General features: G+C 37.4%; 218 protein-coding genes, 4 tRNA genes and 1 other RNA gene (2 of these 223 cut by a window edge). 127 read left to right on the forward strand and 96 right to left on the reverse strand.

What is annotated here, in order from left to right; all coding sequences use genetic code 11:
• The 5 genes from carA to KRODI_RS09325 all read left to right on the forward strand — a co-directional run.
• Positions 1–184, forward strand: partial view of a glutamine-hydrolyzing carbamoyl-phosphate synthase small subunit gene (carA, locus tag KRODI_RS09305; RefSeq protein ID WP_013751350.1) — the end only. It extends 929 nt beyond the left edge of the window; only the last 184 of its 1,113 coding nucleotides appear in the window; the start codon falls outside the window, past its left edge; it ends in the stop codon at positions 182–184.
• A gap of 149 nt (positions 185–333) precedes the next feature.
• The gene (gene eno / locus KRODI_RS09310) at positions 334–1,623 is read left to right on the forward strand and encodes a phosphopyruvate hydratase (protein ID WP_013751352.1); all 1,290 of its coding nucleotides are present in this window, start codon (positions 334–336) and stop codon (positions 1,621–1,623) included.
• Between the two features lie 727 nt (positions 1,624–2,350).
• A complete protein-coding gene (locus KRODI_RS09315) occupies positions 2,351–3,637 on the forward strand; it encodes a citrate synthase (RefSeq protein WP_013751353.1) in 1,287 nt (428 codons plus the stop codon).
• Positions 3,638–3,739: 102 nt separating this feature from the next.
• Positions 3,740–4,237: a GyrI-like domain-containing protein gene (locus KRODI_RS09320; protein ID WP_158307005.1), complete on the forward strand. Its 498-nt coding sequence runs from the start codon at positions 3,740–3,742 to the stop codon at positions 4,235–4,237.
• 86 nt (positions 4,238–4,323) lie between these two features.
• Positions 4,324–5,238 (forward strand): dimethylarginine dimethylaminohydrolase family protein, encoded by a 915-nt coding sequence (locus KRODI_RS09325; RefSeq protein WP_013751355.1) that lies wholly within the window; start codon positions 4,324–4,326, stop codon positions 5,236–5,238.
• 24 nt (positions 5,239–5,262) lie between these two features.
• On the opposite strand, the gene KRODI_RS09330 is transcribed toward KRODI_RS09325, so the two are convergent.
• The 5 genes from KRODI_RS09330 to KRODI_RS09350 all read right to left on the reverse strand — a co-directional run bounded on the left by KRODI_RS09330 (position 5,263) and on the right by KRODI_RS09350 (position 11,436).
• Positions 5,263–5,760, reverse strand: coding sequence for a MepB family protein (locus KRODI_RS09330; protein WP_013751356.1), 498 nt, complete (start codon positions 5,758–5,760; stop codon positions 5,263–5,265).
• 6 nt (positions 5,761–5,766) lie between these two features.
• Entirely contained in the window at positions 5,767–6,930 is a 1,164-nt protein-coding gene (purT, locus tag KRODI_RS09335) for a formate-dependent phosphoribosylglycinamide formyltransferase (RefSeq protein ID WP_013751357.1), read from the reverse strand.
• A gap of 60 nt (positions 6,931–6,990) precedes the next feature.
• On the reverse strand, positions 6,991–8,775 hold the full coding sequence (locus KRODI_RS09340) for a DUF885 domain-containing protein (RefSeq protein ID WP_013751358.1): 1,785 nt from the start codon (positions 8,773–8,775) through the stop codon (positions 6,991–6,993).
• A gap of 267 nt (positions 8,776–9,042) precedes the next feature.
• Entirely contained in the window at positions 9,043–10,227 is a 1,185-nt protein-coding gene (locus KRODI_RS09345; RefSeq protein WP_013751359.1) for a pyridoxal phosphate-dependent aminotransferase, read from the reverse strand.
• Between the two features lie 111 nt (positions 10,228–10,338).
• Entirely contained in the window at positions 10,339–11,436 is a 1,098-nt protein-coding gene (locus KRODI_RS09350; RefSeq protein ID WP_013751360.1) for a fatty acid desaturase family protein, read from the reverse strand.
• Between the two features lie 199 nt (positions 11,437–11,635).
• Here KRODI_RS09350 and rsmG point away from each other — a divergent pair, with 199 nt between their 5' ends.
• The 5 genes from rsmG to dnaG all read left to right on the forward strand — a co-directional run bounded on the left by rsmG (position 11,636) and on the right by dnaG (position 17,163).
• Entirely contained in the window at positions 11,636–12,265 is a 630-nt protein-coding gene (rsmG, locus tag KRODI_RS09355) for a 16S rRNA (guanine(527)-N(7))-methyltransferase RsmG (protein WP_013751361.1), read from the forward strand.
• Between the two features lie 153 nt (positions 12,266–12,418).
• Positions 12,419–12,988 carry an RNA polymerase sigma factor gene (locus KRODI_RS09360; protein ID WP_013751362.1) on the forward strand — a complete coding sequence of 190 codons (570 nt, stop codon included), beginning with the start codon at positions 12,419–12,421 and terminating at the stop codon, positions 12,986–12,988.
• Entirely contained in the window at positions 12,972–13,772 is an 801-nt protein-coding gene (locus tag KRODI_RS09365; protein WP_013751363.1) for a hypothetical protein, read from the forward strand. Before KRODI_RS09360 ends, KRODI_RS09365 begins: the two co-directional genes overlap by 17 nt.
• 51 nt (positions 13,773–13,823) lie before the next feature.
• Positions 13,824–14,993: a hypothetical protein gene (locus KRODI_RS09370; protein ID WP_013751364.1), complete on the forward strand. Its 1,170-nt coding sequence runs from the start codon at positions 13,824–13,826 to the stop codon at positions 14,991–14,993.
• Between the two features lie 193 nt (positions 14,994–15,186).
• A complete protein-coding gene (gene dnaG / locus KRODI_RS09375) occupies positions 15,187–17,163 on the forward strand; it encodes a DNA primase (RefSeq protein WP_013751365.1) in 1,977 nt (658 codons plus the stop codon).
• Here dnaG and KRODI_RS09380 read toward each other — a convergent pair.
• Together KRODI_RS09380 and nadE are read right to left on the reverse strand one after the other, a co-directional pair.
• Positions 17,160–17,798: a response regulator gene (locus tag KRODI_RS09380; protein WP_013751366.1), complete on the reverse strand. Its 639-nt coding sequence runs from the start codon at positions 17,796–17,798 to the stop codon at positions 17,160–17,162. The two genes, dnaG and KRODI_RS09380, sit on opposite strands and share 4 nt — an antisense overlap.
• Positions 17,799–17,922: 124 nt before the next feature.
• On the reverse strand, positions 17,923–18,732 hold the full coding sequence (gene nadE, locus KRODI_RS09385; protein ID WP_013751367.1) for an NAD(+) synthase: 810 nt from the start codon (positions 18,730–18,732) through the stop codon (positions 17,923–17,925).
• Between the two features lie 112 nt (positions 18,733–18,844).
• Between nadE and gldB the strand changes: the two genes are divergently transcribed.
• Genes gldB through KRODI_RS09400 form a run of 3 tightly spaced genes read left to right on the forward strand, consistent with a single transcriptional unit; the run spans position 18,845 to position 20,513 of the window.
• Complete coding sequence (gldB, locus tag KRODI_RS09390; protein ID WP_041295880.1) at positions 18,845–19,798, forward strand: gliding motility lipoprotein GldB; 954 nt, start codon at positions 18,845–18,847, stop codon at positions 19,796–19,798.
• Positions 19,799–19,801: 3 nt separating this feature from the next.
• Complete coding sequence (gene gldC / locus KRODI_RS09395) at positions 19,802–20,143, forward strand: gliding motility protein GldC (protein ID WP_013751369.1); 342 nt, start codon at positions 19,802–19,804, stop codon at positions 20,141–20,143.
• A 19-nt stretch (positions 20,144–20,162) separates the two neighbouring features.
• Complete coding sequence (locus KRODI_RS09400) at positions 20,163–20,513, forward strand: hypothetical protein (protein WP_013751370.1); 351 nt, start codon at positions 20,163–20,165, stop codon at positions 20,511–20,513.
• Between the two features lie 12 nt (positions 20,514–20,525).
• On the opposite strand, the gene yihA is transcribed toward KRODI_RS09400, so the two are convergent.
• Complete coding sequence (yihA, locus tag KRODI_RS09405; RefSeq protein ID WP_013751371.1) at positions 20,526–21,137, reverse strand: ribosome biogenesis GTP-binding protein YihA/YsxC; 612 nt, start codon at positions 21,135–21,137, stop codon at positions 20,526–20,528.
• Between the two features lie 112 nt (positions 21,138–21,249).
• Positions 21,250–22,014: an alpha/beta fold hydrolase gene (locus tag KRODI_RS09410; RefSeq protein WP_013751372.1), complete on the reverse strand. Its 765-nt coding sequence runs from the start codon at positions 22,012–22,014 to the stop codon at positions 21,250–21,252.
• A 315-nt stretch (positions 22,015–22,329) separates the two neighbouring features.
• On the opposite strand from KRODI_RS09410, the gene mraZ reads away from it, so the two are divergent.
• From mraZ to KRODI_RS09515, 21 genes are all read left to right on the forward strand, one after another.
• Positions 22,330–22,800 (forward strand): division/cell wall cluster transcriptional repressor MraZ, encoded by a 471-nt coding sequence (gene mraZ, locus KRODI_RS09415; protein WP_013751373.1) that lies wholly within the window; start codon positions 22,330–22,332, stop codon positions 22,798–22,800.
• Positions 22,787–23,683 carry a 16S rRNA (cytosine(1402)-N(4))-methyltransferase RsmH gene (rsmH, locus tag KRODI_RS09420; RefSeq protein WP_041295670.1) on the forward strand — a complete coding sequence of 299 codons (897 nt, stop codon included), beginning with the start codon at positions 22,787–22,789 and terminating at the stop codon, positions 23,681–23,683. The genes mraZ and rsmH overlap by 14 nt, the downstream gene beginning before the upstream one ends.
• Before the next feature lie 8 nt (positions 23,684–23,691).
• Positions 23,692–24,012 (forward strand): FtsL-like putative cell division protein, encoded by a 321-nt coding sequence (locus KRODI_RS09425; RefSeq protein WP_013751375.1) that lies wholly within the window; start codon positions 23,692–23,694, stop codon positions 24,010–24,012.
• A 4-nt stretch (positions 24,013–24,016) separates the two neighbouring features.
• The gene (locus KRODI_RS09430) at positions 24,017–26,008 is read left to right on the forward strand and encodes a penicillin-binding protein (protein ID WP_013751376.1); all 1,992 of its coding nucleotides are present in this window, start codon (positions 24,017–24,019) and stop codon (positions 26,006–26,008) included.
• A complete protein-coding gene (locus KRODI_RS09435) occupies positions 26,005–27,468 on the forward strand; it encodes a UDP-N-acetylmuramoyl-L-alanyl-D-glutamate--2,6-diaminopimelate ligase (RefSeq protein WP_013751377.1) in 1,464 nt (487 codons plus the stop codon). Before KRODI_RS09430 ends, KRODI_RS09435 begins: the two co-directional genes overlap by 4 nt.
• Positions 27,468–28,706, forward strand: a complete 1,239-nt coding sequence (gene mraY / locus KRODI_RS09440; RefSeq protein ID WP_013751378.1) for a phospho-N-acetylmuramoyl-pentapeptide-transferase — start codon at positions 27,468–27,470, stop codon at positions 28,704–28,706. Before KRODI_RS09435 ends, mraY begins: the two co-directional genes overlap by 1 nt.
• A gap of 25 nt (positions 28,707–28,731) precedes the next feature.
• Positions 28,732–30,069, forward strand: coding sequence for a UDP-N-acetylmuramoyl-L-alanine--D-glutamate ligase (murD, locus tag KRODI_RS09445; RefSeq protein WP_013751379.1), 1,338 nt, complete (start codon positions 28,732–28,734; stop codon positions 30,067–30,069).
• Positions 30,070–30,171: 102 nt separating this feature from the next.
• On the forward strand, positions 30,172–31,380 hold the full coding sequence (locus KRODI_RS09450; protein ID WP_013751380.1) for an FtsW/RodA/SpoVE family cell cycle protein: 1,209 nt from the start codon (positions 30,172–30,174) through the stop codon (positions 31,378–31,380).
• Positions 31,367–32,455, forward strand: a complete 1,089-nt coding sequence (murG, locus tag KRODI_RS09455) for an undecaprenyldiphospho-muramoylpentapeptide beta-N-acetylglucosaminyltransferase (protein ID WP_013751381.1) — start codon at positions 31,367–31,369, stop codon at positions 32,453–32,455. The genes KRODI_RS09450 and murG overlap by 14 nt, the downstream gene beginning before the upstream one ends.
• Positions 32,456–32,509: 54 nt before the next feature.
• Positions 32,510–33,862, forward strand: coding sequence for a UDP-N-acetylmuramate--L-alanine ligase (gene murC, locus KRODI_RS09460; protein WP_013751382.1), 1,353 nt, complete (start codon positions 32,510–32,512; stop codon positions 33,860–33,862).
• Positions 33,863–33,878: 16 nt separating this feature from the next.
• Positions 33,879–34,568: a cell division protein FtsQ/DivIB gene (locus KRODI_RS09465; protein WP_144784863.1), complete on the forward strand. Its 690-nt coding sequence runs from the start codon at positions 33,879–33,881 to the stop codon at positions 34,566–34,568.
• 71 nt (positions 34,569–34,639) lie between these two features.
• Positions 34,640–35,989, forward strand: a complete 1,350-nt coding sequence (gene ftsA / locus KRODI_RS09470) for a cell division protein FtsA (RefSeq protein WP_013751384.1) — start codon at positions 34,640–34,642, stop codon at positions 35,987–35,989.
• A gap of 93 nt (positions 35,990–36,082) precedes the next feature.
• On the forward strand, positions 36,083–38,098 hold the full coding sequence (gene ftsZ / locus KRODI_RS09475; protein WP_013751385.1) for a cell division protein FtsZ: 2,016 nt from the start codon (positions 36,083–36,085) through the stop codon (positions 38,096–38,098).
• Positions 38,099–38,299: 201 nt separating this feature from the next.
• Complete coding sequence (locus KRODI_RS09480) at positions 38,300–38,749, forward strand: GatB/YqeY domain-containing protein (protein WP_013751386.1); 450 nt, start codon at positions 38,300–38,302, stop codon at positions 38,747–38,749.
• 204 nt (positions 38,750–38,953) lie between these two features.
• On the forward strand, positions 38,954–40,912 hold the full coding sequence (locus KRODI_RS09485) for an OmpA family protein (RefSeq protein ID WP_013751387.1): 1,959 nt from the start codon (positions 38,954–38,956) through the stop codon (positions 40,910–40,912).
• Between the two features lie 38 nt (positions 40,913–40,950).
• Positions 40,951–41,024, forward strand: a tRNA-Arg gene (locus KRODI_RS09490).
• Between the two features lie 923 nt (positions 41,025–41,947).
• The gene (locus KRODI_RS09495; RefSeq protein WP_013751388.1) at positions 41,948–43,474 is read left to right on the forward strand and encodes an ankyrin repeat domain-containing protein; all 1,527 of its coding nucleotides are present in this window, start codon (positions 41,948–41,950) and stop codon (positions 43,472–43,474) included.
• 1 nt (position 43,475) lies between these two features.
• A complete protein-coding gene (locus KRODI_RS09500; protein ID WP_013751389.1) occupies positions 43,476–43,991 on the forward strand; it encodes a DUF2271 domain-containing protein in 516 nt (171 codons plus the stop codon).
• A gap of 6 nt (positions 43,992–43,997) precedes the next feature.
• The gene (locus KRODI_RS09505; protein ID WP_013751390.1) at positions 43,998–46,196 is read left to right on the forward strand and encodes a PepSY domain-containing protein; all 2,199 of its coding nucleotides are present in this window, start codon (positions 43,998–44,000) and stop codon (positions 46,194–46,196) included.
• 196 nt (positions 46,197–46,392) lie between these two features.
• A complete protein-coding gene (locus tag KRODI_RS09510; RefSeq protein ID WP_013751391.1) occupies positions 46,393–46,932 on the forward strand; it encodes an RNA polymerase sigma factor in 540 nt (179 codons plus the stop codon).
• On the forward strand, positions 46,929–47,726 hold the full coding sequence (locus KRODI_RS09515; RefSeq protein WP_013751392.1) for an anti-sigma factor domain-containing protein: 798 nt from the start codon (positions 46,929–46,931) through the stop codon (positions 47,724–47,726). Before KRODI_RS09510 ends, KRODI_RS09515 begins: the two co-directional genes overlap by 4 nt.
• A gap of 477 nt (positions 47,727–48,203) precedes the next feature.
• Here KRODI_RS09515 and KRODI_RS09520 read toward each other — a convergent pair whose 3' ends face one another.
• The 3 genes from KRODI_RS09520 to KRODI_RS09530 form a co-directional block, all read right to left on the reverse strand.
• Positions 48,204–49,493, reverse strand: a complete 1,290-nt coding sequence (locus KRODI_RS09520) for a tetratricopeptide repeat protein (RefSeq protein ID WP_013751393.1) — start codon at positions 49,491–49,493, stop codon at positions 48,204–48,206.
• Between the two features lie 76 nt (positions 49,494–49,569).
• On the reverse strand, positions 49,570–50,193 hold the full coding sequence (locus tag KRODI_RS09525) for a hypothetical protein (RefSeq protein WP_013751394.1): 624 nt from the start codon (positions 50,191–50,193) through the stop codon (positions 49,570–49,572).
• A gap of 19 nt (positions 50,194–50,212) precedes the next feature.
• Positions 50,213–50,917 (reverse strand): DUF4331 family protein, encoded by a 705-nt coding sequence (locus KRODI_RS09530; protein ID WP_013751395.1) that lies wholly within the window; start codon positions 50,915–50,917, stop codon positions 50,213–50,215.
• Positions 50,918–51,090: 173 nt separating this feature from the next.
• Here KRODI_RS09530 and KRODI_RS09535 point away from each other — a divergent pair, with 173 nt between their 5' ends.
• The 3 genes from KRODI_RS09535 to KRODI_RS09545 all read left to right on the forward strand — a co-directional run bounded on the left by KRODI_RS09535 (position 51,091) and on the right by KRODI_RS09545 (position 54,950).
• Positions 51,091–51,624 (forward strand): hypothetical protein, encoded by a 534-nt coding sequence (locus KRODI_RS09535; protein WP_013751396.1) that lies wholly within the window; start codon positions 51,091–51,093, stop codon positions 51,622–51,624.
• A gap of 192 nt (positions 51,625–51,816) precedes the next feature.
• Positions 51,817–52,518, forward strand: a complete 702-nt coding sequence (locus tag KRODI_RS09540) for a Bax inhibitor-1 family protein (protein ID WP_013751397.1) — start codon at positions 51,817–51,819, stop codon at positions 52,516–52,518.
• A gap of 113 nt (positions 52,519–52,631) precedes the next feature.
• Complete coding sequence (locus tag KRODI_RS09545) at positions 52,632–54,950, forward strand: transglycosylase domain-containing protein (protein ID WP_013751398.1); 2,319 nt, start codon at positions 52,632–52,634, stop codon at positions 54,948–54,950.
• Here KRODI_RS09545 and rpe read toward each other — a convergent pair.
• Both rpe and KRODI_RS09555 read right to left on the reverse strand, forming a co-directional pair.
• The gene (gene rpe, locus KRODI_RS09550; RefSeq protein ID WP_013751399.1) at positions 54,947–55,609 is read right to left on the reverse strand and encodes a ribulose-phosphate 3-epimerase; all 663 of its coding nucleotides are present in this window, start codon (positions 55,607–55,609) and stop codon (positions 54,947–54,949) included. The genes KRODI_RS09545 and rpe overlap by 4 nt on opposite strands.
• Positions 55,610–55,895: 286 nt before the next feature.
• Complete coding sequence (locus tag KRODI_RS09555; protein WP_013751400.1) at positions 55,896–56,759, reverse strand: RNA polymerase sigma factor RpoD/SigA; 864 nt, start codon at positions 56,757–56,759, stop codon at positions 55,896–55,898.
• 359 nt (positions 56,760–57,118) lie between these two features.
• Between KRODI_RS09555 and KRODI_RS09560 the strand changes: the two genes are divergently transcribed.
• Positions 57,119–57,400 carry a twin-arginine translocase TatA/TatE family subunit gene (locus KRODI_RS09560; RefSeq protein WP_013751401.1) on the forward strand — a complete coding sequence of 94 codons (282 nt, stop codon included), beginning with the start codon at positions 57,119–57,121 and terminating at the stop codon, positions 57,398–57,400.
• A gap of 62 nt (positions 57,401–57,462) precedes the next feature.
• On the opposite strand, the gene KRODI_RS09565 is transcribed toward KRODI_RS09560, so the two are convergent.
• The 9 genes from KRODI_RS09565 to kynU form a co-directional block, all read right to left on the reverse strand.
• Positions 57,463–58,104, reverse strand: coding sequence for an O-methyltransferase (locus KRODI_RS09565; protein ID WP_013751402.1), 642 nt, complete (start codon positions 58,102–58,104; stop codon positions 57,463–57,465).
• Positions 58,105–58,235: 131 nt separating this feature from the next.
• Entirely contained in the window at positions 58,236–59,324 is a 1,089-nt protein-coding gene (locus KRODI_RS09570; RefSeq protein ID WP_013751403.1) for an amidohydrolase family protein, read from the reverse strand.
• 79 nt (positions 59,325–59,403) lie between these two features.
• Entirely contained in the window at positions 59,404–59,865 is a 462-nt protein-coding gene (locus KRODI_RS09575) for a DUF1648 domain-containing protein (protein WP_013751404.1), read from the reverse strand.
• Positions 59,866–60,645: an SDR family oxidoreductase gene (locus tag KRODI_RS09580; RefSeq protein ID WP_013751405.1), complete on the reverse strand. Its 780-nt coding sequence runs from the start codon at positions 60,643–60,645 to the stop codon at positions 59,866–59,868.
• 57 nt (positions 60,646–60,702) lie between these two features.
• The gene (locus tag KRODI_RS09585; protein WP_013751406.1) at positions 60,703–62,145 is read right to left on the reverse strand and encodes an aldehyde dehydrogenase; all 1,443 of its coding nucleotides are present in this window, start codon (positions 62,143–62,145) and stop codon (positions 60,703–60,705) included.
• A complete protein-coding gene (locus KRODI_RS09590; protein WP_013751407.1) occupies positions 62,146–62,592 on the reverse strand; it encodes a RidA family protein in 447 nt (148 codons plus the stop codon). It lies immediately after the preceding gene.
• A 15-nt stretch (positions 62,593–62,607) separates the two neighbouring features.
• The gene (locus tag KRODI_RS09595; RefSeq protein ID WP_013751408.1) at positions 62,608–64,008 is read right to left on the reverse strand and encodes an FAD-dependent oxidoreductase; all 1,401 of its coding nucleotides are present in this window, start codon (positions 64,006–64,008) and stop codon (positions 62,608–62,610) included.
• 50 nt (positions 64,009–64,058) lie between these two features.
• Positions 64,059–64,676: an FMN-binding negative transcriptional regulator gene (locus KRODI_RS09600; protein ID WP_013751409.1), complete on the reverse strand. Its 618-nt coding sequence runs from the start codon at positions 64,674–64,676 to the stop codon at positions 64,059–64,061.
• On the reverse strand, positions 64,676–65,938 hold the full coding sequence (kynU, locus tag KRODI_RS09605) for a kynureninase (protein ID WP_013751410.1): 1,263 nt from the start codon (positions 65,936–65,938) through the stop codon (positions 64,676–64,678). The genes KRODI_RS09600 and kynU overlap by 1 nt, the downstream gene beginning before the upstream one ends.
• Positions 65,939–66,123: 185 nt before the next feature.
• Between kynU and KRODI_RS09610 the strand changes: the two genes are divergently transcribed.
• From KRODI_RS09610 to KRODI_RS09620, 3 genes are all read left to right on the forward strand, one after another.
• Positions 66,124–66,747 carry an outer membrane beta-barrel protein gene (locus KRODI_RS09610; protein WP_013751411.1) on the forward strand — a complete coding sequence of 208 codons (624 nt, stop codon included), beginning with the start codon at positions 66,124–66,126 and terminating at the stop codon, positions 66,745–66,747.
• Between the two features lie 123 nt (positions 66,748–66,870).
• Positions 66,871–68,028: an MFS transporter gene (locus tag KRODI_RS09615; protein ID WP_013751412.1), complete on the forward strand. Its 1,158-nt coding sequence runs from the start codon at positions 66,871–66,873 to the stop codon at positions 68,026–68,028.
• Positions 68,029–68,118: 90 nt separating this feature from the next.
• Positions 68,119–68,760 carry a 7-carboxy-7-deazaguanine synthase QueE gene (locus KRODI_RS09620; protein WP_013751413.1) on the forward strand — a complete coding sequence of 214 codons (642 nt, stop codon included), beginning with the start codon at positions 68,119–68,121 and terminating at the stop codon, positions 68,758–68,760.
• A gap of 137 nt (positions 68,761–68,897) precedes the next feature.
• On the opposite strand, the gene secDF is transcribed toward KRODI_RS09620, so the two are convergent.
• The 7 genes from secDF to KRODI_RS09655 form a co-directional block, all read right to left on the reverse strand.
• On the reverse strand, positions 68,898–71,879 hold the full coding sequence (gene secDF / locus KRODI_RS09625) for a protein translocase subunit SecDF (protein ID WP_013751414.1): 2,982 nt from the start codon (positions 71,877–71,879) through the stop codon (positions 68,898–68,900).
• A gap of 157 nt (positions 71,880–72,036) precedes the next feature.
• On the reverse strand, positions 72,037–72,636 hold the full coding sequence (locus KRODI_RS09630) for a hypothetical protein (protein ID WP_013751415.1): 600 nt from the start codon (positions 72,634–72,636) through the stop codon (positions 72,037–72,039).
• 280 nt (positions 72,637–72,916) lie between these two features.
• Positions 72,917–73,843, reverse strand: coding sequence for a malate dehydrogenase (gene mdh / locus KRODI_RS09635; protein WP_013751416.1), 927 nt, complete (start codon positions 73,841–73,843; stop codon positions 72,917–72,919).
• An 860-nt stretch (positions 73,844–74,703) separates the two neighbouring features.
• Positions 74,704–76,647, reverse strand: coding sequence for a DNA topoisomerase (ATP-hydrolyzing) subunit B (gyrB, locus tag KRODI_RS09640; RefSeq protein ID WP_013751417.1), 1,944 nt, complete (start codon positions 76,645–76,647; stop codon positions 74,704–74,706).
• Positions 76,648–76,839: 192 nt separating this feature from the next.
• On the reverse strand, positions 76,840–77,976 hold the full coding sequence (locus tag KRODI_RS09645; protein WP_013751418.1) for a DinB family protein: 1,137 nt from the start codon (positions 77,974–77,976) through the stop codon (positions 76,840–76,842).
• A gap of 80 nt (positions 77,977–78,056) precedes the next feature.
• Positions 78,057–79,403 carry a hypothetical protein gene (locus tag KRODI_RS09650; protein ID WP_013751419.1) on the reverse strand — a complete coding sequence of 449 codons (1,347 nt, stop codon included), beginning with the start codon at positions 79,401–79,403 and terminating at the stop codon, positions 78,057–78,059.
• Positions 79,404–79,454: 51 nt separating this feature from the next.
• Positions 79,455–80,807, reverse strand: a complete 1,353-nt coding sequence (locus KRODI_RS09655) for a UDP-N-acetylmuramate--L-alanine ligase (protein WP_013751420.1) — start codon at positions 80,805–80,807, stop codon at positions 79,455–79,457.
• 295 nt (positions 80,808–81,102) lie between these two features.
• Here KRODI_RS09655 and ftsY point away from each other — a divergent pair, with 295 nt between their 5' ends.
• The 5 genes from ftsY to KRODI_RS09680 all read left to right on the forward strand — a co-directional run bounded on the left by ftsY (position 81,103) and on the right by KRODI_RS09680 (position 86,996).
• A complete protein-coding gene (ftsY, locus tag KRODI_RS09660; RefSeq protein ID WP_013751421.1) occupies positions 81,103–82,056 on the forward strand; it encodes a signal recognition particle-docking protein FtsY in 954 nt (317 codons plus the stop codon).
• 13 nt (positions 82,057–82,069) lie between these two features.
• On the forward strand, positions 82,070–82,402 hold the full coding sequence (locus tag KRODI_RS09665) for a hypothetical protein (protein WP_013751422.1): 333 nt from the start codon (positions 82,070–82,072) through the stop codon (positions 82,400–82,402).
• 37 nt (positions 82,403–82,439) lie between these two features.
• Positions 82,440–84,122: an amidase family protein gene (locus tag KRODI_RS09670; protein WP_013751423.1), complete on the forward strand. Its 1,683-nt coding sequence runs from the start codon at positions 82,440–82,442 to the stop codon at positions 84,120–84,122.
• A 160-nt stretch (positions 84,123–84,282) separates the two neighbouring features.
• Positions 84,283–85,635: a 30S ribosomal protein S12 methylthiotransferase RimO gene (gene rimO, locus KRODI_RS09675; RefSeq protein ID WP_041295882.1), complete on the forward strand. Its 1,353-nt coding sequence runs from the start codon at positions 84,283–84,285 to the stop codon at positions 85,633–85,635.
• Between the two features lie 11 nt (positions 85,636–85,646).
• On the forward strand, positions 85,647–86,996 hold the full coding sequence (locus tag KRODI_RS09680; protein ID WP_013751425.1) for a hypothetical protein: 1,350 nt from the start codon (positions 85,647–85,649) through the stop codon (positions 86,994–86,996).
• A gap of 596 nt (positions 86,997–87,592) precedes the next feature.
• Here the strand turns inward: KRODI_RS09680 and KRODI_RS09685 are convergent.
• Entirely contained in the window at positions 87,593–90,082 is a 2,490-nt protein-coding gene (locus KRODI_RS09685) for a M14 family metallopeptidase (RefSeq protein ID WP_013751426.1), read from the reverse strand.
• A gap of 121 nt (positions 90,083–90,203) precedes the next feature.
• On the opposite strand from KRODI_RS09685, the gene bshC reads away from it, so the two are divergent.
• Positions 90,204–91,799, forward strand: coding sequence for a bacillithiol biosynthesis cysteine-adding enzyme BshC (bshC, locus tag KRODI_RS09690; protein ID WP_013751427.1), 1,596 nt, complete (start codon positions 90,204–90,206; stop codon positions 91,797–91,799).
• Positions 91,800–91,821: 22 nt separating this feature from the next.
• Here the strand turns inward: bshC and KRODI_RS09695 are convergent, their stop codons facing one another.
• Genes KRODI_RS09695 through KRODI_RS09705 form a run of 3 tightly spaced genes read right to left on the reverse strand, consistent with a single transcriptional unit; the run spans position 91,822 to position 93,339 of the window.
• Complete coding sequence (locus tag KRODI_RS09695) at positions 91,822–92,382, reverse strand: hypothetical protein (RefSeq protein ID WP_013751428.1); 561 nt, start codon at positions 92,380–92,382, stop codon at positions 91,822–91,824.
• On the reverse strand, positions 92,363–92,881 hold the full coding sequence (locus KRODI_RS09700) for a hypothetical protein (protein ID WP_013751429.1): 519 nt from the start codon (positions 92,879–92,881) through the stop codon (positions 92,363–92,365). Before KRODI_RS09700 ends, KRODI_RS09695 begins: the two co-directional genes overlap by 20 nt.
• Positions 92,882–92,883: 2 nt before the next feature.
• Positions 92,884–93,339, reverse strand: a complete 456-nt coding sequence (locus KRODI_RS09705; RefSeq protein ID WP_041295673.1) for a tRNA (cytidine(34)-2'-O)-methyltransferase — start codon at positions 93,337–93,339, stop codon at positions 92,884–92,886.
• Positions 93,340–93,488: 149 nt separating this feature from the next.
• On the opposite strand from KRODI_RS09705, the gene KRODI_RS09710 reads away from it, so the two are divergent.
• Both KRODI_RS09710 and KRODI_RS09715 read left to right on the forward strand, forming a co-directional pair.
• A complete protein-coding gene (locus tag KRODI_RS09710; protein WP_237699362.1) occupies positions 93,489–94,637 on the forward strand; it encodes a BamA/TamA family outer membrane protein in 1,149 nt (382 codons plus the stop codon).
• A gap of 87 nt (positions 94,638–94,724) precedes the next feature.
• The gene (locus KRODI_RS09715; RefSeq protein ID WP_013751432.1) at positions 94,725–96,050 is read left to right on the forward strand and encodes a M24 family metallopeptidase; all 1,326 of its coding nucleotides are present in this window, start codon (positions 94,725–94,727) and stop codon (positions 96,048–96,050) included.
• A 1-nt stretch (position 96,051) separates the two neighbouring features.
• Here the strand turns inward: KRODI_RS09715 and KRODI_RS09720 are convergent, their stop codons facing one another.
• From KRODI_RS09720 to KRODI_RS09760, 9 genes are all read right to left on the reverse strand, one after another.
• Positions 96,052–97,068 carry a glycosyltransferase family 2 protein gene (locus KRODI_RS09720; RefSeq protein ID WP_013751433.1) on the reverse strand — a complete coding sequence of 339 codons (1,017 nt, stop codon included), beginning with the start codon at positions 97,066–97,068 and terminating at the stop codon, positions 96,052–96,054.
• Positions 97,059–98,051, reverse strand: coding sequence for an NAD-dependent epimerase/dehydratase family protein (locus KRODI_RS09725; protein WP_013751434.1), 993 nt, complete (start codon positions 98,049–98,051; stop codon positions 97,059–97,061). Before KRODI_RS09725 ends, KRODI_RS09720 begins: the two co-directional genes overlap by 10 nt.
• 91 nt (positions 98,052–98,142) lie before the next feature.
• Entirely contained in the window at positions 98,143–98,610 is a 468-nt protein-coding gene (locus tag KRODI_RS09730; RefSeq protein ID WP_013751435.1) for a sterol desaturase family protein, read from the reverse strand.
• A gap of 16 nt (positions 98,611–98,626) precedes the next feature.
• Positions 98,627–99,466, reverse strand: coding sequence for a phytoene/squalene synthase family protein (locus KRODI_RS09735; RefSeq protein WP_013751436.1), 840 nt, complete (start codon positions 99,464–99,466; stop codon positions 98,627–98,629).
• Position 99,467: 1 nt separating this feature from the next.
• A complete protein-coding gene (locus KRODI_RS09740; RefSeq protein ID WP_013751437.1) occupies positions 99,468–100,928 on the reverse strand; it encodes a phytoene desaturase family protein in 1,461 nt (486 codons plus the stop codon).
• Complete coding sequence (locus tag KRODI_RS09745) at positions 100,921–101,850, reverse strand: MerR family transcriptional regulator (protein ID WP_013751438.1); 930 nt, start codon at positions 101,848–101,850, stop codon at positions 100,921–100,923. The genes KRODI_RS09740 and KRODI_RS09745 overlap by 8 nt, the downstream gene beginning before the upstream one ends.
• Before the next feature lie 233 nt (positions 101,851–102,083).
• A tRNA-Leu gene (locus KRODI_RS09750) sits at positions 102,084–102,166 on the reverse strand.
• A 145-nt stretch (positions 102,167–102,311) separates the two neighbouring features.
• Positions 102,312–102,384: transfer RNA gene (locus KRODI_RS09755), tRNA-Lys, on the reverse strand.
• Positions 102,385–102,511: 127 nt separating this feature from the next.
• Positions 102,512–102,584, reverse strand: a tRNA-Lys gene (locus tag KRODI_RS09760).
• A gap of 120 nt (positions 102,585–102,704) precedes the next feature.
• On the opposite strand from KRODI_RS09760, the gene KRODI_RS09765 reads away from it, so the two are divergent.
• Entirely contained in the window at positions 102,705–103,226 is a 522-nt protein-coding gene (locus KRODI_RS09765) for a shikimate kinase (protein ID WP_013751439.1), read from the forward strand.
• On the opposite strand, the gene KRODI_RS09770 is transcribed toward KRODI_RS09765, so the two are convergent.
• Positions 103,218–103,721 carry a phosphoribosyltransferase family protein gene (locus KRODI_RS09770; RefSeq protein WP_013751440.1) on the reverse strand — a complete coding sequence of 168 codons (504 nt, stop codon included), beginning with the start codon at positions 103,719–103,721 and terminating at the stop codon, positions 103,218–103,220. The two genes, KRODI_RS09765 and KRODI_RS09770, sit on opposite strands and share 9 nt — an antisense overlap.
• Positions 103,722–103,762: 41 nt before the next feature.
• Positions 103,763–104,158 carry an RNA-binding S4 domain-containing protein gene (locus KRODI_RS09775; protein ID WP_013751441.1) on the reverse strand — a complete coding sequence of 132 codons (396 nt, stop codon included), beginning with the start codon at positions 104,156–104,158 and terminating at the stop codon, positions 103,763–103,765.
• Positions 104,159–104,247: 89 nt separating this feature from the next.
• Between KRODI_RS09775 and KRODI_RS09780 the strand changes: the two genes are divergently transcribed.
• Positions 104,248–105,270: an FKBP-type peptidyl-prolyl cis-trans isomerase gene (locus KRODI_RS09780; protein WP_041295675.1), complete on the forward strand. Its 1,023-nt coding sequence runs from the start codon at positions 104,248–104,250 to the stop codon at positions 105,268–105,270.
• Positions 105,271–105,543: 273 nt separating this feature from the next.
• Here the strand turns inward: KRODI_RS09780 and KRODI_RS09785 are convergent, their stop codons facing one another.
• The 5 genes from KRODI_RS09785 to pyrE all read right to left on the reverse strand — a co-directional run bounded on the left by KRODI_RS09785 (position 105,544) and on the right by pyrE (position 109,279).
• Positions 105,544–106,173, reverse strand: coding sequence for an outer membrane beta-barrel protein (locus tag KRODI_RS09785; RefSeq protein WP_013751443.1), 630 nt, complete (start codon positions 106,171–106,173; stop codon positions 105,544–105,546).
• 97 nt (positions 106,174–106,270) lie between these two features.
• A complete protein-coding gene (locus tag KRODI_RS09790) occupies positions 106,271–107,224 on the reverse strand; it encodes a transketolase family protein (protein WP_013751444.1) in 954 nt (317 codons plus the stop codon).
• Positions 107,225–107,272: 48 nt separating this feature from the next.
• Positions 107,273–108,118 (reverse strand): transketolase, encoded by an 846-nt coding sequence (locus KRODI_RS09795; protein ID WP_013751445.1) that lies wholly within the window; start codon positions 108,116–108,118, stop codon positions 107,273–107,275.
• A gap of 110 nt (positions 108,119–108,228) precedes the next feature.
• Positions 108,229–108,621 (reverse strand): orotate phosphoribosyltransferase, encoded by a 393-nt coding sequence (locus tag KRODI_RS09800; RefSeq protein WP_013751446.1) that lies wholly within the window; start codon positions 108,619–108,621, stop codon positions 108,229–108,231.
• 16 nt (positions 108,622–108,637) lie between these two features.
• Positions 108,638–109,279 (reverse strand): orotate phosphoribosyltransferase, encoded by a 642-nt coding sequence (pyrE, locus tag KRODI_RS09805; protein WP_013751447.1) that lies wholly within the window; start codon positions 109,277–109,279, stop codon positions 108,638–108,640.
• A gap of 7 nt (positions 109,280–109,286) precedes the next feature.
• Here pyrE and KRODI_RS09810 point away from each other — a divergent pair, with 7 nt between their 5' ends.
• On the forward strand, positions 109,287–109,910 hold the full coding sequence (locus KRODI_RS09810) for an NUDIX hydrolase (RefSeq protein WP_013751448.1): 624 nt from the start codon (positions 109,287–109,289) through the stop codon (positions 109,908–109,910).
• On the opposite strand, the gene KRODI_RS09815 is transcribed toward KRODI_RS09810, so the two are convergent.
• The 3 genes from KRODI_RS09815 to KRODI_RS09825 form a co-directional block, all read right to left on the reverse strand.
• The gene (locus tag KRODI_RS09815; RefSeq protein ID WP_041295676.1) at positions 109,878–111,626 is read right to left on the reverse strand and encodes a M14 family metallopeptidase; all 1,749 of its coding nucleotides are present in this window, start codon (positions 111,624–111,626) and stop codon (positions 109,878–109,880) included. The genes KRODI_RS09810 and KRODI_RS09815 overlap by 33 nt on opposite strands.
• Before the next feature lie 107 nt (positions 111,627–111,733).
• Positions 111,734–112,393: a uracil-DNA glycosylase family protein gene (locus KRODI_RS09820; protein WP_013751450.1), complete on the reverse strand. Its 660-nt coding sequence runs from the start codon at positions 112,391–112,393 to the stop codon at positions 111,734–111,736.
• A complete protein-coding gene (locus KRODI_RS09825) occupies positions 112,393–113,121 on the reverse strand; it encodes a hypothetical protein (RefSeq protein WP_013751451.1) in 729 nt (242 codons plus the stop codon). The genes KRODI_RS09820 and KRODI_RS09825 overlap by 1 nt, the downstream gene beginning before the upstream one ends.
• A gap of 67 nt (positions 113,122–113,188) precedes the next feature.
• Between KRODI_RS09825 and KRODI_RS15450 the strand changes: the two genes are divergently transcribed.
• On the forward strand, positions 113,189–113,347 hold the full coding sequence (locus KRODI_RS15450) for a 30S ribosomal protein THX (RefSeq protein WP_316927778.1): 159 nt from the start codon (positions 113,189–113,191) through the stop codon (positions 113,345–113,347).
• A gap of 89 nt (positions 113,348–113,436) precedes the next feature.
• On the opposite strand, the gene yaaA is transcribed toward KRODI_RS15450, so the two are convergent.
• The 3 genes from yaaA to KRODI_RS09840 all read right to left on the reverse strand — a co-directional run bounded on the left by yaaA (position 113,437) and on the right by KRODI_RS09840 (position 116,198).
• Positions 113,437–114,201, reverse strand: coding sequence for a peroxide stress protein YaaA (gene yaaA / locus KRODI_RS09830; protein WP_013751453.1), 765 nt, complete (start codon positions 114,199–114,201; stop codon positions 113,437–113,439).
• A 356-nt stretch (positions 114,202–114,557) separates the two neighbouring features.
• On the reverse strand, positions 114,558–115,601 hold the full coding sequence (locus tag KRODI_RS09835) for an RluA family pseudouridine synthase (protein ID WP_013751454.1): 1,044 nt from the start codon (positions 115,599–115,601) through the stop codon (positions 114,558–114,560).
• A 3-nt stretch (positions 115,602–115,604) separates the two neighbouring features.
• A complete protein-coding gene (locus KRODI_RS09840; protein WP_013751455.1) occupies positions 115,605–116,198 on the reverse strand; it encodes a PASTA domain-containing protein in 594 nt (197 codons plus the stop codon).
• Positions 116,199–116,327: 129 nt separating this feature from the next.
• Here KRODI_RS09840 and KRODI_RS09845 point away from each other — a divergent pair, with 129 nt between their 5' ends.
• Both KRODI_RS09845 and coaD read left to right on the forward strand, forming a co-directional pair.
• Positions 116,328–117,326 carry a D-alanine--D-alanine ligase gene (locus KRODI_RS09845; RefSeq protein ID WP_013751456.1) on the forward strand — a complete coding sequence of 333 codons (999 nt, stop codon included), beginning with the start codon at positions 116,328–116,330 and terminating at the stop codon, positions 117,324–117,326.
• Positions 117,327–117,376: 50 nt separating this feature from the next.
• Positions 117,377–117,868: a pantetheine-phosphate adenylyltransferase gene (coaD, locus tag KRODI_RS09850; protein WP_049783469.1), complete on the forward strand. Its 492-nt coding sequence runs from the start codon at positions 117,377–117,379 to the stop codon at positions 117,866–117,868.
• A 77-nt stretch (positions 117,869–117,945) separates the two neighbouring features.
• On the opposite strand, the gene KRODI_RS15615 is transcribed toward coaD, so the two are convergent.
• From KRODI_RS15615 to KRODI_RS09905, 12 genes are all read right to left on the reverse strand, one after another.
• Positions 117,946–118,086, reverse strand: a complete 141-nt coding sequence (locus KRODI_RS15615; protein ID WP_158307006.1) for a hypothetical protein — start codon at positions 118,084–118,086, stop codon at positions 117,946–117,948.
• Positions 118,087–118,164: 78 nt separating this feature from the next.
• Positions 118,165–118,926, reverse strand: coding sequence for a tryptophan synthase subunit alpha (gene trpA / locus KRODI_RS09855; protein ID WP_013751459.1), 762 nt, complete (start codon positions 118,924–118,926; stop codon positions 118,165–118,167).
• Positions 118,927–119,003: 77 nt separating this feature from the next.
• The gene (gene trpB / locus KRODI_RS09860; protein ID WP_013751460.1) at positions 119,004–120,206 is read right to left on the reverse strand and encodes a tryptophan synthase subunit beta; all 1,203 of its coding nucleotides are present in this window, start codon (positions 120,204–120,206) and stop codon (positions 119,004–119,006) included.
• A gap of 10 nt (positions 120,207–120,216) precedes the next feature.
• Positions 120,217–120,843, reverse strand: a complete 627-nt coding sequence (locus KRODI_RS09865; protein WP_041295678.1) for a phosphoribosylanthranilate isomerase — start codon at positions 120,841–120,843, stop codon at positions 120,217–120,219.
• A gap of 62 nt (positions 120,844–120,905) precedes the next feature.
• Positions 120,906–121,304 (reverse strand): hypothetical protein, encoded by a 399-nt coding sequence (locus tag KRODI_RS09870; RefSeq protein ID WP_013751462.1) that lies wholly within the window; start codon positions 121,302–121,304, stop codon positions 120,906–120,908.
• Positions 121,301–122,077 (reverse strand): indole-3-glycerol phosphate synthase TrpC, encoded by a 777-nt coding sequence (gene trpC / locus KRODI_RS09875; RefSeq protein ID WP_013751463.1) that lies wholly within the window; start codon positions 122,075–122,077, stop codon positions 121,301–121,303. The genes KRODI_RS09870 and trpC overlap by 4 nt, the downstream gene beginning before the upstream one ends.
• A 1-nt stretch (position 122,078) precedes the next feature.
• A complete protein-coding gene (gene trpD / locus KRODI_RS09880; protein WP_013751464.1) occupies positions 122,079–123,071 on the reverse strand; it encodes an anthranilate phosphoribosyltransferase in 993 nt (330 codons plus the stop codon).
• The gene (locus KRODI_RS09885) at positions 123,068–123,589 is read right to left on the reverse strand and encodes a hypothetical protein (RefSeq protein ID WP_013751465.1); all 522 of its coding nucleotides are present in this window, start codon (positions 123,587–123,589) and stop codon (positions 123,068–123,070) included. The genes trpD and KRODI_RS09885 overlap by 4 nt, the downstream gene beginning before the upstream one ends.
• A gap of 10 nt (positions 123,590–123,599) precedes the next feature.
• Positions 123,600–124,169: an anthranilate synthase component II gene (locus tag KRODI_RS09890; RefSeq protein WP_013751466.1), complete on the reverse strand. Its 570-nt coding sequence runs from the start codon at positions 124,167–124,169 to the stop codon at positions 123,600–123,602.
• Positions 124,170–124,172: 3 nt separating this feature from the next.
• Positions 124,173–125,570 (reverse strand): anthranilate synthase component I family protein, encoded by a 1,398-nt coding sequence (locus KRODI_RS09895; RefSeq protein WP_013751467.1) that lies wholly within the window; start codon positions 125,568–125,570, stop codon positions 124,173–124,175.
• Between the two features lie 248 nt (positions 125,571–125,818).
• Positions 125,819–126,391 carry a YceI family protein gene (locus KRODI_RS09900; protein WP_013751468.1) on the reverse strand — a complete coding sequence of 191 codons (573 nt, stop codon included), beginning with the start codon at positions 126,389–126,391 and terminating at the stop codon, positions 125,819–125,821.
• 5 nt (positions 126,392–126,396) lie between these two features.
• Positions 126,397–126,858: a MarR family winged helix-turn-helix transcriptional regulator gene (locus KRODI_RS09905; protein WP_013751469.1), complete on the reverse strand. Its 462-nt coding sequence runs from the start codon at positions 126,856–126,858 to the stop codon at positions 126,397–126,399.
• Between the two features lie 165 nt (positions 126,859–127,023).
• Here KRODI_RS09905 and KRODI_RS09910 point away from each other — a divergent pair, with 165 nt between their 5' ends.
• From KRODI_RS09910 to KRODI_RS09930, 5 genes are all read left to right on the forward strand, one after another.
• Positions 127,024–127,527, forward strand: coding sequence for a TlpA family protein disulfide reductase (locus tag KRODI_RS09910; protein ID WP_013751470.1), 504 nt, complete (start codon positions 127,024–127,026; stop codon positions 127,525–127,527).
• A 2-nt stretch (positions 127,528–127,529) separates the two neighbouring features.
• On the forward strand, positions 127,530–128,153 hold the full coding sequence (locus KRODI_RS09915) for a thioredoxin family protein (RefSeq protein WP_013751471.1): 624 nt from the start codon (positions 127,530–127,532) through the stop codon (positions 128,151–128,153).
• A gap of 100 nt (positions 128,154–128,253) precedes the next feature.
• Positions 128,254–129,642, forward strand: coding sequence for an MBL fold metallo-hydrolase (locus KRODI_RS09920; RefSeq protein WP_013751472.1), 1,389 nt, complete (start codon positions 128,254–128,256; stop codon positions 129,640–129,642).
• Between the two features lie 72 nt (positions 129,643–129,714).
• On the forward strand, positions 129,715–130,020 hold the full coding sequence (locus KRODI_RS09925) for a rhodanese-like domain-containing protein (protein ID WP_013751473.1): 306 nt from the start codon (positions 129,715–129,717) through the stop codon (positions 130,018–130,020).
• Complete coding sequence (locus KRODI_RS09930) at positions 130,007–130,447, forward strand: rhodanese-like domain-containing protein (protein ID WP_158307007.1); 441 nt, start codon at positions 130,007–130,009, stop codon at positions 130,445–130,447. Before KRODI_RS09925 ends, KRODI_RS09930 begins: the two co-directional genes overlap by 14 nt.
• A gap of 81 nt (positions 130,448–130,528) precedes the next feature.
• Here the strand turns inward: KRODI_RS09930 and KRODI_RS09935 are convergent, their stop codons facing one another.
• Entirely contained in the window at positions 130,529–132,358 is a 1,830-nt protein-coding gene (locus tag KRODI_RS09935; RefSeq protein WP_041295887.1) for a cytochrome-c peroxidase, read from the reverse strand.
• A gap of 73 nt (positions 132,359–132,431) precedes the next feature.
• Positions 132,432–134,003 carry a hypothetical protein gene (locus tag KRODI_RS09940; protein WP_013751476.1) on the reverse strand — a complete coding sequence of 524 codons (1,572 nt, stop codon included), beginning with the start codon at positions 134,001–134,003 and terminating at the stop codon, positions 132,432–132,434.
• A gap of 353 nt (positions 134,004–134,356) precedes the next feature.
• On the opposite strand from KRODI_RS09940, the gene KRODI_RS09945 reads away from it, so the two are divergent.
• Positions 134,357–134,815: a hypothetical protein gene (locus KRODI_RS09945; protein ID WP_013751477.1), complete on the forward strand. Its 459-nt coding sequence runs from the start codon at positions 134,357–134,359 to the stop codon at positions 134,813–134,815.
• A gap of 10 nt (positions 134,816–134,825) precedes the next feature.
• Here the strand turns inward: KRODI_RS09945 and KRODI_RS09950 are convergent, their stop codons facing one another.
• From KRODI_RS09950 to KRODI_RS09980, 7 genes are all read right to left on the reverse strand, one after another.
• The gene (locus KRODI_RS09950; RefSeq protein WP_013751478.1) at positions 134,826–135,341 is read right to left on the reverse strand and encodes a PepSY domain-containing protein; all 516 of its coding nucleotides are present in this window, start codon (positions 135,339–135,341) and stop codon (positions 134,826–134,828) included.
• 119 nt (positions 135,342–135,460) lie between these two features.
• The gene (locus KRODI_RS09955) at positions 135,461–136,234 is read right to left on the reverse strand and encodes a TrkA C-terminal domain-containing protein (protein WP_013751479.1); all 774 of its coding nucleotides are present in this window, start codon (positions 136,232–136,234) and stop codon (positions 135,461–135,463) included.
• Between the two features lie 79 nt (positions 136,235–136,313).
• Positions 136,314–137,015, reverse strand: coding sequence for a ZIP family metal transporter (locus KRODI_RS09960; RefSeq protein ID WP_013751480.1), 702 nt, complete (start codon positions 137,013–137,015; stop codon positions 136,314–136,316).
• Positions 137,016–137,081: 66 nt separating this feature from the next.
• Entirely contained in the window at positions 137,082–138,344 is a 1,263-nt protein-coding gene (locus tag KRODI_RS09965; protein WP_013751481.1) for a cation:proton antiporter, read from the reverse strand.
• A 4-nt stretch (positions 138,345–138,348) separates the two neighbouring features.
• On the reverse strand, positions 138,349–138,861 hold the full coding sequence (locus tag KRODI_RS09970; RefSeq protein ID WP_013751482.1) for a hypothetical protein: 513 nt from the start codon (positions 138,859–138,861) through the stop codon (positions 138,349–138,351).
• A gap of 162 nt (positions 138,862–139,023) precedes the next feature.
• A complete protein-coding gene (locus KRODI_RS09975) occupies positions 139,024–139,905 on the reverse strand; it encodes an aldose 1-epimerase family protein (protein ID WP_013751483.1) in 882 nt (293 codons plus the stop codon).
• A 2-nt stretch (positions 139,906–139,907) separates the two neighbouring features.
• Complete coding sequence (locus KRODI_RS09980; protein WP_144784771.1) at positions 139,908–140,261, reverse strand: hypothetical protein; 354 nt, start codon at positions 140,259–140,261, stop codon at positions 139,908–139,910.
• Between the two features lie 404 nt (positions 140,262–140,665).
• Here KRODI_RS09980 and KRODI_RS09985 point away from each other — a divergent pair, with 404 nt between their 5' ends.
• The 10 genes from KRODI_RS09985 to KRODI_RS10030 all read left to right on the forward strand — a co-directional run bounded on the left by KRODI_RS09985 (position 140,666) and on the right by KRODI_RS10030 (position 152,724).
• Complete coding sequence (locus tag KRODI_RS09985) at positions 140,666–142,300, forward strand: TldD/PmbA family protein (RefSeq protein ID WP_013751485.1); 1,635 nt, start codon at positions 140,666–140,668, stop codon at positions 142,298–142,300.
• A 26-nt stretch (positions 142,301–142,326) separates the two neighbouring features.
• The gene (locus KRODI_RS09990; RefSeq protein ID WP_013751486.1) at positions 142,327–143,643 is read left to right on the forward strand and encodes a TldD/PmbA family protein; all 1,317 of its coding nucleotides are present in this window, start codon (positions 142,327–142,329) and stop codon (positions 143,641–143,643) included.
• Between the two features lie 107 nt (positions 143,644–143,750).
• Entirely contained in the window at positions 143,751–144,128 is a 378-nt protein-coding gene (locus tag KRODI_RS09995) for a DUF3703 domain-containing protein (RefSeq protein WP_013751487.1), read from the forward strand.
• A gap of 20 nt (positions 144,129–144,148) precedes the next feature.
• Positions 144,149–144,769 (forward strand): DUF4159 domain-containing protein, encoded by a 621-nt coding sequence (locus KRODI_RS10000; protein ID WP_013751488.1) that lies wholly within the window; start codon positions 144,149–144,151, stop codon positions 144,767–144,769.
• A gap of 324 nt (positions 144,770–145,093) precedes the next feature.
• Positions 145,094–146,092, forward strand: coding sequence for an AAA family ATPase (locus KRODI_RS10005; protein ID WP_013751489.1), 999 nt, complete (start codon positions 145,094–145,096; stop codon positions 146,090–146,092).
• A 29-nt stretch (positions 146,093–146,121) separates the two neighbouring features.
• A complete protein-coding gene (locus tag KRODI_RS10010) occupies positions 146,122–147,018 on the forward strand; it encodes a DUF58 domain-containing protein (protein WP_013751490.1) in 897 nt (298 codons plus the stop codon).
• A gap of 1 nt (position 147,019) precedes the next feature.
• A complete protein-coding gene (locus KRODI_RS10015) occupies positions 147,020–148,306 on the forward strand; it encodes a BatA domain-containing protein (protein WP_013751491.1) in 1,287 nt (428 codons plus the stop codon).
• On the forward strand, positions 148,306–150,525 hold the full coding sequence (locus tag KRODI_RS10020; RefSeq protein WP_013751492.1) for a hypothetical protein: 2,220 nt from the start codon (positions 148,306–148,308) through the stop codon (positions 150,523–150,525). The genes KRODI_RS10015 and KRODI_RS10020 overlap by 1 nt, the downstream gene beginning before the upstream one ends.
• Positions 150,515–152,266, forward strand: a complete 1,752-nt coding sequence (locus tag KRODI_RS10025; protein WP_041295680.1) for a hypothetical protein — start codon at positions 150,515–150,517, stop codon at positions 152,264–152,266. Before KRODI_RS10020 ends, KRODI_RS10025 begins: the two co-directional genes overlap by 11 nt.
• 53 nt (positions 152,267–152,319) lie before the next feature.
• Entirely contained in the window at positions 152,320–152,724 is a 405-nt protein-coding gene (locus KRODI_RS10030; protein ID WP_013751494.1) for a hypothetical protein, read from the forward strand.
• Positions 152,725–153,283: 559 nt separating this feature from the next.
• On the opposite strand, the gene KRODI_RS10035 is transcribed toward KRODI_RS10030, so the two are convergent.
• The 4 genes from KRODI_RS10035 to KRODI_RS10050 all read right to left on the reverse strand — a co-directional run bounded on the left by KRODI_RS10035 (position 153,284) and on the right by KRODI_RS10050 (position 157,246).
• Positions 153,284–153,562, reverse strand: coding sequence for a hypothetical protein (locus KRODI_RS10035; RefSeq protein ID WP_013751495.1), 279 nt, complete (start codon positions 153,560–153,562; stop codon positions 153,284–153,286).
• Positions 153,563–153,648: 86 nt separating this feature from the next.
• Entirely contained in the window at positions 153,649–154,011 is a 363-nt protein-coding gene (locus KRODI_RS10040; protein WP_013751496.1) for a DUF6567 family protein, read from the reverse strand.
• A gap of 929 nt (positions 154,012–154,940) precedes the next feature.
• Positions 154,941–155,606, reverse strand: a complete 666-nt coding sequence (locus KRODI_RS10045; RefSeq protein ID WP_013751497.1) for a response regulator — start codon at positions 155,604–155,606, stop codon at positions 154,941–154,943.
• Positions 155,606–157,246, reverse strand: coding sequence for a signal transduction histidine kinase (locus KRODI_RS10050; protein ID WP_013751498.1), 1,641 nt, complete (start codon positions 157,244–157,246; stop codon positions 155,606–155,608). The genes KRODI_RS10045 and KRODI_RS10050 overlap by 1 nt, the downstream gene beginning before the upstream one ends.
• Positions 157,247–157,672: 426 nt before the next feature.
• Here KRODI_RS10050 and KRODI_RS10055 point away from each other — a divergent pair, with 426 nt between their 5' ends.
• The 3 genes from KRODI_RS10055 (at position 157,673) to KRODI_RS10065 (ending at position 160,220) form a co-directional block, all read left to right on the forward strand.
• A complete protein-coding gene (locus KRODI_RS10055) occupies positions 157,673–158,974 on the forward strand; it encodes a D-arabinono-1,4-lactone oxidase (RefSeq protein ID WP_013751499.1) in 1,302 nt (433 codons plus the stop codon).
• Positions 158,975–158,977: 3 nt separating this feature from the next.
• Complete coding sequence (locus KRODI_RS10060; RefSeq protein WP_013751500.1) at positions 158,978–159,637, forward strand: HAD family hydrolase; 660 nt, start codon at positions 158,978–158,980, stop codon at positions 159,635–159,637.
• A gap of 364 nt (positions 159,638–160,001) precedes the next feature.
• Positions 160,002–160,220, forward strand: a complete 219-nt coding sequence (locus KRODI_RS10065) for a hypothetical protein (RefSeq protein ID WP_013751502.1) — start codon at positions 160,002–160,004, stop codon at positions 160,218–160,220.
• Positions 160,221–160,389: 169 nt separating this feature from the next.
• Here KRODI_RS10065 and ssrA read toward each other — a convergent pair.
• Positions 160,390–160,788, reverse strand: a transfer-messenger RNA (tmRNA) gene (gene ssrA, locus KRODI_RS15455).
• Between the two features lie 124 nt (positions 160,789–160,912).
• Here ssrA and KRODI_RS10070 point away from each other — a divergent pair.
• Positions 160,913–162,118, forward strand: coding sequence for an NAD(P)-dependent oxidoreductase (locus tag KRODI_RS10070; RefSeq protein ID WP_013751503.1), 1,206 nt, complete (start codon positions 160,913–160,915; stop codon positions 162,116–162,118).
• 84 nt (positions 162,119–162,202) lie between these two features.
• Complete coding sequence (locus tag KRODI_RS10075) at positions 162,203–163,123, forward strand: TIGR01777 family oxidoreductase (protein ID WP_013751504.1); 921 nt, start codon at positions 162,203–162,205, stop codon at positions 163,121–163,123.
• Between the two features lie 59 nt (positions 163,124–163,182).
• Here KRODI_RS10075 and KRODI_RS10080 read toward each other — a convergent pair whose 3' ends face one another.
• Entirely contained in the window at positions 163,183–163,848 is a 666-nt protein-coding gene (locus KRODI_RS10080; RefSeq protein ID WP_013751505.1) for a YceI family protein, read from the reverse strand.
• A gap of 429 nt (positions 163,849–164,277) precedes the next feature.
• On the opposite strand from KRODI_RS10080, the gene KRODI_RS10085 reads away from it, so the two are divergent.
• The 10 genes from KRODI_RS10085 to KRODI_RS10130 all read left to right on the forward strand — a co-directional run bounded on the left by KRODI_RS10085 (position 164,278) and on the right by KRODI_RS10130 (position 174,544).
• Complete coding sequence (locus KRODI_RS10085) at positions 164,278–164,844, forward strand: nucleotide exchange factor GrpE (protein ID WP_013751506.1); 567 nt, start codon at positions 164,278–164,280, stop codon at positions 164,842–164,844.
• A gap of 89 nt (positions 164,845–164,933) precedes the next feature.
• A complete protein-coding gene (gene dnaJ / locus KRODI_RS10090; RefSeq protein WP_013751507.1) occupies positions 164,934–166,061 on the forward strand; it encodes a molecular chaperone DnaJ in 1,128 nt (375 codons plus the stop codon).
• 326 nt (positions 166,062–166,387) lie between these two features.
• Positions 166,388–167,326 (forward strand): ABC transporter ATP-binding protein, encoded by a 939-nt coding sequence (locus KRODI_RS10095; protein WP_013751508.1) that lies wholly within the window; start codon positions 166,388–166,390, stop codon positions 167,324–167,326.
• Entirely contained in the window at positions 167,323–168,627 is a 1,305-nt protein-coding gene (locus KRODI_RS10100; protein WP_013751509.1) for an ABC transporter permease, read from the forward strand. Before KRODI_RS10095 ends, KRODI_RS10100 begins: the two co-directional genes overlap by 4 nt.
• Positions 168,612–169,607: a mechanosensitive ion channel family protein gene (locus KRODI_RS10105; RefSeq protein WP_013751510.1), complete on the forward strand. Its 996-nt coding sequence runs from the start codon at positions 168,612–168,614 to the stop codon at positions 169,605–169,607. Before KRODI_RS10100 ends, KRODI_RS10105 begins: the two co-directional genes overlap by 16 nt.
• Positions 169,600–170,496: a DUF6268 family outer membrane beta-barrel protein gene (locus tag KRODI_RS10110; RefSeq protein WP_013751511.1), complete on the forward strand. Its 897-nt coding sequence runs from the start codon at positions 169,600–169,602 to the stop codon at positions 170,494–170,496. The genes KRODI_RS10105 and KRODI_RS10110 overlap by 8 nt, the downstream gene beginning before the upstream one ends.
• 2 nt (positions 170,497–170,498) lie before the next feature.
• Positions 170,499–171,662 (forward strand): sigma-54-dependent transcriptional regulator, encoded by a 1,164-nt coding sequence (locus KRODI_RS10115; RefSeq protein WP_013751512.1) that lies wholly within the window; start codon positions 170,499–170,501, stop codon positions 171,660–171,662.
• A gap of 7 nt (positions 171,663–171,669) precedes the next feature.
• Positions 171,670–172,548: a PPK2 family polyphosphate kinase gene (locus KRODI_RS10120; protein WP_013751513.1), complete on the forward strand. Its 879-nt coding sequence runs from the start codon at positions 171,670–171,672 to the stop codon at positions 172,546–172,548.
• Positions 172,541–173,965 (forward strand): M20/M25/M40 family metallo-hydrolase, encoded by a 1,425-nt coding sequence (locus tag KRODI_RS10125; RefSeq protein WP_013751514.1) that lies wholly within the window; start codon positions 172,541–172,543, stop codon positions 173,963–173,965. The genes KRODI_RS10120 and KRODI_RS10125 overlap by 8 nt, the downstream gene beginning before the upstream one ends.
• Positions 173,966–173,998: 33 nt before the next feature.
• Positions 173,999–174,544, forward strand: coding sequence for a hypothetical protein (locus tag KRODI_RS10130; RefSeq protein WP_013751515.1), 546 nt, complete (start codon positions 173,999–174,001; stop codon positions 174,542–174,544).
• A gap of 3 nt (positions 174,545–174,547) precedes the next feature.
• On the opposite strand, the gene KRODI_RS10135 is transcribed toward KRODI_RS10130, so the two are convergent.
• Positions 174,548–174,931, reverse strand: coding sequence for a hypothetical protein (locus KRODI_RS10135; RefSeq protein WP_013751516.1), 384 nt, complete (start codon positions 174,929–174,931; stop codon positions 174,548–174,550).
• A 116-nt stretch (positions 174,932–175,047) separates the two neighbouring features.
• Between KRODI_RS10135 and KRODI_RS10140 the strand changes: the two genes are divergently transcribed.
• The 3 genes from KRODI_RS10140 to KRODI_RS10150 are packed head-to-tail and all read left to right on the forward strand — an operon-like array spanning position 175,048 to position 177,205.
• A complete protein-coding gene (locus KRODI_RS10140) occupies positions 175,048–176,394 on the forward strand; it encodes an MATE family efflux transporter (protein ID WP_013751517.1) in 1,347 nt (448 codons plus the stop codon).
• Positions 176,395–176,407: 13 nt separating this feature from the next.
• Positions 176,408–176,641 (forward strand): hypothetical protein, encoded by a 234-nt coding sequence (locus tag KRODI_RS10145; RefSeq protein WP_013751518.1) that lies wholly within the window; start codon positions 176,408–176,410, stop codon positions 176,639–176,641.
• Positions 176,642–176,644: 3 nt separating this feature from the next.
• On the forward strand, positions 176,645–177,205 hold the full coding sequence (locus KRODI_RS10150; protein WP_013751519.1) for a phosphatase PAP2 family protein: 561 nt from the start codon (positions 176,645–176,647) through the stop codon (positions 177,203–177,205).
• On the opposite strand, the gene meaB is transcribed toward KRODI_RS10150, so the two are convergent.
• Together meaB and KRODI_RS10160 are read right to left on the reverse strand one after the other, a co-directional pair.
• Complete coding sequence (gene meaB, locus KRODI_RS10155) at positions 177,202–178,248, reverse strand: methylmalonyl Co-A mutase-associated GTPase MeaB (protein WP_013751520.1); 1,047 nt, start codon at positions 178,246–178,248, stop codon at positions 177,202–177,204. The two genes, KRODI_RS10150 and meaB, sit on opposite strands and share 4 nt — an antisense overlap.
• 71 nt (positions 178,249–178,319) lie before the next feature.
• Positions 178,320–178,853: a DUF2383 domain-containing protein gene (locus KRODI_RS10160; RefSeq protein WP_013751521.1), complete on the reverse strand. Its 534-nt coding sequence runs from the start codon at positions 178,851–178,853 to the stop codon at positions 178,320–178,322.
• 217 nt (positions 178,854–179,070) lie between these two features.
• Here KRODI_RS10160 and KRODI_RS10165 point away from each other — a divergent pair, with 217 nt between their 5' ends.
• The 4 genes from KRODI_RS10165 (at position 179,071) to KRODI_RS10180 (ending at position 182,690) form a co-directional block, all read left to right on the forward strand.
• Entirely contained in the window at positions 179,071–179,616 is a 546-nt protein-coding gene (locus KRODI_RS10165; protein ID WP_013751522.1) for an RNA polymerase sigma factor, read from the forward strand.
• Positions 179,600–180,205: a hypothetical protein gene (locus KRODI_RS10170; RefSeq protein ID WP_013751523.1), complete on the forward strand. Its 606-nt coding sequence runs from the start codon at positions 179,600–179,602 to the stop codon at positions 180,203–180,205. Before KRODI_RS10165 ends, KRODI_RS10170 begins: the two co-directional genes overlap by 17 nt.
• A gap of 1 nt (position 180,206) precedes the next feature.
• Positions 180,207–181,919, forward strand: coding sequence for a hypothetical protein (locus KRODI_RS10175; protein WP_013751524.1), 1,713 nt, complete (start codon positions 180,207–180,209; stop codon positions 181,917–181,919).
• Between the two features lie 90 nt (positions 181,920–182,009).
• Positions 182,010–182,690 carry a peptidoglycan DD-metalloendopeptidase family protein gene (locus tag KRODI_RS10180; protein WP_013751525.1) on the forward strand — a complete coding sequence of 227 codons (681 nt, stop codon included), beginning with the start codon at positions 182,010–182,012 and terminating at the stop codon, positions 182,688–182,690.
• Here the strand turns inward: KRODI_RS10180 and KRODI_RS10185 are convergent.
• The 8 genes from KRODI_RS10185 to KRODI_RS10220 form a co-directional block, all read right to left on the reverse strand.
• Entirely contained in the window at positions 182,665–183,483 is an 819-nt protein-coding gene (locus tag KRODI_RS10185) for a Cof-type HAD-IIB family hydrolase (protein WP_013751526.1), read from the reverse strand. The two genes, KRODI_RS10180 and KRODI_RS10185, sit on opposite strands and share 26 nt — an antisense overlap.
• A gap of 64 nt (positions 183,484–183,547) precedes the next feature.
• Positions 183,548–186,910, reverse strand: coding sequence for a preprotein translocase subunit SecA (secA, locus tag KRODI_RS10190; protein ID WP_013751527.1), 3,363 nt, complete (start codon positions 186,908–186,910; stop codon positions 183,548–183,550).
• 97 nt (positions 186,911–187,007) lie between these two features.
• On the reverse strand, positions 187,008–187,229 hold the full coding sequence (locus tag KRODI_RS10195; RefSeq protein WP_013751528.1) for a DUF2795 domain-containing protein: 222 nt from the start codon (positions 187,227–187,229) through the stop codon (positions 187,008–187,010).
• A gap of 177 nt (positions 187,230–187,406) precedes the next feature.
• Positions 187,407–187,982, reverse strand: coding sequence for a cob(I)yrinic acid a,c-diamide adenosyltransferase (locus KRODI_RS10200; RefSeq protein ID WP_013751529.1), 576 nt, complete (start codon positions 187,980–187,982; stop codon positions 187,407–187,409).
• Positions 187,983–188,176: 194 nt separating this feature from the next.
• Entirely contained in the window at positions 188,177–188,359 is a 183-nt protein-coding gene (locus tag KRODI_RS10205) for a hypothetical protein (RefSeq protein ID WP_013751530.1), read from the reverse strand.
• Positions 188,360–188,476: 117 nt separating this feature from the next.
• Positions 188,477–189,169 (reverse strand): ABC transporter ATP-binding protein, encoded by a 693-nt coding sequence (locus KRODI_RS10210; protein WP_013751531.1) that lies wholly within the window; start codon positions 189,167–189,169, stop codon positions 188,477–188,479.
• 165 nt (positions 189,170–189,334) lie between these two features.
• The gene (locus KRODI_RS10215; protein ID WP_013751532.1) at positions 189,335–190,114 is read right to left on the reverse strand and encodes an O-methyltransferase; all 780 of its coding nucleotides are present in this window, start codon (positions 190,112–190,114) and stop codon (positions 189,335–189,337) included.
• Positions 190,115–190,175: 61 nt separating this feature from the next.
• Entirely contained in the window at positions 190,176–192,095 is a 1,920-nt protein-coding gene (locus tag KRODI_RS10220) for an ABC-F family ATP-binding cassette domain-containing protein (protein WP_013751533.1), read from the reverse strand.
• Between the two features lie 272 nt (positions 192,096–192,367).
• On the opposite strand from KRODI_RS10220, the gene KRODI_RS10225 reads away from it, so the two are divergent.
• The 34 genes from KRODI_RS10225 to KRODI_RS10390 all read left to right on the forward strand — a co-directional run bounded on the left by KRODI_RS10225 (position 192,368) and on the right by KRODI_RS10390 (position 229,331).
• Complete coding sequence (locus tag KRODI_RS10225; protein ID WP_013751534.1) at positions 192,368–193,153, forward strand: polysaccharide biosynthesis/export family protein; 786 nt, start codon at positions 192,368–192,370, stop codon at positions 193,151–193,153.
• Positions 193,154–193,156: 3 nt separating this feature from the next.
• Entirely contained in the window at positions 193,157–195,607 is a 2,451-nt protein-coding gene (locus KRODI_RS10230) for a GumC family protein (protein ID WP_013751535.1), read from the forward strand.
• A gap of 9 nt (positions 195,608–195,616) precedes the next feature.
• Complete coding sequence (locus tag KRODI_RS10235; RefSeq protein ID WP_013751536.1) at positions 195,617–196,489, forward strand: ABC transporter permease; 873 nt, start codon at positions 195,617–195,619, stop codon at positions 196,487–196,489.
• Positions 196,490–196,493: 4 nt separating this feature from the next.
• Positions 196,494–197,459, forward strand: coding sequence for an LPS biosynthesis glycosyltransferase (locus KRODI_RS10240; protein ID WP_013751537.1), 966 nt, complete (start codon positions 196,494–196,496; stop codon positions 197,457–197,459).
• Between the two features lie 3 nt (positions 197,460–197,462).
• Positions 197,463–198,755 (forward strand): polysaccharide ABC transporter ATP-binding protein, encoded by a 1,293-nt coding sequence (locus tag KRODI_RS10245; protein ID WP_013751538.1) that lies wholly within the window; start codon positions 197,463–197,465, stop codon positions 198,753–198,755.
• 4 nt (positions 198,756–198,759) lie between these two features.
• Positions 198,760–199,635 (forward strand): FkbM family methyltransferase, encoded by an 876-nt coding sequence (locus KRODI_RS10250; RefSeq protein ID WP_013751539.1) that lies wholly within the window; start codon positions 198,760–198,762, stop codon positions 199,633–199,635.
• Positions 199,636–200,475, forward strand: coding sequence for a glycosyltransferase family 2 protein (locus KRODI_RS10255; protein ID WP_013751540.1), 840 nt, complete (start codon positions 199,636–199,638; stop codon positions 200,473–200,475).
• Positions 200,476–200,584: 109 nt separating this feature from the next.
• Positions 200,585–201,433, forward strand: a complete 849-nt coding sequence (locus tag KRODI_RS10260) for a glycosyltransferase family 2 protein (protein ID WP_013751541.1) — start codon at positions 200,585–200,587, stop codon at positions 201,431–201,433.
• A 1-nt stretch (position 201,434) separates the two neighbouring features.
• Entirely contained in the window at positions 201,435–202,367 is a 933-nt protein-coding gene (locus tag KRODI_RS10265) for a glycosyltransferase family 2 protein (RefSeq protein ID WP_013751542.1), read from the forward strand.
• 166 nt (positions 202,368–202,533) lie between these two features.
• Positions 202,534–203,391: a glycosyltransferase family 2 protein gene (locus KRODI_RS10270; RefSeq protein WP_041295891.1), complete on the forward strand. Its 858-nt coding sequence runs from the start codon at positions 202,534–202,536 to the stop codon at positions 203,389–203,391.
• On the forward strand, positions 203,384–204,238 hold the full coding sequence (locus KRODI_RS10275) for a glycosyltransferase family 2 protein (protein WP_013751544.1): 855 nt from the start codon (positions 203,384–203,386) through the stop codon (positions 204,236–204,238). The genes KRODI_RS10270 and KRODI_RS10275 overlap by 8 nt, the downstream gene beginning before the upstream one ends.
• 9 nt (positions 204,239–204,247) lie before the next feature.
• Complete coding sequence (locus tag KRODI_RS10280) at positions 204,248–205,027, forward strand: glycosyltransferase (RefSeq protein ID WP_013751545.1); 780 nt, start codon at positions 204,248–204,250, stop codon at positions 205,025–205,027.
• Between the two features lie 177 nt (positions 205,028–205,204).
• Complete coding sequence (locus tag KRODI_RS10285) at positions 205,205–205,939, forward strand: FkbM family methyltransferase (protein WP_013751546.1); 735 nt, start codon at positions 205,205–205,207, stop codon at positions 205,937–205,939.
• Complete coding sequence (locus KRODI_RS10290) at positions 205,939–206,715, forward strand: glycosyltransferase family 32 protein (RefSeq protein ID WP_013751547.1); 777 nt, start codon at positions 205,939–205,941, stop codon at positions 206,713–206,715. The genes KRODI_RS10285 and KRODI_RS10290 overlap by 1 nt, the downstream gene beginning before the upstream one ends.
• 127 nt (positions 206,716–206,842) lie before the next feature.
• Positions 206,843–207,901 carry a glycosyltransferase family 4 protein gene (locus tag KRODI_RS10295; protein WP_158307008.1) on the forward strand — a complete coding sequence of 353 codons (1,059 nt, stop codon included), beginning with the start codon at positions 206,843–206,845 and terminating at the stop codon, positions 207,899–207,901.
• Positions 207,901–209,055 (forward strand): glycosyltransferase family 4 protein, encoded by a 1,155-nt coding sequence (locus KRODI_RS10300; RefSeq protein ID WP_013751549.1) that lies wholly within the window; start codon positions 207,901–207,903, stop codon positions 209,053–209,055. The genes KRODI_RS10295 and KRODI_RS10300 overlap by 1 nt, the downstream gene beginning before the upstream one ends.
• Positions 209,055–209,933, forward strand: a complete 879-nt coding sequence (locus tag KRODI_RS10305) for a glycosyltransferase family 2 protein (RefSeq protein WP_013751550.1) — start codon at positions 209,055–209,057, stop codon at positions 209,931–209,933. Before KRODI_RS10300 ends, KRODI_RS10305 begins: the two co-directional genes overlap by 1 nt.
• A gap of 71 nt (positions 209,934–210,004) precedes the next feature.
• Positions 210,005–210,811, forward strand: coding sequence for a hypothetical protein (locus KRODI_RS10310; RefSeq protein WP_013751551.1), 807 nt, complete (start codon positions 210,005–210,007; stop codon positions 210,809–210,811).
• Between the two features lie 160 nt (positions 210,812–210,971).
• Positions 210,972–211,730, forward strand: coding sequence for a hypothetical protein (locus KRODI_RS15115; RefSeq protein WP_013751552.1), 759 nt, complete (start codon positions 210,972–210,974; stop codon positions 211,728–211,730).
• A gap of 158 nt (positions 211,731–211,888) precedes the next feature.
• Positions 211,889–213,052, forward strand: coding sequence for an acylneuraminate cytidylyltransferase (locus tag KRODI_RS10320; protein ID WP_013751553.1), 1,164 nt, complete (start codon positions 211,889–211,891; stop codon positions 213,050–213,052).
• Positions 213,045–213,920: an N-acetylneuraminate synthase family protein gene (locus KRODI_RS10325; protein ID WP_013751554.1), complete on the forward strand. Its 876-nt coding sequence runs from the start codon at positions 213,045–213,047 to the stop codon at positions 213,918–213,920. Before KRODI_RS10320 ends, KRODI_RS10325 begins: the two co-directional genes overlap by 8 nt.
• 590 nt (positions 213,921–214,510) lie before the next feature.
• Positions 214,511–215,917, forward strand: a complete 1,407-nt coding sequence (locus KRODI_RS10330) for a UDP-glycosyltransferase (RefSeq protein WP_013751555.1) — start codon at positions 214,511–214,513, stop codon at positions 215,915–215,917.
• Positions 215,918–217,351, forward strand: a complete 1,434-nt coding sequence (locus tag KRODI_RS10335) for an MBOAT family O-acyltransferase (RefSeq protein WP_013751556.1) — start codon at positions 215,918–215,920, stop codon at positions 217,349–217,351.
• The gene (locus KRODI_RS10340; RefSeq protein WP_013751557.1) at positions 217,351–218,220 is read left to right on the forward strand and encodes a hypothetical protein; all 870 of its coding nucleotides are present in this window, start codon (positions 217,351–217,353) and stop codon (positions 218,218–218,220) included. Before KRODI_RS10335 ends, KRODI_RS10340 begins: the two co-directional genes overlap by 1 nt.
• 133 nt (positions 218,221–218,353) lie before the next feature.
• Complete coding sequence (locus KRODI_RS10345) at positions 218,354–219,226, forward strand: hypothetical protein (protein WP_013751558.1); 873 nt, start codon at positions 218,354–218,356, stop codon at positions 219,224–219,226.
• Positions 219,226–220,368, forward strand: coding sequence for a glycosyltransferase family 4 protein (locus KRODI_RS10350; protein WP_013751559.1), 1,143 nt, complete (start codon positions 219,226–219,228; stop codon positions 220,366–220,368). Before KRODI_RS10345 ends, KRODI_RS10350 begins: the two co-directional genes overlap by 1 nt.
• Complete coding sequence (locus KRODI_RS10355; protein ID WP_013751560.1) at positions 220,365–221,849, forward strand: glycosyltransferase family 2 protein; 1,485 nt, start codon at positions 220,365–220,367, stop codon at positions 221,847–221,849. The genes KRODI_RS10350 and KRODI_RS10355 overlap by 4 nt, the downstream gene beginning before the upstream one ends.
• Positions 221,836–222,837, forward strand: coding sequence for a glycosyltransferase family 2 protein (locus tag KRODI_RS10360; protein WP_013751561.1), 1,002 nt, complete (start codon positions 221,836–221,838; stop codon positions 222,835–222,837). The genes KRODI_RS10355 and KRODI_RS10360 overlap by 14 nt, the downstream gene beginning before the upstream one ends.
• On the forward strand, positions 222,837–223,385 hold the full coding sequence (locus tag KRODI_RS10365; RefSeq protein WP_013751562.1) for a serine O-acetyltransferase: 549 nt from the start codon (positions 222,837–222,839) through the stop codon (positions 223,383–223,385). Before KRODI_RS10360 ends, KRODI_RS10365 begins: the two co-directional genes overlap by 1 nt.
• Complete coding sequence (locus KRODI_RS10370; RefSeq protein WP_013751563.1) at positions 223,382–224,494, forward strand: glycosyltransferase family 4 protein; 1,113 nt, start codon at positions 223,382–223,384, stop codon at positions 224,492–224,494. Before KRODI_RS10365 ends, KRODI_RS10370 begins: the two co-directional genes overlap by 4 nt.
• Positions 224,491–225,564 (forward strand): glycosyltransferase, encoded by a 1,074-nt coding sequence (locus tag KRODI_RS10375; protein ID WP_013751564.1) that lies wholly within the window; start codon positions 224,491–224,493, stop codon positions 225,562–225,564. The genes KRODI_RS10370 and KRODI_RS10375 overlap by 4 nt, the downstream gene beginning before the upstream one ends.
• 4 nt (positions 225,565–225,568) lie before the next feature.
• On the forward strand, positions 225,569–226,930 hold the full coding sequence (locus tag KRODI_RS10380) for an O-antigen ligase family protein (protein ID WP_237699364.1): 1,362 nt from the start codon (positions 225,569–225,571) through the stop codon (positions 226,928–226,930).
• Positions 226,884–227,900: a glycosyltransferase family 4 protein gene (locus KRODI_RS10385; RefSeq protein WP_013751566.1), complete on the forward strand. Its 1,017-nt coding sequence runs from the start codon at positions 226,884–226,886 to the stop codon at positions 227,898–227,900. Before KRODI_RS10380 ends, KRODI_RS10385 begins: the two co-directional genes overlap by 47 nt.
• Before the next feature lie 36 nt (positions 227,901–227,936).
• Complete coding sequence (locus tag KRODI_RS10390) at positions 227,937–229,331, forward strand: sugar transferase (protein ID WP_013751567.1); 1,395 nt, start codon at positions 227,937–227,939, stop codon at positions 229,329–229,331.
• 2 nt (positions 229,332–229,333) lie between these two features.
• Here KRODI_RS10390 and KRODI_RS10395 read toward each other — a convergent pair whose 3' ends face one another.
• A complete protein-coding gene (locus KRODI_RS10395) occupies positions 229,334–230,533 on the reverse strand; it encodes a DUF4105 domain-containing protein (RefSeq protein ID WP_041295894.1) in 1,200 nt (399 codons plus the stop codon).
• A gap of 98 nt (positions 230,534–230,631) precedes the next feature.
• Positions 230,632–230,686, reverse strand: partial view of a hypothetical protein gene (locus KRODI_RS10400; RefSeq protein ID WP_013751569.1) — the 3' portion only. The gene runs 281 nt beyond the window's last position; only the last 55 of its 336 coding nucleotides appear in the window; the start codon falls outside the window, past its right edge; it ends in the stop codon at positions 230,632–230,634.

A 230,686-nucleotide genomic window follows, 5' to 3' on the forward strand; every position in this document is an offset into this window, starting at 1 on the left:
AGAAGCTAATAACGATGTAGAGATAACGCACGTTCACCTCAATGACAACACTGTTGCAGGAATTAAACTTAAGGATAAGAACTGTTTTTCAGTTCAATATCACCCAGAAGCTAGCCCTGGACCCAACGATGCAACATATTTGTTCGATCAATTCATAGATAATATAAAAAGCGTTACAGCTTAAAAATTTATCCCCATCTTAAAAATTAAGATGGGGATTTTTTATTTTAAAATTTATGCTTTCGCGAAAACGTTATCGCTACAAAAGAACATTGACTTCACAAAATCATCATCAAAATCGTATTTTTACGTAACTAATAAAACAATTATAACATGAGTATAATCATAGAAGTTCACGCAAGACAAATTTTTGATTCACGAGGAAACCCAACCGTCGAAGTTGATGTATTCACTGAGTTAGGTGTAATGGGAAGGGCAGCTGTTCCTTCTGGAGCATCTACAGGTGAGCACGAGGCGGTAGAATTGCGTGATGGTGGTAATGCTTTTATGGGAAAAGGAGTGTCGAAAGCAGTTGAAAATGTAAATACACTAATTGCTCCAGAATTACTTGGTGTATCTGTTTTCGAGCAAAACGCTATTGATCAGCTTATGATAGATCTTGATGGCACTCCAAACAAATCAAAACTTGGAGCAAATGCAATCCTAGGTGTTTCTCTTGCTTGTGCTAAAGCAGCAGCTGCCGAATTAAATATGCCGTTATATAGATATATAGGTGGAGTAAGTGCAAATACACTTCCAGTGCCTATGATGAATATTATTAATGGAGGATCACATAGTGATGCGCCTATAGCATTCCAAGAATTTATGGTAATGCCAGTTAAAGCTAAGAGCTTTAGTCATGCATTACAAATGGGAACTGAGATTTTTCATAACCTTAAAAAGGTATTACATGACCGTAACTTGAGTACAGCAGTAGGTGATGAAGGAGGATTTGCTCCAGCATTAGACGGTACAGAAGATGCACTTGATAGTGTTAAAATAGCTGTAGAGAAGGCTGGTTACTCTTGGGGTGACGAGATTATGATTGCCCTAGATTGTGCCGCGGCAGAATTTTATGTAGATGGTAAATACAACTATGCAAAATTTGAAGGTGAAACAGGAAAAATACGTACCAGTGAAGAGCAAGCAGATTATTTAGCAGAGCTAGCAGATAAATACCCGATTATATCTATAGAAGATGGAATGGATGAAAATGACTGGGAAGGTTGGAAATACCTTACTGATAAGATTGGTGATAAAGTACAACTTGTAGGTGATGATTTATTTGTAACTAATGTAGAGCGCTTATCAAGAGGGATAAATGAAGGAATTGCAAACTCTATCCTAATTAAAGTGAATCAAATAGGTACTCTTACAGAAACTATTGCAGCTGTAAACATGGCACATAATGCAGGCTATACTTCTGTAATGTCTCACCGATCTGGAGAAACTGAAGATAATACGATTGCAGATTTAGCAGTAGCACTTAATTGTGGTCAGATTAAAACAGGTTCTGCCTCACGTTCAGATCGCATGGCAAAGTATAATCAACTTATTCGTATAGAAGAGATGCTCGCTGATACAGCGTACTTTCCTGCAATGAACGCCTTTAAAATAAAGTAACAACTGTTAATGATGTTATGCTGTTAATTAAATGCCTTCTCGCAGAGAAGGCATTTTTTATTTGAAGGACAGTTGGGTATCTGTTTTCACACTTGTTTATAGAAGATATCTTAATTCTAAGATAAATGCCTTCAATGCTTTTTTTTAGTATTTAAAGTTTAAGCTTCAAACAAAAAAAGTAATTAGTTATAAAGTAGGTAAAATCGTACGTAATATGTGTGGTATATGCGGTGAAATGCATTAATTTTACACTTCCAAACAATAATCTTTGGAGAATGTTTAGGTTTTACTTTCGCGAAAGCGAATTTTAAATCTATATAGTTCTTTAAATTTTTACCTGGCTCATTCGTTGCGTCGTTAGTGAATAAACAAGCAAGTATGACTTTAAGTTGGGTAAGAGCGGGCAGTTACGCTTCGATGTTGTACACTCGCTCTTTTTTTAAATGGATTTTGGAGAAATCCAAAATCTAGATTTAAGTTGGGTAAAGGACATGTGCTACGGTACATGTCCTTTTTTATTATTCTACAAACAGCATATCTGCCTTTGTGTAAAGAGCCTGTATATAAGCTTCTTCTATATTTGGAAAATTCTCTCTTATCTTATCTAGTAAGAATTTAATTAATTTTTAACCTTCTATGAAGCCTATATGTTAAAAAATGAGACTTCTTTTTTGTAATTTAGCCTAACTTCAAACAATAGAATAAAAAAAGAAAAATATAACGATAGATGGCAGATAAAGCAACCCTAACGATAGATGGAAAAAGTTACGAGTTCCCAATAATTACAGGAACTGAGAAGGAGCAGGCAATTGATATAAAGACGCTCAGAGGAGCTACTGGAGGAATCACGACGATAGATCCAGGTTATAAAAATACAGGGTCTTGTGAGAGCGCTATTACTTTTCTAGATGGGGAGAAAGGAATTCTTAGATACCGCGGTTATTCAATAGAAGAGCTTGCAGAGAAAGCAGATTTTCTTGAAACAGCTTATTTATTGATTTTTGGAGAGCTTCCTACAAAACAACAACTAGATAAATTTCACGCAGATATCAAATCTGAATCTCACGTAGATGAAGATATGAAGAAAATCTTAGATGGTTTTCCTAAGTCTGCACACCCTATGGGTGTGTTAAGTGCGCTTACCTCTGCACTTATAGCATTTAATCCTTCTACTGTAAATGTAGATTCTGAAGAAGATATGTATGCTGCTATTGTAAAACTTCTAGCGAAGTTTCCAGTACTAGCTGCATGGGCAATGCGCAAGAAAAAGAGCCAACCTCTTGATTATGGAGATAATTCTCTTGGTTATGTAGAGAACTTCCATAAAATGATGTTTGCAAAGCCTAATGAGGAGTATAAGGTGGATAAAGCTGTTATTGAAGCTATTGATAAGTTACTAATCTTACATGCAGATCATGAGCAAAACTGTTCTACATCTACAGTACGTATAGTAGGATCATCACATGCTGGTTTATTTGCTTCTATTTCTGCAGGAATCTCTGCATTATGGGGACCATTACACGGTGGAGCAAACCAAGCTGTAATTGAAATGCTAGAAGCAATCAAAGAAGATGGTGGTGATACTAAAAAATATATGGCTAAAGCTAAGGATAAGGAAGATCCTTTCCGTTTAATGGGCTTTGGGCATAGAGTATATAAAAACTTTGACCCTAGAGCAAAGATTATTAAAGTAGCTGCAGATGATGTTCTTACTCAATTAGGAATAGAAGATCCTGTATTGGATATAGCTAAGGGACTTGAAAAAGAAGCTCTTGAAGATCCATATTTTGTAGACCGTAAATTATATCCAAACGTAGATTTCTATTCAGGTATTATTTATCGTGCACTAGATATTCCAGTAGAGATGTTTACTGTGATGTTTGCAGTAGGTCGTCTTCCAGGTTGGATTGCTCAATGGAGAGAGATGAGATTAGGTAAAGAGCCTATCGGACGTCCACGTCAGGTATATACTGGTGAAAACTTAAGATCTTTTAAAGAGGTTTCAGAGAGATAAAAACTCAGTAATAAAATATATAAGAGCAAACATTTCGTTTGCTCTTTTTTTATGCTTAAAAAGTTAGAATTTGACTATTTAGTAATTTGTAAATTCACTTTCGTGAAAGATACCAACCATCCATTACCAGTTATTGTAGAGCAAGCAGAACTTACACTTGCAGGTTTACAGACTACAATGTCTCTAGCTCATAATACAACAATGCAATTATGGCAAACCTTTGGACCATTAAAAAAGTCAATTCATAACAAGTCTAATGGTGGAAGTTATAGCGTGCAGTGCTATGCAGATAATTTTATGTCTATTCCTTTTACACCAGAAACCAAGTTTGTAAAATGGGCGGCAGTAGCGGTATTTAACGAAGATGATATTCCAAAGGAGTTAGAAGTGTTGAAAATCCCAAAGGGTAAATGGGCTGTTTTTTCATATAAAGGCACCATAAGTGATTTTGGAAAATTTGCTCAGTATGTCTATCAAGAGTGGCTTCCGTCATCTGGGTATCAATTGGATCATAGACCACATTATGAGTTCATGGCTTCGGATTATTTAGGGCCTAATCACCCAGATGCTCAAGAAGAAGTCTGGATTCCAATTGTATAGTTTTAGTCTTATTCAATAACTATATTTTTTATGTTACTTAATCGTAGTTGTTGGGATTTCAAGAGTGGAATTTGTAATTTCACGCTATGCTTAAACTCAATGTAAAAAACGAAACGTCACGTCTTAAAGCCGTGGTTTTAGGAACTGCAGAAAGTAATGGACCTACACCATCACTAGAAGATGCTTATGACCCTAAGTCGGCACTTCATATTAAAGAAGGTACGTATCCTCTAGAAAAAGACATGGTTCCAGAGATGGAAGCAGTAGCAACTATATTCAAGAAGTATGATGTAGAGGTGTATAGACCTAAACTTATAAAAGATATGAATCAGATCTTTACTAGGGATATAGGATTTGTGATTGATGATAAGTTTTTTAAGGCTAATATCCTCCCTGATAGGGAAGAGGAAATAGAAGCTATAGAACATGTTATAAAGCAAGTGGCACCAACGCATGTATTTAGATTGCCAGAAGAAGCACATATTGAAGGAGGAGATGTGATGCTTGCAGATGATCATATTTTTATCGGGACTTATAGAGGTGCAGACTATCCAGATTATATCATTGCACGTACAAATATGCTCGCCGTAGGAATGATACAGGAATTATTCCCAAATAAAAAAGTAATGTCATTTGATCTTAGAAAATCAAACACAGATCCATACAGTAACGCACTTCACTTAGATTGCTGTTTTCAACCAGTAGGTAACGGTAAAGCCATTCTACATAAAAACGGATTCCTTCAAGAAAAAGAGTATAACTGGCTGTTAAATCATTACGGAAAGGAGAATGTATTTGAAATCTCGTCTCAAGAGATGTTTAATATGAATTCTAATATATTCAGTATATCGCCAGAAGTAGTAATTTCTGAACGTAATTTTACGAGATTAAATACGTGGCTGAGAGATCAGAATATTACCGTAGAAGAAGTTGCTTATGCAGAGATTGCAAAGCAAGAAGGATTACTAAGATGTAGTACACTACCGCTTATAAGAATGTAGTTATTTCATTAACGCATTTTATTATTATTCACAGGATTTAAAAAGAGACGTAATAAAATCTATATCTACGTCTTTACTTACTTCATAAAAATAATCTAATTGCCATTTTTTCGTGTTTAGAGCTTGTTTATTATTTGGAGTGTCCCATGCTGGATAAACTCTAAAAGCTCTTTTGCCTTCTTTAGTTTGGGTTGATATTATTCCTTTTTTGATAAGGATTGATCTAGGGAAGACAAATTGACCTAACTCATTTTCTGTCTTTACATTTACTACATAAAAATCAATAATATCACTTTCGTGAAAAGGTGAGATTTCTCCGCTTTCCAAGCGCTTCCAGAATGTTACAAATTGGCCTGTTTTTTTAGGCGTTACTTTTGCATCTCTACATATAATATTTAATCCTGCTAGCGTAAATGTACAGGCACCGTAGGATTTGCTTTCGAGCTCGTCATGATAATCCGAAATATAAAGCGAGCATTTGTCGTAAATGCTCGCTTTAATTTGTTGTAGGTTAGAGGTCATTGGCTGTTAAATTACAGAGACTTTCGAAGCGAGCTCTTTTGCTCTTTCGGTAACGTTTGTAATATTACCATTTAGTTGGTCATAGGTTATCGCAACTCCCATACGTCTGTATGGACGGGAGGTGGGTTTTCCAAAAAGCCTGAAGTCACATTTAGAAGCTGCGGCAATATTTTCTATACCCGTAAAAGATGGATTATCAGAATCCTTAGTTGCAAGAATCACGGCACTTGCACCTATACGTTCTTGAGTAATTTCTTTTATGGGTAGTCCTAAAACCGCTCTTAAGTGTAGTTCAAACTCATTATAGTTCTGAGTGTTTGCCAGAGTTACCATACCCGTATCATGTGGTCTAGGTGAGAGTTCAGAAAAGTAAACACCATCATCTCCTACAAAGAATTCTACGCCCCATAAACCAGCTCCTCCTAAAGCAGCAGTAACTTTAGCTGCCATTTCTTGAGCGGTTTTGAGATGAGCATCCGTCATGGTTGCTGGTTGCCAGCTTTCTTGGTAGTCGCCTCGTTCTTGACGGTGACCTACAGGAGGGCAAAACAGCGTCTCACCATCTCTTTGTGTAACAGTGAGAAGTGTAATCTCGTAATTGAAATTTACAAAAGACTCCACAATCACCTCGGCGACATCTCCTCTTGATCCAGCTTGAGAGTATTCCCAAGCTCGTTGAATATCATCTGGTGTTTTGATGGTAGACTGCCCTTTCCCGCTAGAAGACATCAAGGGCTTTACTACGCAAGGAATTCCTACTTCCTTAACTGCTTTTTGCAATGTTTCTGCAGATGTTGCATAGCGATAATTTGCAGTTTTTAAGCCAAGGTCTTTAGCCGCTAAGTCGCGTATAGATTTGCGATTCATTGTGAAGTTAGCAGCTTTTGCACTTGGGATTACTGTATATCCCTGCTTTTCATATTCATAAAAACGCTCTGTGCGAATTGCCTCTATTTCTGGAACGATAAAATCAGGTTTATGCTTCTCGACTAGTCTATCTAGAGCGTCGCCATCTAGCATATTTATCACCTCGCGACCATCTGCTACTTGCATTGCAGGAGCATTATCATAACTATCTACAGCAATTACAGTTTGACCAAGGCGTTGTGCTGCAATTACAAATTCCTTTCCCAGTTCTCCTGAGCCTAGTAATACTATCTTTTTATTCATAATGTTTTGCTTTCGCACTTTGGCAAGCTCCGTGTAAACTTCACTTGCTTGAAAGTTGTATTATTTACTTTCTTCTATCCAACCATTAATTTTTTCCTCAAGTAGTGCAAGTGGGATACATCCTGTCTCAAGTACTTCTTTATGAAACTCCCTGATATCAAATTTTTCACCTAATTCTTGGGTTGCTTTTGTGCGCAACTCTCTGATTTTAAGTTGACCAATTTTATAAGAAAGCGCTTGTCCCGGATTTGCCATATAGCGCTCAATTTCTGATGTGATACCTGCTTCGCTTTCTGCTTCATTTTCTAGACAATAAGCAATCGCTTTCTCGCGGCTCCATCCTTTAGTGTGGATTCCTGTATCTACCACAAGTCTAACTGCGCGGTGCATCTCAGCTCCCAGTGTTCCAAAATATTGATAAGGATCTGTATAAAGTCCTAGCTCTTTACCAAGCGATTCTGTATACAATGCCCAGCCTTCACCATATGCGCTATACCATAATGTTTTTCTAAACTGTGGTAGTGTCTCGCTTTCTTGTGTTAGAGAAACCTGGAAGTGGTGTCCAGGGACAGCTTCATGTAAAAATAATGACTCGTCTGAGTATACATTATATGTACTAGCATCTGGTATAGGTGTGTAAAAAATACCTGGTCGAGTTCCATCAAGCGATCCAGGATTATACTCTGCACTTGCAGAGTTCTCTCTAAATGCTTCTGTCTGTCTCACTTCAAAAGCCGTCTTAGGTTGTACACTAAAAAGTAAATCTACTTGAGGCTTTATAGTCTCATGCATTGCATTAAAATTTGCAATAATTTCTTCTGGGGTAGTGTACGGCATTAGCTTTTTGTTAGTGCGTACATCATCAAAAAAAGCTTTTAAGTCTCCTTTAAAGCCAACTTGCTCTTTTACTTTTTCCATCTCCGTACGTATGCGAGTAACCTCGCTCAGTCCGAGTTGGTGTATCTCGTCTGCACTCATTGTAGTAGTAGTGTAAAGTTTGATAGCATAGTCATAATAATCGCTACCTGCAGGCAAATCACTATAGCCAGAGCTATCACGACCAGCAGCTAGGTACTCATTTTGTAAAAAGTCACGCATCTTTGCATAGGCAGGGATTACTTTGCCTTCTATCATGGCAATGTAATCTGTGCGTAAAGTGTTTTTATCTTCTTCTGTTATTCCTTCTGGAAAGTTTGCTACGGGCTTGTAAAACAAGTGATTTTCTACAGTTGCTTCCGTCATAGCATCCATTTGTGGGATGATTTTTTTAATAAGCGACTTAGGAAGTACGTAGTCTTCTGTCATTCCTTGACGCATATTTTGCTCTGAACTGTTGAGCCAGATAAGGTATTCGTCTACACGTGTTTGCCAGTTTCGATAATCTTCTACAGTGTTAAATGGTTGAGCACTCGCTCCACTCGCAAGTTGGCCAAACATAAGATGTGGAGACCACATCTGGTCTATAGGAGTAAGGTCTTTTTTAAACTCCATACCTTCTAGATTGATCGCAATATCCCAGAGTAATACCTCTTTACTCATCTTCTCTGTGTCCGTAAGGTCACTGTCGTTAAACTGCTGGATAGAGTCACGGTACGAACTATAATAAGTCTTTACTGCATCCTTATGAGATTGAGATAATGCATCTGGAAATTTGTCATTATATCTATTATCACCAGACATCGTCGCGTTAAGCGGATTAAGTTTTAGTCCATCTTCATAATAGTTGTCTAGCACATTATTAAAAGCTACTGAAGTGTCTGTCGTACTAGCTGTTTCTGTTGTGGCATCGTTTTTACAGGCTATTAGGCTTAAGGCCATTATTCCTGCGAGTAGTGTTTTTTTCATAAGGAAGGTTATAGATGTTGCAGCTATAGTTTTCTGCAGTTTACGTTGTTTTAAGGTGTTTGTTGCGCTTTCGCGAAAGCGGTATTCTCACACTCACTATTACGTTACTAAGATACTTATTCACAAGTAAATTATATGGTCGCTTGGGTGCCTTATTACGCAGAAGAATATTAAGACTTATTGTGGAATTACAGATATTAAAAAACCCGCTAAGAGATTAGCGGGTTTTGTTTTGTTATGCTTTCGCGAAAGCGTAATTAATAAGAACTATGAAACAGCAGCTTTAATCTGCTTCATTGCGTCTTTTATGTTGTCTACACTAGCTGCATAAGATATACGTATACAATCTGGATTTCCAAATGCTTCACCAGTAACCGTCGCAACATTTGCCGCTTCAAGTAAGTAGAGTGAAAAATCTGATGCGTTTTCAATTTTTGTTCCACCTAGTGTTTTTCCGAAGTAGTATGAGATATTCGGGAATACATAAAATGCACCTTCTGGCTCGTTGCATTTAAATCCTTCAATATCATTTAGTAAGTCTAGTATCAAAGTGCGACGACTTTTAAACTCGTCTATCATGTATTGCACTTTGCTTACTGGAGCTTCTAGAGCTGTTATCACAGCACGTTGAGCAATACAATTTGTGCCACTAGTAATCTGTCCTTGCATTTTATTACACGCACGTGCAATATATTCTGGTCCGCCTATGTAACCTACACGCCATCCCGTCATTGCAAAAGCTTTTGACACACCATTTACAGTAACCGTACGATCATACATGTCTGGAAACTGAGCCATACTTGCGTGCTCACCTACATAGTTGATGTGCTCATATATCTCATCGCTCACAACGATGATGTTTGGGTATTTTACAAGAACATCTGCTAGGCCGCGTAATTCTTCTTTACTGTAAATAGATCCTGAAGGATTACAAGGAGAGCTATACCAAAGCATCTTAGTCTTAGGAGTAATAGCCGCCTCAAGCTGCTCAGGAGTCATTTTAAAATTAGTGTCTATAGAAGTTGGTACTTCAACAGGTACGCCTTCTGCTATTTTTACAATATCTGAGTAGCTTACCCAGTAAGGGCATGGTAGTATTACCTCGTCACCTGGGTCAAGACATACTAATGCAATATTAGCTAGTGATTGTTTTGCTCCAGTAGAAACTACAATTTGTGGTAATTTGTAATCGAGCTTGTTGTCTCTTTTAAATTTTGTGATAATAGCCTCTTTTAGCTCTACATAACCGTCTACAGGGGTGTATGAATTATAGTTGTCATTTATAGCCTGTATTGCGGCATCCTTTATAAAGTCTGGAGTATTAAAATCTGGTTCTCCTAGGCTTAAACCTATAATATCTTTTCCTTCTGCTCTTAATTCTCTTGCTTTGGCAGCCATTGCTAGTGTTGCAGAGGTAGCCATTTCTGTTACACGGGTAGATAGTTTATTCATACTAGGAGATTATAAATTATGTTGATATAAGTTTTGTACTGCAAGTTAACAAAAAGTGCCAAATCCTTTAGGGATTTGGCACTTGATATTTTCTGAAAAATTAGGCTTGTTTTATGCAGTAATCGCAGGTTTCATTCCCATGTTTTTTAGGTGATTGAAGTGAGCAACGAGCGCCTTTCTTGTTGTTTCATATTCATGATAAGGAAGGTTAAATTCATTTGCTGTTTCTCTTACAATCTTACTAATCTTTGTATAGTGTACGTGACTAATGTGAGGGAAAATATGGTGTTCTACTTGGTGGTTTAAACCTCCAGAAAACCAGTTCATGATTCTGTTTTTAGTAGAAAAATTAACTGTAGTAAATAATTGGTGTATCGCCCACGTATTTTTCATGGTTCCTGTTTCATCAGGTAATGGCATGTGAGCATCTTCAACCATGTGTGCAAGTTGAAAAATCACACTTAAAATTACTCCAGCTACATAATGCATAATAAAGAATCCTATGAGAATTTTCCACCATGCAAGATCCATCACAATCATCGGGATTACAATCCACATACCTAGATAGATAGCTTTAGTAATAAGTAGTGTGCTCCATTGTCTCGCAGGACTTTGTAGTTTTCCATAAGATAGTTTGCGCTTCATGTAGCGTTTCATTTGGAAGAAATCTGTAGTGAGCGCCCAATTAAAAGTAAGGAGTCCATATAAAAATACAGAGTAATACTGCTGGAATTTATGAGCCCAATGCCACTTACCGTGTTTTGAGAAACGTAATACGCGTCCAGCTTCCATATCTTCATCATGGCCGTGTATGTTAGTATACGTGTGGTGAAGTACATTGTGTTGTACTTGCCAGTTATACACATTACCAGCTAGTATATAAATACTACTACCCATTAATTTGTTGACCCATTTTTTACTAGAAAATGAACCGTGATTTCCATCATGCATTACATTCATACCTATTCCAGCCATTCCTACACCCATTACAACAGTAAGAAGTAATTGTAGCCACGTAGGCATATCAAGGGTCAAGAATAAAAAATAAGGTACTAAGTATATAGCAAACATGATAATCGCCTTGAGGTACAATTTCCAGTTACCTGTGCGTTTAATATCATTTTCTTTAAAATAAGAATTTACACGTTTATTCAGCGTTCTGAAGAATTTTGCTGAGTCCGTGCGCGAAAATTTAATTGTATTTTCCATAATAATGTAATTACCCTTACATAGCGCACTTTAATTCAAGATATTGCACTCTGCATAGCGTTTTTCTCTCGCTTTCGCGAAAAAGTTTTTCTTTTATAATAGCGTTGTAAAAGTAATACTTAATCCCGCTCACAGCTATGAACCTGCGTTAAAATAATAGGGAGTAAAATGGTACTTTTACAGTCCTAATATACTACTAATGGATATCATATTAAAATACTTTCCTGATCTCACCGAAACTCAAATTGAGCAATTCTCAAAATTGAAGGATTTATATCACGACTGGAATCTTAAAATCAATGTTGTGAGCCGTAAGGATATTGATGAAATATACTTACGTCATGTACTACACTCACTGGGCATTGCAAAGATACAGCGATTTAACCCTGGAAGTAAAATTCTTGACGTGGGTACTGGAGGAGGATTTCCAGGAGTACCACTAGCGATACTACACCCAGAGGTGAATTTTCACCTAGTAGATAGCATTGGTAAAAAAATCAAAGTAGTAAACGAGGTTGTAGAGGGTCTTGGTATTACAAATGTAAAGACAACAAACGATCGCGTTGAGACCGTAAAAGATCAATATGACTTTGTAGTTTCTCGCGCAGTAGCCCAAATGGAAACATTTGTGCACTGGGTAAAAGGTCGTATTGCCAAAAAGTCTACTCACGAACTCAAGAATGGAATTCTTTACTTAAAAGGTGGCGATCTTACAGAAGAGCTTCAAAAGTACACGACTACCACCATCTATGAACTTCCTTTATTTTTTGAAGAAGAGTTTTTCGAAACTAAAAAGGTAGTACACTTACCTATGAAGTTTAAGGGGTAAAACTTTTATAGTCATATATTTAATTCCAAAGTTTATAGTAAGAATGCTTATTGTAGACTTTGGAATTTTTTCATTTTAAAACTTTTTTAAATTTACGAGGCAACCTTTTACAAAGAGCCTGCGTCTTTATAGATAGAAACCCATCAATCAAGTATGAAAGTCATACAGTTTAATAACGAGAAACAGCTTATTAAAAAAGCTATAAAAGGCAATAGAGATGCTCAACGAGCACTCTATGAGCAGCACGCGCCTAAGATGCTAAGTGTGTGTCGTTATTATATAAAGGATGTTCACCAGGCAGAGGAGGCTATGTGTAATGGGTTTTTAAAAGTATTTACAAAGCTAGATAGTTTTAAAAATGCAGGAAGCTTTGAGGGATGGATACGCAGGATTATGGTAAGAGAGAGCATTTCTTACTTGCGTGCGTTAAAGAAATTGTATTTCAAAGAAGATGGTGAGATTGAGAGTAACGATGCTATAAATAATATCCAGACAGATCTCGAGGTGGCACACATCCAGAGTTTAATAGATGATCTGCCAGAGGGATACCGTGTAGTCTTTATAATGTACGCTATAGAAGGATACAAACATAAGGAAATAGCGACTACACTAGGAATAAGTGAGAGCACCTCAAAAAGTCAATTATTTAAAGCAAGGAGGCAATTGCAAGCAAAACTTGAAGAAGAATTAATTAATAATGTGACCAATGAAGTTAGAAGATAATTTTAAAGAAAAGTTGGAAGGTCGCCGTATAGCACCTACCGCATCTGCTTGGGATCGTATAGAGGGTAAACTTGAGACGGAGCAGGGTAAAAAGAAAAATGGCATAGTGTTCTGGCTTGCTATTGCGGCTAGCTTTATTGCAGGTGTTTTTCTTACAGCTATCATTTTTGGAGATGATACTGATGGAATAGAAAATCAAATAGTACAAACGCCAGAAACTATTAATAATACCATCGATAAAGAAGATGCAAGTAATATTGATGTAAGGAACACTGAGAACATACAGATGGTAGGGGTTGTAGAAAAAGATGCTGCAGCAGAGGTGGAGAAGGATGAAGTTACGCTTTCGCGAAAGCGTGATGCGAAGCAAAAAACTAATACTGCTGCTACCAAAACATACCGCAATAATTATAAGCCAACAGCCACAGTTGCTTCAACTAAAAACTATGCCGTAGCTAAGGTAGATAAGGAAAATGACGGAATGGTAAGTGATAAGTCATTTAACAAGGCTTATGTGTCTCAAGAAAATAATGGCGTAACAGTTGCTGATGCAAGTGATTTTTCTGTAACTGATGATGAGGTCGATATGCTACTTAAAAATGCACAAACTGAAATAAAGCGACAGAAAATCTATGAAGCACAAACTCCAGTGGTAAATGCAAACGAATTACTGCTAGATGTTGAGGCGGCTATAGATCCAGACTCTTTTAAAGATAGAATGTTCCGTACGCTTAAAAAAGAGTTTAATAGAGCCGTAGAGGCAGTTGCAAATAAAGATAATTAAGAAAATTCATCAATAACGCGCCATCATCGAGCGCACAAAACAAAAACAATTATGAAGTCAATTATTAAAATTGCCCTAGCGGCAACAGTGATCATCTTTGCCCAAAATGTGCATGCGCAAGACACAGAATCGCCTGTGGAGACAGAAAGTAAAAGAGAAAAGAAGCAACGAGAGATAAAGGAAAAACTTGTAGATTTTGAAGACAAGAATAAAGACTTAATTAGTGGATTTAGACAAGAGCAGGTTGAAGTTCTCAAAGAAAGACGAGAGCAAGTAATAGAAGACTGGAAGCAAGTTTTAAAATCTCGAATAGAGTCATTGAATAAATTTAAAAATGAGGATACATATTCCCTTGATGAAATCGAGCAGCGTAAGAAAGAAGCTGCCGAAGAGGTTGCTCTTAATATTGAAAACGAACTAGCAATTATTGATAACCAAATTGAACTAGTAAAACGCACTGGACACATTAATCCATCAAAAGGAAACAATATTGAGATAGGACTGGGTAGTATGGATCAAGATGGAAATAGGGTGATAGGTATCGCTGTAAATAGGAATAAGCCCTCTACCATGAATTATGACAGGCGCACCTATGGAGAAACCGTTTTTGCAATGGGTCTTAATAATGCAATAAGTGATAATGCAGATATAGGTGATGACTTTTCTATAGGTAAATCTACGTTTGTGGAGTTAGGTTATGCTTGGAAAACGAGAGTTTTTAAAAATTCGGGAGCGCTACAGTTTAAGTACGGACTCTCCTTACAGAGCAATTTCTTATCTATTAAAGACAACAGAACTCTAGAAAGTGTTGACGGAGAAAATACTTTTCAAGAATTTCCATTTGATCTTAAAAAGGCAAAAATCAGAGTGACAAACCTTGTGGTGCCGTTGCATTTTGAATTCGGAGGATGGAAAAAAGAACAGAAGGAAGATTATGTGCGTTACAGAACGGGTGGTAAATTTAGAATGGGAATAGGTGGATATGCAGGGGTGCGCTTAGGAACTCAGCAAAAATTAAAATATAAAGAAAATGGCGACCGTGTAAAAACGAAATCACGTCAAGACTACGACGGTGATAACTTAGTTTACGGACTGTCAAGTTACATAAGAGTGACTGGAGACCTGAGCTTGTATGCTAAGTACGATTTGAGTTCGGCGTTTAAAACGGTAGAGCTGGGAGAGGTAAATAACGTTTCTCTTGGATTGCGATTAGACTTATAGGTTAGTTGTTACGCTTTCGCGAAAGCGTGATTAAAAAAATAATAGCTCAGATATTTAAATGTCTGGGCTATTTCTATTTCTAAGTGATTCGATTTTGTACACAGCTTACAGCTATTTCTATTGAAAACTGTTGTATTTTGAAGTACTTTTGCAGGCTGCCATTGGCACTTCTTAATTAACACGCTGTACTGTCTTGATATCCAAAGAAACCATAGATAAAGTTTTTGAAACTGCTCGTGTAGAGGAGGTGATAGGCGATTTTGTAGTTCTTAAAAAGTCGGGGTCAAATTTTAAAGGGCTCTCTCCATTTTCTGACGAGCGTACGCCTAGTTTTATGGTGAGTCCTGTGAAGCAAATTTGGAAAGATTTCTCTACAGGAAAAGGAGGCTCTGCTGTTTCATTCTTAATGGAACATGAGCATTTTAGCTATCCAGAAGCCATAAAGTACCTTGCCAAAAAGTACAACATTGAGATAGAGGAGACAGAGCGTACAGATGAGCAAAAGGAGGCTGCAAATGAGCGTGAGAGTATGTATCTCGTGAGTGAGTATGCTCGTGATTACTTCCATAAAACAATGCTCAACTCTGAACAAGGAAAGGCAATAGGTCTTTCATATTTTAAGGAAAGAGGTTTTACGGCAGCAACTATTGAAAAATTTGAGTTAGGTTATAATCCTGATCAATGGGATGTTTTTACAAGTGAGGCCATACGTCAAGGATACAAACTAGATTACTTAGAAAAAACTGGACTATCCATTGTAAAGGAGGAGAAACAATTTGACCGATTTAAAGGTCGAGTAATGTTTCCTATACACTCTATGAGTGGTCGTGTGCTTGGTTTTGGGGGTAGAATATTAGATAGTAGTAAGAAAGCTGCAAAGTATCTCAACTCGCCAGAGAGTGATATTTACCATAAGAGTAAAGTGCTTTATGGTATCTATTATGCAAAGCAATCTATAGCAAAGGAAGATAACTGTTACCTAGTAGAAGGATATACAGATGTGATACAGATGTTTCAATCTGGTATTGAGAATGTGGTTTCCTCTTCTGGAACGGCACTTACTCCAGAGCAAATACGATTAGTAAATCGTTTGACAAAAAATATTACGGTTCTCTTTGACGGTGATGCCGCAGGACAGCGAGCTGCACTAAGAGGGATTGATTTGATTCTCGAGCAGGGAATGAACGTAAAGGTGTGTTCTTTTCCAGAGGGTGAGGACCCAGATTCTTTTTCGCGAAAGCATAGTAAAGAAGAAATCGTCGCGTTCTTTGATGAAAATGCAAAAGACTTTATACAGTACAAAGCAAATCTTCTTGTAAAAGAGGCAGCTGGTGATCCTATTAAAAAGGCAGATACTGTGCGTGATATGGTGGAGAGTATTTCAAAAATACCTGATGCCATAAAGCAAGAAATATATGTGCAAGAGTGTGCACGTATCATGGAGGTTTCTGAAACAGTTCTTTATAATACGCTTGCTCAAATACTTAAAAAAGATAAAAAGGAAACTGTAAAACAAGATCGAGGTAATCAATCACCACCACCAGAATATATGTCTGTGGTGCCAGATGAGATGCCTAATGCTGTTGAGAAAGTTAATGTGCTTTATGAACTTGAGCGCAAACTTATAGAGTCTTTACTTTTATATGGCCAGGTAGAGGAGGATTTTGAAGATCTTGTTCTCAAAGAAAATGAGGATGGTAGTCTTGAGCTAGAGCCCATCATTCATAAGGCAAGAGTTTTTGAGAAAATATATTTAGATCTTCAAGACGATGAGGTGGAATTTACAAATGACCTCTTTAAGGTGCTCTATGGTAAAATAGTGGCACAAATGCATTTGGATAATAATTTCCAGGTTCAGAACTTTATAAATGAGCTAGCTCCAGAGGAAGCTAGTGAGATATCTAATATTATTCTCAATGATGAGAAGTATGAGCTTCACCGCTGGGATACACGAGAGGTTTATGTGCGTAAGAAAGATACTTCTGTGGGGCAGTTTGTTACCGAAACAGTATTGAGTCTTAGAAAATATCTTATTACAGAAAAGATAAAAGAGTTGATGAATCAAACCAAGGATAGTACTGATAATAAAGAAATCATTAAAGATATTCTCGATTATCAATCTCTCAATACATTGCTAGGTAATAAACTAGGGCGAGTACTATCGGTCTAAACGTGACTGCTCTGTAATAATCTTGCGTGCTTTATAAGCTCTGCAACGTTTTGTGCTTCTAGTTTTTTAAGGAGTCTCATTTTATAAGTACTTACTGTCTTCTCATTAATGTCTAGCTCTGCTGCAATTTCCTTATTGCGCTTTCCATTAGATAATAAGTTTAATACTTCTATCTCTCTACTAGAGAGTTTTTTGTACTTAAATGCTAGTCCTTGTGTTGCGTTACCATCACTTACGAGTCTCTGGCTAAGGGCTTCATTAAGATAGATTCCTCCTCGCTGTACTTGGTTTATGGCATTAAGCACGCGCTGTATAGAAGCGGTCTTTGCTACATAACCAGAAGCTCCATATTTTATAGCACTTAAAGCGTACATCTCTTCTGGATGACAACTTAATACTAGTATCTTGATGTGAGGAAATTCTCTTTTTATAGCCTTTAGTGCAGTAATACTATTGAGGTTGGGGATGTCTATCTCGAGAATGAGGATGTCAATCTCTGTTGTAGTCAGGGTGTTAAGTAGGTCATTACCATCGTTAACATGTCCTATAACTTCATAGTTCCCTTCCGCGAGAAGTATGGAAGTAATTCCTTTACGCGTTATTGGGTGGTGGTCTGCTATTAAAACTTTGTTCATTAGTTATTTTGTTTAACAAGTAATGAAACAAGTGATTGAGGGGTAGTACTTGTTTGTTTGCACTGCAAAGTACGCTCAATTGTTTATAGTTTTAACCTTTTTGATGATTTATTCGTTCAAATACCTACTTTTTTAGGTTAACGGGGATATTGCAGACCGGTATAGGGTTCATTTTGTGCAAATTGGCAGTGTTTAATTTCTTATAAAGATCAAAAACTCGTCGTTGTTCTGTAGTGAAAGCTTCAACAGTTTTGTTATTATCACCACTCTTAAGTAACTCATCTTGATGCATTGCCCATTCAAGTTGGTCATAAGTTGCGCCTATTTGATCTTCATCCGTACGATCATCTCCCCATAAGCCATCGGTTGGAGCTGCGTTCTGTATGCTTTCTGGAACGCCAACTGCTGCTGCAAGTTCAAAAACTTCAGATTTCATAAGGTCTGCAATAGGGCTGAGGTCAACACCGCCATCACCATACTTTGTGTAAAATCCTACGCCGAAGTCTTCTACTTTATTACCTGTACCAGCAACGAGGTATTTATGAAGACCCGCAAAGTAATATAAGGTACTCATGCGAAGTCTAGCTCTTGTGTTTGCTAGGCTTAGGTTGAGCTGCTCGCTGTCTTCTGCAGTTGGGACTGCGCTTTTTAATTGTTCAAAGGTTTCTGTAAGATTCACCTCTAAGCTCGAGACATTTGCAAAACGCTTTTTGAGCTGGTTGATATGCTCCTTAGCACGAGTCACCTGGCGTTCATCTTGATGTATTGGCATTTCTACACAGAGAACACGTAGTCCAGTTTTTGCACAAAGTGTTGAGGTAAGTGCACTATCAATACCGCCACTTATACCTATTACAAAGCCAGTCATTCGGGCGTTTGTTGCATATTCTTTAAGCCAGTTTACAATGTGGTCTACTACTTTATCGGTTTGCATAGGTTGCTCTGTTTTGAAGTGCTTTAAATTGGTACTTTTGTATCCTTAAATGTATAAAATATACACTTTAAGAAAAGGACTCGTTTTTCTTGAATATAAAGATACAAACTCTATGAATAAAATACTTATAATTCTGTCATTGCTGGTATGCCTTACTAGTTGTAAAGAAGACACAAAGACTCCACCAGAAATCAAAGCAATGTCTGTAGATATGAAGGTGAGAAGATTTGATCAACTGTTTGCAGCTGCTTCAAAGGAAGATCTAGCGTCACTAAAAGCAGAGTTTCCGTATTTGTTTTCAAAAAAAATTCCTGATGAGTACTGGGCACAACGTTTTACAGATACTATACAGCTAGAAATTAACGAGGAGATTGCAAAAGTCTTTCCGGATTTTAAGAGTGAAAAAGCTTCCATAGAAGATCTTTTTCGTCATATTAAGTATTACTTCCCAGAAACTACAGTTCCTAAGATTGTAACCTTAACGACAGAGGTAGATTATAGAAATAAAGTGGTACTTGCAGACAGCCTCTTGTTAATAGGATTAGATACGTACTTAGGTGCAGACCATCATTTTTATGTAGGTATTCCAAAATTTCAAAGCAAGAATTTTAGAAAAGAGCAGATGCCAGTTGATATAGCAGCTGCATTTGCAAAAACTAAAGCTAATAGATTACGTCAAAAGGATTTCCTTTCTGAGATCATACATGAAGGTAAAAAACTATACCTCATGCAGCTATTGCTTAGTGAGACACCTGCACATGAAATATTAGGTTATACACCTGAGGAGTTATTGTTTGCACAAGAGAATGAAAAAAATATGTGGGAGTTCTTTGTAAAAAACGAACTGTTATATAGTACAGATAGAAAGCTTTTAAGTCGTTTTATTAATCCAGCGCCTTTCTCAAAATTCTATCTTTCCTTTGACAATGAGACACCTGGTCGAGTGGGGAGATATATAGGTCATGAGATTGTAAAATCATATATGGATAACAACGATGTGTCGCTTAAAGTCTTATTGAATCAAGATGCAACTATTATCTTTGCAAACGCAAAATACAAACCCTAAGGAATGGCTAAGAAAGAAAAATCTGAAATTAAAATAGCAATCGAACTTGATGAGAATCGTGTTCCAGAAAGTATGGCTTGGACTGCACGTGATGGTGGAGTAGCAAACGAGGAAGCAAAAGCAATGCTTCTTTCTTTATGGGATCCTAACCAAAAGGAAACTGTACGTATTGATTTATGGACAAAAGATATGCCTGTAGATGAGATGCAGCAATTTTTTCACCAAGTACTTGTGGGTATGACAGAGTCTTTTCGTCGTGCTACAAATGATGAGAAAATGGCAGATACTATGAAAGATTTTGCAGATTATTTTGCAGAACACCTTGACCTTGAAGATAAAAAGTAAGCTTCACAAACTATTGTTTGTGTACAACGCAAACTCTGGCGCAATAAACGCCCTTTTAGACGCAGCTCATAAAGTGGTGCGTCCACAAACCTATCAATGTGCACTCTGTGAGATTACTCATGGAGTGTTTAAGGAAAAGGAGGAATGGTTACGCTTTCGCGAAAGCGTACATACTCCATTAGAATTTCTTCACAAGGATGAGTTTTTAAAAGCTTATAAATCTAAGTGGTTGCCTAAGTATGAATTTCCTTTGGTGCTAGCAGTTACAGAAGCTGGTCTGGAGGTTGTAATAAGTGCAGATATATTTGCTGGTATTGCATCTTCTCAAGAACTTATTGAGCAAGTCAATAAAATTATAGAATCCTATTAATCGACCTAGTTATTAGTAACCCGGCTTTAGGTTTTCATTGAGGTCTTCTATGTAGCCTAAAATTTCATCTTGACCATCACCATGAGAAGCGCTGCTCACAAAGTATTTAGGAAATTCCCACCATACACCATCAAGCATAATCTTTTTGTAGACTTCTATATTACGTTCTAGTGCTTGAGGACGTAGCTTATCTGCTTTGGTGAAAATGATAGAAAATGGAATCTCTTTTTCTCCGAGATATTCCATAAATTCCATATCTATTTTTTGAGGCTCGTGACGACAATCTACAAGCACAAAGGCAGAGATCATTTGCTCGCGTTGCTCAAAATAATCTGTAATGAATTTTTGGAAGTATTTTTTATCTTTCTTAGATACACGAGCATATCCGTAGCCAGGTAAATCTACGAGGTGCCAGTTTTCGTTAATCAAGAAGTGATTAATAAGCTGCGTCTTACCAGGTCTTCCAGATGTTTTGGCCAGACTCTTACGGTTAGTAAGCATATTAATAAGCGAAGACTTTCCTACATTAGAACGGCCTATAAAGGCGTATTCCGGGATGCGAGTATTAGGGCACTTTGTGACTTCGGAGTTACTTACTACAAAAGAGGCAGACTTGATTTTCATATCGCAAAAATAGTAATGTAATCGTTTAATAAAGAATATGGAGCACATTATATGCTCAAAGTCTCAAGAATGAGTATGAGTTGCTATGTATGCTTGTTGTAGGTGAAGATTCTTAAAATGCTCTCTCCTTAAGCCACTTTAATAAAACGTCGTTGAATTCTGTAGGCTTTTCCATCATAGCTGCATGACCACATTCCTCTATCCAAAACAGATCTGAGTCTGGAAGTAGTTTATTAAAATCTTCTGCAACCTCAGGTGGAGTAACACCATCTTGACGTCCCCAAATAATACAAGTCGGTGTATTCATGTCTGGAAGGTCTTGTGCCATGTTATGACGTATTGCGCTTTTTGCTATAGCAAGCGTCTTAAGTAATTTATTGCGATCGTTTACTGTGTCGTACACCTCGTCTACAATTTCTTTGGTAGCACACTCAGGATTATAAAATACCCCTTGTGCTTTCTTTTTGATGTACTCATAATCACCACGCTTAGGGTAGCTTTCTCCCATCGCACTTTCATAAAGTCCAGAGCTGCCTGTAATTACAAGAGCCTTTACTTTTTCCGGAGACATTTTAGTGTGATACAGTCCCACATGACCACCCATAGAATTACCTAGAAGAATTACTTCTTCATAGCCTTTCATTTCAATGAATTCGTCAAGATACTTAGCAAACGATTTTACCCCAGTTTTGATAAGAGGCATCGTGTATACTGGAAGTTCCGGGATTACCACTTTATACCCATTTTCCGAGAAATGAGAAGTCACTGCATCAAAATTACTCAAGCCTCCCATTAAACCATGTAGAATGATAATTGGTGTCCCTTCGCCTTTTTCTAGATAAGTAAATTTCCCTTCGGTAATTAAGTCGTGTTTCATAAAAGTGGTTAGTAATCGGTATAAGCAAATATAGTTATTTCGGTTTTGATTAGTTGCGCTTTTTTTACAATGGTCTTAATGCATGATACTGAGCATTTTTAAGGTTATAGCAAGTTGTTTTACTATGCTTTCGCGAAAGCAAAAAAAGAAAATTAAGCTCAGAAGAGAAAGAAAATTATAAAATTCTACTCATCAACATATTGTTAACAAGTGGAGGAAGGTGGTACAACTTATCAACAAAGTGGTAGAATGTGGTAAAAAGTGGTAATATTTGCGCTATATTTGAGTTAATACATAAAAACTAATCTATCTCGAGTGATTAACCTCATTGGAACATACGAATGTAAAATAGACGCTAAGGGCCGACTCATGTTGCCTCAAGCGTTTAAAAAGCAGCTGGCTCCTATCCTTCAGGATGGTTTTGTGCTTAAGCGTGCTGTGTTTCAAAAGTGCCTCGAGTTATATCCTATTGCAGAGTGGAACACGCTAAGTGCAAAGGTGAATAAGCTTAATCGTTTTAATAAGAAGAATGATGAGTTTATACGTCGTTTCAATGCAGGTGTTAAGCCAGTAGAAGTTGACGGAACAGGAAGAGTTTTAGTGTCGAAAGATTTAGGAAATTTTGCAAAACTTGAGAAGTCGATTGTGGTAAATGCTGCTTTCAATATTCTCGAGATTTGGGATAAGGATTTATACGAAAAAGCCATTGATGAGGCAGCAGTAGATTTTGCAGATCTTGCTGAGGAAGTGATGGGAGATAGCGATGTACCAGATGGATTATCATAACCCAGTATTATTAAAAGAGACCGTAGATGGTCTCAATATCAAGCCAGATGGCGTCTATGTAGATGTCACCTTTGGTGGTGGTGGTCATTCTCGTGAGATTTTGAGTAGGCTAGGTCCTGAGGGGAAACTTTATGGTTTTGATCAAGATGTAGATGCTCAAGAGAATATTATTGAGGATGAGCGATTCACGCTTATTCCAGAAAACTTTAGATACATCAAGCGATTTATGCGTTTTCATGGTGTGAAAAAAGTAGATGGAATTCTTGGTGATTTTGGGGTGAGTTCGCATCAATTTGACGTAGCAGAGCGTGGTTTTTCTACTCGTTTTGAGAGTGATCTCGATATGAGAATGAATCAAAAAGATACTTTATCTGCTTATAACGTGATCAATGATTATGAGGAGGAGGATTTAAGGCAGGTGTTCTGGCAGTACGGAGAACTTCGTAATGCGCCTAAGCTTGCTAGCACTATCGTGCAAGAGCGCAATAGTCAGTTTATAAAAACAAGTGAGCATCTCAAAAAAGTGTTAGCTCCGTTTTTGCCTAAGCATAGAGAGCATAAAATACTTGCTCAGATTTACCAGGCAATTCGCATTGAAGTAAATCAAGAGATTGAAGTGCTTAAGGAGTTTTTAATGCAAACAGAGCAATTACTTGATACAGGTGGGAGAATAAGCTTGATAAGCTATCACTCGCTTGAAGATCGTTTAGTGAAGAGGTATATAAGAAGTGGGATGTTTGAAGGTGAGCCGGAGAAAGATATGTATGGGAATTTTGAAGTTCCTTTTAAGAAAGTAGGGAAGCTCATTATTCCAGATAGTAAAGAGATAAAATTAAACAACAGAGCGCGCAGTGCAAAGTTGAGAATCGCTGAAAAACTTTAAGGAACACAGTGAGCAAGTTTAATAATATACTCAAGGGTAAATTTCTAGTAGATGAGGATGCCTTTAAAAACTGGAGGATGATCATCTTTATTTCTGTACTAGCATTAATCATGATTGCTAGTTCGCACAGAGCAGATGAGAAGGTCTATGAGATTGCAAGGTTAAAAGAAGAAGTAGCCGAGCTGAGAAGCGAAGCGGTAGACAGCCGAGTAAATCTCTGGAAGTTAAAAACAAATAGTAGTGTGGCAAGAGCGCTAGAAGCAAGAGGAATTAAACCTTCTAATGTGCCGCCAAAAAAGATAAAAGTAACAACAAAAGAAACAGATTAATAACGTGGCAACCACAGAGAAGCACATATTAAACCGCCTTTATTTCGTCGCTGGATGTATGTTCCTCCTAGCGATCATAATCGCATACAAGCTTATCGCGATTCAGGTGTTTCAGGGTGCTAAGTATCGAGAGCTTGCAACTACCAGCACAGAGAAGATGGTTACTATCCCAGCTACTCGTGGTAATCTTTATGCAGAAGATGGGAGTCTTCTTGCTACTTCACAAATCAAATACGATATACGATGGGACGCAGTAGCGCCATCTAAGGAGAATTTCAACGAGAATATAGTTGGTCTTTCTAAGGGCCTTTCTAAAGTTTTAGGGAAGCCTCAATCTTATTATGAGAATAGATTACGTAAAGCACGTAATACCAAAAACCGTTACTTGTTTATTGCTAGAAAACTAGGCTACGCAGAGTATGTGAAGATTAAGTCTTTACCATTATTTAATAAAGGCCAATTTAGAGGTGGGATTATTATCGAGGAGCATACAGAGCGCGAGCATCCACTTGAGAAAATGGCAGAGCGTACCGTAGGGTATGAGCGTCAAGATGATAGTGGTTACTACACACGCGTAGGTCTTGAGGGGGCATATGGATATTACTTGCGTGGGAAAGAAGGACGTCGTCTTAAGCAGAAGATTGCAAAAGGAGAATGGAAGCCTCTTGGTGTAGGTAATGTGATCGAGCCACGAGATGGTTATGATGTAATCTCAACCATAGATGTAAACATTCAAGATGTAGCGCACAATGCTTTATTAGCGAGTTTGCAAAAATATCAAGCAGACCACGGATGCGTGGTCGTTATGGAGACAAAAACTGGAGAGATTAAAGCAATCTCAAATCTAGGTAGAACTCCTGAAGGTAAATACTATGAGCGTCTTAACTATGCAGTGGGCGAGGCGCATGAGCCGGGTTCTACATTTAAGTTGATGTCTATGGTAGCGGCACTTGAGGATAAAGTAATAGACTCAAGTACAGTTTTTGACACAGAAAATGGACGTGTAAAATTTTATGATCGCACTGCGATAGATTCTAAGCGTGGAGGTTATGGTAAGATAACAGCAGCAAAGGCTTTTGAGCTGAGTAGTAATACGGCTTTCGCCAAAATGATAAACGATAACTACGCGTCAGAACCAGAAAAGTTTGTAAAACGACTTTTTAATATGGGGCTTAACGATCAATTAGGACTTGAAATTAAAGGAGAAGGAAAGCCGAACTTTCCTTACCCAGGCGATAAAAACTGGTACGGAACAACCCTTCCATGGATGGCTTTTGGTTACGGAATAGAGTTAACGCCATTGCAAACACTCACATTTTACAATGCGATTGCAAATGATGGAGAGATGGTAAAGCCTCGTTTTATTAAAGAGGTGAAGGAATGGGATCAAACCATTGAGACTTTTGATAAAGAGGTAATCAATTCTCGTATCGCTTCTCAGGCTACTATTAATGTAGTAAAGGAGATGATGAAAAAAACTGTTGAGCGTGGAACGGCTAGAAATATTTATAGCGAAGAGTTTTCAATGGCGGGTAAGACGGGTACTTGCCAGACAGAATATTGGATAGAAGCAGGGAGATATATCTCTTCATTTGCGGGTTATTTTCCAGCAGATGAGCCTAAGTATTCTTGTATTGTAGTGGTAAACAAACCTAAAAAGTCTCTCGGATTTTACGGAAATATTGTTGCTGCACCTGTATTTAAAGAGATTGCCCAAAAGATTTATACAGACACTCCAGTAATTGATGAGGTGAAGTTGCCTACAGGTAATTCAAAGGTTATAGAGGGAGATTATCAGAAGTATTATGCAAATGTGAATAAAGCACATAGTAAGATACCTAATGTGAAGGGTATGCCAGGGATGGATGCAATTGCATTACTAGAAAATCTAGGTTTAAAAGTAAATTTTCGCGGAAGCGGGAAAGTAAAAAGTCAGTCTATAAAAGCTGGTGATAAATTAGAGAAGAATAAAACGATCACGCTACAATTATCTTGATACTACTTAAAGACATATTATATAAAGTAACGCTAGAAACTGTGGTGGGTAACACTGCCGTGGCAATTACTAATATTTATTTTGACTCGCGCAAAGTGTCACTTAATGACGTGTTTGTTGCAGTGCGTGGTACGCAAAGTGATGGTCATGATTACATAGCAAAAGCTGTAAATCAAGGTGCACTAGCGATTATTTGTGAGGAACTTCCAGAGCAAATTGTAAACGGAATAACATACGTTAAGGTTGCAGATACTTCTAGTGCGCTGGCTACAATAGCTTCTAATTTTTATGGAAATCCTTCGGCTAACTTAAAGCTCATTGGTATTACGGGAACAAATGGTAAGACCACTATCGCTAGTTTGTTATACCAACTGTTTCAAAAAGCAGGTTATAAAACAGGATTGCTTTCTACGGTAAAGATTTTAGTAGATAAGACTGAGTATAAAGCGACGCATACTACTCCAGATAGTTTAACAATAAATAAATACCTGGCAGAGATGTCTGAGGCAGGTGTAGAGTATTGTTTTATGGAGGTGAGTTCACATGGGATTCATCAAAAGCGAACAGAAGGCTTGCGTTTTGAGGGAGGAATATTTACAAACCTATCTCACGATCATCTAGATTACCATGACACCTTTGCAGAATATAGGGACGTAAAAAAGAAATTTTTTGACGAGTTACCAAAAACTGCTTTTGCACTTGTAAACACAGATGACAAGAATGGGGCGGTAATGGTGCAAAATACTAAGGCAAAGAAAGTAACCTACGCCTTAAAGTCATATGCAGATTATAAAGCGCAGATTTTAGAGAACCAATTGTCTGGATTATTACTTAAAATTCAAGATCAAGAAGTTTGGGTAAAGCTTATAGGGTCATTTAATGCTTATAATTTACTAGCCATTTTTGCAACTGCAGAGCTTTTGGGGCTTGATCAAATAGAGGCGCTTAAGCTCCTAAGTGAGTTAGAAAGCGTGTCAGGTCGATTTCAGTATTTTATTTCTGAAGGGAATGTGACGGCAATTGTAGATTATGCACACACCCCAGATGCACTTAAAAATGTGCTAGAGACTATAAATGATATCCGCACTAAAAATGAGGAGCTCATTACGGTGGTAGGAGCTGGTGGAGATAGAGATACTACAAAGCGTCCTAAAATGGGGCATATTGCAAGTGCTCTGAGTACAAAGACAATTATCACAAGTGATAATCCGCGCTCAGAAAAGCCAGAAGCAATTATCGAGCAAGTAGAAGCAGGTGTTGAGCCTATTAACTACAAAAAGATTTTATCTATCACAGATAGAAAGCAAGCTATAAAAACAGCTTGCCAACTTGCAAATCCTGGAGATATAATTCTAATCGCGGGTAAAGGTCATGAGACTTACCAAGAGATAATGGGAGAGCGATTTGATTTTGACGATTATAAAATAGTACAAGAAACCCTTAAACAACTTAATAAGTAATGCTGTATCATCTTTTTCAATGGTTAGACGAAGCTTATAACTTGCCTGGAGCAGGGTTGTTTCAGTTCAGTACGTTTCGTGCTGCACTTGCGGTGTTATTATCATTAGGACTTTCTACTATTTATGGAGAGCGCATTATTAAGCTCTTGCAGCGCAAGCAGATGGGGGAGCAAATACGCGATTTAGGTCTAGAAGGTCAAGCAGAAAAAGCAGGAACTCCTACGATGGGAGGCCTTATTATCATAGGTGCTACGCTTATTCCTGTACTACTGTTAGGTGACTTACAAAACATATATATCCTTCTTCTTATCGTTACAACGGTATGGATGGGAATCATAGGCTTCTTAGATGATTATAAGAAGAAAATGCAAAAAAATAAAGACGGACTTGCTGGTAAGTATAAAGTAATAGGTCAAGTAGGATTAGGAATTATAGTAGGTGCAACGATGTTTTTTCATAGTGATATCACTATCCGTGAAGAGATCAAACAAACTGCTGGTACAGAAAAAGTAGAAATTACAACTGTAAGAGGGGATGCAAAATTTGATGAAGCGCATAAGAGTTTAAAAACTACCATACCATTTGTCAAGGATAACGAACTCAATTATGAAACAATCCTTACAAGCATTAACGAAGATTGGAAAGGATATGCGTGGATCATATTTATACCTATTGTAATATTTATAATCACTGCGGTTTCTAATGGTGCAAACCTCACTGATGGTATTGACGGCCTGGCAGCAGGAACAAGTGCGATTATTGTACTCACCCTCGGGATTTTTGCATTTATATCTGGTAACATCATTTTTAGTGATTACCTCAATGTGATGTACATACCTGGTACTGGTGAGATGCTCATATTTATTGCTGCATTTGTAGGAGCGCTTATAGGGTTCTTATGGTACAATGCGTATCCAGCGCAAGTTTTTATGGGTGACACAGGTAGTCTTACCATAGGAGGAATTATTGCTGTGCTTGCTATTGCAACTCGAAAAGAATGGCTTATCCCAATACTATGCGGAATTTTCTTAATGGAGAATCTTTCGGTGGTGTTGCAGGTGGGATATTTTAAATACACAAAAAAGAAATTTGGTGAAGGTAGACGCATCTTTTTGATGTCACCACTACACCACCATTATCAAAAGAAAGGTATCCACGAGAGTAAAATTGTTTCCAGATTTTGGATTGTAGGGATTTTACTGGCTGTACTTTCAATTATAACATTGAAAATTAGATAATCACGCTTTCGCGAAAGCATAAAAAATGAAGAAACGATTAGTCATATTAGGAGCCGGAGAATCTGGCGTAGGAACTGCCATTTTAGGTAAGGCCAAAGGGTATGATGTATTCTTATCTGATTTTGGAAAAATTAAGGATCACTACAAAGAGATACTTGCTACCGAAGATTTTGCTTGGGAAGAAGAAGGGCATACAGAAGCGCTTATTCTCAATGCAGATGTAGTGATGAAAAGTCCTGGGATACCGGACAAAGCGCCTATTGTGCAGAGGTTACTCGAAAAGGGAGTGGCTGTAATCTCTGAGATAGAATTTGCTTCTCAATATACTGACGCCACTATTGTGGGTATTACTGGAAGTAACGGAAAAACCACTACGACGATGCTTACTGGATTTATTCTAGAGCAAGCGGGAATCAATCTAGGTGTTGCTGGGAACATAGGTGACAGCTATGCAAAGATGGTGGCACAGAAAGAGATTGATACGTATGTGCTAGAAATAAGCAGTTTTCAGTTAGATGGAATCGCAGATTTTGCACCACATATCGCGGTGGTATTAAATGTGACGCCAGATCATTTAGACCGATACGATTATAAGTTTGAAAATTACATTGCTTCAAAATTTAGAATAGCAATGAACCAAAAAGAAACAGATTATCTCATCTACGATGCAGATGACCCTGTGAGTGTGGACTGGCTCAAAAAACATCCAGTCAAATCAAAATTATTGCCTTTTTCACTTGATAAAGAATTTGAAAATGGCGCATTTATAAAAGACAATAACCTAACAGTGCAACTCAATAATAACACCTTTACCATGGCTACAAATAACCTCGCTTTAAAAGGGCAACACAATAAGAAAAATGCAATGGCTGCCTCTACTGTAGCAAATCTATTAAATATCCGTAAAGCTACTATTCGTGAGAGTTTAGAAGGTTTTCAGGGTGTTGAGCATAGATTAGAGCAAGTGCTTAAAATCAATAATGTACAATACATAAATGACAGTAAAGCGACTAATGTAAACGCAACTTTTTATGCTTTAGATAGTATGAGTGAGCCTACAGTGTGGATTGTAGGTGGTGTAGATAAAGGTAATAATTACCGTGATTTATATCCACTTGTTAACGAGAAGGTAAAAGCTATTATCTGTTTAGGTGTTGATAATGCAAAATTGATGAGTCATTTTGGAAACATGGTTGATATTATTGTAGAAACACCTTCTATGTCTGAGGCTGTAAAAATAGCTTATAAAGTGTCTGAGCGCGGAGATAACGTATTACTTTCTCCTGCTTGTGCAAGTTTTGACTTGTTTGAAAATTATGAAGATCGCGGCCGCCAGTTTAAGGAGGCTGTACGTAACCTTTAATTCTGATTTGAAAGCTGATTGTACTTCATTCCCCCGTGTAAGGCAATCAGCTTGTCAGAATTTATTAGTTAAAGAAACCGAATAACAAATAATTACTAAGCGTTGAGTACCACATTTAAAAACATATTTGCAGGATTACAAGGTGACAAGACTATATGGGCTATTGTTGCCCTTCTTGCATTGTTTTCCTTTTTACCTGTATATAGCGCGGCAAGTAACCTCGCATATATTAAAGGTGATGGGAATACGGTGAGGTTTCTTATCAAACATGGCATGCATTTAGTGTTAGGGTTTGCAATGTTGTATGGGGTTCATAAAATACCACATCATTACTTTAAAGGGCTTTCCTTTATTGCGCTTCCAGTTGTGATTATACTGCTCATAGTGACACTGGCTCAAGGAACTACCATGGGTGGAGCAAATGCAAGTAGATGGATTAAAATCCCGATTCTGGGAGTTGGTTTTCAGACTTCCACATTTGCAGGTGTTGTGTTGATGGTATACGTGGCTAGGTATCTTGCAAAAATTAAGGATACCGCAGTAACATTTAAGGAAACTATTGTGCCTCTATGGTTGCCAGTGGCTGCTGTTCTTGCATTGATACTTCCGGCTAACTTTTCTACTACTGCGATTATTGCAGCAATGGTAGTAGCTTTAGTATTCTTGGGAGGTTATCCATTAAAATATTTAGGTATTGTTATTGCAACTGGTGTTGTTGCTCTTCTGTTCTTCGTGTTGTTAGCAAAAGCTTTTCCAGGCGTATTTCCTAACCGTGTTGATACTTGGATAAGTCGTGTAGAAAATTTTGCAAATAACGAAGTAGACGCAGATGCAGATTACCAAATAGAAAAAGCAAAAATTGCCATAGCCTCAGGCGGAGTAATTGGTCTAGGTCCAGGTAAAAGTGTTCAGAAAAACTTTTTGCCACAATCATCCTCAGATTTTATATATGCAATAATTGTAGAGGAGTTTGGTCTTGCGGGAGCAGGATTTTTACTGTTTTTATATATGTTGCTATTGTTTAGAATAACCGTAGTTGCTCACAAAGCAGATACAGTCTTTGCAAAACTAGTTGTGGTAGGTGTAGGATTGCCTATTGTCTTTCAGGCTTTAATTAATATGGCAGTTGCCGTAGAGTTATTTCCTGTTACGGGGCAAACATTACCACTAGTGAGTAGTGGAGGTACTTCTATATGGATGACCTGTCTTGCCGTAGGGATTGTACTTAGTGTAAGTGCAAAACGAGCACCAGTTGTGCCAAAAGAAGAAAGTGAGTTAAACCCTTTAGACATACTTAGTGAAGCCATATAGAGTCATATTATCTGGAGGAGGAACAGGAGGTCATATCTATCCTGCTATTGCTATTGCAAAGGAAATCCAGCGCCGTCATCCTGACGCGCAATTTCTATTTGTAGGAGCTAGTGATCGTATGGAGATGGAAAAAGTACCCCAAGCAGGCTTTGAGATAGAAGGGTTGTGGATTGCTGGAATACAGCGCAAGCTCACGGTAGATAATCTTATGTTTCCATTTAAGCTCATTAGTAGCTTGATGAAATCTCGTAAAATCATTAAGAAATTTAAGCCAGATGTTGTGATAGGTACTGGCGGATTTGCAAGTGGGCCATTGCTTAAGATGGCTACCATTGCAGGGATACCAGCAGTGATTCAAGAGCAAAATAGCTATGCAGGTATTACAAATAAACTGTTAGGTAAGTCTGTGAAGAAAGTATGTGTGGCATATGATGATATGCAGCGCTTTTTCCCATCAGTGCATATTGTGAAGACAGGAAATCCTGTTCGTGCAGATTTATTAGATATAGAAAGTAAACGTAGTACCGCTTTCGCGAAATATGATTTGTCTCACAGTTCAAAAGTGGTATTAATTATAGGAGGAAGTCTAGGTGCAAAGGCTATAAATGAATTGATAGAGAAGCAACTCCCATTTTTTAAACGAAAAGGAGTCCAGGTTTTATGGCAAACAGGTAAGCTATATTACGATAAATACAAGCATCATCAGGCAGATGGTGTTCAGGTGATGGCATATATCGATCAGATGGATATGGCTTATGCAGCTGCAGATATTATTATATCTAGAGCTGGAGCAGGGTCTGTATCTGAGTTATGCATTGTAGGAAAGGCGACTATTTTTATTCCCTCTCCAAACGTTGCCGAAGATCACCAGACTAAAAATGCGCAAGCTATCGAGAAGACGGGTGCTGCAATTTTAATAGCAGAAAAAGACCTCGATAAAAAATTTGAGCTTGTTTTTAAGGGACTCCTCAACGATGAAAAAGTTTGCTTTGAGCTAGGAAGAAAGATAAAAACACTTGCATTACCAAATGCCACAGCAGATATTGTGGATGAGGTAGAGCAATTATTGAAATAATAATTTAAAAACATAACAACCGTAGTTTTAAACTATGGTGTGTAGCATAGATAAATGAAACCTTTAAAAGACATACAGAACATTTACTTCATCGGTATCGGTGGGATAGGTATGAGCGCACTAGCTTTGTACTTCCATAGGGAGGGGAAGAATGTGGCGGGTTATGATAAAACGCCTTCAGATGTTACTGCAGCTTTGCAAGACTCTGGTATTAAGGTTCATTTTGAAGATAAAAAAGAGGGGATTAATAGTTCGTTTACTAGTAAGGAAGATACCCTAGTGGTGTTTACTCCTGCCGTTCCTAAAATGATGGGAGAGCTAGTATATTTTCACGAAAGCGGATTTATGCTTAAAAAACGTGCAGAAGTGCTTGGTATGATTGCAAATCAAACCTTCTCGCTTGCTGTTGCGGGAACGCATGGTAAAACGACTACTTCTAGTATTTTGGGTCATCTACTTGCGGCATCCGGAGCCCCGGTAACTGCATTTATAGGTGGTATTACAAATAATTATAATGGTAATTTAATCCAAAAAGGAAGTGACGTTGTTGTGGTGGAGGCAGATGAGTTTGATCGCTCATTCCTACAGCTTAGACCAGATATTCTCTGTGTGACTTCGATGGATGCAGATCATCTTGATATTTATGAAGATGAGGCAGACCTTATCGCTACGTTTCAAGAATTTGGGGCACTAGCTCCAGAGAATAAGCGTTTTGTAAAAAACGGACTTCCACTTGCTGGAAATACGGTTGGTATTGAAGAGGATGCAGATTATACTGCGCAGCGAGTACGCATAGAGAATGGCGCTTATGTCTTTGACTTGCATTACCCAGGCGGTGTTTTAGAGAATTTACAATTTAGCCTGCCAGGAAGACATAATCTTTTTAATGCTGTAGCTGCATTAGGGATGGCGCTATCGTATGGCAGTCCTAAAGAAGAATTGGTAGAAGCACTAGCGAGTTATTCAGGTGTTAATCGCCGATTTACATACCGTATCCAGAAAGAAGATATGGTGATAATAGATGATTATGCGCATCACCCTACAGAAATTGCTGCGGTACATCAAAGTGTAAGAGAGATGTATCCAGAGGAGAGTGTGCTAGCTATTTTTCAGCCACACTTATTTAGTAGAACAAAAGATTTTATGAACGATTTTGCAGTAGCGCTTTCTCATTTTGATGAAGTAGCACTGCTGGATATTTACCCAGCAAGAGAAGAGCCTATTGCTGGTATTACTAGCGAGGTATTGCTTAGTGAAATGACGCTTTCGCGAAAGCAAATCATACAGAAAAATGAGCTTACTGATTTAGTGAAAGATACAAATCACAAAATTGTTGTGATGATGGGGGCTGGAGATATAGGTGTAGAGATTTTAAAAGTAACGAAAGAATTGCGTGGTGAAGGTTAACTGGTTTTACATAAAGATGTCGGTTTTACTGCTGTTGATGGTGTTTTTGTTTGCGTTTGCCATTCAAAGAAATGAGGCGCGCACAGTTGCTGAAGTTAGTGTTTCATTTAAGGATGAAAGTGCTCCTTTTGTGACGCGTGAGACCGTTAATAAATTGTTGATAGTAAGTAACGAAAAGCTTGCAGGAAAGGTAAAAGAAAATATAGCTTTGAGTGAGATGGAAAAGCGCGTGAAGGCGCATCCAATTATCAAGAATGCAGATGTTTACGTAACGATGGGTGGTGATATAGGTGTTGCAATAGAGCAACGTAAGCCTATAGCACGACTTAGCGGTGCTATTTCTTTTTATATAGATGAGAGTGGTGAGGTGATGCCATTGTCACAAAATCACTCCGCGCACGTTCCCCTTGTAACCGGAGCAACCGAGAAAGAAATAAGCGAAGTTTATAAGCTTGTAAATTTTATAAGGAAAGATGAGTTTCTTGCAAAGCACATTATAGGTATATCTCGAAGTAAGAACGCAGAGTATACGTTAAAGGCTAGAAAACTAGGTTATACTATATCACTAGGTAAGGTAGAAGCGTTAGAAAAGAGATTTAGTAATTATAAGGCTTTTTATCAAAAGGCACTTAAAGATAAAAGTTTAGATAAGTATAAAACTATAGAGCTCAAGTATGACGGGCAAGTAGTTTGTGAGAAAAAATAAAACGGTGATTGAGTAAGCTTTCGCTTATTCCGATAGCTATCGGGAGGTAGTAAACTATCAAAATTAAAGGTATGGAAAATCAAAATATCGCAGTAGGGCTGGACATAGGGACCACGAAGATCGTGGCAATGATAGGGCGGTACAATGAGTATAACAAGGTGGAGATTCTCGGTATAGGGAAGTCTAAAAGTCTTGGTGTACACCGCGGTGTGGTAAATAATATCACCCAGACCATACAGTCTGTGCAGCAAGCTGTACAGGAAGCAGAAGATGTATCAGGAATCAAAATTCAAGATGTAGTCGTAGGTATTGCTGGGCAACACATACGTTCATTGCAACATAGTGATTACATAACCCGTAACAACTCTGAGGAGGTAATTGATGCAGCAGATATTGATGCATTATGTAACCAAGTACATAAACTGGTAATGCTTCCAGGTGAGGAAATTATTCATGTATTACCACAAGAGTATAAAGTAGACGGGCAAAGCGAGATTAAAGAGCCTATTGGGATGTATGGTGGTCGCGTAGAAGCAAATTTTCACGTGGTCGTAGGTCAAGTAGCATCCATAAGAAATATAGGTCGTTGTGTGAAAAGTGCAGGGTTAAACCTTGACCGTATCACACTAGAGCCACTAGCATCTGCAAATGCAGTGTTGAGCCAAGAGGAAAAGGAAGCTGGAGTAGCACTTATCGATATAGGTGGTGGTACAACAGACCTTGCTATTTTTAAAGATGGTATTATTAGACATACAGCTGTAATACCTTTTGGAGGTAATATCATTACAGAAGATATAAAAGAAGGATGTTCAATTATTGAGAAGCAAGCAGAGCTTCTTAAAATTAAATTTGGTTCTGCGTGGCCAGGAGAAAATAAAGACAACGAGATTGTTTCTATCCCTGGGTTACGAGGGCGTGAACCTAAAGAGATAACACTAAAGAATTTATCAAAAATCATTCACGCGAGAGTTGTGGAGATTGTTGAGCAAGTGTATCTAGAAATTAAAAATTACGGACACGAGGAGCAGAAGAAAAAGCTCATTGCAGGTATTGTACTAACTGGAGGAGGTAGCCAACTCAAGCACCTAAAACAGCTAGTAGAATATATTACAGGTATGGATACTCGTATAGGATATCCTAATGAGCATCTTGCTGGAGATAGTGATGCAGAGACTACGAGTCCGCTGTATGCTACTGCTGTGGGATTAGTAATGAATAGCCTTGAGCACGGTTTATATAACAGTCAGTTAGAACCAGAAGAGGAAATTATTGCAAAAGAAGAAGAGGTCTTTACAGACACCATTAATGAAATACCAGAAACAGATATCGAGGCAAGGCCTAAAAAACCACAGGCGCCTAAGAGAAGCATATTTGATAGATGGGCAGATAAGTTTAAAGATTTTCTAGACAACGCAGAGTAGTCTATAAGATCAGTAAAGAGTAAATAGAGAATAATAAGACGGCTACGCAAGTAGTAATTGATTGTATAAGAATAAGGGGCAAAAACAAATCATATGAGTACGACACAATTTGATAACATCACATTTGATCTACCTAAAAACCAAAGTCACGTAATTAAAGTGATAGGTGTAGGTGGGGGAGGTAGTAACGCTATTAACCATATGTTCCAGCAGGGAATAAATGGGGTAGATTTTGTAATCTGTAACACAGATGCACAAGCACTAGAAAATAGTACAGTACCTAATAAGATACAACTGGGAGTAGGTCTTACAGAAGGTCTTGGTGCTGGAGCAAATCCAGATGTGGGAGAGCAAGCGGCTATAGAGAGTGAGATGGATATCAAGCAAATGCTTGGTACTAACACAAAGATGATATTTATTACTGCCGGAATGGGCGGTGGTACAGGAACGGGTGCTGCGCCAGTTATTGCCAAAATGGCTCGTGAGCTTGATATCCTAGTCGTAGGGATTGTCACGATACCATTCCAGTTTGAAGGTAAAATGCGTAATGAGCAAGCTCAAAAAGGAGTAGATAGACTTCGTGCCCAGGTAGATTCACTTATTGTTATTAATAATAACAAGCTCCGTGAGGTTTACGGTAATCTTGGTTTTAAAGCAGGATTTAGTAAAGCAGATGAAGTTCTTGCAACCGCTTCACGTGGTATTGCAGAGGTAATTACACATCACTATACACAAAACATCGATTTACGTGATGCAAAAACAGTTTTAAGTAAATCAGGAACAGCTATTATGGGTAGCGCTACTGCTAGTGGTACAAGTCGTGCAAACGAGGCGATATCAAAAGCGCTTGACTCTCCATTGCTTAACGATAATAAAATTACTGGAGCTAAGAATGTATTATTACTCATAGTTTCTGGTGGTGATGAGATTACAATAGACGAGATAGGAGAAATTAACGATCACATTCAAGCAGAGGCAGGTCACAGCGCAAACATCATCATGGGTGTAGGTGAAGATGACTCTCTAGGCGATGCAATTTCAGTAACGATTATCGCTACAGGATTTAATGCAGAGCAGCAGAATGAGATTGTAAACGTAGAGACTAAGAAGATTATACATACACTAGAAGAGGAGCAGAGAGCACAGCAAGATTTGATGCCAGATGCTACTGTAGAGATTCCTCCTTCGGCTCCTGTTGCTCCACAGGCACCGGCACCACCTAAGAAAATAGTGCATACACTTGATCTTGATGAAATAGAGGAAAAGAAGCCTACCGCTTTCGCGAAAGCGCCCGTAAAAGAAATTACAAGGCAACAAGCTGTTCCAGAGCAGGCTCCTAAAGTTGAGCCAGTACAGCCTCCTGCACAGCAATATAGCATGGATATAGTTCCTACTACAGATGTAATTAAGAATATTACAGTTGTGTATGATGAGATACTTCTAGAGAATGAAGCAGATTTTGAAATCATAGATACTACAGTGCGTCATGAAGCGACTAGAGTGGAGCATAAAGAGCCAGAAAATAATGGAATGTTATTTTTTGATATGCCATTAACGACAGAAGCTCCAATGGAGGAAGATGAGAAGCCTATCATGTTTGATCTTGATGACACTACAGCATCTATTGAGGTGAAGGAGCCTATAGAAATTGTACCTGTAACTGAGCATACTAATGACGGAGAGACTAGATATAGTCTTGAGGATTACATGGAGCTTGAAGAGACACTTTCTAATGCATCTAGTGATGATGATGAAAACGACATTGAAGAAGAAACTATTGTTTTTGAAACAAAAACTGTTGCTCCTCAACAAAAACGTGAAGATGAAAATGCAGAGATAGACCCTATGAATAGTCCTATCTCACAGATTCTTATAGACAGAGCTTCTGAGCGTAAGCGCAAGATGAAAGAATTCAATTATAAATTTCGCACAAACCAGTCTCGTATTGAGGAGATAGAAAAGCAACCTGCGTACAAGCGTATGGGGATTGATCTAGAAGAAACACCAGCAAAGGATGGAAGTTTATCTAGAACATCACTTTCTACAGATGATAATGATGAAATTCAATTGAGAAGTAATAACTCATTTTTACATGATAATGTAGATTAAGCAGGTACTGCTTAGAGTTTTTAGCGATCCGGCTATCTTCCCCAAGATAGTCGGGTTTCTTTTTTATATGCTACTTGGGTGTGTATTTAATTTCACCATTTCTTGTATCTTCGTGACTTTAATAAGATATTTATAATCAATAAAATTATCTCTTAAACTCCATAACTTAATTAGGAGTGTTGAGTAAAAATATATACTACTATGAGCCTATCTACACAAGTGATGACTGCAATGAAAGAAGCTATGAAAGCTAAAGATCAAAATGCATTAACATCCCTACGTGCCATAAAATCTGCAATTTTACTTGCGCAGACAGAGACGGGTTCAAAAGAGGAGATTACCGAAGAGCAAGAGCTTAAGTTGTTACAGAAACTTGTAAAGCAGCGTAAGGATAGTGCAGCTATTTTTGCAGAGCAAGGACGTAATGATCTTGCAGATCCAGAAATAGCACAGGCAGAAGTAATCTCTCAATTCTTACCAGAACAAATGAGTGAGGCAGATGTAACTAAAGTAGTAGATGAGGTAATTGCTGCAACTGGTGCCCAAGGAATGAAAGATATGGGTAAAGTGATGGGACAAGTTAATGCTAGACTTACTGGAAAAGCAGATGGTAAAACCATTAGTACAATTGTGAAGGCTCGTCTTTCATAATAGTCTTGTAGTCAGTTAATTTACTTTAAAATTCTCAAATAAGAGCCTTTAATGCGTGAAAGCAGTCTTTTCATCGAATTGACAACATAGTTGTGTCATTTAATTAAAAGGTTTACTAATATTGTGTTCCCCAGCGAGACTCAAGCAGTCTTTAAATAAACCCCCTAAATAGTTTTTAACGTTTAACTTTTATACCAAGAGGTTATGAAGGGATTTATGAGGTGCGCCTTTGTTTTAGTGATTATTTTTAGTGCAGCTACTAGTGCTAATGCTCAGCAAGGAAAGCTTGCTAGAGCAAGTAAAAAGTTTAATCAGTTAGCTTATATAGATGCGATTGAAATCTATAAAGACCTCGTAGCAGAAGGTTTTAAATCTTATCAAGTTTTTAATAAAATAGCGGAAGCCTACTATTACAATGGTAAGTACTCCCAAGCTCAAGAATGGTATGGAAAACTTACAGAAAGCTATGCAGACTCTGTAAGTGATGAGCACTATTTTAGATATGCGCAAACACTACGCGCTATTAAAGAATATGATAAGTCTGATGAGATGATGCAAATCTTTGCAGATCGAAGCGGAAATGACTTTAGGGCCAAATTATTCAAAGAAAATCCAGATTATACAAAGGTAGAAGGCTACAGAGAAAGCTATTATACGGTTAATATGATACGAGAGATGAACTCTCGATATTCAGATTTTGGCCCGTCATATTATAATGGTCAGGTGATTTTTGCTTCGGCTAGAGATACGGGTTCCATTACAAGACGTATACATAAGTGGAACAATCAGCCATTTCTAGATTTATACAAGTCTACTATGAAGGAAGATGGAAGCATGTCTCCGCCTTCACGTTTTCACCGCAAGGTAAATACCATCTTTCATGAGAGTACTCCTACGTTTACTAAGGATGGCAAGACAATGTATTTTACAAGAAATAATTTTACAGATGGAGATTTTGTAAAATCGTCAGATGGGATTAATAAATTGAAGATCTATAAATCTAGGCTATTAGATAAGGAAAAGGGAAGCTGGTCTGAAGCGGTTGAAGTTTCATTTAATGAAGAGGAATATGCTACTGCGCATCCAGCGTTAAGTGCTGATGGAAAAACTTTATACTTCTCATCAGATAGACCTGGAAGTGTAGGGTTATCAGATATTTGGAAAGTGGCTATTAGCGGTGATGGAAGTTTTGGGGAGCCTGTAAATCTAGGGAAGCCTATAAATACAGAAGGAAGAGATGCCTTTCCATTTATGAGTAGTACAGGAAATCTTTATTACGCCTCAGATGGATATCCAGGACTGGGAGGACTTGATATTTTTGTGACTAACCCATCATCAGAAGAGATTACGGTTGCAAGTTTGGGTGAGCCTATTAATAGCTCTGCAGATGATTTTGCCTACATAGTGAATGACACTTTAAAAACTGGTTTCTTCTCTTCAAGTCGTAATCAGGGAATGGGAAGTGATGACATTTATAGATTCAAGCAAAAGGAAAAACCAGAACCACGATGTGATGTGGATGTCTTAGGATTTATTACAGATGCGGTGACAAAGCAACCTATAACGGATGCAAAAGTACAGCTCATGAATGCTGATAATGAAGTGGTAAAAGAGGTAGACGTAAATGCACGCGGACTATATAGATTTAGTCTCGTATGCTCAGAAAATTATGTGATACGTGCGACGTCAAAATTATATTATGCAAAAGAGGTGATTGTGATCACACCGGCTGAGCCAGAAACATTACAAAAGGATATAGAGCTTGAGTTGAGACTTACAGAAGTAGGAGTAGGTGACGATCTTGCAAAACTTCTTAATCTTAATCCTATTTATTTTGATTATAATAAATCTGACATAAGACCCGATGCTGCACTAGAGCTTACAAAAGTAATCTCTGCAATGAAGCAAGTGCCAGATATGGTGATAAGCGTAAGGTCGCATACAGATAGTAGAGGTAAGGATGATTATAATCTCTCCCTTTCAGATAGAAGAGCAAAGTCTACAGTGGCATATATTATCTCTAGAGGTATCGATGCCAATAGAATTTCTGGTCAAGGTTATGGCGAGACACAGCTCGTAAATAGCTGCAATAATAATGCAGACTGTACAGAGGAGCAACATCAATTAAATCGTCGTTCAGAATTTATTGTGATTACTCAGTAAAGATTTACATTTGCGCTTTCGCGAAAGCAAAAAAAGTAGGCTCAGTAGTTCAACTGGATAGAATATCAGATTTCGGCTCTGACGGTTGGAGGTTCGAATCCTCTCTGGGTCACGAATAAATAGAATAGGAGAAAATAATTTGAGCTTGCTCAGAAATTATTTTTCTCCTTTTCTATTTTCAAAGCGGAGCTTTGCGGATCACCGAAGCGTAGCGGAGGTAATCCTTTAGTGAAAGTTTCAATTACAGTTATGTCTTCCTTCAAAAAGTTTGAGATCTGTCTCTTTGAAGTCACTAATGAGTACAAAATTCCCATAGCAAATCAAGTGTATTTGAATTTATGATTGGGACTTTTTTTATTTTCAAAGCGGAGCTTTGTGGGATCACCGAAGCGCAGGTAATCCTCTAGTGAAAGTCTCAATTACAGATATATCTTCCTTCAAAAAGTTTGAACTCTGACCTTTTGAAGTCACTAATGAGTGCAAAATTCGCATAGCAAATTAAAAGAACTTGAATTAGTAATTGAGCTTGTTCATTTTTAAGGCGGAGCTTTGAGGATCACCGCAGCGTAGGTAATCCTTTAGTGAAAGTTTCCATTACCGTTATATCGTCCTTCAAAAAGTCTGAACTCTGACCTTTTGGAAGTCGCTAATGAGTGCAAAATTCCCATAGCAAATCAGGTCTAATCGAATTTGAATTGGGGCTTTTTTTATTGTAGAGTTTTGTAATAGTTATCTTGATAAACTCGTTTTCTTTATAAAAATATACTTAAACCATAATTTTCCCAGAGTTAATAATTGTCTTTTAGATTTATATGTTAGTAATAATTTATTTCTAAACCCTAGGTAGACTTTTAATAAGTTTCAGAAGGTCTAAATTCTTATATCCTCTCTTATAATAACATTAATTTTAAAGTGTAATTTTTTATTTTCATAAAACACTACTTAGCAATAATTTAGCCTCTGTTATCTGTCAATAGTAATTTAAAAAAAGATATTTTACTAAGCTATTGTTATTTAGAATAAATAAAAATAGCTATGTTTGTATTTGAATTTAAACAAGGTAATCACGAGATGAAACTACATTTTACAATCTTATTTATAGTTCTTGGTGCACTAACAACCACAGCACAAGAAAACATTTTTTTAAATCCAACTTTTTGGAAGGGTAAGCCTAGTCTAGATATAGTAAAACAAAAGATAGCTGATGGAAATGATGCTACAGAGCTTAATGAAAGAGCATTTGATGCGGTAGTGTATGCTTTACTGCAAAAAGCTGATAACGATGTGGTAAAATATCTTTTATCTCTTAAGGGAAACCCAGTTGATAAGAAAACTCATGACAGCCGTATTTATTTACATTGGGCTGCTTTTACTGGTCAAGTAGGACTGGTGAACCATTTGTTAGAAAAAGGTTCGTCGGTAACACAGCTAGATAGCCATGGTTATACACCACTCACATTTGCGGCAAATGCTGGTCAAATCAATAAGGAATTATATGAGGCTTTTGAAAACTATGGAGTAGATCTACTTAATGAAAAAAATGAAAATGGAGCAAACTTACTATTGCTTGTAGCGCCATCTTTATCTAATGAGACAGAGCTAAATTCATTTTTAAAAATGGGGTTTGACTTAAATGATAAAGATGAATCATATAATGGCATTTTTAACTATGCTGCAAAAAAAGGGAATTTAGATTTATTGAAATTACTAGTAAACAAAGGAGTAGATTATAAAACCTTGAATTCAAATGGAGGTAATGCCATATTATATGCCGCAATGGGTACACGTGGTGGAACTATTGACTTAGCTGTTTTTAAGTATTTAGAAGGACTAGATATTACAGTAAATGCCGTGGGTGATTACGGACGTAATCCATTGCATTATATTGTTAATAGAACTAATGATATAGCACTTCTTAAATTCTTTATTGATAAAGGTGTAGCTGTCGATTTGCAAGATAATAGCGGCAATTCTCCTTTTATGAATGCAGCAAATAGTAATGATTTGAGCGTTATTGACTTTTTGTCTCAGCACGTAAATAGTATGAATACAAAGGATGAAAACGGAAATACTGCGCTTACAAAGGCTGTAAATAAAAATTCACCAGAGGTGGTTGAATTTCTTTTAAGGAAAAACGCCGATGTAGAAGTCGTAGATGCTGAAGGCAATACACTTGAATATTATTTACTCAATACCTTTAAGGCTCATAATAATATCGATTTTGAAGCAAAGCTAAGATTATTGAAAGATGAAGGCTTAGTTATGGGGCAAACACAACATGGAGGCAATACACCATTGCATATAGCAGCTCAAGAAAATAACCTAGAACTTTTAAAACGTTGGGAAGAGTTTAATATAGATATTAATGCAAAAAACAACAGTGGTTATTCTGTTTTACAAATTGCTGCTATGAAAGCACATTCTAGTGATATTTTGCAATATTTAATATCCAAAGGGGCAGACAAGACTGTAAAAACTGATTTTGATGAGACAGTTTTAGACCTCGCAACGGAAAACGAAATACTAAAAAAACAAAATACTAAATTAAACTTCCTCAAATAATATGAAACGATTATTTACAACACTTCCTCTACTGTTTATTTTGGCTTTTATACTAGTCACATTTACATCTGCAAGCACGGTGAGTGCGATTGCAGAAGAAAATGAAACGACCGCTGTAAAATGTATGATACAGATGACTAATTATAGTGGTGAAGGCGCTTACATAGTGATTTCTCTAATTAACCCAAAAGGTGAATATGAACAAACACTGCACGTTCAAGGAAAAGACACAGAGTGGTACAGTGAGATCAAAGAATGGTGGCAGTTTTATGGAAAACAAGATGATGGTATTGATGCCCTAGTTGGTGCTACAATTAGTGGTGGTGAGCGCGCGATAAATATTATAAAAATTCCTAAAAACAACATCGATGCAGGTTATAGTATTCGTTTTGAAACCGCTGTTGAAGATCAAGATTATCACACTAGTGATGTGCAATTTGAACTTACATCTACAAGTATAAAAAGTAAGGTAGAAGGAACCGGATTTATTCGTTATGTGCGTATGATGCCACAATAAATTTTAATGATAAGTTCTATTTGGCGATATAGCCACTTTTTACTGACAGCAGTTTCGGCATTATTTTTATTGCTGGCTTCAATAACTGGTGCTATTTTAGCCCTTGAACCCGCTACTTTAATCACGCAGCCTTATGCAGTAGTTGATCTCGATAATACCAGCCTTTCAAGTACTATAAAAGCCTTAGAAAATAAATATCAAGAGGTATTAGAGATAGAAAAAACAGCAGAAAACTTTGTAACTGCCAGTGTAGTTACACGCGATAATGAAAATAGACAGATTTATGTCCATCCAAAAACTGGAGTAGCGCTAGGAAATGTAGAGAAACAATCAGTCTACTTTAATTATGTAACCAATCTACACCGTTCTTTATTTTTAAAAACCATAGGACGTGTGTTTGTAGGAGTAGTTTCATTCTTGCTCTGTTTGATTGCGTTTACTGGTTTTTTCTTATTAGCACAACGTCAGGGTGGTTTTAAAAATTGGTTTAATAGAGTCCAAGAAACGAATATAGGACAACGCTATCACGTGATATTGGGACGTTGGTTTTTACTCCCTATAATTATTATAGGAACTACTGGAGTGTATCTTTCGGTAGAGAAATTTTCTTTGACTCCAGAAACTCAAATTTCTCATAATTGGAATGCAACTCCTACAACAGGATTGCAAGAGTTTTCTACTTCAGAAATCCCCTTATTTAAGAATCTAAAATTAAGTGAGGTTAGAAAAGTTATCTTTCCTTTTTCAGAGGATGTAGCCGATTATTATGAGTTAGAACTCAGAGATAGAGAGTTGCTAGTCCATCAATATACTGGTGAGGTGGTAAGTGAGGTGCAATATCCATTTGCCTATTTTGTCTCGAAGTGGAGTATGTTACTGCATACAGGACAGGGAAATATATTTTGGTCAGTGATTTTGTTCATTGCAAGTTTAAGCATACTGTTTTTCATGTATTCAGGCTTAAGAATGAGTATAAAACGAATTCAGAAGACTAAGCCAATCTTCTCAACATTCCATAAAGATGAAGCCCAATATATCTTGCTTGTAGGGTCTGAAACTGGAAGTACATACGCTTTCGCGAAAGCGTATTATAAAGCACTAATTGCAGTAGGTGTTAAGGTACACCTTGCTACATTAAACGATTACAATACTTATAAAAAAGCCACACATCTTATAGTGTTTACAGCAACATATGGTGATGGTGATGCGCCGAGTAACGCACGAAAGTTTAAGGATTTATTGCAGAAGATTGAGCCTAGTAGTAATATGAAGTTTGCTGTTGTTGGATTTGGTTCTTTACGTTATACACACTATTGTGAGTTTGCAATCCAAGTAAATGATGCATTGAGTGCACATCCATCTTTTAGTAAATTACAAAGCTTAGAAAAGATAAATGAGCAATCACCGGTGTCTTTTACTAATTGGATAACGAGATGGAATCGATTAACGGGAATGAATCTTGAGGTAGTTTTACCAATTATAAGCGAAAAAGAGGCTAAATTTTTAAAATTTGAGGTTGTATCACGTAGCAACCTAAATGTGGATGAAACCACAATCTTGAGATTAAAATCAAAGAATAAAGTGGATTTTCAGTCGGGTGACTTACTGAATGTAATACCTGGCAAGGGTATAAAGGCCCGACAATATTCTATAGCACGCATAGATGCTGATATTTATCTAAGTGTAAAACAACACACTAAGGGTGTTTGTTCCCATTATTTAAGTAACTTAGAAACTGGAGTAAATATTAAAGCTAGTATTGAAAGGAATCCATACTTTCATCTTCCTGAAAAAGCATCGTCAGTTTATATGATTGCAAATGGAACTGGGATAGCACCCTTTTTAGGAATGATCATAAATGAGAGGGGAAATATACCCATACGACTACTTTGGGGTGGTAGAACCTTGGCTTCCTTTGATTGTTATGAAGCTATTTTAAATGCGAAGTTACCAGAAAGAAACGACTTCAAATACAATCTTGCATTATCGCAAGAAGGTGAAAAAATTTACGTTCAAGATGTTATAAAGCATCGAGAAAAGGAAGTTGGACAAGCCTTAAAAGATGGATGCGTTTTTATGCTATGCGGCTCTATGGCTATGCAGCATTCAGTATTAGATACACTAGAAGAAATAGCACAAAAGGAACTGAAACAGCCGTTAAGTGATTTTGAAAATAATGGTCAACTCCTAACAGACTGTTATTAAAATACTAGTTGTTTAAAGCAGGCCAAAATATCTTTAATTACTTACTAGGTAAAAACTAGTAAGTAGCAGGAATTCGTATTACTTTGTCGGAGTGAGTAAGTCTTGCTTGTTTAGTCGTACAAGTAAATATTTACTGGCTTTAACAGCAAAATAGTTGCATATGGTAAATCATAATATTAAATTGGTAGTCTAATCTATGATGACACAACCAGACGCATTAATCAACAAGTTTCTCCAGAAAGATCCTGCATCTTTTGAGAAAATTTATGAACTCTATAGCGAGAGCTTATTTGGGGTTATAAATAGTGTAGTACATAACCAAGAAGTGGCAGAAGAATTATTGCAAGATACATTTGTGAAAATTTGGAATAATTCAGATAAGTACAACCCTGCTAAAGGAAGATTTTTTACGTGGATGCTTAATATAGCGCGCAATGGGGCTATTGATAAGATACGTTCAAAAGATTTTAAAAACCAAAAGAAAAACCATACTGCCGAATATTTCGTAGATATTCTCGAGGCGAAAGGAAGCTTTAATACTTCGGTAGATGCCATTGGTATCAAGAAGTATGTAGAGGTTCTAGAACCGCTTTGTAAAAAGATAATTCACTTTTTGTTTTTTCAAGGATACACACAAAAGGAAACAGCCGAAGAGCTAGACATTCCTCTGGGTACCGTAAAAACACGAAATAGAATTTGTATTAAAAAACTAAGAGATATAGTAGGCGTAGTATGAAAAACTCACAAACATATATAGATTCAGGGGTTCTCGAGCTCTTCGTATATGGAACACTTCCTGAGGAGGAAATGATGGAGATTGCTCGTGATGTATCTCAAGATACAGCATTGCTAGAAGAGGTAATAGAGATCGAAAACCATTTAATGCATCTAGCTAAGGCAGCCGCTCCTGGTGAGCCTAAGCATGTAAGTGTTCTAAGAAAGTATTTAAACGATAATGAAACTAAAGTAATCCCGCTTTCGCGAAAGCAAACTCCTATCGTTGCATTCATGGGATGGGCCGCTGCAGTATTATTGCTTGTGGGTATAGGTTACTTATATACTGAAAATAACAAGCTTGAAGAGCGTATCGTTGATACGGAGAGAGAATTGTTGCTTCAAGAAGGTAAAACACAAGTTGCAGAAACGAACCTCGATCAAACCAGAGGATTACTTAATGTAATACGTAAACAAGATTTAATAGCAGTGCCGCTAGGAGCTCAAGCTATTGCACCAGAAGCTTACGCATCTGTGTATTGGGATAAGAAAAGTGGTAAAGCGTATATAGATGTAAAAGGATTACCAGAACCTCCTGAAGGGAAGGTTTATCAAGTGTGGTCTCTTACCTTAGAACCTCTTACGCCTACGAGCATAGGAGTTCTTGATCAATATGATGCTAGCGGAAATCAAATCTTTGAGCTAAGTAATCCTAATGAGTCTGAAGCCTTTGGTATTACCTTAGAGCCAGAAGGAGGAAGTGCTTCTCCTACACTTGAGCAACTATATACATTAGGAGTGGTTGCATCATCTTAAGATGTATGAGAGCTTTCTAATTCCATGTAACATATATAAGTATAGTATCAATCTAAAAACTCCTTGCTAGTTCTATAGTAAGGAGTTTTTTATGCGCTATCAATTCGTTTACTAATCAATAAGCTCGCTAGTCAAATAACTACTCATATAATCTGTTCATGTTCTCTTTAGATTATATGAATTGTCTAGTTGTTATGCTTACTCAATTGTCATCTAAAAGACACTACAAGCGTTTGATGTAAGCAGGCAGGATGATGAATACTTGCGTCTGTAAGTTATTTATATAATCTATATAAACTGTACTTAAGAAAAGGTTATAAAGCTAACTCGAATTATAGGTCATAAAAAAGCGTCTTACTCAAAAGAGTAAGACGCTCATACAAACAAAATCAAAAACTATCCAACCATTAATAGTTTTCTAATAACCTTACTATATCTACGTAAAACATTGTGAAGCGGTTTCATAGATTAGGAAAATTATAAGTTTTGTATTTCTTTATAGGTAACAGGGCCTAGTTCAAAGCTTGTTTCTAGTAGCTCTTCTTTGATAGGAGCTAGTTCGTTTTTCATATCAAGAGCTTTATAAATTTGTGCTGTGTGAAACTGCGCCATAGGCTCATGAGTTTTACCAATTACATGTTCTTGAGTTATGCTTAAGGCTTTTTTATAATCTCCATTTCCATAGTAAGCATGTGCTAGAAGATCGTAAGACATCGGAGTAGGTCTATTGTTTACTTCCTTCTGAGCTATCGTAATGGCCTGCTGTGATGTCTCAGGGTTGCCTGCATATATTTCGACAAGATATGCTCCATACATATCTCCATAACTTGGATTTGAAACTCGGGATAAAAAATTGTTTAACGCTTCTTTTGCGCTATCTTCATCGCCAGTACTTTCATAAATCTCTGACTTGAGAAGTTCGTAATCTGGGCTTTTACTATCTTTTTCTATAGCTTCAATTATGCGTAAAGCTTCAGTAGGATTGTTTTCATAAGAATATGCAATCCAGGCAATTCCTTTTTTTGCGTAAGAATTGCTAGGATCGATTGCTAGTGCCTTGAGATAGTGGTTGTAAGCATCATTAATTCTTCCAGCATGTCCATAATAGTCTGCGAGATTTGTGTAGACCCACACTTGTAATCCCTTTTGCTTACTACTTTCTGCAATAGCTTTTGCAGCTTCCATGTGCTGGATTGTTTTGTCAAGATTACCTTTGTAATCTTCCAGTTTTCCAAGTCGAATCAAGTAGTTGTAGTCTGAGAAGTCTGTTTCTTTTGTTAAGATCTTTTCTGCATTTTCATAATCACCTAGTTCCATTGCTACATCAAAGGCAACTAGATTAATAGCTTTAATTTCTCCTCCAGCTACTATGCGAGCACTATCAACGAGTGCCTTTGCTTCTTTAAAGCGATGCTGAGTGATGTAGTTTTGTGCTAATGCCAGTAATTTTCCGTCTTTGCCTATGTTTGTTACTAGCGCAGATCTTGTGAGGTTTTTTTCTGCATTTTTGAGTTGCTCTATAGATGCATTAAGTTGAAAGATCTTTGTCTGCATTCCAGCACTTTTTGATAATTCAATGAGCTGTATGCTATCTTTTTTTATTCGTTCATTCCAGAAGCTTAATTCTTTTTCTGCTTTTGCAATCTCTTTAGAATTGTTGGTTTTTAGGTAGTTCTTATAATCTGCTTCATTGAGGATTTTTTCATCTTCATTTGAACAAGAGATTATTAAGGCGGTTGTGAGTAATAATAAGGTTATATATTTCATAAGATCAATTGATTTTAAACAAAAAGGGTCTGAAAAATTCAGACCCCCATTTAGCTAATTAAAAATAATTAAATTTTTATTGTGGTCCTACTAGGTAAGGAAATGTTGTAGTTCCCATAGCACCTGTACCTGCACTTACATTATCTGTAACTAAAATTGGTAAATCAGGTGTTCCATCATTATCAAGGTCTTGCCCGTTGTATTTATCTCCATTATTTCCTCCGAAGAGTAAAATTAAAGATACATCTACAACATCATCACTAAGAGTACGACCTGTTAGAACGTTAGTTCCATCAAAATACGTAGTAGGTACATCTGGTGCAACCTGTAAAACATCTTGAGCTAATATCGTTGTAAGCGTTGGAGCGTCTAGACCTAAAATGTTTGTTTCATATTCAACTCCGAATGCATCGTGTAATGCTACAGCTTTGTTAAGAAAGGCTTGTTGAAATCCTGCAACCATTTCAGAAGGGATTGTTGTGTTGAAGCTATTTTTAGCTGCGCTATCTCCTCCTAATACAGTGTTAATTGCTGCACGTCCCATTTGATCTTGTTGAGCAAACGTTCCAGAAAAGTCAACTTCTGTAGGCGTTGGCAATGGATCAATTGTGATAGGTGTGTTATCGTCGTCGTCGCTACATGATACAACTCCTGCTAGAAGAACTGCTGCAAATAGATATTTTATATTTTGTAATTTCATGATATATGTCTTTTAACTATTATTGTTTTGTTTTTGCTTCAACCCAAGTATTCCAAATTTGAACGCCTGTTCCAGCTGGATGCGCAGAAGTACCACCTAATAAAGTGTTTGGAACTTCAACTACTACAGAAAGTACATTTGTACCTTCAAAAGGGTCAGAAGCATTTTCAGCAGTTTGAAAACCACCGTTTGGTCCTGTTGTTCCTGTAAAAGGTCCTGCAGGGTTTCCTACAACAGCATTAAAAGTTGTAAAATCAAAGAAAAAAGGATCTGCTCTTAAACCAGCAAATATTTTAATTCCATTAGTAGTAGTCATTGTGTTTTCATCAGCTCCAGTAGAGATATCTACAGATCCAATAAGTGCACTCTCGTCAATAGTACTGTTAAGTCCAGTTGAAGAAATTTCATAAGGTCCAAAGAAATACATTTTTCCATCTCTTGGAATTGCTTGTATAACTCTATCCTCTACAAGATCACCATCATTATCAATGTTGAATTCAACAAGAACATTCTCGTCAAACTCAGCATCTCCAGCAAGCGAACTTTGAACGTTTGCTACAAATACGGTGTTGTTAGAATTTTCAGCACTTTCAAATGCGAAGTAATCAGTAATGTCTGCGGTTGTTCCGCCTACTGCAGGAGCATCTAAGTGATCGGCTGCGATAAGTGCACCTACTCCAAGTAAGACAGCACCTGCGATTAGAATTTTTGGTAATTTTTTCATTGTTGTATATTGTTTATTTGAGAACACTTACGCAGTAAAGAATCGCAAGGTTTCTATTAAGACGTTAAATTCTTGTTAAGAGAAAAATATCTAAAACCGAAACACAAGGTTGTTATTACATATATTAGCGTATGTAAATAAGTAATAATACAAAAGAAACTATATATAAGATTATGAATACCATATTAGGAATAGGAAGTAGGATAGACCATAACAAGCTAGGTAAAGGCGTAATCACAAATGTCACCTCAGAGCTGTACTGGGTTACTTTTATTGACGGAGGACTCGAGACTATAACACTAGATGATAATTTTGAAGTTATAGAAGCACTAGAAGGTGAAGTGGATAGTGTGAGTATGTACGAGGTAGAAAAGACTTTTGAAGATTTACTTAAGAGATATAGCGACATCTCTGAGGTGGTGCCTATAGCAGATAAGTGGAGAGGAGGAACAATGACGTTATCTCCAGAGGATAGTAACTTGTCATCAAAGGATATTTTGATAGAAAGCTTTTTCCATAAAATTGTGATGGTGCGCGACCGTGTGCGCGTGATGGAGCAAAAGATTAATGCTAGTAAAACACTTGATGATCAAGATAAAGTTGATCTCCAGCAGTACATTACTCGTATTTATGGTAGCCTTACTACCTTTAATGTATTGTTCAAGAATTCGTCTCAAAACTTTAAAGGTGCGTCTTCTAAGAAGTAACCGTTGAGGTAATTTGATACAATGGACTATTTATAATATAATTACGCTTTCGCGAAAGCTAAAAATAAATACATCTCGTCAATTATATAAGATACATCTCTAATATGTTTACAATATTTAATTTTTAGGAACAGCGTATTTCTAGTTTGTTTACATTTATATATCACTTTCAAAACTAAAATAATAACATCAATGGAATCATATCAACCACAAATAGTACCGGTAAGTGCATTATCTGATGAGCGCCGAGTGGCATTTTATCGCAAGACATACACCTATGTAGCACTTGCAGTATTATTATTCATCATCACCGAATACTTGTTTTTTCAATCACCAGTTATTGTAAACTTTGCATATTCACTTACAGGTGGCTGGAGCTGGTTATTACTACTTGGGGCATTTATGTTTATTACAAACTATGCAGAAGGGCTAGCGCTCAAGTCTAGAGATAAAAACCAGCACTATTTAGCTTTAGGGATTTATGTAGTTGCAGAGGCTTTTATTTTTATTCCTCTACTTCTCATGGCATTCTCTATGATAGATGGAGTAGAGATTTTACAAAAGGCTGCCGTGATGACCATAGCATTATTTGCAGGATTATCTGCAGTTGTGATTCTTACTAAAAAAGACTTTTCATTTTTACGATCTATACTTGCTATAGGATTTTTTCTAGCAATAGGACTTATGGTAGCAGGCCTCCTTTTTGGATTTGACCTCGGCTTATGGTTTAGTGTTGCTATGGTGGCACTTGCAGCAGGGTCTATATTATATACGACTTCAAATATGGTGCATAAATATGATGAAGAGCAATACGTTGCTGCGGCTCTAGGTTTATTTGCCTCACTAATGTTATTATTCTGGTATATTTTGAGAATTTTTATGTCAAGAGATTAAGGGCTCTCAATAAATAAATTTTAATGCGTACTTTCCTTGATTATAGGAGGTGCGCATTTTTTTGTGTGTGCTACATCAAGTAATCATAGTTACATCTAGTAATCCAACGGCAATTGTATAATTATAAAGATAAGTTTAAGGCAATTTGGGCGAGAATAAAGGCTAAGCCTTTTAAGGCGATAAGATATGCGGTGCTCACTATGGTCGGATTGTTTGCAATATTCTTATTGAGTATTTACATAGGTGTATTTGGAAAAATACCAACAGCCGACTATCTCAAGAAGCTTAAAAACCCAGTTACTTCTACATTATACGATGCTAGAGGTGAGTCTAACGGTCTTTACTTTTTGCAAAATAGGTCAAATGTAGATTTAGTACAACTTCCAGAAGCGCTTAAAAATGCCCTAGTTGCCACCGAAGATGCTCGTTTTTATGAGCATGGAGGTATAGATTATAAAAGCTATGGTCGTGTATTTATAAAATCTATTATTTTAGGTCAGAATGCAGGCGGAGGTAGTACGGTAACACAGCAGGTCGCAAAGAACATATTTGGACGAAAAAAGCAGTTTTTTCTCAGTACTCCTATAAATAAGTTTAGAGAACTCTTTATTGCTAGAAGGCTAGAGTCTGTGTATAGTAAAGATGAAATATTGTTGCTGTACTTTAATACAGTGTCTTTTGGGGAAAATATATATGGGATAGAAAAAGCATCTTTACGTTTTTTTAATAAACCTCCAGAGCAATTAACCATTGCAGAGAGTGCTACGCTCGTAGGATTACTCAAAGCACCTAGCTATTATAGTCCGCGCAATCATCCAGAACGTGCAGAACGCAGACGCAATACGGTTTTAAATCAAATGGTAAAGTATGGTTTCCTTAGCGACGAGGAGAAAATAGAAGCTCAAGTACCTCTAGCAATCAATTATCAAGCAAGTAAAAAGCAGTCCTCATTTTCCACCTATTATAAAAACTTTGTAGAAGCTGAGTTTAATACGTGGGCGCAACAGCACCCAGCTCCAGATGGTCATATTTATAATCTACGCACGGATGGATTAAAGATTACTACGACGCTCAATAGTTCGATACAGAAAAGCTCAGAAAAGGCGCTACAAAAACAAGTAGAACGATTACAAGTATTAATGGATAAATACTGGGCAGCTACCACTACAGAAGGAGGTAAGGAAGCTCTTTTAGATAAAATAGTCCAGGAGCAAACAGCTGTAAAAAGAATGAAAGCAAAGAATGCTACAGCAGGCTCTATCACTGAGTTTTCTATGAAAGTTAAGGAGCGTGACTTCTGGAATATTGGAAAAGGATACGAACCAAGATTTCAGTCTTTACGAGATTCTATAGCTACAAGTCTTAATAGATTACACGCAGCAGTGTTTACTATAAATAGTAGATCTGGTGCTATTTTAGGATATGTGGGAGGGATAGATTATGGTTTTAGTCAGACAGATAACGTGGTGACTAAAAAACAAGTGGGTTCGACTTTTAAACCTATCACGTATCTAGCTGCTTTAGAGAGAGGACAAGATCCATGTAATTATTACAATAACACCTTAATGACTTATAAGCAATATGAAGACTGGAAGCCTAGAAATGCTAGTGGTCGTTATGGAGGAAGTTATAGTATGCACGGAGCGCTTGCAAATTCTGTAAATACAGTATCTGTACAATTACAGCTTAATGTAGGTGTAGAGAAAGTGATAGAACAGGCAAAGAAGATGGGTATTACTACCACTCTTCCAGAAGTACCAAGTATCGTACTAGGTACTGCAGAGCTTACTTTATTTGAAATGGTTACTGCTTATGCAAGTATTGCAAATGGTGGGACTAGCATACAGCCTTATGCTATACAAAGCATAGAAGATGAGGACGGTAATGAATTATACAAACATACTTCTACTGCTGGAAAGCGTGTAGCCAGTGTACAGCATGTAAAGGAATTACAGAAAATGATGGAAGAGGTAATAACTGAAGGAAGCGCCTCAGGAATGAAAAATTATGAAATAGGATATAACCTCATAGGTAAAACCGGCACTACTCAAAATAATGGTGATGGATGGTTTATAGCTGCTTCACCAGAAATTGTAGTAGGAGCGTGGGTAGGAACAAGAGATAAGAGAGTGCACTTTGAAAAAACCTATCACGGCTCTGGTGCAAATACGGCAATGCCTATGGTAGCATCTGTATTTAAAGGACTGAGCTCTTGGAAATCACCCATGCTCACAAATTTTGAATACGATTTTGACTATTTTCCATGTCCTTCGTTTTTAGAAATGGATGCGACAGAAGCAAAAACATTTGCACAATCAGATACGACGTACTTATATAATCTTAGAAGAAAGGATACGCTTATTATTGATGAGGTGCTTCCTTTCATTCAAGATACAGCAAAGGTTCAAGTAGTTGATCCTATTGTTAATTAGCGAGCTGCAATATTTTTAAGTTCTTTGATCGTTTCCGTAGGATTGGATGATTTAAAAATAAAGCTTCCAGCTACAAGTACATCTGCTCCAGCTTGAACCAACTGCGCAGCATTTTTATCACTTACACCGCCATCAATTTCTATGAGCGTAGGAGCATTTTTCTTTGTAATTAGAGCTTTGAGAGCAGCAACCTTATCATAAGTGTTTTCTATAAACTGTTGTCCTCCAAATCCTGGATTTACACTCATCATACAAACTAAGTCTATGTCTTGTATAACATCTTCAAGATGGCTTACAGGCGTGTGTGGATTAAGAGCTACACCAGCTTTCATCCCAGCAGCTTTAATTACTTGTAGTGTTCTATGCAGGTGAGTACATGCTTCGTAGTGCACGGTGAGTATATTTGCTCCTAGATCTGCAAACGTTTGTACGTAACGATCTGGATCTACAATCATCAAGTGTACATCGATTGTTTTTTTGGCATGTTTTGCAATATCACGTAGTACGGGCATTCCAAAAGAAATGTTAGGTACAAAAACACCATCCATAATATCAATATGAAACCAGTCTGCTTCACTAGCATTTATCATCTCAATATCACGTTGAAGGTTTGCAAAATCTGCAGCAAGTATGGATGGGGCAATGAGCGTAGTTGACATATAATAGATGTTTTATGTAAAGATATGATTCTCTTCTAAGGTATGAAGATGGAGTATTAAGTTTTGTGACCCAGAATATATAAAATGAAAAATCCCCGGTAATCAGCCGGGGATTCATTCATCAATCAAAAAACGAACAGTTATGATAAACTGTTGTTGTCATTATTAAGTCGCCAGTGGCGTTAATTACATTTTTGTATTACAAAGATACCAAATCTTTTCACTGTAAAAAAAACCAAGAGCATTGGCTATTGGTTTTAACACATTATCGGTAAAAATGATAAGCTTATCCTAAATAAGTCTTAAGAATCTTGCTACGTGATGTATGTTTTAATCTACGGATCGCTTTTTCCTTAATCTGTCTCACTCGCTCACGAGTAAGATCAAAAGTTTCTCCTATTTCCTCAAGCGTCATAGGCTGTTGATCTCCTAAGCCAAAATAAAGTCTAACCACATCTGCCTCACGTGGAGTAAGTGTTTCAAGAGCACGTTCTATTTCTGTCTTAAGTGATTCATGTAATAGTTCGCGATCAGGATTTGGTGATTCACCAGAGTTTAAGACATCATACAAGTTTGAGTCTTCTCCTTCTACTAGAGGCGCATCCATACTTATGTGACGTCCAGAGTTCTTTAGAGATTCCTTTACATCATTGATAGACATGTCTAGCTCTTTGGCAATTTCCTCAGGGCTAGGTGGGCGTTCGTTTGCTTGTTCTAGAAAAGCAAAGGTTTTATTAATTTTATTAATAGACCCAATCTTATTGAGAGGTAAACGTACAATACGAGATTGCTCTGCTAGTGCTTGTAAGATAGACTGGCGTATCCACCATACTGCATATGATATAAATTTAAAACCACGAGTTTCATCAAAGCGCTGTGCAGCTTTTATAAGCCCTAGGTTACCTTCATTAATAAGATCTGGAAGGGTAAGTCCTTGGTTTTGGTATTGTTTTGACACAGAAACTACAAAACGTAAATTTGCTTTAGTAAGTTTCTCTAGAGCACGATGATCACCAGCTTTTATACGCTGTGCTAGTTCCACCTCTTCATCTGCCGTGATAAGGTCAACTTTACCGATTTCTTGTAAGTACTTGTCTAAGGATGCGGTCTCACGATTGGTGACCTGCTTAGTAATTTTAAGCTGTCTCATAGGGTTGTAATGAACTAGGGTTTGTCTATTATAACTGTTATACGCAGCAAAGTTGCAAAATGTTACAAAAAACTTAAAGTTTTTTTTAAATGATTTTTAAGTTATAGCTTATGCAACTTGTTAAATTGGCATAATTATCTATTAATTAATCATTTGCGATTTTTTAATAATCCTTACATAGCGTGATTTATGAGGTGCTAGCTATTATTTCTGAGAATGTGTTATTATTAAGCGTTACGTGTGAATAGTTACGCTTTCGCGAAAGCGTAATTTATACCCTTAAAACAATCGTATATAGTTTGTGATTATTCCATTTGAAAGTTTTTAAACTACTGCGCTATTAAATACCTTTGTTATCTATGATAAGCTTACCTCTATTTATTTCTGGTGCCGAAATTGCCTTCATTATTTTTATAGTGATTATGGTTTTTGGTGCAGACAAAGTTCCAGAAATCGCTCGCGGTTTAGGGAAGGGCATGCGCCAACTTAAAGACGCTACAAATGATATCAAGTCAGAAATCACAAAAACTGCCGAAAGAAATGATATCGACTTAGACCTTACTAAGGATATTAAAAAGGAGATTGATAAGGCTAAGGAAGATATTAATGATATTACTGGTCCTATCAAGAGATCTCTATAATACTAGACCAATCTCAGCATCGAGATCATAATGTATATTCCTTAATAGCTTAAGAATAAAATTTATAAAACACGGCTTACCGTAAGACCATCTCTTATAGGTAGTAATACCGTTTCTACTCGAGGGTCTTCATTGAGAAGTATGTTATAATCTAATAACACCTTTGTATCCACATCTTTTTTCTTAAGTGTTTCAACTACTTTACCACTCCATAGTACATTATCAGAAAGGATAATTCCGCCAGGATTCATCTTATCTATTATTGTGTGAAAATAATTAATGTAGTTGCGCTTATCTGCATCTATAAACACTAGGTCAAAAGTAGTGTCAATGGTTGGTATGATATCTAGTGCTTGACCTAGATGCTGTATAATCTGTGATCCGTAAGGCGAAGCGTCAAAATGCTTACGCTGGAAATCTTGCATCTCTTCCTTAATATCAATGGTGTGAAGTGTTCCGTTATCTTGAAGACCTTCTGCCAGACATAGCGCACTATAACCTGCAAAAGTCCCTATCTCTAAGATGCTCTTAGGGTTTACTAATTTTGAAATCATGCTAAGCACACGACCTTGGTAAGCTCCAGAAAGCATACGTGGTTGTAGTATTTTTTGATACGTTTCCTTTGATAGTGCTTTGAGATGTGCTGGCTCTTGAGCCGAGTGTGCTACGACGTAGTCGTCTAGATTTTCTGGTAAAAAGTGCATAGAATATTTACTTCTGTAATAGAGGTGTGTAGTGAGTATGTGATAACGGCTGTAAATGTAATAATCTTATCGATCACGGTCGTACTCACTCTGTAATGGATTATAAACATAGCGTACAAAACGCTGCTCCTTTATTCTTTTAAAATTCGTTTTCTAAAGGCTTCCTTGCGTTTCTCGTCATCACCATAAAGCCATCTCACAACATTATCATCCCAGATAGCATCATATTCTGCAGAGTTGACGATCTTACGTTCGAGAGCAAGGTCAAGTATTTTACCAGGATAACTACTTTGGTTGTCACTTTCCATCTCACCTAGCGGGTACGGATCATCAAGTCCCATAACCACCTGCTTGCTTCCTTGATTTTCTATAATCATCTTAAGGGAGTTTGTATCGTGTACTAGTGTGTCAAAAAAGATATTAGGATGTCCTACAGATTTACGTGGATGTGTTTTTCCTTCAAAAAGATCTGGCCTTCCGTCAAAACCTTGTATGCGTCTACCTAGGTTAATTTGCGCTAGTTGTCCTCCGTGAGCAAAACAAACACGCATACCTGGATATTTATCTGCATATCCATTAAGCGTAAGGAAGTGGTAGGCATCTGCACATTGTGCAAGCATCCATATAAGGTGAAAACGCCAGTTTGTATTCTGCAGTTTTATAAACTTCTCACCATCATACGGGTGAATCTCCACTGCTAGATTATACTTGCTTGCAAGCTCAAAAATAGGTTCATTTTCTTCGTCAAAAATACATCGCCACGTCCCAATAGTGTCCATATAGTGCGTAGGCAAGCATAGTAAATCCATACCTAACACCTCTACACAGCGCTCTATCTCCCATAAAGCGCCACGCACAAACCCAGGATGTACTACAAAACCAGTTGTAAATTTATCTGGATGTTCTTGTTGTACTCTCGCATTAAAGTCATTTTGAAACTTTAGTGCTTGCTTCATTTCTTCTAGACGTAGTCCATTTCCATAAAGCTGCGAGAGGTTAAGTACCACAGCGTGGTCTACCTTGTTGCGCTCCATCCACTCCAGTTTTTCGTGCAAGAAAAAACTTGAGTCTGTCACTGGTCTACTCCAGTCTTTCTGGAGCATAAACTTTCGGTCTTTGTCTACCCAAAATATACCCTTGTCTTTCATAAACTGAGGAATCTCCTCTGGATAGGGAAGTAGGTGAGAATGGCCGTTTATGCGAAGTTTTCTATGTGACATATTGAGTATGCTTTCGCGAAAGCGTACTACGCAATCGCTGTTGTGTTTTTAAAAATACAATTATTATATGAGTACCGCCTTACTCTTTTACCTTCTTGAGTTGTATATAATAAAAGGCGAGTAGTATAATAAAACCGCCAAAGGTTGCAACCAAAAAATAACTGCTTAATCCAGTCTGTTTACCCACGGCAACTGCCATAGATTGATATACCAGCCACCCAAAAAGTAGTGTGCAATACAGCGCCATTTGTGACATAAAGGTTTTTGTAACGGTAACCTGTGCCTCATTTTTAACCCCTTGTTTATGCTTGTTAATCTTTATAGACTTGCCTGTCATAAACTGGAATAGTAAGATAAGTAAGACGCTAAGTACGGGTAAGATAAAAAGTTCATTTTTTGAACCATATCTATCTACCACCCCAGTCGCATCAAAGTGCATAGGTACCTCGTCTGGAATGTCTCCATAATGTATCAAAATCATCGCAAAGGTAACTCCCGCCACGAGCCAACTTAGTATCCAGAAAATCTTTTTAATATCCATCTACAAGCTTTTTGTGCGTCCTCCATCTACAGGTACATTAATTCCATTAATAAAAGAAGCTGCTTCACTAGCGAGAAAAACAATTGCATTTGCTACCTCCTCAGGTTTGGCAAAACGTTTTGCTGGTGATGCATTTGCCATTGTCTGTGAAACTTCTTCTATAGATTTTCCAGTCTTTTTTGCTTTATTTTCTATGATCTCAGAGAGTCTGCCAGTAGCGGTTGCGCCAGGAAGTACGTTGTTTACGGTGATGCCGTATTGCCCTAGCTCATTTGCCATTGTTTTACTCCAGTTTGCCACGGCACCGCGTATCGTGTTACTCACGCCTAGACCATCTAGTGGTTGTTTTACAGAAGTAGAAATCACGTTAATGATACGTCCATATCCTTCGGCTTTCATCCCTGGGAGTACGGTTTGTGTTAATAGGTGATTGGTTTGTAGGTGTTGTGTAAACGCTTTCGCGAAAGCGGTAACATCTGCATCCACAATAGGTCCACCTGGAGGGCCACCAGTGTTATTGATTAATATGTGATACACATTGCCCGTTGCCGAAACAGCAGCTGCCACCGCCTGCGGATTTGTAAAATCTGCAACCACGTAGCTGTGCTTTTGTGAACCGTTATTAGGTAACTGTGCGATAACGTTTTTGAGCTTCTCTTCTGTACGAGCAGCAAGGGTTACGTTTGCACCTTCTTCTGCTAGACCCATTGCGGTTGCTAGTCCGATCCCTGCTGTAGAGCCACAGACGAGTGCATTTTTATTAGTTAGGTTTAGTTTCATAGTATGTGATTGCGAGCGTAGCGAACTAATCTTAGTTGCTCCCGCTCTTATTATTTTTTAATTATATTTTATGCAAACATTCTTTGCTTCGGTAAAAAACCGGAGCGCTTCAAAGCCGCCTTCACGACCTACGCCGCTAGCTTTCACTCCGCCAAAGGGTGTGCGCAAATCTCGATTCATCCACGTATTCACCCAGACAATGCCAGCTTCAAGTGCATTGCTTAAACGCATTGTTCTGTCAAGTTGCTGAGTCCAAACTGTTGCAGAGAGTCCGTATTTTGTGCCGTTTGCTAATGTAAGTGCTTCTTCCTCGGTGTCAAAAGGCATTATAGTCACCACAGGTCCAAAAATCTCTTCTTGATTGAGTTTACAGTCATTACTGTCCACCTCAATAACCGTAGGTTCTAGATAATAGCCATTCTCATATCCTGGAACGGTAACTCGCTTACCTCCGCAAAGTACGGTACCGCCGTAAGCTTGTGCATTGTGAATATAGTCTTCTACTTTCTCAAGATGCGATTTTGAAACGAGTGCTCCTAGATCTGTGTTTTCTTGTGGTGGATGCCCTACGACTAACTCCTTAACTTTTGAAATGAAATCACTTTTAAATCGGTCATAGATAGATCGCTCTACAAAAATGCGACTCCCACAGAGACAGATTTGCCCTTGATTTGCAAAGGAGCTTCTCACGGTTGTGGCAAGCATATCTTCATAATTACAATCGGCAAAAATGAGGTTCGGGTTTTTACCACCTAGTTCTAGTGATAATTTTTTAAACATAGGTGCACACGTTTTTGCAAGATGAGCTCCCGTTTTTGTACCTCCCGTAAAACTTATCGCTTTAATATCTTTATGTTCTAAAATAGCTTGTCCCGTTGTGTGTCCCAGTCCGTGTACAATATTGAGAACACCAGGAGGAAGTCCAGCCTCTGTACAAATCTCACCAAGAAGGTAAGCCGTCATAGGAGTGACTTCACTAGGTTTTGCAATCACGCAATTGCCAGCGGCTATTGCGGGAGCGATTTTCCAGGTAAAGAGATACAGTGGTAAATTCCACGGACTTATGCATCCCACAACACCTATGGGTTTACGCAGGGTAAAATTCATTGCGTTCATTCCCACACTCTCGTGACTCTCTGCCGAAAACTGAGTGATCGCATTTGCAAAAAACCGAAAGTTACTCGCCGCCCTCGGGATATCTACAGTCATTGCTAGTGATACCGGTTTCCCATTATCCCGACTTTCGGCTTGAGCAAGTTCTTCAAGTCTAGCTTCAATGCCACTTGCAATGTTCATCAAGATGCGACTGCGCTCATCAAGTGTGGTGCTGGACCACTGCGGGAATGCCGCTTTCGCGAAAGCGGTAGCTTCCTCAATATCTTGCGCGCTACTATTAGGAATCTGCCCATATATCTCCCCAGAAGCTGGCTCATAATTATCTAGCCAGTCATTTGATGCTGGGTTTTTATAGTCGCCGTTTATGTAGTTTTTGATGTTCATCTATTCCGGCTTATAAGCCATCACCTTAATCTCAACTACTAGATGCGGGTGTGGTAACTGGTGTACGGCTACGGTGGTTCTTGCAGGGCCGGTTTCTTTGTTAAAGAATTCTCCGTAGGCTTCGTTGTAACCGCCAAAATCATTCATATTTACAAGGAATGAGGTGACATCTACCACATCTTCCATCGTTGCATCTGCGGTTGCGAGGGTTTTCTTGATGTTTTCTAGTACGGCTCTGGTTTGCTCTTTGATATCTAGGTGCATCGTTCCCATTGCATCTATCACGTGCACGCCAGCAAAAGTATTATCTGCCTTGCGGCTGCTGGTGCCCGAGACAAATAGAAAGTCTCCTGCTCTTTTAATATGAGGATAAGCTCCTCTAGGTGTCACTTTCTTTTCATTAAAAGGATCGCCTTGTAAACGTAGGTCTAAATCTTTATCACTCATAAGTATATGATTTTGTTATATGTTTCCGGCTATGGCATCGTCGTGCAAGATGTCTTGTGTAGCCTGTTGTACTTTTTTTAATTTCGCTTTAAGCGAAAGAGAATCAGGTAGCAATCCGTCATCCAGTAGGTTTAAAATAGCTTTGTTTTGTGCTCTACCGCGCGTCATTGCCTCTTTGTACCCTATCGCCTCGTTAAAAGTTACTAAACTATATTTTGAGTAATACTCTGTAGGGAATTCTTTCTCAAATTGTGTCTCGAGTTTTCTCTTCTCTTGAAACATAGGGTGAGCCGTGTGTTCTTTCATCTCGTGAAAGTTATCTACGGCAAGGTCTGCAATGGCATCTGTATCTGGTTTTCTAGTTTTTTCAAATTCTTTGAAAACCTTCTCCCATCCTTGATCTCCAAATGCATCTAGCGTCTCGTCAAAAACTACCACATCTTCAAAACTAGCATTCATCCCTTGTCCATAAAATGGAACAATGGCGTGTGCCGCATCTCCTAGAATACACGTTTTTCCAAAGGCGCTCCACGGGTGGCATTTTATAGTGCCTAGCGGCCCTACAGGATTTTCTTCATATTCTTTTAACAGTTCTGGCATCATAGGGATAGCGTCTGGAAACTGTCTTGTAAAGTATTCTGTAATTGCAGCTGGGCTATCTAGCGATGCAAAACTATCTGGTGCATCTTCATAATCTATAAATAGCGTTACAGTAAAACTCCCATCTAGGTTAGGCAAAGCAATAATCATATCACGACCACGTGGCCAGATGTGTAAGGCATTTTTTTCGGTGCGGTATCCGCCATTTTCGGCAGGAGGGAAGGTGAGTTCCTTATAGCCGTGACCTAAGTAATCTTGCGAGAAGCTGAATAAAAAGTCGCGACTCATATACATACTCTTACGCACTGCAGATCCTGCACCATCTGCACCTAGAATAATATCTGCAGTGATGGTTTGCTCTTCTTTTGTGTGATAATCTGTAAAGGTTGCCGTAGCATTTTTAAGATCTACGTTTGTACACGCCTGGTTAAAGTGAACCTGCAAGGTATCATACTCATCTGCCGCATTGAGTAGCATAATGTTGAGGTCTGTACGTGAGATAGAATTTATGTATTCATCTGTACGTCCAGAATACGGACTAAAAAGCGTGTTACTTTCTTTGTCGTGCAACATCCTTCCATTCATAGGGATACACAAATCTTTTACTCGATCTTCAAGGCCTACGAGGCGTATTCCTTTTAAACCTCTGTCTGATAAAGCGAGATTTATACTTCTACCAGCATCTTGATGTACGGCTCTTAGGTCTGGGCGCTTTTCCATCAAGGTGATTTTATAACCGCGCTGCGCCATACGTAACGCTAGAAGCGAACCGCAAAGGCCTGCGCCTATAATGAGTATGTGTTCTTGTTTTGCCATATTATATTGTGAGTACTAGCGTGATTTCTCCGTTAGTACTGTTTGAATTTTTATTTATTTCTCAAGCACTCCATTTCGTCTGCGACGGCTTTGTCGTTTGGAGTTCCATTTTCGCGTAAGCTAGATACTACAGCATCGTGATTTTTATCGTTTCTGTTTTGTGACATCTTTTTTACAGCTTCAATGCTCGTAATTTCAATATCAAATGCCACCACGCCGTTTATTTGTCGCAATGTCTTTTCAGAAAGCGCATCCATATCTATTGGATTTTTTTGTGGTGCTTCATACTTATCCATCAATGCTTTGATGGATTTATAAGTGCCTTCCTTATCTAGTAAACGCACATTACCTCTCACTTGTACGGCCGTATAGTTCCAAGTGGATACTTCTTCAAAGTCGTACCAACTAGCCGAAATATAACTGTGAGGTCCATTAAAAATACAGAGCGCCTCTGCGCCATTTTTGAGGTGAGCAACTTGCTCATTCATTTTTGAGATGTGTGCGTGTATGATTTCGGTGCCGTCTGGGCGTTTTGATAATTCAAGGGGAATGTGTGTCGCACACGATTTTCCATCAAGATTTGTGACAAGAATCCCAAAAGCATTTTCTTTTAAGAAACTACGTGTCTCCTCTGGATTTTCATTTTTATAAATCTCAGGGATATACATTACAGTATCTTTTTGAGTCGTTCTACCATTTCAAATACGTCTTGATAACTATTGTAAAGCGGTGCTGGAGCGACGCGTATTACATCTGGCTCACGCCAGTCTGAGATGACTCCTGCTTCGATTAGTTTTTTGTGTAAACTCTTGTCGGCATTTTTTACTTGAATACTTAGTTGGCACCCACGTTCAGACGGATTACTAGGTGTGATAATAGCGATGTGCTCATTGTTGAGTTCGTTTACTAAGAACTCCAGATAGCCAGTGAGTTTTTTAGATTTTGCACGTATGTTACTCATACCAGCTTCCTCAAAAATATCTAAGCTCGCTTTTACCGCTGCCATACTGAGGATAGGAGGATTTGATAATTGCCAGCCTTCGGCAGTTGGTATTGGGTCAAAGCCTTTGCGCATATTAAAACGTGTGTCTTTGTTTTGTCCCCACCAGCCCGTAAAGCGCTGTATGTTTTTATCTGTATGATGGCGCTCGTGTACAAAGCAACCACCCAGACTTCCTGGGCCGCTGTTGAGGTATTTATAAGTACACCACACGGCAAAATCTGCACCGCTCTCGTGTAAGTCTGGCATAATATTACCCACTCCGTGTGCAAGGTCAAAGCCTACTTTGCTGCCGTTGTTGTGACCTAAGTCAGTGATTTTTTTAATAGGGTAGCACTGTCCAGAATAATAGTTTGTGTTACCAATTAAAAGAAGCGCAACGCTGTCGCCGTGTTCTTTTACAAGTGCTTCTAGGTCTTCATAACGGCATAATTCTTCTCCTTCTCGAGGTTGCCAAAGTATAAGGCTCGTCTCTGGATCGTATCCACGCTGGCGTATCTGACTTTCTACCGCATACTTATCTGACGGGAAAGCATCACTTTCTATAATTATTTTATGACGTGATGGCGTAGGATTGTAAAACGAGACCATCATCAAGTGAAGGTTTGTCGTGAGGGTGTTCATTATCACTACCTCACCAGGTTTTGCACCTACGATGTGTGCCATAGGTTTTGCGAGTTCTTCGTGATAAGACATCCACGGAGTTTCTTCTTTAAAATGCCCTTCAACACCCAGATCTGCCCAGTCATTGAGTTCTTGCTCGATGTATTGTGCGACAGATTTTGGCTGGCACCCTAGGCTGTTTCCGCAGAGGTAAATAAGTTCGTTATCCTCCTTATCTACGGGTATGTAGAAGTGATTACGGTACTCTTTAAGGGGATCTTTTTCGTCTTGCGTTTTCGCGAAAGCGAGATTATTTTCATACACCATATATGCTGTTTTCTTGAAGAACTGTTGCTTGTCTAAAAATAATGATTTTAAGGGAGAAAATGCCTTTACGGGCTTATGAAGCAGCGTAAATGTTCAGCACATTTAAATTGTAATCTGTAACTGAGTTTTTCTTACGTTGAGAGCCGAGGTTATTTATATTTGTGGACCATTTAATAATAAACTTTATGAAAAAACTAGTTGTACTACTTTTACTAATTGCAGGTTGCTACACACAGGTTACTGCACAAGAAAAAGAAAAATTTAGATTTGATATACGCCTAGGTTATGCTGCGGGTAATGAATATGGAGATGGTGTGATGTTTAATCTAGAGCCTAAATGGTCAATAGATGAAAAGATAAATGTAGGTTTTAGAATAGGTGGTGCGGCACTTGCCGAGTTAACAAATCCTTCTAATGGCATCGATGCTTTTGAAACAGATATTGTCACAGTGTATGGTTCTTATTTAGGTACAATAGATTATTATTTTTACCATAAAGATGGGTCACCTTTTGCAGTATTTGGTGGTGCTGGAATAGGATATGTTTCTAGTGCAAACGTAATCGCAGATTTTGATGAATATGACGATGCAAATAATATTGAAACCGATAATGGTCTAGGTGGGATGTTGCGAGTAGGTTTTGACTACTTTAAGTTTAGACTTGCTGCAGAGTATAATTTTGCGCCAGAAGGTCAATTACGTGACCTTAATAATAATGAGTTTGGTACTGTTAAAAATGGATATTTTGGTATCTCTTTAGGATTTTATTTTGGTGGTGGAAAATGGAAAAATGTAACAGTTCAAGAGTAAATATTACTGACCTACTATAATAAAAAGGTCTCTCAATATGGGAGACCTTTTTATTATAAAACGTTTGCGTACAAATTCTTGCGCTATTGTGGTTTGAGTTATAAGATGATTTACTTTTGAGAGATGAACTCTCTGTTTCTCATACTATCTAGAAAAAGATACTTTGCACCCGCTTGGGTTTTTGCTTCACTCAATATTATGATAGGTACTTGGGTGCTTTACATCCCGAGAGTAAAAGAAAAGCTAGGGATAGATGATGGAGATTTGGGGGTAGCTTTATTTTGTATGGGATTAGGAAGTCTTGTGTCACTTACGATGGCTTCTCGCATTATAAAAAGTATGGGAGTAGGTAAGGCTACGGTGGTAGGTGTGATTATATTCTCACTACTATTTTTAATGCCCTTAATTGCTCCGTCGTATATTGTATTATGTGTTTCTTTATTTTGTGTGGGACTGTTTTCTTGCTTTACAGATATAGCAATGAATGCCCTAGTCTCAGATATAGAAACCGAAGACGAGGTGCATATTATGAGTTCGTCACACGGTTTCTTTTCTATAGGAGGAGCAATTGCCGCAGTGATAGGTTATTTTATAATAGACCTTGTTAAGGTGCCTGTTTATCACAGTATGGGAGCTGCAATTCTGGTCATTGTCACAAATTTGTGGCTTTGCAAAAGTTATATAGCTCATAGAACCCCTATAGATGACAGTCACGGGACACTTAATTTCAATTTACTCAAACCGCTGCTAGGTCTTACCATTATAGCTCTTATAATTATGGGCAGCGAAGGAGCCATTGAGCAGTGGAGTAAACTATATCTAGAAGATATTGTGCAAGTAACAACCGAAAAAACTGCAGGAATGGGGTTTTTACTGTTCTCATTGTTTATGGCGTTGGGAAGATTCTTTGGTGATGGAGTGAGCAAACGTTTTGGCTCCATTAAAATTATTATAGGCGGTGCACTTTTTGCGGTTGTAGGCTACCTAGCGGTACTCTCGGCTATTACATTTGTCACTCTTTTAGGATTTGCGATTATAGGTTTAGGTTTTTCTGTAATTATTCCTGAGTTGCTTAGACTGGCTGGTAAGGCAAAGGGAGTGAACAGTGCAGATGGCATTTCATTTGTTGCGGGAGCTGGTTTTGTAGGGTTTCTTGCGAGTCCGCCACTGGTGGGATTTTTAGCAGATTTTTCAAGCCTTAAACTGAGCTTTACAGTGCTAGGTGCTGGAGCATTTATAGCGATAATTATCGGGGTTGCGCTTTCGCGAAAGCGTAATTAATCACATTCTAATCACAACATATGTTAACAGTAATGAGACTGTCGTGATGGATGGTTTTAAATCTAGTTGTATTCTATATCTTTGCACGCTATGACAAAACAGGCCTTAGACTCTTTACAAGCACAAATAGACCTTGGGGAAATGCTTCCGCTTATGGAAGAATTTTATACTATACAAGGAGAAGGATTCCATAAAGGAACAGCAGCTTACTTTATACGAGTAGGTGGTTGTGATGTGGGGTGTCACTGGTGTGATGTGAAGGAAAGCTGGGATGCTGCGATACATCCTCCTACAAATGCAAATACCATAGCCGAAAATGCTGCAAAGTACTCAGATACAATTGTAGTGACAGGTGGGGAACCGCTTATGTGGGATATGAACCCGCTTACACATAAATTAAAGTCCCTAGGACTTACAACTCATATTGAGACTTCTGGTGCTTACGAGCTTTCTGGTGAGTGGGACTGGATCTGTCTTTCTCCTAAAAAACGTATGTTACCTAAAGCTTCTGTTTTAGAAAAAGCAAACGAACTGAAGGTGATTATTTTTAATAAGTCAGACTTTGACTTTGCAGAGAAGCACGCAGCACAAGTGGGCGAAGATTGTATTTTATACTTACAACCAGAATGGTCTGTGCGTGATAAGATGGTGCCGCTCATTGTAGATTATGTGATGAAAAACCCAAAGTGGAAAGTGAGCTTACAGACACATAAGTATTTGAATATTCCATAGACTGAATATTTTATAGAGTATATAGTAAGAGGCGTTTTATTATCCATCTTTTTAAGAGTTACGCTTTCGCGATAGCGCATAAAAAAATCCGCTACTTCTCAGTAGCGGATTTTCTATTTATTGAGTTTCTTAGAAGCTTATGCTTCTACTTCTTCCTCTTCTTTTTCTTCCTTTAATCCTTTCTTCTGTACTGTGTCAAACATTACAGGAGTTGCGATAAATAGTGAAGAATATGTACCTACGATTACACCTACAATAAGTGCAAACATTAATCCTCTAATAGATGGAGCTCCTAAGAAGAAGATCGCTAGAAGTACGATTAACGTAGTTACAGACGTATTAAGTGTACGACTCAATGTACTGTTAAGTGCTTGGTTAATTAATTTACCAAATCCTCTAGTAGAACCGTGCTCTTTAATATACTCACGTATACGGTCAAAAACTACCACGGTATCATTCAGAGAGTACCCAATTACGGTAAGAATAGCCGCAATAAAGTTTTGATCTACCTCCATATCAAATGGCATAATGTTTTTCAAGACTGCAAATACTCCTAGTACTAACAAAACATCATGGAAAACTGCAGCTACAGCTCCAAGAGAGAATTGCCATCTACGGAAACGTAATAAGATGTATAAGAATACCACGATTAGTGATCCGATAACTGCAAAAAGTGCACCTTTCTTAATATCATCTGCAATGGTAGGTCCTACCATGTAGTACTCCATTTTTCCTACCTGCTTATCATCTGTAGACTTTGCAAATGCTGCATACGTCATTCCAGTAGGTAAGTAAGGAGTAAGTGAAGTAAATAATTGTTGCTCAACCTGAGCGTCAATATCTGTACCTGTCTCATCGATACGGTACTTTGTCGTAATCTTTAATTGATTATCTGCTCCAAATGTTTTTACATCTGCACTTCCAAAATCTGCAACTAGTGCATCTTCTACTTCTTGTGCATTCATAGGTTGATCAAAACGAACTGTATACGTACGACCTCCTACAAAGTCAATACCAGTATCAAGACCACCAGTAAGTAAAGCAGCAAGTCCACCTACGATAAGTACACCAGAGATAGCATAAGCAATTTTACGTTTTCCTAAGAAATCGATACTGTTGTTTACAAAAAGACCTTTAGTCATAGATGTAGCAAACTCAAGTGATTTTCCATTCTTCCCGTATCCATCAATGAATAGACGAGTAATGAAAATTGCACAGAATAATGAAGTTGCAATACCTATCATAAGTGTAGTTGCAAATCCTTGTACTGGTCCTGTTCCAAATAAGAAAAGGATAAGTGCCGTTAAGAAGGTAGTGATGTTTGCATCAAGAATAGAAGAAAGTGCGTTGTTAAAACCATCTTTAATCGCATCTTTTTGAGACTTCCCTTTACGTAGCTCTTCTTTAATACGTTCAAAGATAAGTACGTTTGCATCCACAGACATACCTATAGTAAGTACGATACCTGCAATACCAGGAAGTGTAAGTACAGCTCCCAGACCGGCAAGTACTCCAAAGATGAAAAGGATGTTTACTACAAGAGCAATATCTGCAAATCCACCAGCTTTACCGTAGTAAAATACCATCCATACTAATACTAATGCTAGTGCGATAAGGAACGATAAAATTCCAGAATCAATCGCTTCTTTACCTAGTGATGGTCCAATTTCTTCTGCTTGAATAATCTTTGCAGATGCAGGAAGTCTACCAGCATTCAATACTGTTGCAAGATCTTGTGCCGCAGCTACTGTAAAGTTTCCAGAGATTTCTGTCGCACCACCTTTAATCTCTTGACGAGCTGATGCTGCAGAGTATACATTACCATCTAGTGCAATAGCAATAGCGTTTCCTTTTTGTGCAACTTCGCGAGTCATTTTTGCCCACTGATTTACACCTTGTCCTTCAAAATCAAGACCTACTGCTGGTTGTTGTGTTTGTGTAAATTGCTGGCGTGAGTCGTTGACAACGTCACCGTCCATGTATGGTGCTCCTTGTCTGTTAGATTCAAGTGCATAAAGTGCTACGATATCTGCTCCTTCTTCTGGTACACCCCATGCAAATTTTGCATAACGTAAAGATGCTGGACGCTGCTTTACAACAGACGGGTTTCTCAAGTACGAGTTAATAGTTGCTGTATCTTTTACAGCAGCAAATCCTACAGTTGGAATTGTGCTATTTTGAACCGCTTGTTGGTTAGGACTAAATATTTTGAAAAGTGGTCCAAAATCTTGTTCTGCCTCTTCCTCATCTGCATCTTTAAGTAAATCAGATACATTATCATCAAGGGTACTGTCTTGAGCTACTGCAGCTTCTTGCTTCTCCTCGTTGCTAGCAACAAGTCCGCGTAGTGTTTCATTTGCTCCTATTAAGTAGTTAAGTGCGTCTCCAGCATAGTGAGTTTGGTAGAACTCTAATTGTGCTGTCTTTTCAAGAAGACCTCTTACACGATCAATATCTTTAGCTCCTGGAAGCTCAACAAGAATACGCCCATTATCTCCTAGAGACTGGATGTTAGGTTGTGTTACTCCAAACTTATCAATACGATTACGTAACGTTTCAAAAGCAGAACCTATTGTTTCTTTGATTTCCGCTTCAAGAACACTAGCAACCTCTGTGTTGCTCATTCCTGTATCTACTTTTTCGTTAAGAATTACGTTTGCAAAGATATCTGGAGACGCTAGTTGTCCTCCTTGCGCTTCAAATGCAGATACGAAATCTTCGAAGTATGTGTTCTGGCTATCTTTTTGTGCCTCATCTGTAGCATCTAATGCAGCTATGAAAGCTGGATCTGTACTATTGTTAGAAAGACCACCTAAGATATCACGAATAGAGATCTGAAGGATTACGTTAATACCTCCTTTAAGATCCAGTCCTTTGTTAAGTTCTTTTTCCTTAGCATCATTATAAGTGATACCAGCAAAAATAGGATTTGCTCCTATACTATCTAAGTATGCGCGCTCCACCACATCCTGCATATCTGCATCTTCTGGTGCTTGAGAGATCGCGTAAGCCTTAGCTTCGTCTTCTGTTTTGTTTGTGAAATACGTAAATGATAGTTGGTATAAACATACCAGACCAAAAATTATCGCAAAAAATCTAATGAGTCCTTTGTTTTGCATTTTAGTGTGTTTGTATCAACATAATAAACAGCACATCAGTGTGTTATTATCACGTTGAAATTAATGTAAAGTGATTGTTATTATAATCTGTGGGATTGCTTTTGTGATAAAAGCAATTAGCTAGAGCAAGTCTTGCCTTAGCTAATGTTGTTATGCCTTAAGCAAAGGGGCCGGCCCTTGTCTCAGGTATGTTGTAGAATGAGTTAATGAAAGCAACATCACTTCTCTTGTGAGTATTGTAAGCAGTTTGTGTTTGAATGGTAGCTGCGCAATCACTTATTTTGTGGAGGCTAGCATATACTTTTACGGTAGAAGAACGTGTTGACTCAGATTTTGACTCAATAATAACCCCAGCAGCACCTTCCATGTCTGTGCTGTCTTGTATTTTATAAATATCTAACTCATAATGAGCGATCTCGTTTTCTTCTGGTATACTTGAGTTATCATTCTCAAGATTGTACTTGCTATGCGCTGAGGTAGGTGATAATTTGTTCTTAATCTCCGTAATATCAATAGTACTGTAGTATGATACTTTTAAAGATCCATTATCAAGTTGCTCTACTCTAATATTATCTACTTCAAGGGAGCTTAGCTTATTTTTTACTAATGTGATGGCATGTTCAGATTGAGAAAGGTTTGCCTCAGTATCAGAAAATGTAATAATTATTTCCTGATTAGGCGCAGTGCGTTGCTCCATGCTTATACTTACGATAGCAAGGGCAATTATAAAAGCACTTATGAACCACTTATTTCTCACACACTTAATTATAAAACATCATCTATTGCAGTTTTGCATCTAGATTTATGTTTTTATCAAACACGCAAATATAGGATTCTCAGTGGTAGTACCCAATAATTTTTGTGTCATTATAATGATATGTTAAGTTGCATGATAAACGTATAATGAGGAAGATTTGATGTGTGTATTTATGCTTTCGCGAAAGCGTAACTAAAAAAGAAAATGACTCCTTATTATATATAACAAAAAAGGCCACCTAAAAATAGGTAGCCTTTGATATGATAAACTTACTGACTTCTTAAGCGTCAAGTAAACTGTTTGTTGCTTTAACACCTTCAGCACTTTCTGCTAGATGCGCTTTTTCTGCATCACTAAGGTTGATTTCAACTATTTTTTCAATTCCGTTTCTTCCTAATACTACAGGTACTCCGATACAAAGATCAGAAAGGCCGTATTCTCCATCAAGGAGTACAGAACAAGGGAAAATTTTCTTTTGATCACAAGCAATTGCTTGTACAAGTCCAGATACTGCAGCTCCTGGTGCATACCAAGCAGAAGTTCCTAGAAGTTTAGTAAGCGTTGCTCCACCTACTTTAGTATCTTCTTTTACTTGTGTAAGTCTTTCTTCAGAAATAAATTCTGATACAGGTACACTGTTGCGAGTTGCAAGACGTGTAAGAGGTACCATTCCTTTATCTGAGTGTCCACCTATTACCATTCCATCTACATCTGAGATAGGAGCTTCAAGAGCTTCGGCAAGACGGTACTTAAAACGAGCGCTGTCTAGTGCTCCACCCATACCGATAATGCGGTTTTTAGGAAGTCCAGTTACTTTATGTGCTAGGTAAGTCATTGTATCCATAGGATTAGAAACAACGATAAGAATAACATTAGGTGATTCTTTTACAAGGCTAGCGGCAACTGTTTTTACAATACCTGCATTAATCCCGATAAGTTCTTCACGAGTCATTCCTGGCTTACGAGGAATTCCAGAAGTAATTACTGCGATATCACTACCAGCAGTTTTTGAATAATCACCAGTAGTACCTGTGATTTTTGTATCAAACCCGTTTAACGAAGCAGTTTGCATTAAGTCCATTGCTTTACCTTCGGCAAAACCTTCTTTAATATCTACTAAGACAACTTCACTTGCAAAATCTTTGATTGCAATGTATTCTGCACAACTGGCTCCTACGGCTCCAGCACCGACTACAGTAACTTTCATATGGATGTAATTTTAAGGATTTATAGTATAATTTTAATAGCTTTTTACGCTTTTGCGAAAATACAATAACTCTCTCGTTTATCGTACGCTCTGACGCTAAATGTATGTTAACCAACAAAAAAATCCCCGCTTCTCATTGAGAAACGGGGATGAACAAGCGGGGAAATTCACAATCCAAATGAATCAAATAATAATCGCTCGTTTTTCACTCTTAAACTATTTTAAATACCCAACTTATAATAGTGTAAGTGTGACAGTTGTTATGCTGCATTACAAAAATAAGGAGCTGGATTGTATTGAATAAATGATCACTAGCATTGCCTGATAATTTTAAGTTTCAAGCAATTCATCGAAGATAAGTGCTTGTTAACGGCTTTTAAATAGGATTTTATGTTATCCAAGTAATAGATTTGAGGACTATGCTGTTAGGTAGAGTTCGTTTATGATAAGACAAAAAAAATCCTTGCTATAAAATAGCAAGGATTTATAGGTTGCTAATCTCTATCCAATTAAACCCCTACATCTAATCTTAAGAAATTAGCAGAAATATGTTATAAATAATCTGAAAATATCCCTTTCGAGAGTAAATATAGACATAGCTTTTAATTCAATAGGAAACTCAAAAACGAATATAATGCGAATAGTAATATGTGCACTTTATCGATAATTAAGTGTTTTTTATCTATTTAATTGCTGAGTTTGAAAATCTTGAGTATTGTTGGGTACTAGGTTAGTTGGTTGTAAAAGCGAGTGTAATACGATGCACAGGTTTTTAGATTCAGAGGGGTATTAGTTACTTCAAAAAAAAATGGTCCTGAGAAATTATCTCAGGACCATTGTAATAAAATATAAGAGTTTTATTAAACGTCTATGTTTGCATAAATAGCGTTCTTTTCTATAAACTCACGGCGAGGTGGTACCTCGTCACCCATAAGCATAGAGAATATTCTATCTGCTTCTGTACCATTATCTATGGCAACTTGACGTAATGTGCGGAACTCAGGATTCATTGTTGTATCCCATAATTGCTCTGCATTCATCTCTCCAAGACCTTTATAACGTTGTATAGATACTCCTTGAGTACCCATAGAATCTGCAATGGCATCACGCTCTTTATCATTCCAAGCATATTGCTTTTTCTGACCTTTCTTTACTAGGTAAAGTGGAGGCGTGGCAATGTATACATAACCATTTTCTACAAGCTCCTTCATATAACGGAAGAAGAAAGTAAGTATCAGGGTAGAAATGTGACTACCATCTACATCGGCATCACACATGATGACTACTTTGTGATAACGTAGTTTTGATAAGTTAAGCGCTTTGCTATCTTCTTCTGTACCTATGGTTACTCCTAGTGCTGTAAAGATGTTTTTGATTTCTTCGTTTTCAAAAACTTTATGAGACATCGCCTTTTCAACGTTCAAGATTTTACCACGTAGTGGTAAGATAGCTTGAAACTCACGATCACGTCCCTGTTTTGCAGTTCCACCTGCAGAGTCTCCCTCGACAAGGAATACTTCGCAAAGTGTAGGATCTGTTTCAGAGCAGTCAGATAATTTCCCAGGGAGACCACCTATACTCATTACTGTCTTACGTTGTACCATCTCACGTGCTTTCTTTGCAGCGTGACGTGCTTGTGCAGCTAGAATTACTTTCTGAACGATGATTTTGGCATCATTCGGATTTTCTTCCATGTAGATCTCAATCATTTCGGCAACGGCCTGAGATACTGCAGAGGTAACCTCGCGGTTACCTAACTTCGTTTTAGTTTGCCCCTCAAATTGTGGCTCACTTACTTTTACAGAAATAATAGCAGTAAGTCCCTCACGGAAATCATCACCAGCAATATCAAACTTAAGTTTGTCTAGCATACCAGATGCATCTGCAAACTTTTTAAGCGATCCTGTAAGACCACGACGGAAACCAGCAAGGTGTGTTCCTCCTTCGTGTGTATTGATATTATTTACATAAGAGTGTAAGTTCTCTGCGTAGCTGTCATTATAAATCATGGCTACTTCTACAGGGATACCATTTTTCTCACCTTCCATTGAGATTACCTCGCCTATAATAGGAGTACGGTTACCGTCTAGAAAGCGTACAAATTCAGAAAGTCCTTCTTTACTATGGAAAGTCTCTGTTTCATGCTCTCCTTTCTCATTCTTAACTCGCTTATCAGTAAGCGTAATCGTAATTCCTTTATTAAGGTACGCTAGCTCACGTAGACGAGATGCTAGTGTGTCATAGCTATATTCTGTAGTTTGCTGGAAGATACTGTCATCAGGCAAGAATGTAACTTCTGTACCTGTAAAATCTGTATCACCTATAACTTTTACAGGATACATCGCTTTACCGCGCTCATATTCTTGCTCCCAGATTTTACCTTCCTTGTAGACGGTAGCTCTTAAGTGGTTAGATAATGCGTTTACACAAGATACCCCAACACCGTGAAGACCCCCAGAAACTTTATATGAATCTTTATCAAATTTTCCTCCGGCACCTATTTTGGTCATTACAACCTGAAGGGCAGAGACACCTTCTTTTTTATGAAGCCCTACTGGGATTCCACGACCGTTATCTCTAGTCGTGATAGAGTTATTTTCATTTATAGTTACGTCTATGGCGTCACAATAGCCACCCATAGCTTCATCAATAGAGTTATCTACAACCTCATATACTAAGTGGTGTAATCCTCTTACACCCACATCACCGATGTACATCGATGGACGCATACGTACGTGCTCCATTCCCTCAAGGGCCTGAATACTGTCTGCCGAGTACTCTTTCTTCTTAGCGTCGTCGCTCATATTTTAATAGTTAAATTGTCTAAAAACAAATATAAAGAAAGGGACTCCAGAATAGGCTCTAAAACCTCTCTAAACCCTTGAAGTTATTAACATATTGTGGAAAAAAGAGATGCCCTTTTTCGATGCGTATTTTAAGATGTTTTTTATGCTTTCGCGAAAGTGGAATAATGATCTTTAGATATCTATAAAGCTTTAATTTTTCATCTCAGATGGCGCGTTGATCTCTGCCTCTGGCGGAATGCGTTTTGCAAGAAATAAAACCTGACCTAAGTGACTTGACTGGTGTTCCATTACGTGAAACCAGGCGTAGTAATTATTCATCCCATAGCTAGGTACTTCTTCGAGAAGCCACTCGTCACTTGCAGACTTAAAAAGAGCTTTAGTGCGCTCTCGAACTTTTGTAAACTCCTCTAGATAATAGCTCACGGGCTTTCCTTTAAATTCCTCTTGAGCCTTTTTGCCTAAGTCTAAGGCTAGTCCCCACTTTTTAGCTTCTTCTTCATTAAAGCCTCTGTTTTCAAATGTTCTTACTTGGTAAAATGCCTCTGCTGCTGCTAGGTGCATTACGAGTGCACCTATGCGATTTGCATTCTCATCGTGTAGATGGTCTATCTCGTGCTGAGACATTCCTTTTACTCTATACTCAACTCGCTCTTTCAAATCATCTAGCATTGAGATTAAAACACCTAGCTGGGGAGCATAACCATCTTCAGACTTAATTTCGGCTGGGCCAAAGTCCATAGTTTCTGTACCTTCTCCTGTTATCATCAGGGAGTGTGCTCCGGAAAAAGCATCGCTAGATGATTCTAGTGTGTACTCTAGTACAGAACTGCTGTTTGTGCCGCCTATACCTTCTGCCCAAGAATCTATTTTCTCTCCTTTTGCTGTTTTTTCAAAGTCGGCATTTCCTAGTGGAAAATCTGTCATTATGCCGTTACTGTCTTCTATTTGTAAAGAGAAGTTGTCAAAATAGAATGTTCCATCAGATAGCATCAAACCACCTATAAGTAATCGTTCTGCATTTTTACCTATGGTCCCTTCTATGGTATATTCTTTCCACTCTGGAACTCTGATAGGTCTATCACCCATATTATCAAAAAAGCCGTTCTCATTATTCTTCATATCTACTCTGGCCCATAGTCCTGCCCAAGCTGTGGAGTCTGCAATTTCTGCCTTTACAGCTGCTTTAAGAATAAATTTGCGCTCCTTGTCCATACTCATATCTATAGATTGAGAAAAGGCCGTCCAGCTGTTTGATACTTGAGATTGCTGAGCTTTTGCAATAAATGCGCAGCAGAGTAATACGATAAGAGTTGGAATAAATTTCATTGAATTGACTTGTTTGAGTTCTTACTGGCTTTATTAGTAGCAAGATAGGGGTTTTGTTACAAAATGATATGTTTGAAAAATCAATGATTAATCAGTACATCTTTGTAAATCATAGGATATTTGGATTTTGCAGAAGCATCATCTCTTAGTTGAGGATGATTATTGTAATCAGTTCTCAACTTATAGATAGCTTTTTTGTAACCTATCATAAATTCTAAATATTCTTCTACTGAAATATCTTGGTTAATGTAAAATACAAACGCAGTATTACTTTGTGTGCCTTCATAGATATATGAGAATATCGAATCTTCGATGGATGTCTTAGTGTTTTTAAATGAAGCAATATTTAAAGTGTCTACGTTTTTATCTAGTATAAATTCTTCAAAAAATCGGGGTGGTGGTGGAGGGGGAGGATAGTCCTTTGAGTTAGACCATTTGTTATAAAGTTCTTTAGATAATACAATATGACGTTTGTAATAAGTTTCTAATAGTGTCTCAGAGTTTGTAATTGTAATTAATATATTATTTGCATTGATAAATAGAAGTTTGTCAAATAATGTGTCTAGTTTATTCCATTTGATAGTTTTATCAATATAGAAAACAGCATCATATCTATAATGAGATTGTTTAGACTCTAGGATAGACATCTGGACGTCGTGATAAGTCAAGAAACGATCCCATCCAAAAAAATTGATACTATCATTCTTCTCTGTGACTTTAAATCTAATTTGATTCTGATGTGAATCCATAAATATGTCTTCACTATACTCGATCTCAAGTTTAAATTCTGGAATATTTGCAAATGATCCAGTTATAGCTTGGAGATTGCCTTGCTTATCATAAGCATTTATGTTACTCAAAGCGATGATAAATTCTAGTAGACTCACTATAGCAAAGTGAATACTCATTTTTGCGATTGTATACCCTTTTAAAAATCTCCTTAGACTTTTTACTTGGTCAAAGAATAAAACTATGGGTAATAATGCCATTGCATAAGCAAACTCCTTAAATATTATGGAACTGTGGGATATTATGATGCTTCCTATTGTGAGGACTAAAATCTTAAAAATCCAGAATATTGCAGTTGGGGTAAGAGCACTTTGGTCATTTATAATTCTCCTTCCAGCTTTTCTTTTTTGACTATTTCTGTCAGTTCCAGAAAAAATAAAAGCTATGCTAATTGTGTTTCCTAGCGCGACAGAAATTGAAGAAAAGAATAGCGCAATATAATTCCGTGTATCTGTATCTAGAGTATTATCTGCGTTATATACAAATGCTAAGTGTACACCTCTCAGTAGTATAAAAAGATACTGCAAGAAGTAATAGAAGATAACAGCGGTTAAAATCCCTAAAACAATACCTAATAAGAATTTTCTTTTTGAGAATTCTTGTAGCGTTATTTTATGAAGAAATTTCTTTGAACCCAAATGTGTGTTGCTAGATTGTGTTCTAAGTTGGTAGTGATAAGCTTGTAATTGTTACACCAACCCCTTAACCTCATCAAAATCTAACCCACCATAATTGCCGCTACTCATAAGTAATACCGCTTTGTTTTTTAGCCCTTGGTCAAAGAGAAACTTTTTAAAGTCGGCTGGATCTGTGTAGATGATGAGATCATCGCGTTCAAAGGCAGTTGCTATTTGTTGCGCTGTGACAGATTCTAGTTTTTTGATTTCGACAGCGTGTGGAGAGTAGAATACCACAGCAATATCTGCGCTGTCCAAAGCACCTTTGTATTCGCTCAAAAATTCTGGATTAAGACTGCTGTAAGTGTGTAATTCTAGACACGCTATAAGCGTGCGGTCTGGATACTGCTCTTTTACAGCCGTAGTTGTAGCACTTACTTTTGATGGGCTATGTGCAAAATCTTTGTAGATGACAGTGTCATTAGTTTCTGCTATTTTTTCTAGGCGTTTGCTAGCTCCTGAGAATGTAGCGATGGCTTCATAAAAGTCTTCTTCTACCACACCCATGTGCTGGCAAATCCACTTGGCTCCTGCAAGGTTATTGAGGTTGTGTTTACCAAAAACTTCAATAGGCATCGGTCCATCTGGAGTTTCTAGTAAAGTCTCTCCATCTTCAATGCTGTATGTTGGAGTTTCGTATGGATATTTTTTAATGTGTGCAGTGGCATTTTCTACCACTTTCACGACATTTTCATCTTCTGTGTTGTAAATCATTGCACCACCATTGGTCATAGAATTTACAAAAATCTGAAACTGCTCCACATAGTTATCAAACGTAGGGAATACGTTAATATGATCCCATGCAATACCGCTTAGTAGCGCAATGTTGGGCTTATATAGATGAAATTTAGGTCTGCGGTCTATTGGGCTACTTAAGTATTCATCACCTTCTAGTACCATAAAATCTGCATCATCTGTCATGCGCACCATGGTATCAAAGCCTTCTAGTTGCGCGCCTACCATATAGTCTACTTCTTTATCCCAATAATGCATGACATGCAAGATCATAGAAGTAATAGTAGTTTTACCATGAGAACCCCCTATAACGACACGAGTTTTGTTTTTGGCACGTTCATATAAGTACTCGGGATATGAATATATGTTTAGTCCTAGCTCTTGTGCTTTTAAAAGCTCAGGGTTATCTTCCTTTGCATGCATTCCTAATATGACAGCGTCAAGATCTGCTGTTATTTTTTCTGGAAACCATCCAAATGCTTCAGGTAGCAATCCATACTTTTCAAGTCGGGATTTCGACGGGTCAAAGATAGTGTCATCACTACCTGTAACCGTTTCTCCTTTATGATGTAATGCGAGTGCTAGATTGTGCATTGCTGCACCACCTATAGCGATAAAATGGATATTCATATTAACGTTGTCTTTAAAGTAAAAATAAGATTATACTATCAAACTACCATAAGAGAAGTCAGGTAATTAGTCATGGGTGTTTTGAGTTTTTCACGCTTTCGCGAAAGCGTAACTGTAACCTTTGTAATCATTATTAATACTGTAGTTTTCGAGTGATTTTAAATGTTGATCTACATAATTTATTTAAAAAATTGACAATCAGCAGTGTAGTCTGTAAGGTGACATAACGGCATTCTCCCTAAAAGGCACTATTTTTGTCTAACCGACACTAGACTAGAAAACCGCCAATAGAATTATGAGCTTCTTCAAAAAAATATTTAGTAAAGAAAAAAAAGAAACCCTTGATAAAGGTTTAGAGAAAACAAAGACGAGCTTCTTTGATAAGATGAGTAAGGCAGTTGCTGGAAAATCTAAGGTAGATGATGATGTTCTAGATAATCTTGAAGAAGTACTTGTAACGAGTGATGTGGGTGTAAAAACTACGCTTAAAGTAATTACTCGTATCGAGGAGCGTGTGTCACGTGATAAGTATGTAGGTACAGATGAGCTTAACCAGATCTTACGTGAGGAAATCGCTGGCTTACTAAGCGAGACTAACGTAGGAAACGCTACAGAATTTGAAATCCCTAAAGGTACCAAGCCACACGTAATTATGGTGGTAGGTGTAAATGGGGTAGGAAAAACTACAACGATAGGTAAACTTGCATATCAATTTAAAAAGCAAGGACTTAAAGTAGTCTTAGGAGCTGCAGATACGTTTAGAGCAGCAGCTATAGATCAATTGCAAGTGTGGGCAGATCGAGTAGATGTTCCTATTGTAAAACAACAAATGGGTAGTGATCCAGCCTCAGTAGCGTTTGACGCACTAGAGAGTGGTGTAAATCAAAACGCAGATGTGATCATTATTGATACTGCAGGGAGATTACATAATAAGGTAAATTTAATGAACGAGCTTACTAAGGTAAAGCGCGTGATGCAAAAAGTAGTGGGAGATGCTCCTCACGATGTGCTTCTTGTACTTGATGGTTCTACGGGTCAAAACGCTTTTGAACAAGCAAAACAATTTACGGCAGCTACAGAGGTGACTTCGCTTGCTGTGACAAAACTAGATGGTACTGCCAAAGGTGGTGTGGTTATAGGAATTTCTGATCAGTTTCAAATCCCTGTAAAATACATTGGAGTAGGAGAAGGTATCGAAGATTTGCAAGTTTTCAACAAAGTGGAGTTTGTAGATAGTTTCTTTAAATAAGTCGTTATTTTTTATGAAACTCGTTCCTAGGTGGCTTCCAGAACTTACGTTGCGCACTTTACGAGTTGTCGTCATTGGTTTGATGTTACTTAACGTGTGGAGCGTTTATACTGCACATGCTGCAGTAAGAAGCGAACTTGTGCCTAAGTATCTAGCTCAGTACTCGGCTTTTCCTCATTATATTTTTATTGCCTTTTATAGTCTCATCATATTCTATATATGGAGAATCCTTAAGGGAGCACTAGCTTCAGAAAATTGGTGGGTGCCAGTAATTGCAGTGATTACATTTGAATCTACTAAGTTTTTTATCTACGGTTTCTTGATGTGGGTTAATCCTTTTGGATAAACCTTTTTGTATTTTTAGAGGACTATAAAAATGCACTATGAAATACCTTTATACTCTCGCGCTCGCAACGGCGCTTTTTTCTTGTAAAAACGAAGCTCCTACAACCACAATAGATACAACTCCTAGATATGTGTGGGAAGCTTATAAAGACTCTCTAGTTATTGCAAAAACGCAAGCCCTTGAAAATAGCAGAATGCACCTCAAGCTTGTAAATGCAAAGGGGCTCGATAAAAATGATATTTGGAAAGATCTTAATGGGGAGATAAATACGCTTTCGCGAAAGCGTATCTCAGAAATCTCTCCGCTTATTTTAGAACAAGATATCCCGACCATCCAGAAGCACGCTAAAAATGGAGATTTCTCGTATGAGGAACTTACGCTATTTTATTTAAATCGCATAGCTCGTTTTGAAAGTGATAACGACTTAGCACTTAACGGAGTCATCTCACTCAATAAAGAAGCGGTACAAGAAGCAAGAGCACTGGATAATAAAGATAAATCTACCATAGATGAATATTCTGTGTACGGAATGCCTATACTTTTAAAAGATAATATAGGAGCAGCTGGTATGATTACGACTGCAGGATCTGTAGCGCTTGCAAATAATAACGCAGGAGATGCATTTATTACAAAAAGGCTTAAGGAAGAAAATGCCATTATACTTGGTAAGGCCAACTTGAGTGAGTGGGCATACTTTTTATGTACAGGTTGTCCTGTAGGTTATAGTGCTGTGGGTGGGCAAACTATTAACCCATACGGTCGTTTGCAATTTGAGTCGGGAGGTTCAAGTTCTGGATCAGGGGTGAGTGTAGCAGCAAATTATGCAGTAGCCGCCATAGGATCAGAAACGAGTGGATCTATATTATCACCTTCTAGCCAAAATAATCTGGTTGGGCTTAAACCTACCATCGGTCTTTTAAGCCGTAGCGGGATTGTGCCTATTTCTAGTCACTTAGACACTCCAGGGCCTATGACGAAGAACGTAGTCGATAATGCAATCCTATTACAAGCACTCACTGGTAAAGATGCTGCAGATTCTTATAGCTACACTTCTTCTGATGATTATGTATCTGCTGTAAAAAATGGAAGTCTTGAAGGAAAATATCTTGGTGTTATAAAAGGTTATTTACAAGACAGTACGTATGCTGCGGCAATTAATAAACTTAAGGAAACGAAAGCAACACTCGTTGAGGTGGATATGGAGCGAGTTAATATGCCAGGTTTTCTGTCTATCTTAAATATAGATATGAAAAATGATCTGCCTGCTTACTATGATGCTGAGGTAGCCCCATCTGTGAAAAATAGAAATATAGAGGAGCTTATCACATTTAATAATCAAGATAGCCTTACGCGTATTCCATACGGGCAACAGCTTTTTAAAGGTATCGTTGCAGATAGCACAACCGCTGTAGAGCTTAAAGCAATTAAGGAAAACCTTATGGAGGTTACTCAAGCATATTTTCAAGACGCACTGAGTAAGCACCCCGAAGCTGATGGTCAACTAGACGCCATACTTTCCATAAATAATTATGATGCAGGTTATGCCGCAGCAGCACACTATCCAGCACTCACAATACCTATGGGCTTCACCGCACAAGGCGAGCCTAAGGGAATTACCATCATCACTCCATTTAAGCAGGAAGAAGTGATTTACAATATTGCAGTAGGTGTAGAGAGTACACTTAAAGCTAGAACGTTACCAGAAGGATATCAGGAATAAAAATAATCTAGATGACTAGAAGCTAGCCGCTTTTAGAAAGAAAAACACATATTAGAATGAGAAAAAAGTCAGCAGTAAGATGCTGACTTTTCTCGTTTTAGATAGCTTTCTTATTACTATGTTATTTGGCTTATCTTTGCACTCCCTTAAAAGGAATGCTATGCGTACAAAATCATTAAAAAAGAATAAGATAAACGTAGTAACTCTAGGTTGCTCAAAAAACGTTTATGACAGTGAGGTCTTAATGGGCCAGCTCAAAGCAAATGAGATGGATGTTGCTCACGAGGAAGAAGGTAACATCGTTGTGATCAACACTTGTGGTTTTATAGACAATGCAAAAGAGGAGTCTGTAAACACTATTCTTGAGTATGTAAAGCAAAAGGAAGAAGGAGAAGTTGATAAGGTGTTTGTAACGGGATGTTTATCTGAGCGTTATAAGCCGGATCTTCAAAAGGAAATTCCAGATGTAGATCAGTATTTTGGAACAACAGAATTACCTGGACTACTTAAAGCACTTGGGGCAGATTATAAACATGAACTTATAGGGGAGCGTATCACAACTACTCCAAAAAACTATGCATACTTAAAAATAGCCGAGGGCTGTGACCGTCCTTGTTCTTTCTGTGCGATCCCTTTAATGAGAGGAAAGCATAAATCAAAATCAATAGAGCACTTAGTTATTGAAGCAAAAAAACTTGCTGCAAATGGAGTAACGGAGTTGATTCTTATTGCGCAAGATCTTACGTATTACGGTCTTGATTTATACAAAAAACGAAACCTTGCAGAGCTTCTTGAAAACCTTGTTCAAGTAGAAGGAATCGAGTGGATTCGTTTGCATTATGCATTTCCTTCTGGATTCCCAGTTGATGTGCTTGACGTGATGAACCGCGAGCCTAAGGTGTGTAATTATATCGATATACCACTGCAGCATATTGCAGATCATATTTTGAAGTCTATGCGTCGTGGTACTACGATGGAGAAGACGAATGCGTTGTTAGACCGCTTTCGCGAAAGCGTACCAGGAATGACCATAAGAACTACGCTTATTGTTGGGTACCCTGGAGAAACAGAAGAAGATTTCCAACTCATGAAGCAATGGGTAAAAGATCAACGTTTTGAGCGTTTAGGATGTTTTACATATTCTCATGAGGAAAATACACACGCGTTTAACTTAGAAGACGATGTACCTGAAGAAGTGAAAATGGATCGTGCCAATCAGATTATGGAGATCCAATCTCAAATCTCTTGGGAGCTTAACCAGCAAAAGATAGGGAAGGAGTTTAAAATTGTTGTAGATCGTAAAGAAGGAAACTACTTTATAGGTCGTACAGAATTTGATTCTCCAGATGTGGATAACGAAGTACTTGTAGACGCAACAAAGTTCTACTTAAAAACAGGAGACTACGCAATGGTAACTATCACAGAGGCCGAAGATTTTGACCTTTATGCAGAACCACTTGTAGCTTTAGAGCGACCACAAGCACTACACGCAAAACGTGCTACTAAAAAATAAGAAGCAGTAAGATGAATTATATAAAGCCTTTCGGAACAAATGTTTTGAAAGGTTTTTTTGTGTGTAAGAGTTTCTACGCAACGCTTACATTTGTAGCATTTATAAACACATTCCCTATGCGTATTACTGGTTTAGTTCTTTTTGCTTTAATTCTCTTTAGCTCATGTAAAGAGTCTAATCAATCTGAGGTTACACCAGTGGCCGAGCAGCCAGCAGTACAAACGGCTACTACCAATGCATCAATCAATGCGATAAAACTACCCTCTATAGGGAAATCTCATTTACCTAGACTTAAGTCGAGTGGCGGTAAATTACACATGACTTGGGTAGAGCAAGAAGACGAGATGGCTATTTTAAAGTATGCTAGTTACGATAGCGCTACTTGGAGCCAACCTAGAACCATTACATCTGGAGATAATTGGTTTGTAAATTGGGCAGACTTTCCGGCCCTAGGAATAAATGGGGATTATGTGCTCACTAATATTTTAGAAAAGTCCGCAGAGGGAACTTATGATTATAATGTCAAATTACAATTGGCAAAAGTTGATGAGGTTATTAAAGATGATTTCTTGCTCAATACAGATGGCGTAGATGCAGAGCACGGTTTTGTGTCTATACAAGCGTATGATGGAGGTTTTTATGCTACTTGGCTAGATGGTAGAAATACTAAAAACGAAGACAAGAGTAAAAACCAAATGAGCCTACGCAATGCTTACATAGATCTCGCGGGAAAAATAACTCAAGATGTAGAGATAGATAATCGAGTTTGTGACTGCTGTAATACTGCAACAGCTATTACAAATAATGGACCTGTAGCTGTTTATAGGGATCGCTCAGACACCACGCCAGAGATACGTGATATGGCTATTGTGCGCTGGGTAAATGGAGCGTGGACAAAACCTATGGTTATAGGTAATGATAATTGGGAACTTAACGGTTGCCCCGTAAACGGACCTGCAATAGCAACTAAAGAAGAGAACGTGGTGGTGAGTTGGTTTACCGCGGAGGGTGATGCTCCTAGAGTGCTCACAGCTTTTTCAAATGATAATGGAGCTTCTTTTGGAAGTGCAATCCGTATGGATAATGGAAACGCCATAGGTAGAGTAGATGCCGATTTTATGAGTGATGGCAGCGCCCTTATCTCGTGGTTAGAGCCAATGGGTGAAAACGTTGTACTACAAGTAGCACGAGTATATGTAGATGGCACACACGATGCCCCGGTGACAATAACCAATACCTCTGCCGAACGACAAAGCGGCTTTCCACAACTAGAGGTTGTAGGCGATTCGACTTTTGTGGCCTGGACAGATCTTAAAGGTGGCAACAGCGAGGTGAAGATGGTACGCTTTGAGATGGAATAGCCTAGTATTCCCAATAACGTAACTTACCCACAACAGTGTACCTCTTTCAAGAGGGAATCAAGGAGATGTCCGCAGGAGTGAGTAAACTAAAAATTTCTTACTCCAATTTCCATCTTTCAGGGTCGGGGGAAAGGAATTGGCTAGGTGATTTTTTCAAGGAATTGCCAGTCGAAAAGTTTTCCCCCGTCCCTAAAGATTAACTTTTCTTAGAATATTCCATTCCAATTCCCACCCTTCAGGGTCGGGGAACGGAATTGGCTGACTGACTCAGGGCTATGAACAAATTGCCAGTCAAAAAGTTTTCCCCGTCCCTAAAGGGTGACTTTTCTTAGAAAATTAGGCATCATAATAACGTAACCTAACCACAACAGTGTCCATCTTCCAAGAGGGAGTCAGGGAGATGTTCGCAAGAGTGAGTAAACTAGAATTTTCTAATTCCAATTCCCACCCTTCAGGGTCGGGGAAAGGAATTGGCCGACTGATTCGAGCTAGGGCAAAATAAATTGGCAGAATGACTGAGGGCCGGGGAAAGAAATTAGAACAAAAAAAATGCCCTGTAGAACAGGGCATTTTTTTTGTTTTAGTAAGCGTTGTAATTACAACCTATACTTTCCATTATTAGTCAAGAAAATAGCATTGGCAAAAAATAACTTTCCGTTGTGCCAGAAAGCTCTAAAAAGAGGGTCGTCTACCATGTAGATAACGCTACCGCGTCCCATGCGTTCTTCTCCAAAAATAAGAGATTTGCTAAGTTTTGCTTTGGCATTATCACCCGCAAATCCTGCAACATTAGTTACTTCTTCTGGAATGTAAGACACGTTGAAACCTTTGTCCAGATATGAATAAGAGTTGCTTCCTAGTTTTAAAGAGTAGTAGGTGTCATCGTACCCAAAAGCCATAGGATGTGTAGGGTCTACTTTGGTTTTAAAGATAGAACCTGTTATAAAGTTGGTGGTACTTGCGTTCTCGCGCTCAGCATATGGAATGAGATTATCATCGCTCGAAGTATCGTCGTCGTCACTTGAATTGCTGTTGCGTTTTAAGTTAAAACCAGATTTTCCAGCAAAACTTCCTACGGCATTCGCTATCGCGATTACTTTTCCGCCACCGCGCACAAAATCTTTTACTTTATCTAGTGTACTATCATTAAGCACACTTCCATACCAGCCGCTAGGCATTACAAGTACATCAAATTCTTCTAGGTCAATGCGACCTAAATTACCAGTATCAATCGAGGTAGCAGGATATCCTAGTGTTTGCTCAAAGAAATACCAAGTGGCTCCATAACTTAATGATGAGGTTCCTTCTCCTTTCAATAATGCAATTTTCGGCGGATTGATAAGTTTCATAGATGATGATCCAAAGTCAGGACCAGAGGTCGAAAATGAAGTATTCGTTGCGTTAAGGATTCTGTTATGCTTTCGCGAAAGCGTATTTACAACCTCATTAAAATCTGTACGTCCTTTGTTATCACTTTTTGTAATTACTAGCGATCCTCGTTCATAAGAGATTCCATTATTTGCAAAAGGCTTTTCTGTAAAACGTACTTTAATTCCTTCTTTTAATAGCGCAGCAAGTAGCTTTGCATCTTCAAGGCTATTCCACTTTGCGATATAACCTGCAGCGTTTGCATTCAGGTTTGAGTTGTTTGTGGTAAAAGGATTTGCCGTATTTGCAGTAACGAGTGACGTGCTTGCTACAGCTTTGAGGCCATAAGCATGCGGTAAACTCCAGGCAGTAATGTCATAAGTAAGTGGTGTGCTCAGTTTTGCATCTGGCTCAAGAAGCGCTTTTACCATTTTACCTTTTGGCTGATTAGTACTCACCACCATTGCCATGTCATAACTCATGCTTCCTTGACCGTTTGAGGTATAAGAAAATCCTGAGGCTTTCCCGTTTGATGAGAAGCCATATTTGATCTCGTGCCTGTCTAGCAGTGTCGCAAGTTCTTTAAGATTGTCTAGATTTCCAGAAAGTACGTAGCTTTTATATTTAAGGCCGCTTGTATTAAAGTAGTCTTTAAATTGGGTGTTAAGCTTACCAGCATTTGCAGAGGATATTTCTATAGTAGAAAGTCCTGTGGTTTTGTGATGTGCTACACGATCTACAAGGGTAAGTTCAAAACCTTGATCTGTATCTATTCCTAATCCTGCACGACCGTGACCGGCTTGCTCGTAGGTCATCCCAATTGCACCCATAAACATAGGGTACGTATCTCCGTACGATGGATAGAGTAAGTCAAAACTCTCTCCGGTAAAAAATAGCCAACCTTCTTTATCAAAATAGCGAGCATGGTTTTTTCCTATTTCTACTTGGAATTCTTGTTGCCAGTCTGTGATGATCTCATTAAAAGGCTCTGCTGCTGGAGCAAAGTAATAAGGGCTATTAATACCTTGCTCGTGGAAATCTACATGCACGTGTGGCATCCACTTATTATATACTTTTAATCGTTGCTGTGATTCTACTTGAGAAGCCCAAGCCCAATCGCGGTTTAGGTCAAAAAGGTAGTGATTAGGTCTTCCTCCCGGCCATGGCTCATCGTGTTCTGCAGCTACTTGAGCTGGATCGTAAGGTGTAGATGCCACTTGGTTAAACCAGTTTGCATAGCGGTCACGTCCATCTGGATTTACACAAGGATCTATAATAACCACAGTGTTTTCCAGCCAATCTTTTTTTGTAGTCACAAGCTCATACAATGTAGCCATAGATGCCTCTGTTGAGGAAGCTTCATTACCATGGACATTATAAGAAAGCCATACAATCGCCTTATCTGCCGCACCAGAATTACCAGAGGCAATACCTGTTTGCTCAAGATTTGCTTTACGTATGTTTTCTAGATTGTTGTGATTTGCTGCTGTTGTGATAACTGCATACGTAAGCGGTCTGCGCTCATTTGTTTTACCATATGTTTGGTAGGTTACTAGGTCACTATTTTCTGCAACATGCTCAAAGTAGCGCACTACGTCTGCGTGGCGTGAGAACTGTGTTCCTATCTCGTACCCCAGAAATTCTGATGGAGATTGTACTTGTGCAGTCAGTAATGTTGTGAGAAATAAGGCGACAAAAAGGCTGTAGATTCTGAGCATTTGGTTGGTTTTAGCAAAAGCTAAAGCTATAAAAAGAGCTCGCCGCAAATCAGCGTTTTAACGTTTTTTTGGGAAAACTCGCTATTTAACGGATTTATCTTTACTATCTAAACCATAATTTATGCCAACCGACTGTCTGCCGTACCGTGAAACTGGGTATTTTTCTAATCTAATCACTAACTATCTAGATCAAGAAGAAGCACTTAAGCCCTTTTATCACAGATTTCCTACCGCAGATAATCTTATTAAACAGGCAGAAGAGAAGGGTCAATTTTTTAGTCCGCTTTCGCGAAAGCGTTTATATGATTCCCTCATCGCGCAATATAAAAGTACAAACACCTCTGCCGAGACGCAGCTCAATCTAGAGCATCTTGCCAGTGAAAATACGTTTACCATTACCACAGGGCACCAGCTCAATTTATTTACGGGGCCGCTCTATTTTTTATATAAAATTATCTCTGTGATTAACCTCTGCAAGGAGCTTAAAGAGAAAGATCCAGACCGCAATTATGTGCCTATTTACTGGATGGCGACAGAGGATCACGATTTTGACGAGATTAACTACTTCAATTTTCAAGGTAAAAAAGTACAGTGGAATCGTGAGGACGGTGGCGCCGTAGGCGAACTATCAACCGATGGGCTGCCTGAGGTACTAGCATTATTTAAAACACAGCTCGGGACTTCTAGAAATGCGGAGTACCTCTCAAAACTTTTTAGTGATGCCTACCTCAATCACGATAATCTGGCAGATGCAACGCGCTATCTAGGTAACGAGCTTTTTGGTGAGTACGGCCTTGTCATTGTAGATGGTAACGACGCGGGACTTAAAGAATTATTTGCTCCTTATGTACAACGAGAATTGCTAGAGGGCGTGTCGCACGCAAAGGTGACACAGCAAACCGAGCAGCTCACTGCGCTAGGCTACCCAGAGCAAGTGCACCCTCGTGAGATTAACTTGTTTTACATTACAAAAGGCATCCGTGAGCGCATTATCAAGGTGGATGATATGTATGTGGTAAATGATACAGATATCCGCTTTCGCGAAAATGAGATACTCAACGAGCTTGCTAATCATCCAGAACGGTTCTCGCCTAACGCCTTGCTGAGACCACTTTTTCAAGAAGTGATTTTGCCGAATCTTTGTTACATAGGTGGAGGCGGAGAGCTGGCGTACTGGTTCCAGCTTAAAACATATTTTGAAGAAGTAGGAGTTCCATTTCCAGCATTACTACTTCGTAACTCAGTATTAATACGTACAGAAAAACAACGTACAAAGGCAGAAAATCTAGGCGTGTCGTTGCCAAATTTATTTTTGAAACAAAATGAACTCATTAACCGAAAAGTGCGTGCCATCTCAAATATAGAGATAGACTTCTCTGCACAACGCAGCTTCTTAAAAGAGCAGTTTAAAGCAATGCACTTACTAGCCGAAGAGACAGACGCTAGTTTTATAGGAGCCGTAAAAGCTCAAGAAGTAAAACAACTCAAAGGCTTAGAAAACTTAGAGAGTAGATTGCTACGTGCACAAAAGCGAAAGTTAAGTGATCACGTACAACGTCTAGTAGATTTACAAAACGAAGTTTTCCCAATGCAAAGCCTACAAGAAAGAAATACCAACTTCTCACAGTTTTATCTAGAATTTGGCGAGCAACTCATCCCTGAGTTAGTAAATGCTCTTGAGCCGCTAGGTGGCGAGTTTACGGTGGTTACTTTGTAGGAGAATTGTTAGCTTTTATAGTCTATCTTATCTCATTTTCAATAGTTTCTATTAATGACTCTACGAAGTCATCAATTAGTTTAAAATTAAACTCTATTGAATATGTATAGTTCTTGACTTCATATGAATATCTCCAATTAACAAAGGAGTCATTATGAAGTCTGAGTAATTCTTTGATATTCAAATTTGTGATGTCATTTTTATCTTCTCTGTCACTATTGTTGTTAAGACTAGTATTGTAAGTGAATTTTACAGCTTTTAGTTTTTCTTTTGAATTAGTTTTCAGTTTTTTAGAATTAAAATTCCTTTCAATTTTCTTCTGAGTTTCCAATGGTAGATAATCAAAAAGTTCCTCAAGTTTATGACCGCTTTTAGAGGGTTTTGAAGGTGATATATTATGAAGAAGTTTCAAAAGTAGTTCTGCGGCAAAAGTATAGCAAGTTGCAGAAACAGGTGAGAGTTCAAAGCCCTCGAGTCCGCTGTTAAAGTTGATTCTTTCAGCAGATATTCTAGCTTGTTTAAAAAAACCTAGAGCAGAATAATATTGGAGTTGCTCATTATTTTTAGTTGTTCTTTTTACCATTTATGAACTTTGTGATTGTTGGATTTCCATTATCATTTATGCAAAATTCTTCACCATCTTTCTTTCCGTCTTTATAAGGACATTTATATATTAAAGTAGTATCCTTATGTCTTGTGACTAAAGTCTTTTTAAAATTAGTGTCGTAATATGTCCTTTCAGTGAATTTACCATCCTCATTAGTTGTATAGCGAATTCTTTCCTTTGGTGCTAGTGGATATTTCTTATAGTAGAAAACATTTTCAGCAAGTCTTCTATGACTTTTATTATAAAATAATTTCCATTCTAGAAGAACACCATTCTTATATATCTCTTCTGCAACAATATGGCCATTTCCGTTTTTTCTAAGCTTTTGTGCAACACCAGTAAATAGCTCATCATTATAGTCTTGATATGCAAGATTGTTATCAAAATATATCTCTTTGACAGATAATGTGTCTTGAGAGAATACATTTTGATAACCAACAATAAGTAGAAAAAGAATTATTGAACGTAACTTCATATCTATAAATTCAACTGCCTTATCCCCTCATAAGCTACAATTCCAACGGCATTTGCGAGATTTAAACTTCTGATGTGCTCGCTAAATAATGGGATTTTATAAAGTTGGTCGGGGTGTTTTTCGGTGATTTCTTTTGGGAGTCCTTTAGATTCTTTTCCAAAGACGAGAAATAGGTCCTCTTCAAAAGGAATGTCATAATGTGACTTTGTGCCGTGACTTGAGAGAAAAGCCATTTTCGCGAAAGCGTTCTTATTAAAAAAGTCTTCTGTATTATCATAATACTGAACGTCTAGATGCTGCCAGTAGTCAAGACCTGCGCGTTTAAGGCGGGTGTCGTCTATCTCAAAACCAAAGGGTTTTACAAGGTGCAACTTGCAGCCAGAACCGAGGGCAAGCCTACCTATGTTACCTGTGTTGTTTGGGATTTCTGGATTGATGAGTACAATATTGAGCATAATGGCTTGCTTGATGGTATGTATGATGTATAAATGGTGCGTGAGATACTAATGTTATCACAAAAACTAAAGCTTGTCACGAGCTATAACTCCCGTCTACAGTATCTTTACCCAAAAATAGCATTTTGAGAGTAAATTACTTCCCCCAAACATTGATATACCTTATTGCCATCGTACTTTTTACGGTAGGTAATACACAGACGGCACAGGCACAGGATTTTGAAAAAATTAAAGAGTTTTTTACGTTTCACCCTAACCACAAGGCTGTTGCAAAAGATTCTACTTTATATGCATCTAAGTTTATAGCGGCACCAGTAATGAGCTACAGCCCGGAGACAAATTTTGCCTTTGGGACGGGTGCAAAATACTTATTTAAATTTAACGGTAGTGGGGAGGAGACCCGTGTGTCTAATATGCCTATCACGCTGCAGTACACCCTTAATAGTCAGTTTTTTGTTTATTCTGGATTTGAGATTTTTACGAATCAAGAGAAGTGGGTGATAGAAGGTAATATCCTTTTTCAAAATTATCCAAGACTGTTTTATGGTTTTGGCACAAACGCACCAGAAAGTGCAGAGGAGGAGTATAATTATTACCAGTTGCTAGTGGAGCCTATATTTTTAAAACAGGCTTTTACACGTTATCTTTTTGTAGGTGCAGGTGTGCGTTTTAATCATATTTACTCTGTAGACATAGAGGAAGGCGGACTAATAGATCAAACCAGACCTACAGGTTATGATGGGTCTACATCATTAGGTGTTGAGGTTGCTGCGCTGTATGATAACAGAAATAATGTGCTTAATGCTCAAAATGGATGGTACCTCGAGACAACGAGAGGTCAATATTTTGAGGCGCTGGGAGGTACACATAATTTTGATTTGACACGTTTTGATTTAAGACATTACACAAAGCCATTTGCAGATAAAGATGATATTATTGCTTTCCAGATGGTGGGAAGATTTACGCGTGGTGACTTACCGTTTTCTGAGTTTTCTTTTCTTGGAGGTAGTGAGATTATGCGTGGTTATAGAGAAGGCCGTTATGTAGGTAGAGATTTACTGGCAAGCCAGGTAGAATATAGAAAGACGTTTAAGAACTCTCGTTTTGGCGCTGTATTATTTGCCGGTGGAGGTGATATCTATAATGATGTGAGCGATTTTCAGTTTAAGAACTTAAAACCTACCTATGGAGGTGGTCTTCGCTTTATGATAGATAAGGAAGAGCGTCTCAATCTTCGTTTTGATGTAGGTTTTGGTAGAGGTTCTAGTGAGTTTTACTTAGGGATTGCAGAGGCATTTTAATAGCGAGCAGCTAGTTTAATTTGCATCATTTTATTTTTAGAGATAGGAACAAAATTTCTATATTACTCTGAAAATAATCCTGATACGATGCTTAAACCTGTACTCTTTTTTCTTTCCATTTTTTTAGTTTGTAGTTGTGCTGAACAACAAGAACCAGAAGTTGCCGTAAACCTAGAAACGTACTGGGGAGAAAATCCTTGGCCAGACATTAGAAAGAAGCGTATTAGTCAGCTATTGCCGCAAGCGCTCAAAACTGCAGAGGTAGATTGCTGGATGACTATTTGTAGAGAAAATAATAATGACCCCATTGCAGATCACATAGGAGGAGAAAATGCTGGAGGTACCGCCGTATTTTTATTTTACAACGACGCTACTGGGTTTCACTCCAAGGTATTCTCACCTTCTGGAGAAGCAACTGCGCTAGATGATCTAGATATACACGAGGAGGTCGTGAGTGTAGCGCGAGGAACCTCTGCTATTGAGCAAGCCTCAGATTTTATCAAAACAAAAGATTTTAAACGTATTGCCGTAAACACATCTTCAAAAAATGTGATGGCAGACGGACTTACGCATACACAGTATGAAGAAATCGCTACTGCCTTAGGTGACGAAAAGTCAAAATTAGTATCCTCAGAAGAGGTTGTCTATGAGTGGTTATCTATAAAGCTACCAGAAGAAGTTGCCATCTTAAAGAAAGCAGCAAAGCTCACTGCCCAGTGGCAGATTGAAGCCTACGAGCAAGTAGTACCTGGCACATCTACAGATGCAGATATTGCAAAATATTTAAAACAAAGAATGACCGAGTATGGCGTGACAGATGGATGGGCACCTGCTCAAAATCCTAATGTAAATTCTGGTCCAGACCGTGGGCACTCGCACGCTACAGATAAAGTAATTATGCCTGGTGATGTGATACAAATAGATTTTGGTATCAAGGTATATGACAGGTGGGTGACAGATATACAGCGATTTGCATATGTCTTAAAAGAAGGTGAGAGCGAGGCTCCAGATGAGATTATGCACTACTGGGAAAGTTCTAAAGCTGGAAATAGGGCAGCACTCGCTGCGATGCAACCTGGCGTAAAAGGAGTAGATGTAGATAGAGCCCAGCGCATACTTATGGAAAAAGCAGGGTCTGATTATGTGATGTGGAGCACAGGCCACCCAGTAGGCTATGTCGCTCACGATGTAGGACCTAATCTAGGAGGTTCTCAAGCATCGCACGTGAGACCAGCCTCAGAAAAAGTGATCAAGGAAGGGATGACGTTTGCCTTTGACGGTTTTCACTCTTGGAAACTAGCAGACGGTGGTGTAAAAACAATGTCTGTAGAGGAGATGGCCGTAGTAACAGAAAATGGAGCAGAGTATCTTATCGCTCCACAAGAAGAACTTGTTATTATCTCAAATAAGTAAACTAAGCAAAAAACCAGTAATCCTTAACCACTTCTTTGCCCCAAGAATCAAGTAGGGCTTGTATTTCCTTCTTCCCATCGGGAGAAGAAACTACAATCATAATCTGCGCATTTTCTATAGATGGGACATCTGTATAAGATTGCATACGTACATCATAAATGTCTTTACCTATCTGTTTCTCATTATTTGAAACCCAGTGAAAGCTGTCATTATACGATTGTAAAATCTTAGCCATATCCTTACCGTTGCGACCGGCACCCCAGAGTACGAGTGGTCGTGTGTTATCACGATCTATCTCATAGAAGAAACGCATTTTCATATCAAAATAGCGATTGTCTTTATACTCATCCCAAGTACGTGAGATACGGTTAGAGCGATCACGCCAGTGGTGAAGTATGGCATCTATCCCTATAACTTTGATCCCGTGTTTGTACATACGGAAACATAAATCATAATCTTCTGGATAGATAACAGGATCAAAAGCACCTACGGCATCAAAATCATCTTTATGAATCATCCAGCAATGTGACGGGATAACACACTCTTTATAAATCTGCTGGTAATGTGTGCTTGTTCTTGCCACTTCATTAAGCCAGCGCTCATAACGTAAAAAACCATCACCTACCTCGCCCTCATCTACAAAGTGCTCTGTACCTCCAGCAATCACGTGCCCTTTTCCATACTTATGCCACTCATCTACTAGAAGCTGAATTTTATAATCTGGCATTTTATCATCAGAGTCCATCCTGTTGAGCAGGGTTCCGCGTACTTCTCTGTATCCACATTGTAATGTCGGGATGAGCTTATAGCCGTCACTGTCAAAAACACGAACGCGTGCATCTTGCTTTGCAAATGCTGCAAGAATCTCTGGAGTCTCATCTGTGCTGTGATCATTTACAGCAATAAGTTCCCAGTTTTGATACGTCTGGTTTATAATCGAGTTTATGCAATCGTGTAGATATGGAGCCGTGTCTTTTACGGCCATTATGATAGATACGAGGGGTTGATTTACTGCCACGATTTTGGTAGGTTTTTTGTGATTTCTATAGGGTCAAAAGTACTACTTTCTCTCGCGCCGTGTTCGGTTGCCCATTTTGCCGTTTCTTGTAATCCTTGTGCAAGTGTTGTGGCTGGTTTTAGAGTAAAGATTTCTGTAAATTTTGAGTGGTCTGCATAGGCGTGTACCACTTCCTCGCGCTGTTCGAGGTGGTTGATGATCACTTCTTTTTTCATAGCAACTCCTACTTCTTTAGCTAGATCATTTACCGTGTTTTCGGTGTCTGCGCCTATGTTAAAATTTTGGTTGTCCGCTTTCGCGAAAGCGTAACTAGCCGCAATATAAGGTGCTATATCATCTATGTAGGTAAAAGCACGGGTCTGATTTCCGTCGCCAAAGATGGTAAGCGGTTCATCCTTTAAAATCTGATTCATAAATATACCCACCACATTGCGATACTTATCTCCTATGTTTTGTCCAGGCCCATACACATTATGCGGGCGAAAGATAATATAGTCTAGCCCAAACATGTTATGTGCATTATCCAGATCCATCTCTACCGCATATTTTGCAATACCATAAGGGTCTTCGGGTTGTGGTTTTTGCGATTCTTTAAGTGGTAATTCTTGAGTTCCATATACAGCAATAGAGCTTGTGAAGATGAACTTCTTTATGTTGTGATTAACCGCTGCATTAATGAGATTGATGCTCCCAATGAGGTTATTCTCGTAGTTGAACTTACGGATAAAATGGCTCAACCCTTCGGCGGCATATGCAGCTAGATGGTATACGTAGTCAAAATTATATTGATTAAATATAGCGTCAATAAGTGAGACATCTGTAATAGAGCCATTGATAAATGTTGCGCCTTCTGGAATGTTGTCTTCAAAACCACCAGAGAGATCATCAAGTATAACGACTTGATGATTTAAATCAAGTAAATGACGAGCAACATGACTTCCTATAAAGCCAGCTCCACCAGTAACTAATGAGGTTATTTGCATGCTGCAAACTTAGAAAAAGGAATTGAGAGGAGTGTTGTTTTGCTTTCGCGAAAGCATAAAAAAACCACCTTTTACAGTGGTCTTTTAGATTTTATCTCTTGCTTGCTCTGGCTTGCTTGAAGTATTTTACTGGAGGAAAGAGCATCCCAAAAGATTCTCCATCTCCTTTACCTAAATGTTTATGGTGCATTTTATGTGCTCTTCTTAATGCTTTACCATACCATCCATTTGCATTACGAAATAATTTAAATCGCTGGTGAATAAAGATGTCATGTACGCCAAAGTAAGCAAGACCGTAGGCAAAAATACCTAAGCCTATAGGTAAACCGATCCATACGCCTTCATACTGCCACAATAGGAAACAGCCTATCGAAACTAGGGCATAAAAAATAAAGAAGAGATCATTTTTTTCCCACCATGAGTTGTGTTTTTTGTGGTGGTGATCTTGATGAAGTGACCATAAAAAGCCGTGCATCACATATTTATGTGTTGCCCAAGCTAGAAATTCCATTACGACGAATGTCATTACAAAAACGAGTATCCAAAGAAATGTTTGCATTAGTATAAGGTAAATTTTAAATGAGGTTTAAACGATATTTAACATAGCTACGAGCCAATAGACTAGCTTTCACATAGTCTGGTACTCGTACACGTGTATTTTTAATTTCGGCAGAAGGTACTTTCTTGAGTTTAGTAAGCAGCTTTTTGTAATATCTAAAAGCAGTGTACACTCCAAATTTTGCTTCTATAGGTAGTCTATTGATTCCTGCAAGACCTTTTGCAAAATCTTCTTCTATATCTGCAATGATGCTTTGCTTTGAAGCTTCGTCAAGTTCGTGAAGGTTGGTATCTGGAAAATACGTTCTACTTAATCCTTCAAAATCTGCTTTGAGATCTCGTAAGAAGTTTACCTTTTGAAAAGCAGAGCCTAGACTCATGGCGCTTTCCTTAAGAGATTCATACTGTTCTTTATCTCCTTGTACAAAAACGGTAAGGCACATAAGGCCTACTACATCTGCACTTCCATAAATGTACTCTCTGTACTCTGCATCGGTCAAGTAGTCTGACTTTGTGAGGTCAAGACGCATACTTTTCATAAAAGCATCTATGTGCTCTTGTTCTATAGCAAACTTGTGCACCGTCTCTTGAAAAGCATTGAGAATAGGGTTTAAGCTAATCTTGTCTTCTAGCGCATTTTTAAGATCTTGATTAAAACGCTCAAAAAGAAGCGCTTTATCATAATCATGAAAAGAGTCTACAATCTCATCTGCAAAGCGTACGAAACCATAAATATTGTAAATGTCCTGTCTTATTGACGGTGCAAGCATCTTTGTAGCGCTGGCAAAGGAAGTACTATAAGATTGGGTAACAACCTTGGCACAACTTCTGGAAACGGTGTCAAATAATGATTTCATATTAACTTTTAATTTTTGCTATAAGTTGAGATGTTAACTTTCCAGATATAAGAGCTGGTGGTACGCCAGGACCAGGAACAGTTAACTGACCAGTAAAATACAAATTTTTCACTTTCTTACTTCGTAAATTAGGTCTAAGAAATGCAGTTTGTTTTAAGGTGTTTGCCATTCCGTATGCATTGCCTTTAAAGCTATTGTATTCGCTTATAAAATCTTTAACGCAAAAAGATTCATTAAATAATATGTGACTTCTAAAGTCTTGACCAGAAAGACGCTCAAGCCTCTCCATAATTATGTCAAAATATTTATCTCTAAGTGCCTGTGTATCTTCTACTCCAGGTGCTATTGGTATCAAGAAAAATCCATTTTCTTTACCAGTAGGAGCCATAGTTTCATCACTAATAGATGGGAAGTTTGCGTAAAATAACGGTTCCTTGGGCCAAGCAAGATCATCATAAATCGTTCTTGCGTGCTCATTAAAATCCGTGTCAAAAAATAAATTATGATGAGCAACTTTTTCAAATTTCTTGTCAAACCCGACATAAAAGAGGAGTGATGAAGGAGCAAAAACTCGACTCTCCCAATATTTTTCTGAATACTGGCGATGAGCAGGCTCTAGTAAAGTCTCTGTATGGTGATAGTCTGCGCCACTTACTACGATGTCTGCATTAATCGTTTTTCCATTGACAACAATACCTTTTGTGACTCCGTTTTCTACAATAATTTTTGATGCGCCAGCATTAGTATGCATAGTGACACCAAGACTTTCGGCTAGAGAAATCATTCCTTTTATTACAGAGTGCATTCCACCTCTAGGATGCCATGTTCCTAAGCCAAAATCTGCATAGTTCATAAAACGATAAAAAGCAGGTGTTTTATCTGGTTTTGCACCCAGAAAGAGCACTGGGAATTCTAAAATAGAAACAAGTTTCTCATTTTTAAATGCTTTGCGTACATCATCACTTATCGTTTTGAAAAATTGTGCAACTCGTACTGCAGTCTCAGGTGTTACCAGTTCAAACGGAGAAAGACCAGGTTTATTAACTACATCATTTATAGCAATGTCATAATTAACCCCTGCTTCTTTGATAAATTTCTTTAGTGCTGGTGAGCTGCCTGGTTCTATGCGTTCAAATTCTATAGCAATTTTATCAAGGGTATCACCTATAGTCACAATTTCATCTGCAAACCAAACATGATACGCAGGATCAAGTTTTTCTAAGCTGTAATAATCTGATACTTTCTTTCCAAAATCGCCGAAGAATTTTTCAAAAATATCAGGCATCCAGTACCAGCTAGGGCCCATGTCAAAGGTGAACCCATCACGTTTGAGTTGTCTTGCTCGCCCTCCTAGGGTGCTATTTTTCTCAAAAAGATGAACCTCATTTCCTGCTTTTGCAAGATAACTTGCTGCAGAAAGTGATGAAAACCCAGAACCTATGATTATAATTTTTTTATGCATATGATGGCGTAGACTGTTTTATAACGTTTACAAACTCTCTTATGCTAAGCATAATGTGAATGTTTGAAGGTATTTTACTTTCATCTATCTTACTAGTCATCGCTCCAAGCACGTATAAATCTAATTTCTGATTTTCAAAAACAGCATTGAAATCCTCAAAATATTGAGGAATCTCACTTTCTAAGGGATTAACAGTGAAGTAAGATGCAAATGATAAATTAGGATGATTAACAGAAAGGTATTTTAAGTTTGAAAGCATAATGCTTTGACCTAAGTAAATAACTTTATATCCGTGAGAAACCAATTCGTAATTAAGGAATAATAATCCTAATTCGTGTATTTCATTTTCAGGGAGGAAAAGTGCAAATGTTTTCTCCTTTAATGGAGGGACATTGATTTGTGTCTTTTCAATATTAATGAGAATTTTATGCTTTATGAGATTAAATATAAAATGTTCATGGGATGGGTTTATCGTATCTGTCTGCCATAATAGTCCAATCTCATGAAGTAGTGGTATAAAAACCTCGTAAAATATATCTACAAAGGGTTTCGTCTCATTGAGCGCATTATATGTTTTGTGAAATAAGTTTTGATCAAAATTCATCATTGCTATCTTAAATGAATTGATAGCATGATTTTCACTAGACTCATTAGATTCAGAAATTAAGCTTGCAACAAGTATTGCTATTTCTTTCGTAGAGTGACGGGCAATTTTTGAGATTTTGTATTTATGTTCCGTAAGAAAAACTACGTTAAGTAATTTCTGTAAATCGCTTAGTGCATAAGTTCTAATATTTGTATCTGTACGTTGTGGTTCAAGGAGTCCATATCGTTTTTCCCATATACGTATGGTATGCGCCTTAATACCACTTAAGCCTTCAAGGTCCTTTATACTAAATTTTGTCTTTACAGCATTTTTCATAAAACTCCTTATTTATATGTAAAAATAGGGAATTAAATGATTTTGTTTAACCAATGAGTATTAAAATTTAAACAAAGTTTGTAAAAATGCAGTTATGCTTTCGCGAAAGCGTGATAATTTCAGGAAATAATTAGTTTGATGAACCTACTGAAGCCTTATAGCTTAGTGGATTGTATGGTGTATGGAAGATATGTAATAAAAAAGAGAGTTAATCACATAATTAACTCTCTTTGTACCCGGAATGGGACTTGAACCCACACGCAACTAGTGCACACGGCCCTCAACCGTGCCTGTCTACCAATTTCAGCACCCGGGTAGATAAGCGGCATTTTATCAATGCGGGTGCAAATATAAAATGTTCTTGTGAGACTCTAGAGTGAATCTAAAACTATTTTTAAGGGTTGTTGAATTTAAAGCATAAAAAAACCTTCATCTAGTGATGAAGGTTTATACTCATAAAGTGACCTGGCCGGGGCTCGAACCCGGGACCCTCTCCTTAAAAGGGAGATGCTCTACCAACTGAGCTACCAGGTCGTCATTTTAACGAGGGTGCAAATATAAAGTCTTCCTTTGAAACTCAAAGCATAATCTGAAATTATTTTTTGAATTTTTTTTGCATAAAAAAACCTCCATCAAAAGATGGAGGTTTGCACTTATCAAGTGACCTGGCCGGGGCTCGAACCCGGGACCCTCTCCTTAAAAGGGAGATGCTCTACCAACTGAGCTACCAGGTCATTGCCTCATTGCGGGTGCAAATATACATCTAATTAATTCTTATTTCCAAACCTTTTAAATAAAATTTTTATTCTTTTTTTTAGTTTAATATATACCTTTGTTTTTCAATAAGTTCGTATATGAAATATTTTTTAATGGGGTACATGGGGTCAGGAAAATCAACCATTGGACCACTACTCGCTGAAGCACTTTCTTACAAATTTTTAGATTTTGACACCTATATAAAAGAGGCAGAGGGCAATAGTATCTCAGAAATATTTAAAAATAAAGGTGAAATTTATTTTAGAAAAGCCGAAACAAGACATCTAAAAGCGTTAATTGACGAAAATGATGACGATATAGTAGTCGCTTTAGGAGGTGGAACACCTTGTTATGGAAACAACTTGCAGCTCATTAAAGAAGCAAATACAAAGACAATGTATCTTAATTGGAACTTTAAAGTACTTGCAAATAGATTATGGGAGGCAAAAGCGGAGCGCCCATTAATCGCTAGTATGCAATCACTAGAAGATCTAGAAGACTATATAAGGAAGCATTTATTTGAGAGAGGGTTTTATTACAACCAAGCGGATGTTGTGGTTAAAGTAGAAACCCAATCACCAGAAACATTAACTGCCGAAATTTTAAAGAAACTACTCTAATACAGCAGTGTCATTACCTTTTCTAAAGGTAACTTTTACAGATTCATTAAGTGATGTGCTTAACGAGATTCCTTTAAAGTCTGCTTTTACGGGGTACTTTTTGTGATTTCTATTTACTAGTACAGCTGTCTTAAATCTCTTTAAAGGCACATCGAGAAAATGTTTTACACCATATATGAGCGTAGTTCCAGAATTGAGTACATCGTCTATAAGAATTACAGACTTGTTTTGATATTCACTTGCTGGAAGACTTGTTTGTACAGTACCTAACGGATTTTTCTTATCCATAGTCACTTTACAAAGAATTGTCTTGAGAGGAGATATCTCTGCAAGAACCATGGCGAGACGTTCGGCAAATTTATAACCGTTATCTGCAATGCCTGCTAGAATCACTTCTTCTTCATTTGCATTGCTTTCGTAGATTTGAAAGGCAATCCGCTTTGTTTTATGAGCTATTGCTTGATGGTCTAATATTTTTTCCAGTTTTACTTTCATATCTGTGCTAGCTTATGGGTTAAAGATATTCAATTAACCTACTATTCTTCTTCATCGCTTTTAAAAAAATCGTCATTGTTATAAATCTCATCAATGCTTCGTCTGTCTTTTTTAGTAGGGCGACCCACTCCTTTCTTGCGATAATAATCTTTTGAGTATTTGAGCAATTCTAGTTTCTCTAGGTTTTCCTTTGGAGTTTTATCTCGCACATACATACCTACTAATTTTGCACCCAGTCTACTTTCAGGAAGATCAAGGACTTCTAGAATATAAGTGACTTGGTTTTTGCGCACAGAGATAGTGTCGGTGGGATATATTTCTCGAGATGGTTTAATTGACGTATTATTAATTTTGACTTGACCTTTCTTGCAAGCTGCTGTAGCTATAGATCTCGTCTTAAAGTAGCGTACGCACCATAAATATTTGTCTACTCTCATATAAAAGGTATAAAAACCGCGTTAATAAAGGTAAAGTAATGTGCAAAAATACATCAAAATTGTATCTTGCACTCCTTAAATTAAAATTGATGAAATTAAGAAACTACCTAGGTTTAGCCATAGTTTTATTATTATGTGTTGGTTGCCCTTCTGATGATGATGGCATTGAGTCGGTTCCTCCACGTGATAGAGGAGAACAGGCCATAGAAGATGATGCAGAAATACGTGAATATCTAGAGACACACTTTTATAATTACGAGGAGTTTGAAAATCCTACAGCAGACTTTGATTATAAAATACGTTTTGACACTATTGCTTCGATTAATAGTGATAAAACACCAATCATTGATCGACCTGAGTTAACAAGCATTACTTATAACCGTGTTGATACAGATCAAACAGTTTACATTCTTACAGCTAGACAGGGGGCTAGCGAGAAGCCGGCAGCTACTTACTCAGATTCAACGTTAGTAACTTATACTGGAAGAAACTTAAATAGTACAACTTTTGATTCCTCACCTAATCCAGTGTGGTTTGATCTTACTGGAACCATAGATGGTTTTCAAAATGGAATTGCTGGCTTCAAAGGAGCTGGGGCAGGACCTGTTGCAAATGGTGATGGAACAACATCTTATGAAGATTTTGGTGTAGGAGCTGTATTTATTCCTAGTGGACTAGGTTATTTTAATTTACCTCCTGGTAATGTTGAAATTTACAGTCCTCTCGTATTTACATTCTCTGTGTTTGATGTAATCATTACAGATCATGACGGTGATGGAATTATATCTATTAACGAAGATCTTGATGGGAACGGCTTTCTATTTGATGAAGCAGATAATCCTGATGACGATTTAGCATTTGCCTTCCAAGATCCAGATGATGATAATGACGGTGTTCGCACTAGATTAGAAATAGTGCTTGACGAAGATGGAAATTTCATTTCATTTCTTGATACAGATGATGATGGTATTAGCAATCATCTTGACAACGATGATGATGGAGATGGTAGGAATACTCTAGATGAAATCCAAATTAATAGCTCAACGGGAGTTGTAACTTATACAGACACAGATGGAGACGGTATACCTGATTATCTAGATGCAGATAGTTAGAATTTAATTACGCTTTCGCGAAAGCGCTAAATAAATTTGAAAAGTCACATTGTTTCACACAATGTGACTTTTTTGTTTAGACTGATATTTGAAGCTCAATCAAGTGAATTAAAAAGGTTGTTTCGATTATAGATAGATTACATCGCAGCTAGAGATTGAGCGTAATTGCTTGTTTTGTAAAGATCCTCTTAAAATTAGGCACAAGGTATACCAAAAAAAAATCGGGTATTCCCATAAAGAATACCCGATTTTGAAATCTATAATTTTTTAACGCTAGTTCCCTCCATCAAGAGAGTACGATAAACTCAAAATCCATTGTGATGGTCTTGCATCTACTTTAAAGCCTACACTGTTATCTTCAGCCTGTGATTCTGTTACAATGGTATTGTCTGTAAATGCTCCCTCGTATCTCACATCAATTCCTAGCTTGCCAAATGAAAGCCCTGCGCCTAGCTGGTAGCCTACAGTAAATGAATTTTCTGGATCTTCAAAATCAATGTCTATGCCGTCAAACTCATCGTCAATAATATATTGAAAAGAAGGTCCAGCCTTCACATTTAAAGGCCCTATAACATTAAAACCAACAAGTACTGGAATGTCAATTTTTGACAATTCATAATCTATACTATTTGAACCCGAGATATTGCTCTGATATTCTGTGTTGATTTTTGTGTAAAGTAACTCTGGCTGTATGAAGATACCGGCAAACACTGCCTTATAATAAATTCCAGCGTGAAAGCCAGACTTATTTTCCTTGTCAAAAGTACTCTCGGCAAATTCTGAGGTAAACTCTAGATCTCCTACAGAGCCATAATTGAGTCCGCCCTTGATTCCGAAGCCAGCGCTTTGGCTAAATGCAGTCATACCTGATAAGAGTAATACTGCTACAATGATTTTTTTCATAATTGAAGTTTTATTGATTAATAAAGAGACAAATAAAAAGGCAGTATGTTACAATCATACTGCCTATGTCTTTTATGTAAACGGTGGTGTTGTTTGATTATTTTCTAGCAACTACTTTTTCTACAGCCTTTACGATAGCATCTGCATTAAGCCCGTATTTTTCCATAAGTTGTTCTGGCGTCCCACTTTCTCCAAATGTATCTGCTGTCGCAACGTACTCTTGTGGTACAGGGTGGGTAAGAGATAGCTCTCTTGCTACACTTTCTCCTAGACCTCCTAAAAAGTTATGCTCCTCTGCAGTTACCACGCATCCAGTCTTTTTTACAGATTTGATGATTGCCTCTGCATCTAGAGGTTTGATAGTGTGTATATTGATTACTTCTGCTGTGATGCCTTTTTCATTAAGTACTTTGCAAGCCTCAAGCGCTTCCCATACTAGGTGGCCAGTCGCAACAATAGTTACATCATTACCTTCTTGTAATTGTACTGCTTTCCCTATTTCAAATTTTTGATTTTCAGGAGTGAAGTTAGGCACTACCGGACGTCCAAAACGTAAATAAACTGGCCCTACGTGATCTGCAAGTGCTATAGTCGCAGCTTTGGTCTGGTTATAATCACACGTATTGATCACTGTCATTCCTGGTAACATCTTCATGAGTCCGATGTCCTCAAGAATTTGGTGTGTGGCTCCATCTTCACCTAAGGTAAGACCTGCGTGAGATGCACATATTTTTACATTTTTGTCAGAATATGCGATAGACTGTCTAATCTGGTCATAAACACGACCCGTAGAGAAGTTTGCAAAAGTTCCTGTGAAAGGAATTTTACCACCTATTGTTAGTCCTGCGGCGATACCCATCATATTTGCTTCGGCAATTCCTATTTGGAAAAAACGTTCTGGATTTTCATCTATAAACGTTTGTATTTTTAGAGAACCTATAAGATCTGCACAGAGAGAAACAACATTAGGATTTGTTCTCCCTAATTCTGTCATTCCTGCTCCAAAACCTGATCTTGTATCCTTACTGCCTGTATTTTCGTATGTTTTCATTGTAATGATTTTTGGTACGCTTTCGCGAAAGCGTAATAAGAAAAAGGTTTAGTAGTCGCCTAAGGTTTCTGGATTCTGTGCTAGAGCACTCGCGAGTTGCTCATCATTAGGAGCTTTACCATGCCACGCGTGGGTGCCCATCATAAAGTCTACACCATTACCCATGATTGTGTGTAATAATACACAAACTGGTTTTCCATTTCCAGAAAGATCTTTGGCTTGATTCATTCCTTTTACAATAGCTTCTACATCATTTCCTTGCTCGATATCAAGAACAATCCACCCGAAAGCTTCAAATTTTGCGCGCACGCTTCCCATATTTAATACGTGGTCTGTGCTACCATCGATCTGCTGTCCGTTAAGATCTACGGTAGCGATAATATTATCAACCTTTTTTGCCGAAGCATACATAATTGCTTCCCAGTTTTGACCTTCTTGCAATTCACCGTCTCCCATTAAGGTATAGATAGTGTGGTTGTCTTTGTTAAGTTTTTTTGCTTGAGCTGCACCTACCGCAACACTTAATCCTTGACCTAGTGATCCAGAGGCGATACGCACTCCAGGAAGCCCTTCATGTGTAGTAGGGTGTCCTTGTAGTCTAGAGTTAAGTAATCTAAAAGTGTTAAGCTCTTCGACTGGGAAATATCCAGAACGAGCTAATACACTATAGAAAACTGGAGATATATGACCGTTAGAAAGGAAGAAAAGATCTTCTCCTATACCGTCCATATCAAATCCTTCTTTACGTTCCATAAGCTCTTGATAGAGAACCGAAATAAATTCGGCACATCCTAATGATCCGCCTGGGTGTCCAGAACTTACTTTGTGTACTTGTCGTACGATATCTCTACGCACTTGGGTTACAAATGCTTCTAGCTTCTCTATGTCTGCCATATTATTGAATTTATTATGTAAAAATAAGCATATAAAAAAGTCCTACCATCGAGATTGCTCAAGATTGTAGGACTTCTTTGATTTTTGCGAAATATTGAATTTAAACTGCGTTATGCAATTACATCCATATTATCAGAAAGTGTGCCTATAAACTTTGTGATAGGTCCTTTAACCATCATCGCCATCATGGCGTTAAATTCTCCTTCAAAGTGAAGTTGTACCTCAGTTTTATCTGCTGCTAGTTCTTTAATATCTGCAGTAAGTTGGAAAGGTATTTTGTCACTTGCTGCTCCTAGTACTACTTTACTATGAGGAATTCCTTCCTTAAGGTCTAATACTATTTCTGGCATACCTTTAAGTCCAAAAAGGAAACGTGTGTCGCTTATCTTTTCAAACTTAGTGTTCTCTGGCATTAATTTTTCAAAGTTCTCAATGTTCATTAAGAAGTTATAAACTTCTTCTTGTGACTTGTTGAGCGTCTTTACAGGACTTTCTAAATTCATTTAGGTTTTTTTAATATTATTTTTCCCAGGTTGACGGGTTCTTACGCCAGTTTTCTAGCGTTTCTTGTTGTGCTTCGGTAATAAAATTTGTGTCCCTAGCTTGTAGTAGTAAATGAGAGTAATCACTAAGTGTGTTGAGTGTAACTCCAGCTTCTTCAAAATTCTGAGTAGCAGTATCAAAACCGTAGGTAAAGATGGCAAGCATCCCTTTTACCGTCATGTTAGAATTTTTAAGAGCTTCTACTGCCATAAGGCTACTCTTACCTGTGCTTATAAGATCTTCTATCACCACAACAGTGCTGTTAGGTTCTAGGTGACCTTCTATCTGGTTTTTACGTCCATGCTTCTTAGGCTCTGGACGTACATAAGCAAATGGTACGTTGAGATAATCTGCAACAAGCATACCAATACCTATAGCTCCTGTAGCAACACCCACAATAGCATCTGGCTTGCCGTAGATGTTTTCTACTTGCTTTGCCATTTCTTGATGAATGTAGTTTCTAATAGGAGGGTACGATAGTGTGATGCGGTTATCACAATAAATTGGGGATTGCCAACCAGAAGCCCATGTAAAAGGTTCTTGCGGTTGTAATTTTATTGCATTAATTTGCAAAAGCAATTCGGCAGTTTTTTTTGCCGTTTCTTTGTCTAAAATCATACTGCAAATGTATAAAGTTTTTGTGAATGATATTCCTATTATTCTATCTACAGAAAAGGTAATAGGGAAGAACTATAAAACCATCTCCATAAAGAAGGTCAAGATTAAGAAACTGATCAAGAAATTATATGATGGAGAACAGTTATATATTAACCTCTACCACCCTAAGGAAGAGAAGTTACTCAAGCACCTGCGCAAGAAACTTAAACTTGTAATAGCGGGCGGCGGACTCGTATATAACGATAAAAAGGAAATTCTTTTTATCTATCGCAATGGTCGCTGGGACTTGCCTAAAGGTAAGATTGAGAAAAAAGAAGATATAGAGGACTGTGCTATTAGAGAAGTAGAGGAGGAGACAGGTGTTACTGGTCTCACTATTACAAAGCCTCTGGAAATTACTTACCATGTTTTTAAACGCAATGGCGAGTTCAGGCTTAAGGAGACCTTCTGGTTTGAAATGCACACAAGCTGCACAGACGAGCTAGTGCCGCAAGCTAAGGAAGGCATTAAGAAAGCTAAGTGGCTCAACTTTGAAAAATCACAGAAAGCGCTTGATAAATCTTATGAAAATATCAAGCTTATCTTTCCTAAAGAATATTTAATTAAGCATCCTAACGATAGGGTAGCGTAGGTGTGCTTTCTCATAGCTAGAAGATTTTTTATGAATCCAGTCTAGCTGAGCGTACCAGTTATTTGCAAAATCAGGATTTAATGATTTCTTGAGATTAAACTCTATTCTAATTTTAGGGTGAGTCTCAAGAAATTGTTGAGCCTTATCTTCCCATACATATGGCGAGAAGCCTTCCTTCTGTTGCAATATGGTGTCAAAAAAGTTCCAGTTAAAGAAACTATCTGTCGCCTCTGGCTCTAGCGTTTCTAGAATGTAGCGTATTCCTTTTTGGTCTGTAGGTACTATGTAGCCACCTCTTGGTATGGTAACTTCTTCTTCAGAAGTTTTTAAACTGGTGTTGTAATGTAAATAATGACCTTCATAAGGGCTATTTCGAGTTTCATAGGTGTCTATATGATATACTTGAGCAACAAATGTCGTGTCCTTTTTAAGCTGATCAAACTTAATGTCATTTGCCTTTAAGATAAGCGCAACATCTCTGTAACCCCTTGGGATTACATAAGCTTTTGGTATCATTACCTCCTTTGTAGGCTTAAAATAATCGTAGTAAGTAACTTTTTTAGTAAAAGGTTTATTAACGTCATATTTAAGACGTTCCTTCCCGGTTACTTCACTAGGTTGCATCCTTCCTTCATATCCTAAGAAGTCTAGAGTGGTGGTTTTTGTGGTGTCTAACTCAAATTGTACAGGATAGGTTTCCGCTTTCGCGAAAGCGTTAAAAGCACTTTCACGCATTTCTTTAATCTTCGTGCCGTTTTCGGCAGTGATTTTTAAGATGCTTTTCATTAATTCGTACGTTCCTTCCACTCTAGGTTTGTAGGGTTTGAGCATGTGAGTTTCTACCATAAGTCCTATGGTGTTCCATAGCGAGGTGAAACCCGTCGAGTAGCGTGGGTAATCCATAAACTGGCTAAAGCCTTTTTCTGGAGTGCTATTAAAGACGTTCACATAAGGAGTAATTTCCCAGTCTTTTGTCTTAAGGTCTTCCTCTAGCATAGGCTGGAACTCATCATGTACGTAGTCACCTAATGCTCCTCCCAGTTTGTTGTGTTGTGTAAAGAGATGTGTGAGCGTGTATTGATAATCTGCGCCATTGCTTACGTGATTATCTATAAAAACATCTGGCTCAATCATGTGATAAATTTCTGCAAAAGCGGCAGCGTTTTTTGTGTCACGCTTTATAAAGTCACGGTTAAGATCATAGTTTTGTGCATTTCCTCGGAAACCATATTCTTTTGGTCCATTCTGATTGGTTCTCGTCCCGCTATTACGGTTAAGAGCGCCACCCACATTATAGATTGCAATCGCACTTACCCATGTGTTTTCTGGGGCCTCTATCTTTCCTTGTGCGAGGTCTCGCATAAGCATCATAGTTGCATCGATTCCGTCTGACTCCCCAGGGTGAATACCATTATTAATGAGAATACGACGCACATCTTTATCGTCAGAAAACTCACTGTCAAAACTTCGATTAGGATTAAAAGTAACTAGCGTGAGCGGTTCGCCAGCATCAGTCGTGCCTACTTCATAGGTTTTTATAGAGCGATATGCAGTATCAAGATCCTTATAAAAAGCGATGACTTCTTGGTAGGTTGGTGTTTCTGTACCTCCGCTTTTTTCAAAGCGCGTAGTAAAGTCTTTATTTTCTGGATTATCTTTTGTGTCACCACAACTTATGATAATGGCGAGTAGTGGGAGTAAAAAAAGTCTTTTCATTTGGTTGTACTTGAAGTGTGAAGATACAAATTGGCTCAAAAAATAAAAAGTAAGTTATTTTTGGATGTATAGTGTTTGAGTTACGCTTTCGCGAAAGCGTAAAAAAATTAAAAGAAAGGAGTGTACTGCAAGACTCTGAAGTCTATAGTATTGAATTGCGGATTTTCCTTTTTGAGTTGTTTGTATAGAGCAAGACTGCCCACGGCTCTATTTGCCGCTCCAGATGGTGCCGTGAGAGACACCGTTTTAATAGTGCGTCCTTGCCATTGAAACTGATGTACTCGCGGTACTTCGCTACTTACCACTTTCAACTTTACATCCTGTTCTTTGCAAGCTTTCCTAAAGAAATACTCAGGGCCATTTTTACTATTTCCGCCAGTGAATAATAGTGTTTCCACCTTTGGAGATTTGCTCAAGTAACCGAAAATATCTCTTAAGGTTACATTAGTCATTCCAATATCTGAGGCGTCTATTTTAATGCGTTCTGAGGAAGCGACGATATCACAAACACCAATATTACGAGATGTGAGAAAATCTTTGCGCTCTTGAATGGCTTGCTCTGTAGTTTCAAAAGTAAGATTGAGATTGAAAATCTTATTTAAAATAGGCCATAGTTGCCCATCGATACTCCCGTAGCAAAAGTTTACATCTCCCGTTTTAAGAGTGCCTTCTGTAAATCTAGGAGGAGGAAGTGTGCCTACAATGAGTTTTGTGGCGTTCTCAATATTAAACGGCGGATAAGGATGTGTATGTTTAAAAACAGACATTATGATTGTGTCGCAGCAACAAGTCTTTCTACTTCTATAAAAGTATTTTTGTGTAGTTTTCTATTGGGTGTAGTAAGGTTTAAAAACTCTTCTTGCATCTCGTGTAGCACTTCTAGCGCTTTAGATTGCATCTTACTTTCAATATAAAATTTTGAGAGTTGCACGCGCTCAGGATAATTAGAATAACGCTGATCTATTTTTTTTAGGATAACTTCTGCCTCATCATCTTTCCCAGTTTTTGATAAGGCGAGCCCATATTTAAACTGTGCTTGCGACTTTTCAAAATCTGAGACGGTGCTCATTTTCTCACCTATGGCAATTACTTCATCATACTTTTCTTGCTCAAAAAGAGCAAGTAGTAATTGTGTGTTTGCATAGTAATCGTTTTTCTGACTTCCTTTTAAAACACTATCGTATTGAATCGCTGCCTCTTTAAAGTTGCCTATCGCAAGTAATGCATCGCCTAGCTCCACACGATTAGAATACGTGTCAGAAAATTCAACTTTCTTTTCTAGTTGGCTTATCTTTTTAGTAGGGTTAATAACCGCTGTAAATTCCTTTTGAACGACAGCAACATCCTTTTTATTGAAAATCTGAGCGATTACATATACTAGGCAGCCTATGGCAGGCAATAGGAGGATAGCAAAGTACCAGTAAAAACTATTTTTATTCTTGTAAACGTGGTAAGCACATGCCAGCTGGAGCGCAATAAGAATGTAATACGTCATAGTGATACTTTTTATTTATAAAGATAGTATAGGCAGATGATTAACAGAATTTTAAAATAGGTTCTTTTTGAAAAATGCTACCTTGAGAATAACTAAAAATATGGATATGGGAAGAGGAGATAAAAAATCAAGAAGAGGAAAAATAAGCCGCGGAACTTTTGGCGCAAAAAGAAGAAAAAAAGGAAGAAAGAAAGCTAAGGACGCTGCGAAAATGCAGAAGGATTAGTAGTTGTTCTAGTATTATAAGATGTTTTCCAGAGCGTAAAAAACCCATCATAGATTTCTCTGTGATGGGTTTTTAGTCATTGTAGACAATTACCTTGTAAATACAAATTCGTTTTTATCTTCATTAGACTCCTCTGCGCTGTATGCGTAGCCATCATAATCAAATCCTTTAAGATCTTCTATGCTGTTTACATCTTTATCGATAATGTAACGCACCATCGAGCCACGTGCTTTTTTTGCGTAAAAAGCAATAATCTTTAGTTTACCATTTTTAAAGTCTTTAAAGATAGGCGTGATTACGGGAACCTTAAGTTTTTTAGGCTGTACTGCTTTAAAGTATTCTTGGCTCGCAAGATTAACAAAAAGCTCATCATCTTCTAGTTCCTCATTAAGACGATTAGTAAGCGTGTCTCCCCAAAACTCATACAAGTTCTTAGTGTTGTAGTATTCTAGCTTAGTTCCCATCTCAAGACGGTAAGCTTGCATTAAATCTAGTGGGCGTAATATTCCATACATACCACTTAAAATTCTTAGCGTGTCTTGAAGTTTGTCTAATTTTTCTGTTGGGATAGTGTATGCATCAAGACCTGTATACACATCGCCATCAAAAGTATAAACCGCTGGTCGCGCATTACTTATTGTAAATGGTGTTGTGAAATCTTGATAACGCTGATAGTTTAAATCTGCCAGTTTCTCACTAATGTGCATTAAGTCTTGAATCTCTTTCTTTGTAGTATTTGAGAGTTTACTATTAAGCTTTTCTGCCTCTTCAAGAAACTGCGGTTGCGTAGCTCTAGTGGTTGGAAGTTTTGATTCAAAATTGAGTGACTTTGCTGGTGATACAACAATTTTCATAGGTGTTTTTCTTTTGTATCAAAGTTAGCAATAATGTCTTATAATTAAGTGCTTGGCTATTGTTTTTGGTTATGGTGGGATTGGTAGTTTAATGTGGTGTGTGATTATTAAAGATGTAAAGTTTAATAATATCAAATGTTCAACATCCCTCTAAATCTCCCTTCAAAGGGAGATTTCTAGCTCCTTCCCTTTGAAGGGAAGGTTGGGTTGGGGTTGGATAGGATTTTACTATTTATTTAAAAACTTACATTTTTAAAATAATCCAAAAAAAAAGCGAGTCACTGTTTTTAAACAATGACTCGCTTTTGATGTAATTATGAGTTTGTAGTATCAGCTTTCGCGAAAGCGTAGTTCAACTATTGCTCCTTACTGTGCGTAGCATAAGATCGCCACTTATCTATACAGCCCGTCATATCTTCTGGTACTGGGGTTTCAAAACGTTTGTATTCTCCGGTAGTAGGGTGTACAAAACCTAATGTTTTTGCATGCAGTGCCTGGCGTGGTAAAATCTTAAAGCAGTTATCTACAAACTGTTTATACTTAGTAAACGTCGTTCCTTTTAAGATAGCATTACCACCATAACGCTCATCGTTAAATAAGGTGTGTCCTATGTGCTTCATGTGCACACGTATCTGGTGTGTACGTCCCGTCTCAAGCTTACAACTCACAAGTGTTACATAGCCTAGGCGCTCTATTACTTTGTAATGAGTAACAGCTGGTTTTCCTTGGTCTTCATCCTCGCCGTAAAAAACGGTGTTTTGCAATCTGTTCTTTGGGTGACGGCCTATGTTTCCTTCTATCGTTCCTTCGTCATCTACTACGTTACCCCATACGATAGCAACATATTCTCTCTCTGTCGTTTTATTAAAAAACTGCTTAGAGAGGTGTGTCATTGCTTGCTCTGTTTTGGCAACTACCAGTAAACCACTAGTGTCTTTATCTATACGGTGTACAAGCCCTGGTCTATCACTAGAATTGTTAGGCAGGTTATCTACGTGGTGAATAAGTGCGTTAATAAGCGTTCCAGAGTAATTACCGTGACCTGGGTGCACCACCATTCCTGCAGGTTTATTGACTACCATAAGTTGGTCGTCTTCATACACCACATCGATATCAATATCTTCTGGAGTGAGTAAAAACTCGTGTGGTGGGTGCTCAAACATGGCACGCACAACATCTCCCGCTTTTACTTTATAATTTTGTTTTACAACAATATTATTTACTTGAATGCTACCGTTTTTGGCAGCCTTCTGGATTTTATTACGGGTAGCATTTTCTACAAAATTCATTAAGAATTTATCTACGCGTAATGGTTCTTGACCTTTACTAGCAGTAAAACTGTAGTGCTCGTAAAGTTCGTCGTCTTGAGGTTCTGGACCTATAAATTGTTCTTCGTTCATTGTTTAGTTTTCGTCTGATGAGTCATCAGAAATAGCGTCGCGGTAGTCACCTTTACCATTACCTAATACTAGGTCGATAACAGAAGTTTTTTCTAGTCTATCTCCAGCTTTCACTCTCTTTCCTTTGTGTCTTATATCTCTTACTTCGTCTTTTCCTATCCAGTCTACATAGGTTACTTTTCCTATCTCAAATCCTAGTGCCTTTAATGAAGGTTCTGCCTGGCGGCGTGTTTTACCTACAATAGGAGGGATGGTCATTTTTTGATAACCAGATGGGTTGAGTACTAAGTATATCTGTCTGTTTTCTTTTACAAATTTACCAGCATTAGGCTCTTGGTCAATCACAGAATACTTAGGATAATTAGGATTAAAATTTGCACTGTCAATAATAAAGTAACGCAGGTCTGCATTTTCTAGTTCTTGAGAGACTAGATCAAGCGTCATCCCTTTTACATTAGGCACTGCAATGCGCTCATCGTGATTTGTGGTGCTCCCTAACCACCATCTAGTAACAAATACTAATGCGATGATGATGATGATAGCAAGTACAATTTGTTTTACAAATGCTTTGCTTACTAGAAATTTTAAAAGACTCATAGACGGGTTGTGGTTAAGGGTGCAAATATATAAAATAGATAGCCTATTTGGTGTAGGTATGATTATACCTATTTTTACATTAACGTTAACGAGACAGATTTAGTTTTGTCTTTTCAAATTTTCACGAAAGTGCAGAAAAAAAATATCGCCGTTTTAATGGGTGGCTACAGTAGCGAGTACCAAATATCGCTTAACAGTGGTGCCACCGTAGTTGCTTCTTTAGATAAAGAAAAATACCAAGTGTATGCCGTGCATATCCTTAAGGAGGGATGGTTTTGTGTGATAGATGGCGAGCGATTTGCAATAGATAAAGGCGATTTTAGCTTTATTGACGCTTTCGCGAAAAAGGTAACCTTCCAAGCTTGTTACAATACCATACACGGAACGCCAGGCGAGGACGGAAAACTACAAGCCTACCTAGAATTACTAGGAATCCCACAGACGAGTTGTGACTTTTATGAAAGCGCAATGACGTTTAATAAGCGCGACACACTAAGCGTGTTAAGTTCATACGGCGTGCCAATGGCGCAATCTGTGTACGTAAATAAAGGCGATGTGATAGACATGCCCTTTAAAAATTCGCTTGCCTTAAAAGTGGGGTATCCATGTTTTGTGAAGCCTAACCGTGCAGGATCTAGTTACGGCGTGAGTAAAGTATATAAAGAAGGAGATCTCGAGCAAGCTCTTGAGCATGCGTTCTCTGAGGATAGCCAAGTGCTGATAGAATCTTTTTTAAGCGGTACAGAGGTGTCTGTAGGCGTGTATAATTTTGGTGGAGAGACACAAGTATTGCCTGCTTGTGAGATTGTACCAGACGGAGACTTTTTTAGTCTAGAGGCAAAATACTCTGGAAAATCCCAAGAGATTGTGCCCGCACGACTCTCCGAAAAAGAGACAAATGAAGTGCAAGGACTTACAAAAGGGATTTATGACCTCTTGAGTCTCAAAGGAATTTGTCGTGTAGATTTTATTTTTCACGAGGGTAAGCCGCATTTTGTTGAGGTAAATACCAATCCTGGATTGTCAAAGGAAAGTATTATCCCAAGAGAATTTAAAGCAGCAGGATTATCACTTGCAGAAGTTTTTGGTGAAGCCATTGAACATTGTATAAAGCGAGCGCAGGTATAAACAGCGTTACTAGTAATTAAAAAGAATACCATATTAAGCTATAGATTATGATAAGAAAAGCAGTATTTCCTGGAAGTTTTGACCCTATTACTCTTGGGCATTATGATATTATAGAAAGAGGTCTTACCCTTTTTGATGAGGTAATACTTGCTATAGGTGTCAACTCAGATAAAAAATATATGTTCTCTTTAGAGCAGCGCAAGCAATTTCTAGAAGATACTTTTAAAGATGAGCCGCGTATTAAAGTAATGACTTATAAAGGTCTTACTATAGACTTCTGTAAGGAGCAAGAAAGCGAATTCATACTAAGAGGACTGCGTAACCCTGGAGATTTTGAGTTTGAAAAAGCGATAGCTCATACTAATAGAAAATTATCTGGTATCGAGACCGTATTCTTACTTACCAGCTCTGGTAAGAGTTATATCTCCTCATCTATTGTGCGCGATGTAATACGTAATGGTGGTGACTGTTCTGGTCTAGTGCCAGATGTGGTAGAACCTTGTGCAAATGGGATTTGGAAAGAAATTCAAGAGAAAGCGTAGTATAATTTACTCAGATAAAATCATAAAAAAGCCGCCCATTGGGCGGCTTTACCATTTATATATAGGGTAATCTCAACTTACTTTTTATTCTGTTGTTCTTTGATAGTCTTTTTATCGATATCAAAGTCATTTGTAGTCTGGTTTACATTTCCCGTTGGATTGGTCGGGTTAGTTTGCTCTACTTTTCTTTCAAATTTACGTTCCATAATCTTTTTCATTTTTAATTTGATATAAAGATAAAAATCACGGTTGTTAATTCGTCTTAAAGGCTTGTTAGTCTTAGGTTAAAGTGTTGATTACCTAATAGTTTCTACAAAGCTAGCCACACTGTTTGCTCCATTCTTAGTAATATGCTTTATAAAAGCGCTTCCTATAATGGCTCCTTTTTGGTGTGTAGTTGCTGCTTTAAAAGTCTCTTCATTACTAATACCAAATCCTACAATTTGCTGGCTCTTTAGATTCATTGCAGCGATGCGCTCAAAGTAATCTGAAGTCGTATTACTAAAGCCGCTAGTACCACCCGTAGTACTCGCGCTACTCACCATATAGATAAAGCCATCACTTGCCGCATCTAGTTGCTGGATGCGCGCATCACTCGTTTGAGGAGTAATGAGAAATACATTGATAAGTCCGTATTTTTCAAAGATTGCTTTATACTCCGCTTCGTATTCGGCTAGTGGTAAGTCTGGCATAATGATTCCATCGATACCTATTTCTTGACAACGCTTACAGAATTTCTCAACTCCATATTGTAACATCGGGTTAAAGTAACCCATCACAATAAGCGGAATGTGAATGGTCTCACGAATACCGTCCAGCTGGCTAAACAGTTTTTCGGTAGTCATTCCGTTATGAAGCGCAGCAGTACTTGACTCTTGAATAGTAGGCCCATCTGCTAGCGGATCTGAAAAAGGTAATCCTATCTCCACCATATCTACACCGCTTTCTTGAAGCTGCGTTAAGATAGAAACAGTATCATCTATCGCTGGATATCCAGCAGTGAAGTATAAGCTTAGTAGCTTTTTATCTTCTTGTAATTTTTGTTTTATTCTATTCATCTGAATAAATATTTTGTCATTCCCGCATAGGCGGAAATTTATTATTGATGTTTTTTTGCTTTCGCGAAAGCGTGCTTCTATAATTTGAAATAATCGATATAGGTATTCAAATCCTTATCACCACGTCCCGAAAGGTTGATCACTACGATGTCGTCTTTTTTGAATTTTCTGGTTTCAAAAATAGCAAGTGCGTGACTTGTCTCAATAGCAGGGATAATTCCTTCTAGCTTACTTAATTCTAGTCCAGCCGTCATCGCATCTTCATCTGTAACAGAGATAAACACCCCACGCCCAGAGCGAAAGAGGTTTGCGTGCATAGGTCCTACACCAGGGTAGTCTAGACCAGCAGAGATAGAGTAAGGCTCTGTAATCTGCCCGTCGTCTGTTTGCATTAATAAGGTCTTACTTCCGTGTATAATTCCCTCACGTCCCAGTGCAGATGTTGCAGCACTCTCACCCGTATCTACACCTTTTCCAGCAGCTTCTACAGCAATAATGCCTACATCTGGTTGATCTAGATAGTGATAATATAATCCAGCAGCATTACTACCGCCACCTACACAGGCAACTACATAGTCAGGATTTTCTTTTCCTTCTTTTTCTAATAATTGTTTCTTAGTCTCCTCAGAAATCACCGATTGGAAACGAGCTACCATATCTGGATAAGGGTGTGGCCCTACCACAGAGCCTATGATGTAGTGAGTATCTACTGGATTGTTAATCCAGTCACGTATCGCTTCGTTAGTTGCATCTTTAAGTGTTCTACTTCCAGACATTGCTGGGCGTACAGTTGCTCCTAGCATTTTCATGCGTGCTACGTTAGGCGCCTGGCGTTCTATATCTATCGCTCCCATATATACGATACATTCTAGACCCATAAGTGCGCAAACCGTAGCTGTTGCAACACCGTGTTGTCCAGCACCAGTCTCTGCAATGATTCTGGTTTTACCTAGACGCTGCGCCATTAAAATCTGACCTATCGTATTGTTTACTTTATGTGCTCCTGTATGACAAAGATCTTCTCTTTTTAAGTAAACTTTTGTGCCATACTTCTCACTAAATCTTTTGGCATAATAAAGCGGCGTAGGGCGACCTACGTAATCCTTTAGAAGTTGTTTGAACTCTTCTTGAAAGGCTGGCTCTTGCATGATTTGTACATACTGTGAGCGCAATTCTTCTACATTAGGATAGAGCATTTCTGGGATGAAAGCACCTCCAAAATCTCCATAATAGCCTCTCTCGTCTGCTTGGTAACTTTTTTCTTTTTCAAGTGTATTCATAGCAATTGTATTATGAGCGAGACGGCGTAAACGCTGCGATCGCTGCTTTAAACTTTTTCAATTTTTCTATATTCTTCATTCCTGGCTTATCTTCAAACTTGCTATTTACATCAAGTGCGATAATAGGCAAATCTGTCGCCAGTATTTCTGTTACTTTTTCTACTTCTTCTAGTCCTATGCCACCGCTTAAAATAATAGGTGTTTGAGACGTGTAATCTTTTAGTACACACCAGTCAAAGGTGTATCCATTTCCTCCTTTTTCTTTTCCCTTGGTGTCAAAAAGGAAGCCATCCACAATTCCTTCATAAGGCTTAAGTTTTTCAAAATCAAAGTTGTCTTTTATTCCAAAAACTTTCCAAATGTTGAGGTCTCGACTGCGCTCGACCAGATAACCTTGAAGTTCTTTTATGTACTCAGGCGACTCACTCCCGTGCAACTGGATTACGTTGAGGTTGTGCTGTATTATTTTCGCTTTCGCGAAAGCAATATCTGCATCTGCAAAAACCCCTACGCGGTCAATTCCCTCCGGTAATTCTGGAATCGCTAGGTCGCCAAAATCTCGTTTGCTTTTCTCATAAAATATAAACCCAAGATAGTCTGGCTGCAATGCAGCGACCTCTTGTGTATTATATTTCATGCCGCATATTTTGATTTTCATGATAGGATTGCGATTGAGGTTAATTGTAATTATTTAATCTTCTAAGAATTATATTGATGTGGATCTAAGGCTTTAATCTTTGGGATTGCTATAAACTCTTTCCAGTCTTCCTCGCGCACTTGATCCTTACTAAGACTTACTTTATTTGTTTCCGAAACAAGTACAAAATCTCCAGCCACGTGTTTAATCTCTATAAGTTGATCAATGGAGATTCTTTTTTTCTTCAATTCTCCAACGATTAAAATACCATTGGTAATCTTTGCATATCCTTGATGTTGATATAATATAAATATTATAATATGCACGACACCAAGCACGAGGTACGAGTACTTCATGAAATTGTTTTCATTTTCAATAAAGGATATAATGCCAAGTAAACTCCATACAATGGCAATCACTGCATAAATAATAAGCTTTTTCTTTTTATATCTTAACTTCATAACTGATTAATAAAAGTTGCTGCACTCTCTCCTGGGTTATCTGTTTTCATAAAGTTTTCACCAATTAAAAACCCGTGAAAACCGTGTGGTTTTAATTCTTTAATCGCTTCAATCGAGCTAATACCGCTTTCTGAGATTTTTGTAAAATCGTCTGGAATCTGCTTGATGAGCTCCTTACTCGTTTCTAGACTTACTTCAAAAGTCTTAAGATTTCGGTTATTTATGCCTAGCATATCTACAGATGGCATAATCGACTTCTGTAATTCTTCTTCATTGTGAGATTCACAAAGCACATCGAGACCAAGACTTTTTGCAAAGGTTGAAAACTGCTCTATTTGCTTTCGCGAAAGCGTAGCTGCAATCAGTAATATCGCATCTGCACCGTAGGCTTTGGCTTCAAGAATCTGGTATTCATCTACTATAAATTCCTTGCGTAATAGCGGAAAACTAGTCGAAGCTCTAGCAATAATTAAATCATCTAGTGCACCACCAAAGTATTTCATATCTGTCAACACCGACATCCCGCTTACACCTGCCTGCTCATAACCACGAGCTACATCTTGTACATTTAAGCTGTTATTTATAACAGACTTGCTTGGTGATCTTCTTTTGTGCTCTGCAATAATACCAGAGCCATTGCGCACCGCCGTAGCGAGCGAAATAATATCTCGTTCAAAAAGCACTGATTGCTCTAATTGACTCACAGGAATAAGGCTTTTTCTTAAAGCTACTTCCTTGATTTTATCTGCTGTAATTTTATCTAGTATCGTCATCTTAGTTGCTTAAGGCTTGTAATTTGCTTAGTTTTTGAGCGGCTTTACCAGAAAACAAACTCTCTTTTGCTTTTTCAAATCCTTGAAGAGGTGTTAGCCCCTGTACGGTGGCAATCGCCATTCCTGCATTTGCACACACCACATTATTCTGAGCGTCTGTTCCCTTACCTGAAATTACATCCATAAATATCTTTGCCGAAGACTCCACAGTATCACCACCATAAATATCTTTCTGTAGATGTGAGCTTACGCCAAAATCTGCTGGTTCGAGCATCATCTCTGTATGATTAGTAATTGCTTTTGTGGCTCCCGTAAGTGAGATCTCATCATAACCATCTAGGGCATGTAGTATGGTAAAATTCTTATCACCTTTTTGATATAAATATCCGTACATTCTAGCAAGTTCGAGATTAAAAACACCCACTAGCTGATTGCTTGGGAACGCAGGATTAACCATAGGACCTAGCATATTGAAAAAGGTTTTTACACCTAGTTCTCTACGTATGGGCGCTACATTTTTCATAGCAGGGTGGAAGAGAGGTGCGTGTAATACACACATGCCCACTTCATCCATAGAACGCTTTAAAAAGTCCTTGTCATTACTAAATTTTATACCGAGGTGCTCCATCACATTACTACTACCACTCACAGAGCTTACTCCATAATTACCGTGTTTTGTAACGTTTACTCCAGCACCAGCAGTGATAAAACTAGATAGTGTAGAGATATTAAAAGTATCTTTTCCATCACCTCCAGTACCACAAAGATCTATAGCATTATACTCAGAAAAATCCACTGCAAGACAGAGGTCTAGCAATGCGTCTCTAAAACCTTCTAACTCATCTACAGTAATGCTACGCATCATATAGACTGTGAGAAAAGAAGCAATCTGACTGTGATTATATTTTCCTTCAGAAATGTTTACGAGTACCTCACGACTCTCTGTTTTTGTGAGCTGATCGTGATTTATTAATCTATTGAGTATTTGTTTCATCGTTTTGGTATGTTGATGTGAATGATCACAGGATCTGCCTTATCTTTCATTACATTTTGTTTTCCTATGCTTGCAAGTTCTTTATTGGTTGCTAGGCGTGAGCTTGCTTGTGCTAGCGCTACATAATTATAAATGCCTTTTGGAGAGCTTGCTACCCATCCTTTTACGATAGGTGATTTTCTTACTTTAAAAGGTTCATTATTGTAGCGTTGTAAAAGACCTATTGCGCTTTTGCGCATATCATCTTTACTAGTTCCTTTTGGGAATATAACGTAGGTTCCATTTGAAAAAAGTACCCAATTAGGTCTTTCTGGACTTACACTTAATTTTGTGTTGAAAATCAGTTTTTTATGAGCATCTGTTTTCTCTTCTGGCAATACCTCTTTCAAAGGTTCTGGAGATGCTTCTATCACTACTTCTGGTTCGTTTTGACTAGCAGGTTGAGCAGATTTCTGCGTGCTATCGCAACCTCCCATTAACAGGAAGCAACTCAATAAAAGTAGTACTGTGATTTTCATAACTAAAAGTTTAACTAAGTACCCAGTTTTTAATCATCGTTTTTCCATCTGGTGTTAGTACAGATTCTGGGTGAAACTGTACACCACGTATATCAAGTTCCCTATGACGTAAAGCCATGATCTGACCATTATCATCAATCGCAGTAATTTCCAGTGCTGGTGGAAAATCTTCTGTAGCTACTACCCATGAATGGTAGCGTCCAACAGCTATATCTTCACCTAGGTCCTTAAACAGTACAGTATCTGGCTTTGTTATTTGAACCTGTGTTGCTACTCCGTGAAATACCTTATCAAGATTAATTAAAGTTCCTCCAAAAACTTCGCCTATAGCTTGCTGCCCGAGGCAAACGCCTAGAATAGGTTTTCTTCCTCCATAGGTTTTGATAACGTCTTTAAGTAAGCCAGCTTCATCAGGAATTCCAGGGCCAGGTGAGAGTAGTATCTTATCGTAGTGGTCACACTCTTCAAGTGCAAACTGGTCATTACGCTTTACAGTCACGATGCAATCTAATTCTTCTAGGTAGTGCACAAGATTGTACACAAAGGAATCGTAGTTATCTATTACTAATATCTTTTTCATGGTCTATATGTCTTCTGCGATATCAAGTGCTTTATTAAGCGCTCCTAATTTGTTATAAACTTCTTGTAATTCCTTGGCTGGGTCACTTCCTGATACTACTCCAGCGCCTGCTTGCCAGTGTAGCGTGTGATTTTTACTTAAAAATGAACGAATGATAATTGCGTGATTAAAATTACCGTAAAAATCCATAAAACCTATCGCTCCACCGTAGAAGGTTCTGTTGCGGTTTTCATATTTTTCGAGAAGCTGCATAGCCATGTGCTTTGGTGCTCCGCTTAAGGTTCCTGCAGGGAAAGTATCCGCCACTACTTGTAGTGTATTACTGTCCTCATGCATTTGCCCAGTTACTTTACTCACAAGGTGAATCACGTGAGAGAAAAACTGCACCTCACGATAGGTCTCTACCGTAACGTCATGTCCATTTCTTGATAGGTCGTTGCGAGCAAGATCTACAAGCATAACGTGCTCTGAGTTTTCTTTTTCGTCTTTTGCAAGTTCTTTGGCAAGGATTGCATCTTGCTCATCATTGCCTGTTCTTTTGAAGGTTCCGGCAATTGGGTGAATCTCTGCCTTTCTATCTTGCACAATGATTTGTGCCTCTGGTGAAGACCCAAAAATCTTATAATCTCCGTAATCAAAATAGAATAAGTAAGGAGATGGATTTACACTACGTAGTGCTCTGTATACATTAAACTCATCACCAGTAAACTGCTGAGAGAATCGCTTGCTAGGTACAATCTGGAATACATCACCGCGCTGGCAGTGCTTTTTGCAGGTGTCTACGAGTGCTTTGTAATCTTCGTCTGTAATATTGCTGGTAAGCTCATTATTACGAGCAAACTTATATTCGGCAAAGTTTTTTGACTTGAGCATTTGCTCTATCTCCTCAATATTACTTTCTCCAGAAGTATTGTGACAAAATATATGCGCTTCGTTATTAAAATGATTGATGGCAATGATATTTTGATACACTGCATAGTAGATATCTGGAATATTCAAATCTTCCTCTTTTTTGGAGATTTTTAGATCCTCAAAGTACTGTACAGAGTCATACGATAAATAGCCAAACAAGCCATTATTAATGAATTTATGAGCGGTCTTTGAAGATGAGAATGCTTTCGCGAAAGCGTCTAAAACACCCACAACGTTAGTATCATCTGTAACTGTTATTTCCTCGCTTTTACCATCTGGAAATTGCTGTGTTATGATCCCGTTACCCACTTCTATGGAAGCAATAGGATTGCAACAGATGTATGAGAAACTATTATCATTTGCATGATAATCACTACTCTCGAGCAGCAAACTATTAGGAAAACGGTCACGCAACCTTAAGTATACCGAAACTGGAGTAATGGTGTCTGCCAGAAGGCGTTTTGAGGAAGTTTTTAATTTATATGTCATTATTCATTTAAATTATTGTCGGCTTTAAGGCGACTTGAGAGCATAAAAAAAGCCTGTCGTAAGACAGGCTGTATATGTAAAAACATAGGTAGGCGCTTACGACAACGATTGTTGTGTAATCCACCACCAAGTATGTACTGTATTGTTTTTCATTGAAGTTCAAAGATAGTAACCACTTTGTTAATATAAAAGCTCAATCTATAAAAATTATATATTGAGCTTTTCTCGGGCTAATCTAGGGATTGTATTTAAAAAGTCAAGTTTACAGCAAGTTCAAAATTATCTGAGATTGCGTTGTCTTTTAAGTTGTCAAAAAATGATGCCGATCCGTAACGTACTCCATATTTTGTGCGGTCTACATTAAAAGTAGTGGTGGCTGTATTTTCACTTACAACCATATTTACTGATACAGATTCTGTATGACCTTTAATAGTTAGGTCTCCCACAACATTATATCCAGTAGCACTTTCTGTAACCTCTGTAATAGTAAAAGTTGCTTCATTATGATTTGCAGTGTCAAAGAAATCTGGAGAGTTCAAGTGTCCCTCTAGTTTTTCTTTTCCTTCTCCTGCTTTAAGATCCGTAACTGCGATAGTAGTCATGTCTACAACAAAATTTCCGCCTATTAGTTTACCATCTTCCATTTCTAGTGAACCAGAAACAAGATCAATAGTTCCATTGTGCTGGCCTAATACTTTTTTTCCAGTCCAGTTGATACTGCTTTCTTTTACAATAACCTTTTTAAGAATTGGGTTTGTGTTTGCAAATGCACCTGTAGTGACGATAATTGCTAGTAAAGCTGTTGTGATTTTCTTTTTCATTTTTTTTAGTTTTTTGTTTCTGTTCGTAATTTATTAAGCAAGTTATTGAGCTGCTCTATCTCATTATTGTCTAGCTGAGACGTAATTTTTTCCTCCGCATTACTAATCGCCGTGTCAAGTATTTTTAGGAGTGAAAGGCCACTATTTGTAATAGTGATTTCTACTTTACGGCGATTAGAAGGGCAAGTAGCTCGTGCTACTAATTCTTTTTTGATAAGCTTGTCCACTAGTCTTGTCGTGTTACTTGCCTTGGTAACCATACGCTCGTTAAGTGTAGAAAGGTTTGCCGGCTTTCCCTTTTGTCCTCTTAATATGCGCAACACATTAAATTGCTGTAATGACAAGTCGTGAGACTTTAATGCACTAGCAAGAATGTCATTAGACCATTGTGCTGTATATGATAGGTTTATAGTAAGCTTCTGTGCTATACCTAAGGTTTTTGTTTTAATATGTTCTTCTATTGTCATTACAATATTTGTATATACAAATGTATATACTTTTGTGAACTAGCAAAAGCCTTTGTATTTTTTTTAACATGTGTAGATTTAAGGCATTCTAAGATTATTAACAATCCTCTCATAAAGTGTGTTAATTGAGATGTCTAAAAGACACAATCACAATAATTTTGACAAATGAAGCTAATGCTATTGGTCTTATTAATCATCTTAACATCCTGCCAAGAAAGGCAAAAGGATTATAAAGAGACATTAATAGAAGGTAGTAATATTAAAGCATTGAATTATGATGGTCTAGATTATTATATACAAAATCATCCTTCTGAAACTCTAGTTATAAACTTTTGGGCAACTTGGTGCGCCCCTTGTATCAAAGAACTACCGGCTTTTGAAAAGTTAGGAGAAGAGTATAAAAATAAAGACGTAACCGTTTTATTAGTGAGCCTCGACTTTCCGGACCAACTAGATGCTTTAAAAATCTTTGTTGAGAAGAAAAATTTACAATCTGAGGTTTTATATCTAGATGATGGAGATGCCAATAGATGGATACCAAAAGTAGATGATTCGTGGAGTGGTGCGATACCAGCAACACTTATCACAGGATCAAAAAGAAAGAAATTTTATGAGCGCTCTTTTACATATGAAGAAATAGAGCAAGAATTGAATACCTTAATTAATTAATAATGAAAACATTTAAAATCTTAACGTTATTAGCCTTAGTAGTAGTAGTATCTGCATTTGCTGCAAATGCTGTTATTAAAAAGGATAGAAGCGGATACGACATAGGTGATGAAGCAGGAGATTTTTATCTACGTAATATAGATAATGAGATGATGTCATTGAGTGACTTTGAGGATGCAAAGGGTTTTGTAGTTGTGTTTACATGTAACACTTGTCCTTTCTCAATAGCTAATGAAGATAGATTAATTGCTATTGATACAAAATATAAAAAGTTAGGTTATCCGGTAATCGCGATTAATCCTAATGATCCACATATTAAGCCTGGAGACAGTTTTAAAGCGATGCAACAACGTGCAAAGAAGAAGGGATTCACATTTCCTTATTTGCTAGATGATGGTCAAGAAATTTTTCCTAAATATGGAGCGACCAAAACTCCACATGTATACGTGTTGCAACGCGTTCAAGAAAAAAATATAGTTAAGTACATAGGCGCTATAGATAATAGTAGCCGAGATGAAAAAGCTGTTACAGAAAAATACTTAGAGAATGCCCTTGATGAGATTTTGTCAGGCAAAGAAGTTACGCTTAAAGAAACCAAAGCAATAGGTTGTGCTATTAAATCGTAATTTGAGAAAAATAGAATTATAAAATGAGCCTTTTGTGGGCTCATTTTTTTGTCTAATAACATCTGCGAGTATTTCGTAAATTTGCACTCAAAATCCCAGAATGATATTACAGCAATTATATACTAAATGTCTAGCTCAAGGAGCTTATTTTATAAGTTCAAATGGAGAAGGAGCTATTATAGATCCTCTGCGCGAGGTACAACCGTACCTTGATCTTGCAGCAGAAAATAAGACGACCATTAAGTATATTTTTCTAACTCATTTTCATGCAGATTTTGTGAGTGGCCAGGTTGATCTTGCAAAAGCTACTGGCGCTACCGTGATTTTAGGACCTAATGCAAAGGCTGGATATGACTATCACAGCGCGAGTGATGGAGAGATATTTATCTTGGGAGATTTATCTATTACCACCATCCATACGCCAGGTCATACCATGGAGTCTACGTGTTACCTTCTTAAAGATAAACAAGGAAAAGAAGAAGCTCTTTTTACAGGGGATACGCTTTTTATAGGTGACGTAGGAAGACCAGATCTCGCTGCTAAAACTGATCTTACAACTCATGATCTTGCAGGTCATTTATATGACTCATTACACCATAAGATTGCACCTTTATCTGACGACATTATCATTTATCCTGCACACGGAGCGGGATCTGCTTGCGGTAAAAACATGAGTAGTGAGACCAGTGATACGCTAGGTAATCAAAAGCAAAATAATTACGCATTTAAGCTCAATAAAGAGGACTTTATTAAAGAGCTCACAGATGGCTTGACATTTCCGCCGGCTTATTTTCCACATAATGTGGCAATGAATAAGAAGGCAAATACAGATTTTGATACCATTATCAATAGAGGAACAACGGCTTTGACTCCTGATCAGTTTGAAAAACTGGCAAATGAAAAGGAGGTACTCGTACTTGATACAAGAAGTGTTTTCGCTTTCGCGAAAGCGTCATTACCTCAAGCTTGGTTTGTAGGATTACAAGGACAGTTTGCACCGTGGATAGGAGCACTCATCGCAGATATTCACCAAAAAATAATCTTTATCGCCGAAGAAGGTACTGAAGAGGAAGTAGTAACCAGACTTGCGAGAGTAGGTTATGATAATAGTTTAGGATTCTTAGAAGGAGGAGTAGAGGCTTGGGAGCAATCTGGCAGGACGGTAGTTGCTACAGCAGAAGTAACAGCTCAAGAATTTGTAGATGGTATTGCTACTGGCGATATTAAGAATCCGCTAGATGTACGTAAAGCTGGAGAATATGCAACAAGTCATATAGAGGGACTGCCACATATGGGTCTAGATGAAGTGCACGTTAATGCGCACACGCTGGAAGCAGGTAATACGTATCACATACATTGCGCAGGTGGTTATAGATCTCTTATTTATGCATCTATAGCAAAATCATATGGCATAAATAGTGTAGTGAATGTGCTAGGTGGATATGGTGCTATAAAAAAGGCAGATACTTCTAGCATTAAATTGACATAATTCATCTAATTTTAAACAAATACTAATTGCGATGGCTCATAGAGATATGTACTATTGCACAAATATTAAACAATGACAGATTTAACGATTCCACAATGGGAAGAGAAAATAGCTCAAGATAAAGATGCTGTAATTCTAGACGTACGTACGGAGGAAGAAGTAGAAAACGGAATGATAGAAGGGGCAAAACATATTGATATTTACCTAGGTCAAGGATTCCTTGATGAGGTAGAAAAGCTAGATAAGAGTAAAAATTATTATGTGTATTGTCGCTCAGGAGTACGTAGTGTACAAGCGTGTGCTCTTATGGGGCAAAAAGGGTTAAACAACACTTACAACTTGCTAGGTGGTTATAATGCTTGGGATGCAGCGCATTAAGAGTAGCCAGCGTTTGAGATATACGCTCATTGCGATAACGCTTTGTTTCTCTCTGTGGAGTTGTAATGAAGCTACTTCTCAAAAAGAAGTAAGCGGTATCACTACACAAGAAGTAATCACTGTGATTGACGTTGACACCTTTGAAAAGGAAGCGTTAGTTGCAGGAGCACAACTTGTAGACGTACGTAGAGATAATGAGTGGGAGCGTGGTCACCTTGAAAATGCTAAGCACTTTGAGATGAATAACCCTAACTGGCAATCTCAAATAGAAACGCTAGATAAGAGTAAGCCTGTTTATGTGTATTGCGCTAAAGGAGGTAGAAGCGCCAAGTGTGCACAACAGCTAAAAGAAGCAGGATTTATAACGATCTATGATCTTGAAGGCGGAATTAATAATTGGAATTCTGCAGGAAAACCAATACAGTAGTTACTCGTTTTACATTAAATAAAAAAAGCCCATCCTAATCGATGGGCTTTTTTGTGGGTTGATATTTTCTCTTAGCAACTGCTAGTAATTATCCTCTACCTTATCATCTGTGAGTGTTTTTACAAAGGCAGTTAAGGAAGCAAGCTCCTCATTTGTGAGCTTAAGATTATCAAATGGCAAGGTTTGATGTGGAAGGTCAAATCCTAGTCCGCCACCACCGCCTTGATTGTAAAAATCCATTACTTGCTCTAGTGTGGTGTATACGCCATTGTGCATATATGGAGCTGTAAGTGCTGCATTACGCACTGTGGGGGTCTTAAACATACCTTTATGTTGTTCTGCTTCAAAGCGCCAGTAATAACCTGTGTCATCATCAAGTTCTTTGTTTTCTACTGTTTCTGGAACGCCTATAACCTCACGCTCAGTTTCTGCAAAAAATGGAGGTACTGTTCCATTGGTTAGAGGCATAAAGTGACATGTTGCACATAAAGCTTTACCCATAAACAAATTCATACCTCGTTGTTCTTCTTTTGTAAAGGTATCTTCATCACCTCGCATGTTTCGGTCAAATTTTGAATCAAAACTATTGAGCGTGCTTACGTATGAAGAAATTGCCTTTACTACATCTGTATTGCGAGTAGATACTCCACCGTAGGCTTTTTCAAACATCTCTAAGTAGCTAGGGTCTTCTAGAATCCTTGTAGAAAATTCATGAACATTTGTATTAAACTCCTTCTCATTTGTAAATACTGCAGAAACTTGATCAATAATTGAATTGGAACGTCCATCTGCAAAAAAGTTTTGCTGGAACACAGTATTGAGTAGCGTGGGTGTATTTCTCTGTAGTGCTTCACCAGTATTGCTTTTATTTACAACAAGACCATCTGCATATGCTTTTTCTGGATCGTGGCAAGTTGCACATGCCATCGTACCGCTGGTGGATAGCTTTTCATCAAAAAATAATTTCTTTCCTAAAGTGATTTGTTCATCTGTAGGATTCTTGTTGATACTAGGAGTGAAGAAATTTACATTAAAACTATCGTCCTCAAAAAACGTAGGAGCATCAAAGTTAAACGGAGTACTCTGGTTTCCTTCCCATAGTTCGCTAGTTTTCCTGATAGCTACCCAGCTGCGTGTGATAGGCGTCAGGTGGTTACGTGTAAAGGAATAGCGATTAAATGTATCGTAGTCACTATTCTCATTAATAAAGGTGATAGCATTTTCTACTTGGGAAGTGAATTGCTTGTCAAGTGATTCGTTCTTAGCTTGAATAATAGATTGAATGCTTGCGCGATAGGTATCATGTAAGTTCTGTAGAGACACAGCACCTTCTGCAATACCTAGTTGGCTCACGGGAGTATCAAAACCTGCAATTGAGAAGCTCAGTACTCTCAGTAATTGCTGATGAGTTGCGGTAAAATACCTAGGAGCATTGAGTTCTCTTTTCTCAATATTTTTTTTGAGATTTTGTAAAAGTCCGTAAGTGACCGTAAGCTCTTTGTCATATTGGCCTTGAGAGGTTTCACCCTCATAAATGCTTTCTTCTATTTTTTGTAAGCCTACAGGATTCATTGTTTTCTCATTATCCTCTTTGTAAATAGGTAATGCTGGTCCATTTACTCGGTGTCCTACTGGAGGGTTGAGGTACGACGCATAAGGTTCTGCTTTTTTGAAAGCTATGCGCAATGTTTTGAAAACTTCTTTAGCTTTTGCATCTGTTACAGGAAGTTGTTTTAGTGTATCTATTCCAGCAATAGCATTAGTAATCTCTTGTAGGTAAATGATTCTTGAGGCTTCCCAATTTGCTACAGCTTGTGTAGCGTATTTCGGCACTTCATTCTTACAGCTTTGTGATAGGGAGAAGATAGCTAAGAGCAGTATATAAAAAGGTTGATTTGTAGTGATTTTCATGCGAGTATGTTCATTGTAAAAGCGCAATCCCAAAAATGAGATTGCGCTTTATTAAAATAATGTTAGCTTATATCTACCTAGGTAAACCTTTTAGCAATACAACTTGTGATGCTTGATTATCCTCATAAGCACTGTTAGTGTGACCATCAAGTGCCTTAAAATCTTCACTTCTCCAGTAGTGTGGTTGTATGTTTAATAGAAATGTATTTGGCTCTCCTATTTTATCAGAGATATCTATAAGTGCACCAAATTCTCCACTTAAACCAGTACTGTTATCATCTGCTAGATCTTGACGTACTACAAGCTCAAGCACCTGCTGTACGTTTGTACCGCTTAAGTCTGACTGATAAATGTATGCAGCATGACCTCTTGAGAACGAGTTAGGATCCTCTTGTATGTATACAAAGTTCTCTGTAACACAGATGTTATCTGGGCTTTGTAATGCAGCAAGGTTACCGTCTTGGTTATTTGTATCTGTGTTTCCACTTATGATTTGAGTGAGCTTTCCTTCTAGTGGGTTGTTGTCATCAAGAGCGAGTTTATATACAGTTCCCCAGTCGTTGTAAGTTCCCTGTCCTGGTCCGCGTCCTGTTACTGCAAAGAATACATTTCTTCCATTTGCGTCAGATCCTTTTTGATAATCTACATCTTCTACACGCATAAACTGTGCAGCAAATACGTCATTACATGCAGTTTCCATTTCGTTTTTAGTAAGTGCAGCTCCATTAGGGATTTCTACAAATTCTACATCATATTCTGCTTGAAAATCTAGAGAAGACTCATTGTAAGAAGTGTTAGGCATAACATCTTGCACACCTCCCATTCCATCAGATACTTGCTTAAAACGTAGTACGTAGATAGAACCTCCAGTAAAATCTGCATCACCAGCAGTAGAGTAGTACATAGCTACTTGTCCCTCAGAGTTACTTGAGTCATCATCCCCACCTACAATTACAGTAGCGCCAGAATAAGCATCTTTAGGTAGCGGAGTTGCATTTTCCCAAGAAAATTCTCCTAGTGCATCTAGTCCAAAATCTGCTTGTGGTGTTGGAGTAGTTACCCTAGGGTCGATAGCTTTCACATCATAGTTAATACTTTCTGAAGCAGATAAAAAGATATCTTCATCTCCTCCATGTATATCTGCTTCCCACATAGTAGCACTACATTGTCTTGCAAAATCAGATACTCCAGAATCTAGTAAGTAATCTCCAGAGATAGGAACTAGATTTTGATCAAAACGGATACGAGCCACTGCATAACTATCTTCACAGTTAGTTACATAAATGTAATCTTCACCATCTACTAAAAATCCAGAACCATCTGCAGATCCCGCAAGTTGAAAATCTCCTCCTATAACATCAGGAGTAGATACTAATGAATATGCTTCTACGTAATTGAATTGCGGTGACATTGCAACAAGTGGTGGCGTTGCAGATTTATCTGAAAATAGTGTTGTTCCCATTTCAAAATCATCTCCATCTTCACCGTCTGCTCCATCCTGTCCATCGGCACCATCCTGTCCATTGATGCCATCTACACCGTTTATACCGTCCATGCCATCTTCGGCATCGTCACAGCTTGTAAAAAGAACACCTGTTCCTGCTATAAATAGCATTGTTAAAAAAATTGACTTTACTTGTTTCATTTTTTGAGTAATTAGTTGATTATTAGAATGGTTTAAAAGTAGTCTCAGAGTAAAAGAGTAAACGTTACCTAATCGTAGCCTTTTTATTAAAAAAGCGTTTATTTTATGTAAAGCCTTAACTGTTTAATAAAATGAGATTTTACATTTAGTTAAAACCCCTTATTATTAAATCTTATATTTTTTAAAGGAAAATGAGAAGCACGCTTTCGCGAAAGAAAAACTAAAAGTGTTGGAAATCAAACAAAAAGGATTTAGGAGCTTTTATTTTGAAAAGGATAAGTACCATATTTTTGTACACACTATTAACATATTATCTCAAAGACAAATGTTAACTTTAAATAAAAAAACTTGCGATGACTACTATATTTCCAATTAGACTAGAACGAGCTTTATCAAAACTATATGCAGCGTTTTCTGATGGTAGCCTACACCCTGGTTGCTGCACAGCTTGTGCAGTAGGAACTATTTGTGACAATAAAGATATGTGGAAACACATGACAGACGCTCACGGTTCACTAATACTCAATTATGTAGGAAAGGTAAATGAGGCTTTTGGCAAACGTTTTTATGGGTATTTGCCTAGTGAGTTACTCCAGATTGAAGCTGTTTTTTTACGAGCTTGCGGTTATGAGTTACCTATAAGTCGCTGCAGTATAAAACCAACAAACCCACAGGGTGATGCTGTGATGTTTAATGGGATGCGTGCCGTTATACATTACTTATGCGAGCTAGATGAAGTGCAAGATGTAATGGATATTCAAGAGCAGTTTCTATCTGCTACTGCAGAAAAAAGGACTTTAAATAATATTTAATGGTATAAGCCTAGACAAATAATAATATAAGTGCAAGTACTATTCCTCCTGCTACAAAGAGCATTCCCTTTCTGTAAATAGGGCTTGATGGGATAAACATCCAGAATGAGGATACTACAAAAAAGAGTAAGCTTAGTCCAAAAAAGATATTTAAAAAATATAGTGGATCTCCAGATTTGGCTTTATGGAAATGAGTAAGCTTATCAAGAATGAAGGGCAATTCTTTTTTAGAATACACAACCGCTCCAGTGTTGCTGTTATAAGTTCCTTCTGAAAAATAAAGAACACCACCTTCCTCTTTAGTTACCTTAAGTCTTTTGTTATTTACAGCTTTGGCTAGTGATGGCGCAGAGAGGTTTGGGTCAAGTGTTTTTTCTATGACAACCGTATTCTTAAAAGTATCTGAGTCTCTAAAGATTAAAACAATTCCACTTATCGCATAAACTGCCATGATTCCTGCTAGAAAGAAGCCTAGGTATCTGTGAAGAATACGCATTTTAAGTGAAGTAGATTTTTTACGAGCCATGAATTTTATTTTAGAGGCGCAAGGTATAAAAAACTAAGTTTGAGGAAAAGTAGAAGACCTGTAAAAGATCAAAAATATAGATATCTTCTTATTGTAATGAAAATGAGATAAGACTGGATTTAGTCTGTAGTAGTTTTCATTTTTTCTACATCATTTGCTTTACGTTCTTCTTCTTTTTCTACAAATTTCTTATGTTCGAGATGCGCATAATAATCCTTCTTGCGATTGTAGATACTTTTAATACCATCAGACTTACCATAGAGTGTTACTTCATCATGTGGTAACATTTTAAAATTACCTGATGGAGATCCAAAATATCCTGCTCCCTCACGCTCTACACCTAGCACAGTGATTCCTTCTTCTCGTAAGTCTAATTCTTGTAATGTGCGATTGCACATCCAGCCATCTGTATCTACGGTAGCTTTTATAATTTTAAAATTGTCTTTTAGGTGTAATACAGCAGCATAGTCTTGAACCTCTAAGTCTGTATATTTTTTGAGCATTCTATTAATCACTTTGGATAAGCCGTGATTAACCCATTTACTGCGTATTCCAAACCATAACACTAGAATACCGCCCACAATGATTAAAAACCCATAAAATCGAGAAGCATTAGATTCTGGTAATACGAAGGTGAGGATCAATGATGACATCGCCGTAACAATACCTGCATTACCTATGAGCATTAAGTTGTAAATAATCTTACGGCGTACAGGATGATTCATGATATTTTCAGTTTCTGCTGTACTCAAGCCTGCACCAGTGTAAGCAGATCGTGATTGAAACTTGGCACTTTCTTCAGAAAGACCAGTATGGACTAGTGCGATAGTAGAAATCTTAGTAATCAACACAGAGATGGTGATGATAAGGAATAGGGAAACAGCTGCAATCATATGTGGTAATTCTAGGAGCTACAAAGCTAGTTATTTATTGCAATCATCTTATAAAAACATGTGGTCAAGCAAGCACTATTTATGACAGACTATTAAGGTAAAAGGCAATGATAAGACCTAGAGCAGTTGCGAGTCCAATCCAGTATTTGTCTTCTTTAAAAGCTTTTGGAAAAACTTCAATAGCAAGTGAAGCTACGACAGCACCACCGGCAAAACACCGTATATTGTTTAGGATATCTTTAGAAACGTTTTCTAGAAAGAAGTAACCTACTAGCGCTGCGGCAGAAAGCAATATCGCAGTCCCTGTCCATAGTATGAGGATTGATCTTTTAGACCTTCCGTCGTCTTTCATTTCTTTTGCTCCTCCTGCAGCTTCGGGAAGATTAGACAGTAGTATCGATCCAGAAAGAGCGGCTACAGCCAGTGGATCTGCCGTGATGAGTGCTACGCCAAGTGCTAAGTTTTCTGGAAGCCCGTCTAAGGTTATGGCTGCTAGAAGACCTGCACCACCGCTTTTTGAACTCCATTTTTCTTTTACATAAAAATCTAAGCCTGTAAATACCAAAGCTCCTATAAAAACAAACAAGAGCGGTAGCAATACATCACCATCCTCCATAGCTGGTTCTATAAGCTCTAACACTGCAGATACTATGAGTGCTCCTCCAGCAAGTGCAATGAGAAATCCTTCTGTATTTTTCGATAGTTTGCCATACAAACCCCACAGTGCGCCAGCAATGAGTGACATAGAAACAACAAAAACAACAAGGATAGTAATAAGCATGATGAAAAAGATATTTTGGCTCTAAGCCAATAAAAAATATTATATATATAGGCAACAGTGATATTGTTAAGCGGCCTTGTTTGTTCGCTTAAAATAATCAATCACGTGAAGGCTCGTAAGTCCGTGAATAAGAATACTAAAGAGAATCACGTAACTCACAATACCAAATAGCTCGTCATACTCTGTAAAATTACCGTGTATCAAAGCATAACTTAGGTAAAAGAAACTCCCTATACCGCGTATCCCGAAGAAACTAATTGCCCATTTTTTTGCCTTTGAAAAGTTTGTGGTAAGCATGGCGAGATACCCAAAAATAGGTCGCAATACTAGTACAATAACTAGACTCGCTATGATACCGTCTACATCTGTATATGATAATATACCTGAAACCAAAGCACCACCAAAAAAGATGGTCCACAGTGCGACGAGTAATTTTTCTGTCTCCTCTGCAAAGTGCAGCATAGAAGTATTTATATTATCCTCTGTAGATTTTCGGCAGTGATATTGCATAAATACACCAGTAGCAAACACACTTAAAAAACCGTAAGTACTCAGTATTTCCCCTAGACCGTAAGAGAAGAAAGTGAGCGCGACCGCAATAAAGCCATTGAGTATATATTTTTGATGTTCTTTGCTATGATACTGTACCACCCAGCTATATATAAAGCCTATTATGGCGCCAACTAAAAGACCACCTATAATTTTAAATAAAACATAGTAGCTTATAAAATTCATCCAGTCTATTTCTTGAAAACTGCTAGCTTCACTCCATAAAATAGCTAGAAAAACAAATGGAAAAGCAAGTCCATCATTTATGCCAGCCTCTGCGGTAAGTGTGTAACGTAAACCTGTATTTCTCTCTTTTAAATCTTGATGTTCTTCTAGTTGTAACTCACTAGCAAGCACGGGATCTGTAGGCGCAAGCACTGCTGCGAGTAATAAAGAAACGGGACCATTAAGTCCTAGTAAGAAATGAGCAATAGCAAAAATGGCAATCATGCATAGCGGCATTGTAATCGCGACCAGTGATAACGGTTTTTTCCAGTCACTCCATTTATAACTCGTGCCTATTTTGAGCCCAGCTGTCATAAGACTTATGATCACAATAACTTCGCTTACTATCTTACCTATTTCTAACTCCCATAGCGGATCTGGCCAAGGAAGAGGTGCGCCCGCAAAAAATAATATCATACCTAATAGTAGTAGTGGTATGATATAAGTGATTTTTATTTTTTTTGAATACACGGGAATGAACGCCATAAGTGAGATGGCAAAACCTGTGCATGCTAGCGCAACAAAATAAGGAGGGGTTTCTACGATTAACGCCATAAGGCTAGTTGTTTTTATTATTTACTCTAGTTCTTTCCTCAAGAACCGCAGGAGAAGGTATAGGTGCCAGTCTATGTTTTTCAATCTCCTTTTCGTTTACATTTATTTTTATCTGGAGTTCTTTGATTTCAATAGCTAGGTGCTCTTGATATGCGTTTATCACTTCTTCTTTTGTTTTATAAACCTTTCCTTGATGTCCTTCTATTCTCAAAAAATCATGTTCATCTATAGAGATTTTAGAAGCAAAATGTTGCTTTATCTCCTTTAAACTATTCAGAATAAATTGCCTTTCTAGTTGGTCTACGGTAGTATCGCAATCATTACATGGAGCATTCAATACCCGTGTTGAACAATATTGATTTTCAAAATAATCAAGCACATTATTGAGCTTCTCAGATGGTTGAGCGACGGCTTCTGTAGATATCTTAAATGAAACCCCAGGATTTTTTGTTTTCTCACGCTGAGAAAAAGCTGTGGTTGCGATACATAGTACTAAGAACGTAGTTGTTATTTTCATAATAATGCAATAGTTAAATGAGTGCTTATAGAATATCAAGTACGTTCAAGAAGCATATAATATGGAAAGAAGATACTACTTTTCTGTTTTATCGTTCGTTTTTTTTAATAAGCAGATTGCGTGATAGCTAATATTTAAGAAGTGGTCAGTGCGTCACGGCAGTTAGTTTTGCTCTATTTCGGTTTCAATAGTGATATCAAATGTTGCACCTGGCGCAAGCGTTTTATAAGAACCTTTTTTAGTGATATCGATACTTTCATCTTCACTGTCTGGAAGTCCTATCCACGGTTCAATACACACATAATCTGCAGCGGGTTTTGACCATAAAGCAAGGTTAGGATAATCCTTAAAGCGCACGATGACTCCTTTCTTTTCATCTTTTTTACGCAGTCGTACCCAGTCATAATTAATGTCTGTAAAGATGAGGGCATCTTCATTGAAAAGCCTTTCTGAGAGTGGTAAGAGTCCGCCATTAGTTTTGATAGCTCGTTTTTCAGGAGATAATAACCCACTATCTCCTAGCGTGCGCGAGGTAAGATCTAGCGTCTCTGGAAATTCAATCACATAATTAGATAGTGCAGTATGCTCATCAAGTGGGCAAGCATAAGCAGTGTGACCACCACAGGCAAAATGCATAGGCACGGTATCATTATTTGTAACCGTATAGGTCATTAATAATCGATACTCAACAAGGGTAAAGCTTACGCGAAAATGGAACGTATATGGATACTGTCGTAATGTTTCATTATAACTTGTGAGCGTAAAAGAACAACTAGACGCGTCGTGCTGCTGAAAATCAAGCTGCTCATTATTTCTTATAATTCCATGCTTAGTCATAGCATAGTCTTCGCCATTAAAAACAATCTTATTCTCCTTAATATTACCAATAGCAGGAAACAACACTGGCGAACTACTTCCCCACACAGAAGGATCTATCTGCCAAATATATTCTTCACCAGTCTCCTTATTAATTAAGGAACGTATTTCTGCCCCTTTTGAAGTAATGGTACAGATGAGGTTTTCGTTGTGGATGGTGTGGAGCATGGTTACATTTTTTGTGTTGGATTGTCTATATGTGCATCATCATGATTTTTTACTTCCCAAATTAAGACAATAGCCACGATTAGATATCTAAATATAGGAGCTAATGCCAGGTTTGCTAGAAGTTGTAAGTTTTCTTTTTTTAGCTCATAGTAGTAGTCAAACTCAGTTGGAAAAGTACTAATCAAAAAACCAGTTCCATAGAAGGATGATAGAAATTGTAATAGCATAATTATAAAAAATATTGAAATCAAACTAAACAAACATTTCTTACTATTTATGATAATGGATGATTTGATATACTTCGCACATACTACTATAGCGATTGTAAAAATAACAGTACCCGTTATTTCAGGCATCCATAAAGAGCTTATCGAATTAGAATTGTAAATTATTAGAAATTGTTCTAGCACATACTTGATTAAGTGAGTGAATTCTAAAATTGAGAGTAAACTAAATGCTCCTATTCCTAAGAGGCTTATGAGTGTATGTTTATTTATTTTCAAGGTAGTGTTTTTATAAATCTACGTGCTTTCTTTAGGATTTCAACTTTTATTTACAATTTAAATCGGTTGTATCCTCTGTTTATGTGAATGGAGTAGGTGTTGGAGGAATCAAGTTTTCGCGAAAGCGTAAAATTTTAAGATATAATTAGCATTTATACTACAAGACACCTTAACATAAATTCTGATATTATACTGCTTTTAATAATTAAATGTTAAAAACGCAATAAAACAAACAATTCAATAAAACCTAAGACCTTATGAAAAGACGAAATTTTGTCCAACTCGCTGGTATGGGAGCAGGTGCCTTAATGGTGCCATCGATGATGCTGGGAAATAATATCCCAACAGAAGCACTGCTCGAACCAGGAATGGACGTACTGCTTAAAAAACAAATGGCAGATGTCGCCCTTAATACGGCAAAAGGTTTAGGTGCTTCATATGCAGATGCTAGAATAGGGAGATACCTAAACCAGTTTGTGCGCACACGTGAAGATAAAGTGCAAGGCGTTGTAAATACCGAATCTTTTGGGATAGGGATACGCGTGATTGCAAATGGTACTTGGGGTTTTGCATCTACTAATGATGTAACGCCAGATGGTATCCAGAAGGCAACAGAACAAGCTGTAGCAATTGCTAAGGCTAACTCAAAATTCCAAACCAACCCAGTAGTGCTAGCTCCAGAAGCTTCTTACGGTGAGGTGAGCTGGAAAACGCCTATTAAAAAAGACTTTAAAGAAGTACCTGTATCTGAGAAGGTAGAGCTGTTGCTTACGGCAAATGCTGCTGCGCAGTCTAATGGTGCAAACTTTGTAAACTCTGCGCTCTTTATGGTAAATGAGCAAAAGTATTTTGCCTCTACCGAAGGTTCATATATTGATCAAGATGTGCACCGTATCTGGCCTACATTTGGCGTGACGGCTGTAGGTGGTGGTAAGTTTAAAACCCGCCAGGCTATGAGTGCTCCTATGGGACTTGGGTATGAATACCTAGATGGTCTTGAGTCAGAAAAACTTGAAGGTCCGCAAGGATTGAAGTTATATAGAAATAGCTACGATATTATAGAAGATGCTGCCATGGCTGCAAAGCAGGCTAAAGAAATGCTTACTGCAAAGTCTGTAGATGCTGGAAAATATGATCTTGTACTAGAGCCTAATCACTTAGGTCTTACCATTCACGAGTCTGTAGGTCACCCTACGGAGCTTGATCGTGTACTTGGGTATGAGGCAAACTATGCAGGAACAAGTTTTGCAACCATAGATAAGTGGAAGTCTAAAAACTTTAAATATGGTAGTGACCTGGTAAACATTGTAGCAGATAAGCAACAAGTGGGATCACTAGGAGCTGTAGGCTGGGATGATGAAGGTGTAAAAACCAAGCAATGGGATATCATACGTAATGGTGTGCTGGTAAATTACCAAGCAATACGTGACCAAGTACAAATGATAGATCAGAACGAATCTCATGGATGTTGTTATGCGCAAAGTTGGAATGATGTACAGTTCCAGCGTATGCCTAACATCTCACTAGAGCCAGGTAAAGAGCCGTATTCTATTAATGATATGATTAAAGATGTAGAAAAAGGAATCTACATTGCAGGTCGTGGATCTTATTCTATAGACCAGCAGCGATATAACTTCCAGTTTGGAGGTACGATGTATTACGAGATTAAGGATGGAAAAATAGTTGGGATGCTTAATGATGTAGCATACCAATCTAATACACAAGAGTTCTGGAATTCTTGTGCAAAAATATGTGATCAGAGTGACTACCGTCTCTTTGGATCATTCTTCGACGGGAAAGGGCAACCTTCACAAGTGAGCGCAGTATCACATGGAAGTGCCACGACACGATTTAATGATATTAATGTGATCAACACGGGTCGTAACGTTTAATCGTCAATTTTTAAAGAAGAAACACAATGGGAATATTTTCAAAAGAAGAGGCAAAAAAAGTAATGGAGAAAGCAATGAGCTTCTCTACTGCAGATGCCTGCGTTATAAATTTAGGCGGTAGCGAGAGTGGTAACATACGTTATGCACGTAACTCTGTTTCTACATCAGGACACCAGTCTAACCAAAGTCTTGCGGTCACTGCAAGTTTTGGTAAAAAATCAGGTACAGCAACCATAGACGAGTTTGATGATGCGTCACTTGAAAAAGTGGTAAAACGTGCAGAAGAACTTGCAAAGCTTGCTCCAGAAAACCCTGAGTTTATGCAGCCACTAGGGCCGCAAACGTATGACGAGTCTAAAACGTACGTAGAAGCTACGGCAAATATGACTCCGGAGTATAGAGCACAAGTAGCAGAGAGCAGCATACAACCTGCCAAAGAAAATGATGTAACCGCAGCTGGTTTTCTAGATGGTGGTGCGGGCTTTAGCGCGATGATGAATTCTAACGGATTGTTTGCTTATAACAAGTCGACTAACGTTGAGTTTACAGTAACCATGCGATCTAACGATGGTACGGGTTCTGGATGGGTTACAAGAGATTTTAATGATGTGTCAAAATTTGACGCAGCAGAAGCTTCAAAAGTTGCTATTGATAAGGCAGTAATGTCTCGCGAGGCAAAAGCAATCGAGCCAGGTAAGTACACCGTGATTCTTGAGCCATCTGCTGGATTGGGACTACTAGAAGGCTTAGGTCGTTCTATAAGTGCACGATCTGCAGATGAGGGAAGAAGCTTTATGTCTAAAGAAGGTGGAGGCACTAAGATGGGTGTCAAAATTGTAGATGAGCGTGTAAACCTATGGTCAGACCCTCTTAATGAAGAAGTGCCAGCAGGTACTTGGAATGGAGAAGGGCAGCCGCTTAAAAAGACAAGCTGGATAGAAAACGGAGTGGTAAAAAACCTTGCGTATGATCGTTTCTGGGCACAAGAAAAAGGTGTAGAGCCAGTCCCTTTTCCTAGTAATTTTATCATGGGCGGTGGTGACGCATCTCTTGAAGATCTCATCAAGTCTACAAAGAAAGGAATCCTCGTTACCAGATTATGGTACATACGTTCTGTAGATCCTCAAACATTACTGTACACAGGTCTTACCCGCGACGGAACTTTTTACATTGAGAACGGAAAAATCAAGTATCCTGTAAAGAACTTCCGCTTTAATGAGAGTCCTATTATTATGCTTAATAATCTAGAAACTCTTGGCAAGCAAGTACGCGTTGATGGTAGTTTAATCCCGTATATGAAAATACGTGACTTTACTTTTACCAGTCTTTCAGATGCTGTATAAAAACGTATAAATTATATAAGACTGGTTATCACAAAAGTGGTAGCCAGTTTTTATTTTAGGTTCGCTTTCGCGAAAGCGTGAGTGGAATGAAACAATGTCAATAAATCATGAAATTTAATACTACGATACCTAAAAAGTTATCTCCATTTTATGAAGATGAACTTAGAGCTTATATCAAAGCTTATCGTGCAGGTGATTTACAGCTTGCTTGGAACCATCTTGAACGCGCACATATTATTGGACAACGTTATCCTTATAATCATACATACGTTCACTGGAAAATGTTGCAATTTGGTGTACGTATAAAAAGTTCTAAAGAAGTGATAGGCCAAATTCCACGTTTAGTAGTAGGCGGTGTAAAATCATTTGTTGGGAAGATACCGGTAGGTAATCCTGGCGGAGCCAATGTTGCTCCATTACAAGCATTTCCTATAGATGTGGAGCTACAAAATATATTCAAAAAAGCTGGAGTAAGCGTTTTGTAAAAGATGAATAGTAACTTATAATGAATAACAAATTCTTCTTTACGCGCTTACAATACGAATCTGGAGACTGGGACGTAGATCAGCGTATGCCTTCTAATTTGCTTAACTCACTGGTAGAGTATACTACCCTTGCGGTAGATACTAAGGAGAACATTATCTCACTAGCGAGTGATGAGATTTTTAAATGTCCGTTTTGTTACATCTCAGGACATAAGCTCGTACAGTTTACAAAGAAGGAAAAAGAGAATTTTAAAAAATATATAGAAAACGGAGGTTTCGTTTTTGCAGATGACTGTAACCACGACATCGACGGGTTATTTGCCAAATCATTTGAGCGCCAGATGGAAGAGATTTTTGGTCAAGATGCACTCAAAAAAATACCTAACGACCACGAGATCTATAACGTCTTCTTTGAATTTGAAGACGGTCCACCTACCACAAGTCAAGAACTAAACGGCTGGGGAGATGACCTCGTACATGAATACCTAAAAGCCATTGAGGTTAACGGAAGAATAGGAGTCCTCTATAGCAACAAAGATTACGGCTGCGAGTGGGATTACGATTTCAGAAACAAACGTTGGTATAAAATTGATAACACAAAATTTGGAGTGAATATCGTGATGTATGCATTAACATCATAAATCGCCAACATCTCCCTGACTCCCTCTTCAAAGAGGGGCACTATTGGGAGAAGAGTTTGCTTTTGCTTTGCAAAAAGCAACTTAAAAAGTTCCCATCTTCGAAGAGGGGCTAGGGGAGATGTTTTGCAGGGGAAGCTAGGAGTAAGAGAATGATGTTTCTCGAACATCTCCCTAACTCCCTCTTCAAAGAGGGACACTGTTGCGAAGAAATGTTGTTTTTGTTTCGCAAAAAGCAACATGAAATTTCCCCTCTTCGAAGATGGGCTAGGGGAGATGTTTTGCAGGAGAAGCTAAGAAGAAAAAGAGATTTAATAAGGTAACACTATGAATAACACACTAACCGAATTACAACAAGAAGTAACCACGTTAACTGGAAAGCTAAAGGATCTTAAGAAAGAGATTGCAAAGGTGATTATAGGTCAGGAGGAAACGGTGGAGCAATTGCTTATTACCTTTCTTGCTGGTGGTCATGCATTGCTTGAAGGAGTTCCGGGGCTTGCAAAAACCTTGATGATTCGCACCTTGTCGCAGGCAATAGACTTGGATTTTAAACGTATCCAATTTACCCCAGATTTAATGCCTTCAGATATAATTGGAACAGAGATTCTGGAAGAAGATCAGGCTACGGGTAAAAAGTTTTTCGAATTCAAGAAGGGGCCTATTTTTGCAAATATCATCCTAGCAGATGAGATTAATCGTACCCCACCAAAAACACAAGCTGCATTACTGGAAGCGATGCAAGAATTTGAGGTGACCTATTCGGGTAAAACCTATAGTCTTGAGCGTCCATTTTTTATTCTGGCAACTCAAAATCCTATTGAGCAGTCGGGTACATTTCCATTACCAGAGGCGCAACAAGATCGTTTTTTGTTCTATATCAAAATAGGATACCCTACAGCAGCTGAGGAAACTCATATTTTAAAAAGTACTACGAGTGGTGTTAAGCAGGCAGTACATCCTGTGCTCACGGGAGCAGATATTTTACGATTGCAGCAACTTGTAAGAGAGGTGCCTATAAGCGATAATCTCATCGATTTTGTAAGTACGATAGTACGTGCAACGAGACCAGAAACTACCACAAATGACTATGTAAAACAATGGGTAGGCTGGGGCGCAGGCCCAAGAGCAGGGCAGGCAATGATTCTTACTGCAAAGGCGAGAGCGCTCTCACAAGGGAGAATGGCAGTAACGCTAGATGATATTAAAAATGTGGCCTTACCAGTATTGCGTCATAGAGTGATTGTCAACTTCAAGGCAGAGGCAGAAGGGATTACATCAGACCAAGTAACCACTCACTTACTTAAAGAAATAGACTTAGCTTAATAACCACAATAATAGCAGCAAAGAATACTATGTCAAAAGACGATTATAAATCGCTACTTAAACACGAAGTGATAAACAGAGTTTCTGGATTATCACTTATTTCGCGCGTTATCGTAGACGGTTATTTGTCTGGACTCAATAAAAGTAGGCGAGTAGGGGCTGGGTTAGAATTTAGTCAATATCGAGGCTATGAACCTGGTGATGATCTCAGGTTACTAGACTGGAAAATGCTTGCGCGTTCTGGTAGATATTACATCAAGCAGTCAGAGATAGATACACATATTTCTGTGAGATTTATAGTAGATGCAAGTTTGTCTATGCTTCATAAGGAAGGTGATATTTCAAAAATGGAGTATGCAAATGTACTCGTGGCAAGTCTTGCACACCTCGCACAAACGCAAGGAGATGCGGTAGGTTTGCTTACGGTAAACAATCAAAAGTTAGAAGCATTGCAGCCGGCTATTGGGAAGCAGCATTTTAATAGATTCTTGTACCAATTATTACAATTAAAAAATCAAGGCTCTTGGCCTATGCAGTTGGCAAGTGAGAAGCTCCATAATCGTAGTCATAAGGAGCTCATATTTTTTATCACAGATTTGTATGAAAATGATGAGGAAATTATAACAATGATTAAGCAGCTTAAAACAGCCAGAAACGAAGTTGCAGTGTTGCATTTGCTGGGCAAGAGCGAACTAGAATTTGATTACAAAGGACAAGTGATTTTTGAAGATCTTGAATCTGGTGCTAAGGTGAAGGTAAACGCAAAGGATGCAAAAACTACTTATTTACAAGCGCTAGAGCAATCTATGAAAACTACTAAGGAAGCGTTACTTGCTAGCGGTATAGACTATGAGTTATTTTCACTAGAAGACCATATTGGCGAAGCATTGCACTTATTTCTTAAAAAACGTAGCAGTATTTTTTGATATGACATTACTACAGCCATCATATCTCTGGGGACTACTAGCACTTGCAATTCCAATTCTCATTCACTTGTGGAGTCGCAAGAAGGTGCGCACTATAAAAGTGGGCAGTATACAATTTATCGCGCCCACAAAATCTAAAGAGAGTAATAGTATCCAGCTTAATGAATGGTGGCTACTACTATTGCGTTGCTTGATTATTAGTACGCTAGTGGTAATTCTTGCACAACCACATATTACAACAACTCCCGATAAGGAGGAAGTTGCTTATCTTTTCGAACCTTCGTTACTTTCCACAGCAGATGGTCTAGCGAGATTTGAACAAATACCACTAGAAGGAAGGCGATTATTACAAGAAGATTTTCCACTGTGGGAGACTGGAGATGTAATAGCAAATAAAGAGGTGGTGCCTAATTATTGGCAGCTCGCTCGAGAGATGGAAGAATTAGCTGCAGATAGTATTGTGGTTTTTACACACGCTTTCGCGAAAGCGTTACAAGGCAAAAGGCCTACCATAAAAAAGAACATTACGTGGATTCCTGTGGAAACTACTAGACAGAATGAGCAGCCCCTAGTCGCAATTGCTCATAAGGATAGTTTAGAAATCATTAATGTGTTGAGCGAGGCACAACTACTTGGTATAAATAAAGAGAAAGTAGCGATACGTGATGTAACATTAAATCTTACAAAAGATAGCGTCGAGATCAGAACGAATGGTATTTCCAGAACCATTTCTATAAAAGAGTATTCTCCTATTGAGACTACAATCATCTATAATAAAAGACATGATGCCGAACGTAGTTATCTAGAGGCAGCTTTACGTGCGATAAGTCAGTTTACTAAGAGAGAGATTGTCATCACCGCAGTGTCAGATAGAGAAAAAATAGATACGACGACTATAGATTATTTGATTGATTTGAGTGATAATCCTATGATGGCTAGCGACACGCCTACATTATATTATCGTCCAGGAGAAATCGCAAATTCGCTTGTTGTACCAGGACCTGCAGCAACTACGTCGATACTGACAAAGAAACTAACGCCTAAACTCATTACAGGAGAACCTCTAGTAACACAATTACTTACATGGCTTAATCTTGATCAAGAATTAAATATACAAATGGGAGACCTTGATAATCGGGTGATGAGTTTAGAGCAACTGCAAACCATTAATATTCCCGCTACCACAATGAAAAAAGAGGTAAAATCAGATATGTCAAGTACCTTCTGGATACTGCTTTTAGTACTCCTTGTAAGCGAGCGCATACTCTCTAGAATACGTAAACAATAATGCAAGAAGGGATACAACTCATACAGATTTACATGAAGCGCTGGCAGTTATTGCGAGGCTTAGAAGCCGTGCTTTATGGTATCGGAGCTGGACTTTGTAGTGCATTTATTACTAGAAATCTAATAATAGGTATTGTCGCTTTTCTAGTAGTAACTGCAATAGCAGTGCTCATGATTAAACCTTGGAGAATCAATCTAAGTTCTGTGAGTGCTTACATTGATAAACATCTTCATAATGCCGAATATAGTAGTAGTTTATTGTTGGCTTCGCCAGATGGAATGTCGGGACTTGCACAGTTACAGCAACAGAAAATTACCACACTCTTATCACAGCAAATTACCACTGTCAAACCTAAAACGAGGTTGCGATATGCTGCGATTACTGCAAGCGTATTGATACTAATCGGTGTCATAGTTTTTTATGCATTTGGAAAGAGCATAAATCGTACTAATGGAACTACACCTGGGCAGGAGATAATGACATTTTCTGTGACAGATTCTGTTGCTCCAGCATACAAGCCGCCTGTGCTCATTAATCAGAAGCTTGCCATTCGTTATCCAGCTTACACAAAACTTGGTTCACGTACGTCTAGTTTGATGAATGCAAAGGCAGTTGAGGGATCACAGCTATATTGGCAATTGGATTTTGACAGTAAGGTAAGTGAGGTTACAGTAGAAGGGATAGGAGTTAATGATGAGATGAGGGGTGATGGTACCGCTTTCGCGAAAGCGTACAAACCCACACAATCTGGCTATTATAATTTTAAATTCATTGATACACTTGGAACTAGCTACGCATCAGATATTTATGCGATTGAAGTGGTAAAAGACAAAGCGCCATTAGTAGAAATTAAAAACATCCCACAGTTTACGTCTTTTGATTATTCAGACAATAAGAAGATTGCTTTTACTGCCGAAATAAGTGACGATTACGGAATCGCAGCAGCACACATTGTTGCCACGGTAAGTAAAGGCGAAGGAGAGTCTGTAAAGTTTAGAGAAGAGAAGTTGGCTTTTAATCAACCGGTTCAAGTAGGTGAGAAATCCATGCGATTATCTAAGACTCTTAATTTAGATCAGCTGAAGATGGAGCTGGGTGATGAGTTGTATTTTTATGTTGAGGTAAGTGATCAAAAGACACCAAAGCCTAATATCACCCGTAGCGAGACATTCTTTGCAGTAATAAAAGATACGGTGAGTGATGGTTTTGGAGTAGAAGGAACTCTAGGAGCAGATTTGATGCCTGATTACTTTAGGAGCCAGCGGCAATTGATTATCGATACGGAAAAACTCATAGAAGAACGACCACAACTCACTGAGAAGGAATTTAAAACGCGCAGTAATGATTTAGGTTTTGACCAGAAAGCATTACGATTAAAGTACGGTCAGTTTATGGGCGATGAAGCAGATTCTGGCATCGCTGTTACTCCAGATATACCTCATGAAGACTTTGATGCAGATGATCCCACTGCAGGTTTTAGACATGATCACGATAGTGAGAATGAGCATAACCTCGTTCCAGAAGAACATGATCATGAAGAAGATGCAGAAGAAGAGGGTGAAAAATCTATACTAGAAGGATATATTCACAATCACGATGATCCTGAAGAATCAACCCTTTTTACGGAATCCTTGCGCAGCAAACTCAAACAAGCCATGGCCGAAATGTGGGATGCAGAGCTACACCTTCGTCTTGCAGATCCCAAAGTGTCACTACCTTATCAATATAGGGCATTGACATTAATACAAGACATTAAAAATAGTGCACGCATTTATGTGCACCGCATAGGTTTTGACCCGCCGCCTATTAAGGAAGATAAGCGACTTTCTGGAGATCTTAAGGAGATTGATAATTTTTATAAAACTGAGCAAATAGCGGCAACTAACCCTTATGTAAGTATGGAGCAAAGTATAGCGCTTCTTGAAAAGCATATTGCTGGAGAAGCCGCATTAACTGCTGCAGATAAGGCGATACTTGCCAGGGCTGGAGAAGAGCTAGCAACGATAGCAATACAAGAACCGGCAAGACACCTTAATACCTTGCAACAACTCAAATGGCTCACAGAAGAAAAGCAGCAACCGGCAACTACACTGCGACAAGTACAGCGTGGATTATTACAAGCATTACCAGTAAATGATGCAATGCCAATTAGTCGTAAGCCATACAGAGGAAAGCTAGAAGATATATTCATTAAAGAACTACAGACGGGTGATCGATAATATATCCTTTATACATGAAGAGTGGATGTGGCCTGTAATTGCTGGCGCCGTTATATTGTGGGGTCTTTTTATATGGAAAGAACTTCGCGTAACAGGCAGCAAATATGTAATGATAAAGGCGATAATCGCTCTTATCGCAGTAGCTAGTCTTGCATTGATGTTGTTGCAGCCAGTAAAAACTGTACCACGTACTAAGGGCGTAGGCATTATTCTCACAGAAGCATATAAACAACAGCAGTTAGATAGCTTACAGGTTCTCTACAAGGACATAGAAATTATCAAATATGATGGTGATGGTTTTAATCCCTTGCAACTCGAGGCTATAAGTACTGCTTATATACTCGGGAATGGGGTTGCCTCTTATGATATTTGGCAAATACAATCTATTGCAACTACCTATTTAACTGGTGAGAGATTGAGTGGTATTACAAAACTCGCGTATAATAAATCTGCAACCGTTGGTGATTCCCTTTCAATCCGTGGGATTTATACATCGCCTATTAAAGGAAATCGCTTGTTACTAGAAGATGCTGGAGGAAATGAACTTGATTCGGTAACGGTTTCTGGTGGTGATGCATTTGATTTTGAGCTGCAAGCTACAACCTCCGTAAGTGGAAAGTATGTGTATAAACTTATTGAAAAAGACAGTCTTAGTACTATTATTTCTGAAGATCCATTACCTCTAATCATTAAAGAAAAAGAACGCTTGCGTGTTTTAATTATAAATGGTTTTCCCACGTTTGAAACTAAGTACCTAAAAAACTATTTAGCTGACGAGGGGCATGAAGTGCTAGTACGCAGTCAGCTTACTAAGGAACGGTACAAGTTTGAAAATTTTAATAGAAAACAAGGAGTTATCTACGGCTTTACGAGCGCTAATCTTTCAGCTTTTGATGTGGTGGTTATGGATGCTAGTTCTTACAACGGCTTGTCTAGCGGTTCTCGTAGAACACTTAATAATCAAGTATCGCAAGAAGGTCTTGGAGTATTTATACAGCCAGATGTGGCAGTAGTAAATGATGGTAAACAATTTGGTTTTCGCTTTAAGCGAAATAATAAAAATGAAATAGCACTCTCAACCTGGCCTAAAGTTAAGGTAGCTACAATTCTTTATAGTTTTGACGCTGGAGCACTCGTACAACCTATTATTTCTGAAGAAGGAAATGTATGGGCAGCATACGCTCAGCGGGGTGCTGGTAGATGGGGAAGTACGACACTTACAGATACCTATCAATTAATTCTTGATGGTAATGAAGCAACATACAACTATTTATGGTCTTCCATACTGAGTGCGGTAAGTCAGAAAGAATTGCCTACTGTTCTCTGGGAATTTCAAGAAGAAATAGGGGTAAAGGATGCACCTTTTCGCTTTAAGCTACGCACAGAAATACCAGCTCCAAAGGTTCTGGATAATGAGCAGGTTGCAATCCCACTACGACAAGATGTTTTGCTAGAAGATCAATGGGAGGGAACGGTATATCCATCACACTCAGGCTGGAATGAATTGCGTCTAGCGCAAGATAGCACCGCAGTTGCCAGCTTTTATATCCCGCTCGACACTGACTGGAAATCGTTAAGAACATCTACTCAAATCGCTCATAATAAACGCACATTTAATGTAGCTCAAAAGGCAGCAGAAACGCACACAGTTTTAGAACCTGTAGAGCGTTTATGGTTATTTGTCATATTTATTCTTGCGATGGGCTATTTATGGGTAGCGCCTAGACTAGAAGGTGTGTGAAGAATAATTGACTATCTTGAGTCATTGTTTAATCCGTGTTTATACAATAATTTATGAGTGCAAAAACTATTTCTAAGCTATTTGTAATAGCTGGCCTATCTAATGTACTTGGTGTGCTACTATTATCTAAAGGATTTACAAATCAAGTAATGATGGATACACAGCCAGAAGTAATGGGCTATTTTGGGCTTATAGCAATTGTTTTATGGGGACTTGGGTATATAGCTGTTTCTAAAAGCTATGCGTCTGTACCATGGCTTATTGCGGTATTTACGATTGAGAAATTTGCATACGTGATTGTATACCTACAGTGGTTTACGAGCCATTCAATTACTACAGTATACGAGCAAGACGCACTTGCTGGAGTATTTTATAGCATCTATGGTCTTAATGACTTTCTTTTTATGCTCTTCTTTGGATGGGTATTTATACGCTTGAATAAATCTACCATCAAGTAATTTCAAAGATTACAACTTATTTACTTGCTTTACGATTTCCTATAAATCGCAAAAGGCTATCCTTGTGGATAGCCTTTGCAAAACAATGAGGTTAAATTAAGTATGGTAACAAATCATTACTCAAAACCAAATTGAAAATTTGGGGGAATTCAATCTAATAAACAATCTATAAAAACATCTTCTCTGCGGGGATAATCATACTTCTTTTTCTGTACTAGATCTTCGAGTAACACTCGCTATGCTAGGTAAGTAAGTCATTCTGCACTGCTAAATTAGCTATACATGATCTTCTCCATCATTTTTGAAATGATGAGCCGAGCGCATTCTATGAAATGCACAATTAATCGATAAAATACACAAAATTAATAACTGTGGCTCTAAAGTTTTGAGCTTGCTCATTTTTGATGAGAATAGAAAAGACAGAAAAAAGAGCGTGTTGAGGTTCGCTTTCGCGAAAATGGGATGGGTTTTAGACTAATTATGATAAATGAAAGCCATGATAATTAAACTAAGGTAGGTGTCTCTGTTGTAGAATAGAGGTATGAAATTAATGTTACTTTTAATTTCTTAATGTCTCAAAAGTTTCGGCCATAGCGAATTTATCTTCTTCGGCATAAGGGTAGATAAAGAGAAAGGAGTAATGCTCGTGGTTTAATAATATTTCATATTTATCTAGAACACCATTTACAAAGGACGAAAACGTACTTTTAATACGACGATAACTTAAGTCTTTATGGACAGTAATTAATTTATCAAGGTATGAATAAGACATAGCTACGCTTGTTACCATTACTGGATTTTCTGCCGAAAGGCCATACGTTTGATTTTTGCTTTCCATAGTATTAATTTGAAATGGAGTATAAGTTAAAATAGATTTGGATTGTAATTTACATCACAATCCAAATCTATTAATAAAGATATAAACTACTCTACAAACTCAATAATTTGAGCAGAAACAATCACTTTGTATTTGCTCACAAATAAGAAACCAGAAGTTTTTACTTCTACCACCTCATTTACTACGCTTCTTGCAGCTCCATCCATTCCTGCTCCTGAAAGCATTTTTGCCTTTGCTTCGGCTACGAGACCGTTTTTTGCTAGTCCGCCTATTCCAAAAATATAAGTAGCTTCTGCTTCTCCTTTTACCATTTTTACAACTTTGAAGTTCTTCTTTGTAAGAACAACTTCTGTAGTGTTCTGGTTGTAGTTTTTTGGTAAGCCAAAGTGTGAAGCACAACTTGTCATTAACAGAGCAACTAGTGCTAGTAAAAGGTACATTTTTTTCATAAATAATCTTGATCTTAGGTATTACCTACTCCTGTTTAGTGTCTTTTTTCGGCTTGTTCCGACAGTGTGTGGCAAACATAATTTTATCAAAGCAGACTTTTTTACGGGCAACCTCATTCTGGTAGATTTATTGGTTTTTTTAGAGAAGTATCTTTATTACTCTTTTGATATTTAACAAATTCTGTAAAAAAAAGGGTCTCCAGATGGAAACCCTTTACAAACAATCCCGACTTAGAAACCCCTAGCAACTAAGCCGTGACAAGTATACGAACTTTACAAAAAGATGGCGTACGGGAAACCGCATTGAGTTCATTTTTATTTTTTCAGTCAATAGGTAGTCTAAAAAAAATATAAATATATTGGGTTTTGTTTTTCTTTCGCGAAAGCGGACTTCTTAGGTGTGTAATTAAAACAAAAAGGCACCCAAGTGGGTGCCCAATGCAAATAATCTTGACTTAGAAACCCCTAGCAACTAAGCCAAGACAAGAATACATGATTTTTAAACAAGTCTTTTACGGGTTTCCTTTATTTGGGCGTTTTTTTTCATTTTTAACTTTTGCGAAAGCGAATCCGAAAAGGACACTAGTATTGTAAATAAAAAAGGGTACCCAAGCGGATACCCTGTACAAACAAATTTGGCCTAGAAACCCCTAGCAACTAAGCCATGACAAGGATACGTGATTTTTAGATAGGTGTTTTACGGATTTCCTTTATTTGAGCATATTATTTTATTTTTTAACATTTGATTTTTTATTAGTAATTGGTTATCAGCTTTTTATAAAAAAATAGAGGATGCTCAAATGAACATCCTCTACAAACAATCCTTGACTTAAAGCCCCCCATGATTTTAAGTCGTGGTAAGATTACAAGGTTTTATAATAATAACGTTACGGGAAACCGCATATAGGTGATTTTTTTATGAAATACATTTAAATAATACCTAAATCCTTTACTAATGCAACTAGATGAACAGCATTATTTGCCCTAAACTGAATTTTAAGTTTGCTCATTTTTTTCTCAATTGCACTTAGACTCGATGGAGACTCGTTAAGAGCCACGAGTTCTTTACTTATTTCATCATGAGAATAACCGTAAGAGAGTAATCGCATGAGGGTGATATCGTACTCGTCTATTTGTAAATCTGCATTGTCAGACATCGCCATAGCAACACGTGGAGAGATATAACGCTCTCCATTAAAAACGGTTGTGATTGCCTCTTTAAGATCGGAGATCCCTTCTCGTCCTTTGCATACAAAGGCATCTACACCCGTATCATTATACAGCTGTCTCACACGCTGGAAGCGATCTTCTACAGTGTAAATGATAATCTTGAGCTCAGGATGTTCTTTCTTTAAAGCAGCTGCAAGATCATCTCCAGATGGAAATTGTTGCTTACGGTGGTCTGCTACAAATGAAAGATCAGAAATTATGAGGTCATAGGATTTACCGTCCATTTCTGCTTTTTTAATGAGTTTATATGCCTCATCACAATATTGAACTTGTTTTATGTAAGGTATTTGATAGGTAGTGAGAATGTGTTGTACACCTTCATTGATACTTCCTAAATCGTCTGCTATAATTACTTTTTGAAACATTATATGTTGATCTGTGCTTTAAAACCTTGGTTAGACTTACTTTCAAAAGTAATTGTTCCTTTTAAAGCTTCTATACGGGATTCCGCATTAAGCAAACCATTTTTAGAATTTATAGCACCGCCTATACCATTATCCTTATACAGAATATGCAGTTTCTTACCCTCTTTTGAAATCTCAACAAAGGCTATAGATGCTTTACTATGTTTATTAGTATTTGTAATTAACTCTTGTAAAATCCTATAAATAGTAGTCTTGTGTACTTTTGGAATTTGATTCCAATCTACCTTGTCGATACCTTTTGTGATAATGTTGAGAGATGGAGTTTTATAACTTGATAACAAATCACGTAAGGTTATGTGGAAAGATTCTTCTGTCTCAATAAAACTATTTTCTCTAGATATATCTCGAGTTCTACTATAAATATGCTCTAGATTATCTAGTAAGTGACTTTCATTGTATGTATTAGTTTGCACTTGTGAGATTAGTTTGTAAACATCATTTGCAACTTCGTCATGTAATCTCTTTGAGATTTTTGTTTCTGTCATATATACTTGTTCAAGGCGCTTTCTTTTATTGCGTAATGAAAGGAAGATAATAATACCTACCGTGATTACCATAATAAATAAAGCTAAGAACTGGTAGCGTGTTTTATTAACCTTCTCCTGCTGTGCTATGAGCTCGCTTTCCTTTGCTTGCGTTTGGAACGTGGCGTATTCATACTTTTGAGCTGCATATTTATTTTCTTGAAGAGTTTGCACTTTGTATAAACTGTCTGATAGTTTCTTAAAAACATCGGCATTTGCTGTTGTGCCTATATCAATTGCCAGTCCGAGGGCTTCTAGTTTATATCTAGGATTATTGAGTTTATAAGCAATATCTTTTGCTAGACGAGCATGTTTTCTTGCTAGTGCTTCTTTGCCTTGCTGATGGTAGTAGTATGCTAGATGTCTATTTGTCGAAAAACTTCCCGTTATATTTCTGCTTTTTTCATTAATAGCTAGCGCTTCTAGCATCAATGCCTCACCCTTGAAATCACCTATTTGAGTAATACTATACCCATAGTTGTCATATATAGTGGTCAGTATGTTGTTATCTTCTATGCGGTCTGTATCCTTCATAAAGGGACTTAAGACTTGAGCCGCTTTCTCATAAGATGAGCGCTCCATATAAATGGTGGCGATGTTATTTGAAATGGTAATACTATCTTCCTTTTTTGTAGCCATCGCCAGTGCTTGCTGGTAGTTTTCTAGAGCTAGTGGCAGATTGTTAAGACTTCTGTGCAACCTACCCAGTCTATTTCTGAGACGAACGATGGTTTGTGTATCTGTTACAGGAATATCTTTTAAAAGGTTGATGGTGGCTTTTTCGCTCTCAAAAATGTCACCATTATTAAAATATCCTAAGGATATAAGCTCAGAGTAATAGTTATTGCGGGCTTTATCGTTTTTATGATTTTCAAGTTGGCGCTTGAAGTAATTAATACCTGCTGTTACATCCTCCGTGTTTTGTGGGTAGCCAATAACTCTATAGTAATGCTGAGTGCTATCTATGGGTGTCTGTCCAGAAAGTGGTGTTGTCCAAATACTACAAAGCGTGAGCACTAGAAATACAAGTAGGGTTGTAATAGTAGATTTCTGCATCCCTCAAAGATATTATATTTTGTAAGTGGGAATTACGGGTTTGTAAGTAAAAAATATTGATGTGGATGGTTACGCTTTCGCGAAAGCGTATGCCATAGTGTATCTAACAATGATAGTTTAGTTTAATGTAAAGATTCCGCCTCAGGCTGGTACGAGGTTTTAGGAGTTATGGAGTTCAATGTGGAGATGTCGTATAAATTTTTTAATTAAAAACGAAGCGATGGGATTCACGGTACACTATGAATCATTAGAAATACTACGAACGGACGAGATTAATGATATGTAAACTAACTCAATAGATAGTACAGAGAAATTAAGTTATATCACCTTAATGTAAAATTATCTTTAATGATTTGTTAGCGCTAATTAAAGGTTCAATTACGATAGTAATTTGTTAAAATTCAATATAACTTTGCAATAAAAAAATTGAAGAAAGAGAATACTTGGATTAGCTGGAATGAAAATGTAAAACATTCATTTACTAATAGCTATGACGTTACTACAGAAGAAGAATTTGCGGATGCCATCAAGAACGCTGAGAATGTTAGATTTTACGGTTCTAAACAATCGTCGTCAGATATTGCTGCTGGGACTGACACACTTATAAATATCAAAAATTATAATCAGATAATTGGTATTGATAAAGCATCTAAAAAAATAACTGTCCAATCTGGAATTGAACTTAAAGACCTTCTAGAAAAAATAGAGAGTTTAGATTGGTGTATTCCTTGTCTGCCAGACATCAACACTATTACGTTAGGTGGAGCCTTAGCAACTGGTACACATGGGACTAATGGAGGACTTATCTCGTCATATATGACAAGTTGTAGACTCATCCAAGCAGATGGTACAATCCAAGTGATTAATGAAGATGATATGCTCATGGATGCCGTGAGAGTATCTCTGGGAGTTCTAGGTGCTTTCTCTACCATTACACTGCAATGTGAGGAATCATACACACTACATCTGATTGAAGAACCCGAGAGTGATGCTACATGGACTAAGAATCTAAGTAGCTATTTGTCTAATCATGATTTCTTAAGAATATTATGGCTTCCTCATACAGGGATGGGTTATGTGATAAAGGGGAAGAAGATTCCGAAAGACCAACATGTCGAAGAAGATCTAGGACCTGCATATTTAAAAAATAGAAGAAAGGCCTCAAAATTTTTATATCAGCTGACTAAGACAGCTCCTTGGACCATTTACTTTGCAAATAAAATTCTCTACAAGCGATTTTTTAAAAGTAGGAAAGAACATAAAGGAAATTTATACCAGGCTACAGTTACAAAATCTAGAGGATCAACTCTTGAGCTTGCGGAGTGGACAGTTGATTTTGAAAAATTCCCATCATTACTTAAAGAACTGTCAGAAACTATAAATAGTTTTAAAAATAAATCATTCATCCACATACCTATGGATGTGCGTTTTGTAGATAGTGATGATAGCTGGTTGAGTAATGCTTACAAAAGAAAAACGGTAACGATGGGTTGCGTTTCAAGAGATGCATCTAGTGCAGATAGTTATGAAGCATTTAAAACGGTAGAAGACATTTTTCTTAAATATGGAGGAAGACCACATTGGGGAAAGCGCTTTGCCGCTAAAGATCCAGAGCTAACTAAACTCTACCCAAAGTGGAATGATTTTAAAGATTTACGTAAGTCTATGGATCCTACAAACAAGTTTTTAAACAAGTATTTAGCTTCTATTTTCTCAGAAAAATTATAATCAATGGTTAAAGGAGTATTATTTGATTTTGATGGAGTGATAGCTTATAGTAAGCACATACATTTTGCCTCTTGGCAGTTTGCTGTAAACGAGGTGCTGGATGCTACTGTAGTAATAACTTCTGGTGATATTAAATCTGGCGCATCACCAATAATCATATCAGAGATATTGTGTGAAAAATTTGGAAGTCACTCTCAAGCCGAGGAGCTACTAAAAGTTAAAAACAATTATCTAACTGAGCATATTAATGAAGTAGAACATTATAGTGGTGTAGGAAAGCTTTTTGAATATCTGAAAAAGCGCAATATACCCTATGGTATAGCCAGTAATGCAAGCAGTGATTTTGTAAAAGACTGTATAAAATTCTGGAAGTTTGAAGTACTTGTGATGTACGGCTATGAAGATTATGTAAATCCAAAACCTAATCCAGAACCTTATTTAAAGTTGGCAAATAGTTTAAATATAGAACCCGCTGACTTTAAAGATATTTACATCTTTGAGGATAGTGAGCTAGGCTTACAAGCAGCTTTAAATTCAGGTATGAAATCTGTTTACATACAATCACATTGTGTAGTTTCTGAAAATATCATTAGTCAAACTAATTATCAATTTAATTCACTGTTTGATGCGATAGGAACTATTGATAAGCTTATAGCTTCTTAGTTAATAGAAGCTCTCATCATGAGAACTTGAAAATTATGACTGTCTTTGAGCTAGGTCGTTTTCAATACTGTATCATTTTTCTTTAATAAAACTTAAATTGACAGCGCTGTAGGTGAATCATTTAGAGGTCTTTAACGGTTGCTAGTTAAAATGTCATAATCCAGCTTAAATTATATTAGTGTCCAATTAAATTTATGTGAAACTAAAATGGACCACATGAAAATAGTAGGAAAAATATTCAGAATAGTGACAGTCGCTCAACTAGGTTATTATACCTATGACTGGATAAAGAATAATCGATCTTTTAAAAAAGAGTTTGTTCCAAATTTGAAGAAAATAAAAAAAAACTAATATAATAAGCATTATGGACAATACTAAAAGAGCAGCAAATCTTGACAATAAAGAGCACGGTGTGCACAAGGATAAGCACGTAAATCAATACGGAGATCAAAACAAGGATTCATCTCAACCTAAGCGGGATGCAGGAGAGGCTAATAAAGCTGGAAACAAAACACTTTCTAATAAAGAAAATGCAGTGCAAGACAATGCTCATAAGGACGCAGAACAAAAATCAAAACAATAATATTATTGATTTGCAATTATTTCAATATACTACAGTGAGAATTTTTAATCAACACTGTAAAATATGATGTAAGATTTCATTTCGATGATGCTAACCGACATTGATTAAAGTGAAAAATCCCGTAAACTAGATGTTTACGGGATTTTTTTATTGAGTTTTGATACTCAATCAGTGGAGTCGGAGGGATTCGAACCCTCGTCCAAACAAGCAATATTACTGCTTTCTACGTGTGTAGTTTCTGTTTAAATTTTCGTGAGATTGCCGGTTAGAAACTACCAACGCACCCCTTATCTTCAATTAGGTGTCTCTCTCGCATCAAAGCCCTACGAGGGATAGGTTTACTTTTACGAAGTCACTATATCGATTGCCGTAAACCAAGGCTCTCGAGTGACTTCCTGCTTGTCTACCTTGTAGACCGAGGCGTAATCTTACTATAATTCAGATTATGCAGCTAGGGCGTAGTTGTTCTCGCCGTTTAAAAAGATGAAAAATGAGATTTACGAGCTGTTTTCCAGCGCTCGACACGCTTACAATACTATTGGTCTCGCTGTCAAAACCAGTCGACCCCAGTATTAAAATTTCCACCTTGCTTTCGCGAAAGCGGAACTACAAATATACTACTAAAGCTTATATTTGCTATTAATATTATGCAAAAGCTGTACCAACTACAGACACTGCCAAAACTTCACACTATGAAATTTGCCATTATCAAGGAACGTAAAAATCCACCAGATAGAAGAGTTGTTTTTTCTCCAGAAAAACTGGCAGAAGCAAGAGAGCAATTTGAAGATGCAAGCTTTGTAGTCGAAGCATCTGATATAAGAGTGTTTCCAGATATGGCTTACACCATTAATGGCTTTGATGTAGAGGAAGATGTATCTGATGCAGATGTGATGATTGGGGTGAAAGAAGTGCCTATGGAGGCGCTTGTGCCTAATAAAAAATATTTCTTTTTTAGCCATACCATTAAGAAGCAACCATATAACCGTGACCTACTCAAGGCTATACTTGATAAGAATATAGAGATGTATGATCACGAAGTGATTACAAAGGCTAACGGAGCACGACTTATAGGTTTTGGTCGTTATGCAGGACTTGTTGGAGCATATAATGGTTTTAGATTATTAGGATTACGTGATGGACTTTTTGAACTTCCTAAGGTAGAAACGTTGTTAGACCTAGATGCTGTAAAGCGCGAGCTCGATAAAATTGAACTTCCTGCTATTAAGATCTGTCTTTCAGGTAGCGGAAAGGTTGCCCGTGGAGCACAAGAAATTTTAGATCATCTTAATATTAAGGAGGTGACAGATCACGCTTATTTAAATGCAGAATTTAGTGAGCCAGTATATTGTACGATTGACGTACTGGAGTATAATAAACGTATTGATGGTACAGAGGGTGCTCGAGCAGAGTTTTATAAAGATCCTTCTGGCTATGAGAGTGACTTTATGAAGTATACAAAGGTGACAGATTACTTTATAGCAGGTCATTTTTATGGAGATGGAGCTCCTTATCTATTCACTAGAGAAGATGCAAAACATCCAGAGTTTAAAATTAATCTTGTTGCAGATATATCTTGCGATATAGACGGTCCAGTGGCGAGTACCATTCGTCCTTCTACTATTGCAGACCCATTTTATGGGTACAATCCTGCTACAGAACAAGAAGATGATTATAATAAGGATGGTGTGATTGCCATGATGGCTGTAGATAATCTCCCGTGCGAATTACCTAAGGATGCTAGTGAAGGTTTTGGTGAGATGTTCTTAAAGCATGTGATTCCAGCGTTTTTTAATGGAGATAAAACAGGACTTCTTGATCGAGCGAGAATGACGCAAGATGGAAAGCTCACTGAGCGTTACAGCTACCTTCAAGACTATGTAGACGGTAAGGAGTAACGTTAAAGTTACACTAAATTCCTACAAGTGTTAAAAGATAAATAACACTACTTTGTACCTTTATCGTTCATCAATCAATTAATAATGAAAGTTCTTATTACAGGCGCAACGGGATTAGTAGGGCGAGCACTCACAGACTTATGTCATAAAGACGGCATAAGTGTACATTATCTAACTACCTCAAAAGATAAAATTGAGGATACACCTAATTATAAAGGTTTTTACTGGAATACAAAGACAGATGAGCTAGACGAAGCTTGCTTTGAAGGAGTAGAAACTATCATCCACCTTGCTGGAGCATCCATTGCGCAGCGCTGGACACCAGAAAATAAAAAAGCAATTTTTGAAAGTAGAGCTACAACAGCGAGATTGTTGTATAGTGCGCTTTCGCGAAAGCGGTCTAAAAACCAACCTATTTCTATAAAGCATTATATATCTGCTAGTGCAGTAGGTGGATATCCATCTTCATTTACAAAAATGTATGATGAGTCTTATCCAGAATATGCTAAAGGTTTTTTAGGACAAGTTGTCGAAGAGTGGGAAAAAGCTGCTTTGGAATTCCAAAAACTTGATATCATTACTAGCCGTGTGAGAACGGGGATTATTCTTGACAAAGACAGTGGAGCGTTACCTAAAATTATGCAACCTGTAAAATATGGAGCAGGTGCACCACTAGGATCAGGAAAACAATGGCAATCATGGATTCATGTGGATGATATGGCAGGGATTTACTTCCATATATTAAAAAATAAATTGGCTGGCATATATAATGGGGTAGCACCACACCCAGTTACAAATAAAAAGCTGACAGAAGTGGTAGCAGACACTATGGGTAAACCGCTCATAATCTCTAGAGTTCCTAAGTTTGCACTTAAACTCATGCTAGGCGACATGGCAGCAATAGTTTTAGAAAGTCAGAAAGTAAGTGCTCTTAAAATTAAGACAGATGGGTATGAATTTAAATATCCAAAAATTGACAAAGCCATTGAAAGCTTGCTAGATTAACAAAATAAGAAAAGCCACTCGTGAGAGTGGCTTTTTTTATGCTCTATAAAAAGGAAGTCTTAAGCTTTAGTAGCCTTAAGATTTACAGTAAGCTCGATATCGTCAGAGATAAATTTATCTCCTAAATCGTCAAATACAGATTGTGATCCGTAGTTTACTCCCCAATCAGTACGATCAATAGTAAATGGCTCACTTGTAAGTGTCATATTTTCACCTTCTACAGTGTAAGATACTGGGAACTCAATGTTCTTCTTCTGGTCTCTCATAGTAAGGTTACCTTGCATCATTTTTTTACCGTCTTTTTCTGTAACACCAGTTACTTCAAAAGCAGCAGTAGGATATTTTGCAACGTTAAAGAAGTGATCTTCTTTTCCTTCTGCCATTCCTTTTAAGTGTCCTTCAAGACTTTCTTTTCCGTCACCAGCCTCAAGGTCAGTTACAGTAATAGAAGTCATGTCAATAAGGAATGTTCCAGTAATAACATCTCCTGCAACGTTTACAACACCGTTTTCTATGTTGATAGTTCCGTTATGCTTTCCTGTAGGCTTACTTCCTACCCATGCAATTGTAGAGCCTGCAGCATCTACCTTAAATTTTGTAGCATCTTCTACTACAGCAACTTCTTGAGCATCTTTTGCTTCTGTCTCGTTCTTTTCTCCTTTACAAGAAACTACTCCTGCAATAAGAGCTACAGCAGCAAGTGTATTTAAAATTTGTTTTTTCATGTTGATAATATTATTTAGTGAACTGCAAAATTAACATTTATCCATAGCCCTTATCATAATGTTATCTTAAATAGTTGTACGCTTTCGCGAAAGCGTAACAAACATTATAACAAGCTCTTTGATTAAGTATTAGTAATGAGAATAAGGGCTGAGCGCTATCTCAAACGCTGTAATTTGATCTAAGTTATTAAGGAGTGTGTTTTGAAGGCTCGTTGCTACTTATATTTTTCTTCTTGAGTAGTAAAGATTGGATAGAAAAACAGAGTAAAGTATCTACTATACTATAGTCATTGTTATAATGCAGATATATAGTTTAGAACATTGAAAATGTACAAAACTGTAACTTTTAAAAAGCCAGTGACATTTTGACATTTTGATACAATTGGCAGTACTTTTGCCACCTCAATAAAAATTGAATTTAAGACCATTATGGCAACAGAAGATAAAACACCAGACAATACAGTAGACGAAGCTGCTCAAGAGCAGTTTGTACACGAGGCAGAAGATGCAACGGTAGAGCCTGCTGAGGAAGTAAAAGATGAAAGAAGCGAACTAGAAATCGTTCAAGATCAACTTGCAGAGGAGAAGGATAAATTTTTACGCCTTTTTGCCGAATTTGAGAATTACAAAAGACGTACTACTAAGGAACGTATAGAGTTATATAAAACAGCTGGACAAGAAGTCATACAAGCGATGCTTCCAGTTGCAGATGATTTTGACCGTGCTCTTAATGAATTTAAAGGCGATAAAGACGACGTCCACGTAAAAGGAATGACGCTTATAAGCAATAAATTTAAGGAGACGCTTAAGTCTAAAGGACTTGAAGAAATGAGTGTGAGAGCTGGAGATGATTTTAATGCAGATCAACATGAGGCAATAACTCAAATACCAGCACCTAACAAGAAATTGAAAGGTAAAATTGTGGACGTAATAGAAAAAGGATACAAACTGGGAGACAAGATCATCCGGTTTCCTAAAGTAGTTACGGGACAATAATTTTAAAACGATTTATATCGCAGTTCGAATTAAAACTCAAATTGCGATTACAATAGATTAAGAGTGCTCAGTAACGCTGAGCTTTGATTATGAAAGAAGATTTTTACGACATATTAGGTATTTCAAAAGGAGCCACAGCAGCCGAAATTAAAAAAGCATACCGAAAGAAAGCGGTGCAATATCACCCAGATAAAAACCCTGGTGATGATACTGCAGAAGCAAACTTTAAGAAAGCTGCAGAGGCATATGAGGTGCTTAGTGATGATAACAAGCGTGCTCGTTATGACCAATACGGTCATCAAGCCTTTGAAGGCGGAGGCGGTGGCGGCTTCGGTGGTGGTGGTATGAATATGGATGATATCTTCAGTCAGTTTGGAGATATTTTTGGCGGTGCTTTTGGCGGCGGCGGAGGTGGTTTTTCTGGATTTGGTGGTGGCGGTGGTCAGCGTCGAGTGAAAGGAAGTAACCTACGTATTCGTGTAAAACTCACTATTGAAGAAATTGCAAACGGCGTAGAGAAAAAAATCAAAGTTAAACGTAAGAAGCAAGCCGCTGGAGTATCATACAAAACATGTACTACTTGTAATGGCGCTGGACAAGTAACAAAAATCCAAAACACTATTTTAGGTCGCATGCAGACGAGTGCTCCTTGTACTACCTGTGGTGGAGCTGGACAAATGATTGATAAGCGTCCAGATGGTGCAGATGCGCAAGGTCTTATTGTAGATGAGGAAACTGTAAGTATCAAAATACCTGCAGGAGTGGTAGACGGGATGCAGCTTAAGGTTACTGGAAAAGGTAACGAAGCGCCAGGTAACGGTATTGCAGGAGATTTATTAGTAGCTATAGAAGAAAAAGATCACGAGTTCTTACAGAGAGAAGGTGATAACCTTCACTTAGATTTATATGTTAGCATTAGCGAAGCGGTGCTAGGTACATCAAAAGAGATTGATACCGTTACTGGTAAAGTACGTATCAAGATAGAAGAAGGTGTACAAAGTGGTAAGATACTACGCTTGCGTGGTAAAGGTATTCCATCTATAAATGGGTACGGTAAAGGTGATTTATTGGTACACGTAAATGTATGGACGCCTAAGACACTTAATAAAGAGCAAAAGCAGTTTTTTGAGAAGATGGCAACAGATGATAATTTTACGCCTAATCCAGAAACTGGAGACAAATCATTTTTTGAAAAAGTTAAAGATATGTTTTCATAATGTGAAACTTTCAAATTTTGTGAAACCAAAATTATTAGGTTCATAAAAAAAACTTATATTTGAATAACGTTAGACAATGTTTGACGTTATTTTTCTTTTTCATAGCAATTTTTTTTCCCATCCTGAACTTACGTCTAGGGTGGGTTTTGCTTTTAGGACGTTTCGTAAATCTTGTTTTATAATACGGTTTACATAGTTTTCTGTTTAAAATGAATGGTTTAAAACAATAAAGCTCTCATTACATTTCAATAAAACTCCTAAATTATAGCTAACAGATATGCCTCCGTCAGGTCATATTCCTATCTTAGCTTGATTAACTACTATCTATGAATTCATTACTTGTTGCAGATACTGTCTCAAAGAAGTTTGGTGACTTTACCGCACTTAATAACGTCTCTATTGCTGTTCCAGAAGGAAGTATTTTTGGGCTACTAGGCCCTAATGGCGCAGGAAAGACTACACTCATTCGTATTATCAACCAGATTACTATGCCAGATACAGGTAGTGTAACGCTGGGAGGTGAGCCATTACAACAGCACCATATACGTGATATAGGCTATATGCCAGAAGAGCGTGGCTTATACAAATCTATGAAAGTTGGGGAGCAGGTACTTTACCTCGCTCAACTTAAAGGCTTGTCTAAAGCAGATGCAAAAAAACGAGCCAAACACTGGTTTGAAAAGCTAGAAATAGGAGACTGGTGGGATAAAAAAATTCAAGAACTTTCTAAAGGTCAGGCGCAGAAAATCCAATTTGTGGTGACCGTAATGCACCAGCCCAAGTTGCTTATTTTTGATGAACCCTTCAGTGGATTTGACCCTATAAATGCAAATCTTATTAAAGATGAGATTTTGCAATTACGTAATGAGGGTGCTACGGTTATCTTCAGTACGCACCGTATGGAATCTGTAGAGGAGCTTTGTGATCATATAGCACTTATCAATAAATCTAATAAAATTCTTGATGGCGAGGTAAACAGTATCAAGAGGGCATACCAAAACAATACATTTGATGTAGGAGTTCAAGTTGTAGATGAGACCGCTTTCGCGAAAGCAGAACAAGAACTCAAAGCTGCTTTTAAAGTAACTCCAGCACATTTTAAAAGTTTAGGTAATGAACGCAAACTTCGTGTAGAAATGGGCGATAAGTCTACACCAAACGAATTGCTTACAACCTTAAAAAATCATGGACAAGTCACCCATTTTATGGAAGTGATACCAAGTGTAAACGATATCTTCATTCAAACAGTTAGCCAAAACAAATGAGCATTCTTACCTTAATTATAAAAAGAGAATACATTGCCAGAGTGCGTAATAAGTCATTTTTAATAATGACATTTTTGAGTCCGCTTATACTTGTGGGGATGGTTTTATTAATCTCTTACCTTACTCAACTCAATAGCGAAGATAAACGCACTATTGTAGTAGTAGACGACTCTGGGCAATTTGAAACTGTATTTTTTAATACAGACCAAACCACGTATCTCAATCTAAGTGATCAAGGATTGGAAGCTGGAAAAGAGGTTGCAAAAGGTGAAGGTTATTATGGGCTTATCCATATTAATGATAATCCTGCTATAGTAGAAGATGCTGTAACTTTTTATGGAAATGAAACACCTTCTTTTAGTTTTATAGGAGATATAGAAAAGCGCATTGAAAAGAAAATGACCGATGAAAATCTCATCGCTCAAGGCATAGATTTGAATACACTTGAAACTGCCAAAAGCAGTATAGATGTGCAAATAGAAAACTTTTCTGGGGAGACGAGTTCTAAGATGAGTAACTGGGTGAAAGCTGGTTTTGGAGGTGCTGCGGGTTACTTATTAATGATGTTTATTATCATTTATGGCAACATGGTGATGCGTTCTGTAATCGAAGAAAAGACTAATAGAATCATTGAAGTAATCATATCGTCTGTAAAGCCTTTCCAATTAATGATGGGTAAAATATTAGGTACTACCCTTGCGGGAATCACGCAATTCTCAATTTGGGTTATTGTGGGAGGAATATTGCTAGTGGTATTAACCACCGTATTCGGTATAGATCCTTCGGCGGCATCAGCGGCGAGCCCTGCTGCTTCTCAAGCGCAACAAATTGCAGAAGACCCTGGGATGGTGATTGAGTTACTACAAGAAATTCAAAAACTTCCGCTATTGCAACTCGTAGTTGGATTCTTTATTTATTTTATAGGAGGATACTTCTTATATAGCTCTATATATGCGGCAATAGGTGCAGCAGTAGATAATGAAACAGATACACAGCAGTTTATGTTACCTATCATTATGCCGTTAATGTTGGGAATTTATGTTGGCTTTTTTGCAGTGATAGATAATCCTCATGGTACCGTAGCAACAGTTTTTTCTATCATACCGCTTACCTCACCTATAGTGATGTTGATGCGTATACCATTTGAGGTTCCAGTATGGCAACTAGCGCTATCAATTACCTTACTAGTGGCATCATTCGTGTTTACAGTATGGTTTGGGTCAAAAATATATCGCGTAGGGATATTGATGTATGGTAAGAAGCCTACTTATAAAGATTTAATAAAATGGTTAAGATACTAGCACTCCTTCTTGTCCTGCAGGAAGAGACTGTAGAGAAGGTAAAAGATATTATTGAACAAGACGTATGGGGAACCATCAAGGAATGGTTAGGCTTCGAACTTATAAGTGTAGGTAAAGAGCCTAATCATATAGGTTTTACAGTGGGTCACCTTATCATTCTAATAATAGCTTTTATACTCACAAGCATTCTCCTTAAGTGGATACGTGTGTTAATGACACGTAAAATGGAAGGCGATGACAAGCTTAAGTTTGTAAGCGTATTTAAGTTTATAAAGTATATCGCTTATATAGTGGTAGTTCTTGCTACAATGAGTGCCTCAGGGATTAATATTACGGTGCTGCTCACAGCATCTGCAGCGTTATTTGTTGGTCTGGGTCTTGCATTACAAGAGGTATTTCAAGATGTGATAGGTGGTATACTTATTATGATAGATAAGTCTATATCTGCAGGAGATATTATTGAAATGGATGGAAGAGTAGGTCGTGTGTTTGAAATAAAACTGCGGACTACAAGAGCATTAACAAGAGATGATAAAGTTATAATAATACCCAATCATAAGTTTATAACTGATACTGTTTATAATTACACTCAAAACCATAAAACTACCCGAGAGAACGTTAAAGTGGGTGTTGCTTATGGAAGTGATACGAGACAAGTAGAAAAAATATTACTAGAATGTGCAGTCGCACATCCTGAGATTTTAAAGCATCCAAAGCCTTTTGCGCTTTTTGAAAACTTTGGTGATAGTTCGCTAGATTTTGGTCTATATTTTTTTGTGAGAGATAGTTTTGTAGACCCAAGAATCAAAAGTGCGCTTAGGTATGCAATAGACGATCGTTTTCGCGAAAGCGGGATTACCATTCCTTTTCCACAGAGGGATGTACATCTTTTTAATACGGCAAACCCAGTGTATACACCTAATAAAACCGCAGTTAACACCAATATCGAACCCCCTAAAAATGATATGATTGATGAATAAACAGACTAACATTATTATAGTATTACTACTGTTGAGTGGTACTTGTTTTGCTCAGCTTACAGATTTAGCTAGGCTTGAGTATACATACTTCCCGCAGGAGCAGTCTGATAATTCATTTAGGAGGTTTAGAACATTTATTAATGTTCCTATAAAACTTAAAGAGGATACATACTTAGTCCCTGGATTTGAATATCGTAATGTGAATTTAAAGTTTGAAGATGTTGTGCCTTTTAGTCGTGAGGATTTAGATAGGTTTCAATCTTTTAGTATCTCCCTAGGGTATACCCAGAAAATAAGCGAAAAATGGCGGATAGGAGCAAAATTAGGAACTACGGTAACCTCAAATTTTAGCACAGGATCTGCTGCTAGTAGTGATTATGTGCACACAGGGGCCTTATATTTTATTAACGATAAAACAAATGAAGGTCTGGATAAACCGTGGCGACTTATAATTGGTGGTCGCTATGATACAGAATCTGGAAGACCATTTCCATTACCTTTTGTAAACTATTATAAAGAATTTCATCCAGACTGGTCATATACACTAGGTGTTCCAAAATCAAATATAAAACGCTATTTTGGGAAAGATCGTAGGCACATACTCCAGAGTTTTGTTACGCTTGATGGATTTTATGCAAATATCCAAGATAATGTAGATGTTGCGATACCTGCTGGTGAGTTTGAAACGGCAGAGAGTATCTCTATGATGGTAGCACTATTTGGCGTAGGATATGAATACTGTTTTACAAAACACTTAGTATTCTATATATATGCTGGACACACGATTATAAATGACATACGATTGCGTGATGGTGATAGAGATGATGTATTTACCATAAACGACAGAAATACATTTTACGGTCGTTCAGGTATAAAATTTAAAATATAACAATGGCAAAGATTTTAATTATAGAGGATGAGGCTGCGATACGTCGTGTGCTTACCAAAATACTATCAGAAGAAAGTAAGGATTACCAAGTAGAAGAAGCTGCAGATGGACTAGAAGGTATAAATAAGATACGCGAGGAAGATTATGACTTAGTCCTTTGTGATATTAAAATGCCTAAGATGGACGGAGTAGAAGTACTTGAAGCTGCACGTAAGCTTAAGCCAGAAACTCCTATGGTAATGATCTCAGGACATGGTGACCTAGATACTGCCGTAAACACGATGCGCCTAGGGGCTTTTGATTATATATCTAAGCCGCCAGACCTTAATAGATTACTTAATACGGTACGCAACGCACTAGACCGTAAAACCCTTGTCGTAGAAAATATTCAGCTTAAGAAAAAGGTGAGTAAGAAATACGAGATGGTAGGTAAGAGTAAGGAGATCGATCAAATCAAAGAAATGATCGAAAAAGTAGCTCCTACAGATGCTAGAGTTTTGATTACTGGTCCTAACGGTACCGGTAAAGAGCTAGTAGCACACTGGCTGCATGAAAAAAGTGATCGTGCAAAAGGAGCACTTATAGAGGTAAACTGTGCTGCCATCCCGTCAGAACTTATAGAGAGCGAACTTTTTGGCCACGTGAAAGGTGCTTTTACTAGTGCAAATAAAGATCGCGCTGGGAAGTTTGAAGCGGCAAACGGTGGAACTATTTTTCTAGATGAAATAGGAGATATGAGTCTTTCTGCACAGGCCAAAGTACTTAGAGCTTTACAAGAAAGCCGTGTACAACGTGTAGGTAGTGATAAAGACATTAAAGTGGATGTGCGCGTAGTGGCGGCAACTAATAAGAATCTAAAAGAAGAAATAGCAGAAGGAAGATTTCGTGAGGATTTATATCACAGGCTAGCAGTAATTTTAATTAAAGTGCCAGCGCTCAATGAACGCAGAGATGATATCCCAATTCTCATAGAGCACTTTGCAAAGAAAATCTCTCAAGAGCAAGGAACCGCAAAAAAATCATTTTCAGACAAAGCTATTGATTTACTTAAAGCTTATGACTGGACTGGAAATATACGTGAACTGCGCAATGTAGTTGAACGACTTATTATCTTAAGTGGCCCAGAAGTGTCAGAAGGGGATGTAAAACTATTTGCTAGTAAATAATATAATTATGAGTGACATTAAACCAGAAGACTATAAAATCACTAACGGTGTGACACTTTCAGATAGAGAGACCACCTTGTTTCCAGACGTAGAAGAGAAGGAGCTAGAAAGTAAGCTTAAGAAAATACGTAAGAAATTAGGCAAACTTCAAGACACTATGTACGCGCATGATAAATATAGCGTGCTTGTTTGTCTTCAAGGGATGGATACTTCTGGTAAGGATAGTCTCATACGTGAAGTCTTTAAGGATTTTAATGCACGCGGTGTTGAGGTACAAAGTTTTAAAGTACCTACAGAGCTAGAATTAAGTCATGACTACTTGTGGCGTCATTACTTAGCATTACCAGAGCGCGGTAAATTTGGCGTGCATAACCGCACGCATTATGAGAATGTGCTTGTAACTCGAGTGCACCCAGAATATATTTTAGGAGAAAAATTGCCTAACGTTCACAGCATAGATGATGTCGATGAGGCATTTTGGGATAAGCGATTTGAGCAAATCAAAAACTTTGAAAAGCATCTTACAGAGAACGGAACCATTATCTATAAATTCTTTATGCATTTGTCTAAAGATGAGCAAAAAGATAGATTATTACGCAGACTTAATAAGAAAGAGAAGAACTGGAAATTTTCGGCTGGAGATTTAAAGGAGCGCAAGCTCTGGAATACTTATCAAGAATATTATGAGGACGCCATAAATCGCACATCGACAGAGAAGGCTCCGTGGTATGTGATTCCAGCAGATAATAAGCCGGCAGCTAGACTTGCTGTAGCGACCATATTACTAGAGACACTGTCACAATATGACGATATCCAAGAGCCAGAATTAGACGATAAAACAAAGGCAAATCTTGCCGATTATAAAGAACAGTTGAGCAATGAATAAAAATTTACGTTATATACTTGCGACTGCACTAGTAGTTGTTTCCGCTTTCGCGAAAGCGCAAAATGATTCAATTACTGTGAGAAAAATATACTCGGCAGCGCTTACAGAAGGGCAAAGCTACGAGTGGCTAGATCATCTGTCTAACCAAATAGGATCGAGACTAAGCGGAAGCCTAGGAGCCGAAAGAGCCGTGACCTGGACAAAAAGCGAACTAGAAAAAGTCGGTCTTGATAAGGTGTGGTTACAACCAGTCATGGTGCCAAAATGGATACGTGGTGAAGCCGAAAGAGCATTTATAGAAGGAGATAATGCAAGTACTACGTCTGTGCCTATTTGTGCGCTTGGAGGATCTGTTGCTACAAAAACTACTGGACTCAAAGCAAATGTAGTTGAGGTAATGGGTATAGAAGAGTTGAAGGCGCTTAGTGCCGATGAGGTCAAGGGAAAAATTGTATTCTTTAACAGACCTATGAACGACGAGCTTATCTTGACATTTCAAGCATATGGTGGTTGTGTAGACCAGCGTTATGCTGGAGCGATGGAAGCAGCAAAGCTAGGAGCGGTAGGTGTGATTGTAAGATCTGTGACACATAGTCTTGATGATTACCCTCATACGGGCTCCATGTCTTATGGTGATTTGCCTAATTCTAAACGTATTCCTGCGGCTGCAATAAGTACTAAAGGAGCTGAGCTTTTAAGTACATCCTTAAAACTAAATCCTGATACCAAGTTTTTCTATAAAATGTCTTGTAAGAATCTTGGAGATGTAGAGTCGCATAATGTGATAGCTGAAATTACAGGAAGTGAATATCCAGATAAATATATGGTTGTAGGTGGTCATTTAGATTCTTGGGATTTAGGAGACGGCTCGCATGACGATGGTGCGGGAGTAGTGCAAAGTATGGAGGCGTTGCGATTAATGAAGGCAATAGGATATAGGCCTAAACATAGCATACGTGTAGTGCTGTTTATGAATGAAGAAAATGGTCTTCGAGGTGGTAATAAGTATGCACAAGAAGCTAAGGCAAAAGGTGAAAACCATGTCTTTGCTTTAGAAAGTGATTCTGGCGGCTTTACACCAAGAGGTTTTTCTTTTGATAGTGATGATCGTAATTTTAACGAAGTATTGAGCTGGAAAGGATTATTTGAACCTTATTTAATCCACGACTTTACAAGAGGAGGAAGCGGTGCAGATATTGGTCCGCTTAAAGCTACAAATGATGGTATTGTACTCGCAGGACTGCGTCCAGACTCGCAACGCTATTTTGACCATCACCATGCAGCAAATGACACCTTTGATGAAGTAAATAAAAGAGAACTTGAACTAGGCGCTGCCACAATGACTAGCCTGTTATATTTGATGGATAATTATATACAGCGTCCAGCAAAGTTAATGCAGATGCCAATTAAGCAATAGTTGGAAACTTAATTTATACTTGTATAAAACTATATGAAGAAGTTCTTACTAACAGTATTTATTTTATGGTCTAGTTGGATCACAGCGCAAGATAATGCACCTGTACCACTAGAAAATTTATTTAGTGCAAACTTAAATATCATTGGTGCAGGATTAACTTATGAGCGAGTTCTTGGTAATAAGTTTACCACCCATTTTAATGCCTCTTATCAACTTGTAGGAGTTAGTGGTGGAAGTAATCAAGATGTTGACTTAACCTTTGCAGGTAATCTATCTGTAGGTGCGCGTTATTATTATAACAGAGAACGCCGCTTTGAAAAAGGAAAAAAGCTCACACAGAATGCAGGGAACTTTTGGGCTGCAGAGTTTCAAGTAATTCCTGATTTCACAGTGGCAACAGAAGAGCGTAATGTAAGATATCTGACTACTTATCTTGTAGGAGCAAAATATGGTCTACGCAGAAACATCACAAGAAACCTTAATTACGAATGCGAATTCGGACTAGGTTATTTATTTACAGATGAGGATGCCACTGTTTATCCATTGTTAGAATTTAAACTGCAATACGTTTTATTCTAATTCTTAAGTGGATGTCAGCAGCCCTTTTTCTTGATAAATGGCAATGCCTTTATCTATCATATCACTAATGGACGCCTCAAGTGAGGCGTCCATTTTTTTGATGTGAAAACAGCTTTTTCCTTTTAAGCATTTCCTCAACGCAGGATCTATGTCTGTAAATGCAGCTACATCTGTATAAATAGGGAAGAAGTACAACCTGCAGTCCTTGGGCTTTGGGATGACACTGGCAAAATAAAAACCATCTACTTTCTGTTTTCCTTGCATAGTTGGTATGGTGCCTGCCACTTCTAGGCCTGCGCTATCGTCTTTTCTCACCTGTAAGTGATGCTCGTGGCGTTTAATAATAGCGCGCAATGCGAGGTCTATTTCGATGGGATTTGTGATCATAGGCAGTTCCAGTATTAATTACAAGCTTCAAGATAGTAAATAGGTTGAAATCTAGACGCTCTTTCTATGGGATGAAGTATTTTTGCGCTTTCGCGAAAGCGTATCAAATCTAATTAATGAGATTCTCAGACTACACAAAGGAATTTGGCATCAATCTTAAAATAGCATATCCTATTATGTTGGGACAGCTAGGTCATATTCTTGTAGCACTAGCAGATAATTTGATGGTTGGACAGCTGGGTGCAGCACAACTTGCAGCAGTAAGTCTAGGCAATAGCTTGGTGTTCATTGCACTTTCTATAGGTATCGGATTTTCATTTGCCATCACTCCGCTTGTAGCAGAGGCAGATGGAAAAGGTGATATAGAAAAAGGTCGCTTGCACTTTCATCATGGTGTCATTATGTGTACCATAAATGGCGTGCTACTATTTATTACGCTACTAATCGCAAAGCCTTTATTATATATGCTTGATCAGCCGCCAGAGGTGGTAGAACTGGCAATTCCATATCTTGAGATTGTAGCACTATCTATGATTCCGCTTATGATATTTCAGGGTTTCAAGCAGTTTGCAGATGGCCTGTCACAAACCAAATATGCAATGTATGCTACTATTGTAGCAAATGTGGTCAACGTTGTTTTTAACTATGTATTGATTTATGGAATCTGGGTATTCCCAAGATTAGAAGTAGAAGGTGCAGCCTGGGGAACATTAATTTCTCGTTTCTTTATGGTGGCGCTGCTGATTTTTATGCTTTCGCGAAAGCGTAAATTCAAACCCTATTTTCACTGGGGAAGTAAGGAGCACATCCAGCTTGCTGAGTCTAAAACCTTATTTAAATTAGGATTTCCAACAGCATTACAGATGCTTTTTGAAGTAGGCGTTTTTACAGCTGCTATATTTCTATCTGGAATACTAGGAACGAATGCACAAGCGGCAAATCAAATTGCGCTTAATCTAGCTTCTATGACATTTATGATCGCGGTAGGATTAGGAGTAACGGCAACCATACGCGTAGGGAATCAAAAAGGTAAAGCCGATTTTCCTAACCTACGACGTATCGCTTTTTCTATTTTTATACTCTGTTTCTTAATCGAAGCTGTATTTGCAGTAGGATTTATATTGCTTAAAGACTGGCTTCCTCCATTTTATATAGATAATCCAGAAGTGATTTTTCTAGCAGCCCAATTATTAATTGTAGCAGCCTTATTCCAGCTAAGTGATGGTGTGCAAGTAACTATACTAGGAGCATTGCGCGGATTGCAAGACGTAAATATTCCCACTGTAATCTGTTTTATAGCCTACTGGATAATAGGATTTCCTATAATGTGGTATATGGGTAAAGATGAGCAAATGGGTGTGCAAGGTGTCTGGGTAGGTTTGCTAGCAGGGCTTACGGCTTCTGCAGTGATGTTGTACTTTAGATTTAATTACCTTAGCAAGAAATTAATAGACCAACAGTAATAATACGATATTTATGAAAGTACCTAAGTTCCTTTTAGGCGATAATTCAGATTTTTCAGATCATATTTTTGTGATACATACCGAGTTTCCAAGGTTTATAATTGACCTTACGATAGATGAGATAGAATGGTTTGAAGAGTTTGACCGTCAAGACGAAGACGAGCTAGCCTCAGAAACAGAAAATGCCATCAAAGATGCTACCGAGTGGTATGATGCTGAGATGGAAAAGTTTGACAAAGAGCAATAAACGGTGGACCAACTTATCCAATACGATCAAGATTTTTTCCTTTTCCTCAACGGATTAGGGTCACCTGCGTGGGATCAATTCTGGCTTATTGTTACAAATAAGCTTAGCTCGATTCCTTTATATGTCCTACTACTTTTTTTTATTTATAAAAAGTTTGGTGTAAAAGGAACCTTGATAACAGTAGTTGCGGTTGCGTTACTCATTACGTGTGTAGACCAACTAGCAAATGCTTTTAAGCATGGTTTTGAAAGACCACGTCCTTGTAGAGTAGAAGACTTTAAAGGCATTATACGATATGTAGCAGAGCGCTGTGGTCGTTATGGTTATTATTCTGCGCATGCGGGAAATAGTATGGCAGTTGCTGTTTTTGCAGGTCTTGCCTTAAAATCAACACATAAGAATCTAATCTTTATACTGCTTTTTTGGTCTGCGATGGTAGGTTATAGCCGTATTTATGTAGGCGTTCATTATCCAGGTGATGTGCTTACAGGTTGGGTAATAGGAGCAATAATTGGCTTTGGAATCTATAGACTACAGCAGTGGGCCGTAGCAAAGTGGGCCTAAGAATCGGCGGTTGCGATTAGTGATTTTGCAGCTTTAAAAGGTGACACCTCACCGCGAGCAACTTTCTCGAGAATTTCGGGAAGCGTTGACTTCACGTCATTGTTATTATAAAACGTGTCCTTAAGAGTATTCTCTATAGTTTGTAATAGCCAAAACTTGTTCTGCTCTGCTCTTTTCTTAGCAAAATATCCAGAGGCCTTTGTATGATTACAGTAATCTGAAACTAAGTCCCAAGAATCTGAAATCCCTGAATGTTCTAGTGCACTACAAGTAATAACCTTTGGTGACCAGTTACTAGGCTTAGGTGGGAAAAGGTGTAATGCCTTTGCAAAGGCAGATCTAGCCAGCCGTGCTGCCTTTTCATTACCACCATCTGCTTTATTGATTACAATGGTATCTGCCATTTCTATAATCCCGCGTTTGATTCCTTGTAGTTCATCTCCTGCTCCGGCAAGTTTTAGTAATAGAAAGAAATCAACCATAGAGTGTACTACGGTCTCACTCTGTCCCACGCCTACAGTTTCAATAATAATAGTATCAAAGCCTGCAGCCTCGCAGAGTATGATCGCTTCTCGCGTTTTGCGAGCTACGCCACCTAGAGAGTCTCCAGATGCGCTAGGACGTATAAATGCATCTGGGTTTTGAGATAGCTCATACATCCTCGTTTTATCACCTAAGATACTTCCATGAGAAACAGAGCTCGTAGGGTCTACCGCAAGTACGGCTACTTTTTTTTCTTGATCTGTAAGATAGTTTCCTAAGCTTTCTATAAATGTACTCTTACCTACACCAGGAACACCTGTGATTCCTAGCCTAACAGATTTATTGGCATGGGGTAAACACAGTTCTATAAGTTGCTGGGCTTTTACTTGATGCTCTTGAACCGAGCTTTCTATTAATGTGATTCCTTGTGATAATGCGGTAATATTACCAGTAATTAATCGCTGGGCTAGTTGTGATACATCAATAGTGCCTTGCTTCTTACTTTTTTTGTAAAATGCAGGATTAATACTCTTGTTTATGGGTGTGTTTTTGTCGCTCACAATGGTAATACCAAATTACTACTTTCTACAAACATCTACATCAAAAAAAAACCACCATTTGGTGGTTTATATTATTTTGAGGCGCTTATTCTTTTAAAATCTATAACACCTGATTTTTTCTTCTTAAGCTTTTTCTCTTTTACTTTTTGCTTCTTTTTTTTCATTTTCTTTTTAAGCTTCAAGAGTTCAATGTGTGATTGCTTCATTTGAAACTCCATAGGTACAAGTACTTCTAGAATATTCACTGGAAGCCATCCATCATCTATAATATCCTTAAGTAAGTTAAGGACAACTTCATCTTGTACCATGCACTCTCCTATAAGATATTTAGGTTTGCTATTTTCTAGAGCCGCCTTTACTTCAATCCAGTCACGGTTAGAATTTCCTTTAACGATGTCTAATCTACTAGGCTCAATGCCCTCCTGTGACATACGCTCTACAATTTTATGGCAAAAGCGATTTCTATTCACGCTTTCATGACTCAGAAAGCGCTTATATTCTGTAATCTGGATATCTTCGGCGGCGTTAAAGTAGCGTCGCTCTGCCCAGAAGCATTCATCTAGTAGATCATTTAATTTTTCGTACGATAAGTCAAGGTGCTTCATAGGGCTAGTTATTGATGTCAAATATAATTCAGGATTAAACGTAGGTTTACTAACTTACTGTTAATACCTCTATATTTAAGAATAGTTTATTCAAAAATCATAGAGTATCTTAATTTTCTGTTAATGTCGTATTTTTTTAGCTCATTTGCAACATTGAGAAAATAGCGTCGTCTTTAGAGAGAATAGCAATCACAACCATCAAAACCAACCAACCATTTTGCTAGTTACTGAAATCATAGAAAAATGTAAAACTAATGATCGCAAGGCACAGCTGCAGCTGTACAATAAGTATTGTGATGGTATGTACCACGTCGCCTTTAGATTCTTAAAAAATTCATTTGAAGCAGAGGAAGCGATGCATGAGGGGTTTATAAACGCCTTTGCAAAGTTGCACCAGTTTACTGGAGAAGTCACCTTTGGAGCCTGGCTTAAGCGTATCGTGATTAATAAAAGTCTCGACATGATTAAGGCAAAAAAAGCAGTGATTATCCCTCTTAATGAGGAAGTAATGGGCAAGGTAGATGATGACGAGGGTTGGGATGTAGGTGACGACGTCACTATAGAACATGTGAAAAACGTTATCAGCGAACTCCCTGAAAAGTATAAATTCCCTCTTATGCTATTCTTAATAGAGGGCTATGATCATCAGGAAATTTCAGAAATATTACAGATTACAGAAGTGGCTTCAAGAACGCTGGTGCACCGCGGGAAGAAAAAACTTCAAGAACAATTAAAGACGCTTAATTATGGCACAGGATATTAGAGAGCTCATGAAGAATGATAGCGACAGTAAGCAATCACTGCGCGAGGGACATACACGTCGCTTTGAGAATTTGCTTGAAGAACGCTTACCTATTCAAGAGCAGAAAACCTCGGCTAAAGGAGGTATCTATTTATGGATGAAAATTGCAGCAGTACTTATTGTAGCTGGTGGAATTGTATTTATGGTGTATAATAACGCTTTCGCGAAAGCGGGAGGTCAACAATTAGTAGAGGTAGAGACAAGTGAAAAACAAAGTGCAGAACCAGAAGTATTACTAAGCGCCATCTCACCAGAATTTAAACGAGTGGAGGATTATTACCTCGCAAGTGTAAATCTTGAGATTGCGAGATTAGAAATTACAGATGATAACAAAGAACTTATAGATGCTTTTATGAAGCAACTGTCTGATCTAGATGAAGAGTATAAGAGCCTCAATCGTGAAATTACCGAAAGTGGAGTAAGTGATGAAATGGTAAGTGCGATGATTGAGAATCTCAAATTACGAGTAGAGCTCATGATAAAGCTCAAGTCTAAATTAAAAGAAATGAAAAACGCTGCTCAACAAGAAGCAGCAATTCAAACCGTATAAAATGAAACAGTCAAACATATTTTGGACCTTCCTAGCGCTGCTTTTTGTGGCTTCTGGAAGTGTATTTGCACAAAGCAAAAAAGAAAAACTAAACGAGCGATTCTCAGTTAATAAGGATGTGTCTATCACAATAGATACACGCTATGCAGATGTAGTTTTTGAAACATGGAATAAAAATGAAGTGTCTGTAGAAGCTTATGTAGAAGGTAAAGATGCTAGCGATGCTTTAAGATCATGGGACTTGAATGTGTCGGGTAATAGTAATAATGTGCGTATCACCAGTAAAGGTGGTTATAGCGATGCAAAGGTGTATGATAGAAACGATATAGGTAATCTAAATCTCGATCTCGATCTCGACCTTGGAGAAATTATAGGTCAATCCCTTAGCCTAGTGGAGCCAGTAATGAATGGCCTTGTGGGGCCTCTATTAGAAGGAATATCTGGACAACGATTACCAGATGAGTTTTATGAAGAAATGGGAAAGATGAAATTTGACCATGAAGCATACAAGAGAGAAGGAAGAGCTTATCTAGATAGATGGGAGAAGCAAGTGGATAAAAGCTATGGCCCAGAATTTGAAGAAAAAATGGAGAAGTGGGAGAAGGAATTTGAGCGCAACTCTGAGGATTGGAGTGAGCGTCTTATAGATCGCTCTGGGATACCTAGATGGCCTTTTAAAAGTGGAGGTAATATGACCTTTGATAGTGATGAGTATGAGAAGGACAAACAAGCATATGTAAATAAGCTAAATCGAAAGTATAACACTCGAGTGAGCGTGCGTGAGGTTGATAAATGGCTGGATGATGTAGAGGCTTGGGGAGAAGATTTTGGAAAGAAAATGGAAGACTGGGGAGAAAACTTTGGTGAGTCTATGGAAGCATGGGGAGAATCTTTTGGAGAGAATTTTGGTAAGTCTATGGAGAAGTGGGGAGAATCTTTTGGGAAAGACATGGAAAAGTGGGGTGAAAACTTTGGAAAGAAAATGGAGCGCTGGGCAGAAGACCACGAAGGTGAGTGGGAAGAAAAACATACTAAGGACGAAAAGGGAAACAAGAGTAGCCACTTTAGCCTTAATTGGGACTCTGAAAATAATGGATCTAAAAAGCCAAATAAAAATGTAAAACGTATAATAATCATCAAAATGCCTAAAAAGGCTGAGCTGGACTTAAATGTACGTTATGGTAAAGTGAGAATGGTAGATGCTTATAATGCAAAAGCTACAATCTCACATGGAAGCCTTGTAGCAACAAACATCGATGGAGGGCAAACCTCCTTCGATGTTTCTTATAGTCCAGTGGCTGTTGCAAATTGGAATGAAGGAACTCTTGATGTGAATCATGTGAAAGAATGTAACATCTCAACTGCAAATAACATCAAGGTAACGTCAAACTCTAGTAATGTAAATATAAATCGGATTGATGGAACTGGCATGATATCGGGATCTTTCGGTAAGCTATCCATACCTCAAGTGAGTGATAACTTTGGATCGCTTACTATATTTTTAGAAAACAGTGATCTTTCATTGAGGTTACCACAATCTGCATTTAACTTCAATTATAGCGGAGATCATAACGACTTTTTTATTCCGAAACAATTGGAAACAAAGTCTATGAAAAACGGATCTACAGAGATGGTAAATGGTTTTCATAAATCACGCAGTAGCGCAAATACGATCACTATTAATGCAAAGTATAGTGACGTAGTACTACAGTAGGTAAGGATTAAATATTTAATTACTTTGCAGCTATGGCTGCTTTTTGTGTTCACACTATATTAAGTACTTTTATAGTGTAATAGACTCTCTATGAATAACAATTTTTTTAGTTCGCTTACACAGCAATTCACACCCATCATAAATCCTACCTTTCAAAAGGAGGATTACTTTCCTTTAGACTTGTCTACAGCTAATAGGGACTTGGATATTGATATGCTCACACGCCCGCATGAGCACCATGTTTTTTTACAATCATATCTTGCAAAAAATGATGCCAAAGTTGCTTATGGTGGCTATTTGGAGCAGCGACCACTTTATGATCGATCAGATTATTTTCAAGCCGAAGACCCAAAAGACAAACGTAATATCCACCTAGGAATAGACTTATGGTGTGATGAAGGTACAGAAGTACTGAGCCCTCTAGAGGGCGAGATACATAGTTTTAAGCGTAATGAGAACTTTGGTGATTATGGACCAACTATAATCTTAAAACATAAGATAGGGGAACATACTTTTCACACCTTGTATGGTCATCTTAGTCTAGCTTCTCTTGAAGGTAAGGAAGTAGGACAAAAGGTAGGAGCAGGTGAGGTCATAGCAACCTTAGGAAATCCTGATGTGAATGGTGATTATGCGCCGCACTTACACTTTCAAATTGTAATAGACATGGAAGGCAAGGAAGGTGATTATGCTGGCGTAGGTAGCCAAAACACCTTAGATTTTTACAAGAATAACTGCCCAGACCCTAATCTGCTATTAAAAATTTATTAATCGCTTGAGCAACGGCATGCTCTTTATTTGTAAAAGGACTAACATAATCTGCTAGTGACTTTAAGGTGTCTGTGGCGTTTGCTACTGCAACACCTAATCCTACTTTTTTTATGAGTTCGTCGTCATTATGATTATCGCCAAAAGCCATTACTTCGCTCATCTCATAGTTATATTCGGCTACTAGAAGTTTTCTCAAAGCGGTTGCCTTGTCTACGTTTTTTGGAGTGATCTCTATATACGTATCCTTAGAGCGGTAAAAATGGACAGTATCTCCGTAAGCGGGCGTTAGAAGTTCTATAATTTCATCAAGCTCCTCTGGATTTCCCATGCACATGAGCTTGTGGATTCCAAGATGCTCTTTGTTTAAAAAATCAAGACTTTCTAAGGCTGTTTGATATACTGGTGTCGCTCGTGTGTTGTTTATTTCGCGTAAGCTCCACTCATCTTCCTTATCTGTAAACCAGTGTTCATGACTATAAACACTTAGGTTGTAAGTATGTTTAGCGTGATGACTTACTAAGTTATCGAGTAGCGAAGTAGGGAAGGTGTTGCTCTCTATAACCGTGTTATCACTGCTTATGATAAGCCCGCCATTAAAAGCTATTAGAGGCTCACCTAGGTTGCCCAGACCTTCTTGTAAGTACCTCATAGCTTGCGGTGGTCTTGAGGATGCTAGAATAAGGGGTAATCCCGCTTTCGCGAAAGCGTAAACAGTCTCATCACTTAGCCAGCGTTCTTTATTTAATAAAGTGCCGTCTATATCTGAACAGAGTATTTTTATAGTGTTTTCCATAATGTAAGAAACTAAAACGGCGAACTTAAAAAGTTCGCCGTTGTTATATAATCAAAAGTGGAAATTAGTTTTGTACAATTACCCACTGTCCTTTAGCTAAAAGTGGTTCTGCTTGTTTGAACTTTACCTCCTTAGTCTCACCGTTCATCACGTTTTTAATAGTAACGCGATCGTTACGACCTATTTTAGGTTGAGACCTTACGATGGTTTCTGTTACTTGCTGCTGTTGTGGCTGTGTGTTTCCAGCTGCTCTAGCTTCTGTAGAACGCTCATCAAGATTAGGAATTTCTTCCTTTTGCGTCTGCGTTTGCTCACGAGTTTCTCGCACTTGAGAAGCATCACTTACTTGCTGCTGATTACCTTGAGGAATTTCTCCTTTAAATAAGAAAGAAATTACATCCTTGTTTACTTTATCAATCATCGTTTTGAAAAGCTCAAAAGCTTCAAACTTATAAATTAATAGAGGATCTTTTTGTTCGTGTACAGCAAGGCGAACACTCTGCTTAAGTTCATCCATCTTACGAAGGTGATCTTTCCAAGCGTCATCTATTATGGCAAGAGTAATATTCTTTTCAAAATCTGTTACTAGTTGCTTACCATCAGTCTCGTAAGCTTCTTTAAGATTTGTTACTACACGTAGTTCTTTAGTTCCATCAGAAAAAGGAACAACAATGCGTTCAAACTTTGCAGCAGGATCTTCATATACTCGCTTGATGATAGGGAATGCAAGGTCTGCATTCTTAGTCATCTTCTCTCTGTAGTGCTCAAAAGAGGCTTTGTAAATGATATCTGTAAGGTCCTTTGCAGATTTGCTTGCAAACTCACTTTCACTTACTGGGCTCGTCATTGAGAAATAACGGATGAGCTCAAATTCAAAGTTCTTATAATCTTGTGCTTGCTTGTTTGACTCAACAATTACCTCAGAAGTATCATAAATCATGTTTGCGAGATCTACTCGTAAACGCTCTCCGTAAAGTGCATGGCGACGACGCTTGTATACCACTTCACGTTGCATATTCATCACATCATCATACTCAAGAAGGTTCTTACGTACACCAAAGTTGTTTTCCTCTACTTTTTTCTGTGCACGCTCAATAGATTTTGAAATCATTCCGTGTTGGATAACTTCACCTTCCTTAAGACCCATTCTATCCATCATCTTTGCGATACGCTCAGACCCGAATAGACGCATCAAGTTATCTTCTAGAGACACATAAAACTGTGAGCTTCCTGGATCTCCTTGACGTCCAGAACGACCACGTAACTGTCTGTCTACACGTCGAGAGTCATGACGCTCTGTACCTATAATAGCAAGACCACCGGCTTTTTTCACTTCGTCAGATAATTTAATATCTGTACCACGACCTGCCATGTTTGTAGCAATAGTTACTACGCCTGGATTACCAGCCTCTGCAACAATATCTGCTTCTCTTTTGTGAAGTTTTGCGTTTAGTACATTGTGAGGAATCTTACGTAGCGTAAGCATTTTTCCAAGTAATTCTGAAATTTCTACAGAGGTCGTACCAATTAGTACAGGCCTTCCAGCTTTAGAAAGCTCAGTTACTTCATCAATTACTGCATTATACTTCTCACGTTTAGTCTTATAAACTAAATCGTCTTTATCTTTTCTAGCAATAGGGCGGTTAGTAGGAATCTCAACAACATCAAGTTTGTAGATTTCCCAAAGTTCGCCAGCCTCTGTTACGGCTGTACCCGTCATACCTGATAATTTGCGGTACATGCGGAAGTAGTTTTGAAGTGTTACCGTTGCAAATGTTTGCGTAGCATCTTCAATCTTTACATTTTCCTTTGCTTCAATCGCTTGGTGTAGTCCATCACTGTAGCGACGCCCGTCCATAATACGACCCGTTTGCTCATCTACAATCATCACCTTGTTATCCATTACTACATACTCCGTGTCTTTTTCAAACAAAGTGTATGCTTTGAGTAATTGGTTCATAGTGTGAATACGCTCAGACTTAATCCCAAAATCTTTAAAAAGCTCTTCTTTTTCGGCAGCTTCTTCTTCTGGTAATAAGCCTTTTGCTTCTATTTTTCCTATCTCAAGGCCAATTTCTGGCATGGTAAAGAAATCAGGATTTTCTTTTCCAGAAAGTGTTTCAATACCCTTATCAGTAAGTTCAATCTGGTTGTTCTTTTCATCAATCGTGAAGTATAGTGCCTCGTCAATTTTTGGCATCTCACGATTGTTATCTTGCATGTAAAAGTTTTCCGTCTTTTGTAATAACTGACGTATTCCTTCCTCACTTAAATACTTAATAAGTGCTTTGTTTTTAGGTAATCCTCTAAAAACTCGTAGTAATTGTATGCCTCCTTCTTTAGTATCTCCTGCAGCAATTAATTTTTTTGCTTCTGGAAGTACTTTTACAAGCTCTTGGCGCTGTATGTTTACAATTTTCTCAATCTGTGGTTTTAGCGCATTAAATTCATGCACATCTCCTTTAGGTACAGGTCCAGAGATAATAAGTGGTGTACGAGCATCATCTACAAGTACAGAATCTACCTCATCTACAATCGCATAGTTAGGAGGTCTTTGTACAAGATCTTCCGGTTTATGTGACATGTTATCACGTAGGTAATCAAAACCAAATTCATTGTTAGTACCATATGTAATATCTGCAGCATAAGCGGCACGACGTTCTGGACTGTTAGGTCTGTGATAATCGATACAGTCTATTGTCATCCCGTGGAACTGGAATATAGGGGCCATCCACGCGCTATCACGTTTTGCTAGGTAATCATTTACAGTTACTAAGTGTATACCGTTTCCAGTAAGTGCATTAAGATATACCGGTAAGGTAGCCACAAGTGTTTTACCTTCTCCCGTTTGCATCTCTGCAATTTTTCCTTGGTGCATAGCGATACCACCTATGAGCTGTACGTCATAGTGAATCATATCCCATGTTACTTCTTTACCAGCGGCATCCCAGCTGTTTGCCCAGATTGCTTTATCACCATCTAGTGTTACATAATCTTTTGTTGCACTAAGGAGACGGTCATATTCTGATGCGGTAACTTCAAGTGAAGAATTATTAGTAAAACGTTTTGCAGTTTCTTTTACAACGGCAAATGCCTCAGGGAGTATTTCAGTAAGTGTCTTTTCAGATATTTCGTAAGCTTCATCTTTTAGCTTGTCAATCTCTGCATAAACGTCCTCACGCTCATCAATATCTTCGGTAGCTTCTGCTTTTATTTTTAGCGCTTCGGCAGCGTCTGTATTTTCCTTAAGCGCAGCGGCTAGCGTTCTTTTGAATTCGTTTGTTTTTTCGCGTAAGCTATCTAGAGATAATTTTTCTAAAGCGGCTTCGTGGGCTTTGATTTCGGCTACAATAGGAGTAATTGCTCCTACATCTTGTTTAGACTTATCGCCTACAAAAATCTTTAATACATTATCTAAAAATCCCATAATATGGTGTTGTTTTATGTCAATCTTGAACCCGTAAATTTAATCAAAAAAAAAGCCTCATAGAGAGACTTTTTAGTGTTTTAACGGGTATATTTTTTTAATATTCGTCTTCGTTCCAGAGGTAGTCCTCGTCTGAGGGATAGTCTGGCCAAATCTCTTCGATAGAATCATAAGAGTCACCTTCATCCTCGATAGCTTGTAAATTTTCTACAACCTCAAGTGGTGCTCCTGTTCTAATCGCATAATCAATCAACTCATCTTTAGTAGCAGGCCAAGGCGCGTCACTTAGGTAAGAAGCTAGTTCAAGTGTCCAGTACATAGCATTTGTGTTTTTAATTTGTGCAAAAATAATTTTTCTAGGCAGAAATGCAAGTGAATTGGTGATTATTTCAAAATAAATGTAAGAACGTGGCTTTCAGACCTTGTAAAGTGGTGGTTTACGCTTTCGCGAAAATTTTCCATCCTCTTAATATTGATGTTTCCGTAATCTGTACTCTTAATCTAGCTTTGTAGGTATCCATTTAACCTCATCTGCTTGTAAGTCTTTAGACAACTTCCGTGCCAGCACAAATAGGTAGTCAGAAAGACGGTTGAGATATTTAAGAGTATGTGCGTCAAAGGGCTCTAGTTCATAAAGTGCTGTTGCCAAGCGTTCTGCGCGTCTACATACAGTGCGTGCTACGTGACAATATGACACGGTGGTGTGTCCTCCAGGGAGCACAAAATGCGTCATTTGAGGTAGTGATGCTTCCATCCAATCTATTTCCTTTTCTAGTAGCTCAATATCTTCCTCATTGATTTTTGGGATATTAAGTCTATCCTTTCCATTCTTAAGCACCATTTTTTCAGGATCTGTTGCCAATACAGCACCTACGGTGAATAGCTTATTCTGGATATGCGTGAGTATTTCTTTACTACGCACATCGATTTCTTGATCGCGCACTAGCCCTATAAATGAGTTAAGCTCGTCTACAGTACCATAACTGTCTATTCTAATATGATGTTTTGGGACACGGGTTCCGCCAAATAAAGCGGTAGTTCCTGCATCTCCAGTCTTTGTATATACTTTCATTATGTTTTATTATAAACCAGTGTGTTGACTGTTGTTTAAGATTGAGATCTCTTTTTACTAATACTTATGATGATATACCCTATTGCCGTAAGTACTCCAAATAGGATTGCTTTGTAAATAGGATTCATCTGTATTCTTGCATTGCTATTTTCATGATTGAGATCTTGTGAATTTTATAGTCGCAAGCAGAAGAGTTATTTGTTTTCTCTTTCCTTCATTTTCTTACTGAGACCTTCTCCAAATTTGCGCGTCCTTCTCCCACGTTGATTTGTAGTGTTACGTTTACTATTTGCAAATACGAGAAGAAATAAGAGTGCAACTCCTATAATACTCACTACAATTTGTGTGATAGGGGAGAGGTTATTAAAAAAATCCATCTTACAATTTTTATGTACGTGAAGATAAGTAGGTGCTGTGGTTTTTACAAGAAAACTATCTGTATATAATGCATTGAAGCGTCCCTAGGGACGCTTCATGTTATTTTTTATAAGTAGTTACTTATCTGTTTTTCTAGTGTCACTCTCAATGACTCCATCACGCAATCTAATTACACGATGTGCATGCTCTGCAATATCTTCCTCATGTGTAACAAGAATTACGGTATTACCTGCGGCATGTATTGCGTCAAAAAGTGCCATAATCTCGACACCAGTTTTTGAGTCAAGATTACCTGTAGGCTCATCTGCAAGGATGATGGATGGTTTGTTTACTAGCGCACGACCTACAGCAACACGTTGTCGTTGCCCTCCAGAGAGTTGGTTAGGTTTGTGGTCCATACGATCTGCAAGACCTACATCTGTAAGTACCTCTTCGGCACGAGCATTACGTGCAGATTTTGACATTCCTGCATATACCATTGGTAATGCTACGTTGTCAAGAGCAGTGGTTCTAGGAAGTAAATTAAAAGTTTGAAATACAAAACCTATTTCGGTGTTACGTACTTCAGCTAGCTCATCATCTGTCATCTGGCTTACGTCACGTCCATTAAGAACATATGATCCAGCGGTAGGTGTGTCAAGGCAGCCTAAAAGATTCATAAGCGTAGACTTTCCAGAACCAGAAGGTCCCATAAAAGCTACATACTCACCCTTATCAATATCAAGGTCTATACCCTTGAGTACGTGAACAATCTCTGTCCCTAATGGGAAGTCACGAATGATATTTCTAATTTTAATAAGGTTGCCCATAGAATGTTTGGTTTGCTATTAGAAGAGGTAAACGTCTAAATGTTACACAATTTATGTAAAAATTTATCTCGGATACAACAACTATAAGGTTTTAAGAAAAGCGAAGAGAGATGTTTGAACGCTATGGGTTTGAAAACTAGGTCAAGATTATTTCGTTTTGTGTAATTATAATCTAATGTAAAAGTCTTCTTTAGCCTGCTGTGGTCTAAAGAATGCCATCCCAAAATGAAAAGCGTCTATGGTCGCAGATATCTCTGTCATTTTTTTAATGTTATCCCAAGCTTCTGTCATTTCTGGTGACCAGTGAATGTCATCAAACATCCAGACAGTATTGTCTGTTGTTGTGCTTAGGAGTGATGACACATAATCTAGCGTGGCTTGCTTAGAGTGGTTTCCATCAAAATAGATAAATTCAAACTTTTTGTGATTGTGTTTTACAATCTCATCATTAAAATCTCCTACACAAAGCGTTACGTTAGTAACATTTGCTGCATCTAGCTCCTTCCTTGCTATGGCAGCAGTATTGGGGCAACCTTCTATAGTAGTGACATGCGCCGTGTTCTGAATCGCTAGTGCTGCAGTTGCAACACCAAGCGAAGTGCCTAGTTCTAACACTTCTTTAGGCTGAAAGTATGCCATAAGTCGCTGTAATAATAGTACTCTTTTATGTGTAGCACCGGCGTACCTAGCAATATCTTTTACTTCTCGTTGAGCAGATTTAAATACTCTAGAGCCTGCGCCATAGTCCATCACCTCTATACTAGTCTCATTATCTAGTAATGCTTTTTTATAGGTATTGATTTTTTGTGAAATAGCAGGATCCGACTTTCCTCTCAATACTTCCTTCTCTAGTTTAAAAATAAAAGGAGAGTGTATTCCATGAAGGTGGAACGTCTTAGGAAGCCATTTTAGGTAAGCGAGTATGGAGTGTTTGTACTGGTTCACTTTATAGAATGTGAGCTATTGTATGGTCTTTATTATGGTAAAGATTGTCGTTTGTAATTGCTTATCCTTCCATTTTAGACGATAATTCAAACCATCGTTCCTCTTTTAAGGCAATCGCATCTATGATTTTTTGCAATTTCAGACTTTCTTCGGTGATTTGATCTTGAGTAAGATCAGGATTTAAAAAGAGTTTTTGCTTGTCTTCTTTCTCGCGTTCTAGTTTTGCAATCTCACGTTCTAACTTTGCGTGTTCTTTCTGCTCGTTAAAGGTTATCGTTCCTGTATGCTGTTCCTCTTTCCAAGACTTAGTTTCGGTAGCGGTTTCTCCTATGGAGGCATTAAATTTTTGTTTATTCTCTATTTGAGATTGTTCTTTTTCTGCTTTCGCGAAAGCGTTACTTATCCCACCCTCATAAGCTCTAAAATCTGAGTAATTACCTGGAAAATCTTCTACCACGGCATCTCCTTTAAAAACAAAAAGGTGATCTACAATCTTATCCATAAAGTAACGGTCGTGAGAAACCACTACGAGGCAACCTGGGAAATCAAGTAAAAATTGCTCAAGTACGTTGAGCGTTACAACGTCTAGATCATTTGTAGGTTCATCGAGAATCAAGAAGTTAGGATTCTGGATAAAAATAGTACACAAGTAAAGGCGCTTGCGCTCTCCACCACTTAATCGCTCTACAAAATCATATTGCTTCTTGCGGTCAAATAAGAAACGCTCTAATAACTGCCCAGCAGAAATGGTTCTTCCCTTTTTAAGAGGAATGTGATCTCCGTATTCTTTTATAACATCAATTACTTTTTGACCTTCTTTGATGTTAATTCCCTTCTGCGTGTAGTAACCAAATTTTACAGTTTCTCCTACAATCACTTTTCCAGAATCTGGAGCTAGCTCGCCAGTGATCATATTAAGGAAGGTGGTTTTACCAGTTCCATTTTTACCTATGATCCCTACGCGCTCCCCAGTTTTAAATACATACTCAAATTGATCAAGTAATTTAAGATCTCCAAAAGATTTGCTGATTTTATGAAACTCGAGAATCTTACTCCCCATACGCTCCATATTAATCTCTAGTTGTACAGTGTGGTCATTGCGACGCTCATGGGCGCGAGATTTAATCTCTGCAAAGTCGTCTATGCGAGACTTTGATTTTGTGGTACGAGCCTTAGGTTGGCGACGCATCCACTCTAATTCTTTTTTATAAAGCTGCTTTGCTTTTCCAGTCTCTGTCTCCCATGCTGCTACACGAGCATCTTTATTCTCTAGGTAATAGGCATAATTTCCTTTGTAGCTGTAAAGCACGCCACCCTCAAGTTCTACAATCTCATTACATACATTTTCTAGAAAGTAACGGTCGTGTGTTACCATGAATAAAGTGATATTCTCTGAGCGGAAATATTCTTCCAGCCATTCTATCATCTCAAGGTCAAGGTGGTTAGTAGGCTCATCTAGTATGGCTAGATCTGGCTTGGTAAGCATCATTTGAGCAAGTGCAAGACGCTTTTTTTGCCCACCACTGAGTAGCTCAACTTTGCGATCCATATCGTCAAGTTTTAACTTGAATAGGATTTGTTTGTATTGCGTTTCAAAATCCCATGCTTGTGCAGCTTCCATGGCGTCAAACGCTTTTTGATACGCATCTGCATCCTCCATATTGAGAAGTGCCTTCTCATAGTTTGCAATGGTTTTAAGGATAGGGTTATCGTGAGCAAATATGGTTTCCTCCACCGTAAGATTAGGATCCAGGTCTGGCTCTTGTGGTAGAAACGAAATTACAATTCCTTTTCTACTCACTACTTGTCCATCATCTGGAGCTTCTAGTCCTGCTATGATGTTAAGGAGAGAGGTTTTACCTGTTCCATTTTTGGCAACAAAGCCTATTTTTTGATCTTTATTAATACCGAAGGCGATATTTTTAAAAAGGTGATGTTCACCAAAAGATTTTGATACGTTTTCTACAGAGAGGTAATTCATCAGGAAATAGTGTAGATGCAATACGTTGCACCATTTACGATTAGTTGGTCACATGAGTGGTCAACCAGTTTTTTAGTATTATGGGTATGCGTTTACGCTTTCGCGAAAGCAAAAATAACGCTTACAAATAGAAATAACTTGATTTTAAGTCGTTGCGTAGCATTGTTTTTAATTAATTTCTGATAATTTTAAGCTAATAACTAAGCATCCATCTGTGAACGTTTTATTTTTATCGATGAAATGCTATATTTGTGATGCCTAACTTTACATAAATGAGATACCCAATCATACTGCTTTTACTCGTAATTATCGCGAGTACAGCTTCTTGTGTGCCCCTTAAAGACATCACCTATTTGCGCGAGACAGAGCGCGCTACAGACAGTATTGTATCTCTACAGCAACAGCAACCACCATACCGAGTACAAATAGGCGATATATTGAGTATCCGCTTGAAGGCATTGGATCAACAATTGGTTGACTTTTTTAATCCTTCCAGCAATGGAGGCGTATCTCTTGATGAAGGTTTTTATTATGATGGCTTTGCCATAGATACTCATGGAAACATCCGCGTTCCAGAGTTAGGAGAAATTAATGTCTTAGGTAGAACAACCGACGAGATAAGAGAAATTATAGAAAAAAGACTTCTAGCCGATTATATAAAAGATGAGGCCGATTTATTTGTTACTGTAAAACTACCAGGAATACGATATACTCTGGTAGGAGAGATAGGAGCCTCTGGAACTCAAAACGTGCTTGCAGAGAAAGTATCCATACTTGAGGCGATAGCAAATGCTGGAGGTGTGCCACTTACGGGTGACCTTACAGATGTACTTATTATAAGACAATATCCAGGAGGGCAACGTGTACACCATGTGGATCTTACAACTATAGATGTGATGCAGTCACCTTACTACTACATACAACCTAATGATATTATAACAGTAAACCCGTTACCTCAAAAGGCTATAGGTATAGGTACTACCGGGCTACAGGCATTTACTACCATCTTAGGATTAGTGACGACGCTAGCCTCTGTAATATTACTAGCAACCCGATAAGTGATGGAAGAAGAATTTGACGTACAAAGCTCCGGAGGTTTTTTTGATTTTAAGGGATTCCTGTTTAGGCTCTTAAGCTTTTGGTGGTTATTTGTGATATCATTGCTTATTGCCTTCTCTATAGCGCATTACATAAATGTGCGTAAAGTGCCTATTTATAGAGAGACAAGTATGATCTCTATAAAAGATGATCAAAATCAAATGTTTGGAGGGAACACAAGTTTGGTTTTTAACTGGGGTGGCACTACAGATAAAGTACAAACTAGCATTATCATGCTTAAATCTAGAACACATGCAGAGCGTGTTGTTCAATACTTACAGTACTACATTAATTACCAAAAACAAGGCAAATATGCCATTGAGGATGTGTATGGATACACTCCTTTTCAATTAAAACTTAATGACTCATTTCCGCAGTTATATGGAAAGAGAATTACTGTAGTAGATCAAGGAGATGGTAGCATGAGGCTTACTATACCCTTTAGTGGAGGGAATGCTTCATTATTTAATTATAACACGCTTAAACCGTCAACGGTACCTGCACCATCTGCAGATTTTGATCAGGTTTTTAAGTTAGGTGACACTATAGATACTCCATTTTTGAAAGGGCAATTGCTAGCCACAGATGTTTATCCTACCGCAGGTCAGGAGTACTTTGTGAGTATGGGTAATTTTAATGGAACCGCAGGAAGATATCGTGGGATGGGAGTTACCCAAACTCCGCGAGGAAGTTCTACTTTAGAGTTAAGCCTTGTAGGGACAAATAAGAAACGACTTATAGACTACCTAAATGCGAGTATTGAGGTGCGTACAGAGGAGCAATTGCGCCAGAAGAATCTATTTGCTACAAAAACTATAAAGTATATCGATAGTAGTCTTAAGTCAAGTAATGTCGATTTAGATAAGGCATTGAATGATCTTAATTCCTTCCAAAATAAAAATAGTGCTATCACACTATCCGGAGGAGCGGAGCAAATAAGTGAGGAACTACAAACGATAGACAACGAGAAAGATGATTTAGCAAGACAACTTGTTTATTACAAGCAGTTAGAAGAATATTTAAGAACACGTACAGATTATACAAACGTGCCTGCACCTTCTGTTTCTCTTATTAATGAAGGAAGTATTACAGCTGGGGTGTCAAGTATTATCCAGCTTGCCTTACAACGTAGTAATCTTGCATATACCGCAAAGGAAGGTAATCCAGCTTTTAGAGATCTTGATAGAAGAATAGATGCAGAGAAAGCAGTCTTGTTTGAAAATATAAGATCCAGTAAATCTCAGATTAATTCGCAAATTTCAAACTTAAATAGAGAAATAGGTCAAGCAGAAAGTAAGCTAAGGCAGTTTCCAAAAGAAGAACAAGAACTTGCAGAAATACAACGTCGTTTTACCATAAGTCAGGAAGCGTATAATTTATACACCACAAAACGCAGTGAGGCAGAGATAATAAAAGCCTCAAATGTTTCAGATATCTTATTTATAGACAAAGCAAAAGACGTGGGTAGAGGACCTATAGGTCCAAATACACAACTTAATAAGGTAATGGCAGCAACCTTTGGAATTGTAATTCCTTTAGCCTTGGTGCTAATTATCTTCTTTTTAGATACAAAAATAGGTACTCCTGAAGATGTTAAGAAACGCTCTTCCATTCCTGTACTTGGAGTGATAGGTAAAAGTAAGCGTACCTCTGGACTCGTAGTGCGTGATCATCCTCGATCTGCAATGGCAGAAGCTTTTAGAGGCTTGCGTTCTGGCCTGCAGTTTATGTACAAGAAGAAAGGAGTTACGGGTGCAAAGACGGTATTAGTAACCTCAAGTGTAAGTGGTGAGGGTAAAACATTTACCTCTATGAATCTTGCTTCCGTTTTCGCTTTAAGCGAAAAGAAAACAGTGCTTGTGGGGCTAGATTTACGTAAGCCTAAAATATTTGATGATTTCGAACTTGAGAATGATAAAGGTGTTGTTAACTATTTGATAGGAGACGCTACGCTAGACGAAGTAAAACAGCCTTCAGGTATCGATCATTTAGATGTTATCCTTTCTGGACCTATACCACCTAACCCGTCGGAACTTATTATAAGTGATGCGATGCATGAGTTTATTAATAAGCTTAAGGAAGAGTATGACTATATCGTTTTTGATACACCTCCATTAGGCCTTGTCTCTGATGCATTTGAGTTAATGCCGTACGTAGATGCTTCACTATATATGGTGCGTCAAGGTTATACTAAGAAGGACATGCTCGGTCTGGTTACAGATAAGTATGAAAAAGGACAAATAAAACATGTAAGCTTCGTACTCAACTATTTCCAACAGAAGCGTAAATATGGTTATGGCGCAGGCTACGGTTATGGATACGGCTATGGTACTTATAATAACGGGTACCATGAGGAAGAAAGAAGAGGAGGCTTATTAGGTAAGTTAGGAAGGCTAATAAGAGGTCGTAAGTAGAGAGGGTTTATGGTTGATAAAATGAAAGATGCCGAAGACTGGCTTTACGAAATAAAACCTAAGGGAAAGCTAATAGACTTAAATTTTAAGGAAATCTGGCGATATAGGGATTTATTAGTTCTCTTTGTAAAACGTGATATTGTAACTGTCTATAAACAGACTGTTCTTGGGCCTTTATGGTTTTTAATTCAGCCATTATTTACAAGTGTGGTTTTTACGCTTGTCTTCAACACTTTTGCAAACATTGATACCGGTGTTGTTCCTCCATTTTTATTTAATCTTGCGGGAGTTACACTTTGGAATTATTTTAAGGAGAGTCTCACTACTAGTAGCTCTACATTTACTGCAAACTCAGGGCTTTTTGGTAAAGTGTACTTCCCTAGGTTTATTGTTCCCGCTTCTAAGGTGATTTCTGGATTATTTAAGTATGGAATTCAAATGCTCATTTTTGTTATTTTCTATGCTTATTTTGTTTTCTATAAAGAAGCACAAATTGCTCCGTCTTACTTAGTGTGGTTGTTTCCTTTTTGTGTAATTAATATGGCACTGTTAGGATTAGGATTTGGAATGATTTTGAGCTCTCTCACCACAAAATATAGAGATCTCACTATTTTGGTGTCTTTTGGAATTAATTTATTAATGTATTTAAGTGCGGTAATGTACCCATTAAGTGAAGCCAAGATAAAAAGTCCTGCGTATGCGTGGATTATAGAGGCAAACCCTTTGGCACAAACTATCGAGTTATACAGAAACGTTCTTCTAGGGGCAGATCATATTGCATTTGGAGGTTTTATAACAAGTTTTTTAATAAGTCTAATTGCTTTCTTTGTTGGATTGGTGGTGTTTAACCACACAGAGAAAACCTTTGTAGACACCGTATAGACTTATGAAACCAACAATAAAACTCAACTTTGTAGACTTCTGGTCTGGTTTTGATCCAAAGAATAACCTATTTACAAAGTTGTTAGCAGGGTATTATGATATAACAATTGCAGAGGATCCTGATTTTTTGTTTTTCTCATGCTATGGTAATGATTATCTAAAGTATAATTGTCCGAGATTGTTTTATACTGCAGAGAATAGGGGTACACCAAGATTTGCAGCAGATTATTCTATAACATTTGAATTTTCGAAAAGTAGTACACAATACTATTTTCCTTATTATGCATATGGTTACTTGTTTTTAGATAAGACGGCAGTGTTAACCAAGTTGATTTCTAAAAGTGAGGCATCCGAAATCTGGAATAAGAAAAACCAATTTTGCTGTACCGTAGTCTCAAATCCTAATGGAATAAAACGCAATGCTTTCTTCGACAGACTTAATGCTCGCAAGAAAGTAAATTCAGGAGGGAAATATAAAAATAATGTAGGGGGGGCGGTTAGTAGTAAGCGTGAGTTTGTTGGGCTACATAAGTTTGTTTTTGCTTTTGAAAATCAGTCTTATCCTGGATATGTGACAGAGAAATTAACAGATGCTCTGGAAAGTCAAGGTATTCCCATCTATTATGGTGATCCCCGAGTGGGGAATGTTTTTAATAAAAAACGTTTTTTATCCTATGAAGACTATAAATCTGAGGATGATTTAATCGATCATATTTTAGAAATTTATGATGATAAAGAAGCTTATATTTCTATAATATCAGAACCAATATTTATTAATAATGATTTGCCTGAGTATTTAGATTCAGAAAAGTTATTAGCCTTTTTGAAATGGTGTATTAATGATTCTAAGGGTATAGTTCCTAAAGGACAAACTTATAAAAGACAGCTACACAATACTTGGCTTTTAATACGTAGGGGAATTAAAAAAAATCCCTTTTTGAGGCGTACTTTATTAATACAGTACAGATAGTTTATGGAGAAGCCTATTTTAAAAATTGAAAACTTATCTAAACAATATCGTCTTGGTCTTGTAGGTACGGGAACCCTTTCTCACGATTTAAACCGTTTTTGGCACAAAATAAGAGGTAAGGAAGATCCATACTTACAAGTAGGAGCTGTTAATGACAGAAGTTCTGTTGCTAGCTCAGAATATGTTTGGGCATTGAAGGACATCAATTTTGAGGTGCAACGTGGAGAAATACTAGGTATTATAGGAAAGAATGGTGCAGGTAAATCTACCTTATTAAAAATACTTTCAAGAGTAACCAGTCCCACTACGGGTAGCATAAAAACCAGAGGTCGTATTGCTAGTTTATTAGAGGTGGGTACTGGTATGCATCCTGAACTTACCGGTAGAGAAAATATTTTTCTCAATGGAGCTATATTGGGAATGACTAAAGCAGAAATTTCGAGTAAAATTGATGAAATTGTAGAGTTCTCTGGTTGCCAGATGTATATTGATACTCCAGTAAAACGTTATTCTAGCGGAATGCGAGTACGATTAGGATTTGCAGTCGCTGCATTTCTTGAGCCAGATATTCTTGTGGTAGACGAGGTGCTTGCAGTAGGAGATGCCGAATTTCAGAAAAAGGCTATTGGTAAAATGCAAGATATTTCACAATCAGGAGGCAGGACGGTGCTAGTGGTTAGTCATAATATGGGAACTATACAGCAATTGTGCGATAGGTGCATTGTATTAAAGAATGGAAGTATCGCTTATGATGGCACAACAAAAGAGGGTATAGAAAGATACCTTCAAAATAATTCGGATAATCAACCTAATGCACTAAAAGCATTTATCATAAACCAAGACGACGACGAGTTTGTACTAGATAACTTTGCTATAGAGCAAAAAGGAACAACTAATGGAATTTATTATAGTGAAAAGGACTTTGAAGTATTGTTTTCTTTCAGTTTACTAAAAGATATTGACGGTTTTAGAGTAGGTTTTGATGTGATTGATAGCACATCTAATTATTTGCTATTTAGATCTTATCACGATGATCAAAATGACAGTATAGAGCAAATGAAAGCGGGTCACTATAACGTGAAAGGGGTTATACCTGCCGATTTGTTGAGAAATGGTAGATACTTTATAAAACTTGCTATAGGAATACATAATAGAAGGTGGATCGTTTTTGACGACAATATAGGTCAAGAACTGGTAGTTCAAAATTTAGAAGGAGTTAACGCAATATATATGGAGGAGCGCCCTGGCCTCATTATGCCTTCTCTACATTGGGAGCAAAATTATAGGATACAGTAAAACGATGTTTAAAAATATAACATATAGAGTTGCTCATAAGTTAGCAAAGTTTTTAAAGAATTATATTAAGAGGGTGGATGTAAAAAGACACGCTATTAATAAAAGTATAGAGGCAAGAGAGTGGGATAAACATTTTAATGACGGAAAGTTCTTTGAATATAACTTACTAGGTGAATTAAAGATGAACCTATATAAAGACAGTGTGTTATCTAAACCTATTTACGAAGGATTTGAAGTAGATGAAATGAGTTTTTTGCAATCTACTTTAAGAGAAGGAGATACATTTTTAGATATAGGTTCTAATATTGGTCTATTTTCTTTACTTGCATCTAAAAAAGTGGGGAGTACAGGTAAGGTTATCGCCTTTGAGCCTACACCATTAACCTATTCAAGATTTCAAGAAAACATAATTTTAAATAATTTTTCAAATATTGATGTAAGGCAATTAGCTCTATCTAATACCAAAGGGGAAATGAAATTTTATATTTCAAATAATGGTTATGATGCATGGAATTCACTAGCGCCTGGTCACGATGATAAATTACAAGAATCTATAAGTGTGCCAGTTAGTACTCTTGACAGTGAGTTACAAGATGAAGATAAAACTAAAATAAGCTTAGTTAAAATTGACGTAGAAGGGTGGGAGAAATTTACGCTTCTAGGAGGAAAGTCATTTTTTGAAAATTATGCTCCTATTGTTATGGTTGAGTTTACTGAGCAGAATACATTTAACGCGGGCTATATGGTTCAAGATATTTATAATGTATTAATAGAAATGGGTTACTCCTGGTATAGAATAGAGAATAAAACTCTTATTCCGGATGCTATGCGTTTGAGATATCCTTATACTAACCTCATTGCAAAAAAGTTAAAAGTATAAGTGCTAGTAAGTATAATCACCATTAATTTGAACGATAAGACTGGTCTCGAGAAGACTTGTTCTAGTGTTTTTGCACAGACATTTAAAGATTATGAGCACATAATTATTGACGGTGCGTCTATAGATGGAAGCCTTGATTATATTGAAACACATAAAGATAAATTTACCTACTGGATTAGTGAGCCAGATAGTGGTGTTTATAACGCTATGAATAAAGGTATTCGTCAAGCAAAAGGGGATTATGTGTTGTTTTTAAATAGCGGAGATATCTTATATAATGAAAATGTGTTTTCAAAAGTTGAAAATTCTCTAGTGAAAGATATAGACCTTGTCTACGGTAATCTCTGGATTGAAGGTCGTAAGGGTGAAGGGTTTACAAACAAGTATCCAGGAGTTATTGATTTTAATTTTTTTAAAAGAACTTCGTTAGGTCACGCTGCTACCTTTATTAAACGTACGCTTTTTGAAACATATGGTGTGTATAGAACAGATCTTAAAATTGTATCTGATTGGGCCTTTTTTTTTAAACTTATATGCTTAGAGAAAAGATCATATCTCAAAATAGATACTATAATAGCGGTATTCTATGAAGGTGGTTTGTCTACCGCATCTTCATATAATGAGTTACATAAAGAGGAACGTAAAAAAGTACTCCTAGAAAACTATGATCTCTATGATATTAATTTTGACCAGTTACTTATCTCAAATAAACAGCATCAAAAGTTTTATAACAAGATTAATCCAAGAGTAGAATTAGTTACTACCAATAGATTTTTTCTCAAGATTTTAAATTCAATTATTGGATTATTTGCTTTTATTTTAAAAAAGAAAAGATCTTAAAAAGAGAATTACTTTTGAATGACTAAGATTGTTGTTATCACGCTTTCGCGAAAGCGAAACAACGTTATACATAGAAAATAATAAGTTTTAAAACCTTTAGTTTTGCGCCATGCTTGTATCTGCTGTGATTCCATGTTATAATGCACAATCTACCATAGGTAGAGCTATTGATAGTTTATTACTTCAAAGCGTTGCTATAGATGAGATTATAGTTGTGAATGACGGTTCTGTAGATAATTCTCTTCAAGTGTTACAGAGCATAGCAAAAGGGAATGAAAAAATTAGAATTCTTAATCAAGAAAATAAAGGTGTTTCGAAAGCAAGAAATGTTGCAATTAATGAAGCTCGCGGCGAATTCATATTGACACTTGACGCAGATGATTATTTTGAACCTACATTTTTAGAAAAGGCAATTTTAAAGTTTGCTGAAGATGCAAATTATGGTGCCGTTATGTGTGGATATGCAAGAATTATTGATAACAAGAAAGTATTACCCTATATCCCAAGTGAAATTTCTCTAAAGTCCTGTCTACTTAATAATGGCGCACTTTCCTGTCTTTTGTTTAAAAAGAAAGCCATAATTGAGGCTGGAGGTTACGATGAGAAAATGATAAAAGGTTATGAGGATTGGGATTTAAATATTAGAATTTTAAAATCTGGTTATACGTTTGGAATCGTGAAGGAGGTGCTTTTTAATTATACAGATACCGAGGGTTCTAGAACTTATACGGCAATAGAAAATGATGAAGCACTTAGATTACAGATGTATGATAAATACCAAAAGGATTATCAAGAGCATGGTAAATATTTTTTTCAGGAATTTATAAAGCAAAATAATAAGCTTAAGCTTGAAAAGCAAAAATTATTAGATACTACTTCTTTTAGATTAGGTCATAGAATAACGTCAATGATTCAAGGTGTTATTAATGCAGTAACCCCTAAAGCAGCCCAAAGATAATATGATTTCCATAATAATCGCGACCTATAACAGAGCAGCATATATAGGCGAAACACTAAGTTCTATCATAAATCAAACCTATACAGACTTTGAGTGTATTATAATAGATGATGGTTCTACAGATAACACGAGTGATATAGTTGCAGCTATTACTAAAGAAGATTCTAGATTCACTTATATCATAAGGCCTGAAACTGTAAAAAAAGGAGCAAACCATTCTAGAAATTATGGATACTCACTGTCTAAAGGTAATTACGTTAAGTTTTTTGATAGTGATGACGTGATGTTACCTACACATTTAGAAACAAGCATCAATATTTTAAAAAAAGGGAATTATGATTTTGTGGTAGCAGATTGTGTAAATTTTGATAATACTGGTTTGTTAAAACGGCCATATGAGATAGATCGAAGGAATTCAACTCTTGATGCAATACATTATGCACAATTCAAAACAGCTTGGATAACAAATGATTTATTAGTTAAAAGAGAATATGCAAACCAGCTAGAATTTGCTGGTGATATTAAAGATCAAGCAAGCGAGTTTCAATATAATGTGAGGTTGTTATTGCTTACTCAAAATGGATTTTTAATTAATGAAATATTGACGCATAGGAGGATACATGATGGAAGTTTTTTTCTGCAATCTCAAAAACATCAGATGCGCTTTGATATTATGAACGCAGATAATTATTATGCTACAGTCCAATATATAAAAGATATCGCACCTACCTCACTCATAAAATATTTAATATCAAGCCATGTGTTGTTAACATTCAATATCGCGAGAAAAAGAAAATGGCCAGAACATATTCTTGGCGCAACTTTATTACTTGTTAAATCTAACGGACTGAAAGGTTTCTTTTACCCGGCGGCTGTGATTTTTGGATTTGTGACTGGTAAGGGTTATAAAATAGCAAAATATGTGCGGGATTAGTAATACTATTTTTGATTATGTGTTTTTGATTTCGTGAAAATTATTAAAAAAATGGTCATAGTACGCATTTTACCAGTCTATTATATAGCTTCTGTTTTGGTTAGAGAAAAGTATTATTGTTTAACCGTTTGAAGAAGTAACTGTTTTCTTATTTTTATCCTATATGATGGAAAGTACTGTACAAGCTGTCACCGTAGTCATCCCTTGCTACAACGACGGAGCGTTTATTATGGACGCTCTTAATTCAATATTAAGACAGACTGTGCTCCCAGAGCGAATCATCATTATAGATGACGGATCTGGAGCCGAAACTATGAGTGTCTTAAAATCTATAAAAAACAATATTGTTGAAGTAGTCTATCAAACTAATCAAGGAGTGTGTACCGCAAGGAACAATGGTATTGGCAAAGCAACATCATCATATATTCTAACACTAGATGCAGATGATATATTTGAACCTACATTTATAGAGAAAGCTAAGCATATTCTAGATAGCGATATGAAGGTAGGTGTAGTATGTTGTCATTATAAAGAATTTGGAAACAGCTCCAAAAATAAAGATATTATCAAACCTAAAGGTAAAATAACACAAGATTTCCTTGTCAAAAATAATGGAGTTGCCTCTGCACTTTTTAGAAAGAAATGCTGGGAAGAAGTTAATGGTTATGATGTGAACTTTGATAAAGGATATGAAGATTGGGATTTTTGGCTTTCTGTTCTAAGTCAAGGGTGGGAAATGAGAATTATTCAAGAACCTTTATTCAATTACAGAAAAAAAATACACTCACGCGATACTATGGCTCTAGCACAATTTGATAAGGAGCTAAAAATGAAAATTTTTCTAAAACATAAAAAAGTATATGAATCAAGTATTGACGTATTTGCACAGCAAATGATTTTAAGAAATACGATGCTTGTAACTAACTTAAATAAAACAAAAGAAGGTTTAGAATTTCAATTAGGTAAAATTATTTTGAAACCTATAAGAATCATTAAACGACTATTATTTCCTAGTAATGAATAATCCACTCGTTTCCATAATCGTACCATGCTATAAGCAAGCTCATTTTTTAAATGAGAGCCTGCCATCTGTCCTTAATCAAACTTATAAGCATTGGGAATGTATTATTGTAAATGACGGAAGCCCAGATAACGTAAGAGAAATAGCACAACAATGGTGTGATAAAGATGCTCGTTTTAGATATGTGGGAAAAGATAATGGAGGGTTGTCTAGCGCAAGAAATGCAGGTGTAAATGTAAGTAATGGACTATTTATCCTTCCTCTAGATGCAGATGATATCTTACATATAGATTATCTAGAACAACTCGTTCCAGTACTTGATAACAATAAAGAACTAGCTATTGTAACTTCTTATAGTGCCTTTTTTGAAAAGAGCTTAGATAACGTAATAAACAAATTAACACCAACAGGAGATTCATATCCTTATTTGTTATATGTAAATCAACTAGTAGCAACATCACTATATCGTAAAAAGTGTTGGGAAGAAGTAGGAGGGTATGATGAAACGATGAAGAAAGGTTTTGAAGACTGGGAGTTCTGGCTTTCTATTACCAAGAGAGGGTGGAAATATAAAGTTATTGAGGAGTCTCTTTTCTATTATAGGAAGGCAACAAACTCTATGCTTGTTACTACAATAAATGAAGATGCAGAACGAGTAAAAGAGTATATGATGCACAAACACCGGGATATATATATTCAAGATTTTAATAATTGCGTCACAGTATTTACAGATCATCTCATTATAAGTAGGAGGAAGGAGCAGCGGTTACAGGAGTCTTTAGAATATAAGATTGGGAAAGTGTTATTAAAACCATATAGAATGCTTCAGGGTATTTTAGCCAAAAAGTAATATGCTACTATGATTTCAGTCGTAATACGTACAAAAAATCAACAGCAAGCGCTGTCATTCTTGCTTAGTAATTTAACAAGTAGATATCAAGATGATATTGATGAGATTGTAGTCATTGATAATTTATCTACAGATGGTAGCGATGCTGTTTGTAAATCATACGGTGCTCGTATGGTTTCCATTAAAGAGTTTAGTTACGGAGGAAGTGCAAATGTTGCAGCGAGAGAGGCTAGAAATAATATAGTTGTCATTTTTAGTGCGCATTCGTATCCAGTAAGTCACGATTTTTTTAAACTCATAAAACAAGGTTTTGAGGCAAATAGCAATTTAGCTGGCCTCAGGTGTTTGCATAGCACAAATGACTATCGTGGTTATATAAATGGAATAAAAGCAAATGGAGATCCTAATAGAGGCGGATTAATATTTTCGGGATCGGCTTTTAGTAAATCTGTATGGGAACAACATCCCTTTAGAGAGGATGTTACAACTTTTGAGGATAAGGAGTGGTCTAAGCGCGTTTTAGAAGCTGGTTATGATATTGAGTTTGTTCCTTCCATATTTCATTATGAGATAAGCAGATCTAAAAAGCAACTTTTCTTTAGGTTCAAAAATGATATGATTGGTAATTATCAACTTTGGCATCAAGAAGTTAGCGTCTTGTCTGCTACCAAAGGTCTTATAGTAACAAGCTTTAGATTAAAAAAAGGATTAATAATAGATTTATGGTACGTGTTAAAGCGGTATTTATATACACTCCGTTTTGTGTCTAATAAGCCTAAAAAGTTCTAAGAGAAAGAGACTTGTGTTATTATTTTTATAATAGCCTCTATTTTTATTTCTATACTATTTGAGTGTTTGTCGTACCACCTTATAGAGGAAAGAGCTCTTAAATTTAAATCAAAACCACAAAGGTTAATTAAGAATTAAGATAGATTCTGTAGATTACAAATAATCGTTAGGAATAAAATGAAACATATTATAATAAACAAATTAGGTTATTTCTTTTTTCGCTTGAATAACAAAGGCAGAAAATTTTTTGGAAAAAATAGCCGAATTCAAAATGTCCAAAGAATTTTGAATAAAAATTTCAAAAAAGGAGAGTCTTTTAATTTTATTCAAATAGGTGGTAATGATGGTGTAAGCTTTGATTTTTTATATGATTTCGTAACAGAGAGAAACGCTACTGGAATAGTTTTGGAACCAATTCCAAGATATTATAAGGAGCTCGAGAGTAATTATAGCAACTACCCAAATATTAAGACTCTTAATAAGGCAATGCATATAGATTCATCTGGACTTATTTTATACGCCGTAAAACTAAATCCTGAACATATTTATCCAGATTGGGTTAAAGGAATTGCTTCTATTAGTAAAAGTCACCTTGTAAATCATAATATTTATGAGTGTGATATACAAGAGGTTTTAGTTGAAACTATGACTGGAGAAGGTCTTCTCAAAGAATGTAAACTATTAAATAATATAGATTTACTCCAAATTGATACCGAAGGTTATGATTACAAGATTTTGCAAATGCTTGATTTAAAGAGGATTTACCCCAAAGTAATAAAATTTGAATCAGTAAACTTGTCAAAAGAAGAAGTGCAGTTATCCTTTGATCTTATGCGCTCCTTAGGATATCATTATTTTGTAGAAGGTGGAGATACTGTTGCAATCAAAATTAATCAAATCACAATGTTTTAATGATTCCAAAGCGTATTCATTACTGTTGGTTTGGCGGCGGTGTAAAAGATTCAACAATAGTCAAGTGTATTGCTAGTTGGAAAAAATTCTGTCCAGATTATGAAATAATAGAATGGAACGAGAATAATACTGATTGTAGCCTGCCGTTTGTTCAATTTGCAATACGACAAAAAAAATGGGCATTTGTAGCAGATGTTATAAGACTAGATGTTCTTATAAATCAAGGTGGAATTTATTTGGATACCGATATGCTCTTAGTAAAAAGCTTAGATGAGTATCTAAATTCTAAATTATTTATAGGAGTTGAAGCACCGCACATGATTAATGGCGCAATTATAGGGTCTGTCTGTGATAATCGTTACATTAAAAAAGTAAGGAGGTATTATGATCAAATCAATTTCGGCGTTGATTTTAATTTTCACAATTCCACAATACCAATAATACTTTCTGAAACATTTAAAAATATGTTTGGAAAAGATTTGAATATCTTGGAACCAACGACTATCGATAATGTTACTATGTATCCTAGTCAAGTTTTTTATCCATTACCTAATAGTCATAAAATGGATATAAAGAATTATAAGAATTATTTATCAGAAGATACCGCTGCAGTACATTTGTGGAACGCCTCTTGGGTTGACTACAATGAATTTGATTACATTAAGCAAAGAAAATATTTTCAAGCAGTCAATAAAATTATAATACGTCTTTTATCTAGAGACTTTAATAGTTATTATTTCGTGAGATTGTATAAGAACTTTAGAAAGTCCCTTTAATATGATGGCTCCTTTAAAAAAGGTATTAAAGCGAATGATTGGTTATATTAACTTGTCTTTGTTTTATGTTTTAGTATTACCTAAAATAAAAAAATCCGATATCGTTTTCATATTCCCTTATTACCATATGGGAGGCGCAGAGCAGGTACACCTTGATATTGTAAAATCTATAGCAGATAAGAAAGTGACAGTTATCTTTACACATCTTTCTGCAACAGATCATTTTTTATCACGCTTTCGCGAAAGCGCAACTGTAATAGAACTCAACAGTATTATAAATAAAAAAAGTAAGCACGTGAGAACGGCACTTTTTAATACCATTGCTACAGCTATTAATAAGAGTACTACGGTTACACACGTTTTTGGCTGTAATACAAACTACTTTTACGATATTTTACCTTTAATAGATAAGCGTAAACGCCGCTTAGATTTAATACACGCTATCGCTCCAGATGATAGTAGAATAGATATACTAGCTACATCTGCCCAGTACATTGATACACGTGTTGTTATTAATGAAAAAGCAAAGAATGACATTTATCGCATTTATAGCGATAATGAAGTTTTGCAGTCATTAGATCATATAACAGTAATTGCAAACGGCGTAATATTGCCTGCGTCTACTGATGTAACTTTAAAAAATTGGAGTAAAGACATTATTAATGTTGGATTTATAGGAAGATGGTCTGAAGAGAAGCGACCAGAACTATATTTAAAAATTGCTCATAAAGCCCAAAAGAAGGGACTTGACGCTCAGTTTTATATCGCTGGATCCGGAATGAAGGCACACAAAGAGGTGATAAACAAAGCGAGTGTTTTATCCTTAGATGAAATCTCAAACAAGCAGGATCTTCAAGATTTTTATAAGAAACTACACTTTGTTATTATTTGTTCTAAAACGGAAGGATTCCCTATGGTTTTAATGGAATCCATGCCTTATGGAGTAGTCCCGCTGTGTACAAATGTGGGAGGGATATCTGAGCACATTCATCATGGAGAAATAGGAGTGCTTGTAGAAAACAGTGCCGATGAGGATGTGATTATAGAGAGTTTTCTGGATAACATTAATGCATTAGTTAATGATATTCCAAGGGTTGAGTTACTATCAAAAAAGGCACAAGAGTATGCTGTAGAGCACTTTGGTATTACTAAGTTTCAGGAATCTTATAAAAATCTATTTGTTTAATGAAAATCTTAATGATCGCCATACCTAATCATCACTTCTTCCAATGGGTCAACCAGATGGAAGGTTCGGGGCATGAGGTATTCTGGTTTGATGTAACAGACGGTGGGCCTAGGTCAGAAAAGATATCTTGGGTTACACAGATAAAAGGATGGAAACTACGATGGGATTACCCGTTGAGGTCTTTTGTTAAACAGAGAAGTGCAATACTATATCGTTTCATTCAAAAGATTAATGTAAGAAATGTAGAGGACGCATTTGCAAAAGTGTTTAAAGAAATCAATCCAGACATTGTGCATTGCTTTGAGATGAAACTGGCAGGTTTACCTATACTTTCACAGCTGCAACTATCAGACAAACCATTACTATACTCCTCTTGGGGAAGTGATATGTTTGCATATAAAGAGTTAGGAGTGACAAGGGAAGAAACTACAACATTCCTTAGTCGTGTAGATGGTTTAATAACAGATTGTCATCGTGATTATAAGATTGCAAGAGAGCATAGCTTTAAAGGGGAATTCTTAGGTGTCTTTCCAGGTAATGGAGGTATTGATATAAATGCTACCATCATCAAAGAGACTCAAGAAAGAAATTACATTCTTATTAAAGGATATGAAGATGGCACAGGAAAGGCAGGAGTCATTCTAGAGGCACTTACGCTTGTATCCCCAGAATTACTCAAAGGAAATAAGATTGTTATTTACAGTGCAGATGACGTCCTTGTAGATCAGGTGGCACATTCAGAAATATTAGTGGGACTTGACATAACGATACACTCTCGATATGCCTTTATAGCGAATACCGAGCTTCTTAAATTAATGGGGCAGAGTGTACTTCATATAGCAAATAGTGTCTCAGATGGGATGCCTAACGCTTTACTAGAAGCTATGGGGATGGGAGCTTTCCCTATACAGTCTAATCCTGGCAATGTAACGCAGGAAGTGATTACAAGCGGCGAGAATGGCTTTCTTATACAGGATCCTTACAACTCAAAAGTGATTGCACGATTAATTGAAGAAGCGCTTAAAGATGAAAGCCTGAGAAGTCGCGCACAACAATTCAATACTGCATTTATTCGTAAAAATTATAATAGAAGTATCTTACGGTCTAAAATAGAGGCATTGTATCACCAAGCTTATAACAATCATAATTCTTAATGGATATTTCCTTTTTAATTGTCACGAGAAATAGACCGGCAAATCTGAGAGTTACACTTAACACGCTGGAAAAAATCATTGATCTAGAAAAGCACGAAGTCTGTGTTTTTATAGATGGGTGTGATAAAACAACACCATTAATAGAGGAGTATAACTGGGTGCAGTGGAGTAAAGTGAATAAAAGTATAAGCGCCTCACCGGCTAGAAATGCACTTTACAAAACGGCAAAAGGAAAGATTTTTATTGGTCTAGATGATGATGCTCACCCTATAAGTGTAAATTTTATAGAAGAAGTAACATTTCGCTTTCGCGAAAGCGTAAACCTTGGTATTATAGCTTTTCAGGAAGTTCGCGGTTTATTTGCTACAGATCAAGAGGCACTTAAATGTTCAAAATCTGGGTTGTCATATATAACAAATGATTTTGTAGGCTGCGGATTTGCTATTAAAAAAGAAGCTTATGATACCACCAATGGTTTTCCTTTATGGATGGATATTTATGGAGAAGAATCTGCTGTGGCTATAGAGGTTATGGATGCAGGGTACGATATTGTATATGATTATAATCTTAAAGTAAACCATAGGGTAGATGTTGAGAAACGTAAAACTATGGGGCGTAATTACTTTAGGTTTGAGCACCAACTTAAAAATACGATTCGCTTTTATATGGTTTATTACCCTAAACCATTATTTAAGATTGCAAAGGCGCTCTTACATAACTTTAGAAAGTATGCATTGAGTGATAAGACTTATTTTAGATATTACTGGCGATCTATAGGAAGACTAATTTTAGATACAACAGTAATCTTAAAATATAGAAAACCAGTAAATGCAATCACAATTAAGAATAGGAATAATTTGAAAAGTTTGAGTTATTAAAATCTCAGATTAAGTTAATGAGTATTAAGATTGAATCTTGATATTTTACAATTAACAAGGCGTGCTATTTAATGAATTTCAATATTAGCGAGAAAGAAACTATAAAAAATGACACAAGAATGATAAGTAACAACAAAGTGTCAAATTCCAAAAGTAAGCTTGTCATCGCTTATAGTTTATTTGGGAATGATGCTATATATCTAGATGGGGCTATAAAAAATGCTCAACAAGCTTTGGTCTTATATCCAGAGTGGCAAGCGAGGTTTTATGTTGATGATACCGTTCCCCAAGACACTATTACAATTCTCAAAACCTATAATGCAGAAATTATAATCAAGCCTACTAGTAATGGGAGTTCTGGAATGTTTTGGCGTTTTGAACCTCTTTTTGAGCCTAATACAATAATGTTAAGCAGAGATGTAGATTCACGACTGTCTTTGCGCGAGAGAGATGCAGTAAATGAGTGGCTAGCAAGTACTGCAAGTTTTCACATAATGAGGGATCATAAATTTCATACCTCAAAGATTTTAGGTGGAATGTTTGGAGCTAAGCCTAATCCTAATATTTTAAGAAAGAAAGCTATTTTTTCTCATTTTTATAATGGTGATAAGTATGGAGCAGATCAGTTCTTCTTGAGTCGTATTATTTACCCTTTAATTAAAAATGATGTTGTAATACATTCATCTGGAGTTAAATATGATAATGAGCAAATCATATCTTTTCCGAGTAAGAATGAAGATTTTTCATACGTGGGGATGGCTTGGCGTGGTCAAGAACCATTGACTGCATTTATAGATGAAGAGCATATACAGGTTCACACAACAAAAAGAGAGTTTTACCAAATCTTAAAATATCGACTAGTAGCACTTTTTTGGTAAAATGGTATATATAAATATATACCAGATAATTGATTTAGGTAATTATCTAAGAACGTATAAAGAGTTACGATGATTAGTTTATCATACACCTCTTTTTAGAAAAATTAAGGAGAGATAAACTAAATTTTAATAAATAGACATTTCTAAAGAATTAAAAAGCGTGAAAAAAATTATAAAGAAGATTCTAGGAGCTGAAAAATCAGCTAGGTTAAGAAAAAAATCTAAAACTCTTAAAACGCCAAAAACTCTTTTGAAAGTTGCGTTTGGAAATACTCAAAACTCATCCCTGACTGAGTTGGGCCAATTTTATGGAACAGACAAAGTTGACGAAGCTCACTCTTTTAAGGGGATGAATTATATGAATATCTATGAGAAATACTTTGAAACCATTAGGAATAAGGAAATCTCCTTTTTAGAGATAGGGGTAAAAGAAGGTTATAGTCTCAGAACTTGGGATAAGTATTTTAAAAATGGACGAATAAAAGGGTTGGATATTGATCCTAGGTGTAGTGATTTTGCGACTAAGGATATTGAAATAGCTATCGGAAGTCAAATAGATGTAGACTTTCTCAAAAAATCTTTCAATGATTGTAGTGAGTTTGATGTGATTTTGGATGATGGGGCTCACGTAAATCATATGATAATTAAATCTTTTGAGTATCTATTTTATAATAGATTGAAATCAGGTGGACTTTACATAATAGAAGATTTAGGCTGTAGCTACTCGAAATTACAGACTGATAATAACGTTAAGGAAACTTGGCCGGGAATGAAATATAATGGTGAAGAAAATTTGGATAATACTCGAGAAGAAATGGATTTATTCTTCAACAAAATAATTTATCAATTAGACCACCTAAGAGGAGAAGTGTTGAGTATTCACTTTTATTCTAGAATTTGTGTTATTATAAAAGCTTAAACTTCTAAAAGTGATTTTCTTACCATATGAACCTCATTAAGTAGTTCTGATATCCTCATGAAAAGCTCTATTCTTAAAGTATTTTAACCTAAAAATGCATACTTTTAACGGATAAATAGTTAAGGCGGTGTTAAAGCTTTAACTACAACCCAACCACAATGAAAAGCATCGGTTTTATACCCCTGCGTAAAGGCTCAAAATGCATTCCAGGTAAAAACAAAAAGAAACTTCTCGGTCGCCCACTATTCTGCTGGGTCTTAGGTGAAGCGATTGCTTCACGTCTTGATACTATCTATATTTATACGGACGATGAGGATATCATCGCTTTTGTAGAAAAAGAATATCACTGGACAGATAAAGTAAAAGCCGTACAACGTAGCGACGAGAGTGCAACAGATACTGCTTCTACAGAAATGGGGATGCAGGAGTTTGTAGCAGGTTTAAAAGAAGATTTTGATGTGCTTTGTTTACTCCAAGCAACATCACCTTTTACCACTTCTCAAGATATAAATGCGTGCCTAGATGCAGTAGCGTCAGGTACAGATAATGATTCGGCTCTTACGGTGGTAAATACTCACCGATTCACTTGGAATGCAGATGGAACTCCTCAAAATTATGATGTCTTCAGCCGACCGCGTAGGCAAGATTTTGATGGGTTACTTATTGAGAATGGAGCTTGCTATGTGACCACGCGTGACGCTTTTCGCGAAAGCGGAAACAGAATTAGCGGTAAAATAGCTACGGTACACATGCCAGAGGATAGTCTTACAGAGATAGACACGCTGACCGACTGGAAAATCGTGGAGGAATTGCTAGCCGCTCGTTTAAAAACGAAAAAGCAAAGTAACCGAATTACACATCTTATACTTGATGTGGATGGCGTGTTTACAGATGGCTGTATCTATTATGGTGCAGAGGGCGAACTGATGAAAAAGTTTGATATGCGCGATGGAATGGGACTTGAGATTTTGAGACAATATAATGTTGAGGTAATGGTGATGACGTCTGAAGATTCTCAAATAGTTGCCAGCCGAATGAAGAAATTAAAAATTAAAGACGTGTTTTCAGGAGTGAAAGACAAGTATAGTCTACTTTCTAGAATTGCTACAGATCGTGGGATTGATTTTTCTGAAATAGCATATATAGGTGATGATGTGAATGATCTTGCAAACATTTGTGCAGCAGGATGGTCACTTACACCTGCAAATGCGACGATGCCTATCAAGAACCACGCAGATATCATATTACAAAACAATAGCGCAGAAGGAGCGATACGCGAGGCCTGTGACTTTATTATAAAATATAACAACCGATATGAGTAATTACAAAACGCCTTATACAATAGCAGAAATAGGCGGAAACCATAAAGGCGATATGGAAATCGCAAAGGAAATGATTAAAGTAGCGGCTATCTTCTGTAATGTAGATGCCGTAAAATTCCAGAAGCGACACAACATAGAACTTCTTACCAAAGAACAATATGAAGCACCACATCCTAATCCTGTAAATTCTTATGGAGACTCTTATGGAGCGCATAGAGAGTTTCTAGAATTTGATGTGAATCAGCACGCAGAACTTAAAAAGTATTGTGAGGAGTTAGACATTACCTATGCAACTTCGGTTTGGGATACAACGAGTGCAAAGGAAATAGCAGGCCTTCATCCAGAGTTTATAAAAATACCTAGTGCTTGTAATAACCATTACGAAATGCTAGGGTGGTTATGCGAGAATTACAAAGGAGAGATTCACTGCTCTACTGGGATGACTACTAGAGATGAGATCGAGGAGCTAGTACAGTTTTTTGAAAAGCATAACAGAGGTAAAGACTTAGTGCTTTATAACTGTACATCTGGATATCCAGTGCCATTTCCAGATGTATGTTTGCTGGATATTAAAACACTTATAGAGAAGTATGGCGATCGTGTAAAGCACATCGGGTTTTCTGGTCACCATCTAGGTATTGCAGTAGATGTTGCTGCCTATACACTTGGGGCAAACATTGTAGAACGCCACTATACACTAGATCGTACTTGGAAAGGTACAGATCACAGTGCATCACTGGAACCAGCAGGAATGAGGAAGCTTTCTAGAGATTTAAAAGCGGTATATCAAGCATTAGATTATAAAGCAACAGATATTTTGCCTATCGAGCAAGTACAGCGAGATAAGTTAAAGTATAGAAAGGCTTAGAAGATAATAGGGGAAAGCGCTAGTCTTTTATGCGATTGCTTACTAAAAATTGATGCAGTCATTTCGACAGAGCGAAGCGACGAGAAATCTCATCAGAGTAAGCGATGTATTTTGAGCTTTTTGCGTGAGCTTGATAATGTGATTTCTCCTTTCGTCGAAATGATAGTTTATGAATGGCCTAAGTAAGTTTTGTGTAAAAAATGATGTGAGTGGAGGGATAAGTAAAATAGGGCTAGCATGAGTATTATGAAATTTAATATTTCACAAATACTCAATATATTAGGTAAGACAATTGCTCCTTTATTTTGCGCCGCAACGAGGGATATTTTTAGCAAAGCTTAATTGAGCCTAGACTTTTTTGGTTACTTTTTTTGGCAATGAAAAAAAGTAACAATGGAGATTGAAAAGAACTAATAGTTGATTTTGATTACTATTTAAAACTAGAAATCTCATCAGAGTAAGCAGAGAAGAGTAAGCAGTGTATTTGATCTTTTTACGTGAGCTTGATAATGCGATTTCTCCTTAGGTCGAAACGACAAAAGGCTAGAGCAAAGAGAAACCTTATTACAGTAAGTAGCTGTATATGAAATATGATTAAAAAAAATAAAGTTTTCATTCTTTTTCCAGACGGCGTAGGTCTACGCAACTTTGCTTTTACTAAGTTCAAAGAAGTAGGAGAGGCCCAAGGATTTGACATCACTTACTGGAATAACACCATATTTTCGTTAGAAAAGGAATTGGGTTATAAAGAAGTGAAGATTGAGAACACAAAGATTCACCCCAAAACACCTACACTTAGTCACGCAAGAAAGAGGGTAGAACTAGCGCTTTCGCGAAAGCGTGAAAAAGATAATGTCTATCCTACCTATCGTTTTCCATTGCAGTGGAATAGTATAAAGAAAGCCTTAAAAAGTGCTTTTGTAAAGTATCACGAAACGTTTAGTGCCACACCAAAGGGATGGCAACGAATAATGAACCAAATGCAAGCTGCCGAACGATCTACTGTTCGCTACCAGGAGCTTAAAGCACAACTAAAAGAACACCGTCCAGACATTGTTTTTTGTACCACACAGCGAGCTACACAGGCCATTGCACCTTTGCTCGCGGCGCAGGATCTTGGAATCAAAACGGCGTGCTGGATATATAGTTGGGACAACCTGCCTAAGGGAATGACCACGGTAGAGACAGATTATTACTTTGTATGGTCTGACCTTATGAAAGGGCAGCTCTTACAGTACTACCCAAAAACCAGAGAAGAGCAGATATTTGTTACAGGAACACCACAATTTGAACCACATTATGATAGTAGTATTTTGCTTTCCCGAGAGCAATTTTGTCTAGAGCACAATCTTAGTGAAGAGACACGATACATTTGCTTCTCTGGGGACGATCAAACCACGTCACCACTAGATCAATATTATCTAGAAGACACGGCAATTGCTGTGCGAAAATTGAGAGAAGAAGGTGAAGATGTAGCCATTATATATAGAAAAGTACCTATTGACTTTTCTGGTAGATATGATGAGGTATTGGCTACTTATAAGGATGTCATTATACCTATAAACCCTTTGTGGAAACCAATGGGCTCACAATGGAATCAAGTGATGCCTACCAAAGAAGATTTTGCTTTATTAGTAAATACCTGTCACCACTGCGAGCTGGTTGTAAATATATGCTCGAGTATGGTGTTTGATTTTGTGGCTCACGATAGGCCTACAATCTATCCAAACTATGAGCAGCCACAACTTAAAAAGGGAATACGTGATATAGGACAGAACTATAAATATGTACATTTTCGATCTATGCCAGATTATGATACAAGTGTCACTTGGGCAATGAATAAAGAAGATATTTATGATGGAATTAAAGGCTTACTTAATGGTAGTCTTAACCCAGTGCCTATTACAAAAAGATGGTTTGGGATTGTAAATAAACCAGAACAACCTGAGAAAGCTAGTGAGCGTATTTGGGAGGGGATACATCAAATCTTAGAGTAAATGCTTTTTAATTCATTAGAATATCTCGTCTTTCTGCCATTAGTCTTTGTAGTCTATTGGTTTGGCCTCAAAAAAAGTCTGAAGGGGCAAAACTTTTTTATTCTCTTAGTAAGCTATGTGTTTTATGGATGGTGGGATTGGAGGTTTCTTGCGCTTATAGCCTTCAGCACACTTGTAGATTATATGGTAGGATTAAAAATCCAAAATAGTGATTCTAAGAAAAATAGAAAGCTACTTCTCGGCATCTCTTTAGCTGTGAATTTAGGGTTGCTAGGCTTTTTTAAATACTATAATTTCTTTGTTGATAGTTGGGTAGAAGCTTTTGATGCAATAGGCATAACATTGCACACTAGTACCTTACGAATTATCTTACCTGTGGGGATTTCATTTTATACATTTCAAACGTTAAGTTATACGATAGATGTATATCGTAAGAAGCTAACAGCAACTCCTGATTTTATAAATTTTGCTGCGTATGTAGCATTTTTTCCACAGCTCGTGGCGGGTCCTATAGAAAGGGCATCTAACCTACTTCCGCAGTTTGCAGAGAAGCGAACTTTTGATGAGGAAAAAGCAATCTCAGGTATTAATCTTATTATCTGGGGTCTGTTTCAAAAAGTGGTAATTGCTGATAGTTGTGCTCCTTATGTGAATGCAATATTTGACAACTACGAGAGTATGAATTCCCTTAGTCTTTTACTGGGAGCTTTTTACTTTGCTTTTCAGATTTACGGAGATTTTGCGGGGTATTCAAACATTGCAATTGGTTCAGCGCGGTTATTAGGTTTTGACCTTATGCGTAATTTTAATTATCCGTACTTCTCAAGAGATATTGCCGAGTTTTGGAGGAGATGGCATATTTCTTTATCTACTTGGTTCCGAGATTATCTTTATATCCCATTAGGAGGTTCAAGAGGATCCAAGTCTAACCAACTTCGCAATGTATTAATCATTTTCATTGTTAGCGGATTCTGGCACGGGGCAAATTGGACGTTCATCTTTTGGGGAGCACTTCATGCCTTATTTTTCATACCAGTTTTGCTATTCAACGTTAATCGCAAGAACTTAGATCAAGTTGCTGCAAATCGATTGCTACCCAATATCAAAGAACTAGGTCAAATGCTGTTTACTTTTATACTTGCCTGTTTTGCTTGGATATTTTTTAGAGCAAGTTCTGTAAGTACTGCGTTTGCTTATGTTGAAAGGATTTTTACAAATATGACCTTTACATTAGAGTACTTAAACATAGAGCGATATAATGTAGAGATGATATTGATTTTAGGTATTTTAATAGGTATAGAATGGTTTAATAGAACTCAAGAACATCCATTTCAAGGAAGATTTAAATGGGTGAAGCTTACCGCGGTTATCATAATGTTGCTCACACTTGGTGTTTATTCTAACCATAACGACTTTATTTATTTTCAGTTTTAATGAAAAAATTTGTTAGGCATATAGCAATCATTTTAATCTTGATCATCAGCATAAGCTATGTTCTTGATATATGTTACACCTATGCTTTTGATAATGATCATCCTCGTAATAAAGTCCAGCTTACAGCAAATCTTTCTAATACTCATATTGATTTTATTTTCTTAGGAAGTTCAAGGGTTGATAATCATATAGATTGTGATTTGGTCAAAGAGTTAACGGGTAAGTCTTGCCTTAACTTGGGCTTACAAGGATCAAGGATTAATGATGGTAAAGCATTAGCTGAGCTACTAGAATCAAATAACGTTACTTATGAGAAAATATTAATGCAAGTGGATTACATCTTTAACTATCATAATTATTCTCCATCGTTTATTGCAAGCATTGTTCCTTACGTTAATAAAAATGGATTTCCAAAGGGTTTGAAAGAAGATCTAGACTTGCCAGTAAGTTACAAAATGCCATTTGCTAGGTATGCATATAATGATAAACTCGCCGGATTAAGAGAGGTTATATTGCAATATGCTGGTAAAGAATCAAGGGTTGATCTCAAAAATGGTTTCAATCCTTTAGAAGGTGTTGGTACTAAAATAAGTGGCAAATTTCCAAATATCATATCAACAAGCAATAATAACTTAGATAGTCTAGTAGACCTGAGCGAGAAGGTTATACTGTTTACTGCTCCTTACTGTAAGAATACAATAAACAGAGATAAATTTATGGGAGATTTAATGGGAAGGTATCCTCAATTAAATAACTTCATTGATATATTTGATGAGCGGGAACATTTTTATGCAAACTGCGGTCACCTTAACTCCCAAGGCGCTAAGGAGTTTACAAAAATACTTGTCAAAGAAGTTCTTTTGAGGTGATGTTTAAAGTGCTAGAATCCCTGAATTACACTTAACTTAAAAGGTTATTTTAGTAATAGGAGAGGGCTACAAGAATTTTATTCTAATGCCGATTATCAAGTATTCAAAGTAACACTGTCCATTTACAACATTAATGAAACGTTTTTTTACATACATTATAATTATTGTGGCTCTAGTTTTAGTGATAGCATTTACACTTGATTTGCTTTATTCTACTGTGTATGTTAATGATAAGCCTCGTAACAAAGTACAGCTAGTTGCAAACTTAACAAACACACATATTGATTATATTTTTCTCGGTAGTTCTCGGGTTGAAAATCATATAGATTGTGATCAAATAGAAAAACTAACTGGTAAGTCGTGTATTAATCTAGGACTTCAAGGTGGTAGATTAAAAGATTATAAGGTGCTTGCTTATTTATTGAAGAATAATAGAGTTACTTATGAGAAGATTTTTGTTCAAGTAGATTATAGTTATAATTTCGATAATTACTCACCTCTTTTCTTAGCTCAAATTGGACCATTTGTGAATAGAAATAATTTCCCTGAATTGCTGAAAGAAGAATTACAAAAAGAAGTAAATAGTAAAATGCCTTTTGTGCGTTACGCTTTAAATGAGAAGGCTATCGGGTTTAGAGAAACTTTGTCACAGTTTTTTGAGAAAGGTGTAAAAGTAGATTTACAAAATGGATTTGTTCCATTAGAAGGACTGGGTACTGCAATTAGTGGACATTTTCCAGATTCTGTAAATTATCCAAACCTAGTCCTAGAAGAAATCATCACTTTAGATCCTGATAGCACAATATTATTTGCAGCACCTTATTGTAATAGTTCAAAGACAAGAAATGATTTTATGTCCTCACTACAAATTAAATACCCTAGCTTGCATAACTATATTGACATTTTCGATAATGTTGAAGGTATGAGTGTAAATTGCGGACATCTAAATGCTAATGGAGCTCAAGTATTTACTGGTATTCTAACTAAAGATATTCTTTTAGACTAATGCATATAGCCTATATAACTCCAGAGTATCCGCATACTAAACTAGGTAATTCTGGAGGTATGGGGACAAGTATGAAGAATCTTGTAACGGCTATCGTTGCTGAAGGACATCAAGTAAGCCTATTTGTTTATGGTCAAAAAACAGATGAAGTGTTTGATGAGGATGGAATAACTTTTCATGTTATAAAACAGAAGAGTTATGGGTATGGAGGTTTTTTTCTATACCGAAAAAATATTAGTCGTTATTTAAACCGATATTCAGATACTATAGATGTTATAGAAGCTCCTGATTGGACGGGAATCACGGCTTTCATGAAGCTTAAGAAACCGTTGGTGATACGTTTTCACGGAAGTGATACTTATTTTTGTCATATCGAAGGACGTTTACAGAAGAAGAAGAATGCTTATTTTGAAAAACAAGCAGTCAAAAAAGCAATTGGTTTTATAGCTCCAACTACTTTTGCGGGTGAAAAAAGTATGGAACTCTTCAACTTGCCTAAGGATAAATTGAAAATCATTCATTATGGTCTAGAATTAGAGAAATTTAATAATGCGGATCCAGGGACATATGAAAAGTATCGCATTCTTAATATAGGAACCTTGATAAGGAAAAAGGGCGTTTTCCAGCTTATAGAAGTCTTTAATAAATTGGTAGAGATAGAACCTAAGAGTACTTTGGTTTTTATAGGTGCAGATAGTGGTGATGTCCAAACAGGATCAATATCTACTTGGGAATTAATGAAAGATAAAATGACAGTAAAAGCTGCTGCTCGAATTTCTTATTTGGGTAAAATACCTTATGAGGAAGTACAAGGGCAAATCAAGAAAGCACATGTTTGTGTATTTCCATCGCTTGCAGAAACTCTGGGAATGGTAACCATAGAATCTATGGCATTAAAAAAGGCAGTGGTTAATACTGATATAGGTTGGGCACGAGATTTAATTGATCATGGTGTTAATGGTTTTATGCATCATCCAGATGATTTTAATGCCTATGTTCACACCATTAAAAATTTATTTGATGATCAAGAATTGGTAGAGAAAATAGGAGAAGCAGGTAGAGTAAAAACAGAAGAGCAGTTCGATATTAATAAAACAGTTCATCAAAATATAGCGTATTATAAAAGTATTTGTTCCTTATGATTTCCCTTGTACACCATAAAGGTATTGCGATTACGGGCAATTATAACGGACTGCCAATAATTGAGGCTATTTATAAATGCGCTCATGAAAACCCTGATAATTACTTGTTGGTTTATGAGAAAACAGCAGATGTTGATGCATTTAAAGCTGCACTACCTGAAATAAATCATCGGGCATACTTTTTCTCCAATTACAATAATTCACATCCAGACATAGGATATGTAGAGGATAGTCCTTTTTTAAATATTAATAAAAAGGTCACGTATCCCACTTGGTTAAAAGGAACAGCTATAGTTTGTATGCATGCCAACCTTATCAATGAAAGTGTTCTTAGTCATTCTAATGAAAAGAATTATTTATACTGGTTAAATTCGATAGGTAAACTATCGCAAACTGGAGGTGTCTTGAACTATCAAATACCTACAACCATTCAAAATGAAGAGTTTAAAACGTACGAACTTTATAAGTTTGTAAAACAACATTATAGAACTAGATGGGTATTCATTTTACTTCTCTGTCATTTATGGTATGAGCAACGCTTTCCTGTAATTTCATTAATGAGAACAATTTTCATTAAAAAATCTTTGTTGAAAATTGATATACATGAATTGCAAATCTTTAAAAAAATCCATGCTAAGGCAAACTTTAAATATGACGTTATTATTCCTACTATGGGAAGAGCTGGTTATTTGATGGATGTTTTACTTGATTTAAATAATCAAAAAACACTGCCTAATAAAGTTATAGTTATTGAACAAAATGCAGATGGTCATGCAACGAGCAATCTAGGTTTTGTCAAGGATGAACAATGGGATTTTGAAATAGTCCATGAGTTCACTCATATCACCGGAGCCTGTAGAGCTCGTAATCGAGCAATAGCTTTGAGTAGTGCAAACTGGATCTTGTTATTTGACGATGACGTGCGTATTAAAAATGATTTTTCTACTAGAATCTTAGATTTTATGAATGATAGCAAAGCAAAATGTGTGACTTTTTCTTGTTTGCAAAAAGGAGAAATAGAGAAGCAAAGTAATTACTTGCAATGGCCAGCATTTGGATCTGGATGTTCTATCGTACATAGAGAAGTAGCGGAGAGTTGTGAGTTTGATATGGCACTTGAGCATGGTTACGGTGAAGATGTAGATTATGGAATGCAAATACGTAATGCCGGATATGACGTGATATATGCGCCTCAAATTCAATTATTGCATTTAAAGGCTCCTGTAGGAGGATTTAGAAAACCACATGTTTTTCCATGGCAAGAAGATGCTGTCTTACCTAAGCCATCCCCACAAATCATGTATCATCGTACTAAGAATTATACTCCAAAACAGTTGATAGGATACAAAGTCACTTTGTTTATCAAGTTTTATAAAGACTACTCAATCAACAATCCTATTGCTTATTATAAATATTTTAAAAAGGCATGGAGTAAAAGTCTGTACTGGTCACAAAAATTAGCTCAAGATGCAACAGTGTAAACTAAGCCTTATCATTTGCACTTACATGCGACCAGATCCCTTAACAAGATTGTTGGAGTCCGTCATGGCGCAAACTCAAGTACCTGAAGAGATTTTAATTATTGATGGTTCTACAGATGATGATACGGGATCTCGCTTTCGCGAAAGCAGAAATAACATTATAAGCTATCATAAAGTGCCACAAGAATGTCGCGGGCTTACGAAGCAACGTAATTATGGAATATCAAGAATCAATGACGAAATAGATATAGTTGCATTTCTTGATGACGACACGATTTTAAATCCAGATTATTTTGAGAACTTGGTTTCTACTTATGCTCAATATCCAAAAGCGGTAGGTGTAGGTGGTTATATTACAAACGAAGTTTCTTGGGAGAAGACAGAACAGGGAAAAGTTGAGGATTTAAACCATTATTATTACGATGGTTATAGGAGAAAGGAGAGCAGTCGCTACAAACTAAGAAGAAAATTAGGGCTGGCACAAACTACACAACCAGCTATTTATCCTGAATTTGGTCATGGTAGATCTATAAGTTTTTTGCCACCTTCTGGTAAGATTTATAAAGTAGAACAGTTAATGGGAGGTGTTTCTAGTTTTCCTCTTGCTGTTTTAAAAGAACATAAGTTTTCTGAATATTTTGAAGGTTATGGTCTCTACGAGGATGCAGATTTTACATTGCGATTATCTAATATAGGAGATTTGTATGTGAATACAGCAGCACAATTAGAACACCATCACGATGCAGCAGGAAGACCTAATAAATACACTTACGGTAAGATGGTCGTGCGCAATGGCTGGTATGTATGGCGAGTAAAACATCCCAAACCATCATTTAGGAACAAACTCAAATGGTATCAAATCACCGTATTGCTTACTGGTATTAGATTTCTGAATATCTTTACTACGAGTGAACGTAAAGAAGCATTCACAGAAGCAATGGGAAGAACCGTAGGTATATTTAGTTTGCCTTTTAATAAACCTAATTAATGAAGTTTTCAAAAGACATCAAAAGATATACGGACTATAGCGGGAAGTCGGCCTTAATAATGTTGTTGACTCAGCAAGGGCTATGGGCATTGTTACAGTATCGTTTTTTTAATTGGATTTATACATCTAAGCTGCCTAAAGTATTAAAATGGCCACTATTGGCTATAGGAGTTCTCAAATTAAAAGCTATAGAAATCTTAACAGGGATAACCATTCCATATAGCGCAACCATAGGAGAAGGATTTTACATAGGTCATCATTCTGGTATCATTATCAACGCAAAGGCTATCATAGGTAAGAATTGTAACATCTCTCAAGGAGTAACCATAGGTGTAAGTGGTCGCGGCGATCATCGTGGTATTCCAGTAATAGGTAATCAAGTTTATATAGGAGCAAATGCCACAATAGCAGGCAAGTTAAAGGTAGGAGATAAAGCGGTGATAGGAGCAAATAGTCTTGTAGTTAAAGACGTTGTTGCGGGAACTACGGTAGTAGGTGTGCCGGCTATAAAAGTAAGTGATAACGATTCTGCAGACTATATTTTATGAAATTACTCATCATATCTGATGCACCTATTTTAAGTAATTCAGGGGAAAAAGAAGCGTACGCACCTTATGTGAAGGAAATGGATATATGGATGCAACATGCTAGTGATGTTTCTTTTGTATGTCCGACTAAATATGATCGTAATCTTTTAACTCAAGCTTTTCAAATACAAGATTTTGAAGTTCAATCATTACGAAGACTGGAGTTTCATTCAGTATTATCAGCATTAATCTCGTTTCTAACCATTCCATATCAAGCCATAGTGTTATGGAATACCATGCGCAAAGCAGATCATATTCATCTAAGATGTCCAGGTAATCTTGCTTTGCTAGCCAGTATAATACAGGTTACGCTTCCGCGAAAGCGAAAAACGGCTAAGTATGCTGGGAATTGGGATCCTGCATCTAAACAACCGCTAGCTTATAAAATGCAAAAGTGGATACTTTCTAATACCGCATTGACTAGGAATATGAAAGTGCTGGTTTATGGCGAATGTAAGGGCCAAACTAAAAATATAAAACCCTTTTTTACCGCAAGTTATTACAATAATGAAAAGGAGGCCGTCATAGATAGAGATTTTAAGCAACCTCTAAGAGCCATGTATGTAGGCACTATGGGACTAAATAAAAGACCTTTAGAAACAGTACAGCTTGTTAATTTTTTTCGTAGCTCTGGATTAGATATTACCCTTGAGATGTACGGCGATGGTCCAATAGTAGAAGACATTAAGTGGTATCGAAAAGAAAATGGAATTTTAGATAAAATCGTCATACGAGGAAACCAACCTGGGCATGTAGTAAAAGAAGCCTACAAAAATGCAGATCTTCTCATATTACTCTCCAAAAGTGAAGGATGGCCTAAGGTTGTCGCAGAGGCAATGTTTTGGGGTGTAGTGCCTATAGTCTCGAGTGTATCATGTGTGCCTTGGATGATTGGAAACGATAAGAGAGGGATACTTATACATGATCCAGAACATATAGATGCTGAATATTTAGGAAAACAACTAACTAACAAAGAAGCTCTTTTAGAAATGAGTAAAGAGGGCGCAGAGTGGTCTAGACAATACACAATGGATACCTTTGCTCAAGAAATCAAAAAGCTATTGCAATGAAAGTGCTCCAACTCATAGATACATTGGATGCTGGTGGGGCGGAACGGATGGCTGTAAATATAGCTAATGCCGTTAATGAAGAGGGAATAACCTCTTATCTGTGTGCAACCCGACGAGGAGGTACCTTAGAAAGAGAATTATCTTCTCAAGTGAGTTTCTTAATGCTTGGAAAGAAGGGTAAGCTAGATCTAGTCGCCTTTCGCCGATTTTTTAAATGGTTAAAAAAGCAACAGATTACCATTATCCACGCGCATTCTACATCGCTAATGCTAGCAGTACTAGCCAAAATCAATAAGCGTAGCATAAAGATTGTTTGGCATGATCACTATGGGATGAGTGATGCGTTGGAAAAACGTGATAGCAAACTCCTCAAAATTCTTGCTAGATATATTGATGTGACAATAGCGGTTAATGAGAAGCTTACAACATGGTCTAGGGAAGTATTATGTGTCAAGCAAACTTATTTTTTAGAGAACTTTGCATCACTTTCTGGAGATACACTTAAAGTTACTACCCTAAAAGGAGTCGAAGGTAAACGTGTAATTTGCTTAGCAAACTTACGACCACAAAAAAATCATATAGAGCTCATTAAAGCTTTTTCAAAAACACAAGACAATTTTCCAGAGTGGACGTTACATCTCGTAGGAAAGTCTTTTGAAGATGATTATTATGAGCAAATAACCACTGCTATTAGAGAGCATGAACATACAAGTAAGGTATATCTCTATGGTAGTTGTAATGATATAGCGCACATTTTAGAACAAAGCACCGTAGGTGTACTTGCATCTATTTCAGAAGGCTTACCTGTTTCGTTGTTAGAGTATGGAAACAGTAGTTTACCTGTTATAGTTACAAATGTTGGACAATGTGCTGCGGTTGTAGGGAATAACGGTATAGTGATTAATAATGTAAGAGAAGAACTAAGCAAGGAGCTAGTAAAATTGTTTCATTGTGATCAAAAAGAAAGAGATCAGATTGGATTACGCTTTCGCGAAAGCGTACTAAAAAATTATAGTAAGAAGGCTTTTATGGACAAGGTGTTGCCTATCTATAAAGGATTGATATCTTAGAGCTGTGAATATATCCAAACAATCTAGATACTTAACTTTTATGGTGATTCACATCATCATAGGAGTTTTAGTGTATCTCGTAAGGTCGCTTGCACTCGTTTATTTTGCAGGTAGCATTCTCTATTTTTTAGTGCAAATATTTAGAACTGGAAATAAGAATAATGAGGCTCTTATGGGAGCAGCCTATATGGCGGGTGCTGAGGTTTTCTTTAGAATGAACCAGGCTGTTCCTGTGTACGAAGCAGGTAAATATTCGGTAATAGCTTTTATGTTAATAGGGCTTTTCTTAAGTGGTACTAGTCGTAAATCTGGAATTTATTGGTTATATATTTTTCTGTTATTTCCTAGTATCTTAGTTGCCACTATGAACTATAGCTTAGGGTCAAATATTAGAAATTCTATTTTCTTTAATCTTAGTGGACCTATATGCTTAGGTCTTTCATCCTTATATTGTATTGATCGTAAGTTGACTTATAGACAACTTTCAGATTTAATAAAGTGGATTTTATTTCCAATAATTAGTATGGCAGTTTATATTACAATGGGAACACCTGATTTACGTGAGACCCTTAGCAGTACTGGAGCAAACTTTGCAGCATCAGGTGGCTTTGGACCCAACCAAGTGTCCACAGTTTTAGGCCTTGGAATGTTTGCAGCATTGGTACAGTTAGTGGTACATAGTAAAAATAAATTACTTCTTTTTATTCATTTGGGAATTACGGGATATTTATTATATAAAGGAATTATTACCTTTTCAAGGGGTGGAGTGATTACAGCAATCACAGTAAGTGCTATTTTTTTAGTAATATATTTTAGTGGTTCTAAAGGTGTTGCTCGTAGGAGAATGATGACTTATTTAATACTTTTAGGAGGTGTTTTTGCAGTTACAGCTGCATATAGTTCATTTCAAACTAGAGGATTAATAGATAAGCGTTATAGTAATAGGGATGCAGCGGGTAGATTGAAAAGTGATATTACCACCGGGCGTGGAGAATTACTTGAAACCGAACTTTCTGCATTTTATGAGAATCCACTTACTGGAGTCGGTGTAGGAAAGACCAAAGAATTGAGAGAGGCTGCTACAGGTGTATCTGCCGCTTCTCATAACGAAGTCAGTAGATTATTATCTGAACATGGTATTTTAGGATTAATTATTCTAGGGATTCTTATTATTTACCCTTTAGTGTATCGCTCTAAAAATAGACGCAATTACTTATTTTATTCGGCCCTAGGATTTTGGTTTATGACCATAAACCACTCATCAATGCGTATTGCAGCGCCAGCTTTTATATATGCTCTTGCCCTTTTAAACGTTGTTCATGAAAAGAAAAAGACTCCTATACGTAGGCAACGCGTTATCCAGTAAAGGGAAGACGGTTACTACTATTGAGACGCTTAGTTTATTGCTGAAGCAGGAAGGGTATGATGTTGAGGTAACGTCAACAATATCAGATAAGTTACTTCGCATGTTCGGTATGATGCGTGCATTATTACGTTCTCGCAATAATATTAGCTTTGTTCTCATAGATACATATAGCACATCCAACTTTTGGTATGCTGTAATCATTGGTAGTTTATGTAGAACGTTCAGTATTCCATATATTCCAATTTTACACGGTGGTAATTTGCCACATAGGCTCAAGAACAACGCAAAAATTTGCAAACAGCTTTTTGGGAGTGCACAGATTAATGTTGCTCCTAGTGGCTATTTATATAACGCTTTCGCGAAAGCGGAATTCTCAAATATCACTTACATTCCTAACACCATTGAATTAGAGAAGTACCCATTTAAAGAGCGAACAGTATTTAAACTCAACTTATTATGGGTAAGATCATTTGCCGAAATTTATAATCCGTTGATGGCGATTCAAGTGCTTGAAAAATTACATCAACAGTATCCTGAAGCTACACTAACGATGGTTGGGCCAGATAAGGATGGGAGTTTAGCCCTTTGCGAGGCCTATGTAAGGAAGCATAATCTCCCTGTACATTTTACGGGTAGATTATCCAAGGAGGATTGGACGTCTCTAGCGCAAGACCATGATGTTTTTATAAGTACCACAAATTTTGATAATACTCCTGTGAGTGTGATAGAGGCAATGGCATTAGGATTACCGGTAGTATCTACAAATGTAGGTGGAATGCCATATCTTATTCATGACACCGTAGATGGTCTATTATCAGCTCCAGAGAATGTTTCTGCTTTCTCAGAAAAGATAAGTAAGTTGCTTGAAAACACAGCTAGCACAAAGGAAATAGTGTTGAATGCTCGTCAAAAAGTAGAATCCTTTGATTGGAGCGTAGTAAAAGAGCAATGGCATAAAGTGCTCTGCTAAATTTGTGATATATTTACGGTACTCAACCAACCTCGAATGTCCCTCTTACCTAGTATCCATTTTGATGTCTCAGAGCGTAAAGTATTACTGCGCATATTTGATATCTTATCTGTTCTGGGAGCACTCTATCTCACAGAATTATTCTTAGAATTTGATTATGTAAAAATCAGAAAGGAAAACGCAACGGCAATCATAGTGCTTGTGGGGTATCTGTCCATCTTTGGGACGGTGTTTGAACTTTATTTCTTACCTAAGACGGTGAAGTTTCAAACCATGCTTAAGAATGTGATTCTTACCGTAGCAGTTACTGTGTTATTCTACTTGCTAACTCCTTTTTATACTCCCATTCTTCCAGAAAATAGACTACAGATAGTGTACTTTTTCTTGGCAATGATTATAGGTATTTCTTTGTGGAGGTGGTTGTACGTGTCTATAATTTCCGCACCAAGATTTTATAGAAAAGCAATCGTAGTAGGAGATTCCTTTAATATTCATAAGATTATTAAGAATCTAGAAGGAGCAGATCCTAATTACAAAATAGCTGGTTATATCAATACAGAGCCTATGTCTATTGCAGATGTAATCTCAACAGAGGCAAAACGATTTCCTATTAAAGATCTCCAAGAAACCATTTCAGAAAATGGTATTTCAGAGATTATTGTTGCAAGTACATATGAGGATGGCGTTTCACTTGAGCTCTATAATCAGCTTATAACACTCTTGAAATTAGGATTTCCCATACGAGAGTATATGCAGGTTTATGAGGATATCACGCAGCGTGTTCCTGTGGAATACGTAGATAAAGATTTTTACCGTTACTTTCCATTTAGTCGTAGTAATCAAAACAAATTCTATAAACTCATTCATCGCATTTTTGATGTGGTCATGTCTGTCTTGGGGATTTTATCATTTATTGTATTACTACCTATAGTCTTTATGGGTAATCTTATTGGTAATCGAGGTCCGCTATTTTATACACAAATACGCATAGGCCAAGGTGGTAATACATTCAAGATTATAAAGCTGCGCACCATGATTGTTAATGCAGAGAAAGATGGTGCTGCATGGTCTACTAAAAATGACACGCGTATTACTTCATTTGGTAAATTTTTAAGGAAGAGTAGACTAGATGAAATCCCGCAGTTTATTAATGTCTTTCTAGGGGAAATGAGTGTGATAGGTCCACGACCGGAACGCCCAATATTTGTAAAGGAACTCTCTAAAGAGATACCTTTTTATGAGACACGACATATCATAAAGCCAGGACTTACAGGGTGGGCGCAAGTTATGGGTGGCTATGCCAGCTCCGAAGAAGGATCGCTAGAAAAGCTACAGTATGACTTATATTATATCAAACATCGCAACCTCTTTATGGATTTGAGTATAGTACTTAAAACGATAAGTACGGTCATCAACTTCAGAGGACAGTAATACTACTCCTCATTACCATTTGTTCTTGTGGCTTTAATTCTTCTAAGTATAAATACATAGCGTATCGTAATTGCCATAAGGAGCGGTAAAAGAGATAATGCAAATCGCTGGACTCCTATAATCCAGTGAAAGAATAGAAGCGACATCATAATTACAGCCAACTTCATATAAGGATATACCCATTGTGGCGGTTGTACTTTTTTTACTGCAAATGATGCCAGTATATGAAATGGGAAGGCCCATAGTAAATTATAATTCCACGCCGTAGCATTATGATCTGTGCCAAACCATAATAAAAAGACTACAACTCCTATAAGCCCTGTGATTAGTAAAATACTCGTGTCTAGCCAGCCTAGAGGATTTTCATTCTTATGATCTTTGTAGGTTTTGTAGATGATAAGCCCTGCTAGAATTCCAAGTATAAACAATGGACTTAGTAAGAAATTAGTACTATAGCGATGTTTGATTTGCGGTGAGAATACGGTTTTGGCTTCTTTTACGAGTGGTAGTGTTCCTAAAGGTGTATTTATCGTAGCTTCTTGAAAAGCATACATAAGCTCATGTGGTAAAAACAAGTACTCTTCTGGAGTGGCAATTCTATCAATTACAGACCCCAGTGCGATATCAATCCCCATACTTCCCCAAGTATTCCACGACACGTATTCATGTATGAGATCGCGGTGTGTCATGCCAGCTTCCTGGTGATCATAGCTCATTGTCACATTAGCTTCATTCTTAATGATCTCAAATGGTCTCGTAGAGCAATTATCGTAGAAGAAATCATATTTGTAATATTTGTTTTCTTCTTTGGCATTATTCACCAAAAATTCAAAGACATCTTGTTTTTGACCTTGAGTGAGCTCTAGTTCTTGAGACTCAATCCATCGTTGCTGGAGCTTATAGCTATATTCAAAGTCGTCATACTTATCTACACCGACCTCATATAGTAATTTTCCTCTTGCAAACTTGAGATAGAAGTTAGGAGTTTTAAAGTTGAACTTGCCGTAGTTAAATACGATATCTAACCCTTTTTTATAATCACGTACGTGAATGGCATTGTGCCCAAAAGCGTCATTGAGTACAGCTCCAGGACCTATGGTGATTAGATTAATAGTTGCGTCATCAGATAGGCTAATGAATTTATTCTGTCCAAACCCTAGGGTAGAGAAACACAGAAAAATTAAAAGGATAAGATTTTTCATACCTTGTAAAGATAGTGGAGGTATAAAAATCTCACAATCAATACAGGGCATAAAAAAAGCCGAGCAACGCTCAGCTTTACAAAATTAGGTGAAGCTTCTTAAGCTCCTGGGACGATGCGTACTGGTAATGTAAATTGCTCTCCTATGGTTCTT

This window comes from Dokdonia sp. 4H-3-7-5, assembly GCF_000212355.1.
Classification (GTDB): domain Bacteria; phylum Bacteroidota; class Bacteroidia; order Flavobacteriales; family Flavobacteriaceae; genus Dokdonia.

What these genes read in the sequence shown, in the direction of transcription:
- eno (WP_013751352.1), top strand. Translation starts at nt 334, where the DNA reads ATGAGTATAATCATAGAAGTTCACGCAAGACAAATTTTTGATTCACGA.
- KRODI_RS09315 (WP_013751353.1), top strand. Translation starts at nt 2,351, where the DNA reads ATGGCAGATAAAGCAACCCTAACGATAGATGGAAAAAGTTACGAGTTC.
- KRODI_RS09325 (WP_013751355.1), top strand. Translation starts at nt 4,324, where the DNA reads ATGCTTAAACTCAATGTAAAAAACGAAACGTCACGTCTTAAAGCCGTG.
- KRODI_RS09330 (WP_013751356.1), bottom strand. Translation starts at nt 5,760, where the DNA reads ATGACCTCTAACCTACAACAAATTAAAGCGAGCATTTACGACAAATGC.
- purT (WP_013751357.1), bottom strand. Translation starts at nt 6,930, where the DNA reads ATGAATAAAAAGATAGTATTACTAGGCTCAGGAGAACTGGGAAAGGAA.
- KRODI_RS09340 (WP_013751358.1), bottom strand. Translation starts at nt 8,775, where the DNA reads ATGAAAAAAACACTACTCGCAGGAATAATGGCCTTAAGCCTAATAGCC.
- KRODI_RS09345 (WP_013751359.1), bottom strand. Translation starts at nt 10,227, where the DNA reads ATGAATAAACTATCTACCCGTGTAACAGAAATGGCTACCTCTGCAACA.
- KRODI_RS09350 (WP_013751360.1), bottom strand. Translation starts at nt 11,436, where the DNA reads ATGGAAAATACAATTAAATTTTCGCGCACGGACTCAGCAAAATTCTTC.
- rsmG (WP_013751361.1), top strand. Translation starts at nt 11,636, where the DNA reads ATGGATATCATATTAAAATACTTTCCTGATCTCACCGAAACTCAAATT.
- KRODI_RS09360 (WP_013751362.1), top strand. Translation starts at nt 12,419, where the DNA reads ATGAAAGTCATACAGTTTAATAACGAGAAACAGCTTATTAAAAAAGCT.
- KRODI_RS09365 (WP_013751363.1), top strand. Translation starts at nt 12,972, where the DNA reads ATGAAGTTAGAAGATAATTTTAAAGAAAAGTTGGAAGGTCGCCGTATA.
- KRODI_RS09370 (WP_013751364.1), top strand. Translation starts at nt 13,824, where the DNA reads ATGAAGTCAATTATTAAAATTGCCCTAGCGGCAACAGTGATCATCTTT.
- KRODI_RS09380 (WP_013751366.1), bottom strand. Translation starts at nt 17,798, where the DNA reads ATGAACAAAGTTTTAATAGCAGACCACCACCCAATAACGCGTAAAGGA.
- nadE (WP_013751367.1), bottom strand. Translation starts at nt 18,732, where the DNA reads ATGCAAACCGATAAAGTAGTAGACCACATTGTAAACTGGCTTAAAGAA.
- gldB (WP_041295880.1), top strand. Translation starts at nt 18,845, where the DNA reads ATGAATAAAATACTTATAATTCTGTCATTGCTGGTATGCCTTACTAGT.
- gldC (WP_013751369.1), top strand. Translation starts at nt 19,802, where the DNA reads ATGGCTAAGAAAGAAAAATCTGAAATTAAAATAGCAATCGAACTTGAT.
- yihA (WP_013751371.1), bottom strand. Translation starts at nt 21,137, where the DNA reads ATGAAAATCAAGTCTGCCTCTTTTGTAGTAAGTAACTCCGAAGTCACA.
- KRODI_RS09410 (WP_013751372.1), bottom strand. Translation starts at nt 22,014, where the DNA reads ATGAAACACGACTTAATTACCGAAGGGAAATTTACTTATCTAGAAAAA.
- rsmH (WP_041295670.1), top strand. Translation starts at nt 22,787, where the DNA reads ATGGATTATCATAACCCAGTATTATTAAAAGAGACCGTAGATGGTCTC.
- mraY (WP_013751378.1), top strand. Translation starts at nt 27,468, where the DNA reads ATGCTGTATCATCTTTTTCAATGGTTAGACGAAGCTTATAACTTGCCT.
- murD (WP_013751379.1), top strand. Translation starts at nt 28,732, where the DNA reads ATGAAGAAACGATTAGTCATATTAGGAGCCGGAGAATCTGGCGTAGGA.
- murC (WP_013751382.1), top strand. Translation starts at nt 32,510, where the DNA reads ATGAAACCTTTAAAAGACATACAGAACATTTACTTCATCGGTATCGGT.
- KRODI_RS09465 (WP_144784863.1), top strand. Translation starts at nt 33,879, where the DNA reads ATGTCGGTTTTACTGCTGTTGATGGTGTTTTTGTTTGCGTTTGCCATT.
- ftsA (WP_013751384.1), top strand. Translation starts at nt 34,640, where the DNA reads ATGGAAAATCAAAATATCGCAGTAGGGCTGGACATAGGGACCACGAAG.
- ftsZ (WP_013751385.1), top strand. Translation starts at nt 36,083, where the DNA reads ATGAGTACGACACAATTTGATAACATCACATTTGATCTACCTAAAAAC.
- KRODI_RS09480 (WP_013751386.1), top strand. Translation starts at nt 38,300, where the DNA reads ATGAGCCTATCTACACAAGTGATGACTGCAATGAAAGAAGCTATGAAA.
- KRODI_RS09485 (WP_013751387.1), top strand. Translation starts at nt 38,954, where the DNA reads ATGAAGGGATTTATGAGGTGCGCCTTTGTTTTAGTGATTATTTTTAGT.
- KRODI_RS09495 (WP_013751388.1), top strand. Translation starts at nt 41,948, where the DNA reads ATGTTTGTATTTGAATTTAAACAAGGTAATCACGAGATGAAACTACAT.
- KRODI_RS09500 (WP_013751389.1), top strand. Translation starts at nt 43,476, where the DNA reads ATGAAACGATTATTTACAACACTTCCTCTACTGTTTATTTTGGCTTTT.
- KRODI_RS09505 (WP_013751390.1), top strand. Translation starts at nt 43,998, where the DNA reads ATGATAAGTTCTATTTGGCGATATAGCCACTTTTTACTGACAGCAGTT.
- KRODI_RS09510 (WP_013751391.1), top strand. Translation starts at nt 46,393, where the DNA reads ATGATGACACAACCAGACGCATTAATCAACAAGTTTCTCCAGAAAGAT.
- KRODI_RS09515 (WP_013751392.1), top strand. Translation starts at nt 46,929, where the DNA reads ATGAAAAACTCACAAACATATATAGATTCAGGGGTTCTCGAGCTCTTC.
- KRODI_RS09520 (WP_013751393.1), bottom strand. Translation starts at nt 49,493, where the DNA reads ATGAAATATATAACCTTATTATTACTCACAACCGCCTTAATAATCTCT.
- KRODI_RS09525 (WP_013751394.1), bottom strand. Translation starts at nt 50,193, where the DNA reads ATGAAATTACAAAATATAAAATATCTATTTGCAGCAGTTCTTCTAGCA.
- KRODI_RS09530 (WP_013751395.1), bottom strand. Translation starts at nt 50,917, where the DNA reads ATGAAAAAATTACCAAAAATTCTAATCGCAGGTGCTGTCTTACTTGGA.
- KRODI_RS09535 (WP_013751396.1), top strand. Translation starts at nt 51,091, where the DNA reads ATGAATACCATATTAGGAATAGGAAGTAGGATAGACCATAACAAGCTA.
- KRODI_RS09540 (WP_013751397.1), top strand. Translation starts at nt 51,817, where the DNA reads ATGGAATCATATCAACCACAAATAGTACCGGTAAGTGCATTATCTGAT.
- rpe (WP_013751399.1), bottom strand. Translation starts at nt 55,609, where the DNA reads ATGTCAACTACGCTCATTGCCCCATCCATACTTGCTGCAGATTTTGCA.
- KRODI_RS09555 (WP_013751400.1), bottom strand. Translation starts at nt 56,759, where the DNA reads ATGAGACAGCTTAAAATTACTAAGCAGGTCACCAATCGTGAGACCGCA.
- KRODI_RS09560 (WP_013751401.1), top strand. Translation starts at nt 57,119, where the DNA reads ATGATAAGCTTACCTCTATTTATTTCTGGTGCCGAAATTGCCTTCATT.
- KRODI_RS09565 (WP_013751402.1), bottom strand. Translation starts at nt 58,104, where the DNA reads ATGCACTTTTTACCAGAAAATCTAGACGACTACGTCGTAGCACACTCG.
- KRODI_RS09570 (WP_013751403.1), bottom strand. Translation starts at nt 59,324, where the DNA reads ATGTCACATAGAAAACTTCGCATAAACGGCCATTCTCACCTACTTCCC.
- KRODI_RS09575 (WP_013751404.1), bottom strand. Translation starts at nt 59,865, where the DNA reads ATGGATATTAAAAAGATTTTCTGGATACTAAGTTGGCTCGTGGCGGGA.
- KRODI_RS09580 (WP_013751405.1), bottom strand. Translation starts at nt 60,645, where the DNA reads ATGAAACTAAACCTAACTAATAAAAATGCACTCGTCTGTGGCTCTACA.
- KRODI_RS09585 (WP_013751406.1), bottom strand. Translation starts at nt 62,145, where the DNA reads ATGAACATCAAAAACTACATAAACGGCGACTATAAAAACCCAGCATCA.
- KRODI_RS09590 (WP_013751407.1), bottom strand. Translation starts at nt 62,592, where the DNA reads ATGAGTGATAAAGATTTAGACCTACGTTTACAAGGCGATCCTTTTAAT.
- KRODI_RS09595 (WP_013751408.1), bottom strand. Translation starts at nt 64,008, where the DNA reads ATGGCAAAACAAGAACACATACTCATTATAGGCGCAGGCCTTTGCGGT.
- KRODI_RS09600 (WP_013751409.1), bottom strand. Translation starts at nt 64,676, where the DNA reads ATGTATATCCCTGAGATTTATAAAAATGAAAATCCAGAGGAGACACGT.
- kynU (WP_013751410.1), bottom strand. Translation starts at nt 65,938, where the DNA reads ATGGTGTATGAAAATAATCTCGCTTTCGCGAAAACGCAAGACGAAAAA.
- KRODI_RS09610 (WP_013751411.1), top strand. Translation starts at nt 66,124, where the DNA reads ATGAAAAAACTAGTTGTACTACTTTTACTAATTGCAGGTTGCTACACA.
- KRODI_RS09615 (WP_013751412.1), top strand. Translation starts at nt 66,871, where the DNA reads ATGAACTCTCTGTTTCTCATACTATCTAGAAAAAGATACTTTGCACCC.
- KRODI_RS09620 (WP_013751413.1), top strand. Translation starts at nt 68,119, where the DNA reads ATGACAAAACAGGCCTTAGACTCTTTACAAGCACAAATAGACCTTGGG.
- secDF (WP_013751414.1), bottom strand. Translation starts at nt 71,879, where the DNA reads ATGCAAAACAAAGGACTCATTAGATTTTTTGCGATAATTTTTGGTCTG.
- mdh (WP_013751416.1), bottom strand. Translation starts at nt 73,843, where the DNA reads ATGAAAGTTACTGTAGTCGGTGCTGGAGCCGTAGGAGCCAGTTGTGCA.
- gyrB (WP_013751417.1), bottom strand. Translation starts at nt 76,647, where the DNA reads ATGAGCGACGACGCTAAGAAGAAAGAGTACTCGGCAGACAGTATTCAG.
- KRODI_RS09645 (WP_013751418.1), bottom strand. Translation starts at nt 77,976, where the DNA reads ATGAAATTTATTCCAACTCTTATCGTATTACTCTGCTGCGCATTTATT.
- KRODI_RS09655 (WP_013751420.1), bottom strand. Translation starts at nt 80,807, where the DNA reads ATGAATATCCATTTTATCGCTATAGGTGGTGCAGCAATGCACAATCTA.
- ftsY (WP_013751421.1), top strand. Translation starts at nt 81,103, where the DNA reads ATGAGCTTCTTCAAAAAAATATTTAGTAAAGAAAAAAAAGAAACCCTT.
- KRODI_RS09665 (WP_013751422.1), top strand. Translation starts at nt 82,070, where the DNA reads ATGAAACTCGTTCCTAGGTGGCTTCCAGAACTTACGTTGCGCACTTTA.
- KRODI_RS09670 (WP_013751423.1), top strand. Translation starts at nt 82,440, where the DNA reads ATGAAATACCTTTATACTCTCGCGCTCGCAACGGCGCTTTTTTCTTGT.
- rimO (WP_041295882.1), top strand. Translation starts at nt 84,283, where the DNA reads ATGCGTACAAAATCATTAAAAAAGAATAAGATAAACGTAGTAACTCTA.
- KRODI_RS09680 (WP_013751425.1), top strand. Translation starts at nt 85,647, where the DNA reads ATGAATTATATAAAGCCTTTCGGAACAAATGTTTTGAAAGGTTTTTTT.
- KRODI_RS09685 (WP_013751426.1), bottom strand. Translation starts at nt 90,082, where the DNA reads ATGCTCAGAATCTACAGCCTTTTTGTCGCCTTATTTCTCACAACATTA.
- bshC (WP_013751427.1), top strand. Translation starts at nt 90,204, where the DNA reads ATGCCAACCGACTGTCTGCCGTACCGTGAAACTGGGTATTTTTCTAAT.
- KRODI_RS09695 (WP_013751428.1), bottom strand. Translation starts at nt 92,382, where the DNA reads ATGGTAAAAAGAACAACTAAAAATAATGAGCAACTCCAATATTATTCT.
- KRODI_RS09700 (WP_013751429.1), bottom strand. Translation starts at nt 92,881, where the DNA reads ATGAAGTTACGTTCAATAATTCTTTTTCTACTTATTGTTGGTTATCAA.
- KRODI_RS09715 (WP_013751432.1), top strand. Translation starts at nt 94,725, where the DNA reads ATGCTTAAACCTGTACTCTTTTTTCTTTCCATTTTTTTAGTTTGTAGT.
- KRODI_RS09725 (WP_013751434.1), bottom strand. Translation starts at nt 98,051, where the DNA reads ATGCAAATAACCTCATTAGTTACTGGTGGAGCTGGCTTTATAGGAAGT.
- KRODI_RS09730 (WP_013751435.1), bottom strand. Translation starts at nt 98,610, where the DNA reads ATGCAAACATTTCTTTGGATACTCGTTTTTGTAATGACATTCGTCGTA.
- KRODI_RS09735 (WP_013751436.1), bottom strand. Translation starts at nt 99,466, where the DNA reads ATGAAATCATTATTTGACACCGTTTCCAGAAGTTGTGCCAAGGTTGTT.
- KRODI_RS09740 (WP_013751437.1), bottom strand. Translation starts at nt 100,928, where the DNA reads ATGCATAAAAAAATTATAATCATAGGTTCTGGGTTTTCATCACTTTCT.
- KRODI_RS09745 (WP_013751438.1), bottom strand. Translation starts at nt 101,850, where the DNA reads ATGAAAAATGCTGTAAAGACAAAATTTAGTATAAAGGACCTTGAAGGC.
- KRODI_RS09765 (WP_013751439.1), top strand. Translation starts at nt 102,705, where the DNA reads ATGAAATATTTTTTAATGGGGTACATGGGGTCAGGAAAATCAACCATT.
- KRODI_RS09770 (WP_013751440.1), bottom strand. Translation starts at nt 103,721, where the DNA reads ATGAAAGTAAAACTGGAAAAAATATTAGACCATCAAGCAATAGCTCAT.
- KRODI_RS09775 (WP_013751441.1), bottom strand. Translation starts at nt 104,158, where the DNA reads ATGAGAGTAGACAAATATTTATGGTGCGTACGCTACTTTAAGACGAGA.
- KRODI_RS09780 (WP_041295675.1), top strand. Translation starts at nt 104,248, where the DNA reads ATGAAATTAAGAAACTACCTAGGTTTAGCCATAGTTTTATTATTATGT.
- KRODI_RS09785 (WP_013751443.1), bottom strand. Translation starts at nt 106,173, where the DNA reads ATGAAAAAAATCATTGTAGCAGTATTACTCTTATCAGGTATGACTGCA.
- KRODI_RS09790 (WP_013751444.1), bottom strand. Translation starts at nt 107,224, where the DNA reads ATGAAAACATACGAAAATACAGGCAGTAAGGATACAAGATCAGGTTTT.
- KRODI_RS09795 (WP_013751445.1), bottom strand. Translation starts at nt 108,118, where the DNA reads ATGGCAGACATAGAGAAGCTAGAAGCATTTGTAACCCAAGTGCGTAGA.
- KRODI_RS09800 (WP_013751446.1), bottom strand. Translation starts at nt 108,621, where the DNA reads ATGAATTTAGAAAGTCCTGTAAAGACGCTCAACAAGTCACAAGAAGAA.
- pyrE (WP_013751447.1), bottom strand. Translation starts at nt 109,279, where the DNA reads ATGATTTTAGACAAAGAAACGGCAAAAAAAACTGCCGAATTGCTTTTG.
- KRODI_RS09810 (WP_013751448.1), top strand. Translation starts at nt 109,287, where the DNA reads ATGTATAAAGTTTTTGTGAATGATATTCCTATTATTCTATCTACAGAA.
- KRODI_RS09815 (WP_041295676.1), bottom strand. Translation starts at nt 111,626, where the DNA reads ATGAAAAGACTTTTTTTACTCCCACTACTCGCCATTATCATAAGTTGT.
- KRODI_RS09820 (WP_013751450.1), bottom strand. Translation starts at nt 112,393, where the DNA reads ATGTCTGTTTTTAAACATACACATCCTTATCCGCCGTTTAATATTGAG.
- KRODI_RS09825 (WP_013751451.1), bottom strand. Translation starts at nt 113,121, where the DNA reads ATGACGTATTACATTCTTATTGCGCTCCAGCTGGCATGTGCTTACCAC.
- yaaA (WP_013751453.1), bottom strand. Translation starts at nt 114,201, where the DNA reads ATGAAAATTGTTGTATCACCAGCAAAGTCACTCAATTTTGAATCAAAA.
- KRODI_RS09835 (WP_013751454.1), bottom strand. Translation starts at nt 115,601, where the DNA reads ATGAACGAAGAACAATTTATAGGTCCAGAACCTCAAGACGACGAACTT.
- KRODI_RS09840 (WP_013751455.1), bottom strand. Translation starts at nt 116,198, where the DNA reads ATGAGTCTTTTAAAATTTCTAGTAAGCAAAGCATTTGTAAAACAAATT.
- KRODI_RS15615 (WP_158307006.1), bottom strand. Translation starts at nt 118,086, where the DNA reads ATGAAAAAGATTATGGAACGTAAATTTGAAAGAAAAGTAGAGCAAACT.
- trpA (WP_013751459.1), bottom strand. Translation starts at nt 118,926, where the DNA reads ATGAATAGAATAAAACAAAAATTACAAGAAGATAAAAAGCTACTAAGC.
- trpB (WP_013751460.1), bottom strand. Translation starts at nt 120,206, where the DNA reads ATGAATACACTTGAAAAAGAAAAAAGTTACCAAGCAGACGAGAGAGGC.
- KRODI_RS09865 (WP_041295678.1), bottom strand. Translation starts at nt 120,843, where the DNA reads ATGAAATATAATACACAAGAGGTCGCTGCATTGCAGCCAGACTATCTT.
- KRODI_RS09870 (WP_013751462.1), bottom strand. Translation starts at nt 121,304, where the DNA reads ATGAAGTTAAGATATAAAAAGAAAAAGCTTATTATTTATGCAGTGATT.
- trpC (WP_013751463.1), bottom strand. Translation starts at nt 122,077, where the DNA reads ATGACGATACTAGATAAAATTACAGCAGATAAAATCAAGGAAGTAGCT.
- trpD (WP_013751464.1), bottom strand. Translation starts at nt 123,071, where the DNA reads ATGAAACAAATACTCAATAGATTAATAAATCACGATCAGCTCACAAAA.
- KRODI_RS09885 (WP_013751465.1), bottom strand. Translation starts at nt 123,589, where the DNA reads ATGAAAATCACAGTACTACTTTTATTGAGTTGCTTCCTGTTAATGGGA.
- KRODI_RS09890 (WP_013751466.1), bottom strand. Translation starts at nt 124,169, where the DNA reads ATGAAAAAGATATTAGTAATAGATAACTACGATTCCTTTGTGTACAAT.
- KRODI_RS09895 (WP_013751467.1), bottom strand. Translation starts at nt 125,570, where the DNA reads ATGACATATAAATTAAAAACTTCCTCAAAACGCCTTCTGGCAGACACC.
- KRODI_RS09900 (WP_013751468.1), bottom strand. Translation starts at nt 126,391, where the DNA reads ATGAAAAAGAAAATCACAACAGCTTTACTAGCAATTATCGTCACTACA.
- KRODI_RS09905 (WP_013751469.1), bottom strand. Translation starts at nt 126,858, where the DNA reads ATGACAATAGAAGAACATATTAAAACAAAAACCTTAGGTATAGCACAG.
- KRODI_RS09910 (WP_013751470.1), top strand. Translation starts at nt 127,024, where the DNA reads ATGAAGCTAATGCTATTGGTCTTATTAATCATCTTAACATCCTGCCAA.
- KRODI_RS09915 (WP_013751471.1), top strand. Translation starts at nt 127,530, where the DNA reads ATGAAAACATTTAAAATCTTAACGTTATTAGCCTTAGTAGTAGTAGTA.
- KRODI_RS09920 (WP_013751472.1), top strand. Translation starts at nt 128,254, where the DNA reads ATGATATTACAGCAATTATATACTAAATGTCTAGCTCAAGGAGCTTAT.
- KRODI_RS09925 (WP_013751473.1), top strand. Translation starts at nt 129,715, where the DNA reads ATGACAGATTTAACGATTCCACAATGGGAAGAGAAAATAGCTCAAGAT.
- KRODI_RS09930 (WP_158307007.1), top strand. Translation starts at nt 130,007, where the DNA reads ATGCAGCGCATTAAGAGTAGCCAGCGTTTGAGATATACGCTCATTGCG.
- KRODI_RS09935 (WP_041295887.1), bottom strand. Translation starts at nt 132,358, where the DNA reads ATGAAAATCACTACAAATCAACCTTTTTATATACTGCTCTTAGCTATC.
- KRODI_RS09940 (WP_013751476.1), bottom strand. Translation starts at nt 134,003, where the DNA reads ATGAAACAAGTAAAGTCAATTTTTTTAACAATGCTATTTATAGCAGGA.
- KRODI_RS09945 (WP_013751477.1), top strand. Translation starts at nt 134,357, where the DNA reads ATGACTACTATATTTCCAATTAGACTAGAACGAGCTTTATCAAAACTA.
- KRODI_RS09950 (WP_013751478.1), bottom strand. Translation starts at nt 135,341, where the DNA reads ATGGCTCGTAAAAAATCTACTTCACTTAAAATGCGTATTCTTCACAGA.
- KRODI_RS09955 (WP_013751479.1), bottom strand. Translation starts at nt 136,234, where the DNA reads ATGATTGCAGCTGTTTCCCTATTCCTTATCATCACCATCTCTGTGTTG.
- KRODI_RS09960 (WP_013751480.1), bottom strand. Translation starts at nt 137,015, where the DNA reads ATGCTTATTACTATCCTTGTTGTTTTTGTTGTTTCTATGTCACTCATT.
- KRODI_RS09965 (WP_013751481.1), bottom strand. Translation starts at nt 138,344, where the DNA reads ATGGCGTTAATCGTAGAAACCCCTCCTTATTTTGTTGCGCTAGCATGC.
- KRODI_RS09970 (WP_013751482.1), bottom strand. Translation starts at nt 138,861, where the DNA reads ATGAAAATAACAACTACGTTCTTAGTACTATGTATCGCAACCACAGCT.
- KRODI_RS09975 (WP_013751483.1), bottom strand. Translation starts at nt 139,905, where the DNA reads ATGCTCCACACCATCCACAACGAAAACCTCATCTGTACCATTACTTCA.
- KRODI_RS09980 (WP_144784771.1), bottom strand. Translation starts at nt 140,261, where the DNA reads ATGCCTGAAATAACGGGTACTGTTATTTTTACAATCGCTATAGTAGTA.
- KRODI_RS09985 (WP_013751485.1), top strand. Translation starts at nt 140,666, where the DNA reads ATGAAAAGACGAAATTTTGTCCAACTCGCTGGTATGGGAGCAGGTGCC.
- KRODI_RS09990 (WP_013751486.1), top strand. Translation starts at nt 142,327, where the DNA reads ATGGGAATATTTTCAAAAGAAGAGGCAAAAAAAGTAATGGAGAAAGCA.
- KRODI_RS09995 (WP_013751487.1), top strand. Translation starts at nt 143,751, where the DNA reads ATGAAATTTAATACTACGATACCTAAAAAGTTATCTCCATTTTATGAA.
- KRODI_RS10000 (WP_013751488.1), top strand. Translation starts at nt 144,149, where the DNA reads ATGAATAACAAATTCTTCTTTACGCGCTTACAATACGAATCTGGAGAC.
- KRODI_RS10005 (WP_013751489.1), top strand. Translation starts at nt 145,094, where the DNA reads ATGAATAACACACTAACCGAATTACAACAAGAAGTAACCACGTTAACT.
- KRODI_RS10010 (WP_013751490.1), top strand. Translation starts at nt 146,122, where the DNA reads ATGTCAAAAGACGATTATAAATCGCTACTTAAACACGAAGTGATAAAC.
- KRODI_RS10015 (WP_013751491.1), top strand. Translation starts at nt 147,020, where the DNA reads ATGACATTACTACAGCCATCATATCTCTGGGGACTACTAGCACTTGCA.
- KRODI_RS10020 (WP_013751492.1), top strand. Translation starts at nt 148,306, where the DNA reads ATGCAAGAAGGGATACAACTCATACAGATTTACATGAAGCGCTGGCAG.
- KRODI_RS10030 (WP_013751494.1), top strand. Translation starts at nt 152,320, where the DNA reads ATGAGTGCAAAAACTATTTCTAAGCTATTTGTAATAGCTGGCCTATCT.
- KRODI_RS10035 (WP_013751495.1), bottom strand. Translation starts at nt 153,562, where the DNA reads ATGGAAAGCAAAAATCAAACGTATGGCCTTTCGGCAGAAAATCCAGTA.
- KRODI_RS10040 (WP_013751496.1), bottom strand. Translation starts at nt 154,011, where the DNA reads ATGAAAAAAATGTACCTTTTACTAGCACTAGTTGCTCTGTTAATGACA.
- KRODI_RS10045 (WP_013751497.1), bottom strand. Translation starts at nt 155,606, where the DNA reads ATGTTTCAAAAAGTAATTATAGCAGACGATTTAGGAAGTATCAATGAA.
- KRODI_RS10050 (WP_013751498.1), bottom strand. Translation starts at nt 157,246, where the DNA reads ATGCAGAAATCTACTATTACAACCCTACTTGTATTTCTAGTGCTCACG.
- KRODI_RS10060 (WP_013751500.1), top strand. Translation starts at nt 158,978, where the DNA reads ATGGTTAAAGGAGTATTATTTGATTTTGATGGAGTGATAGCTTATAGT.
- KRODI_RS10065 (WP_013751502.1), top strand. Translation starts at nt 160,002, where the DNA reads ATGGACAATACTAAAAGAGCAGCAAATCTTGACAATAAAGAGCACGGT.
- KRODI_RS10070 (WP_013751503.1), top strand. Translation starts at nt 160,913, where the DNA reads ATGAAATTTGCCATTATCAAGGAACGTAAAAATCCACCAGATAGAAGA.
- KRODI_RS10075 (WP_013751504.1), top strand. Translation starts at nt 162,203, where the DNA reads ATGAAAGTTCTTATTACAGGCGCAACGGGATTAGTAGGGCGAGCACTC.
- KRODI_RS10080 (WP_013751505.1), bottom strand. Translation starts at nt 163,848, where the DNA reads ATGAAAAAACAAATTTTAAATACACTTGCTGCTGTAGCTCTTATTGCA.
- KRODI_RS10085 (WP_013751506.1), top strand. Translation starts at nt 164,278, where the DNA reads ATGGCAACAGAAGATAAAACACCAGACAATACAGTAGACGAAGCTGCT.
- dnaJ (WP_013751507.1), top strand. Translation starts at nt 164,934, where the DNA reads ATGAAAGAAGATTTTTACGACATATTAGGTATTTCAAAAGGAGCCACA.
- KRODI_RS10095 (WP_013751508.1), top strand. Translation starts at nt 166,388, where the DNA reads ATGAATTCATTACTTGTTGCAGATACTGTCTCAAAGAAGTTTGGTGAC.
- KRODI_RS10100 (WP_013751509.1), top strand. Translation starts at nt 167,323, where the DNA reads ATGAGCATTCTTACCTTAATTATAAAAAGAGAATACATTGCCAGAGTG.
- KRODI_RS10105 (WP_013751510.1), top strand. Translation starts at nt 168,612, where the DNA reads ATGGTTAAGATACTAGCACTCCTTCTTGTCCTGCAGGAAGAGACTGTA.
- KRODI_RS10110 (WP_013751511.1), top strand. Translation starts at nt 169,600, where the DNA reads ATGAATAAACAGACTAACATTATTATAGTATTACTACTGTTGAGTGGT.
- KRODI_RS10115 (WP_013751512.1), top strand. Translation starts at nt 170,499, where the DNA reads ATGGCAAAGATTTTAATTATAGAGGATGAGGCTGCGATACGTCGTGTG.
- KRODI_RS10120 (WP_013751513.1), top strand. Translation starts at nt 171,670, where the DNA reads ATGAGTGACATTAAACCAGAAGACTATAAAATCACTAACGGTGTGACA.
- KRODI_RS10125 (WP_013751514.1), top strand. Translation starts at nt 172,541, where the DNA reads ATGAATAAAAATTTACGTTATATACTTGCGACTGCACTAGTAGTTGTT.
- KRODI_RS10130 (WP_013751515.1), top strand. Translation starts at nt 173,999, where the DNA reads ATGAAGAAGTTCTTACTAACAGTATTTATTTTATGGTCTAGTTGGATC.
- KRODI_RS10135 (WP_013751516.1), bottom strand. Translation starts at nt 174,931, where the DNA reads ATGATCACAAATCCCATCGAAATAGACCTCGCATTGCGCGCTATTATT.
- KRODI_RS10140 (WP_013751517.1), top strand. Translation starts at nt 175,048, where the DNA reads ATGAGATTCTCAGACTACACAAAGGAATTTGGCATCAATCTTAAAATA.
- KRODI_RS10145 (WP_013751518.1), top strand. Translation starts at nt 176,408, where the DNA reads ATGAAAGTACCTAAGTTCCTTTTAGGCGATAATTCAGATTTTTCAGAT.
- KRODI_RS10160 (WP_013751521.1), bottom strand. Translation starts at nt 178,853, where the DNA reads ATGAAGCACCTTGACTTATCGTACGAAAAATTAAATGATCTACTAGAT.
- KRODI_RS10170 (WP_013751523.1), top strand. Translation starts at nt 179,600, where the DNA reads ATGGCACAGGATATTAGAGAGCTCATGAAGAATGATAGCGACAGTAAG.
- KRODI_RS10175 (WP_013751524.1), top strand. Translation starts at nt 180,207, where the DNA reads ATGAAACAGTCAAACATATTTTGGACCTTCCTAGCGCTGCTTTTTGTG.
- KRODI_RS10180 (WP_013751525.1), top strand. Translation starts at nt 182,010, where the DNA reads ATGAATAACAATTTTTTTAGTTCGCTTACACAGCAATTCACACCCATC.
- KRODI_RS10185 (WP_013751526.1), bottom strand. Translation starts at nt 183,483, where the DNA reads ATGGAAAACACTATAAAAATACTCTGTTCAGATATAGACGGCACTTTA.
- secA (WP_013751527.1), bottom strand. Translation starts at nt 186,910, where the DNA reads ATGGGATTTTTAGATAATGTATTAAAGATTTTTGTAGGCGATAAGTCT.
- KRODI_RS10195 (WP_013751528.1), bottom strand. Translation starts at nt 187,229, where the DNA reads ATGTACTGGACACTTGAACTAGCTTCTTACCTAAGTGACGCGCCTTGG.
- KRODI_RS10200 (WP_013751529.1), bottom strand. Translation starts at nt 187,982, where the DNA reads ATGAAAGTATATACAAAGACTGGAGATGCAGGAACTACCGCTTTATTT.
- KRODI_RS10205 (WP_013751530.1), bottom strand. Translation starts at nt 188,359, where the DNA reads ATGGATTTTTTTAATAACCTCTCCCCTATCACACAAATTGTAGTGAGT.
- KRODI_RS10210 (WP_013751531.1), bottom strand. Translation starts at nt 189,169, where the DNA reads ATGGGCAACCTTATTAAAATTAGAAATATCATTCGTGACTTCCCATTA.
- KRODI_RS10220 (WP_013751533.1), bottom strand. Translation starts at nt 192,095, where the DNA reads ATGAATTACCTCTCTGTAGAAAACGTATCAAAATCTTTTGGTGAACAT.
- KRODI_RS10225 (WP_013751534.1), top strand. Translation starts at nt 192,368, where the DNA reads ATGAGATACCCAATCATACTGCTTTTACTCGTAATTATCGCGAGTACA.
- KRODI_RS10230 (WP_013751535.1), top strand. Translation starts at nt 193,157, where the DNA reads ATGGAAGAAGAATTTGACGTACAAAGCTCCGGAGGTTTTTTTGATTTT.
- KRODI_RS10235 (WP_013751536.1), top strand. Translation starts at nt 195,617, where the DNA reads ATGGTTGATAAAATGAAAGATGCCGAAGACTGGCTTTACGAAATAAAA.
- KRODI_RS10240 (WP_013751537.1), top strand. Translation starts at nt 196,494, where the DNA reads ATGAAACCAACAATAAAACTCAACTTTGTAGACTTCTGGTCTGGTTTT.
- KRODI_RS10245 (WP_013751538.1), top strand. Translation starts at nt 197,463, where the DNA reads ATGGAGAAGCCTATTTTAAAAATTGAAAACTTATCTAAACAATATCGT.
- KRODI_RS10250 (WP_013751539.1), top strand. Translation starts at nt 198,760, where the DNA reads ATGTTTAAAAATATAACATATAGAGTTGCTCATAAGTTAGCAAAGTTT.
- KRODI_RS10260 (WP_013751541.1), top strand. Translation starts at nt 200,585, where the DNA reads ATGCTTGTATCTGCTGTGATTCCATGTTATAATGCACAATCTACCATA.
- KRODI_RS10265 (WP_013751542.1), top strand. Translation starts at nt 201,435, where the DNA reads ATGATTTCCATAATAATCGCGACCTATAACAGAGCAGCATATATAGGC.
- KRODI_RS10270 (WP_041295891.1), top strand. Translation starts at nt 202,534, where the DNA reads ATGGAAAGTACTGTACAAGCTGTCACCGTAGTCATCCCTTGCTACAAC.
- KRODI_RS10275 (WP_013751544.1), top strand. Translation starts at nt 203,384, where the DNA reads ATGAATAATCCACTCGTTTCCATAATCGTACCATGCTATAAGCAAGCT.
- KRODI_RS10280 (WP_013751545.1), top strand. Translation starts at nt 204,248, where the DNA reads ATGATTTCAGTCGTAATACGTACAAAAAATCAACAGCAAGCGCTGTCA.
- KRODI_RS10285 (WP_013751546.1), top strand. Translation starts at nt 205,205, where the DNA reads ATGAAACATATTATAATAAACAAATTAGGTTATTTCTTTTTTCGCTTG.
- KRODI_RS10290 (WP_013751547.1), top strand. Translation starts at nt 205,939, where the DNA reads ATGATTCCAAAGCGTATTCATTACTGTTGGTTTGGCGGCGGTGTAAAA.
- KRODI_RS10295 (WP_158307008.1), top strand. Translation starts at nt 206,843, where the DNA reads ATGGGAGGCGCAGAGCAGGTACACCTTGATATTGTAAAATCTATAGCA.
- KRODI_RS10300 (WP_013751549.1), top strand. Translation starts at nt 207,901, where the DNA reads ATGAAAATCTTAATGATCGCCATACCTAATCATCACTTCTTCCAATGG.
- KRODI_RS10305 (WP_013751550.1), top strand. Translation starts at nt 209,055, where the DNA reads ATGGATATTTCCTTTTTAATTGTCACGAGAAATAGACCGGCAAATCTG.
- KRODI_RS10310 (WP_013751551.1), top strand. Translation starts at nt 210,005, where the DNA reads ATGAATTTCAATATTAGCGAGAAAGAAACTATAAAAAATGACACAAGA.
- KRODI_RS10320 (WP_013751553.1), top strand. Translation starts at nt 211,889, where the DNA reads ATGAAAAGCATCGGTTTTATACCCCTGCGTAAAGGCTCAAAATGCATT.
- KRODI_RS10325 (WP_013751554.1), top strand. Translation starts at nt 213,045, where the DNA reads ATGAGTAATTACAAAACGCCTTATACAATAGCAGAAATAGGCGGAAAC.
- KRODI_RS10330 (WP_013751555.1), top strand. Translation starts at nt 214,511, where the DNA reads ATGATTAAAAAAAATAAAGTTTTCATTCTTTTTCCAGACGGCGTAGGT.
- KRODI_RS10335 (WP_013751556.1), top strand. Translation starts at nt 215,918, where the DNA reads ATGCTTTTTAATTCATTAGAATATCTCGTCTTTCTGCCATTAGTCTTT.
- KRODI_RS10340 (WP_013751557.1), top strand. Translation starts at nt 217,351, where the DNA reads ATGAAAAAATTTGTTAGGCATATAGCAATCATTTTAATCTTGATCATC.
- KRODI_RS10345 (WP_013751558.1), top strand. Translation starts at nt 218,354, where the DNA reads ATGAAACGTTTTTTTACATACATTATAATTATTGTGGCTCTAGTTTTA.
- KRODI_RS10350 (WP_013751559.1), top strand. Translation starts at nt 219,226, where the DNA reads ATGCATATAGCCTATATAACTCCAGAGTATCCGCATACTAAACTAGGT.
- KRODI_RS10355 (WP_013751560.1), top strand. Translation starts at nt 220,365, where the DNA reads ATGATTTCCCTTGTACACCATAAAGGTATTGCGATTACGGGCAATTAT.
- KRODI_RS10360 (WP_013751561.1), top strand. Translation starts at nt 221,836, where the DNA reads ATGCAACAGTGTAAACTAAGCCTTATCATTTGCACTTACATGCGACCA.
- KRODI_RS10365 (WP_013751562.1), top strand. Translation starts at nt 222,837, where the DNA reads ATGAAGTTTTCAAAAGACATCAAAAGATATACGGACTATAGCGGGAAG.
- KRODI_RS10370 (WP_013751563.1), top strand. Translation starts at nt 223,382, where the DNA reads ATGAAATTACTCATCATATCTGATGCACCTATTTTAAGTAATTCAGGG.
- KRODI_RS10375 (WP_013751564.1), top strand. Translation starts at nt 224,491, where the DNA reads ATGAAAGTGCTCCAACTCATAGATACATTGGATGCTGGTGGGGCGGAA.
- KRODI_RS10385 (WP_013751566.1), top strand. Translation starts at nt 226,884, where the DNA reads ATGAAAAGAAAAAGACTCCTATACGTAGGCAACGCGTTATCCAGTAAA.
- KRODI_RS10390 (WP_013751567.1), top strand. Translation starts at nt 227,937, where the DNA reads ATGTCCCTCTTACCTAGTATCCATTTTGATGTCTCAGAGCGTAAAGTA.
- KRODI_RS10395 (WP_041295894.1), bottom strand. Translation starts at nt 230,533, where the DNA reads ATGAAAAATCTTATCCTTTTAATTTTTCTGTGTTTCTCTACCCTAGGG.